The sequence below is a fragment of the Ulvibacterium marinum genome, assembly GCF_003626755.1.
Classification (GTDB): domain Bacteria; phylum Bacteroidota; class Bacteroidia; order Flavobacteriales; family Flavobacteriaceae; genus Ulvibacterium; species Ulvibacterium marinum.
Window position 1 is genome coordinate 1,037,963 of record NZ_RBCJ01000002.1, and the last position, 230,686, is coordinate 1,268,648.

208 protein-coding genes and 1 riboswitch (2 of these 209 cut by a window edge) are annotated in these 230,686 nt (G+C 41.5%); of the genes, 123 read left to right on the top strand and 85 right to left on the bottom strand.

Annotation, left to right across the window (positions count from 1 at the left end; genetic code table 11):
- Positions 1-725, top strand: partial view of an adenylosuccinate lyase gene (gene purB / locus D7Z94_RS11765; RefSeq protein WP_120711731.1) — the 3' portion only. Its footprint begins 619 nt before the window's first position; only the last 725 of its 1,344 coding nucleotides appear in the window; the start codon falls outside the window, past its left edge; it ends in the stop codon at positions 723-725.
- Positions 726-783: 58 nt separating this feature from the next.
- Here purB and D7Z94_RS11770 read toward each other — a convergent pair whose 3' ends face one another.
- The 6 genes from D7Z94_RS11770 to D7Z94_RS11795 all read right to left on the bottom strand — a co-directional run bounded on the left by D7Z94_RS11770 (position 784) and on the right by D7Z94_RS11795 (position 4,436).
- A complete protein-coding gene (locus tag D7Z94_RS11770) occupies positions 784-1,599 on the bottom strand; it encodes a mechanosensitive ion channel family protein (protein ID WP_120711732.1) in 816 nt (271 codons plus the stop codon).
- Between the two features lie 168 nt (positions 1,600-1,767).
- Positions 1,768-2,307 carry a DUF4252 domain-containing protein gene (locus D7Z94_RS11775; RefSeq protein ID WP_120711733.1) on the bottom strand — a complete coding sequence of 180 codons (540 nt, stop codon included), beginning with the start codon at positions 2,305-2,307 and terminating at the stop codon, positions 1,768-1,770.
- A gap of 50 nt (positions 2,308-2,357) precedes the next feature.
- Positions 2,358-2,900: a DUF4252 domain-containing protein gene (locus D7Z94_RS11780; protein WP_120711734.1), complete on the bottom strand. Its 543-nt coding sequence runs from the start codon at positions 2,898-2,900 to the stop codon at positions 2,358-2,360.
- Positions 2,901-2,931: 31 nt separating this feature from the next.
- Positions 2,932-3,498, bottom strand: a complete 567-nt coding sequence (locus D7Z94_RS11785; protein ID WP_120711735.1) for a DUF4252 domain-containing protein — start codon at positions 3,496-3,498, stop codon at positions 2,932-2,934.
- A 10-nt stretch (positions 3,499-3,508) separates the two neighbouring features.
- Positions 3,509-3,940, bottom strand: a complete 432-nt coding sequence (locus D7Z94_RS11790; RefSeq protein ID WP_120711736.1) for a hypothetical protein — start codon at positions 3,938-3,940, stop codon at positions 3,509-3,511.
- Entirely contained in the window at positions 3,927-4,436 is a 510-nt protein-coding gene (locus D7Z94_RS11795; protein ID WP_120711737.1) for an RNA polymerase sigma factor, read from the bottom strand. Before D7Z94_RS11795 ends, D7Z94_RS11790 begins: the two co-directional genes overlap by 14 nt.
- 226 nt (positions 4,437-4,662) lie before the next feature.
- Between D7Z94_RS11795 and D7Z94_RS11800 the strand changes: the two genes are divergently transcribed.
- Positions 4,663-6,174, top strand: coding sequence for a S41 family peptidase (locus D7Z94_RS11800; protein WP_120711738.1), 1,512 nt, complete (start codon positions 4,663-4,665; stop codon positions 6,172-6,174).
- 19 nt (positions 6,175-6,193) lie between these two features.
- Positions 6,194-7,738 (top strand): S41 family peptidase, encoded by a 1,545-nt coding sequence (locus D7Z94_RS11805; RefSeq protein WP_120712046.1) that lies wholly within the window; start codon positions 6,194-6,196, stop codon positions 7,736-7,738.
- A gap of 102 nt (positions 7,739-7,840) precedes the next feature.
- Here D7Z94_RS11805 and D7Z94_RS11810 read toward each other — a convergent pair whose 3' ends face one another.
- Together D7Z94_RS11810 and D7Z94_RS11815 are read right to left on the bottom strand one after the other, a co-directional pair.
- Positions 7,841-9,259: a DUF5074 domain-containing protein gene (locus tag D7Z94_RS11810; RefSeq protein ID WP_158594626.1), complete on the bottom strand. Its 1,419-nt coding sequence runs from the start codon at positions 9,257-9,259 to the stop codon at positions 7,841-7,843.
- Between the two features lie 2 nt (positions 9,260-9,261).
- Complete coding sequence (locus D7Z94_RS11815) at positions 9,262-11,094, bottom strand: TonB-dependent receptor plug domain-containing protein (RefSeq protein ID WP_120711740.1); 1,833 nt, start codon at positions 11,092-11,094, stop codon at positions 9,262-9,264.
- Between the two features lie 29 nt (positions 11,095-11,123).
- A riboswitch (cobalamin riboswitch) is annotated at positions 11,124-11,361 on the bottom strand.
- A gap of 73 nt (positions 11,362-11,434) precedes the next feature.
- Between D7Z94_RS11815 and D7Z94_RS11820 the strand changes: the two genes are divergently transcribed.
- From D7Z94_RS11820 to D7Z94_RS11845, 6 genes are all read left to right on the top strand, one after another.
- Positions 11,435-12,580 (top strand): ABC transporter substrate-binding protein, encoded by a 1,146-nt coding sequence (locus D7Z94_RS11820; protein WP_120711741.1) that lies wholly within the window; start codon positions 11,435-11,437, stop codon positions 12,578-12,580.
- Positions 12,581-13,612, top strand: a complete 1,032-nt coding sequence (locus tag D7Z94_RS11825) for a FecCD family ABC transporter permease (protein WP_245967184.1) — start codon at positions 12,581-12,583, stop codon at positions 13,610-13,612. It begins immediately after the preceding gene.
- A 177-nt stretch (positions 13,613-13,789) separates the two neighbouring features.
- Complete coding sequence (locus D7Z94_RS11830) at positions 13,790-14,491, top strand: ABC transporter ATP-binding protein (protein ID WP_317125780.1); 702 nt, start codon at positions 13,790-13,792, stop codon at positions 14,489-14,491.
- Positions 14,492-14,556: 65 nt separating this feature from the next.
- Positions 14,557-15,900, top strand: a complete 1,344-nt coding sequence (rmuC, locus tag D7Z94_RS11835; protein WP_120711744.1) for a DNA recombination protein RmuC — start codon at positions 14,557-14,559, stop codon at positions 15,898-15,900.
- A gap of 24 nt (positions 15,901-15,924) precedes the next feature.
- Positions 15,925-16,290, top strand: coding sequence for a 6-phosphogluconate dehydrogenase (locus tag D7Z94_RS11840; RefSeq protein ID WP_120711745.1), 366 nt, complete (start codon positions 15,925-15,927; stop codon positions 16,288-16,290).
- Positions 16,291-16,342: 52 nt separating this feature from the next.
- Positions 16,343-16,888: an acyl-CoA thioesterase gene (locus D7Z94_RS11845; RefSeq protein ID WP_120711746.1), complete on the top strand. Its 546-nt coding sequence runs from the start codon at positions 16,343-16,345 to the stop codon at positions 16,886-16,888.
- Here the strand turns inward: D7Z94_RS11845 and pgl are convergent.
- Both pgl and zwf read right to left on the bottom strand, forming a co-directional pair.
- On the bottom strand, positions 16,869-17,594 hold the full coding sequence (gene pgl, locus D7Z94_RS11850) for a 6-phosphogluconolactonase (RefSeq protein WP_120711747.1): 726 nt from the start codon (positions 17,592-17,594) through the stop codon (positions 16,869-16,871). The two genes, D7Z94_RS11845 and pgl, sit on opposite strands and share 20 nt — an antisense overlap.
- 72 nt (positions 17,595-17,666) lie before the next feature.
- Complete coding sequence (gene zwf / locus D7Z94_RS11855) at positions 17,667-19,199, bottom strand: glucose-6-phosphate dehydrogenase (protein ID WP_120711748.1); 1,533 nt, start codon at positions 19,197-19,199, stop codon at positions 17,667-17,669.
- Positions 19,200-19,438: 239 nt separating this feature from the next.
- Between zwf and gndA the strand changes: the two genes are divergently transcribed.
- The 19 genes from gndA to D7Z94_RS11950 all read left to right on the top strand — a co-directional run bounded on the left by gndA (position 19,439) and on the right by D7Z94_RS11950 (position 37,600).
- Positions 19,439-20,848, top strand: coding sequence for an NADP-dependent phosphogluconate dehydrogenase (gndA, locus tag D7Z94_RS11860; RefSeq protein WP_120711749.1), 1,410 nt, complete (start codon positions 19,439-19,441; stop codon positions 20,846-20,848).
- Between the two features lie 63 nt (positions 20,849-20,911).
- A complete protein-coding gene (locus tag D7Z94_RS11865; protein ID WP_120711750.1) occupies positions 20,912-21,661 on the top strand; it encodes a hypothetical protein in 750 nt (249 codons plus the stop codon).
- A gap of 118 nt (positions 21,662-21,779) precedes the next feature.
- A complete protein-coding gene (locus D7Z94_RS11870; RefSeq protein WP_120711751.1) occupies positions 21,780-22,424 on the top strand; it encodes a DUF1643 domain-containing protein in 645 nt (214 codons plus the stop codon).
- A gap of 207 nt (positions 22,425-22,631) precedes the next feature.
- A complete protein-coding gene (locus tag D7Z94_RS11875) occupies positions 22,632-23,882 on the top strand; it encodes a sulfatase-like hydrolase/transferase (RefSeq protein WP_262696931.1) in 1,251 nt (416 codons plus the stop codon).
- A 120-nt stretch (positions 23,883-24,002) separates the two neighbouring features.
- The gene (locus tag D7Z94_RS11880; RefSeq protein WP_120711753.1) at positions 24,003-24,710 is read left to right on the top strand and encodes a sialate O-acetylesterase; all 708 of its coding nucleotides are present in this window, start codon (positions 24,003-24,005) and stop codon (positions 24,708-24,710) included.
- Positions 24,711-24,737: 27 nt separating this feature from the next.
- Positions 24,738-25,697, top strand: coding sequence for an NAD(P)-dependent alcohol dehydrogenase (locus D7Z94_RS11885; protein ID WP_120711754.1), 960 nt, complete (start codon positions 24,738-24,740; stop codon positions 25,695-25,697).
- 33 nt (positions 25,698-25,730) lie between these two features.
- Positions 25,731-26,081: a ribose-5-phosphate isomerase gene (locus D7Z94_RS11890; protein WP_120711755.1), complete on the top strand. Its 351-nt coding sequence runs from the start codon at positions 25,731-25,733 to the stop codon at positions 26,079-26,081.
- Positions 26,082-26,136: 55 nt separating this feature from the next.
- Positions 26,137-27,603 carry a pyridoxal phosphate-dependent decarboxylase family protein gene (locus D7Z94_RS11895; RefSeq protein ID WP_120711756.1) on the top strand — a complete coding sequence of 489 codons (1,467 nt, stop codon included), beginning with the start codon at positions 26,137-26,139 and terminating at the stop codon, positions 27,601-27,603.
- 82 nt (positions 27,604-27,685) lie between these two features.
- Positions 27,686-28,531 (top strand): ABC transporter ATP-binding protein, encoded by an 846-nt coding sequence (locus D7Z94_RS11900; protein ID WP_120711757.1) that lies wholly within the window; start codon positions 27,686-27,688, stop codon positions 28,529-28,531.
- A complete protein-coding gene (locus D7Z94_RS11905; RefSeq protein WP_120711758.1) occupies positions 28,521-29,267 on the top strand; it encodes a hypothetical protein in 747 nt (248 codons plus the stop codon). The genes D7Z94_RS11900 and D7Z94_RS11905 overlap by 11 nt, the downstream gene beginning before the upstream one ends.
- A gap of 2 nt (positions 29,268-29,269) precedes the next feature.
- Positions 29,270-29,650, top strand: a complete 381-nt coding sequence (locus tag D7Z94_RS11910) for a GntR family transcriptional regulator (RefSeq protein WP_120711759.1) — start codon at positions 29,270-29,272, stop codon at positions 29,648-29,650.
- Complete coding sequence (locus D7Z94_RS11915; protein ID WP_120711760.1) at positions 29,637-30,179, top strand: GIN domain-containing protein; 543 nt, start codon at positions 29,637-29,639, stop codon at positions 30,177-30,179. Before D7Z94_RS11910 ends, D7Z94_RS11915 begins: the two co-directional genes overlap by 14 nt.
- Before the next feature lie 132 nt (positions 30,180-30,311).
- Positions 30,312-30,755: a hypothetical protein gene (locus tag D7Z94_RS11920; RefSeq protein ID WP_147415879.1), complete on the top strand. Its 444-nt coding sequence runs from the start codon at positions 30,312-30,314 to the stop codon at positions 30,753-30,755.
- Positions 30,756-30,833: 78 nt separating this feature from the next.
- Complete coding sequence (locus D7Z94_RS11925) at positions 30,834-31,520, top strand: DUF4386 domain-containing protein (protein WP_120711762.1); 687 nt, start codon at positions 30,834-30,836, stop codon at positions 31,518-31,520.
- A gap of 63 nt (positions 31,521-31,583) precedes the next feature.
- Entirely contained in the window at positions 31,584-32,414 is an 831-nt protein-coding gene (locus D7Z94_RS11930; protein ID WP_120711763.1) for a DUF2306 domain-containing protein, read from the top strand.
- A gap of 79 nt (positions 32,415-32,493) precedes the next feature.
- Positions 32,494-33,642 carry an acyl-CoA dehydrogenase family protein gene (locus D7Z94_RS11935; protein ID WP_120711764.1) on the top strand — a complete coding sequence of 383 codons (1,149 nt, stop codon included), beginning with the start codon at positions 32,494-32,496 and terminating at the stop codon, positions 33,640-33,642.
- 251 nt (positions 33,643-33,893) lie between these two features.
- Positions 33,894-34,862: an NAD(P)-dependent alcohol dehydrogenase gene (locus D7Z94_RS11940; RefSeq protein WP_120711765.1), complete on the top strand. Its 969-nt coding sequence runs from the start codon at positions 33,894-33,896 to the stop codon at positions 34,860-34,862.
- A 107-nt stretch (positions 34,863-34,969) separates the two neighbouring features.
- Positions 34,970-36,040, top strand: a complete 1,071-nt coding sequence (locus tag D7Z94_RS11945; RefSeq protein WP_120711766.1) for a helix-turn-helix domain-containing protein — start codon at positions 34,970-34,972, stop codon at positions 36,038-36,040.
- A 123-nt stretch (positions 36,041-36,163) separates the two neighbouring features.
- On the top strand, positions 36,164-37,600 hold the full coding sequence (locus D7Z94_RS11950) for an amidohydrolase family protein (RefSeq protein WP_120711767.1): 1,437 nt from the start codon (positions 36,164-36,166) through the stop codon (positions 37,598-37,600).
- A 41-nt stretch (positions 37,601-37,641) separates the two neighbouring features.
- Here D7Z94_RS11950 and carB read toward each other — a convergent pair whose 3' ends face one another.
- Both carB and rpmH read right to left on the bottom strand, forming a co-directional pair.
- Complete coding sequence (carB, locus tag D7Z94_RS11955) at positions 37,642-40,494, bottom strand: carbamoyl-phosphate synthase large subunit (protein WP_120711768.1); 2,853 nt, start codon at positions 40,492-40,494, stop codon at positions 37,642-37,644.
- 110 nt (positions 40,495-40,604) lie between these two features.
- The gene (gene rpmH / locus D7Z94_RS11960) at positions 40,605-40,763 is read right to left on the bottom strand and encodes a 50S ribosomal protein L34 (RefSeq protein ID WP_120711769.1); all 159 of its coding nucleotides are present in this window, start codon (positions 40,761-40,763) and stop codon (positions 40,605-40,607) included.
- A 166-nt stretch (positions 40,764-40,929) separates the two neighbouring features.
- On the opposite strand from rpmH, the gene D7Z94_RS11965 reads away from it, so the two are divergent.
- Both D7Z94_RS11965 and D7Z94_RS11970 read left to right on the top strand, forming a co-directional pair.
- Entirely contained in the window at positions 40,930-41,811 is an 882-nt protein-coding gene (locus tag D7Z94_RS11965; protein WP_120711770.1) for a DUF6263 family protein, read from the top strand.
- Positions 41,812-41,820: 9 nt separating this feature from the next.
- The gene (locus D7Z94_RS11970) at positions 41,821-42,336 is read left to right on the top strand and encodes a DUF2892 domain-containing protein (RefSeq protein WP_120711771.1); all 516 of its coding nucleotides are present in this window, start codon (positions 41,821-41,823) and stop codon (positions 42,334-42,336) included.
- On the opposite strand, the gene D7Z94_RS11975 is transcribed toward D7Z94_RS11970, so the two are convergent.
- Both D7Z94_RS11975 and D7Z94_RS11980 read right to left on the bottom strand, forming a co-directional pair.
- Entirely contained in the window at positions 42,333-43,301 is a 969-nt protein-coding gene (locus tag D7Z94_RS11975; RefSeq protein WP_120712047.1) for a lytic transglycosylase domain-containing protein, read from the bottom strand. The genes D7Z94_RS11970 and D7Z94_RS11975 overlap by 4 nt on opposite strands.
- Before the next feature lie 43 nt (positions 43,302-43,344).
- Positions 43,345-44,007, bottom strand: a complete 663-nt coding sequence (locus D7Z94_RS11980) for an alpha/beta hydrolase family protein (protein WP_120711772.1) — start codon at positions 44,005-44,007, stop codon at positions 43,345-43,347.
- 168 nt (positions 44,008-44,175) lie between these two features.
- Between D7Z94_RS11980 and D7Z94_RS11985 the strand changes: the two genes are divergently transcribed.
- Positions 44,176-44,469 carry a GNAT family N-acetyltransferase gene (locus D7Z94_RS11985; protein ID WP_120711773.1) on the top strand — a complete coding sequence of 98 codons (294 nt, stop codon included), beginning with the start codon at positions 44,176-44,178 and terminating at the stop codon, positions 44,467-44,469.
- 31 nt (positions 44,470-44,500) lie between these two features.
- On the opposite strand, the gene mtaB is transcribed toward D7Z94_RS11985, so the two are convergent.
- From mtaB to D7Z94_RS12000, 3 genes are all read right to left on the bottom strand, one after another.
- Positions 44,501-45,874, bottom strand: coding sequence for a tRNA (N(6)-L-threonylcarbamoyladenosine(37)-C(2))-methylthiotransferase MtaB (gene mtaB, locus D7Z94_RS11990; protein ID WP_120711774.1), 1,374 nt, complete (start codon positions 45,872-45,874; stop codon positions 44,501-44,503).
- A gap of 106 nt (positions 45,875-45,980) precedes the next feature.
- Entirely contained in the window at positions 45,981-47,156 is a 1,176-nt protein-coding gene (locus D7Z94_RS11995) for a GlmU family protein (RefSeq protein ID WP_120711775.1), read from the bottom strand.
- A gap of 87 nt (positions 47,157-47,243) precedes the next feature.
- Positions 47,244-47,540: a type B 50S ribosomal protein L31 gene (locus tag D7Z94_RS12000; protein ID WP_120711776.1), complete on the bottom strand. Its 297-nt coding sequence runs from the start codon at positions 47,538-47,540 to the stop codon at positions 47,244-47,246.
- 167 nt (positions 47,541-47,707) lie between these two features.
- On the opposite strand from D7Z94_RS12000, the gene D7Z94_RS12005 reads away from it, so the two are divergent.
- The 8 genes from D7Z94_RS12005 (at position 47,708) to D7Z94_RS12040 (ending at position 54,943) form a co-directional block, all read left to right on the top strand.
- The gene (locus tag D7Z94_RS12005) at positions 47,708-48,229 is read left to right on the top strand and encodes a DUF4199 domain-containing protein (RefSeq protein WP_120711777.1); all 522 of its coding nucleotides are present in this window, start codon (positions 47,708-47,710) and stop codon (positions 48,227-48,229) included.
- 41 nt (positions 48,230-48,270) lie between these two features.
- Complete coding sequence (locus D7Z94_RS12010) at positions 48,271-49,245, top strand: glycosyltransferase family 2 protein (RefSeq protein WP_120711778.1); 975 nt, start codon at positions 48,271-48,273, stop codon at positions 49,243-49,245.
- A gap of 27 nt (positions 49,246-49,272) precedes the next feature.
- On the top strand, positions 49,273-50,982 hold the full coding sequence (locus tag D7Z94_RS12015) for a phospho-sugar mutase (RefSeq protein ID WP_120711779.1): 1,710 nt from the start codon (positions 49,273-49,275) through the stop codon (positions 50,980-50,982).
- Positions 50,982-52,808, top strand: coding sequence for an ABC transporter ATP-binding protein (locus tag D7Z94_RS12020; protein ID WP_120711780.1), 1,827 nt, complete (start codon positions 50,982-50,984; stop codon positions 52,806-52,808). The genes D7Z94_RS12015 and D7Z94_RS12020 overlap by 1 nt, the downstream gene beginning before the upstream one ends.
- A 116-nt stretch (positions 52,809-52,924) precedes the next feature.
- Entirely contained in the window at positions 52,925-53,467 is a 543-nt protein-coding gene (locus D7Z94_RS12025; protein ID WP_120711781.1) for an RNA polymerase sigma factor, read from the top strand.
- Between the two features lie 33 nt (positions 53,468-53,500).
- Entirely contained in the window at positions 53,501-54,019 is a 519-nt protein-coding gene (locus D7Z94_RS12030) for a hypothetical protein (protein ID WP_120711782.1), read from the top strand.
- The gene (locus tag D7Z94_RS12035; protein WP_120711783.1) at positions 54,003-54,455 is read left to right on the top strand and encodes a hypothetical protein; all 453 of its coding nucleotides are present in this window, start codon (positions 54,003-54,005) and stop codon (positions 54,453-54,455) included. The genes D7Z94_RS12030 and D7Z94_RS12035 overlap by 17 nt, the downstream gene beginning before the upstream one ends.
- Before the next feature lie 137 nt (positions 54,456-54,592).
- Positions 54,593-54,943 carry a DUF6515 family protein gene (locus D7Z94_RS12040; RefSeq protein WP_120711784.1) on the top strand — a complete coding sequence of 117 codons (351 nt, stop codon included), beginning with the start codon at positions 54,593-54,595 and terminating at the stop codon, positions 54,941-54,943.
- A 50-nt stretch (positions 54,944-54,993) separates the two neighbouring features.
- On the opposite strand, the gene D7Z94_RS12045 is transcribed toward D7Z94_RS12040, so the two are convergent.
- Entirely contained in the window at positions 54,994-56,028 is a 1,035-nt protein-coding gene (locus D7Z94_RS12045) for a WD40/YVTN/BNR-like repeat-containing protein (protein WP_120712048.1), read from the bottom strand.
- 71 nt (positions 56,029-56,099) lie between these two features.
- Here D7Z94_RS12045 and D7Z94_RS12050 point away from each other — a divergent pair, with 71 nt between their 5' ends.
- The 9 genes from D7Z94_RS12050 to D7Z94_RS12090 all read left to right on the top strand — a co-directional run bounded on the left by D7Z94_RS12050 (position 56,100) and on the right by D7Z94_RS12090 (position 70,128).
- Positions 56,100-57,311, top strand: a complete 1,212-nt coding sequence (locus D7Z94_RS12050; RefSeq protein ID WP_120711785.1) for an RsmB/NOP family class I SAM-dependent RNA methyltransferase — start codon at positions 56,100-56,102, stop codon at positions 57,309-57,311.
- Between the two features lie 125 nt (positions 57,312-57,436).
- Positions 57,437-61,135 carry a phosphoribosylformylglycinamidine synthase gene (purL, locus tag D7Z94_RS12055; RefSeq protein WP_120711786.1) on the top strand — a complete coding sequence of 1,233 codons (3,699 nt, stop codon included), beginning with the start codon at positions 57,437-57,439 and terminating at the stop codon, positions 61,133-61,135.
- Between the two features lie 41 nt (positions 61,136-61,176).
- Positions 61,177-61,632: a GNAT family N-acetyltransferase gene (locus tag D7Z94_RS12060; protein WP_120712049.1), complete on the top strand. Its 456-nt coding sequence runs from the start codon at positions 61,177-61,179 to the stop codon at positions 61,630-61,632.
- A 148-nt stretch (positions 61,633-61,780) separates the two neighbouring features.
- On the top strand, positions 61,781-63,553 hold the full coding sequence (locus D7Z94_RS12065) for an AMP-dependent synthetase/ligase (RefSeq protein ID WP_120711787.1): 1,773 nt from the start codon (positions 61,781-61,783) through the stop codon (positions 63,551-63,553).
- Positions 63,554-63,736: 183 nt separating this feature from the next.
- Positions 63,737-64,186 (top strand): MarR family winged helix-turn-helix transcriptional regulator, encoded by a 450-nt coding sequence (locus D7Z94_RS12070; RefSeq protein WP_120712050.1) that lies wholly within the window; start codon positions 63,737-63,739, stop codon positions 64,184-64,186.
- A gap of 15 nt (positions 64,187-64,201) precedes the next feature.
- On the top strand, positions 64,202-66,607 hold the full coding sequence (locus tag D7Z94_RS12075) for a 3-hydroxyacyl-CoA dehydrogenase/enoyl-CoA hydratase family protein (RefSeq protein ID WP_120711788.1): 2,406 nt from the start codon (positions 64,202-64,204) through the stop codon (positions 66,605-66,607).
- Positions 66,608-66,686: 79 nt separating this feature from the next.
- Positions 66,687-67,877, top strand: a complete 1,191-nt coding sequence (locus D7Z94_RS12080) for an acetyl-CoA C-acyltransferase (RefSeq protein WP_120711789.1) — start codon at positions 66,687-66,689, stop codon at positions 67,875-67,877.
- Positions 67,878-67,907: 30 nt separating this feature from the next.
- Complete coding sequence (locus D7Z94_RS12085) at positions 67,908-68,249, top strand: four helix bundle protein (protein WP_120711790.1); 342 nt, start codon at positions 67,908-67,910, stop codon at positions 68,247-68,249.
- A gap of 67 nt (positions 68,250-68,316) precedes the next feature.
- Positions 68,317-70,128: an acyl-CoA dehydrogenase family protein gene (locus tag D7Z94_RS12090; protein ID WP_120711791.1), complete on the top strand. Its 1,812-nt coding sequence runs from the start codon at positions 68,317-68,319 to the stop codon at positions 70,126-70,128.
- A gap of 98 nt (positions 70,129-70,226) precedes the next feature.
- Here the strand turns inward: D7Z94_RS12090 and D7Z94_RS12095 are convergent, their stop codons facing one another.
- Complete coding sequence (locus D7Z94_RS12095; RefSeq protein ID WP_120711792.1) at positions 70,227-72,254, bottom strand: dipeptidyl-peptidase 3 family protein; 2,028 nt, start codon at positions 72,252-72,254, stop codon at positions 70,227-70,229.
- A 142-nt stretch (positions 72,255-72,396) separates the two neighbouring features.
- On the opposite strand from D7Z94_RS12095, the gene D7Z94_RS12100 reads away from it, so the two are divergent.
- Positions 72,397-73,839 (top strand): pyridoxal phosphate-dependent decarboxylase family protein, encoded by a 1,443-nt coding sequence (locus D7Z94_RS12100; protein ID WP_120711793.1) that lies wholly within the window; start codon positions 72,397-72,399, stop codon positions 73,837-73,839.
- A gap of 39 nt (positions 73,840-73,878) precedes the next feature.
- Here D7Z94_RS12100 and D7Z94_RS12105 read toward each other — a convergent pair whose 3' ends face one another.
- The 5 genes from D7Z94_RS12105 to D7Z94_RS12125 form a co-directional block, all read right to left on the bottom strand.
- The gene (locus D7Z94_RS12105; RefSeq protein ID WP_147415880.1) at positions 73,879-74,742 is read right to left on the bottom strand and encodes a hypothetical protein; all 864 of its coding nucleotides are present in this window, start codon (positions 74,740-74,742) and stop codon (positions 73,879-73,881) included.
- A 64-nt stretch (positions 74,743-74,806) separates the two neighbouring features.
- Positions 74,807-75,931, bottom strand: a complete 1,125-nt coding sequence (locus tag D7Z94_RS12110) for a hypothetical protein (RefSeq protein WP_120711795.1) — start codon at positions 75,929-75,931, stop codon at positions 74,807-74,809.
- 90 nt (positions 75,932-76,021) lie between these two features.
- Complete coding sequence (locus tag D7Z94_RS12115; protein WP_120711796.1) at positions 76,022-76,708, bottom strand: hypothetical protein; 687 nt, start codon at positions 76,706-76,708, stop codon at positions 76,022-76,024.
- Entirely contained in the window at positions 76,695-77,255 is a 561-nt protein-coding gene (locus tag D7Z94_RS12120) for an RNA polymerase sigma factor (protein ID WP_120712051.1), read from the bottom strand. The genes D7Z94_RS12115 and D7Z94_RS12120 overlap by 14 nt, the downstream gene beginning before the upstream one ends.
- A gap of 348 nt (positions 77,256-77,603) precedes the next feature.
- A complete protein-coding gene (locus D7Z94_RS12125; RefSeq protein ID WP_120711797.1) occupies positions 77,604-79,406 on the bottom strand; it encodes a glycoside hydrolase family 15 protein in 1,803 nt (600 codons plus the stop codon).
- A gap of 103 nt (positions 79,407-79,509) precedes the next feature.
- Between D7Z94_RS12125 and D7Z94_RS12130 the strand changes: the two genes are divergently transcribed.
- Complete coding sequence (locus D7Z94_RS12130) at positions 79,510-81,723, top strand: bifunctional alpha,alpha-trehalose-phosphate synthase (UDP-forming)/trehalose-phosphatase (RefSeq protein WP_120711798.1); 2,214 nt, start codon at positions 79,510-79,512, stop codon at positions 81,721-81,723.
- Between the two features lie 157 nt (positions 81,724-81,880).
- Entirely contained in the window at positions 81,881-83,503 is a 1,623-nt protein-coding gene (locus D7Z94_RS12135) for a M1 family metallopeptidase (RefSeq protein ID WP_120711799.1), read from the top strand.
- A 56-nt stretch (positions 83,504-83,559) separates the two neighbouring features.
- Here D7Z94_RS12135 and D7Z94_RS12140 read toward each other — a convergent pair whose 3' ends face one another.
- Complete coding sequence (locus tag D7Z94_RS12140; RefSeq protein ID WP_120711800.1) at positions 83,560-86,973, bottom strand: ThuA domain-containing protein; 3,414 nt, start codon at positions 86,971-86,973, stop codon at positions 83,560-83,562.
- A 123-nt stretch (positions 86,974-87,096) separates the two neighbouring features.
- On the opposite strand from D7Z94_RS12140, the gene D7Z94_RS12145 reads away from it, so the two are divergent.
- Positions 87,097-87,681, top strand: coding sequence for a YdeI/OmpD-associated family protein (locus D7Z94_RS12145; RefSeq protein ID WP_120711801.1), 585 nt, complete (start codon positions 87,097-87,099; stop codon positions 87,679-87,681).
- On the top strand, positions 87,678-89,054 hold the full coding sequence (locus tag D7Z94_RS12150) for an amidohydrolase family protein (RefSeq protein ID WP_120712052.1): 1,377 nt from the start codon (positions 87,678-87,680) through the stop codon (positions 89,052-89,054). Before D7Z94_RS12145 ends, D7Z94_RS12150 begins: the two co-directional genes overlap by 4 nt.
- 119 nt (positions 89,055-89,173) lie before the next feature.
- On the opposite strand, the gene D7Z94_RS12155 is transcribed toward D7Z94_RS12150, so the two are convergent.
- Together D7Z94_RS12155 and D7Z94_RS12160 are read right to left on the bottom strand one after the other, a co-directional pair.
- Entirely contained in the window at positions 89,174-89,638 is a 465-nt protein-coding gene (locus tag D7Z94_RS12155; protein WP_120711802.1) for a BLUF domain-containing protein, read from the bottom strand.
- Positions 89,639-89,879: 241 nt separating this feature from the next.
- The gene (locus tag D7Z94_RS12160) at positions 89,880-90,254 is read right to left on the bottom strand and encodes a hypothetical protein (protein ID WP_211341779.1); all 375 of its coding nucleotides are present in this window, start codon (positions 90,252-90,254) and stop codon (positions 89,880-89,882) included.
- A gap of 254 nt (positions 90,255-90,508) precedes the next feature.
- Between D7Z94_RS12160 and D7Z94_RS12165 the strand changes: the two genes are divergently transcribed.
- From D7Z94_RS12165 to D7Z94_RS12180, 3 genes are all read left to right on the top strand, one after another.
- Positions 90,509-91,093, top strand: coding sequence for a hypothetical protein (locus D7Z94_RS12165; RefSeq protein WP_120711804.1), 585 nt, complete (start codon positions 90,509-90,511; stop codon positions 91,091-91,093).
- Between the two features lie 747 nt (positions 91,094-91,840).
- Complete coding sequence (locus D7Z94_RS12175; protein WP_120711806.1) at positions 91,841-92,809, top strand: hypothetical protein; 969 nt, start codon at positions 91,841-91,843, stop codon at positions 92,807-92,809.
- Between the two features lie 310 nt (positions 92,810-93,119).
- Positions 93,120-94,046 carry a polysaccharide deacetylase family protein gene (locus D7Z94_RS12180; protein WP_245967195.1) on the top strand — a complete coding sequence of 309 codons (927 nt, stop codon included), beginning with the start codon at positions 93,120-93,122 and terminating at the stop codon, positions 94,044-94,046.
- A 133-nt stretch (positions 94,047-94,179) separates the two neighbouring features.
- On the opposite strand, the gene D7Z94_RS12185 is transcribed toward D7Z94_RS12180, so the two are convergent.
- The 3 genes from D7Z94_RS12185 to D7Z94_RS12195 are packed head-to-tail and all read right to left on the bottom strand — an operon-like array spanning position 94,180 to position 99,299.
- Positions 94,180-95,307 (bottom strand): Gfo/Idh/MocA family protein, encoded by a 1,128-nt coding sequence (locus D7Z94_RS12185; RefSeq protein WP_120711808.1) that lies wholly within the window; start codon positions 95,305-95,307, stop codon positions 94,180-94,182.
- Positions 95,308-95,311: 4 nt separating this feature from the next.
- Positions 95,312-96,172, bottom strand: a complete 861-nt coding sequence (locus D7Z94_RS12190; RefSeq protein WP_120711809.1) for a sugar phosphate isomerase/epimerase family protein — start codon at positions 96,170-96,172, stop codon at positions 95,312-95,314.
- Position 96,173: 1 nt separating this feature from the next.
- A complete protein-coding gene (locus D7Z94_RS12195) occupies positions 96,174-99,299 on the bottom strand; it encodes a PVC-type heme-binding CxxCH protein (RefSeq protein WP_120711810.1) in 3,126 nt (1,041 codons plus the stop codon).
- 120 nt (positions 99,300-99,419) lie between these two features.
- Between D7Z94_RS12195 and D7Z94_RS12200 the strand changes: the two genes are divergently transcribed.
- The 4 genes from D7Z94_RS12200 to D7Z94_RS12220 all read left to right on the top strand — a co-directional run bounded on the left by D7Z94_RS12200 (position 99,420) and on the right by D7Z94_RS12220 (position 107,082).
- Positions 99,420-100,289 (top strand): AraC family transcriptional regulator, encoded by an 870-nt coding sequence (locus D7Z94_RS12200; protein ID WP_120711811.1) that lies wholly within the window; start codon positions 99,420-99,422, stop codon positions 100,287-100,289.
- Between the two features lie 132 nt (positions 100,290-100,421).
- The gene (locus D7Z94_RS12205) at positions 100,422-101,291 is read left to right on the top strand and encodes an isochorismatase family protein (protein ID WP_120712053.1); all 870 of its coding nucleotides are present in this window, start codon (positions 100,422-100,424) and stop codon (positions 101,289-101,291) included.
- A 111-nt stretch (positions 101,292-101,402) separates the two neighbouring features.
- Complete coding sequence (locus tag D7Z94_RS12210) at positions 101,403-103,640, top strand: serine hydrolase (RefSeq protein WP_120711812.1); 2,238 nt, start codon at positions 101,403-101,405, stop codon at positions 103,638-103,640.
- 229 nt (positions 103,641-103,869) lie between these two features.
- Positions 103,870-107,082: a DUF1553 domain-containing protein gene (locus D7Z94_RS12220; protein ID WP_245967185.1), complete on the top strand. Its 3,213-nt coding sequence runs from the start codon at positions 103,870-103,872 to the stop codon at positions 107,080-107,082.
- Between the two features lie 36 nt (positions 107,083-107,118).
- Here D7Z94_RS12220 and D7Z94_RS12225 read toward each other — a convergent pair whose 3' ends face one another.
- The gene (locus D7Z94_RS12225; RefSeq protein ID WP_158594628.1) at positions 107,119-107,550 is read right to left on the bottom strand and encodes a DinB family protein; all 432 of its coding nucleotides are present in this window, start codon (positions 107,548-107,550) and stop codon (positions 107,119-107,121) included.
- A 164-nt stretch (positions 107,551-107,714) separates the two neighbouring features.
- Between D7Z94_RS12225 and D7Z94_RS12230 the strand changes: the two genes are divergently transcribed.
- From D7Z94_RS12230 to D7Z94_RS12260, 8 genes are all read left to right on the top strand, one after another.
- Positions 107,715-111,005 carry an amidohydrolase family protein gene (locus D7Z94_RS12230; protein ID WP_120711816.1) on the top strand — a complete coding sequence of 1,097 codons (3,291 nt, stop codon included), beginning with the start codon at positions 107,715-107,717 and terminating at the stop codon, positions 111,003-111,005.
- A 206-nt stretch (positions 111,006-111,211) separates the two neighbouring features.
- On the top strand, positions 111,212-114,472 hold the full coding sequence (locus D7Z94_RS12235; protein ID WP_449441487.1) for a WD40/YVTN/BNR-like repeat-containing protein: 3,261 nt from the start codon (positions 111,212-111,214) through the stop codon (positions 114,470-114,472).
- Positions 114,473-115,150: a DUF2490 domain-containing protein gene (locus D7Z94_RS12240; protein ID WP_120711818.1), complete on the top strand. Its 678-nt coding sequence runs from the start codon at positions 114,473-114,475 to the stop codon at positions 115,148-115,150.
- 646 nt (positions 115,151-115,796) lie between these two features.
- Complete coding sequence (locus D7Z94_RS25650) at positions 115,797-115,955, top strand: hypothetical protein (protein WP_158594629.1); 159 nt, start codon at positions 115,797-115,799, stop codon at positions 115,953-115,955.
- Complete coding sequence (locus D7Z94_RS12245) at positions 115,931-116,617, top strand: DUF2490 domain-containing protein (protein ID WP_120711819.1); 687 nt, start codon at positions 115,931-115,933, stop codon at positions 116,615-116,617. The genes D7Z94_RS25650 and D7Z94_RS12245 overlap by 25 nt, the downstream gene beginning before the upstream one ends.
- 89 nt (positions 116,618-116,706) lie before the next feature.
- A complete protein-coding gene (locus D7Z94_RS12250; RefSeq protein ID WP_120711820.1) occupies positions 116,707-117,924 on the top strand; it encodes a bifunctional alpha/beta hydrolase/OsmC family protein in 1,218 nt (405 codons plus the stop codon).
- Entirely contained in the window at positions 117,924-118,409 is a 486-nt protein-coding gene (locus D7Z94_RS12255; protein WP_120711821.1) for a YdeI/OmpD-associated family protein, read from the top strand. Before D7Z94_RS12250 ends, D7Z94_RS12255 begins: the two co-directional genes overlap by 1 nt.
- A gap of 95 nt (positions 118,410-118,504) precedes the next feature.
- Entirely contained in the window at positions 118,505-119,149 is a 645-nt protein-coding gene (locus tag D7Z94_RS12260; protein ID WP_120711822.1) for a YceI family protein, read from the top strand.
- Positions 119,150-119,275: 126 nt separating this feature from the next.
- Here the strand turns inward: D7Z94_RS12260 and D7Z94_RS12265 are convergent, their stop codons facing one another.
- Entirely contained in the window at positions 119,276-119,929 is a 654-nt protein-coding gene (locus D7Z94_RS12265; RefSeq protein ID WP_120711823.1) for an OmpW/AlkL family protein, read from the bottom strand.
- 222 nt (positions 119,930-120,151) lie between these two features.
- Between D7Z94_RS12265 and D7Z94_RS12270 the strand changes: the two genes are divergently transcribed.
- Both D7Z94_RS12270 and D7Z94_RS12275 read left to right on the top strand, forming a co-directional pair.
- On the top strand, positions 120,152-120,967 hold the full coding sequence (locus D7Z94_RS12270) for a DUF547 domain-containing protein (protein ID WP_245967186.1): 816 nt from the start codon (positions 120,152-120,154) through the stop codon (positions 120,965-120,967).
- A gap of 462 nt (positions 120,968-121,429) precedes the next feature.
- Positions 121,430-122,623 (top strand): LETM1-related biofilm-associated protein, encoded by a 1,194-nt coding sequence (locus tag D7Z94_RS12275; protein WP_120711824.1) that lies wholly within the window; start codon positions 121,430-121,432, stop codon positions 122,621-122,623.
- A gap of 75 nt (positions 122,624-122,698) precedes the next feature.
- On the opposite strand, the gene D7Z94_RS12280 is transcribed toward D7Z94_RS12275, so the two are convergent.
- From D7Z94_RS12280 to D7Z94_RS12305, 6 genes are all read right to left on the bottom strand, one after another.
- On the bottom strand, positions 122,699-123,454 hold the full coding sequence (locus tag D7Z94_RS12280) for a LytR/AlgR family response regulator transcription factor (protein WP_120711825.1): 756 nt from the start codon (positions 123,452-123,454) through the stop codon (positions 122,699-122,701).
- A 45-nt stretch (positions 123,455-123,499) separates the two neighbouring features.
- Complete coding sequence (locus D7Z94_RS12285) at positions 123,500-123,853, bottom strand: 2TM domain-containing protein (RefSeq protein WP_120711826.1); 354 nt, start codon at positions 123,851-123,853, stop codon at positions 123,500-123,502.
- 14 nt (positions 123,854-123,867) lie between these two features.
- On the bottom strand, positions 123,868-124,197 hold the full coding sequence (locus D7Z94_RS12290) for a 2TM domain-containing protein (protein WP_120711827.1): 330 nt from the start codon (positions 124,195-124,197) through the stop codon (positions 123,868-123,870).
- Positions 124,198-124,246: 49 nt separating this feature from the next.
- Positions 124,247-124,540 (bottom strand): 2TM domain-containing protein, encoded by a 294-nt coding sequence (locus D7Z94_RS12295; RefSeq protein ID WP_394347432.1) that lies wholly within the window; start codon positions 124,538-124,540, stop codon positions 124,247-124,249.
- Between the two features lie 181 nt (positions 124,541-124,721).
- A complete protein-coding gene (locus tag D7Z94_RS12300; protein ID WP_120711829.1) occupies positions 124,722-126,053 on the bottom strand; it encodes a 2TM domain-containing protein in 1,332 nt (443 codons plus the stop codon).
- A gap of 27 nt (positions 126,054-126,080) precedes the next feature.
- Complete coding sequence (locus D7Z94_RS12305; RefSeq protein WP_120711830.1) at positions 126,081-126,704, bottom strand: hypothetical protein; 624 nt, start codon at positions 126,702-126,704, stop codon at positions 126,081-126,083.
- Between the two features lie 134 nt (positions 126,705-126,838).
- On the opposite strand from D7Z94_RS12305, the gene D7Z94_RS12310 reads away from it, so the two are divergent.
- Positions 126,839-128,146 (top strand): DEAD/DEAH box helicase, encoded by a 1,308-nt coding sequence (locus D7Z94_RS12310; protein WP_120711831.1) that lies wholly within the window; start codon positions 126,839-126,841, stop codon positions 128,144-128,146.
- Between the two features lie 12 nt (positions 128,147-128,158).
- Here D7Z94_RS12310 and D7Z94_RS12315 read toward each other — a convergent pair whose 3' ends face one another.
- From D7Z94_RS12315 to D7Z94_RS12325, 3 genes are read right to left on the bottom strand one after another with little or no spacing between them, the layout of a single operon-like run.
- A complete protein-coding gene (locus D7Z94_RS12315) occupies positions 128,159-129,259 on the bottom strand; it encodes a glycoside hydrolase family 10 protein (protein WP_120711832.1) in 1,101 nt (366 codons plus the stop codon).
- A 39-nt stretch (positions 129,260-129,298) separates the two neighbouring features.
- Positions 129,299-130,036: a LytR/AlgR family response regulator transcription factor gene (locus tag D7Z94_RS12320; protein WP_120711833.1), complete on the bottom strand. Its 738-nt coding sequence runs from the start codon at positions 130,034-130,036 to the stop codon at positions 129,299-129,301.
- Between the two features lie 2 nt (positions 130,037-130,038).
- Entirely contained in the window at positions 130,039-132,000 is a 1,962-nt protein-coding gene (locus D7Z94_RS12325) for a sensor histidine kinase (RefSeq protein ID WP_120711834.1), read from the bottom strand.
- Positions 132,001-132,191: 191 nt separating this feature from the next.
- Here D7Z94_RS12325 and D7Z94_RS12330 point away from each other — a divergent pair, with 191 nt between their 5' ends.
- The 8 genes from D7Z94_RS12330 to D7Z94_RS12365 all read left to right on the top strand — a co-directional run bounded on the left by D7Z94_RS12330 (position 132,192) and on the right by D7Z94_RS12365 (position 138,524).
- Positions 132,192-132,722, top strand: coding sequence for an ester cyclase (locus D7Z94_RS12330; RefSeq protein ID WP_120711835.1), 531 nt, complete (start codon positions 132,192-132,194; stop codon positions 132,720-132,722).
- Between the two features lie 26 nt (positions 132,723-132,748).
- Positions 132,749-133,513 carry a hypothetical protein gene (locus D7Z94_RS12335; RefSeq protein ID WP_120711836.1) on the top strand — a complete coding sequence of 255 codons (765 nt, stop codon included), beginning with the start codon at positions 132,749-132,751 and terminating at the stop codon, positions 133,511-133,513.
- Positions 133,514-133,553: 40 nt separating this feature from the next.
- The gene (locus D7Z94_RS12340; RefSeq protein WP_120712055.1) at positions 133,554-134,111 is read left to right on the top strand and encodes a cupin domain-containing protein; all 558 of its coding nucleotides are present in this window, start codon (positions 133,554-133,556) and stop codon (positions 134,109-134,111) included.
- A gap of 31 nt (positions 134,112-134,142) precedes the next feature.
- Positions 134,143-134,655, top strand: a complete 513-nt coding sequence (locus D7Z94_RS12345; protein ID WP_120711837.1) for a nuclear transport factor 2 family protein — start codon at positions 134,143-134,145, stop codon at positions 134,653-134,655.
- 78 nt (positions 134,656-134,733) lie between these two features.
- Complete coding sequence (locus D7Z94_RS12350; RefSeq protein ID WP_120711838.1) at positions 134,734-135,771, top strand: methyltransferase; 1,038 nt, start codon at positions 134,734-134,736, stop codon at positions 135,769-135,771.
- A gap of 72 nt (positions 135,772-135,843) precedes the next feature.
- Complete coding sequence (locus D7Z94_RS12355; protein WP_245967187.1) at positions 135,844-136,608, top strand: hypothetical protein; 765 nt, start codon at positions 135,844-135,846, stop codon at positions 136,606-136,608.
- Positions 136,609-136,748: 140 nt separating this feature from the next.
- Positions 136,749-137,468 (top strand): hypothetical protein, encoded by a 720-nt coding sequence (locus tag D7Z94_RS12360; protein WP_120711839.1) that lies wholly within the window; start codon positions 136,749-136,751, stop codon positions 137,466-137,468.
- A 54-nt stretch (positions 137,469-137,522) separates the two neighbouring features.
- Positions 137,523-138,524: a DUF3500 domain-containing protein gene (locus tag D7Z94_RS12365; protein WP_158594630.1), complete on the top strand. Its 1,002-nt coding sequence runs from the start codon at positions 137,523-137,525 to the stop codon at positions 138,522-138,524.
- A gap of 51 nt (positions 138,525-138,575) precedes the next feature.
- On the opposite strand, the gene D7Z94_RS12370 is transcribed toward D7Z94_RS12365, so the two are convergent.
- The gene (locus tag D7Z94_RS12370) at positions 138,576-138,956 is read right to left on the bottom strand and encodes a glyoxalase superfamily protein (protein WP_120711841.1); all 381 of its coding nucleotides are present in this window, start codon (positions 138,954-138,956) and stop codon (positions 138,576-138,578) included.
- 19 nt (positions 138,957-138,975) lie between these two features.
- On the opposite strand from D7Z94_RS12370, the gene D7Z94_RS12375 reads away from it, so the two are divergent.
- From D7Z94_RS12375 to D7Z94_RS12440, 14 genes are all read left to right on the top strand, one after another.
- On the top strand, positions 138,976-141,837 hold the full coding sequence (locus D7Z94_RS12375) for an alpha-L-rhamnosidase-related protein (RefSeq protein ID WP_120711842.1): 2,862 nt from the start codon (positions 138,976-138,978) through the stop codon (positions 141,835-141,837).
- Positions 141,838-141,840: 3 nt separating this feature from the next.
- Positions 141,841-142,680: an endonuclease/exonuclease/phosphatase family protein gene (locus D7Z94_RS12380; RefSeq protein ID WP_245967188.1), complete on the top strand. Its 840-nt coding sequence runs from the start codon at positions 141,841-141,843 to the stop codon at positions 142,678-142,680.
- Complete coding sequence (locus tag D7Z94_RS12385) at positions 142,680-143,285, top strand: FMN-binding negative transcriptional regulator (protein ID WP_120711843.1); 606 nt, start codon at positions 142,680-142,682, stop codon at positions 143,283-143,285. Before D7Z94_RS12380 ends, D7Z94_RS12385 begins: the two co-directional genes overlap by 1 nt.
- Positions 143,286-143,348: 63 nt before the next feature.
- Positions 143,349-144,302, top strand: coding sequence for a sugar phosphate isomerase/epimerase family protein (locus D7Z94_RS12390; RefSeq protein WP_120711844.1), 954 nt, complete (start codon positions 143,349-143,351; stop codon positions 144,300-144,302).
- 101 nt (positions 144,303-144,403) lie between these two features.
- Positions 144,404-145,558: a helix-turn-helix domain-containing protein gene (locus tag D7Z94_RS12395; protein WP_120711845.1), complete on the top strand. Its 1,155-nt coding sequence runs from the start codon at positions 144,404-144,406 to the stop codon at positions 145,556-145,558.
- Between the two features lie 122 nt (positions 145,559-145,680).
- Positions 145,681-146,868 (top strand): acyltransferase family protein, encoded by a 1,188-nt coding sequence (locus D7Z94_RS12400; RefSeq protein WP_120711846.1) that lies wholly within the window; start codon positions 145,681-145,683, stop codon positions 146,866-146,868.
- Between the two features lie 26 nt (positions 146,869-146,894).
- Entirely contained in the window at positions 146,895-147,602 is a 708-nt protein-coding gene (locus D7Z94_RS12405) for a DUF6090 family protein (protein WP_120711847.1), read from the top strand.
- A gap of 469 nt (positions 147,603-148,071) precedes the next feature.
- Complete coding sequence (locus D7Z94_RS12410) at positions 148,072-148,647, top strand: Crp/Fnr family transcriptional regulator (RefSeq protein ID WP_120711848.1); 576 nt, start codon at positions 148,072-148,074, stop codon at positions 148,645-148,647.
- Positions 148,648-148,713: 66 nt separating this feature from the next.
- Positions 148,714-149,274, top strand: a complete 561-nt coding sequence (locus D7Z94_RS12415) for a hypothetical protein (RefSeq protein WP_120712058.1) — start codon at positions 148,714-148,716, stop codon at positions 149,272-149,274.
- A complete protein-coding gene (locus D7Z94_RS12420; protein ID WP_120711849.1) occupies positions 149,271-150,557 on the top strand; it encodes an alpha/beta hydrolase family protein in 1,287 nt (428 codons plus the stop codon). The genes D7Z94_RS12415 and D7Z94_RS12420 overlap by 4 nt, the downstream gene beginning before the upstream one ends.
- 127 nt (positions 150,558-150,684) lie before the next feature.
- Positions 150,685-151,032, top strand: a complete 348-nt coding sequence (locus tag D7Z94_RS12425; RefSeq protein ID WP_120711850.1) for a YciI family protein — start codon at positions 150,685-150,687, stop codon at positions 151,030-151,032.
- A 126-nt stretch (positions 151,033-151,158) separates the two neighbouring features.
- Positions 151,159-152,397, top strand: a complete 1,239-nt coding sequence (locus D7Z94_RS12430) for an RNA polymerase sigma factor (protein WP_120711851.1) — start codon at positions 151,159-151,161, stop codon at positions 152,395-152,397.
- A gap of 37 nt (positions 152,398-152,434) precedes the next feature.
- The gene (locus tag D7Z94_RS12435) at positions 152,435-152,806 is read left to right on the top strand and encodes a TfoX/Sxy family protein (protein ID WP_120711852.1); all 372 of its coding nucleotides are present in this window, start codon (positions 152,435-152,437) and stop codon (positions 152,804-152,806) included.
- Between the two features lie 191 nt (positions 152,807-152,997).
- A complete protein-coding gene (locus tag D7Z94_RS12440) occupies positions 152,998-153,420 on the top strand; it encodes a DoxX family protein (RefSeq protein WP_120711853.1) in 423 nt (140 codons plus the stop codon).
- 23 nt (positions 153,421-153,443) lie between these two features.
- Here the strand turns inward: D7Z94_RS12440 and D7Z94_RS12445 are convergent, their stop codons facing one another.
- Together D7Z94_RS12445 and D7Z94_RS12450 are read right to left on the bottom strand one after the other, a co-directional pair.
- Positions 153,444-155,603: a TonB-dependent receptor gene (locus tag D7Z94_RS12445; protein ID WP_120711854.1), complete on the bottom strand. Its 2,160-nt coding sequence runs from the start codon at positions 155,601-155,603 to the stop codon at positions 153,444-153,446.
- 248 nt (positions 155,604-155,851) lie between these two features.
- Positions 155,852-156,331 carry a Dps family protein gene (locus D7Z94_RS12450; RefSeq protein WP_120711855.1) on the bottom strand — a complete coding sequence of 160 codons (480 nt, stop codon included), beginning with the start codon at positions 156,329-156,331 and terminating at the stop codon, positions 155,852-155,854.
- Between the two features lie 105 nt (positions 156,332-156,436).
- Here D7Z94_RS12450 and D7Z94_RS12455 point away from each other — a divergent pair, with 105 nt between their 5' ends.
- A complete protein-coding gene (locus D7Z94_RS12455; RefSeq protein WP_120711856.1) occupies positions 156,437-157,375 on the top strand; it encodes a LysR substrate-binding domain-containing protein in 939 nt (312 codons plus the stop codon).
- 173 nt (positions 157,376-157,548) lie between these two features.
- On the opposite strand, the gene D7Z94_RS12460 is transcribed toward D7Z94_RS12455, so the two are convergent.
- On the bottom strand, positions 157,549-157,746 hold the full coding sequence (locus D7Z94_RS12460) for a hypothetical protein (RefSeq protein WP_120711857.1): 198 nt from the start codon (positions 157,744-157,746) through the stop codon (positions 157,549-157,551).
- A 151-nt stretch (positions 157,747-157,897) separates the two neighbouring features.
- Between D7Z94_RS12460 and D7Z94_RS12465 the strand changes: the two genes are divergently transcribed.
- Positions 157,898-159,166: a D-alanyl-D-alanine carboxypeptidase/D-alanyl-D-alanine-endopeptidase gene (locus D7Z94_RS12465; RefSeq protein ID WP_120712059.1), complete on the top strand. Its 1,269-nt coding sequence runs from the start codon at positions 157,898-157,900 to the stop codon at positions 159,164-159,166.
- Here the strand turns inward: D7Z94_RS12465 and D7Z94_RS12470 are convergent.
- The 4 genes from D7Z94_RS12470 to D7Z94_RS12485 all read right to left on the bottom strand — a co-directional run bounded on the left by D7Z94_RS12470 (position 159,163) and on the right by D7Z94_RS12485 (position 161,252).
- Positions 159,163-159,666, bottom strand: a complete 504-nt coding sequence (locus D7Z94_RS12470) for a peptide-methionine (S)-S-oxide reductase (protein ID WP_120711858.1) — start codon at positions 159,664-159,666, stop codon at positions 159,163-159,165. The two genes, D7Z94_RS12465 and D7Z94_RS12470, sit on opposite strands and share 4 nt — an antisense overlap.
- 21 nt (positions 159,667-159,687) lie before the next feature.
- Complete coding sequence (gene nudK / locus D7Z94_RS12475) at positions 159,688-160,272, bottom strand: GDP-mannose pyrophosphatase NudK (RefSeq protein ID WP_120711859.1); 585 nt, start codon at positions 160,270-160,272, stop codon at positions 159,688-159,690.
- The gene (locus tag D7Z94_RS12480; protein WP_211341780.1) at positions 160,262-160,618 is read right to left on the bottom strand and encodes a DUF4406 domain-containing protein; all 357 of its coding nucleotides are present in this window, start codon (positions 160,616-160,618) and stop codon (positions 160,262-160,264) included. The genes nudK and D7Z94_RS12480 overlap by 11 nt, the downstream gene beginning before the upstream one ends.
- 67 nt (positions 160,619-160,685) lie before the next feature.
- On the bottom strand, positions 160,686-161,252 hold the full coding sequence (locus tag D7Z94_RS12485; protein WP_120712060.1) for a Crp/Fnr family transcriptional regulator: 567 nt from the start codon (positions 161,250-161,252) through the stop codon (positions 160,686-160,688).
- 317 nt (positions 161,253-161,569) lie between these two features.
- Between D7Z94_RS12485 and D7Z94_RS12490 the strand changes: the two genes are divergently transcribed.
- Entirely contained in the window at positions 161,570-162,958 is a 1,389-nt protein-coding gene (locus D7Z94_RS12490; protein WP_120711861.1) for a glycoside hydrolase family 140 protein, read from the top strand.
- Between the two features lie 27 nt (positions 162,959-162,985).
- Here D7Z94_RS12490 and D7Z94_RS12495 read toward each other — a convergent pair whose 3' ends face one another.
- From D7Z94_RS12495 to D7Z94_RS12520, 6 genes are all read right to left on the bottom strand, one after another.
- Positions 162,986-163,639 carry a DUF2461 domain-containing protein gene (locus D7Z94_RS12495; RefSeq protein WP_120711862.1) on the bottom strand — a complete coding sequence of 218 codons (654 nt, stop codon included), beginning with the start codon at positions 163,637-163,639 and terminating at the stop codon, positions 162,986-162,988.
- Positions 163,640-164,166: 527 nt separating this feature from the next.
- Positions 164,167-164,964, bottom strand: coding sequence for a TIGR00266 family protein (locus D7Z94_RS12500; protein ID WP_120711863.1), 798 nt, complete (start codon positions 164,962-164,964; stop codon positions 164,167-164,169).
- Between the two features lie 491 nt (positions 164,965-165,455).
- The gene (locus D7Z94_RS12505) at positions 165,456-165,797 is read right to left on the bottom strand and encodes a hypothetical protein (protein ID WP_120711864.1); all 342 of its coding nucleotides are present in this window, start codon (positions 165,795-165,797) and stop codon (positions 165,456-165,458) included.
- A 158-nt stretch (positions 165,798-165,955) separates the two neighbouring features.
- A complete protein-coding gene (locus tag D7Z94_RS12510) occupies positions 165,956-166,669 on the bottom strand; it encodes a LytR/AlgR family response regulator transcription factor (protein WP_120711865.1) in 714 nt (237 codons plus the stop codon).
- Between the two features lie 3 nt (positions 166,670-166,672).
- Positions 166,673-167,770, bottom strand: coding sequence for a sensor histidine kinase (locus tag D7Z94_RS12515; RefSeq protein WP_211341781.1), 1,098 nt, complete (start codon positions 167,768-167,770; stop codon positions 166,673-166,675).
- A 102-nt stretch (positions 167,771-167,872) separates the two neighbouring features.
- Positions 167,873-168,328, bottom strand: coding sequence for a DUF4442 domain-containing protein (locus D7Z94_RS12520; RefSeq protein WP_120711867.1), 456 nt, complete (start codon positions 168,326-168,328; stop codon positions 167,873-167,875).
- 133 nt (positions 168,329-168,461) lie between these two features.
- On the opposite strand from D7Z94_RS12520, the gene D7Z94_RS12525 reads away from it, so the two are divergent.
- From D7Z94_RS12525 to D7Z94_RS12545, 5 genes are all read left to right on the top strand, one after another.
- Positions 168,462-168,944: a DUF4870 domain-containing protein gene (locus tag D7Z94_RS12525; RefSeq protein ID WP_120711868.1), complete on the top strand. Its 483-nt coding sequence runs from the start codon at positions 168,462-168,464 to the stop codon at positions 168,942-168,944.
- Complete coding sequence (locus D7Z94_RS12530; protein ID WP_120711869.1) at positions 168,941-169,450, top strand: nuclear transport factor 2 family protein; 510 nt, start codon at positions 168,941-168,943, stop codon at positions 169,448-169,450. The genes D7Z94_RS12525 and D7Z94_RS12530 overlap by 4 nt, the downstream gene beginning before the upstream one ends.
- A 165-nt stretch (positions 169,451-169,615) precedes the next feature.
- Positions 169,616-169,951, top strand: a complete 336-nt coding sequence (locus D7Z94_RS12535) for a PadR family transcriptional regulator (RefSeq protein WP_120712061.1) — start codon at positions 169,616-169,618, stop codon at positions 169,949-169,951.
- Between the two features lie 3 nt (positions 169,952-169,954).
- Entirely contained in the window at positions 169,955-171,781 is a 1,827-nt protein-coding gene (locus tag D7Z94_RS12540) for a PspC domain-containing protein (RefSeq protein ID WP_120711870.1), read from the top strand.
- 109 nt (positions 171,782-171,890) lie between these two features.
- Entirely contained in the window at positions 171,891-172,625 is a 735-nt protein-coding gene (locus D7Z94_RS12545; RefSeq protein ID WP_120711871.1) for a head GIN domain-containing protein, read from the top strand.
- A 102-nt stretch (positions 172,626-172,727) separates the two neighbouring features.
- On the opposite strand, the gene D7Z94_RS12550 is transcribed toward D7Z94_RS12545, so the two are convergent.
- Together D7Z94_RS12550 and D7Z94_RS12555 are read right to left on the bottom strand one after the other, a co-directional pair.
- Positions 172,728-173,435, bottom strand: a complete 708-nt coding sequence (locus D7Z94_RS12550; RefSeq protein WP_120711872.1) for a hypothetical protein — start codon at positions 173,433-173,435, stop codon at positions 172,728-172,730.
- A gap of 2 nt (positions 173,436-173,437) precedes the next feature.
- Positions 173,438-176,134 (bottom strand): T9SS type A sorting domain-containing protein, encoded by a 2,697-nt coding sequence (locus D7Z94_RS12555; protein WP_147415882.1) that lies wholly within the window; start codon positions 176,132-176,134, stop codon positions 173,438-173,440.
- 275 nt (positions 176,135-176,409) lie between these two features.
- On the opposite strand from D7Z94_RS12555, the gene D7Z94_RS12560 reads away from it, so the two are divergent.
- From D7Z94_RS12560 to D7Z94_RS12570, 3 genes are all read left to right on the top strand, one after another.
- Complete coding sequence (locus D7Z94_RS12560) at positions 176,410-177,420, top strand: dipeptide epimerase (protein ID WP_120711874.1); 1,011 nt, start codon at positions 176,410-176,412, stop codon at positions 177,418-177,420.
- Positions 177,420-178,475: an aminotransferase class I/II-fold pyridoxal phosphate-dependent enzyme gene (locus D7Z94_RS12565; protein WP_120711875.1), complete on the top strand. Its 1,056-nt coding sequence runs from the start codon at positions 177,420-177,422 to the stop codon at positions 178,473-178,475. The genes D7Z94_RS12560 and D7Z94_RS12565 overlap by 1 nt, the downstream gene beginning before the upstream one ends.
- A 120-nt stretch (positions 178,476-178,595) precedes the next feature.
- Positions 178,596-179,042, top strand: coding sequence for a hypothetical protein (locus D7Z94_RS12570; protein ID WP_120711876.1), 447 nt, complete (start codon positions 178,596-178,598; stop codon positions 179,040-179,042).
- A 79-nt stretch (positions 179,043-179,121) separates the two neighbouring features.
- Here D7Z94_RS12570 and trxB read toward each other — a convergent pair whose 3' ends face one another.
- A complete protein-coding gene (gene trxB, locus D7Z94_RS12575) occupies positions 179,122-180,087 on the bottom strand; it encodes a thioredoxin-disulfide reductase (RefSeq protein ID WP_120711877.1) in 966 nt (321 codons plus the stop codon).
- A 172-nt stretch (positions 180,088-180,259) separates the two neighbouring features.
- On the opposite strand from trxB, the gene cls reads away from it, so the two are divergent.
- Complete coding sequence (gene cls / locus D7Z94_RS12580) at positions 180,260-181,696, top strand: cardiolipin synthase (RefSeq protein ID WP_120711878.1); 1,437 nt, start codon at positions 180,260-180,262, stop codon at positions 181,694-181,696.
- Positions 181,697-181,816: 120 nt separating this feature from the next.
- Here cls and D7Z94_RS12585 read toward each other — a convergent pair whose 3' ends face one another.
- The 12 genes from D7Z94_RS12585 to D7Z94_RS12640 all read right to left on the bottom strand — a co-directional run bounded on the left by D7Z94_RS12585 (position 181,817) and on the right by D7Z94_RS12640 (position 191,402).
- Positions 181,817-182,473, bottom strand: a complete 657-nt coding sequence (locus D7Z94_RS12585) for a hypothetical protein (RefSeq protein ID WP_120711879.1) — start codon at positions 182,471-182,473, stop codon at positions 181,817-181,819.
- 22 nt (positions 182,474-182,495) lie between these two features.
- Positions 182,496-182,939, bottom strand: coding sequence for a hypothetical protein (locus tag D7Z94_RS12590; RefSeq protein WP_120711880.1), 444 nt, complete (start codon positions 182,937-182,939; stop codon positions 182,496-182,498).
- 60 nt (positions 182,940-182,999) lie between these two features.
- Positions 183,000-183,440: an Hsp20/alpha crystallin family protein gene (locus D7Z94_RS12595; RefSeq protein WP_120711881.1), complete on the bottom strand. Its 441-nt coding sequence runs from the start codon at positions 183,438-183,440 to the stop codon at positions 183,000-183,002.
- 179 nt (positions 183,441-183,619) lie between these two features.
- On the bottom strand, positions 183,620-184,069 hold the full coding sequence (locus D7Z94_RS12600; RefSeq protein ID WP_120711882.1) for a hypothetical protein: 450 nt from the start codon (positions 184,067-184,069) through the stop codon (positions 183,620-183,622).
- A gap of 12 nt (positions 184,070-184,081) precedes the next feature.
- Positions 184,082-184,495 carry a hypothetical protein gene (locus D7Z94_RS12605; RefSeq protein WP_120711883.1) on the bottom strand — a complete coding sequence of 138 codons (414 nt, stop codon included), beginning with the start codon at positions 184,493-184,495 and terminating at the stop codon, positions 184,082-184,084.
- A gap of 13 nt (positions 184,496-184,508) precedes the next feature.
- The gene (locus D7Z94_RS12610; RefSeq protein WP_120711884.1) at positions 184,509-185,357 is read right to left on the bottom strand and encodes a universal stress protein; all 849 of its coding nucleotides are present in this window, start codon (positions 185,355-185,357) and stop codon (positions 184,509-184,511) included.
- Positions 185,358-185,419: 62 nt separating this feature from the next.
- A complete protein-coding gene (locus D7Z94_RS12615) occupies positions 185,420-186,259 on the bottom strand; it encodes a universal stress protein (protein ID WP_120711885.1) in 840 nt (279 codons plus the stop codon).
- Entirely contained in the window at positions 186,256-187,110 is an 855-nt protein-coding gene (locus D7Z94_RS12620) for a universal stress protein (protein ID WP_120711886.1), read from the bottom strand. The genes D7Z94_RS12615 and D7Z94_RS12620 overlap by 4 nt, the downstream gene beginning before the upstream one ends.
- An 89-nt stretch (positions 187,111-187,199) precedes the next feature.
- Entirely contained in the window at positions 187,200-188,045 is an 846-nt protein-coding gene (locus D7Z94_RS12625) for a universal stress protein (RefSeq protein ID WP_120711887.1), read from the bottom strand.
- Between the two features lie 80 nt (positions 188,046-188,125).
- Positions 188,126-188,965: a universal stress protein gene (locus D7Z94_RS12630; RefSeq protein WP_120711888.1), complete on the bottom strand. Its 840-nt coding sequence runs from the start codon at positions 188,963-188,965 to the stop codon at positions 188,126-188,128.
- A gap of 91 nt (positions 188,966-189,056) precedes the next feature.
- Positions 189,057-190,112, bottom strand: a complete 1,056-nt coding sequence (locus D7Z94_RS12635) for a response regulator (protein WP_120711889.1) — start codon at positions 190,110-190,112, stop codon at positions 189,057-189,059.
- Between the two features lie 63 nt (positions 190,113-190,175).
- Entirely contained in the window at positions 190,176-191,402 is a 1,227-nt protein-coding gene (locus D7Z94_RS12640) for a PAS domain-containing sensor histidine kinase (RefSeq protein ID WP_120711890.1), read from the bottom strand.
- A gap of 256 nt (positions 191,403-191,658) precedes the next feature.
- Here D7Z94_RS12640 and D7Z94_RS12645 point away from each other — a divergent pair, with 256 nt between their 5' ends.
- Complete coding sequence (locus tag D7Z94_RS12645; RefSeq protein ID WP_120711891.1) at positions 191,659-192,042, top strand: hypothetical protein; 384 nt, start codon at positions 191,659-191,661, stop codon at positions 192,040-192,042.
- Between the two features lie 22 nt (positions 192,043-192,064).
- On the opposite strand, the gene D7Z94_RS12650 is transcribed toward D7Z94_RS12645, so the two are convergent.
- Positions 192,065-192,508 (bottom strand): DoxX family membrane protein, encoded by a 444-nt coding sequence (locus D7Z94_RS12650; RefSeq protein ID WP_245967189.1) that lies wholly within the window; start codon positions 192,506-192,508, stop codon positions 192,065-192,067.
- 147 nt (positions 192,509-192,655) lie between these two features.
- Here D7Z94_RS12650 and D7Z94_RS12655 point away from each other — a divergent pair, with 147 nt between their 5' ends.
- The 3 genes from D7Z94_RS12655 to D7Z94_RS12665 are packed head-to-tail and all read left to right on the top strand — an operon-like array spanning position 192,656 to position 195,686.
- Positions 192,656-193,741 carry an efflux RND transporter periplasmic adaptor subunit gene (locus D7Z94_RS12655; RefSeq protein WP_170158841.1) on the top strand — a complete coding sequence of 362 codons (1,086 nt, stop codon included), beginning with the start codon at positions 192,656-192,658 and terminating at the stop codon, positions 193,739-193,741.
- Entirely contained in the window at positions 193,738-195,000 is a 1,263-nt protein-coding gene (locus D7Z94_RS12660) for an ABC transporter permease (RefSeq protein ID WP_120711892.1), read from the top strand. The genes D7Z94_RS12655 and D7Z94_RS12660 overlap by 4 nt, the downstream gene beginning before the upstream one ends.
- Positions 195,001-195,002: 2 nt before the next feature.
- Positions 195,003-195,686: an ABC transporter ATP-binding protein gene (locus D7Z94_RS12665; protein WP_394347433.1), complete on the top strand. Its 684-nt coding sequence runs from the start codon at positions 195,003-195,005 to the stop codon at positions 195,684-195,686.
- A gap of 31 nt (positions 195,687-195,717) precedes the next feature.
- On the opposite strand, the gene D7Z94_RS12670 is transcribed toward D7Z94_RS12665, so the two are convergent.
- Positions 195,718-196,830, bottom strand: coding sequence for an adenylate/guanylate cyclase domain-containing protein (locus tag D7Z94_RS12670; protein WP_120711893.1), 1,113 nt, complete (start codon positions 196,828-196,830; stop codon positions 195,718-195,720).
- Between the two features lie 118 nt (positions 196,831-196,948).
- Between D7Z94_RS12670 and D7Z94_RS12675 the strand changes: the two genes are divergently transcribed.
- A complete protein-coding gene (locus tag D7Z94_RS12675; protein ID WP_120711894.1) occupies positions 196,949-197,398 on the top strand; it encodes a hypothetical protein in 450 nt (149 codons plus the stop codon).
- Between the two features lie 13 nt (positions 197,399-197,411).
- On the opposite strand, the gene D7Z94_RS12680 is transcribed toward D7Z94_RS12675, so the two are convergent.
- Positions 197,412-198,368 (bottom strand): ROK family protein, encoded by a 957-nt coding sequence (locus D7Z94_RS12680; RefSeq protein WP_211341782.1) that lies wholly within the window; start codon positions 198,366-198,368, stop codon positions 197,412-197,414.
- A gap of 246 nt (positions 198,369-198,614) precedes the next feature.
- Here D7Z94_RS12680 and D7Z94_RS12690 point away from each other — a divergent pair, with 246 nt between their 5' ends.
- Positions 198,615-199,022 carry a hypothetical protein gene (locus D7Z94_RS12690; RefSeq protein WP_120711896.1) on the top strand — a complete coding sequence of 136 codons (408 nt, stop codon included), beginning with the start codon at positions 198,615-198,617 and terminating at the stop codon, positions 199,020-199,022.
- Positions 199,023-199,037: 15 nt separating this feature from the next.
- On the opposite strand, the gene D7Z94_RS12695 is transcribed toward D7Z94_RS12690, so the two are convergent.
- From D7Z94_RS12695 to D7Z94_RS25655, 3 genes are all read right to left on the bottom strand, one after another.
- Positions 199,038-199,874 carry a universal stress protein gene (locus tag D7Z94_RS12695; protein WP_120711897.1) on the bottom strand — a complete coding sequence of 279 codons (837 nt, stop codon included), beginning with the start codon at positions 199,872-199,874 and terminating at the stop codon, positions 199,038-199,040.
- 34 nt (positions 199,875-199,908) lie between these two features.
- Positions 199,909-200,208 carry a ribosome hibernation-promoting factor, HPF/YfiA family gene (hpf, locus tag D7Z94_RS12700; protein ID WP_120711898.1) on the bottom strand — a complete coding sequence of 100 codons (300 nt, stop codon included), beginning with the start codon at positions 200,206-200,208 and terminating at the stop codon, positions 199,909-199,911.
- A 443-nt stretch (positions 200,209-200,651) separates the two neighbouring features.
- A complete protein-coding gene (locus tag D7Z94_RS25655; RefSeq protein WP_158594631.1) occupies positions 200,652-200,828 on the bottom strand; it encodes a hypothetical protein in 177 nt (58 codons plus the stop codon).
- Between the two features lie 99 nt (positions 200,829-200,927).
- On the opposite strand from D7Z94_RS25655, the gene D7Z94_RS12705 reads away from it, so the two are divergent.
- On the top strand, positions 200,928-201,434 hold the full coding sequence (locus D7Z94_RS12705; protein ID WP_120711899.1) for a ClbS/DfsB family four-helix bundle protein: 507 nt from the start codon (positions 200,928-200,930) through the stop codon (positions 201,432-201,434).
- An 80-nt stretch (positions 201,435-201,514) separates the two neighbouring features.
- Here D7Z94_RS12705 and D7Z94_RS12710 read toward each other — a convergent pair whose 3' ends face one another.
- The 9 genes from D7Z94_RS12710 to D7Z94_RS12750 all read right to left on the bottom strand — a co-directional run bounded on the left by D7Z94_RS12710 (position 201,515) and on the right by D7Z94_RS12750 (position 211,684).
- Complete coding sequence (locus tag D7Z94_RS12710) at positions 201,515-201,883, bottom strand: GerW family sporulation protein (RefSeq protein WP_120711900.1); 369 nt, start codon at positions 201,881-201,883, stop codon at positions 201,515-201,517.
- Between the two features lie 11 nt (positions 201,884-201,894).
- A complete protein-coding gene (locus tag D7Z94_RS12715; protein ID WP_120711901.1) occupies positions 201,895-202,395 on the bottom strand; it encodes a hypothetical protein in 501 nt (166 codons plus the stop codon).
- 471 nt (positions 202,396-202,866) lie between these two features.
- Positions 202,867-203,997, bottom strand: coding sequence for a galactokinase (galK, locus tag D7Z94_RS12720; protein WP_120711902.1), 1,131 nt, complete (start codon positions 203,995-203,997; stop codon positions 202,867-202,869).
- A 14-nt stretch (positions 203,998-204,011) separates the two neighbouring features.
- Complete coding sequence (locus D7Z94_RS12725) at positions 204,012-205,157, bottom strand: formylglycine-generating enzyme family protein (RefSeq protein WP_120711903.1); 1,146 nt, start codon at positions 205,155-205,157, stop codon at positions 204,012-204,014.
- Between the two features lie 34 nt (positions 205,158-205,191).
- Complete coding sequence (locus D7Z94_RS12730) at positions 205,192-206,787, bottom strand: arylsulfatase (protein WP_120711904.1); 1,596 nt, start codon at positions 206,785-206,787, stop codon at positions 205,192-205,194.
- 4 nt (positions 206,788-206,791) lie between these two features.
- Complete coding sequence (locus D7Z94_RS12735; RefSeq protein ID WP_120711905.1) at positions 206,792-208,144, bottom strand: Gfo/Idh/MocA family protein; 1,353 nt, start codon at positions 208,142-208,144, stop codon at positions 206,792-206,794.
- 133 nt (positions 208,145-208,277) lie between these two features.
- Positions 208,278-209,063, bottom strand: a complete 786-nt coding sequence (locus D7Z94_RS12740) for an SDR family NAD(P)-dependent oxidoreductase (RefSeq protein WP_120711906.1) — start codon at positions 209,061-209,063, stop codon at positions 208,278-208,280.
- Positions 209,064-209,075: 12 nt separating this feature from the next.
- Positions 209,076-210,143 carry a sugar phosphate isomerase/epimerase family protein gene (locus D7Z94_RS12745; protein ID WP_120711907.1) on the bottom strand — a complete coding sequence of 356 codons (1,068 nt, stop codon included), beginning with the start codon at positions 210,141-210,143 and terminating at the stop codon, positions 209,076-209,078.
- 209 nt (positions 210,144-210,352) lie between these two features.
- Positions 210,353-211,684: a Gfo/Idh/MocA family protein gene (locus D7Z94_RS12750; RefSeq protein ID WP_120711908.1), complete on the bottom strand. Its 1,332-nt coding sequence runs from the start codon at positions 211,682-211,684 to the stop codon at positions 210,353-210,355.
- Between the two features lie 580 nt (positions 211,685-212,264).
- On the opposite strand from D7Z94_RS12750, the gene D7Z94_RS12760 reads away from it, so the two are divergent.
- The 11 genes from D7Z94_RS12760 to D7Z94_RS12810 form a co-directional block, all read left to right on the top strand.
- Positions 212,265-213,995, top strand: a complete 1,731-nt coding sequence (locus tag D7Z94_RS12760; protein ID WP_120711910.1) for an IlvD/Edd family dehydratase — start codon at positions 212,265-212,267, stop codon at positions 213,993-213,995.
- An 11-nt stretch (positions 213,996-214,006) separates the two neighbouring features.
- Positions 214,007-215,344 (top strand): GntP family permease, encoded by a 1,338-nt coding sequence (locus D7Z94_RS12765; RefSeq protein WP_120711911.1) that lies wholly within the window; start codon positions 214,007-214,009, stop codon positions 215,342-215,344.
- 52 nt (positions 215,345-215,396) lie between these two features.
- Entirely contained in the window at positions 215,397-217,907 is a 2,511-nt protein-coding gene (locus D7Z94_RS12770; RefSeq protein ID WP_170158842.1) for a DUF7133 domain-containing protein, read from the top strand.
- A gap of 9 nt (positions 217,908-217,916) precedes the next feature.
- Positions 217,917-221,825, top strand: a complete 3,909-nt coding sequence (locus tag D7Z94_RS12775) for a PVC-type heme-binding CxxCH protein (protein ID WP_120711912.1) — start codon at positions 217,917-217,919, stop codon at positions 221,823-221,825.
- A gap of 48 nt (positions 221,826-221,873) precedes the next feature.
- Positions 221,874-223,883, top strand: a complete 2,010-nt coding sequence (locus D7Z94_RS12780) for a glycoside hydrolase family 127 protein (RefSeq protein ID WP_120712067.1) — start codon at positions 221,874-221,876, stop codon at positions 223,881-223,883.
- A complete protein-coding gene (locus D7Z94_RS12785) occupies positions 223,880-225,589 on the top strand; it encodes an arylsulfatase (RefSeq protein WP_120711913.1) in 1,710 nt (569 codons plus the stop codon). The genes D7Z94_RS12780 and D7Z94_RS12785 overlap by 4 nt, the downstream gene beginning before the upstream one ends.
- A 142-nt stretch (positions 225,590-225,731) precedes the next feature.
- Positions 225,732-227,114, top strand: a complete 1,383-nt coding sequence (locus tag D7Z94_RS12790) for a glycoside hydrolase family 88 protein (RefSeq protein WP_120711914.1) — start codon at positions 225,732-225,734, stop codon at positions 227,112-227,114.
- Position 227,115: 1 nt separating this feature from the next.
- A complete protein-coding gene (locus tag D7Z94_RS12795) occupies positions 227,116-228,564 on the top strand; it encodes an oxidoreductase (RefSeq protein WP_120711915.1) in 1,449 nt (482 codons plus the stop codon).
- The gene (locus tag D7Z94_RS12800; RefSeq protein ID WP_120711916.1) at positions 228,561-229,334 is read left to right on the top strand and encodes a 3-ketoacyl-ACP reductase; all 774 of its coding nucleotides are present in this window, start codon (positions 228,561-228,563) and stop codon (positions 229,332-229,334) included. The genes D7Z94_RS12795 and D7Z94_RS12800 overlap by 4 nt, the downstream gene beginning before the upstream one ends.
- Positions 229,331-229,552, top strand: a complete 222-nt coding sequence (locus tag D7Z94_RS12805; RefSeq protein ID WP_120711917.1) for a hypothetical protein — start codon at positions 229,331-229,333, stop codon at positions 229,550-229,552. The genes D7Z94_RS12800 and D7Z94_RS12805 overlap by 4 nt, the downstream gene beginning before the upstream one ends.
- Positions 229,542-230,686: the 5' portion of a sodium:solute symporter family protein gene (locus D7Z94_RS12810; protein ID WP_120711918.1), read on the top strand. 271 nt of this gene lie beyond the right edge of the window; 1,145 of the gene's 1,416 nt are visible here — the first part of the coding sequence; it begins with the start codon at positions 229,542-229,544; its stop codon lies off the right edge, out of view. Before D7Z94_RS12805 ends, D7Z94_RS12810 begins: the two co-directional genes overlap by 11 nt.

Genomic DNA, 230,686 nt, shown 5'->3' on the forward strand with positions numbered 1-230,686 from the left:
GGGCGACGGGAAATTATAATGCGCATAAAGTGGCATACCCAGATTTGGATTGGAAGCTATTCGGAAAGGAATTCGTTCAGGAAAAACTCGGACTACACCATTCCTTCCCCACTACACAAATAGAGCATTATGACCATATGGCCGCCCTTTTTGATACTTTGAAGCGTATCAATACCATTCTCCTGGATTTGGACCGGGATTTTTGGACGTATGTTTCCATGGACTATTTCAAGCAGAAAATTAAGGCTGGGGAAGTTGGATCTTCAGCTATGCCTCACAAGGTAAATCCAATCGATTTTGAGAATTCGGAAGGTAACTTGGGCATTGCCAACGCTCTTTTTGAGCATCTGTCGGCAAAACTTCCCGTATCCAGGTTACAGCGCGATTTAACGGACAGTACCGTTCTCAGAAATATTGGAGTGCCTTTTGCGCATACCGTCTTGGCTTTTCAATCCACATTAAAGGGATTGAACAAGTTACTGCTCAACGAGGACAAATTTGGAGAGGATCTAGAGAATAATTGGGCAGTGGTCGCGGAAGCTATTCAAACTATCTTGCGTCGTGAAGCCTATCCCAATCCCTATGAGGCATTAAAAGGATTGACCCGAACCAATGAAAAAATCAATCAGGAATCCATTGCCAAATTTATAGATACGCTAGAAATTTCCGATGCCATTAAAAATGAATTAAAGGCCATTACACCAAGTAATTACACAGGGATATAAAAAAATCTGCCCGCTTAAAACGGACAGATTTTGTGCAATAATAGTATCCAAATAGGTGTCAGCCTTCCTTGTGAATCTCAACGGAATGTGGATATGGAATTTCAATGCCTGCGGCATCAAGAGCCAATTTAGCACCCTCATAAGTTGCGAAATATACATCCCAATAATCCTCTGGCTTGCAAAAAGGCCTAACGGCAAAATTGACAGAACTGTCCGCTAGTTCCATTACGTTCACCGAAGGAGCCGGTTCTGGCAACACCTTAGGGTTTGAGGTAAGCACTTCCATAAGGACCTCCTTGGTCTTTTTAATGTCCTCACCATAACCTATCCCAACAACGGTATCCACCCGAATCTTTCCTTCCTCGGTATAGTTAATGATGTTCCCATTGGCCATGGCTCCGTTAGGAACGATTGCCAATTTGTTTTCTGGCGTAGTCAGTTTTGTAGTGAAAATTTCTATTTCCTTTACCACCCCCAAAACACCTTGGGCCTCTATAAGGTCACCTATGCGATATGGCTTAAATATCATAATCAGAACGCCCCCTGCAAAATTGGAAAGTGATCCTTGAAGTGCCAAACCTACCGCTAAACCGGCCGCAGCGATAACGGCAGCAAAGGTAGTGACATCGACACCAAGTGTAGAAATAACGATAATAATAAGTAGTACCTTCAACGCCCACGAAGCCATATTCAACAAAAAGCGTTGAAGGGACTCGTCATAACTACTTTTGCTCATTACTTTACGGGTAGTCCCAATTATCTTCTTGATAATCCAAGAACCGACAATGTAAATTAAAATAGCGCCCAATACTTTGGGGCCATATTGGATGACAAAGTCTATTCCTTTGTTCATCCAAACTTCAGCTTCTTCCATAACGGTATAATTTTAGTTAGTGTTAATAGTGCTCAATATAGCAATTTAGTCCTGAAAAGGAAACGCTTTTATTAACTACCAAAATAGACTCAAGCCTGTACAAATAAAAACCGCTTTGGGAAATCCCAAAGCGGTTTTTATTCAGTGTTTTTAGTATTGATAATTAAATCAGTCTTTAAAAAAAGAGCCTATATCTGCAAGGCCTTCGCCCCTGTAATCAGATTTTTCAAGAGCTTGTATAAACTGTACCAACTTCGCCGGATTCATATTTTTCCCTAAGATACGGACCAACATAAATCCCTTGTCATCACTATCCCCATAAATAACCACTTCATCAATGGCATCTTCGTCGCCAAGATACTTTACCGTACCCCTGCCATAACTCGTATTCACCTTCATTAATTCCGTGAACTTACTATTACTAAGAATAGCCTTTACGTTTGCTTTTTCCAAGGTGTAATCCGATGCGTTCTCAGGGGTCTTTTTGAATGCTAGAATATTCATCTTCCTCAAAGTTTCCAGTGCTTCTCGTTCCTCAGAGTTCAACTCCGCCTTTTCTACATTTAAAAGACTCACTGGAAGGTCCACTGATAAAAAATTAGGGTTATCCGCATTGTCCACATAATATTCTTGAAGGCTTTGATTGGACGAACAAGCCGCCAAACTTAAGAAAAGTGATAGTACAAAAATTGATTTTGTGATTTTCATATGTATTAGTTTAAATGGCCATAGCGTTGGCCTACGGTTCTTTGATTTCTTTACTTATTACCTACTTTGTTCAATTCGTCCGGAAGATTCATTTTCTTGGTAAGGGCACTTACTTTATTCAAATCAATATCACCTGTAAGTGACACCAAAATAGATTCGAATTTCCTGCCATCTATGCCTATATGGGAATCATTGATACCTTGGACAAACATCAACAGTTCATATACATGATCATCGTTCTTTCCATTTTTGATATAAAATTTCACATTGGCATCTTTATCCTTTACCCGCATCAATTCTTCCAGTGAGGAGGATTTTACATACTTCCTTATGGTGTTGTGCATATCCGTTGAGACTCCCTTATCTTCGGTAATAAAGACCTTTATACCATCAAGGCCCCTGGCAACATCAACAAAATCCTTGGCCTCTTGATCACCATCATCTATATCTATTGAACTTACAAGATTAATCAATCCCTTGTTGATAACCACGGACCCTACGTTGTCCATGTCCTCATACTTATCAAAGATCGATTGGGAAAAGCCCAACAAAGGCGTTACGGCCATTAAAAATACTACAACTACTTGTTTCATGATGATTGTTTTTGATTGATGAATGATTCTATTAATTTCTTTTTTTTCCCGCCTTGTTCAATTCCTCGGGAAGGTTCATTTTATTAGTAAGGGAACCTATTTTGTTAAGGTCTATATCGCCAGTCAAGGATAACAGTACAGTTTCTATCTGTCGCCCATTGATGTCTACGCCTTTCATTTCTTCCCGGCCCTTTATACCGGTAACGAACATTAAAAGTTCCCGAACATGGTCGTCATCCTTTCCCGGTCGTATATAAAATTTCACATTGGTATCCTTATCTTTTACACGCATCAGTTCTTCCATGGAAGCTGATTTCAAATATTTGTCCACCGACGACTTCATATCCGCGGAAACGTTATTATCTTCCGTAATAAAGACCTTAAGGTTGTTCAAACTTTTGGCGATATCCATAAATTCCTGCGCTTCCGGATCATCTACCTCTACATCAATTTTAGCCAAGAGATTAAACATACTCTTGTTTACCACTACGGCGCTTACGTTGTCCAAATCCTCATATTTATCAAATAGGGACTGGGAAAATCCAATTAAGGGCAAAGCCGCTATTAAACTTGTTATAATAAACTTTTTACTATTCATGATCTTAATTTTAATTGTTGTTGTAAATTTTTTGTTTTGTTTCTTCAAACTGATTTAAATAAGCTATTTTTTTGGTGCCGCGACCAAAGTTTTCGGCCAAAAGGTCCAATGCCTTCCTAGTTTCCTTATAGGCAAATTCCGCTTCTTTTTGTTCTTGGTAATCCCGATAGCGATCGGGGCCAAAATAGATGCCAAATGCAAGAACTGCTACTGCTGCAACGGAAATCCACTTGTAGTAGTTTTTTCTAGGTTTTAGTGGAACCTGTCTGGTAAACCGTTCTTTTTTGGCATTGGAAAAATACTGGAACAATGGGGCATACTGTTCAAGATGTGGTGCCACCTTCCCTTTTGAAAAATAGATTTTTAGGGCCTCTTCCTCGGCTACCGTAGTGGAAGCCTCAAAATATTTTTCCAACAATTTTTCTATATTATCCAATTCCATAACTATGTTTTTTCATCAATTTTTCCCTTACTGTTTTCCTTGCCCTAGATAATGCTACCCTTACGGTACTGGGTTTCATATCAAGCATTTCGGCAATCTCGTCATAATCATACTCTTCCACATCCCTTAGCTGCAATACCATTTTTTGTTGTTCCGGCAATTCTTCCATTATTTTCTGTACCCATGAAGCACTATCCTTCGCCTCAACCTGTCTTTGCAAAGGGGTACTAGTTTCTCCATAATTGCTATGGACGAGCTTCAAATTCCCTGCCTGTCTTGACTTTAATCGATCTAAACAGAAATTTTTTGTCATTGTCATAGCAAAGGCCTCCACATTGTTATAACTCCCGATTTTTTCATTCTTTGACCATAGTTTCAAAAGAATTTCCTGTGTAGCATCCTCGGCCTCTTCGGTAGAGACCAACAAGCGCTTGGCAAGCCTATAAAGCTTATCCTTAAATGGCATTACCACATTTAAAAACTCCGATTGTCGCATTTTGGTTCGGTTATTGCTAATACTATGCCATAACGGGTTACAATAGCAAGACGAGTTACGTCCAGTTTTGTTACAAAAAAAATTTTTGCCCAATATGTAAGTAATTTGGGCAACCGTAAACTAAATAACTACGTATATTATTCGTAAACGTACAATATAAATCCAATATTCTTTGTTATAACCATTGGAATGATTATTGGGCGGAAACTTGTTTTGAAATAAAGCTATGAAAAGAATACGGTTCCTGCTTTGGGCAGTGCTATTTGTATTTGCCTCTTGTAAAAAAAGTGATGATAACATTGTCCCTGAAAACATGGGGGAACAGGTGGAACAATCTCCAGAAAGTTCCAAGTCCCTAGCAGACTATCCAGCCCAAAATTTCATGTGGCAAACCATGAACGTCTATTATTTTTGGCAAGACGACGTTCCCGATCTTGCGGATACCAAAATCGATGATTTAGAGGCCTATGTGGAGTTCCTATCCTCGGAGGCAAATCCTGGAGACTTTTTTTACAACATATGCAACAATCACGAGGCGATTGTGGGTGAGGATGCGGCCATAGACCGTTTTTCTGTTGCCGTGGAAAATTATAAGGATTTGGTAAATAGCCTACAGGGTGTTTCAAGAAGTAATGGCCTGGAGTTTCAGCTGTACCTATTCCAAGGTAGTAATGATATATATGGAGTAGTCACCTACGTAGCCTTGGATTCCGATGCTTCTACCAAGGATATTAAAAGAGGTGATATATTTGTAGGGGTAAATGGTCAAAACTTGAATCTCAACAACTATCTAGACCTTTTGTTTGGCAGCGAGGATACCTATACATTAAATATGGCAGATCTTGTTGATAATACTATAACCGATAACGGCCAGGAAGTAACTCTGACGAAAATCGAGAATTTTGCCGAAAATCCAATTCTGGTCTCTACGGTAATTGAGCAAGCGAGCAACAAAATTGGCTATATCATGTACAATTCGTTTTTAGCTGCTTATGACGAACAATTGAACAATGTCTTTGGAGATTTCAAAAGTCAAGGGGTCAACGAGCTTGTTTTAGACTTAAGGTATAATGGAGGTGGTCGTGTTACCTCTGCCATTCAAATTGCGAGTTCTATTTATGGTGCAAGGACCGATGAAGTATTTATACGACCACGTTTCAATAGTAAATTGCAACCGGGCAACGGTCAACCGGACAATTTTACCGCTACTACCTTGGAAGGTACAGCTATTAACGAACTTAATCTTTCCAGAGTCTTTATCATCACCACCGGTGGTACGGCCTCTGCAAGTGAATTGGTCATCAATGGACTGGAACCTTATGTTGATGTTGTACAAATAGGTACAACTACCGTAGGCAAAAACGAGTTTTCCAATACCTTTGTGGATGACCCCGAAAATGGAAATTTCTACGATCCCAACCGGGAGGAATTTATAAATCCGGATAACCAATGGGGCATTCAACCCTTATTGGGCAGAAATGAAAATGCCGATGGTTTTTCCGATTATACGGCAGGTCTATCCCCTGATTTTGAGCTGCAAGAAGATATTGCCAATTTGGGAACTTTGGGAAACCCTTCGGAACCGCTCTTGGCATTGGCATTGAGTCGTATTTCCGGCGAGAGTGCCAAAATAAGTTTACAACCCGCATTTACTGCGGAAGTATTTTCAAATTCTATTTGGTTTAAACCTACAAACAACAAAGCATTGATGGATGGTTTACTGGAACCTTTCAATTAAGACCCCAATAAATAATTGTATGAAATATAATGCCCGCCCCTTGAGCAAGAAACTTAAACTACTTCTTTTTTTAATAACAGCCTTTTCAGGCGTTTCCTGTAACAATGACGATGGCAGTGGAGGATTTGTACTCCCCAAGACCGCCAAGGCAGACCAGAGTTTGGTGGAAACTGATATTACGGTACAGAATTTTATGTGGAAGGCTATGAATTTTTGGTATTTCTGGCAGGCCGAAGTACCTAATTTGGCCGATGATGCCTTTGCCTTGGATGCCGAAGGTTCACAAATGTATACTGAGTTTTTGGCCTCCGAAGACAACCCGGCTGATTTTTTCGACCAGCAATTACTCTTTAATCAGGATCGATTCAGTTTCTGGGCTGAAGATTATGAGACATTGACCAAATCCCTTGCAGGTGTATCACGAAGTAACGGCTTGGAGTTCGGCTTAATAAGTTTTTCGGATAATGATGATATTTTTGGATATGTCCGCTATATAGTACCCAATTCCGATGCTGCTACCAAAGATATTAGTCGCGGAGAACTCTTTACCGGGGTAGATGGCCAGATATTGAACAATGACAATTATGTTGACTTATTATTTGGGGACAATGATACGTACACCCTCAATATGGCGGATATAGATGGTGAAGTGGTTACCCCAAATGACAAGGAGGTTACCTTGACCAAACAGGAAAACCTTGCCGAAAATCCGGTTTTTCTAACCCGTTCTTTCGATATAAGCGGGGAAAAAATCGGATACCTCATGTACAATGGTTTTACCAATGAATATGATGAAGACTTGAACAATGCCATCGGGGAATTAAGGTCCGCTGGAATTACCAATCTAGTACTCGATTTACGCTATAATCCTGGGGGCTCCGTAAATACGGCTCGCTTGCTTTCCAGTATGATCTATGGCACAAACACCAGTGACCTATTCCTAAGGGCGAGGTATAATGATAGGCTACAACCCTTGTTCAATGCCGAAGATCTGGAACGCAATTTTACGGACAAGTCAAGTGATGGTTCGGCGCTAAACAGGCTAAATTTTACTAAGGTATATATTTTGACCTCGGGAAGTACGGCATCTGCGAGTGAATTGGTCATCAACGGACTTGCACCCTACATTGATGTAGTTCAAATTGGCGAGACAACCCGGGGAAAGAATGAGTTTTCCGTGACCATGGTCGATGACCCGGATCATACGGGAGCACCCTACGTGTATACCCCTGAGCGTGAAAATAAAATAAATCCCAGTAACCGATGGGCCATACAGCCTCTTATTGGTAGGAATGAGAATGCCGATGGTTTTTCGGACTATACCGCTGGACTGGTCCCAGATATAGCCTTGCAGGAAGACCTGGCCAATCTAGGGGTGCTTGGTGATTTAGACGAACCGCTGCTGGCAAGGGCCATTCAGGATATAACGGGGTCCACATCAAAACGAAGTTTTTCCGTGAAAATGCCGGCAAATGTGATGACCAGTTCCAAAATGTTCACTCCCATTAAGGACAATATGTATGTGGATGATGTTCCAAAATTGGATTTGTCCCTTTTGGAGTAGTTTTGGGTTTGTAATAACAAAAAACGGCTTGTTAAAAACAAGCCGTTTTTTGTTTCGCAATTTTAACTCAGTACCCTATTCTTTTCCGGGATACTTCTAAAGTTAAAAATCAAAATCCCCGTTGAAATAGACCCCGGTAGGAATTATGGAAACCTCCTCAGAGGTCAATAACGAATTGTCTCCAAGGTCATAAACTTCCAACGAGCCATTGCTCAAAAAGTTCTTGGCATCCACTCCGAACAATTTACCTTCGTTAATGCTCATGTCGTAAAAGTTCAAATCGGTAATATCCGCTGCAGTAGGAAGTGCCGTATCGGTTACGCCCATGGAAAAGATACTGCTGGACATGTAATAATACAGATTATCGTCGTTCTGGGATAAAAAACCAGGATGTTCCGTTTGGGCAAAAGTGAGGGTAGTTTCCACCGTGTTGGAAGTGGTATTTACCTTATCCAACTGTCCTGCGGTTTCATTACCGGTCCAAGCGGGATTTCCCCCCGAGAGCACCCAAAGTTCATCGTTTACCAATTGCATGGAGTTGGGCCGATCGGCTACGGTAATGGTTGTTGTTACCGCATTAGTAACTGCGTCTATTACGGAAACAATATTGTTTTGGCCAAAACCACCCTGATGAGCTACATACAATACATCATCTTTTGCCAATATCCTTTCCGGACCTTCAGCTACTGCAATCGTCGATTCTACGGTGTTGTTGTCCAGGTTCAGCACCGCCACAAAATCGTCATCTGGGTTGGATCCGTCCCCCCAGTTGGTTACGTAACCCTTTCCGTTGGCAACTGCCATATAACGGGGATTCAAAAAGTCCGTCTCGCCTGGCCCTCCGATTGTACCCACCGATTCAAAGGTATAACGGTCGACAACCTCGATTTTTTGTGAATTGTTCACCACAATATAGGCCATATCACCGTTGAAGGTCATGCTTTGCGCCGTATCTCCCCAGGCGTCCACTTCATTGACCTCTTTGAAGATACCATTCTGAACCAAGGATAAATCATCGTTAACAAATGATACCGAAGCATTTCCAGCTCCAAAATTCCCTTCATGCAGGACCAGAATCCCATTTTCAAAAGGGAAGGAATCATTGTCCGTAAGTGTTAGGGTCAGAGAATTTGCAGAACCGATAAAATCCGTCCCTCCATCCACGGCCGTCAAGGTTATGATTATCGCCTCACTGGATTCCACCTCATCATCATCGTTAAGTGTCAATTCCAATGTCGTCGAAGTCTCCCCCGTGGCAAGTGTAAGCGTTCCGGGCAAGGCTCCAAAGTCCTCACCGGAAGTTGCACTACCGGTGACTTCATAAGTCAATACCACATCGGTGCCAAAGGCCTCGGTAGATGTAAAGGTAAGAGTAACGGGGCCTTCCGCTTCGGAAAACGTATCTCCGGAAACCGAAATTCCCACTCCAGGTGCAAAAGGTGTATCGTTGTCATCGTCACTACATGAGGTAAACAACAATCCGGCCATGGCCGTAATCATAAAGAATCTGCTTTTTTTCATCATCAAAAGTTTACTATTAATTGGGTTTGAATATTTCTATTGGGCATCGGTCGTAAGGCGATGTTTTCGTAATAGGTATTGAAAAGATTGTTTACGGTACATCCTACGCTATATTGTAGTTTTCCCTTGGTATTGGGAGAATAGGTAATTCCTGCATTGGCGACTTGATAACTCTCCAACGAGCCCCCAATGATGGATACCTCGCCGGTATACAAATGCTGGTAGAAAACGGCAAAATGGGAAATACGATAGGCAAGTGAAGCATTGCCCCGGTGAAAAGGGACATAAATCAATTGCTCGTTGGTTTCCCGATCTTCGGAAACGGTGTACGAATAGTTGGCCTTAAAATCAATTTGCTGTTTTTTGTGGATGGGATACGTTACACCCAGTTCACCTTCCAAACCATAAATCTGCACTTGATCCACATTGGTAGGAGACCATAGTCCTTGAGTATTGGGAAGCCAACGAATCATATCCTCGGTACGGATATAATAGCTGTTGAGATTAAATGAAAATCCGCCAAATTGCAAGCGATGTCCCAAGTCAATTTGATAGGAACGTTCCGGAACAAGGTCCAAATTACCCCCAGGCTGCCAGTATAAGTCATTAAAAGTAGGCATCCTGAAGTTTCTGGATGCGTTAATTTGTAGACCATAACGGTCGCTAAACTTATAGATACCATCCAGGGAGAAAACCATGGGATTGGAAAAATCCGAAGAAAAATCCTGTCGTAGGCTAAGATTATAGGTCATTTTTTTTGATACGGCATGCTTTAATACAGCGGTGACCGAAGCATCATTACGTTCGGGATTGTCGAAACTACTACCCTTACCCTTGAAATGGTTATATTCCAAAAAAGAGTTTAATCGGAATACTTTTGAAAGTTCTACGTCCAAAGAATAACGGGCCAACAAAGTAGTAACCCTCCCGTCGGAAAAAATGTCGGAATCCCTATTCTCAAAAAACTTGAACTCCTCATGCAAATGGGCCAGTTTTACTTTTGAAGTCGCCTTTTCCCCTAAACGCCCCCACTCTACCTGGGTACGGTAATGATTATCCTTGTATCGACTTCTGCCAGGAGCGACCAGAGTACCGGAAAGATTGCGATCCCCAAGAAAGCTTTGGTGATACAAGCGTAAAACTTGTTTATCGGAAAGAATGTAACCTGAGTTAAAGTTTAGGTTGATATTCTCAAATTCCCCATTGCGATTGCGGTCATCGCTCTCCAAATACCTATAATTGTTATTTGATCCTGCATAATTGACACCAAAATTTGTGGACCATTTACCGGTTCCAAAACTCTGGTTGTAGTTGGCATTCCGAGTATCAAAACTCCCGTAGCCCATAAACACCTGCTGGTCAAAATGCTTTTCAAAACGCAGGTCATTATTCAAATGTACACTGCCACCGATAGCGCCGGTACCAAACTGGACACTGCCTCCACCGCTGCGGATACCCACGGAGCTATAGTTGAACGGATTTATGGTATTGAAATCCACTTGACCGTTCATTTGGGAGTTGATGTTTATCCCGTTCCAGATAACAGCGGTATGTGAGGCATTGGTGCCCCTAAACGCCGGGGAAGATACCATGCCCAATCCGTTTTCCTTAAAATAAATATTGGAATTGAAGGCCAGCAGCGAGGTTAGAAAAGTACCGTTCCGTTGTATGGTACTATCCTTTAGCTCAGTCACCTTATGTCCTTCGGCATAACGTCTTATGCGAGTATCGGATACGACCACTTCCTCCAGTTCCCAAATAGGTGTTTCCTGGGCGGAAAGTTGTCCCGAATAGGACAATGCGAATAATAATAGTATGAATACCTGCTTTTTCAACTTTTAAACCTTTATCCCGAAAGTTTAATACGACTTGTTTGAATTTGGCAGGTCTCCTGACTTGCTTCAAGTTGTTTGGCCTTCCCATTTACACTGATTTTTTTCAATGCGAACAGTGGCTTTGAAGAAACAACATCCTCTTTTCAGAGGTGCCGGAATATATCCGGCAGAAGCTTACAGTTGCGGGAACAGTTCCAGATTTTCACTGGATTCCCTTTTAATCCTATGGTCTTAAAAACCATAAGAACCAAAATTCAGGACGAAAGTAAACATTTTGTTTAATCTTTAAGGCAAAAAATTAAATAATACTACTTTTGAGGTAAACAAAAAATGATTCCTTTTGAGAAATATAACCCTTGGTGTATTCTTAATTTTTGCATTCGCCTGTAAACCAGGAAAGAAAGAAACAAACCAACAAACCCCTCCTTCGGAACAAACTGCAATATCCCATGCCAAAGGTTTTTCAATCGAGAAAAACCCTTCGGGAATTACAACCATACATATCACCTCGCCTTGGCCCAGTGCAGAAACAGCATATACCTATGCCTTGATTCCTAAGGAAATATTGGCACACACCACCTTGAACAGGGACGAATATGATGCCATAGTCACCGTACCGGTAGAACGTATCATAGTAACATCCACTACACATATTCCGGCATTGGAAGCCTTGGGTGCTACGGATAAATTGGTAGGGTTTCCAAACACCGACTACATATCCTCTAAAAATACGAGAGAGCGAATCGATAAGGGCCTTGTTGAAGAACTCGGAAACAATGAGGACATTAATACGGAAATGGCCATTGCCTTGGATCCAGATGTTATAGTAGGGTTTGGCATCAGTAATCAAAATAGGGCCTATGAAACGCTACAAAGGTCAAATATTCCTGTAGTATACAATGGGGATTGGACCGAAGAAACACCTTTGGGAAAAGCGGAATGGATCAAGTTCTTCGCTCCTTTTTTTCAAAAGGAAGCCAAGGCCGATAGCCTATTTAGGGCCATTGAAAAATCCTATACTAGGACCAAGACCTTGGCTAAAGCGGCCAAGGACAGACCTACGGTAGTAACGGGAGGCCTCTACAAGGATGTTTGGTACGTAGCCGGCGGGAATAGTTGGATGGCCCAATTTTTGAAAGATGCCCGGACCAACTATCTTTGGTCGGATACCAAGGAGACCGGAAGCCTTTCCTTAAGTATTGAGAGTGTGGTGGAAAAGGCTGATAATGCAGACTTCTGGCTGAACCCTTCAATGATAACATCCTATGAAGAACTGAAACAAGCCAACCGACATTACGAGCAATTTGATGCCTATAAAAACCGAAATATCTATTCCAATACGATTACCAAGGGAGATACCGGAGGACTCATATATTATGAATTGGCCCCTCAGCGACCCGATTTGGTTTTAAAGGACCTTATCCATATTTTTCATACGGAACTCTTACCCGATCACGAACTTTTCTTTTTTAAGCCCTTAGAGTAATTGAAACGGAACAATTCATATTACATTTCATTCTTGATATTGACTCTGGCTTTGATGCTATGTTTTGGGCTTAATATCAGTTTGGGTTCCGTATCCATTCCGTTTTCGGCGACTGTAAAATCGCTTCTAGGTTATCCGGTTCAAAATGATTCATGGAACTATATCATCTGGAATTATAGGGTACCTAAAGCTTTTACCGCACTTTTGGTCGGTAGTGGACTTTCCTTAAGCGGATTATTGATGCAGACACTTTTCAGGAATCCTCTGGCCGGTCCTTTTGTCCTGGGAATTAGTTCAGGTGCAAGCTTGGGAGCGGCCCTGTTGATTATGGGCATTTCGCTTTTCCCGGGATTGATGGCCTTTGGATTTGTAAACGATGTCTCCTTGGCCATTGCTGCCAGTTTAGGAAGTTTCTTGGTGTTGCTTATTGTCATGGTCGTCGCACTACGTGTTAAAGATACTTTGGCCTTATTGATTATAGGTCTCATGTTCGGCAGCATTACAGCCGCCATTGTAAGCGTACTGTCCTATTTTTCCGATGCGGAAAAGCTACAGCAATATATCTATTGGTCTTTTGGAAGCGTTGGAAATTTATCGTGGGCCCAGTTACTACTTTTATTTGGAATACTATTGATAGGAATCATTTTGAGCATAGCATCCATCAAGTCCTTGAATGCCTTATTATTAGGTGAAAAATATGCCCAAAGCCTCGGAATCAATATGAAGAAATACCGATATAGTATCATTGTAGCAGCGGGATTATTGGCCGGAGGGGTAACCGCTTTTGCCGGGCCCATTGCCTTTATAGGTCTGGCCGTTCCTCATTTAACCAGACAAATCTTTAATACTACGGATCACAAGGTTCTCCTTCCCGCAGTTCTGGTATATGGAGGTATCCTGATGTTGTTATGCGATACCGTGGCCCAAGTGCCAAACTCTGCCAGTGTCCTGCCCATTAATGCTATCACCAGTATTTTGGGAGCACCAGTGGTAATTTGGTTGTTGGTACGAAAACGAAAAATGATTTTTTGAGAGCAAAGTCTGAAATGATGTCTTAGTGAAAATATAAGCGTATGGACCTCCAACTTTTTACCTTTACAAAACAAATCCTAGATTATTAAATCCACAGTACAACATAGCGCCCTGGAAATCGAAAACCTATCTATTGGTTATCCGAACAAAAAAAAGGATATCCTTATTGCTAGGAACATAAATTTTAGTTTACAACCTGGGGAGTTATGTGCCATCATCGGTGTCAATGGCATTGGAAAATCTACCCTGCTAAGGACTATAGGGAAAGTACAGCCCAAATTATCCGGTGAAATCTTGATGAAAGGAAAATCTCTGAATGCCTACAAAACCTTGGAATTGGCAGCTATGGTGAGTATAGTGCTTACAGAGCCTATTGCCTCAAAAAATGTATCGGTTTTGGAGTTGGTGGCTTTGGGAAGGCAACCCTATACCAATTGGATCGGTACATTGACCCAAAAAGACAAATCCAAGATTTTGGAAGCCTTAAATGTGTTGGAACTGATCGAACTTCAACATAAAAAATGCTATGAACTTAGCGATGGCCAGTTACAAAGGGCATTGATCGCCCGGGCCTTGGCCCAGGAAACTACTTTGATGCTATTGGACGAGCCCACCTCACATTTGGATCTCTATCATAAGGTGCAGATTTTAAAACTGTTAAAATCCATTGCCCATAAGACCCAGACCACTGTTTTGTTCACGAGCCATGAGATTGAAATGGCCATCCAGTTGTGCGATAAAATACTTATTCTGGGAAAGGGCGAAAACCATTTCGGAGATCCCTGCGAACTTATAGAGCAAAAGGCATTCGAGAAATTATTCCCTACGGATACGGTAACTTTTGACGCACGGTCTGGTTCGTTTCGTATAGAAAAGTAGGTTTCTCAATGTTCAGATTTTAAAGCTCAAACCTGTATCTTTACTTTTAAGAATTAGCGACAAGAATGAATGAATCTTTGATATATCTTTTAATTGGACTCTTATGTTTGGGGCTTGGATACTTCCTGGGCCATTATATCCAAAACCTAAAGACAAAGTCTAAACAAAGTGCGTTAAAGGAACGCGAACAGCAGTTACGAAGCACTGTCACTATTCTTGAAGGTAGATTGAACAATGCCGAGGAACTCCGGACACAATTGCAATCCGAAAAGGAAGCTTTGGGGAACCAAATTGTGCGGTATCAGGCCGATTTGGAAAACCTGCAAGCAAAAAACGCCGAACAAAAGGAAGAAGTAGAAAAGTTACAGGAGAAGTTCACCAAAGAATTTGAAAATTTAGCCAACAAGATCTTGGATGAGAAGAGCTTAAAATTTACGGAACAGAATCAAAAAAATATCAAGACCATCCTTAATCCCTTACAGGAAAAAATTCAACTTTTCGAGAAGAAGGTAGAGGAAAGTCAAAAGGAGAATATCAGTATCCATTCCGCCTTAAAGGAACAATTGTTGAACCTACAAAATCAAAATCTTAAGATTACGCAAGAGGCCGAAAACTTGACCAAGGCCTTGAAAGGAGATAGCAAAATGCAGGGCAATTGGGGCGAATTGGTCTTGGAGCGGGTATTGGAAAAATCGGGCCTGGAGAAGGACAGGGAGTATTCGGTCCAACAAAGTTTTACATTGGATGATGGTACCCGGGTATTGCCCGACGTGATTATTCATCTTCCGGATGGAAAAAAGATGGTCGTGGACTCCAAGGTATCACTTACCGACTATGAAAGATATATCAATGCCGAAGATGACCTACAGGAAAAGTTTCTCAAAGACCATATCAATTCCCTCAGAAAGCATGTGGATCAATTATCCGCCAAGAAATACGAAGACCTTTATGAAATGGAAAGCCCGGATTTTGTGTTGATGTTCGTGCCCATTGAACCTGCATTTGCCATTGCAATAAACCGAGATAACTCATTGTATAACAAGGCATTTGAACAAAATATTGTTATAGTCACCCCTTCTACCCTTTTGGCGACCTTACGGACCATAGACAGCATGTGGAATAATGAAAAGCAACAGCGGAACGCCATAGAAATTGCAAGACAGGCCGGAGCCTTATATGATAAATTTGAGGGTTTCGTATCCGACCTGACCAAAGTGGGCAAAAAAATGGATGATGCCAAAACGGAGTACAAAGGTGCGATGAACAAGCTGGTAGAGGGCCGGGGAAACATTATCACCAGTATAGAACGACTGAAGAAAATGGGGGCCAAGGCCAAAAAGTCCATTCCGGAACCGATACTAAAACGTGCTCAAGAAGACGATTTTGAAGAACCGAAATTAGAATTGTAAACCAATCTTCCCAAAACCCGTTCCATGAAAAAAGCATTGTTCATTACCCTAGGTACCATTGTAGTACTTTTTTTGATTGTGTATGCCTTTATCTATTTCGTTCCTTATAGTCAAGGCTATCGCTCTGGCGAACTGATCAAGTTCAGCAATAAGGGGGTATTGGTCAAGACTTGGGAAGGAGAGATAAGTCAGGGGATATCCGGAGCCCAAATTTTTTCTTTTTCGGTATTGGATAAGGAAAAGGAGGTCATCCAACAATTGAAGGACTACCAAGGTAGGTATGTTAAAGTCACCTATGTGGAGCGTTTCGCGACTTTCTTTTGGTTGGGTGACACCAAATACTTTATTACGGAAGTCCAGGAAGAGCAATCTCCGCATTTTAGAAAATGAATGGAACTAGGTACTGCGAACTTGGAATTGAACTTGACTTTGAACTTTAAATATGGAATCATTTAAAACTGCCCAAGAATCCCAGGTATCTATTACAGAATTGATGCTCCCCTCCCACTCCAATTTTGGAGGAAAAATACATGGCGGCCACATTTTGAATCTTATGGATCAAATCGCCTTTGCCTGCGCCTCCAAACACTCGCAAACCTATTGCGTCACCGCTTCCGTAAACCGGGTAGATTTTTTAAGCCCTATAGAAGTCGGAGAATTGGTTACCCTAAAGGCCTCCATTAACTATACAGGTCGAACTTCAATGGTAGTCGGTGTTCGGGTTGAATCAGAAAACATTACCACTGGGGAGAAGAAGCATTGTAATTCCTCTTATTTTACCATGGTGGCCAAGGATGAAAATGGAAAAAGTACATCTGTTCCAGGATTGATTGTACAGGGTGAACAAGGGATTAGGCGATTTGCCCGAAGCAAAATCCGTAAGGAAGAGGCTTTTCAGCGCGATACCCGCTTTGATGAAGCTACGTTTGACCCTAAGGAACACCTAGGTTTATTGGAACAAGAAAATGTTAAGATCGATCTAGGCTAATGCCTTTAGCAGCAGCCTGATCCAAAAACCACCTAAGGTTTCCTGAAGTCGGGGATACCAAACTTGCCGGATACCTATCATAATTTCCTTCTTTTTGGATGACTTCCCTTACCTTTTCGGCTTTACTGTCCCCCGTGACCAAGAAAGCGACTTCCTTGGCGATATTAATTACCTGGCCTGTAATCGTAATCCGCTTTTGCCCAGATTCTGGATGTGTCGCAACTACACAGTGTTCGGTGGCATTCCAAAGGCCAATTTCATGTGGGAATATGGAAGCGGTATGCCCATCATCGCCCATACCTAAAATAATCAAATCAAATTGAGGAGTACCATCTACCCGATCCAAATTGATTTCCAAGAGATTGGCATAGCGAAAGGCTTCCCGTGGTGGTTCGGCCTCGCCCAAAATCCTATGGATGTTTCCCTTGGGGACTTCAATTTTCGAAAAGAGATGTTCCACGGTCATTTTGTAATTGCTCTGATCATCCGCGGGAGGAACACAACGTTCATCCCCCCAGTAAAAATGTATCTTGGACCAATCGATTCTATCCTTAAAACTAGATGCCAAAACATCAAAAACTACTTTTGGCGTACTTCCACCGGATAGAGCCACATGAAAGATTTCCTTTCCCTGTACCAAATCCGAAAAGAATTTGGAAAACTCTTGAGCAACTTTATTCTTATCCTTATAAACATTCGTTTCCATACAAAACTCTATTCAATACCTATTCACCCTTTCCATGAACCAACAACTGACAACCGACAACTATCAACCAACCTAACATATCACACAGAACCCTGGATCATCGGCCAAATTTTCGCTTGGATTTCGCCACATGCCTACGCCATCAATAAGCTCGTCCGCATTGGTCGGCCCCCACACCCCGGCAGAATACCCATAAGTACGTACGTCCTTGCCATTCTTCCAATAGTTTAAAATAGGGTCTACAAATTCCCAGGCGGCCTCTACCTCATCCGCACGTGCATATAAGGTAGCATCCCCCTGCATGGCATCCAGCAACAGGCGTTCATAAGCTTCCATCACATGGTTTTCAACCAGACTGGAATAGTAAAAATCCAAATTGGCCCGTTCTACCTTAAACCCTTGTCCAGGGACTTTTACCCCAAACTTTATGAGCATGCCCTCATCAGGCTGGATGCGGATAATTAATTTGTTGTCCTTGTTGAAAGCCCCGGAATCCTTAAAAATTTGATGATGCGGTGTCTTAAAATGAATGACTACTTCGGTAACCTTGGTAGGCATTCGTTTGGCCGTTCGGACATAAAAAGGCACACCGGACCAACGCCAATTATCCACAAAAAATTTGATGGCGGCGTAGGTCTCCGTAGTGGACTCTGGATCCACCCCTTCCTCTTCTCGATACCCCTTTACCTTTTCTCCATCAACCTCGGATGCCACATATTGGGCACGTATAGTATTATTATAGAGGGTCTCCTCGTCCTTCATGATACGCAAGGATTTAAGGGCCTTTACCTTTTCATTTCTGATTTCCTCCGCATCCGAACCTATAGGCGGCTCCATAATGACCAAGGAAACGATTTGCAGCAAATGGTTCTGGAACATATCGCGCAATGCGCCAGATTTATCATAATATCCGCCCCTCTTTTCCACCCCAACAGTTTCCGCATTGGTTATTTCAACATGATTGATATAATTCCGGTTCCACAAGGGTTCAAAGATGCTATTGGCAAAGCGGGTAACCAATAAGTTTTGTACGGTCTCCTTGCCCAAATAATGGTCAATACGGTATATCTGGGATTCCTTAAAGTATTTTTGAAGGCCCTTGTTCAAATTTTTGGCACTACTTAAATCGTAGCCAAAAGGTTTTTCCACAATCAACCGTTTCCAACCTTGGGATTCATCATTCAGGCCCTGTTCTGTTAGGTTCTTGGACACAATCTCGTATAGACTGGGCGGCGTTGATAGGTAAAAGATATAGTTATTGTCAGTTTTCAATGCTACGTTCAGGTCCGCTATCCGTTTTGCTAGGGCGCCATAGTCTGTATCATAATCGCTACCCAGATCTTCATAAAACAATTGGTTTGCGAACGCATTGACAAAATCTTCTCCTTGGTTCCCTATCCGGTCGGCAAGATATTTACTCTCGGTCACCACTTTTTTACGAAAGGCATCATCAGAAAGATTACTACGACTTACACCCAAAACCACAAAATTTTTGGGGAGATGTCCTCCCTTATAAAGATTGAAAAGGGCGGGCACCAATTTTCGGGCAGTCAGGTCCCCTGAGGCCCCAAAAATTATAAGCATTTGATTTTCTGTTCTATTCATGGTTTAAAACTCCATTTGGTTTTATTCTTTTTGGCATAGTCGGAATTGATAAGAAATGCTAACCTTTGGTATTGGATCAGTGTCCTTCTTCCTTACTTTCCTTATCCGTCTAAATATAACGATCCTTGGGGAGTTTCCAAGAAGATTGCAAACAAAACCGGATAATTTCATTTATTTTTGAGTACATCCGATTTTAGGATGGATTTTGTTTCTAAAACACCAACAATTATACAAGTTTCATGGAAGATAAATACGATTTTGGATTGATAGGCCTTGGCGTCATGGGCCGTAATTTTATTCTCAACGTAGCCGATAACGGGTTTACCTCCTTCGGGAACGATTTGGATGAAGAAAAGGTAAATGCCCTGAAGAAGGAAGGGGGAGATTTGGCCAAGGTGAATGCCACCTCGGATGTAAAGACCTTTGTAGCAGGATTATCAACGCCTCGAAAGATTATGATGCTTGTCCCTGCCGGAAAAATCGTGGATGCGGTTATCGAAGGGGTGCTGCCTTATTTGGATGAGGGCGATATCTTGATCGATGGTGGTAATTCCTTTTTTACGGACACGGACCGCCGTGAGGCCTACTTACGGGAAAAAGGCATTCACTTTTTTGGTGCCGGAGTTTCCGGAGGAGCCAAGGGCGCAAGATTGGGTCCCAGCATTATGCCCGGAGGCTCTAAGGAAGGGTATGCTCCCGTACAGCCCATTTTTGAGGCTGTTGCCGCCAAATACGAGGGAGAGCCCTGTGTGGCCTATCTGGGGCCGAAGTCGGCCGGGAATTATGTAAAAATGGTGCACAACGGTATCGAATACGGTTTGATGCAGCTGACTTCCGAAATCTATGACGTGCTCAAAAAAGGGGGCGATTTCAACAATGATGAATTGCATGCCACCTTTGCCCAATGGAACGCAGGTCGATTACAGTCCTTTTTGGTGGAGATTACTTCCGAGATTTTTGAAAAGGAGGACGACCTGGGCGAAGGCCGACTCGTAGATCAGATACTGGACAAGGCCAAACAAAAAGGAACCGGCAAATGGACCTCGCAAAATGCCATGGATTTGGGTATTCCCGTGCCCTCCATTGATATTGCCGTTAGTATGCGTGAAATCTCGGCCCTAAAGGACGAACGCATTCACGCAGATGCCCTATATGATCGACCCACCGTTGAGACAATGGACAAGGCCCAACTGGAAAAAATGGCCGAAGAGGCCCTTTATTTTTCTTTTATCGTTACCTATGCCCAAGGCTTACACCAATTGGCGGATGCCTCCCGGGAATATGGCTATGATTTGGATATCGCCACCATCGCCAAAATCTGGCGGGCCGGCTGTATTATCCGTGCGGGACTTTTGGCGGATATTACCCAAGCCTTTAAAGCGGATACGGAGCTGCCCAATCTATTGCTCTCCCCTACCTTTGTGAAAAAGATACAAAGTACCGTGGCAGCGGCTCGTGAATTGGTGGCCTATGCCGCAAAAAATGGGATTCCTGTTCCGGGGCTTTCCAATTCGTTAACCTATTTTGATGCCTATACGACTACCCGGCTCCCCTTAAACCTCATCCAGGCACAACGCGATTATTTTGGCTCACATACCTATGAGCGGTTAGATCGGGAAGGTATCTTTCATACCGAATGGGAGGTATAAACTGAAACATGTATACTAAAGCTACACAGATTATATGATTTATATTCCTATGTTAGTCGTAATATGAAAAAAATTGTACGGCATATCACCCTTTCTTTCTTTTTCTTATCCTGTACACAAGAAAAATTTATGATTGGGCATTGGCATGAATACAAGAATCAAAAACAAGATTTTGAAAATTGTTATATAATCACCGATAGTACGATTTCTATTAATAGATTTACCTATGGTGGAACCTTCTACTTAGATTCAGTTGATTTGGAAAAGGTTTGGTCATATAGCCGCTATTTTGACGGAATGCTTCCAAACCATAAACTACTTAGCCATTCTATAGAATTCGAAAATGGAATTGAGTGGATAAAGCAACCCGAGAATTTAGAAACCTTTTTAAAGGATTTCTCAGCAGGGTATAAAATTAGAATAATCCCTTTTGAGGTAACCGGGGAACCAATCGAGCAGATAGATTTTAATAGCGGACGATTATCAGTAATTTTAGCTTTGGGTAGATTAAAATCTCAGTATGAAAATCAAGAAAAAGGATTTTTACGAAGCAACCACTATTTTCAGGTAAATGACAAACTGACTTCTGACGTCAACGAGCTAATCGAATATGTGTATTGTACCCATTGCAAATTGGATCAAATAGATTTATACGTCAATATGGATAAGGACACTCCACCGAAACACAAGAAAATATTGGATAGTGTCATCTCAATTTTAAACCTAAAGCCAAATCAAGTTTTTGTTCAATTAGCCGACATCAAGAGGATGAGAAGTGGATATAAAGACACCTCTACCACTATATACGATTAATTTTAGATGGATTTTCCCCAAGTAAAACGTGAATAGTTCGAAATGCCCGTTACTACTTCTGCGCAAGGTTGCTCAACATCACTTAAGAAAATCATGCTGAATTAGAACTTAAAAGTTAATGAAATCAAATCGCGGAATTATTTGCCTCCCTAAAAAAGACGGCGAAAAACGATTTGTAATCGGCAAACCAGGTAAACGGAATTTACTTTGCGTAGGTATCAATCCAAATACTGCTGATGGGCAACAGCTAGACCCTACTTCTCGGAATGTAGAAAAAATTGCACTGAACAATGGCTACGATGGTTGGATTCTGGTCAATCTCTATCCAAGGCGTACCAAGAAGGTATCCTTTTTGGAAAGAGAACCTGACAAGACATTGTTTGGGCAAAATCTAAACCTAATCCGATCCATTGTAAGCAAAAACCAATTCGGATTTGATAGAGTTTGGCTGGCATGGGGAAATGATATTGACTCCTTAAATCAACCTTATTTAAAAGAAAGTGCATACCATTTATGTACCATGTTACGGGAATTGAATTTGGATTTTGTTTCTGCAGGAATCAATATTTCCGGGCATCCCACGCATCCAAGTCCACAGGCAATGGCCCAAAAGTTTGGAAAAAAGTCACAGGATATTAAGCTTACATCTTTTGATGTTAAGAGTTATACGGTAAGGATAAGGAAATCAATAAATCAAAGGTGTACGGGGCATAAATTGGACGAATCGCTCAGGTGGCCCTCCTATACATCACGTAATACATGATCTTCCTAGTGTAGCCTTACCCCTTTAAGGAAGGCTACAAGGCCATCACAAATCCATAACATTACTTATCTTAGTTCCAGCTTTGTAGTCGGACAATTTAAAATATAGTCATATCAGGTGAGGAACATTATATTTATACTACAGCTATCCGTATTCTTCCTATCGTGTACCGGTAAAAAAGAAATCTCAAATTTAAGTCCGAACATAGTGATAATCATGGCAGATGATTTGGGTTATGGCGACATCTCTTGTTATGGCAACTCTACTACCCAAACACCAAATTTGGACTTACTGGCGACCAAAGGGGTTAAGTTCACCGATTTTCACTCTAACGGAGCCGTATGCAGCCCTACACGAGCAGCTTTAATGACAGGGAAATACCAGCAGCGTACCGGCGTAAATGGGGTTATTACTGCCAAAAACCATAGAGAAGTTGGTTTAAATTTAAGTGAAATTACAATAGCTGAAGAGTTAAAGAAATACGGTTATAACACTGGCATGTTTGGAAAATGGCATCTGGGGTATCCAAAAGAGTACAATCCTACCTTACAGGGGTTCGATAAATTTACGGGCTTTGTGAGCGGAAATATTGATTACCATGGCCATATTGACCAAGAGGGCTATCTTGACTGGTGGAAAGGCACTGAAATTGACAATGAAGATGGATATTCTACCGATTTGATTACAGAATATGGGGTGAAATACATAAATAAGAATGACCCTGAAAAAACGGGAAGACCTTTTTTTCTCTACTTAGCGCATGAAGCTCCTCACTATCCTTACCAAAGACGTATTGATAAGATTATAAGAGAAGTTGGCAAAGCAAGAACGAAACGTGCAAACCAGGATAGTATTTCATCCATCTATAAGGAAATGGTCGAAGTTATGGACGAGGGAGTGGGTAAAGTAATACAATCGCTTAAAGAGACCGGGCAGTATGAAAATACAATAATACTATTCCTTTCAGATAATGGAGGAAACCAATTTGGTAACAATGGAAGCTTAAGGGGATATAAGGCAAGTGCTTATGAAGGAGGAACGCGTGTTCCCGCTATTTTTAGCTATCCTGATAGGATTAAAAAAGGGAGAATCAATAAGCAAACTATTCTCACCATGGATGTGCTACCGACATTATTAGATTTTATAGGTCAGAAGCCTAGTGCGACAGACCTGGATGGAATCAGTATAAAAGATAATTTGTTACATCAAACCAACTTGCCTCAAAGAGATGTATTTTTTGCTTTTGGCAATAAAAGTTTCATAAGAAGTGGAGATTGGAAGTTAATTCGTATAGAAGAAGAGCACAGTAATACAATTGAACTTTATAATTTATTGAACGACGTACAAGAAAGGAATGACCTTAGTTCAGCTAATCCAAATTTGGTGAATAAATTGACCAGAAAACTTGAGTTATGGAAAAAAGAGGTTAAAGAAGGAGTCATCATGATAGCTGAATAAGACTAATTATAATCTGATAGGAAAGTGCCACGTAATCTACTGCCACCCATACAATTTACTGTCGGATGTTATTAAATGAAGGTTCTGATACATTAAAAATCTAGCATAAGGAATATATCAATGAAATCTCACCATATCCTAGTCCTAAGTTTGGTCGCACTTTTGGTGGCCTCCTGTAACCCTGAATCAAAGGGAAAACACCTCTTTATCCTTTCCGGGCAATCCAATATGGTGGGTCTACTTCCTGAGGAATCCTTTACCCCAGTCATCCAGGCCCGGTTTGGAAAGGACAACGTAATCGTCGTAAAGGATGCCCACGGGGGGCAACCCATAAGGCGGTGGTATAAGGATTGGAAACCTTTGCAAGGCAACGAGCCCAAGGCACAACCAGATCTGTACGATTCCCTGTGGACCAAAACAAATACTGCAATTCAAAAAGAGAAAATAGCAACAGTTACGTTTATCTGGATGCAAGGCGAACGGGATGCCCGGGAAAAGCTGGGAGACGTATATGAAGAAAGCTTGATAGGGCTATACGATCAGCTCTCGGCCGACTTAAAACGAAACGACCTCAACTTCATTATTGGGCGATTAAGCGATTTTGATATACAAAACGAAAAGTATCCCCATTGGACGCTAATACGAGATATTCAGGTGAAGGTTGCCGAATCCAATCCGCGTTTTGGATGGATAGACACTGACGACCTCAATGATGGTTACAATAAAAATGGAAAGGAAATCAGGAATGACCTTCATATGTCCGAAGAGGGTTATATAGAAATGGGGAAACGTTTTGCGGAACAAGCTATTCTACTTGTAAAGGATTAAAAAAGTACTAGAACCAATAATCTGCCCATGAAAGCCGCCGTCCGCCGTAACTATGGTCCGCCCAAAAGCATTATCATCGAAGAGGTAGAAAAACCGGTACCCAAGGATAATGAGGTTTTGGTCCGGGTTAGGGCCGCTACGGTCAATCGGACCGATTGTGCCAATCTTAGGGCAAAACCTTTTATCATGCGCTTCGTCCTGGGATTTTTTAAACCGAAAAAAATCATCCTGGGAACCGATTTTGCCGGTGATGTTGTGGCAATAGGAAAAAACGTGAAATCCTTTCATATTGGCGATAGGGCATTTGGATTTGATGATACAGGGGTACAGTCGCAGGCCGAATATCTGACCTTGGCCGAAGATGGTAGTCTATTCCCTATACCAGATGCAATAAGCTACAAGCAGGCCGCTGCCAGTTTGGAAGGGGCACATTATGCCTATACGTTTGTGCATAAGGTGAATATCCGATCCGGTCAAAAAATTCTAATCAATGGGGCAACCGGGGCCATAGGCTCGGCCCTTGTACAGTTCGTTAGGCAGTATGATGTACACATCACCGCTACCTGCAATACAAGAAATATAGAGCTGGTTGAATCCTTGGGTGCCGAAAAAATTTATGATTACACCAAGGAAGATTTCACAAAGGATACTGAAAAATATGACTTTGTGTTTGATGCCGTAGGCAAAAGCACCTTTGGGAAATGCAGGCCCTTGTTGAAACGTGAAGGCGTTTACATTTCTTCGGAACTAGGGCCCTATTCCCAAAACGTGTTGTTTGCACTCCTAACTCCAATTTTTGGAAAAAAGAAGGTTGTTTTCCCAATACCCTACCCTACACAAGAAACCATACCTTACATCATAGCCCTATTGAAAACAAAAAAGTTCAGTCCGGTCATAGATCGGGAATATCCCTTGCAGGAAATCTCCCAGGCCTATGTGTATGTCCTTACCGGAGAGAAAACGGGAAACGTTATCATTGCATTCTAAAAAAATTAAGTAGGGAAAACCAAAGTATCGAAAATGTCCAAAACCCAATATCGCATCTATGTGGTGGAACTGTCCAAAAGGGTCTTTACCGAAAACCGCCGGTTTCGGGAGGCCAATCCACAATTCAATGGAGTATTGGAATGCCTCTATGTGGGTATGACTAGTAAGACCCCCAAGGAACGTTTTGCACAGCATAAAACAGGATACATCAATAAAAAAGGGCATAAATTGTCCTCCAATATCGTCCAGAAATACGGAACCTACCTCCGCCCCAGTCTGTACAATCACATCAAGCCTATGGATAATCGTACGGAAGCTTTAAAAATGGAAAGGCAATTAGCCTTGGAATTGCGGCGAAAACGATATGCGGTTTGGTTCAATTGATACAATGAATGGAGTATCTTTAATCCGGAAAATCTCATACTAAAGATAAAAATCCATGAACGAGAAGACTTCCGATGAATCCTTCGAAACCTTGGACCCAAAGGATTGGGAAAAATCAAGGGCCTTAATGCATCAAATGGTAGACGACGCCTTTGATTATGTCTCCAAGGTCAGGGACCGAAAGATTTGGCAGGATATGCCACCCGAAACCTTGGAAAGTTTTACCACTTCGGTACCCCGACAACCCAATAATGCCAAAGCGGTATACGAGGATTTTGTGCAACATGTATTGCCCTATAACATGGGGAACCTACATCCAAGATTCTGGGCCTGGTATATGGGCAATGGGACCATTTCCGGGATTATGGGCGACTTTTGGGCCTCCGTAATGAACCCGAACCTGGGTGGGGGAAATCACGCGGCCCACAAAGTGGAGGAACAGGTCATCAATTGGATGAAAGAAATCATCGGGTTTCCCGAAACGGCCAGCGGACTTTTGGTCAGTGGAGGTTCCATGGCCAATTTTACGGGATTGGCAATTGCCCGTAATGCGAAATGCGGCTACGATATCCGAAAAGAAGGCCTACGACCAGAGGATTCAGGAAAAATGAGGGTATACGCTTCTTCCGAAATCCATAGCTGTAACCAAAAAGCCCTCGAGTTACTAGGATTGGGAGCGGACAGTCTTCAAAAAATTCCGGTCAATGCAGATTACACCATCAACCTGGAGGCATTGGTAACTCAAATAAAAAAGGATTGGGAAATCGGTCTACGACCTTTTTGTGTCATTGGTACCCCAGGTACGGTAAATACCGGAGCTATTGATGACCTTAATCGTCTTGCGGATATCTGCGAGGCCGAAGACCTTTGGTTTCACTTAGATGGGGCCATAGGTGCCATTGCCATGTTGTCCCCTGAAGTAAAATCACAATTGGCAGGCATAGAACGGGCGCATTCCGTGGCATTGGACCTGCACAAATGGCTGCACATGCCTTTTGAATCGGGTTGTGTTCTGGTAAAAGATCAGAAAATGCATAAGGATACATTTTCCTTGATTCCCGAGTATTTGGCGAAGAATACCCGGGGAATCGCTTCGGGTGATAACTGGTTTAGCGAATACGGTCTGCAATTGTCCCGGCGGTTTCGAGCGCTAAAAGTATGGATGTCCCTTAAGGAACATGGCACGGAACGCTTTGGTAGAATGATTACCCGAAATGTGGAACAGGCCCATTATCTGGGTACGCTTATAGATTCTCATGAAAATTTGGAACTTATAGCGCCTATTGGATTGGATATTGTCTGCTTTCGGTATAACCCTGGAGGACTAACTTTGGAAGCTTTGAATGTCCTCAACAAGGAAATTAAACTGCAATTGGAGGAAAGGGCCATCGCCTTACCCGGGTACACCACCCTCGAAAATAGCTATTGCATCCGGGTGGCCATTGCCAACCATCGCTCTACCGATGAGGATTTTGATGAATTGGTGAAAAGTGTTTTGGAATTGGGAAAGGAGCTTCATTAATCCATCAAAAAGGAGATACTATTTTTCAGTTTAAAAATTTTGTTTACATTTGTTGTGTACTAGCTAACTAATACACTAGATAATGTTGCAGTTGGAAAACCTATTTTACCACTATCCAAAATCCAAAACAGTTTTGGACAATGTTTCCCTAACATTTAGTGAGGGCAATATTTATGGGCTGTTCGGCAAAAACGGTGAAGGTAAAAGTACCTTGATGAAAATCATGGCGGGGCTGTTGTTTCCAAAATCAGGTCAGTGTACTATTCTAGGCCGGCATATGGCCAAAAGGTCTGCAAATGGTCTACAAAATCTATTTTTGGTTCCTGAGGATTTTGAATTGCCCAACTTGACCATTGAGACCTATGAAAAGGTCCACTCCCCTTTTTATCCAACGTTTTCCAAAAATCAGTTTTATGAACTTATACAGGAGTTTAAACTCCATCCCCGTGAAAAAATTACAAGGCTCTCGTTCGGACAAAAGAAAAAAGTACTTATTGCCTTTGGTATAGCTACATATACCAAATTGCTGCTTTTGGATGAACCTACCAACGGACTCGATATTCCTTCAAAAAGCCAATTCAGAAAGATAATGGCATCTGCGGTAGATCAGGGAAGAAGTATCATCATCTCTACCCATCAGGTTCGGGATCTGCACAGTTTGATCAATCACGTAGTGATTTTGGATAATTGCAAGGTAGTTTTTGATCATTCTCTTTCTGAAGTCTCGGAAAACCTTTGGTTTGGACGTGCTTCCGATATGGCCAAGGAAGCTATCCTTTATACCGAAACTTCTTTCGGGGGAAAGGCGGTAATGAGGCGTTCAGATCGTCCCGAAACCGAGGTAGATCTCGAGTTGTTGTTCAATGCCGTCCTCAATAATCCCAAAGGTGTCCAACTAGCCCTAGAACAAACATATCATGGAGTTTAATATCAAAAGAATAGGCTATGCGATACGAAAGGATGTGACCATCCTGAAAAATACCGGTATTACCGCATTGGCGGTTGCCAGTGGTATTCTCTTCATTGGTTTATTTTTTATGACCCGAGGGGACGATTATCTATCCGCTGATGAATTTATGGGTCTATTTGGCCTATGTTATATTGTCTTGGGAGTGTTTTTCAGTTTTGCCATTCTTAGGGAAAGTCATAATGTAAAATCCAATCATTTGTATTTCGCATTGCCCATTTCCCCATTGGAAAGGCTTACGGCCATTTGGTTAACGACGACTTTAATACACACCCTCATTTTTACGGTGATGGCACTTTTAGTAGGACAACTGGCCATTGTTGCAGGGGGTATCATTTTCGGTTCAGGTTTTCACTGGGTATCCTTGTTTTCCGATGGTTACGTAAAATTGATCAAGGGATACTTTATCATACAGCCTATTTTTCTTTGCGGAGCTATGACCTTTTCGAAAAATGGAATCGGAAAGACCCTATTGACGCTATTGTTGATTTTTATAGGAATACTATTTTATGGACTTCTTCTTTTTTCGGTGCTTAACCATAGCTATGGGGTATATCCCGGGGATTTGATTGCGGATGAAGCTTTTGGCAAGGCAAGCACGGACTTTTCAGGAGTAGGGTCTTGGTTTTTTACCCTTCTTTTTGGACCGGTAATGCTGTTGGCTACTTACTTTAAATTGGTTGAAAAGGAGGTATAGCCATGGATTTTGATAATAGCAAACCTATTTATTTGCAAATCGTGGATTTTTTCTACGAAAATATCTTAGTGAAGAAGTGGTTGGAAAATGAGCGGATACCTTCAGTGAGAGAACTTGCTATGATGGTGGAAGTGAATCCGAACACGGCCATTCGGGCATTTAACCACTTGCAGGAGTTGGGGGTAATCCACAACAAACGGGGTATCGGATATTTTGTTTCGGAGGATGGATACCAAAAAGTGATGGCCATTAAGAAGGGAGAGTTTATGGAGGTAATCCTGCCCGATGTCTTTAAAAAAATGAAAATGCTGGATGTGGAATTTGAAGAAGTAAAAAACACCTATGATAAATATATAAACGAAACCGACCATGAAAACAAGTAATCTCATTTTATTGGGTGTGTTGGGGGCCATCTTCGTTTTTATGACCGCACTTCAGATCAAAATGAAAGGTTATGTAAAGGAGGAAGTACTCCGGGATTATGGCAACTTCGTCAAAAAAACCAGGGAGGTATCCAAATTCAAAAGAATTGTAGTACGCGACGGTATCCATATCCATTTTGAACAAAGTCCGGAAACAACCATAAGCATTGAGGCACGTGAGAACTTGATGTCCTTTATAAAAACTGAGACTGTTGAGGAAACGCTTATTATTGAAAAAACCAAACAAATGCGGGGAAAGGATTCGGTAAAAGTGTTTGTTTCAAATACCCAACTCGATTCTTTGAACGTAAGTTCAGGGGCATCTTTTAACACCTTGGGGATGGTCTCCGGCAATGATTTGAAACTGGTTTTCAGAGGCACGAGCAAGGGTAATCTAGAATTGAACTATGAATCGGTACAATGTACATTTTCAACCAATTCAGAAGTAAGTATCACAGGAAACAGCAAAAAAATTAATTTCTTAAAATAACAATCAAAAATGAACGGTTAGAGCCTGAATCCATCGGAACCATAAATCAGGCGTAATTGAAGTATCATCAATCATCAATCAAATTCATCAACCGGTGCTGAGCATAGTCGAAGCATCAAAAAATGAACAGTCATGATTTTAGTTAAAAACCAAAACCGTCAATCGGAACAAGTATCAAAATTTCGATTGTATCTCATGCGCGGACTTTATCTGCTTACATTTATCGGCCTAGCCTTTCAAGCATGGGAAACCATTTTGTTTCCTTCGGAAACTTTGGATTACATCACTGGAGTCGCCTTTAGTTTTTGGGCAGCTTATGCAACCCTAATGGGACTTGGCATCAGGTATCCCATAAAAATGCTCCCTTTGCTACTGCTACAATTGTTCTATAAGGCTACATGGGCCTTAGGCGTGTATTTCCCTATGAAAGCAGCTTCCCAGGTTACGCCGGAAGCCGAATCGTTCTTCTGGATTTGTGTCGTAGCCGTCATTCTTGACGCAATAGTCATTCCATGGCCCTATGTATTCAAAAACTACATCAAGAATTTTCTGAACCTAAAAATACATCCTGAATAAAGAGGGAAAATCATCAATCATCAATCAAATTCATCAACTTGTGCTAAGCGTAGTCGAAGCATCAAAAAACGAACAATCATGAAAACAAATCAAAAAAAAGGTAGGCTAATCGGGCTATTGCTTTTATTAATTGTTGTAGCCGGAATTCCCTCGGTAAACCTTAGAGGGTTGTCCACTTCCATGGCGGCATCCCCGGAATTTTTAAATGAAGTTTTCCAAAAATCCATGCAGATGCGACTTGCAGTCTTATTGGATATTGTAGCAGGCGCCTTATGGCTTGTGGTAGCAGTCATACTTTTTCCTGTCATAAAGCAATATAAAAAAGGCATGGCCTTAGGCTTTTTTGGTATTTGGATAGTCTACTTCGCCGTTATTATATTCAGTAATATCAGTCATTTAACCCTGCTATCATTAAGTCAGGAATTTATTAAAGCAGGAGCTACGGATATGAGTCATTTTGGTACATTGGGCCTTTTAAAAATTGAAGAATATTTTTGGGCGCATTACATGGCCATAATACTTTATGCCTCCGCAGCTTGGATATTCTATTACTTTTTGTTCAAGACCCAACTTGTTCCAAGATTTTTGTCGGCTTGGGGGCTAATAGCAATTTCTTTGCCCTTTATAGCATGCTGGTTGACCATTTTTGATATCAGTGTCAGTTTTTACTTCTTTCTACAGAATGGGCTACATATGATCGTTTTGTTGCTCTGGCTTCTGGTAAAAGGTTTCAATCCAACAGAAAAGGCCGTTCAATCGGCATAAATAGAAATTTCATCATCAATCATCAATCTAACTTGCCTTTGGTGGGTTCAAAAACGTACAGTCATGAATTCTAAACATCATTACATCTCGATTTCCCAAAGAAAAACTATATTTTCCAATAAGACCTTAAGTTCAGCTGCAGCTATTTGGTTTGTGACAGCAGTCCTAGGTCAGTGGATCTTTGCTTTTTATGTTGCCGCATTTTATGGTGGTGCCGCTATAAACGGGGACTTTATGAAATGGAACCGAGTTCTGCCGCACGGTTATATTGAAGGTGATACTATCGGCAATATGGCGGTTGCGATACATCTTCTCTTTGCAATCATCATTATGATTGGCGGACCACTTCAATTTATACCTCAAATTAGAAACCGCTTTCCGGCATTCCATCGTTGGAATGGAAAACTCTATCTAGTAACTGCATTTATTGCCAGTTTTAGCGGTATCTATATGGTATTGACCAAAGGTACCATTACCGGAATCACAGGAGATATCAGTGTTAGCTTCAATGGGCTTTTAATTATGTTGTTCGCTTTGTTGGCATGGCGAATGGCGGTGGTCAGAAAATTTAAAGCACACGAGCGATGGGTACTTCGCTTGTTTTTGGTAGTCAATGGGGTTTGGTTTTTTAGGATAGGCCTTATGCTATCCTTTTTACTAAATGGAGGGCCTTTTGGATTCGACCCGGAGACTTTTCGAGGTCCGTTCATTACCTTTTTGGGTATAGGGCAATATATGATTCCCCTTCTGATCTTGGAACTCTATTTTTTCACGAAGGACCGTACGAGTAATTTCGGAAAGCTGACTATGGCCACTGCCCTATTTGTAATGACCATTTTTATGGGACTTGGAGTTTTCGCCGCGACCACGGGCATGTGGCTTCCACGTCTTTAGCCCAATAATGAACATTATTTGTAACTAATTTGAAATCGGAACTACCAATAGTAGCCGTATTCCATTAAAAATTGAAAAAATGAACAACTCTGTTTTAGGAAGTCGACCGATCAAAGAAAAAGGTGAATTGGAGAACGCTTATGAAAAACTCCTTGACATAGAACAAAGTAGAATGTACGAGCAGTTTTATGCTTTTCTAAGAACAACGGACCTACCTTATATTCCATGTTTGGAAAACGATGTGGAGATTGTATATCAAAAATGTTTCGAAACCTTACATAAACTGGGCGAAGTTTCAATTCCCGTTTCCGTCGCCTTATCCATGCATTATTATGTTTTGGCATCCATAGCCACTTACCCATTTAAGAAAACAAGTCCGCAGTATTGGAAAAGGGAAATCCTATTAAACAAAATCAAAAAGGAACGGGTGTTTATTGCTAATACGGGGTCGATACGAACATATGACAACGTTTCGGAAAACAAAGGTATTCTGGCCATGAAAGAAAAGGATAATTATATTGTATATGGCCGTGCACCCTTCATGTCCCTGGCCGGGATTGCAGATTACCTCGTCTTTACAGCAGAGTTATCCGATGGAGGCAAGGCTGTGTTTTTTGCTGCTTCGGACAATGCCCAAATCGAGTTTACCGATACTGTTTTTGGCGATACCATGAAAGGGTCGTTTACAAAATCCGTAAAATTCAAAAACTTGCGGGTCCCCGTTTCAAACGTCATAAAGTTAGATGCCCAAACCAAGGAACAATCCGAGCTTTTAATATATCAAAGGTCATGGTTTCAGGCATTGGTATCGGCCCCATATCTAGGAGCTGCTAAACGCGTGATAAAGGAAGTAAAGGGTTTTGGTGAACAAAAAATGAAAAAGGGGAAAAAACTATCGGAATCCGAATACTTTTTGAATAATCTGGGAGAATTGGTAGTAAAATATAAAGGGGCGAGGCAACTATGCATGCAAGCGGGTCGTGCGCTATCTAGGTTCAAACAAGGAAACAAGGTCCTGTTGGAAATGCTATTTGAAGCTTCCGTACTGTCCAAATTCTTTGGCACACATCATGCTGAAGAAATTGTGACCCAGGCCAGATATATCATGGGGACCCAGTTTTTATCACCCCAAACCATGACTCACAAAATTTATAAGGAGATTGTTTTTGGCCCCCTACAGCCCATGACCGATATTGATATTAAGGCATATTTTAGCCAAAACCTATAAACCAGACTACTATTTCATATGGGGCCCACAAATCATTCTGGTAATGGTTTGATTTGATAATAAAATCGTTTGTGGTTGTTGGATTATTAAGTTATTGGGTTGTTTTGTTGGTACGCGACAATAACTTGGTAAACCAATAACTGGACAACTCTTAAAATCGAAATATTTCCAGATACTGAACCCGAAAATAAGGGCACACACAAAGTATATAATTGCCTGCCGCAGGCAGGGTTTCAACTAAAGATTGACCTATGAAGGCCATACGCAACGAAAAATATGGTTTACCCAACGTACTTCAATTGAAAGAAGTGGAAAGACCCGTGCCCAAAAACAATGAGGTTTTGGTAAAGGTACATGCCTCGTCCATAAACTCCTGGGATTGGGACTACCTCACCGGGAGGCCTCGCCTATATCGACTATTCTTTGGTCTGTTTAAACCAAAGCATAAAATTTTAGGGGCCGATATTGCGGGACAGGTACTATCGGTTGGTGGAGAAGTTAAACTTTTCAAACCCGGAGATATGGTCTACGGAGACCTCTCCGCATACAATTGGGGTGGTTTTGCCGAATTTGTTTGTGCCGATGAAAACCTCTTGTCCACAAAACCGGCCAACTTAACCTATGAAGAGGCGGCAGCGGTGCCCCAGGCGGGCGTGCTTGCGCTCCAAGGATTACGTCACAATGGTGATATTGAGGAAGGACATAAAGTCTTGATCAATGGTGCCGGTGGCGGCGTAGGGACCTTTGCCTTACAACTGGCCAAGCTTTGGGGTGCAGAAGTAACTGCGGTGGATCGTTCCGATAAATTGGATGTGCTTCTAGACCTGGGTGCCGACTTCGTAATCGATTACCAAAAAGAGAACTTTACAAAGACCGAAAAAAAGTATGACCTGATACTGGATGTTATTGCGAAAAAACCACTTTCCAAATACAAAAGTGTTTTAAATCCCAATGGGGCATTTGTCGTGGTGGGAGGGTCTGTAACATTACTTTTAAAACTGGCCCTAAAGTCTATATTTCCCAAGAAATCTGACAGGAAAATGGGAATCCTTATGCACAAGCCGAACAGACAGGATTTGAAAATTCTCCAAGAGTTATTGGAATCTGGAAAACTAAAACCTATTGTAGACCAATCCTTTCCTTTAGCCAAAACCCGTGATGCTTTCACATACTATGGAAAAAACCTGGTAAAGGGAAAAATCGTTATTACCGTGGAGTAATTGCTTGTTCAAAATAAACACAGTTTTCCAAAACACTAAATAATCCTATATTCGTAACAATGCCTGCCCTGTTTTGTCATTACCACGGCTGACCGAACAAATAGACCATGACCATCTATATTGCCGATATCATTCCCTTCATCATCATTCTTCAAAGTATCTTTTTTGCACTGGTTCTCCTAACCGATAGGGGATCCAAAAAAATAAGTAACAGTTACTTGGCTTCCTTTCTAATCATGCTTGCACTACAGTTTACGGTGATGTTGAACGACACCTATGGAACCGCCAATATTTTTCTAAGTGCAACGCTTTGTGTTTATGGCTTTGCTTACGGCCCATTGCTCTTTTTATATTCGAGATCTTTGATGTATCGAAAGTTTCGTTTTTCTTTTTTACAATTGGCCCACTTTATACCCTTTGTCATATTGCTCCTAACTGCAGCACTTGGCTATTCATTTTGCGGAAGATTTGGGTTTTTGCTATATGTTAGTCTTTTGACTTATAGCACTTTGGCAATCCTAAAAGTTGTCACCTATAGAAAAATAGTAAAGGAGACCCAATCATCTTTGAGTCGTACCGATTTAGTATGGCTTCAATGGACGATTATTATTTTTTGTGTTGCACTGCTGTTGGATATGGTCGATCAGCTTTTTTGGAGCACGGACCTTTTTGCTGGTATCTCATCCATTCACCTAATGATTCTCTTGCTTATTAATTGGATGTTCTATAAAGGACTTAAACAACCTCAGATTTTTCTGGGTATCACGGCATTGGATGAAGCTGTTTTTATGGAAAAAAGAAAAGCTCCCCTCAAAACGACTCCGGATACTTCCGAAAAACAAGATCTTGAGCACATTCAGGGTTTTATGCGGGATAGCGACCTTTATATGGATCCGGAACTCAGCCTAAGGCAACTTTCGGAGCAGTTGCAAATACCTCCTAGAAGGCTGTCCTATTTGATCAATGCTTTTTTGGGGCAGAATTTCATGGGTTTCATCAATAATCATCGAATTGAAAAGGCGAAATCCCGTTTGGAGTATCCTAAAGAAAAAGGGGAAACTATATTGGAGGTAATGTACGAAGTGGGTTTTAACTCAAAATCCTCATTCAACACCCTATTCAAACAAAAGACTGGTTTAACCCCTACGGAATACAAGAAAAAACACCTTTCTTCCTAGTTCGTATTCTTGTAAACCAAAATCCAAACCCTTTATCCCCTCTAAAATTAGTTCGAGTTCATGAATACGAACTTTTCATACCCAAAAGTCTAATTTCTTTGTTGACATCATCAAATTTTGTCCATGAAGAAAATACTGAGATTCACAAAAAAACTATTGAAGTTTTTGGTCATCACCCTATTTATGCTTTTGCTTTTTTTAATCGCAATCGTTCTTATTTCAAGCAAAGATTATGGCAATCCCGAATCGGTTATTGGGCAAGAAAATGAGGCATTGGCCCTTACCCATGTAAACATTATCAGTATGGACCAAGGTCGCGAAGTGTTGGAAAAGCACAAGACGCTATTAATAGATAAAGGCATTATTACGGGAATGATTCCAGATTCGGTTTCCATACCAAGCGGATATTCGATCAAAAACCTAAACGGAAAATATGTGATGCCAGGCCTTATTGACATGCATACCCATATTTTTGATCGATCTGATCTGGCAATGTACTTGGGCTACGGTGTGACCACGGTACGGAATATGATGGGATTTCCCATGCATTTGAGGTGGCGGGAGCAGGTAAACGACGGCTTATATCCAGGAGCAACCTTAATAACCGCTTCACCGACCATAAACAGTGGGGCCAATACAGGTCCTTTTCATAAGAATATAAATACCCCTCAAGAGGGCACTGAGGCAGTGAGTGCTTATAAGGATAAAGGGTACGACTTCATCAAAATCTATGATGGACTTAATCGGCAACAATTTGAAAGTATTATGCAAGAAGCCAACCATTTGGATATGGATGTGGCCGGGCATCCTCCACATGCCATAGACCTGAATGTACTTCTACAATACCCGATTACCTCTTTTGAGCATATTGAAGAAGTTATTCAAGGTATGATGGATTACGAGCTGGATACCGTCATGGGAAGGAAAATTGCAAAAGAATTAAAACAAAATGACGCCAAAGTAACCGTTACCCTATCGCCCTTTCACCATATTTACAAAACCACGGTAGAAGGGGAAGCATTCATGAATTCAATCCCCAAAATCCCCATCAACCCCTTTATTGAATTTATCGGCAAGAAACAGCTTTCCCAATGGATCGACTCCAATGAAGGTACTTACAAATGGCATGTGGATAAATACCGCTGCATGAAAGATCTTGTTCGTATTTTTAATGAGGAAGAGGTCACTTTACTACTTGGTACCGATACCGGACCTAATCTGACCGCTCCAGGATTGACCTTGCACGAGGAAATTGCCTTATTGCACGAAAATGGACTAAAACCCTATGCAATACTACAATCTGGTACCATAGAAGCGGCAAAGGCCTTGGGTATGGAAAATGAGATAGGCTCCATTACTAAGGGTAAAAAATCACAGTTGTTGATTCTAAATGATAATCCATTGACCCACTTGGATGCCATGAGAAATCCTTATGGTATGATTAACAATACCTTATGGTACAATGAAGGGGATATTGATGATTTAAGAAAGATGGGAGGTGATAAATCAGGAATCCTAATGACTTTAGGCCGATTTCTTGATCACATGCTTAAAAAATAGAGGACAAGAAGTTAATGCCCAAACCCTGCTACGTAAGTACCCTACTTGCTCAAATACATTTTTCTACGTCCGTACAAGTCGTAAAACTGGTCGTCCTTTAGGCTATCAATGAACAGGATACTTTCCCCCGTACTCTTCATTTCCGGACCTAAATTCTTGTTCACGTTAGGAAATTTGTTGAATGAGAACACCGGTTGCTTAATGGCAAAGCCCTCCAACTGGGGATCGAATTCAAAGTCTTTGACTTTCTTTTCACCCAACATCACCTTTGTAGCGTAATTTACATAAGGTTCCTTATAAGCTTTGGCAATAAAGGGTACCGTTCTGGATGCCCTGGGGTTTGCTTCTATGATATAGACCATATCATCCTTAATGGCAAATTGGATATTGATCAACCCTACGGTATTCAGGGCTAAGGCAATTTTCTTTGTATGATCCTTAATCTGCTGCATTACGAACTCGCCTAAATTAAATGGAGGCAGGGTAGCATTGGAATCCCCGGAATGGATACCACAAGGCTCTATATGCTCCATAATTCCAATGATATAAATCTCCTCCCCATCACAGATGGCATCGGCTTCGGCCTCTATGGCTCCATCCAGATAATGGTCCAAAAGCAGTTTGTTGTTCGGTATTTTGCGCAGTAAGTCCACTACATGCGCTTCCAGTTCCTCTTTGTTGATGACAATTTTCATTCCTTGCCCTCCCAATACGTATGAAGGCCGCACCAATAATGGGAAGCCAAGTTCGTCTGCCAATTGCAGCGCTTCGTCCGCAGTTTCCGCTACCCCAAACCTCGGGTAGGGAATGTCATTCTCTTTGAGCAGCGTGGAAAAACTACCTCGATCCTCGGCCAGATCTAAGGACTCAAAGCTGGTACCTATAATTTTGATTCCATATTTATCCAACTTTTCCGCCAGCTTTAGGGCTGTTTGGCCACCTAATTGGACGATTACACCCTCTGGTTTTTCATGACGGATGATGTCATAAATATGTTCCCAGAAAACAGGTTCAAAATAGAGTTTATCCGCCGTATCAAAATCAGTGGAGACCGTTTCCGGATTGCAATTGATCATTATGGTTTCATATCCACATTCGGCTGCGGCCAGAACCCCATGTACACAGCAATAATCAAATTCTATCCCCTGCCCTATTCTATTGGGACCCGAACCTAGGACCACTATTTTCTTCCGGTCTGTAACCGCGCTATCATTTTCTACATACCGTTCCCCGTCCGGTGTTTCTATCTCGGCTTCAAAAGTAGAATAGTAATAAGGGGTCATCGCCTTGAATTCGGCGGCACAAGTATCCACTAATTTATAGACGCGATTAACGCCCATTTCCGCTCGCTTGTTGTAGACTTCGCTCTCCCAGCAATCCAGCATATGGGCTATCTGCCGATCGGCAAAACCTTTCTGCTTGGCCTCCAACATCAATTCCTTGCTTAAGGTTGCAATGGTATAGGTAGATATTTCCTTTTCCAACTGATACAGTTCCTCGTATTGCTTAAGGAACCACATATCTATTCTGGTAATATCATGAATACGACTCAAAGGAATTCCCATTTGAATAGCATCATAGATAACGAACACCCGATCCCAACTGGGAATGGTCAATTTGCTGATAATCTGATTGTAATCCTTGTATCCCTTTCCGTCGGCACCCAGCCCGTTTCTTTTAATTTCCAAGGATTGTGTGGCCTTATGTAAGGCTTCCTGGAAAGAACGGCCAATCCCCATTACCTCACCAACGGCCTTCATCTGTAGGCCCAAGGTACGATCAGAGCCCTCAAACTTATCAAAATTCCATCGTGGTATTTTTACGATTACATAGTCCAAGGTTGGTTCGAATAATGCCGAAGTAGATTTGGTAATCTGGTTTTCCAACTCATCCAAATGATACCCCACGGCCAACTTGGCAGCTATCTTGGCAATAGGATAACCGGTTGCCTTGGAAGCCAATGCTGATGATCGTGACACCCTGGGGTTGATCTCAATGGCAATAATATCCTCTTTTTCATCCGGGCTAACAGCAAACTGTACGTTACAACCTCCAGCGAAATCGCCAATGCTCCGCATCATCTTTATGGCCATATCCCGCATACGCTGGAAGGTCCTATCCGAAAGTGTCATCGCTGGGGCCACTGTAATGGAATCCCCAGTATGGATACCCATAGGATCCATATTTTCTATGGTACAGATAATGACCACATTATCGTTCTTGTCCCGTAGAAGCTCAAGTTCATACTCCTTCCAGCCCATCATGGCCTTGTCTATCATTACCTCGTGAATCGGGGATATTTCCAGACCGCGGCTTAAAAGTTCATCAAAATCTTCCGGCTTGTACACAATGGAAGCGCCGGCCCCCCCAAGCGTATACGACGCCCTAATAACCAAGGGAAAACCAAATTCCTGTGCAATTTCCTTCCCTTTTAGAAAAGAAGTAGCCGTTGCCTGTGGTGCCATACCTATCCCTATCTCCATCATCAATGCCCTGAACCGTTCCCGGTCCTCGGTAATATCTATGGCATCGATATCTACGCCTATAATCTCTACATCAAAATCTTTCCAAATACCTTTTTCGTCCGCTTCAATACAAAGGTTTAATGCCGTTTGTCCGCCCATCGTCGGTAATACGGCATCTATTTGTGGGTGTTTTTTTAAGATTTCCAGAATCGATTTTGTGGTCAACGGTTTAAGATAGATATGATCCGCCATAACCGGATCCGTCATAATAGTGGCCGGATTACTATTGATCAATATGGTTTCTATTCCGTCTTCTTTAAGGCTTCGTAGAGCCTGAGATCCGGAATAGTCGAATTCACAGGCCTGTCCAATGATAATAGGTCCAGAACCTATTATCAAAATCGATTTTAAATCTTTTCTTTTGGGCATTTTTTATATTAGGTTTTAATCAGTTGGTACCGAAATAAGTTCGGTGTGGACAAAAAAAAGGTGCTACTTCCGAAAAAGTAACACCTTGGTATTGTTAAAATGTTCAATCATTATTTTTTGTGTCTCGGCTCTGAGGATACGGATAATTTTTTTCTTCCCTTGGCCCTTCTTCTGGCAAGTACCTTTCTGCCATTGGCAGTAGCCATGCGCTCTCTAAACCCATGTTTGTTCCTTCTCTTTCGCTTGGATGGCTGAAATGTTCTTTTCATTTTTGAGCCTTTAAATACTTGTTATACGTTACAATGGACATTTTGCCCATAAAATTCTGGGCGCAAATATACGAAGAGTTTTTGCTTTGCCAAATGGAAATATAAAAATGTTTCGGTTTGTTTTTATTACTTTTGCGCCATTCGATAATTTGGATTTTTCCCCACTATGAAAAAGGTTTTGCCCCTATTGTTTATATTGTTTTTTGGGCCGTGGGCCATGGGCCAAGTAAAGTTGGAATACAAGCTGGAAAAGGATGACGTATTTACCATTAAGCAAGAGGCCAAACAGGTCATTACCCAAGAACTGGAAGGAGCTGAACACGAATTGACCAATGTAATCGATGGTGTTTTGGAATTCAAGGTCCTAGGTGAAGAAGATGAAAATTACGAAATAGCGTTGACCTTTAAGGATCTTAATCTTAAAATTGTATCCAGCATACAAGGAGAATTGATGAATGTGGCCGCAAAGGAAATTGTTGAGGGTGATATGCAATCCAATATTTTCAATAGCTTATTGGAGCATCCTATACAAATGACCCTTTCCAGAAATGGACATATCCTTAGGGTTCAGGGCGGCGATAGTCTAGTGGCCAAGATGGCCCAAGCTTCTGGATTGGAAGATGAGTTTTCCCTGAATATGATGAAAAAATCCTTGGAGAAGGAATTCGGATCGGAAGCCTTATCCAACAGCTATGAACAAATGACCTATCTCTACCCCCAGCAACAAGTTGCGCCGGGAGATACCTGGGAGAATGAGTATACCGGAAAGTTAAGCACCAAGAATACATGGACTTTGGAAACCATTGAGGACACCAACGCAAAAATTACGGGAACGGCTGAAGTGATTATGGATATTACCGAACCCGCTACCACGATGAACCTTACCGGAACACAGGCCACCCATATTACCACGGATTTATCATCTGGTTTTATAAAAAAAATGAAGGTAGAGGGCGAGTCCAAAGGTATGGGAACCGTGGCGCAATTGGGAGATCAGAAGATCCCGACTACCATAAAGTCCACAATTACATACGAACGAATCAATTAAAGTAAGAACATGTTCCATAAGAATATTAAACTCGTCATTGCCGGATTAATTATAGCTTATGCCATTTATCAGTTTATGGAAGGGAATATAGGCAATGGTATTGCTCTGATTTTGTTTTCGCTCATTTTCATCTTCCTATACTTTAGGAACGAAATGATTCTACTGGCCTTTTTACGTATGCGGAAACAGGATATGGAAGGTACCCAAAAATGGTTGGACAAAATAAAAAACCCGGAGGCAGCCTTAATCACCAAACAGCAAGGGTATTACAATTATATGCATGGTATCCTACACTCACAAAAAAACTTGACCCAAGCCGAAAAATATTTTAGAAAGGCCTTAAAATTGGGACTGACTATGGACTATGATGTAGCCATGGCCAAACTGAGCCTAGCCGGTATAGCTATGCAAAAACGTCGCAAACGGGAAGCGACTACCTTACTTCAGGAAGCTAAAAAGCTGGACAAGAACAACATGCTTACAGAGCAGATTAAAATGATGCAGCAACAGATGAAGAGGATTTAAGGGTTACTACTGGATACTTTGTAGTAGCCTTTGTTGGGTATTTCTATGATATATTTTTTCCTGGAAGCGTTATTTAAGTGTGCTTCGCGAAGCCATGGATTATGGCGTTTTAAAATCTTGTAATTTATTTCATACCGTTGGGCAAAATCGGCAAAGCTAAAAACGGGTTCATCCACTTCTACCCGAAATGTAGGTACGGTCGTATACATATCCTCTTTATTGATTTCAAAACCATATTTTTCAGGATGGGTAAGGATTTCCTTAATCGCCATAATCCGAAATACATAACGTCCCGTTTCTTGGCCAAGTAAAAGGTCATAGTAATCTCCCACCTGCTGTATTCCCATAAATTTGTTGATCGCGCCTGGACCTGCGTTGTAAGCAGCCGCTGTCAAAGTCCAACTCCCATATTTCTCCTTCCATTTGTTCAAGTATTGACAAGCAACCTCTGTGGATTTTTCCAAATGATAACGCTCATCAACATTCTTGTTCACTTCAAGTCCATACTCTTGTCCGGTCCCTTTCATTATCTGCCAAAAACCGGTGGCTCCGGCATGCGAAACTACGTTCTGAAGTCCGCTTTCGGCAACGGCCAAATACTTAAAATCGTTCGGAATACCATTCTTGGCAAGGATAGGTTCTATTATGGGAAAGTACTTATGCGCACGCTTCATCAACAAAAGGGCATTGGATTGCCAATAAGTATTTACCAAAAATTCCCTATCCACACGTTCCATCACTTCGGGATCATCTTGTGGTACGGGTTCCCCTGCAAAATTCAAATCTTCCGGGATATCTATTGCAGATATTTTATATTCCTTGGCAACGTTTTTACCAGGGTCGTTTTCCGCTACATCCATAGCATCATCGCTTTGCTCTTCTACCCTATTTTGTACTGCAAATACTAACGTACTCACTACAAAAAATACTCCTAAAAGCATTAAAACGTTCTTTATTATCTTCATTTTGCCGGATTTGTTATTATTCAAAGGTATTAATACAACTCCCTTATTCCAAAATAATTGTGGGCAGGTGTTCATTGAACCATTTGGCCCGATGTATGATCATAGTGTGAGTCCCATTTTTTACAGTAATGCAATCTTTAATGTTGCCGATAGGAAATACCGGGTCTTTTTCACCATGGATGTGCACGAGACGTTCGGGGCAATCCTGTTGATCCCAATTTATGATTTGATCTAAGGACCAATCTATGTAGTGCTTATCCCTAATAGAAAGATATTGCTCGTAAAGTTTTAGCCGTTTGGTGATGGTCTCCCCAAAGGCATACTTGGCCAGAAGTTCTACATTATTCACCAGGCCTGTAGGCAGTAGTTTATACGCTTTGGTGTACTTGGCAAAAGTCATTTTTTTTGGTAATTCAGAGGTGCTTTTTACGCTGGATACGATAATCGTTTTTTTTATCGGAATATATTTCGCCATTTCCTGAACGAGCATACCTCCAAAGGACACGCCCAAAAGCACAGGGTTTTCATGAACGATATTTTTGTTCATTTCAACGGCATACTCGGACAGCGTCATTCCCTGTTCGGGAATAAACCATTCCAATAAATGCTGTTCAAATTTATCCTTGGGAAGTGCTATGTTTTCAAATATAGATGGATTTGCGGCCATTCCCGGCATAAAATAAACATGGGTTTTATCATAGGGCATAATGGCTAGACTTTGCGTTTTACTAGGAAAACTCTATTTTTTTCCCTACTTTTGTACAATCATTGGAAGTTATCCCCAACATCTTAATTTCAAAGTAAAAATATATAAAATTACGATTGTAGAACATCGTGATTTTTTTGTCTAAGACCAACATTAAAATCAAACTATATGAACGAAATGGAAATCAAGGACAATAGTTTCTTGCGTCAATTTGAAACTAGGCTCAATGGGCATTTAGCTAAAATCGAATACTCCTCGCAGGAAAGAAAGGTCTTTTTGACCAAGCTGGTAGTGCCTGAAGAAATTACCAAGGAAGGTTTTAAAGAAGATTTTATAAAATCTGTCCTTCATCACATTCAGGAACAAAACCAAAGAGTTGTTCCAACCAGCCCGCAAATAGCAGGTTTTCTACGGAAAAATAGACAATACAAAGAAATGTTGCCGGTAGGCATCAGAATCTAGAAAAATAAAATCCCGCAATTAGCGGGATTTTTTATGCCTTCACCTCACTTTCAATAAATTCAAATCGCACCAAACCATCCTCGTCGATTTCGGTCAGTTCAACGTCATGTAATGTATTTACCAATTTGGGATTCCAAGGCATTTTGACTTTTACATAATTTTCCGTAAATCCATGAATATAGCCCTCCTTGTTTTCCCCCTCGAACAATACCGTTCTTACAGTGCCCAACTGGCTTTCATAAAAAGCACGCCGTTTTTTGGCCGAAAGTCCACGTAACATCTTGCTTCGTTTGGTTCTAATCTTCTTGGGGACTACGCCGTTCATCTCTGCGGCAGAAGTATTGTCCCTTTCGGAATAGGTAAACACATGCAGGTAGGAAACGTCCAACTCATTTAGGAAATGGTAGGTTTCCAAAAAATGGGCATCCGTTTCCCCGGGAAATCCAACGATAACATCTACACCAATACAGGCATGAGGCATAATTTCCTTTATCCTTTCTACTCTTTCAATGTATAGATTCCGTAGATAACGCCGACGCATGAGCTTCAAGATCTCATCGCTACCGCTTTGTAATGGAATATGAAAGTGGGGCACGAAGGAATTGCTGTTCGCCACAAAATCTATTGTCTCGTTTTTTAAAAGATTAGGCTCTATGGAAGATATCCGAAGCCGATGAATTCCCGCTACCCTATCCAAGGCCTTGATCAAATCCAAAAAAGTGTGTTCGTGTTTTTTATTGCCAAACTCTCCCTTGCCATAATCCCCTATATTCACGCCAGTCAATACGATTTCCCGAATTCCCTTGGCCGAAATTTCAGCGGCGTTCTGCAAAACATTTTCCAGTGTATCACTTCTTGAAATGCCACGCGCCAGAGGAATAGTGCAATACGTACATTTATAATCACAACCGTCCTGTACTTTTAAAAATGCACGCGTCCTATCCCCTATGGAATAACTACCAACATAAAAGTCGGCTTCCTCAATTTCACAGGAATGAATTTGGGCCTCCCTTCCACTGCCTGCCCGACCATGCCATTCAGGCGGGCGCTCAGGGTGACTACTGAGAAGGTCGTTTATATAGTCCGTAATCTTGAATTTTTCAGTAGCTCCCAAAACCAAATCCACCCCATCCACGGCGGCCAACTCTTCTGGTTTTAATTGGGCGTAACAGCCAATGGCGGCTACAAATGCTTCGGGATTGGCTTTTTGTACCTGTCGCACAATGGTCTTAAAACGCTTGTCCGCATTCTCTGTAACCGAGCAGGTATTTATGACGTACATATCCGCCGGTTGCGAAAAATCTACCCGCTCAAATCCTTCCGATACAAAACCTCTTGCAATGGTAGAGGTCTCGGAGAAATTAAGCTTACAACCGAGTGTGTAAAAAGCGACTTTCTTTTTCATTTTAGGACTGCAAATATAGGGCAAAGTTGTTATAGATGCGTGAAGTTATAGGCTTTAAGTTCTTCAGAATCAACTTAAAATCGAATAGTAAAACTGCCAAAACCATTCAATAGTTCCGCCACTTTTGGGTGAGTTCAAAAACATGGTTTAGGATATTGGCTTCCTTTTCATCAAACTCTACATGTCTTCTGGCCATCATCACCTTGGCCGCCTCAAACGCCTTTCTTGGAAGATAGGTGCTAAAACCGGAAGCCCCGCCCCAACTAAAACTGGGAATAAAATTACGGGGGAAGCCGGGTACGTAAATATTGGAATTCACCCCGATTACAGTCCCCGTATTGAACATGGTGTTGATGGCCGTTTTACTATGATCACCCATCATAAGACCGCAAAATTGCAATCCCGTCTGCTCAAAGCTTTCTGTGGCATAGTTCCATAGTCGCACTTTGGCATAATTGTTTTTTAAGTTGGAATTGTTACTGTCCGCACCAATGTTGCACCACTCGCCCAATACCGCATTCCCAAGATATCCTTCATGACCCTTGCTGGAATATCCAAAGATTACCGAATTGCTTATTTCACCACAAACCTTTCCATAAGGGCCAACTGTAGTAGGACCATAAATCTTGGCTCCCATTTTTACAACGGCATTGTCACATAAGGCAAATGCCCCTCGAATAAGGTTACCCTCCCAAACCTCGGAATCTTTTCCCAAATAGATAGGCCCTTCCGAGGCATTTAAAATGCTATATTCCACTTTTGCCCCTTCTTCCAAAAATATATTCTCAGGGCAAATCAATTGATTTGTATTGGAAATAGGCGCACTTTTTCTTCCATTGGTAAGAAAATCAAAATCTGCCTGTAGGGCTTCCCCATTTTTAGAAAAGATGTCCCAAGTACGTGCTACACTTAATATTTCTCCTTCGTAAACTACTTTTTTAAAAGTTGAAAGGTCAGCTAATTCCCGAAGCTCATTTGCACAATAGGCTATGACTTCATCCTTCAGATAAATCGCTTCATTTCGTCTTAGCCTTTTCACCAAGTTGGTCAATTCCACATTTGGCAAAAAGGAAGCATTGATGAAAGTATTCTCTTCTTCAAGCACCAAAGAGAACTTTTCTTGTAGATAGTCCTCGGTTTTGGAACTTGTACCCACACCAAGATAACGTTCCCATTTCTCGCGAATGGTCAAAATTCCTATGCGGATATCAGCTACTGGCCGGGTATAGGTAAAGGGCAGCAAATGGTTTCTAACGTTTCCATCGAAAAGAACATAATTCATCGTAAGGGTGGTTTGGAACAAAATTAAAAAAATTACGCCCCCGATTTTGGTCGGAGGCGTCAACTATTTTTTGTAAGGGTGTATCCTTTATTCGCTTTTATCCTTTGAAGCGTCCTTTTGTGGAGCTGCCGGCTTCTTTTTGAACTTATCGTACTTGCTCTTAAATTTATCAATACGTCCTGCCGTATCCAAAAATTTAGCTTTGCCAGTATAAAATGGATGAGATGTTCTTGAAATCTCCAATTTCACCAATGGATATTCCACCCCATCTACTTCCAAAGTTTCCTTGGTGTTGGCGGTGGATTTGGTGATGAACACATCGTCATTGGACATATCCTTAAAAGCGACCAATCTATAGTTTTCTGGGTGTATCCCTTTCTTCATCGGTATAGTACTTTAAATGCTTTTCCTAAAAGTGGTGCAAATTTAGACAATTTTCAGAAATCTGCAATTTTAATTCCTAAAAAAGAGAAACAAAATAGTGTATCTTTAAATGTAACAAAAGTGTTAAAAAGCACACTAAAATAATAACAACCTAAAAACAAAATCAAATGGAAGAAAATCAACCAAAAACAGGGAAGTTTTCATTGAATTACGGCCTGATTACCGGTGCTGTTGGAATTCTATTTGCATTAATCCTATTTTCAATGGATATGCATTATGAGCGTGGCTTCAGTGTCCAAGGAGTTCAAATAGCAATATTGGCTGCAGGTATCCTATTGGCTATTTCCCAATTCAAAAAGGCCAGTGCCGGCTACTTGAGCCTTTCAGAAGCTTTGAAGCTCGGAGCAGGAGTTGCTTTAATTGCAGGTCTTTTAGGCCTACTATATTTTTTCCTATTTTCCAACTTTATCGAGCCTGATTTTATGGACAATACCTACGAACTTGGAAAACAGAAAGCCCTACAAGACAATCCTGAGCTCACCGAGGAACAAATTGATCAAGGGATTGAGTTCCAAAAAAGTTTAGCGTGGATTACTTATCCAATAATACTAGTTATGAATATTGTCATCGGTCTCATTGTTGGTCTTATCGGGGGCCTTATCATGAAAAAGCAAAAACCAGCATATTAATTGCAAAGTTGTATTTTTGGACAGATGCTTAGCCATTTTCTATGAATCTGTCCATTGTAATCCCCTTGCTCAACGAGGAAGAATCACTTCAAGAACTCCATGACTGGATTGTAAACGTCATGCAGAACCATGGTTTTTCCTATGAAGTCATCTTTATTGACGATGGCAGTACGGATAGATCTTGGAAGATTATATCAAGGCTTTCGCACGATAACGATTACATAAAGGGAATTCGATTTTTAAGGAATTTTGGAAAGTCTCAAGCCCTGCATGCCGGCTTTAAGGGGGCCCAGGGAGACGTCATTATTACAATGGATGCGGATCTCCAGGATAATCCGGAGGAAATCCCAGAATTATATCGCCTAATTACTTCGGAAGGATTCGATTTGATTTCGGGCTGGAAGAAAAAGAGATATGACGCACTACTTTCAAAGAACCTGCCCTCCAAACTTTTTAATTGGGCGGCAAGAAAGACCTCGGGAGTAAAGTTGCACGATTTTAACTGTGGGCTAAAAGCTTTCCGAAAAGCCGTAGTAAAAACTATTGAGGTGCGAGGGGAAATGCATCGGTACATCCCCGTCTTGGTTAAGAATGCGGGTTTTTCGAATATCGGTGAAAAAGTAGTCAAGCATCAGGCCCGTAAATACGGTAAAACTAAATTTGGAATGGAGCGGTTCATTAATGGATTTCTGGATTTGATCACTATTTGGTTCGTATCCAAATTTGGCAAAAGACCTATGCACCTTTTTGGGGCACTTGGCGTATTAATGTTTATAGTCGGCTTTGGGTTTGCGCTCTATTTGGGAATAGACAAACTTTTTATAAATCCCTTCGGTCGTTTGATTACAGATCGACCTCAATTTTTCATTGCCCTCACCGCTATGATTTTGGGAACCCAACTGTTTCTTGCCGGTTTTATAGGTGAGATTATGATTCGTTCCAAAAAAAATGAGCCCCGTTATACCGTTTCGGAAGAAATCAACTTCGCTAAGCAAGAAGAACAATATTCTTCTTAAATTTACGGCTCAAATACATATGCCTAAATGGACGCTATTTTAGAATCTGCCAAAAGCTGGTTGACCGATTTTTTTGATCCTTCCGTTAAAAAAGAAATCCAATACTTAATTGAAAACGATACCGACGAACTTCAAGACCGTTTCTATAAGAATATGGAGTTCGGTACCGGTGGAATGCGCGGTGTTATGGGCGTCGGCACCAATCGCATAAACAAATACACTCTAGGGAAAAGTACCCAGGGCCTTAGCAATTACCTTAAAAAAACATATGGCGATAGTGGCATAAAAGTAGTTATAGCTTATGATTGCCGTCATAATAGTGACACCTTGGCCCGAACCGTGGCAGAGGTATTTGCAGCAAATGGTATCCAAGTATTTTTGTTTTCAGCATTGCGTACAACCCCGGAGCTATCCTTTGCCGTCCGATACTTAGGTTGCCATGCCGGAGTGGTGTTGACCGCTTCCCACAACCCGCCGGAATATAATGGTTACAAGGTCTATTGGACAGATGGTGGGCAAATAGTACCTCCCCAGGATGGAGAAATCATCGCCGAAATCAATGCGCTTTCTTTTGAAGATGTCAATTTTAAGGCCGATGAAAACTTGATCGAGCTTATCGACACCAAGGTGGATGAAGCGTTCATTGAAGCTTCTGTTGCCAATGGGAATTTCAATGCGGCTGGAAAGGATGATTTTAAAATTGTCTTTACCGCCTTGCACGGTACTTCCATTACTGCCATTCCAGAGGTCTTGGAACGTTCTGGATATAAAAACGTGACCATCATTGAGGAACAGGCCAAACCGGATGGGGATTTCCCCACCGTGGAGTCGCCCAATCCCGAAGAACCGGAAGCACTTTCCATGGCCATCAAAAAAGCGGAGCAAATACAAGCGGATATGGTAGTCGGCACAGATCCGGACAGTGACCGTTTGGGCATTGCCGTCCGAAACCTTGATGGGGAAATAGAATTGTTGAATGGGAACCAAACCATGGTCTTGATGACAAAATTTCTCTTGGAAAAACAAAAGGAAAAGGGTTTTAACGGAAATGAATTTGTAGCAACAACCATAGTCTCCACGCCGATGTTGGAAAAAATGGCGACCGCCTATGGAGTGGAATATAAGACAGCACTCACCGGATTCAAATGGATCGGCAAAATGATCAAGGATTTTCCACAACAGCAATTTGTAGGTGGTGGCGAAGAAAGTTTTGGTTATATGGTAGGTGATTTTGTCCGCGACAAGGATGCTGTGACCTCTACCCTACTGGCCTGTGAAATTGCCGCTGATGCCAAGGCCAAAGGAAGCTCTTTTTACAAGGATTTAATCGATTGCTATGTAGATTATGGTTTCTATAAGGAGAAACTGGTCTCCCTAACAAAAAAGGGAATGGACGGAGCAGCGGAAATCAAACAAATGATGGTCGATTTTAAGGAAAATCCCGTTAAGGAAATAGATGGTTCCAAGGTGATTATTGTGGATGACTATAACACCTCTACTTCCAAAAACCTGGTTACCGGGGAAGTATCAGAAATTGATATTCCAAAATCCAATGTATTGATCTATACCACCGAGGACGGTACGCGAATGGCAGCACGACCCAGTGGTACCGAACCTAAAATAAAGTTCTACTTCAGCATCAACGCTGCTTTGGACAAAGCGGAAAATTTCAAAAAGGTGAATCAGCAGTTGGATACCAAGATAGGCCGTATCCTTAGCGAATTCAATTTGGGTTAATGGAGTATTTCAAAAAAATTCTTCGCTTTGCGAAGCCCTATAAGAAATATGGTTTCCTTAATATTTTCTTCAATATCCTATATGCCCTGTTCAGCGCGCTCTCCTTTGCTGCTTTGATTCCCATGCTCAACGTCTTGTTCGACAAGACCAAGCAACTTACCGAACCTCCCGTTTTTCAAGGAATCGGAAAGGCCAAGGACTATTTCATGGACTATATGAACTACCAGGTCACCCAATATTCCGGCGATGACCAAATGAAAGGATTGGTCCTGGTCATAGGTCTGGTATTGACACTCTTTTTATTGAAAAATGTGTTCAACTACCTGGCCATGTATTTTATCACCTTCCTCAGAAATGGTGTTTTAAAGGATATTCGCAACAAGATGTATCAAAAAATTACGGAACTACCTATCTCCTACTACTCTGAAAAACGAAAGGGCGATGTAATTGCACGGATTACTTCGGATGTCCTGGAAATTCAACATTCCTTCCTTTCGGTCTTGGAGCTTATTGTTCGAGAACCCTTGACAATTTTGTTCACCATTATTGTAATGTTCCTCATCAGCGTAAAGCTTACACTTTTTGTCTTTATTTTCATTCCCGTTGCAGGGGCCTTGATTTCACGAATAGGAAAATCCCTGAAAAAAAAATCGGATCGGGTGCAAAAAGAACAAGGCGAATTCCTGTCTATTGTGGAAGAAACTTTGGGTGGACTTCGGGTGATAAAGGCCTTTAATGCAGAATCACGATTTTATAAAACATTTAAATCATCCACGGATCGCTTTTTTAGATTTTCCAATACATTATTGAACCGTCAAAACTTGGCCTCGCCCACGGGTGAGTTTTTGGGCATTTTGGTCATCGGCGTGTTGCTCTGGTTTGGAGGGAAAATGGTTTTGGTGGATGAGACTTTAGACGCCGCTTCCTTTATTGCCTATATGGGATTGGCCTATAATATACTAACTCCGGCCAAGGCCATTAGCAAAGCTTCCTATGGGGTAAAGAAAGGGAATGCCGCAGCGGAGCGCGTATTGGAAGTTCTAGAAACCGAAAATCCTATTGTTGATACATCGGATGCCCTGGAAAAAACAGACTTCAAAAATGGAATCACCCTAGACAATATCTCCTTTAGATATGAAGACGAATACGTGTTGAAGAATTTTGAGCTTACTGTACCCAAGGGACATACGGTAGCTTTGGTCGGTCAATCCGGTAGTGGAAAAAGTACCATTGCCAATCTTGTAACCCGTTTCTATGATGTAAACGAGGGTGAAATCTCAATAGACGGAATCAACATAAAGGATTTGACCAAAAAATCACTTCGTAACCTAATGGGCCTGGTTACCCAAGATTCCATTCTGTTCAACGACACTGTAAAAAGCAACATTTCCATGGGAAAGGAAAACGCTTCGGAACAAGAAATCATTGCGGCTGCAAAGATTGCCAATGCGCATGATTTCATTATGGAATTACCGGAAGGGTATGACACCAACATTGGAGATAGTGGCAATAAATTGAGCGGAGGACAAAAACAACGGTTGTCCATTGCCAGAGCAGTTCTTAAGAATCCACCTATAATGATTTTAGATGAGGCCACTTCCGCGCTGGATACCGAAAGTGAGCGTTTAGTACAGGATGCGTTGGAAAAAATGATGCGGAACCGTACTTCCATTGTTATTGCCCATAGACTTTCTACCATCCAAAATGCGGACAGTATTGTGGTACTGCAAAAAGGGGAAATCGTTGAGCAAGGTTCCCACGCCGAATTACTTTCCAAAAAGGGAGTTTACAAGAAATTGGTGGAAATGCAATCCTTGGCTTCCTAGATCCAAAGCGGGGAATAGGTTCTGTTCCCTCTTTTGTCTTTAGAAAGGCAGTTGATCGATAAGCTTAAACCTTTTCCTATTTTTATAGTCCAAAAGACATATCGAAGAAAATTAATTTGATTTCGGAAGAGACCTTAGTCCAGCAACTAAAACAAAAGGAAACCCAATCCCAGTCCTTTGAGGTGCTTATCAACACCTATAAGGAGAGGCTATACTGGCATATCCGTAGGATCGTTTTAAATCATGATGATGCGGACGATGTGTTGCAAAATACCTTCATTAAGGTTTTTAAAAATATTGAAGGGTTTAAAGGCGACAGCAAATTATATTCATGGATGTACCGTATCGCCACCAATGAGGCATTGACCTTTTTGAAGTCCAAATCGAGAAAATTAGGGCTTAGCGATGTAGAATTGCAGGATCGAATGATAGGAAATCTAGAAGCCGATGTGTATTTTGAGGGCGATGAGATTCAACTGAAGTTACAAAAGGCCATTGCGGCTCTACCGGAAAAGCAGAAACTGGTCTTCAATATGAAATATTTTCAAGAATTGAAATATGAGGAAATCTCAGAAATATTGGAGACCTCCGTGGGCGGACTAAAGGCTTCCTATCACCTCGCTGTAAAAAAAATAGAGGCATCCCTAAAAGAGAGTTAAACTTTTTAAAGGGCTACAAGTCAAAATAAAGACATGGATAAAAAATATAAAAAGCAAGATTTTAAAACCCCTGAAGGCTACTTTGACAGCTTCACCGATAAGATGAAGCAAAAGCTGTCAGGGGAAGAGATTCATCTACCTGTAAAGGATGGTTTTAGAGTACCTGAAAACTATTTTGAAAATCTCAATGAAAAAATAGTCCAAAAAATAGATGAGAAAGACACAAAGGTCATAAAGTTGAGACGTTACATGAAGTTCTATTATGCAGCAGCTTCAGTTGCTGCAATTCTGGTGTTAGTTTTCGGGTTGCGCTCAAATCAAGATGAGTTTACATTTGAGGATCTGGCCAATTCGGATTTGGAAACCTTTTTGGAGAACAATGATATAGGACTAAGTTCTTATGAAATAGCCGAGGTCATTTCCGTGGAGGAATTGGAAATCAATGATATTTTGGAAAATCAAATCAACGACGAAAACATCATGGAGTATTTGGACGATACCGTGGATGATGTGGATGAACTAAACATAGAATTCGATGAATACGAACAATAGCATACGGATATTGATCTTGTTTCTGCTCACAACTACTTTCTTTTATGGGCAGAATAGACCCATTAGGGATAAAATCAAAACACTCAAAGTAGCTTTTATTACGGAGCGCTTAAGTCTGACTTCAGAGGAGGCGCAAGTTTTTTGGCCTATTTATAATGAACATGAAGACAAAATTGAGGCCATAAAAAGAAAGGAAAGACGGGAAATTCGCGCAAAGCTTATGAATTTTGACGAATTGTCCGAAAAGCAGGCCGATGCCCTTCTTAACGATTTGATTGCCTTAGAAAATGAAAAACATCAATTGAATGTAAACTTCATGGAGAAAATGAGCAAAGCAATTACTTCCAAAAAAACATTTCTACTTATAAAGGCCGAGGAAGACTTTAAAAAACGGTTGCTGAAAGAAATGCGGGACAGAAGGCGTAGTGGTGGCTAATGTGAACAAAGAATTCGATGAAAAACGTAAAAAGGGCGCTATATAGCGCCCTTTTTAATTAAACCATCCCATCTGGTAACAGTCAAAAAGATGTAAACCGGACTTGGGAAATTCATCCAAGTCGTAAAATTTATGTTATGAAGAATCTAAAGTTAATTTTACTTATCATGGTATTGTTCGGAACCTTAATGACCGTAAATGCCCAAAGAAAGGTAGTCAAGGTATACCCTCGAATCGGTGCGGTGGTAACCACCGTTCATCAACCAAAACTTGTGGTACACAGAGGTGTTAATTTTCATGTTTCCAATGGGGTCTGGTATCGATTTAGAGGTGGAAGGTATGTGGTCAGTGCGGCTCCAATAGGTGTTACCGTAAGACATCTACCAAGAGGGAACAAAGTTGTTCGAATCAATGGAAGGAAGCTGTACAAATACCGAGGTGTTTGGTATACAAAGCATGGTAGGGGCTATAAGATCGTAAATGTATAATCGATAGTTCGTTCGGGGCAAAGTGAGGTGTGGTCAATGATAAGACATCCTTATTTTGCCCGGAATGATAGTTTTGCTACTCTTCCCTTCCCTGCAGCATAGGCAATGGAATCATTAAAAAAACGAAACGTATAAAAAGGGACGTCGGATATCGTTTTCCAAGTTTCTCCCCAATCACTGGAATACGATATTCCCGTAAAGCCAAGGGCTACCATTTCTTTTCCCTTAGAATTGGGGACGAACTGAACACAACTTTTATATGACGGATTTTGCCCATCGGATATCAAGTTCCAGGTTTCCCCACCATCTTTGGTCATGGCCTTATTTGCCTTATTACTTTCAGGGTCCGTAAAATCACCGCCAAAAACCACGCCCACGCTTTCATCATAAAAATCAACGGAATAGATTCCCTGGGTAGGTTCCTCACTCAAAAAAGGAGTTTCACGTACCTCCCAAGTCTTGCCTTTATCTGGTGAAAAGTAAATGCGCCCTTCCGTTGTGGCAATCCAAGTCTTATTTCCCACGATAGCTATATTGGAATTGCTCGCAGCAAATGCCCCTTCACCTTCAATACCTTCTGGTAAAAAGTCACAAGACAGCTTATTCCAGGTATTTCCTCCATCCCTGGTAATGATTATGGAAAGGCACCCCTCAACACTATCACCTATGGCAATCCCCTCCAGATTATTCCAAAAGGTCATCGCATCATAGAAAACGCTTTCTCCCTCCTCTTGGTATACCAGCTCCATCCGACCTTTATCACCTGTCTTGTAAAGCAAGGCCGGATTGGCAACGGAAAGCATAAAAAAATCCGTGGCCGTATGTGCTACGGCCCTAAACTCAGGGGCAACGGAATCAAAATGTTGAATGTTGGTCCGTACTGTTCCCGTCCTTAAATCTATAGTTCCAAAAGTTCCCTTATTGGCAGCAAAGGCCAAGCTATTGCCCATGATTTCAATTGCGCGAATACTCAAGGAATCTTCATAAATCACTTCGATACCGACAGATGCCAACGGCTTTCTTTCTTTTTCTGAGGAACAGGAAAACAACAATGGAAAAATCAAAGCAAATGTAAAGAATCGCATCATGATAAAGTTTCCCAAAAATAAAGGGAATACCTGCTAAAACAATACCTTTGCAGCCTTATTTTTTAAGAATGAAATTGCATAGAAATTTGGTTTTTGCCGTAATCGACGCCCTTGATTTGATATTCACCAAAGGCGAATACGCGGACAAGGTGATCGAAAAAACATTGAGGCGAGACAAAAGATGGGGCTCACGGGATAGAGGTTTTATTGCGGAGACCACCTACGAAATGGTACGGTATAAACGTCTCTATGCCGAAATTGCCGAGGTAAAGGAACCCTATAGCAGAAGTAACTTATTCCGAATGTGGGCTGTTTGGGCCGTATTAAAAGGAATTGAACTGCCCGATTGGAAACAAATCGCACCTACCCCGGAACGTCGCATTAAGGGTAAATTTGATGAGCTCTCAAAAATCAGGAAATACAGGGAATCCATTCCGGACTGGTTGGATGCTCTTGGGGAAAAGGCATTGGGTGAAAAATTATGGACCGCAGAAATAGCGGCCCTAAACAAACAAGCCCATGTTGTTTTGAGAGTCAACACGCTTAAAACTACAAAGCCCAAGTTGAAAAGAGAACTTCTAGACGCCGGTATTGTCACGGAACCCATAAAGGGGTATCTCGATGCCTTAAAACTACAGGAACGCACCAATGTGTTTAGCTCGGAACCTTTTAAAAATGGATGGTTCGAAGTCCAGGATGCCTCCTCCCAATTGGTCGGAAATTTTTTGGATGTAAAACCTGGGATTCGTGTTGTGGATGCCTGCGCGGGAGCAGGGGGCAAAACCTTGCACCTAGCCGCATTGATGGAAAACAAAGGACAACTTATAGCCCTAGATATTTATGACAACAAGCTTAAGGAATTGAAAAGGCGTGCTCGAAGAAATGGCGCTCATAATATTGAACCAAGGGCAATAGAATCCACTAAGGTCATTAAGAAGCTCTATGGTAGTGCAGACCGTGTCCTCATCGATGCACCATGTACGGGATTGGGTGTTCTTCGTCGCAATCCCGATGCAAAATGGAAATTGCGGCCGGAATTTCTTGAAAAAATCACCAAGACCCAAAGAGAAATACTTTTCAGCTATAGCAAAATGGTGAAGTCGGGAGGTAAATTGGCCTATGTGACCTGCTCAATTCTTCCCGAAGAAAACGAAAAGCAGGTATTCGGTTTTTTGAAATCGGAAGAGGGGAAAGACTTTAATCTTATCGAAGAAAAGCATATCTACGCTTCCAAAAGTGGGTTTGATGGGTTTTATATGGCCTTAATGGTCAAAAGATGAGAAGACCTGTCAGGTCTCCATTGATTATCAACAATCCCTATAAAACCTGTTAACTTTTCCCCGAAAAACTTAGCTCAAAAAGGTGTAAATTTGTGCTTTCTTAAATCAAACAACTTTTAAGTTCAATGATTCACTTTTTCGGCGAGGTCAATACCAAAGTTTTTGCGGTTAAGACCAAACAGGAGCTTTCTCCAAAGGATATAGAAAAATTAACCTGGTTGTTCGGGGACAAATCCAAGATAAACATGGCGTCGATTGACGCCTTTTTTGTTGGCCCCCGGGCGGCAATGGTTACTCCCTGGAGTACTAATGCCACGGAAATTACCCAAAATATGGGAATCTCCGGGATAATACGGATAGAAGAGTTCCAATCCGTTGAAACTGATTTTATGAATTTTGACCCCATGCTTTCCCAAAAATTCAATGGGCTGGGGCAGCGTATTTTTGATATCGATATTGTGCCGGAACCTGTTTTGGAAATTGACGATATTTCCGGTTATAATGAAAAGGAAGGGCTCGCGTTGAATGATGAGGAAGTGGACTATTTGGAAAGACTTTCTGAAAAAATGGGAAGAAAATTGACAGATTCCGAGGTGTTCGGATTCAGTCAGGTAAACTCGGAACATTGTAGACACAAAATCTTCAACGGCAACTTCGTCATTGATGGAAAGGAAATGCCTTCATCCCTTTTTAAGCTAATAAAAAAGACTTCAGAGGAAAATCCAAATGATATTGTTTCGGCCTACAAGGATAACGTTGCTTTTGTTAAGGGACCCAAAGTAGTACAATTTGCACCCAAAGTTGCAGACAGACCGGATTACTATAATGAGGAAGAATTTGAATCTGTGATTTCCCTTAAAGCAGAAACCCATAACTTTCCTACAACAGTAGAGCCCTTTAATGGCGCGGCTACCGGATCTGGTGGTGAAATACGGGATCGGCTGGCAGGTGGTAAAGGTTCACTCCCTTTGGCCGGAACGGCAGTTTATATGACGGCATACTCCAGATTGGAAGAAAATCGGCTTTGGGAAAAAGCCTTTCCTGCCCGTAAGTGGCTCTACCAAACGCCTATCGATATTTTGATAAAGGCCTCTAATGGTGCTTCGGATTTTGGCAATAAGTTTGGGCAACCCTTAATTTCCGGATCCGTACTCACTTTTGAACACCAAGAGCACGAAAGAAGACTGGGCTTTGATAAGGTAATTATGCTTGCCGGAGGCATCGGATACGGGAAGGCAGATCAGGCCTTAAAGGAAACACCCAAAACAGGCGATAAAATTGTTATTCTTGGTGGTGACAATTACCGTATAGGCATGGGCGGCGCAGCTGTTTCCAGTGCGGATACCGGAGAATTTAGTTCGGCCATAGAACTCAACGCCGTACAACGTTCCAATCCTGAAATGCAAAAAAGGGCGTCCAATGCTATTCGAGGTATGGTAGAGAGCAATCAAAACCCCATTGTTTCCATTCATGACCATGGCGCCGGCGGACATCTAAACTGCCTTTCAGAGCTTGTGGAAGATACCGGTGGAAAAATTGATCTGGACAAATTACCTATCGGTGACCCTACCCTCTCCTCCAAAGAAATTATCGGGAATGAATCCCAGGAACGGATGGGGTTGGTCATTGGCCAAAAGGATATCGATTTGCTACAACGTATAGCCGAACGGGAACGCTCTCCCATGTATCAAGTGGGTGATGTTACCGGTGACCATCGATTCACTTTTGAATCCAATGCAAAGGGTGAAAAACCTATAGACGTACAATTGACCGCCCTTTTCGGAAGTTCACCAAAGACTATTATGGAAGATGCCGTCATAGAAAGAAAATATAGGAATCTTTCCTATGCCTTGGAGAACTTTCATGACTATTTGGAACAAGTACTTCAGTTAGAGGCGGTGGCCTGCAAGGACTGGTTGACCAACAAGGTGGATCGTTGCGTGGGCGGTAGAGTGGCCAAACAACAGTGCGCCGGCCCCCTACAGTTGCCTTTAAATAATTGCGGGGTAATGGCACTGGATTTTAAGGGAAAGGAAGGCATAGCCACAAGTATAGGCCACTCCCCTATTTCCGGATTAATAGATCCTGAAGCCGGAAGTAAAAACAGTATTGCAGAAGCCTTAACCAATATAATTTGGGCACCGTTAAAGGACGGGCTAGATTCCGTTTCTCTTTCCGCCAATTGGATGTGGCCTTGCAGGAATGAAGGCGAGGATGCTAGACTGTATGATGCCGTTAAGGCCGTATCCGATTTCGCTATTGCGTTGGGCATCAATGTACCCACGGGAAAGGATTCCCTTTCCATGAAACAGAAATATCCGGATGGGGAAGTCATTGCCCCGGGAACGGTAATCATATCCGCAGCAGGACACTGTAATGCCATTACCAAAGTAGTAGAGCCTGTTTTGCAAAAAGATGGTGGCCCCATATATTACATTAATCTTTCAAAAGATGAATATAAGCTGGGTGGTTCCTCCTTTGGGCAAATACAGAATACTATTGGAACCGATGCTCCAACCATTAGTGATGCATCCTATTTTAAACTGGTTTTTGATTCAATCCAGACTTTAATAAAGAAAGGTCAAATCCTTGCAGGACATGATGTTGCCTCCGGAGGGTTGATTACCACACTTTTGGAGTTGTGCTTTGCTGACAATGACTTGGGTATGGAATTGGATTTAACAGGTTTAGGAGAAGAAGACAACATTAAATTACTGTTTTCAGAAAATTCAGGTATTGTTTTTCAAGCAAAAAATGATGTCGAAATTGAAGACTTTTTAAAAGAAATGAAAGTCGAATTTAAAAAAATAGGCAAAGTAGTTACCAATGGTTTCTTGTTAATTAAAAATGATTTAGGCAAAGAAGAACCAAACGGAAAAGGCATAGGAATCAATACCATTTACCAGCTTAGGGACATCTGGTTTAAGACCTCCTATTTGTTGGATGATAAACAAACGGCAAGTGGACTGGCGAAAAAGCGCTATGAAAACTATAAGAAGCAACCGTTACGTTATAAATTTCCCGATCAATTCACGGGAATTCTACCTGAGCGTACTTTCTCACAGGACAAACCCAAAGCGGCCATCTTAAGGGAAAAAGGCAGTAATTCCGAGCGGGAAATGGCAAATGCCCTCTACTTGGCGGGTTTTGATGTAAAGGATGTGCACATGACGGATTTAATAAGTGGAAGGGAAACTTTGGAAGATATTCAATTTATAGGAGCTGTGGGCGGTTTCTCCAATTCCGATGTACTCGGCAGCGCAAAGGGATGGGCCGGAGCTTTTAAATACAACGAAAAGGCCAATAGTGCCCTAAAAAAATTCTTTGCTCGCCCCGATACACTTTCCGTTGGTATTTGTAATGGCTGCCAGTTGTTTATGGAATTAGATCTAATCAACCCGGAACATGGGAAACAACACGGTAAAATGACCTATAACGACTCGCATAAACATGAGAGCAATTTCACGTCCGTGCAAATCCAGGAAAACAATTCTGTAATGCTCTCCAATTTGGAAGGCACTACTTTGGGTGTATGGATTTCCCATGGTGAAGGCAAATTTAGTCTACCACTACCCGAGGAGAAGTATGACATCGTAGCAAAATATGGGTATGCGGACTATCCTGCCAATCCTAATGGAAGCAGTTACAACACCGCCATGCTGTGCGATAAAACGGGGCGGCATTTGGTTACCATGCCCCATATTGAGCGCTCTATCTTCCCATGGAATTGGGCACATTACCCCAAGAAAAGGGAAGACATGGTTTCTCCCTGGTTACAAGCTTTTACAAATGCCAGGAAATGGGTGGAAGAAAACCGCTCATAGTTATCACTCAGGGATTTTTATAGTTTTGAAAATCAATGGCCATGAATATACGTATAGCCGTTAAAAGTGACCTTCTGGATATTGTATCCCTACTAGCGCATGACAAATTGGGAAAGTCGCGTGAGGATTTTCAAGACCCATTGCCCAAAAAGTACTATGATGCATTTAAAAGAATAAACTCTGACCCCCATCAGGAGTTGGTCGTCATTGTGGATGACTCTAAAAAGATTATCGGGACTTTACAATTGAGTTTCATTCCATACCTGACCTATCAAGGAGGTATTCGTGCACAAATTGAAGCAGTACGGGTGCATGAACAATATCGTGGGCAAGGTGTTGGTCAAAGGTTGTTCGAATGGGCCATTCAGCGTTCCAAAGAAAAAGGTGCACACCTCGTACAACTCACTACGGATAAAAAAAGACAGCAAGCACTTGCATTTTACAAAAAGTTGGGATTTACCAATAGCCATGAAGGGATGAAGCTCCATCTCACTTAAATACAGATCAACAAGTTCCCATCTCTAAAGTTATTAAAACCGATTTCCGAATCTAGGAAAGTTACTTATGAAGTTGCTAGCGCAAATTCCTGGATTTTAATATCCCATCTACTTTCGCTATTTTGCAGTAACCTTGGAGAAACCAACTATGCAAAATATCACCAGACTATTCGATTTTCCATATTATCAATTGGAAAAATATAATTTAAAAAAATGTTTGGTCACCAAATATGATGACCAATGGGTGGCCACATCCACTAAAGAATATATCGATAAGGCCAATGCCATTAGTCGAGGCCTGCTTCGTATGGGCGTGAAGCCAAATGACAAGATTGCCTTAATTTCAATGTCCAACCGAACGGAATGGAATATAATGGATACCGGCATTTTGCAATTGGGTGCACAAAATGTACCTATTTATCCAACGATTTCCGAGGAAGACTACGCATATGTACTCAATCATTCCGAATCTTCCTATTGCTTCGTTTCCTGTTCCGAGGTATACCAAAAAGTAAAGGCTATCAAAGACCAAGTACCAGGCCTTAAAGAAGTCTATTCATTTGATAAGCTAACGGACTGCAAAAACTGGAACGAAGTACTGGAATTAGGCAAGGACGATTCCAATCAGGAAGAGGTACAAAAACGTATGGAAGCGGTAAAACCAGAGGATTTGGCTACTTTGATCTATACCTCTGGAACTACGGGAAAGGCTAAAGGCGTCATGTTATCGCATCAGAATGTGGTAAGCAATGCGCTTGAAAGTTTTAAGCGATTGCCCTTGGATTATGGTAAAGCAAAATCACTGAGTTTTTTGCCCGTATGTCATATATATGAACGTATGCTGATGTACCTCTATCAATATGCCGGGGTTACGGTTTATTTTGCACCCATTGATCAAATCAGTGAATTCATTAAGGAGGTTGAGCCACACGTCATGACCGCAGTACCCAGGTTGTTGGAAAAAGTGTATGACAAAATAATAGCCAAAGGGGCCGAATTATCAGGTATTAAGAAGAAATTGTTTTTTTGGGCCGTGGATGTGGGTCTACAATATAAACCCTACGGTCAAAATGGATGGTGGTATGAGCAGAAATTGGCGTTAGCCCGTAAATTGATATTTAGCAAATGGAAAGCTGGTCTAGGTGGCAATCTCAGTCTGATTTCTTCGGGAAGCGCTGCTTTGCAACCTAGGTTGGCGCGGATATTCAATGCGGCGGAATTTGGTGTAATGGAAGGTTATGGGCTTACCGAAACCTCTCCGGTAATCTCGGTAAATGATATGCGCGATGGTGGATTCAGAATTGGTACAGTGGGCAAATTATTGAATCATACCGAAGTAAAAATAGCCGATGATGGTGAAATCTGCGTAAAAGGGCCCCAGGTGATGATAGGTTATTATAAAGATCCGGACCTAACAGATGAAGTAATTAAAGATGGTTATTTTCATACAGGGGATATTGGTGAAATCGATTCAGACGGTTTTCTCAAAATAACGGATCGTAAAAAAGAGATGTTCAAGACCTCTGGTGGCAAATACGTTGCTCCCCAATTGTTGGAAAATAGGTTGAAGCAATCCCGGTTTATAGAACAGGTCATGGTAGTGGGCGAGGGAGAAAAAATGCCGGCTGCCCTCATTCAGCCCGATTTTGAATTTTTGCATGAGTGGGCCAAAAGACATAACGTCACTATTCCGGAAAATTCTGATATTGTCCTAAACAAAATGGTACTGGATCGCTACGAGGAGGAAGTTAATCTGGCCAATGAGAACTTCGCAAAATGGGAAAAAGTAAAACAATTCCGGCTGACCCCCGATGTATGGAGTATTGACAGTGGTCACCTCACCCCTACTATGAAACTTAGAAGAAAAATTATCAAGGAAAAATATTTAGACCTGTACAATAACATTTATGGCCGTGATTAACGGCTGTCACCGCCCATATCCCAAGAGGTATCCTCCAGTTCTTCAATAATTCGCCTTCATATTATTGGTTCATCTGCTCGGATTATGAATATCGACTTCTTTGAGCAAGAAAAAAATTCTATTTTATTATGCACGCATAGTAAGTTTTTATATCTTTGGGAACCTATAACCAACAACCATCCAATGAAAGAAATTACCATAGATTACGCGCTACGGGCTACATGGCAAGCAGTCGCGAGAATGTACAATGAAGAGGCCAAAAAATTCGGGTCTACCATGGCTGTAGGTTTTACCTTATTGAGTATAGATCCCAAAACCGGTACGCCATCTACGGCATTAGGCCCCAAAATGGGTATGGAAGCCACAAGTCTATCCCGTATTTTAAAAAGTATGGAAGAAAAAGGATTGATTGAGCGGCGACCCAATCCTAATGATGGCAGAGGTGTCTTAATCCACCTTACGGATTTTGGACTTGAGAAAAGAAACGATTCCAAAAATGCTGTACTTCGGTTTAACGAGGCGATACATGCCAGTGTTTCCGAAGAGAAATTGGAATGCTTTTTTGAAGTTATGGATACCATCAATCAAGTAATTACGGATAAAAAAATTTATTCTGAAGAATCTACCAATTAATACAGGGCATAACCTATGAATAAACATATTAACAAAGTAGCCATTATTGGATCGGGCATCATGGGCAGTGGAATTGCTTGCCACTTTGCCAATATCGGCGTTCAGGTACTCTTGTTGGATATTGTACCTCGTGAACTTAACGAAAAAGAAAAGTCCAAAGGACTTACCATGGAGGACAAGGCAGTACGAAATCGTTTGGTAAACGATTCTTTGGCTGCCGCTCTAAAATCCAAGCCCTCTCCTATTTATCATAAACAATTTGCCAAACGTATCGTTACGGGAAATTTGGAAGATGATATTGCCAAGGTTTCCGACGTAGATTGGATTATTGAGGTAGTTGTGGAACGTTTGGATATCAAGAAACAGGTATTTGAAAACCTCGAAAAACATCGTACCCAAGGCACTCTAATTTCTTCCAACACTTCAGGTATCCCTATTCAATTTATGAGTGAGGGTCGGAGTGATGATTTCCAAGCACATTTTTGCGGAACCCATTTCTTTAACCCTGCCCGCTATCTAAAGTTGTTCGAGATTATCCCCGGGCCCAAAACAAAACCTGAGGTACTGGATTTCTTAAATGGTTACGGTGAAAAGTTTTTGGGTAAAACTGCCGTAGTCGCCAAGGATACTCCTGCTTTTATAGGAAATCGCATCGGTATCTTTAGTATTATGAGCCTCTTCCATCTGGTAAAGGAATTAGGCATGACCGTTGAAGAAATTGATAAATTAACCGGTCCAGTAATCGGTCGTCCAAAATCGGCAACTTTCCGTACCGTAGACGTGGTAGGTCTGGACACCTTGGTGCATGTAGCCCGGGGCATCCATGAGAACTGTACCGATGACGAGCGACATAATCTTTTTAAGTTGCCAGGTTTTATTGACACCATGGTGCAAAACCAGTGGTTGGGCAGCAAATCCGGACAGGGGTTTTATAAAAAAATTTCAGGTAAGGATGGAAAAAGCGAGATTCTTACCTTGGACTTGGATACGATGGATTATCGTTCCAAGAAAAGTGCCAAGTTTGCTACCTTGGAACTTACAAAAACAGTTGATAAGGTCATAGATCGATTTTCAATTCTGGTAGATGGAAAGGACAAGGCGGGTGAGTTTTACCGAAAGAGTTTTGGACAGATATTCGCTTACGTATCACATCGAATTCCCGAGATTACCGATGAGCTGTACAAAATCGATGATGCTATGAAGGCCGGTTTTGGTTGGGAACACGGGCCTTTTCAAATTTGGGACGCCATAGGCATCGAAAAAGGATTGGAATTTATTAAATCCGAAGGACAACAAGCAGCGGATTGGGTACATCAAATGTTGGCCTCAGGACATAAGTCTTTCTATACGGTCAAAGGAGGAGCTACCTATGCGTATGATATTCCCTCGCAATCTGCTAAAAAAGTTCCCGGACAAGATGCCTTCATTATTCTGGATAATATCCGCAACTCCAATGAGGTCTTCAAAAATAGCGGTGTAGTCGTTGAGGACTTGGGCGATGGTATCCTTAACGTGGAGTTTCAGTCCAAAATGAATACCATTGGAGGAGATGTCATAGCCGGATTGAACAAGGCCATAGATCTTGCCGAAAAGGATTTTCAAGGGCTGGTAGTAGGCAATCAGGCCGCTAATTTCTCAGTGGGTGCCAACATTGGAATGATATTCATGATGGCTGTGGAACAGGAATATGATGAACTGAACCTGGCCATAAAACTGTTCCAGGACACCATGATGCGCATGCGATACTCTGCTATTCCCACAATTTCCGCACCACACGGAATGACCTTGGGCGGCGGATGTGAACTCTCATTACATGCGGACAAAGTGGTTGCAGCGGCGGAAACTTACATCGGGTTGGTAGAATTTGGCGTAGGTGTTATTCCCGGAGGTGGTGGTAGCAAGGAGATGACACTCAGGGCTTCGGATACCTTCCGGAAAAATGATGTAGAACTGAATGTTCTACAGGAATATTTTTTGACCATAGGAATGGCCAAGGTATCCACATCCGCTTACGAAGCGTATGACCTAGGTGTTTTACAAAAAGGAAAGGACATTGTTGTCGTTAATAAGGACAGACAAATCGCCACTGCAAAGGCCTATGCCCAGTTAATGGCGGAACGGGGGTATACCAAACCTATTCCAAGAAAAGATGTAAAGGTTTTGGGGAAACAGGCTTTGGGCATGTTCCTTGTGGGAACCGATTCCATGGAAGCAGGGCACTATATTTCAGAACACGACAAAAAAATAGCGAATAAATTGGCTTACGTCATGGCCGGTGGTGATTTATCCGAAGCTAGCTATGTAACCGAACAATACCTTTTGGATTTGGAAAGAGAAGCATTTTTGTCGCTCTGTACCGAAAGAAAGACCTTGGAACGTATTCAGCACATGCTGAAGACGGGGAAACCGTTGAGGAACTAGATGAATAGATTATTGGATTTCTAGAGTGTTAGATTTCCAGGTGGTCCAAAAATCCAACTATCAAAAAATCGAGACATAAATGAAAACAGCATACATCGTAAAAGCATATAGAACTGCCGTAGGCAAGGCACCTCGAGGGGTATTCCGATTTAAGCGACCCGATGAATTGGCCGCGGAGACCATTGAACATATGATGAAGGAAGTTCCGCAATTGGACAAAAAAAGAATTGATGATGTCATTGTCGGTAACGCCATGCCCGAAGCCGAACAAGGTCTTAATGTCGCCCGATTGATTTCCCTAATGGGATTGGAAATCGAGGATGTTCCCGGCGTGACCGTAAACCGATACTGTGCATCGGGAATAGAGACCATAGGAATCGCAACCGCTAAGATTCAGGCCGGTATGGCGGATTGTATCATTGCCGGTGGAGCAGAAAGTATGAGTTATATTCCTATGGGGGGATACAAGCCCGTACCGGATTATTCCGTAGCCAAGGAAGGAAATGAGGATTATTATTGGGGCATGGGATTGACTGCAGAAGCTGTTGCTAAGCAATTTAAGGTGTCTCGGGAAGATCAAGATGAGTTTGCATTCAATTCGCATCAAAAAGCACTTAAGGCGCAAGCAGAAGATCGTTTTCAAGATCAAATCGTACCCATTGATGTAGAGCACACCTACGTCAATACTTCCGGTAAAAAGGAAACAAAGACCTATACCGTGAATAAAGATGAAGGACCACGCGCCGATACTTCCATGGAGGCATTGGCTAAATTGCGACCTGTTTTTGCAGCGGGTGGAAGTGTTACCGCTGGAAACTCCTCGCAAATGAGTGATGGTGCGGCCTTTGTACTGATTATGAACGAGGATATGGTAAAGGAATTGAATCTGGAACCCATAGCCCGATTGATTAATTATGCTGCTGCAGGCGTAGAACCTCGCATTATGGGTATTGGACCCGTAAAGGCCATTCCAAAGGCATTGAAACAAGCCGGATTGCAACAGGATGATATTGAATTAATTGAATTGAACGAAGCCTTTGCCTCACAATCACTTGCCGTTATTCGTGAATTGGACTTGAACCCAGAACTGGTAAACGTCAATGGAGGAGCTATTTCCCTAGGACATCCCTTGGGCTGTACGGGCGCAAAGCTTTCCGTTCAACTGTTTGATGAAATGCGAAAACGAGACATGAAAGGAAAGTACGGTATGGTGACCATGTGCGTGGGTACAGGACAGGGAGCTGCGGGAATCTATGAGTTTCTTTCTTAAAGGAAAAGGGAAAATAGAGCATAGACATGTATGGCAAGACGACATAATTATAAGAACTTAAAGATATGGCTATTGGGCCTTGAAATAGCCAATGATGTTTCAGATATCCTTGTGAATTTTCCAAAACATGAGAGATATGACTTAAGTTCTCAGCTAAGTAGATGCTCTGTTTCTACGCCAAGTAATATTGCGGAAGGTTCCGGAAGAACGGATAAAGGTTTTAAAAATTATATTGATTATTCTTTAAGTTCTTCATACGAATTGGGAACACAATTACTGATAGCACACCACAGAAATTATATAGACAATGAAACATTAAAAAATTTGGAAAGTAAAATAGAAGAATGGCAAAAAATGACAATGAGTTTTTAAAACAGATTTGATTAACTCCTATTCTATTATCTCTATTCTACTTTCTTTATTCTAAAGGTTAAAAATTATGAGTACAGAAACAATGAACAAAGAAATCTTAAGGGGCGGGCAATTTCTGGTAAAGGAGACCCAATGTGAGGACGTTTTTACCTTGGAAGATTTGAGCGAAGAGCAGCGAATGATGCGGGAAAGCACCAAAGAATTTGCAGATCGTGAGCTCTGGGCACATTGGGAACGTTTTGAGAAAAAGGATTACGCCTATACCGAGGAATGCATGCGAAAGGCTGGGGAACTTGGCCTTCTAAGCGTAGCAGTACCGGAAAAATATGAAGGCCTGGGAATGGGATTCGTTTCTACCATGTTGGTCTGCGACTATATTTCCGGTGTAACAGGTTCCTTTAGTACGGCCTTTGGTGCACATACCGGTATTGGAACCATGCCAATTACCTTATATGGTACTGAGGAACAAAAGCAAAAATACGTACCCAAGTTGGCTTCCGGAGAATGGTTCGGGGCATATTGCCTAACGGAACCAGGGGCCGGATCGGATGCCAATTCTGGAAAGACCAAGGCAGTGCTATCCGATGACGGAAAATATTATAACATTACAGGACAAAAAATGTGGATTTCCAATGCTGGCTTCTGTAATCTATTTATCGTTTTTGCTAGAATAGAGGATGATAAATACATAACAGGGTTCATTGTGGAGAATGACCCAAAGAATGGGATTACCCTTGGTGATGAGGAAAAGAAATTGGGTATCCACTCCTCCTCTACCCGACAGGTCTTTTTCAACGATACCGAGGTCCCCATTGAGAATATGCTTTCTGAAAGGGGAAATGGATTTAAAATCGCAATGAACGCCCTGAATATTGGTCGAATTAAATTGGCCGCGGCCTGTTTGGACGCCCAACGTCGGGTACTTACTGAAGCCGTAAAATATGCCAACGAGCGCATGCAGTTCAGGACTCCGATAATCAATTTTGGGGCGATAAAGGCCAAAATAGCGAATATGGCTACCAATGCCTATGCCGGAGAATCGGCTAGTTATCGCGCAGCTAAAAATATAGAGGATAGGATTGCATTGCGAGAGGCCGATGGTAACTCGCATCAAGATGCGGAGTTAAAGGGTGTTGAAGAATATGCCATAGAATGTTCCATTTTAAAGGTCGCGGTTTCCGAACACTTACAGGAAACTACGGATGAAGGTCTCCAGATTTTTGGTGGTATGGGCTTCAGTGCAGATACCCCCATGGAATCAGCCTGGCGTGACGCACGAATTTCGAGAATCTATGAAGGCACTAACGAAATTAACCGCATGTTGGCCGTGGGAATGCTTGTGAAAAAAGCTATGAAGGGTCACGTAGATCTATTGGGCCCGGCAACTGCTGTTGGCGAGGAATTAATGGGTATCCCATCTTTTGAAACACCGGACTTTTCAGAACTATTGTCCGAAGAAAAAGATTTGATCACCCGATTAAAAAAAGTGTTTTTGATGGTTGCGGGAAGCGCTGTTCAAAAATTTGGTCCCGAATTGGAAAAACACCAACAATTGATGTTGGCCGCTGCCGATATCCTAATTGAAATCTATATGGCGGAATCCAGTGTTTTGCGAACGGAAAAAAATGCCAGACGCTCGGGAGAAGAGTCTCAGAAGACCCAAATTGCCATGTCAAAACTGTATTTGTACAATGCGGTCGAAACCATTATCAAAAAAGGCAAGGAGGCCATTATCTCTTTTGCCGAGGGAGATGAACAACGTATGATGCTTATGGGACTTAAGCGTTTTACAAAATATACCAATTATCCAAACGTAACAGCTTTACGTACACAAATAGCTGACGCGGTAGCTGAGCAAAATGAATATACCTTTGACTAATTCAGATTTAAATTCTGGTGAGACAGGAGGAAAGCCGTCCGCATAATGCGGACGGCTTCATTTTTGTTCAATAACGACATATTGTTTTGCCGTTATTTCTAGTTTTTGGCCAAAAAACCAAATCTTTCCGCATAGTCCAACATCTGATCCGTGAAGCTTTTGGGCTGTTTGACCTCAACATCTACTATTTCGCCCGAAGCATTGGTTTGCGGTTCCAATACCGGGTTTACAAATCCACTATAAGGTGCTGACTTAAACTGTGTATTGCGCTCTAAAACTTGTGCGTGCAAATCTTGATCTACTTTTACGCCATATCCCTCTACCAAATCTTGGGCAGCTTTAAAATCGCCTTCGGATTTAATGCGCTGTGCCTCTTTAAGCAACTCCCCAAAAAGATTACGCAATTTGGCATAGTCATTAATATTGTAAAACGTCTTACCATCCCGTTCCACTTTTTCGATGACGTTATCCGCCTGCCCTTTTTCAAAAGCCCAGGCAGAGACCCATTGTCTATTTACCATATGGTCCTCCTCAATATCATTACCAAGTTCAATACGGATAAGTTGGGTAATCAAACCATTTCGGATGTAACCATCATAGGCAGCCTTGCCTACCTTTTCCCAGTCCTCTACCAGATCCAATTCCTGTAGTTTAGGATCCATGAGGAAATAGAGCCCGACCAAATCCGCCCTCCCTTCTTCCATGGTGGACGCATAGTTCTTTAACGTTTCCTTGGGCTGCCCGACCCCATCGTTGATCTGTCCAGAAGCATGGCCTATCACTTCATGAAGTGCGGTGTGTAGTTTATCCGCAAGTTTTCCATATTGCTCTTCTAAAGCAATTTCCTCGTCGTCATATGCAAATTCCTTTAATCTACCACTCCCTCCGGCATTATTGTACGCATCGATGATATTACCCAAAGAGACCGACTTACTACCATGCTTTTGGCGTATCCAGTTGTTGTTTGGAAGGTTAACCCCAATGGCCGTACTTGGGGAAGCGTCCCCCGCTTCTCCAGCTACGTTGACTGTTTTATAGGAAATACCTACTACATTATCCTTTTTATGTTCTTCGATTAAGGGAGAATTATCCTCGAACCATTGCGCATTTTCAGAAAGGACCGCCATTTGTTTGGACATTTCAAAATCCTTGATCTGAACGATGTTTTCATAAGAACCCTTGTATCCTTTTGGGTCGTTATATACTTCTACAAAACCATTGATCCAGTCAATATTTCCATTGGTAGAGTTTACCCATGCAATGGCGTATTCATCCCATTTACTGAGGTTTCCTGTTTTGTAATATTCGATCAACAACCCCAGTGTTGTGGCCTGTTGTTCGTTTTCAGCAACATCCTTGGCTTTTTCCAACCATTTTATAATTTCGTCAATGGCCTTACCGTACATACCGCCTGACTTCCAGACCATTTCCTTTAATTTTCCATTTTCCTTTACCAATTTGGAATTGAGACCTACTTCAATAGGCTCCCCCTCCGGTCCTTTGTCCATTTGGGCGTAGAAGGATTCTACATCGGCATCGGTTACGGTGGGGTCGTAAAAATTGATGGCCGAAGAGGCTACATTGTCCACACCTTTTTTCTTATTGACCTTTTTGTTATCCTTTTCATTGAAGATTACATCAAAAGGTTCCCCAGTAAGTTCTGTATCCGTTTCCTTCAATAAATAGGTCAAATACTCCGGGGTAAATTCCGGTTTGATCTTATCATTGGAATAATGGTGATGAATGCCGTTGGAAAACCATACGCGTTTAAGATAGGTCTCAAAAGCTTTCCAGTCTACGGCATTCGTATCACCCTTATATGATGTGTAAATTCTTTCCAGTGCATTCCTAATTTGTAAATTATGCCGATAGTTTTGATCCCACATGATATCCCTACCGGCCAAGCCGGCTAGTGTAAGATAATACACCAGTTGCTTTTCCTTTAAAGTAAGCTCATCAAAGCCGGGAATCTGATAACGTAGAATTCGTAGATCCGCAAACTGATCTATAACATAATCAAATTCGGTGGTATCCACAGTCACAGTTGGCTTTTCTTCTATTTTTTCATTACATGACCATAGTATACCTGCAGTACAAAGACTGATTGCGATAATTTTAAGTTTCATAGTTAAGAGAAAGTTTAATTTATCTTTCAAATGTAACAAAACGAGTTATAATTGTTACAAATTCACATAGGAAGTTTTAAAGGAGGCGGAATGTTTTTTACGCATTGTTTTGTTTACTTAAGCCAAGACTTTATTTTTAAGGATGGACAAAAACCTTTTAAAAGCGGTCTACTCTCTGGAGGATTTCAGAGAACGTGGTCATAAACTTATCGATGAACTGGCAAATCATTTGGAGGATAAAATCCAAGAAAAATCAGATAACGCCATAGCATGGAGTAATCCAGAGAGCGAACTTGATTTTTGGGAAAATTTCCTCGTCAAAGGTAATGCGTCCCTGCTCTTTCCAGAGATTCTCAACCGCACTACCCATGTACATCACCCCAAATACATTGGACATCAGGTGAGTCCTACAGCTCCTATAACGGCATTGTCCGGTATGTTAAGTGCTTTGTTGAACAATGGTATGGCTATTTACGAAATGGGAATGTCGCCATCTGCCATTGAGCGTGTTGTCATTGACAGACTTTGCAAAAAAATAGGTTATGGTAAGGATTCGGGAGGTTTTTTGACTTCAGGGGGTACCTTGGCCAATTTAACCGCCCTACTATCCGCTAGGAAAGCAAAGGTGCCCCATGATGTTTGGAATGAAGGGCATAAGGACAAACTAGGCATTATGGTCAGCGAGGAAGCACATTATTGTATAGACCGCGCAGCCAAAATAATGGGATTGGGAGAAAAAGGAATTATTAGAATCCCCGTTACCCAAAACTTTCAAATGGATACTTCTTTACTTCAATCCTATCTGGACAGAGCCAAAAGGAAAGGAATAACAGTTTTTGCCATTATTGGAAGTGCTCCTTCTACAGCAACCGGGATTTATGATGACCTGGAAGCCATTGGGAAATTTGCCCATACAAACCATTTGTGGTTTCATATTGACGGTGCTCATGGAGCAGCGGCCATTTTTTCGGAAAAGTATGTGCTCACGGTGAAGGGTATACAACACGCGGATTCGGTGGTCTTAGACGGTCATAAAATGATGATGATGCCCACCATAACCACTGCCCTACTTTTTAAAAATGACAGGCATGCCACAGCTACTTTTAGCCAAAAGGCGGATTACCTTTTAACCCCAACAGACCATGAGGATTGGTATAATTCCGGCAAGCGAACTTTTGAATGTACCAAGACCATGATGAGTATTCATTGGTATGTATTGTTAAAGACCTATGGTGAAGATATTTTCAATGAATTCGTTACCCGACTCTATGATATGGGACATCAATTTGGGGAAATCCTTCAAAATAACTCTCACTTCGAATTGGCGGTCACACCCGAATCTAACATAGTATGTTTTCGTTATATAGATTCTAATTTAAATACTATGGCACTAAACGAACTCAACAAAAACATCAGACAAAATCTCTTGGAGGATGGTGAGTTCTATATTGTACAGACCAAGCTAAGGGGTGTCCAATACCTGCGCACCACCATTATGAACCCTTTTACGACAAAAGAACATTTGCAGCAATTATTGGAGAAAATCAAAGAATACTCCAAACAAAATAATGAACACTCAGACTAAGCGATGGTAATCTTCAAAATTACCCGAATAGTGCGCTGCCTAGTTTGCATCTGAATCTGGGAATACGTTTGAGGTAAAAAGCTGTTCCGTTAAATAGCGTAAAGAGGATTTCCATTTCCCGCTGGTCAACAAACTGGAATTATCAGTAGATGCATTTAAAAATACATTTTCCGAAAAATCCATTTCAAAGGATTCTACCTCACTATCCGCACCATAAAGTCGAATATTTATTGTCCGTTCCAGCTGCGTACTATTATTGGAAACTTCTTGTGCAATGAGGTCAGATTCTGGATTTCCATTTTTCTCCCCTTCTTTAATGGATACAAAAAGAATGTATTCGGTTCCCAAGGCGTCTCGTAATTGCTCTGGGGAAGATTGTCTCAATTTTCCATAGCTAAACCCAGAATCTACAAGTCTTTCTATGGCCTTTCCCATTTCCAGGACCTGGACTCCCTGTGTATTAGCTTTCCCGGACATTAGGCCTATTACATACTCTGTGGCCTTATTGGCTAAGGCCTTGTCATACTTTCCATTTCTTTTAAAATCCAAGGGCACAATGGATACCTTATTTTCTTCATAAGTCGGAACCACGGGCGTCTCCTCCATGAACCCAGAGGTATCATCTTGGTTCTCCTTGGCAATAATAACCTCACCAGCGTTACCTCCAAAATTTTGTGTTCTACCACTGGCAAAAACTATTTTTTCCAATTTAGCCGGATTAATCTCGTTCACCACTGTCTCCCCTGGATAAACGAAGCTGATGGTCCCATCTGTCACTTTAGTAACTTTCACCTGTAGCAACTCGCCACTTGTTGTAAAAACAATATCGTTTTTTGATGCGCCCTGCTGAGGGAAAAGATACACGCAGCACAGCAAACCGGATATAATAAAAATATTTCTCATTTTTAGTGTTTTTAAGTATTAAACATTCTTTTTATCATGGCCTAAAAAGGGCCTACATTTTAAATCATAGGTCTAGCCGAAAACCTACCGATACAAATTGCTGGTCTTGACTATCGTTATTAAAAATGGTATTCAAATCATATTTTCCATAAAGTGAAAACGCTCCAAAGCCTATGTAAGCGCTCAATCCATAAATTTGTTGGTTTACATTGTAGTCACCTCTGGTCTCCGCCCTATAAAATCGTCTTCTTCTAAACAGAAAAGGATACTCCATCCGCTGTTCTTCGTCCAAGCTAATGCCCACATATCCGCCTATACCAATCTTAAATTGATTGCTTGTTGAATAATACCCCCCCTTACGGTTATACTTCATTTTTGTTGGCCCAAACTCCAAATGAATGGGCAAAACCAAATTGTGGACAACAAAACTTGATTTGTGTAAATAGGATGGAAAATCCTGCAATACAGTTTGGCCATCAACTTCCGCAAAAATTCGGTTTCCACTCGGCTCCAATTCATTGCGCTGATAGGAGACGCCATATTTTAAACGCAATCCGTTCTTTTTAAGAAGTGGTGTCTTGAGTGCAAAACCAATTTCCCAGAATCGCGAGCTATAGAATAAGTAATCCCGTTCATCCTCAATATCCTGCCAGGTAATACCGTCCCTTACCGCATTATTCAAGCCCAGAGCCAAAACAATATCCAAGGTAGTTGAGTTTCGAATCTCTTTTTTTTCTGATGCAGGCAATGTTTCCAGAGGCACTTGGGATGTACTTTCCGGAACCATTTTCCTTTTGGGAAGGTTTAGCTTTAATCCTTCCTTTTCCTTGGCATAAGAATCGACATCCAAAAAAATCTCCACTTCCTTGCTCCCCTTTGGGGTTTCCTCATTGTTCTCCAAGAAAAAAATGGTTTTTAATAGTACAGCTTGGCGCTCATCGATTTTTTTTGTGCGCTCTTCTGCCGCTTTGAGCTTTAATTTATCGGCCTCGGCTTTATTAATTACTCCGTTATCCAAAAGGCTATTGATGTTTTCTACTTGTTTTTTCAACGCCTTTTTCTCTTCTTCCTCAACGATATCCAATTGCTTGCGAAGCACCTCGATAACTTCTTCCTGCGGGGCTTCTTGCGCTTCGATGCCCGCTAAGGGAAGTATTATGATCAGCATCAGAAGTATTATATTTTTCATAGCGCATGCTTTTGATGTTTCTAAGTATAGTGTACATATCCTGAAATGGTTTAGACACCAAGGCCCGACTTCTTGGAATAGGTAGATGCTTCAATTTGCGATTGCATCCTTTAGTTTCACAAAGCCATATTTTAGGCTTTGAGATATCCCGTTCCGATGCTGTTGATGCTCAATTTCTTCCTCTATTTCAGCAAGCATCTTAATTGCCAAAACCTTTCTCATTCTGAGCAATGCCCTTTGCCTTTCAACATTTTGTCGTGCCCGGCTCATCAAATCATCGATTTCTGCTTCGGTCACCTCCAAATTCCATGATTCAGAAGACGTATTAGTAGCTCCTATATTTTTCTCAACATATATATTTTCTGTACTAGTATCCGAACCTATAGACGCCTTCTTTTTTGCCTCTACAACCACACGACGCTCTTTAATCGATACTTTCTTTTCGGTAGTTGCCTTGATCAATAGGCCGGATTTTTTCGTACGGACTTCTCGCTTTTGGACAGGGTGTAAAACCTCCGGTTCATCGCCAATCAAATTGATCTGTGTATCTATAAAGGGCGTACTTACTTGATCTTTTATTCCTTCATTTGTAAAACCTATCCCCAGCATTAGAATGACCAAGAATGTAGCCCCTTTTATGTAGTATCTCTGTTTCCTATTTTTTTGCTCCGCTTCACTTAATTTATCCAAAAGCTTTGGCCAAGTGGATTCATTTGGCTTAAGGGTATACCCTTCTAATAGTTCCTTGGCATAGCCTTCAACATCAAAGTGCTTCATTTTTTTTTCTTTGGAGCTCCAATTTCTTCTGAAGGATTTTGCGTGCTTTTGAAAGTTTTGATTTTGAGGTGTTCTCCGAAATCTTAAGTAATTGGGCTATTTCGGTATGCTTATATCCCTCTATGGCATGAAGCATAAAAACAAATCTGTGTCCCTTGGGAAGTTCGTCTATAAGCTGTAGTAGGTATTCGGCATCGGCCTTCATGGCGACTCTGGGGCTTCCGGAACTTTCACGATACTGAACATCACCTTTGAATACCAATCTGCGATTTGTCTTGAGAAAATTGATGCATTCCCGCACCATTATCTTTCTTATCCAACCCTCAAAACTCCCATTGCCCTTAAATGTATTCAGGCGCATAAAGACTTTTAGAAAGCCCTGTATCATTACATCCTCTGCATACTGTACATCCCGGACATACCTTTTACAGACCGCCAACATCTTGGAAGAATATTTTTCATATAATCCAAACTGGGCGGCTTTGTTGGCCAGTAACGCTTTTCGTATAAGCGACTTCTCGTCCTTATATAGGGGAATCACCTTCACTTTTCTCTTCTTAGCAATTATAAAAGACACAAGGTCCTTTACTAGAATAGACAACTTATTTAGTGAAAAAGTTCCCCCTAAAAAATGGTTTTAGCCAAAATTTAACAACTTTAACGTATTAATGATGAAATCTGGAAAATCAGCAAACAAGTTCAAGAAGTTGGAAATCTGATTTTGAACCTATTACGGTCTTGAACACCTAATACAAATTGTATTAATTCCGGCGAGGATAAGAGAAGGTATTATACCACATTCAGAACCCATCTAACAGCGTTTTTGAGAGAATTCCTGGGAAACTAAAATACTGCATTTTAGCATGGGTAATAAAAAGGAAGGTTCACCTTAACCCTATTCTCTCATAGATTCCAAAATACGCTCCTCAGTATTCTTTCTAGAAAAGTTGACTGCACATTCGATCATGGCCAAATGTGAGTAGGCTTGAGGGAAATTTCCTAAAAGCCTTTTGGTCTTAAAATCAATGTCTTCGCTAAACAAACCTAAATGGTTCCCATAAGTTAGGGTTTTTTCAAAAAGGGCTACTGCCTTTTCTTCCTCCCCTATTTTGAATAAGCTATTGATAAACCAAAAAGTACAGATGGTAAAGGAAGATGAAGGGAGTCCAAAATCATCTTTGTTCTTATAGCGATACAATAGGCCATCATTGCTCAATTCCTTTTCAATGGCCCTGACCGTACTTACGAATTTGGGTGATTTGGCATGTATAAACCCATAGGACTCCATAAGCAATACCGAAGCATCCAAATGTGTAGAACCATAGGATTGGGTGAATGCATTTACTTCATCGCTCCAGGCATTTTCATGGATGTCGTTTTTAATTTCCTGCTCCAATTGTGTCCATTGCTCCAACTTCCGGTTCTTCTTCAGTATACGGGCCACCCTAACGGCCCTATCTATGGCTACCCAGCAAAGAACTTTTGAAAATGTAAAATGTCGGTCTTCGGTACGCAATTCCCAAATACCTTTATCAGGCTCTTTCCAGTGTCTGGAAACGATCCATACAATCCCTTTGGTTATGCCCCACAACTCTTCGCCATTTTCGATGCCCGTGCTGAACTTGGCCAGTTGCGCATGAATGACATCCATTAAAATTCCGTATATATCATTTTGTTTTTGCTCATAGGCCGCATTGCCCACCCGAACTGGTTTGGAGTCTTTGTAACCGCTCAAATGATCTAGTGTTTTTTCCGTCAAGGTTTTCTCCTTGTTGATGCCGTACATAATCTGCAGTTTTTCATCCTTGTCCGGAATCAGGTCGATAATGAACTGAAGATATCTACGTGCCACATTCTTGTGGCCCAGATCGGCCATAACCTTGATGACCATAGAGGCATCCCTGATCCAACAAAAACGGTAATCCCAATTCCGTACCTCACCAATCGTCTCCGGTAAAGAGGTTGTGGCAGCTGCCAGTACGGCACCGGTCCGATCATAACTTAACAACTTTAACGTTATGGCGCTGCGCATAATCTGTTTGTTGTATTTGTTATAGGTAGGTGTCCTGTTCGTCCAATTAAGCCAATACACCTTGGTGCGCTCTAAATCCAAGTAGATTTTTCGGGTACTTGGTAGCAATATCTTTTCATTATACCCTACCAAAAAATAGCCATTCTGTTTTATTTCCAATTCCCTGCCTTCCACAACGGCATTCTTGTTAAAGGAGGTATACAGGAAAATGGTGTCGAACTTTTCGGTTTGGGTAAGGCTAACCACAAAGTTTTTTTTCACGTACGTCTTGGTCTCTCCGAGGGCATATTCCAACTTGGGGTTATAGTGCACTCTAAATTTGGGTTTTCCCTTAATATGACGTACATGTCTTGCTAATTCCGGAGGTGCGTGATAACCACCGTTCTCGTTATAATAGCGTGGCATGAAATCATGAATCTCAAAAGTGTTTTCCCCATCGGAAAATCGGGTAATAAGTACTGCCGTGCTCTTTTTGTAACGCTGCTTTATGGTATATTCCTTTGCCACACGTATTTCAAAACTGCCGCCGATTTTGTCGTCCAACAACTTGGCGAAAACCGATGAGGAATCAAATTCGGGCAAACAGCACCAATCAACAGAACCTGTTTTTGAAATTAGGGCAGCACTCCTACAATTTCCTACTATTCCGTAGTCTAAATTATCCATTCAATAAAAATGTTGATGTAATCTGGTTTTGAATTGTTATTGCCATGCAATTTGACGAAATTTAGAAAAATTAAAAGTAAAACACGCTAAAAACATCCATTTCATGGGCAAAACTATCATAATCTCAAATAGACTACCCGTACAATTACAAATTAGCAATGGTGGCATTACGGCCATTCCAAGTGTTGGCGGGTTGGCCACGGGAATGAAATCCGTACATTCTGGTGGGGATAGCCTTTGGATTGGCTGGAGCGGACTTACCGATGAGGAAATTCCGGAAGAACTTGCCCCTAAAATTGATGAGGCACTTGCGAAACACGGCTCGTCCAAAGTAAAATTGACCAAAAACCAAGTAGACGGATTCTATTTCGGTTTTAGCAACCGTACTATCTGGCCTTTATTCCACTATTTTTTGGAATATTCCGAATTTGAACTGGACTATTGGAACGTTTACAAAGATGTGAATCAAAAATTTGCTGATACTATTCTGCAAAATGCAAGTGATGAGGATACCATTTGGATACATGATTATCAATTGATGCTGGTCCCCCAGATGGTAAGAAATGAGCGGCCGGATATATCCATTGGTTTCTTTCTGCATATCCCTTTCCCTTCGTTTGAAATTTTTAGGACATTACCTTGGCGTGAGGAAATTTTAGAGGGTCTTTTGGGTTCTGACCTTATTGGATTTCATACATACGACTATGAACGTCATTTTTTGAGCTCGGTCAGAAGGTTGCTCGGACTAGAAGTGAGCTTTAATGATATTTATTTAGACAATCGAATTATTAAGGTCGATTCCTTTCCCATGGGCATCGATTATAAAAAATTCAGCAACGCGGCCCAAGAACATAGCCAAAAAAAGCCGGAGAAACAATCGGATCTGCAACAACGATTGGACAAGCATAAGAAGTCTACTCCCGATGGGAAGTTTCTTCTGTCCATTGACCGTTTGGATTACTCCAAGGGAATTGCCAAACGCCTGAATGCCTTTGAATATTTTTTGAATAAATATCCTCAATACAAAGAAAAGGTCCGTCTTATTATTTTGGCGGTTCCTTCCCGATCTAACGTACCTCAATATCAGCTGCTAAAAAAGGAAGTGGATGAACTGGTTGGCCGCATTAATGGGGAGTTGGCTACTGTGAATTGGACACCGATATGGTACTTTTACCGATCGCTTCCCTTTGATAGTTTAATAGATTTGTATACTTCTTGTGACATCGCTTGGCTTACCCCCTTGCGGGACGGAATGAATCTGGTGGCCAAGGAATATGTTGCCACAAGGACCGATCAGACCGGAGTGCTTATCCTTAGTGAAATGGCAGGATCTGCCAATGAAATGAATGAATCCCTATTGATCAACCCTAACAACTTTGAACAAATAGCGGACACGCTGTACACAGCCATCAATATGCCCAAGGAAGAACAACAAGCCAGAAATAAAGTGCTTCAAAAACGTTTGGAGCGTTATAATGTAGAAAAATGGGCCAATAGTTTTATGAGCTCGCTACGGGCGCAAAAAAATCTTGATGCAGCAAACATTTCCAAGAGAATGACCGACCATCTGCTCAATGGAATTTTAAAGGATTATTCAGTCGCCAAAAAACGACTTTTGTTCCTGGACTATGATGGAACCTTGGCGGGATTTCACAACGACCCCCAAAAGGCAAATCCCGATCAGGAGTTATATCAACTTTTAGATCGGATACATGAGCAGGAAGATACCGAAATGTATTTGGTCAGCGGTCGTGACAAGGAAACCTTTACCCGTTGGTTCCTTCCCAAAAAATACAATATGATCGTAGAGCATGGGGTTTGGATCTCCAAAGACGGGGAACCATTCCGGATGTTAGAAAACGTGAAAAACGATTGGATGGAAAAAATTCGTCCCGTATTGGAATCATTTGTAGACCGCACTCCAGGAAGCTTTATAGAAGAAAAAAACTATTCCATTGCCTGGCATTACCGAAAAACCGATCCGGACTTTGGAAATCTTAGGGCCACCGAGCTGAATACCGTGCTTACAAGTCTCATAGGCAATGATGACATTAGTGTACTTAACGGGAATAAGGTCATGGAAGTAAAGAGTAGCAATGTGAACAAAGGAAGGGCCACCGTTCGGGTTTTGGGTGAGGATGAATACGATTTTGTCTTTGCCATTGGGGATGATTGGACGGATGAATTTATGTTTCAAGAACTCCCCAAAAGCACCATTACCGTAAAGGTGGGGCAACAAAAAACACAGGCTCGGTTTTTTGTAGAGAACACTAAAAAAGTACGGGAACTCTTAAGTAGGTTTGCAATTAAAAAGTAGGTCGAAAACCAAATCTTATAGGCCCAGGTTGTAATGGCTCATATTTTGGATTTAACGTTTCCAAAAGAAATGAAAGAGAGAGCTGGGTTTTCACATCAAATGATACGATAAATTCCAATACATTTGGAGTTCTGTTTTTTAATACTCAAGATATATTATGAAAAATAGACTTTTCCAGACAGTTCTAATTGCATTAACATCATTGGCAACCTTTGGTCAAAATTTTACCGAACAAGATACGTTGCGTGGCAGTATTACTCCAGAACGTGCTTGGTGGGACCTCAACTATTACCATTTGGATGTTGAAGTACAACCGGACCACAAATATATCTCTGGCAGCAATACCATTCGTTACAAGGTTTTGGAGCCCAAACAAACCCTACAGGTAGACCTACAACCGCCGCTCCACATTGAAAAAGTTACCCAGGACGGAAAAGAACTAAAAGTAGAATCCAACGGCAACGCTCATTTTGTACAGCTTGTAAAATCCCAGCAACCCGGTGATTTTAATGAAATTATAGTGCATTATTCAGGCTATCCCAAAGAAGCGGTCAATGCGCCTTGGGATGGCGGTTTTTCCTGGAAAAAGGATAGTATAGGCAAGCATTTTATTGCCACCTCCAATCAAGGTCTGGGGGCTAGCGTTTGGTGGCCCAACAAAGACCATATGTACGATGAAGTGGACAGTATGTCTATTAGCATTACCGTTCCCAAAAACCTTATGGACGTCTCCAATGGAAGGCTACTTAAAATTGAGGAGGATGAAAGAACAAAAACCTATCATTGGTTTGTAGCCAGCCCCATTAATAATTATGGAGTGAACATAAACATTGCCGATTACAAACATTTTGGAACTACATATCAAGGAGAGGCCGGGCCGTTGACCTTGGATTACTATGTACTACCACAAAACTTTGACAAGGCACAAAAACAATTCCAGCAGGCTCCCCAGATGCTGAAAGCTTTTGAGCATTGGTTTGGCCCATATCCTTTTTATAAGGATGGGTTTAAACTGGTAGAGGTCCCCTATTTGGGTATGGAACATCAAAGTTCTGTGACGTATGGGAACAAATATCAAAATGGATATTTGGGGAACGATCTTTCAGGGACAGGCTGGGGATTAAAGTTCGATTTTATCATTATACATGAAGCAGGACACGAATGGTTTGCCAACAACATCACCTACAAGGATATTGCGGATATGTGGATACATGAAGGTTTTACAGCCTATTCCGAGAACTTGTTCCTCGATTATTATCATGGTAAAAAGGCTTCTGCCGATTATGTAATCGGTACCCGTTCCAACATTAAAAATGACCGTCCTATTATCGGGAGGTACGATGTAAACCATGAAGGCAGCGCGGATATGTACTACAAAGGGGCCAATATGTTGCATACGCTTCGGCAACTTGTGGAAGATGACGATACATGGCGGAAAACTCTTCGTGGGCTAAACAGAGACTTTTATCATCAGACAGTCACCACGAAGCAAATTGAGGATTATCTAAGCGAAAAAACGGAGAAAGACCTGTCCGCCTTTTTTGATCAATATCTACGATCCACCATGATTCCAAAATTGGAATATACCATAGAAGGGAATACCCTTAACTATAGATATACCGATATTGTAGAAAGCTTTGATATGCCTGTTCGAATCTTTGTTGAAGACCAATCTCATTGGCTTTTTCCGAACCAAGATTGGAAAATGGAGGATTTTGAAGGGGATTTATCGACTCTTGTAATCGACCGAAATTTTTATGTAAGGTCAGAGAGAAAGTAAATGGGTTTTAGCAAGATTGAAAATCCTACTAAAACCCATAATTTATTTCCTTAAAATCAAGGTGTTCCGCTACCAAAAGTTACATTCATTAAAGCCACAGGTGCCACACCGCGATCTTTACCATTGGGTTTATAAATGAAGTATATTTCCTCGGCCTTAACGTCCACAGTTGAATTAAGGGCAATAGGTACCATTCCTCCGGGTTGTCCGGCAACCGGTGCAGGCATGCTGCCCTTGCCTAAAAGTTTACCCTCCGGGGTGTTTAAACGAAGTTCAAAATCGAGTCCGGTTTTAGGTGGTTCTTGCCATCCAGCCATTAGGTTGGCGGAACGAACTCCCTTCAAATCAATATCCTTAAGGACAAACCATCCTTCCCCTTCCGGTAAGATGAGCATATCCATCCCGTTAAAGGCAATCGGTGTAAAACCATCAGATTTGATCTTATCCGAAAAAGGAACCGTACTTCCCTGTAAAGCTACCGACTTTACACCGGTAAGAGGAATAGTCCCATCCGCTCCGTTGTCCGTATAACTCGCGGTCAAGACCATTACATTCGCCCCTTTGGTGGGTTTGGGGTTTAGCATTCCTGAAATGGGAAGGGACTGCTCCTCGGCCTCGTTTGCCGCCAAGGACATGATGTATTCCGTAATCTGACGGGCCTCGCTTTTTGTAACATTGGGGTGCGCAGGCATAACTACCTCTCCCCAAACACCGCCACCACCGGTAATGATTTTATTTTGCAAATAGGACATGGCATTGGGATCTTTTAGATATTTCTTCGCCACATCCGTATAATTTGGGCCTATGGAAGCTTCGGCCTCTTTGTGGCACGTCTTACAATCCATACCTTGGGTCAGTGCTTTACCAGTGACCGCTGCTGAAACTTGCTGGTGCCCCAAGGACATATTCACCTCATCCAAACTTTCCATATAATCCACCGAGACAAATATATTGGACTCGTCGATAGGATCTCCATCCGCATCGTTTACGGATACTTCATAACTTACAGGAACGCCTTGAAGGAAAAATGAGGAATTGCCTCCCTTGAGATCAATAGCAACCTCCGGTCTGGAATTTCCAGCCACAACAGAGACTACTTCACTTTTAGCAGATTCTCCTTTATCATCCTTAACCTCAACCGACACTTTATATTCCCCTGCTTCGGAATAGGTATGGCTTATTTGGGGTTCCTGTTTTTCCATTTGTTCACCATTGCCCAAATCCCAGATATAGGTAACCGAATTATTTTCACGATCACGGGCTTCTACCTTAGCATTTATACTAAGCGGTAATTTTCCCGATGTATGGTCCACAATGAGGTTGTCAATAAGTGGTGGACGATTTCCACCATTGTACTCTATATAACTCAACCCAGAATCCTCATTCTGACGAAACCATCCACTACCATATTCCAGTAAATACATCCTTCCGTCCGGACCCATTTCAACGTCGATCAAGTTGTTCACTTCAATATCCGAGGCAAAAGGCTCCATTTTATTAAAAGTGCCGTCTTCAAAAAGTGTAACGGCCTTCATCCATCCCCGCATCCAATCGTAAATAATCACTTTACCATCATAATACTTGGGGAGTCCTCCGCCGTTGGGATACATATCCGAATAATAGGTAGGACCTGCCATAGCGTTTCTACCGCCGGTACCTACTTGTGGAAAATCATTAGTATCCACATATGGATAGAATACATAAGCCGGTTGAGCTGGCGGCAATTCACGCAAACCTGTATTGTTCTTGGAGTCGTTAATAGGTTTTTCAGGATCAAAAGTTATTCCACTTTCCCCGGTTTCATAGTCATAGTCCACATAGGGTTTGTTGTCCGCAATGAACAAGGGCCATCCAAAATTCCCTGCTTTCCGGGCTTGGTTCATTTCATCATATCCCCTATGCCCACGGGTCTCCAAACTGTCTGCCCTTGCATCCGGGCCCACATCGCCCCAATACAAATAACCATTTTTCTTATCCACTGAAATCCGGTACGGATTTCGATGGCCCATGGTATAAATTTCGGGGCGAGTTTTTTCCATCCCGACCGGAAAAAGGTTTCCTTCCGGAATGTCATAGCTACCATCTTCGTTGACCTTGATCCGTAAAATTTTCCCACGTAGGTCATTAGTGTTTCCAGAAGAGCGGCGCGCGTCGTATTGTTGATGTCCGGAAATATCATTTAATGGTGCATACCCACTATTTACATATTTCACATCTTTTTCATTGAAAGGGGTGGAATTGTCGCCTGTGGAAAGATAAAGCAGCCCATTTCCATCGAAGGCAATAGATCCCCCGGTATGGCAGCATATTTCCCGTTGACTTCCCACATCCAGTATTTTTTGTTCCGATGCCAGGTCAAAAACCCCGTCCTTGTATTTAAATCGGGACAGTCTATTTACGGACTCGTTACCTGTTGGGGCATAGAAAACATAAATCCAGTTATTCTCTGCATAGTTGGGGTCCTTTTGTAATCCCATGAGGCCTTCTTCAGCATTTACCCCAGGCGTGTTCAAGGTCTTATGATATACATCCAACTTCGCTACTTCCTTAAGCTCTTTTGAAGCATCGCTATACAGTAGTATTTCTCCTCTTCGCTGTCCAATTAACACATCATGGTTCGGAAGGATGGCCATTTCCGTGGGTTCAAAGAACTCCCCTACTGTCAAGGGAACCTTTGAGAAACGATCGATATCCGGTGGGATTTGTGTAGTCGCCCTGTTATAATCCAATTGTAAATTGTCGCCAATCGCATATTGAATACCGCCTAAAAGATGTTGCAGGAACTTTTCCTCGGAATAGCTTTCCTCCGTATGCCCTGCTCCTGTATAGAATGCACGGCCACCATCAAATTCATGATACCAAGCAATAGGATGAAAGTCGCCATTAGTACCCCCCTCATAGGTTGATTCGTCCAAGGTCATAAGGATATTGATATCCGGATTTATCTTTTTGTAGTTATACAGTTCGTCCGTTCTATGCCAGATGGAATCCGTAAAATGTTTAGTGGCAATAAAGTTTCTATCCTTTATAATAAAATCGGCCTCTGGTGTGCCCGATGGGTGACTTTGGAAATAAGCCCCGACCAATTTGTTGTACCAACCCCAATCATACTCGGTATCAGCAGCGGCATGTACTCCAACAAAGCCACCACCAGCTTGGATATAGCGTTCAAACGCGGCTTCTTGTTTATGGTCTAGAATATTGCCTGTAGTGCTTAAAAAAACTATAGTTGAGTATTGCTCCAGGTTTTCATCCGTGAACAAATCGGCATTTTTCGTAGTGTCGACGGCAAAGCCATTCTCTTCGCCTAGTTTTTGGATGGCTGCCATCCCGGCCGGAATAGAGGAATGCTTAAAGCCCATAGTCTTGGAAAATACAAGAATTTTTGGCTCTCCTTTCCGCTTGTTTCCACATCCCATAATCATAAGCCCCATTAGTGCCAACACGGCCAAAAAAGAAATTTTCTTCATCGTAACGTAAATTCGTTTAGGTTTTTTACAATTTCTAAAAATACGTATTACGGATTCGATTTACCAAATTGATAAAGGATAATGTAGTATTTTTAAGAAAAATGATGCAGTTGGATAAAAATCATGAAAGATATTCAAGAACATTATTTTAGAAACGATACCGAATGGCGGAATTGGTTGCATAAAAATCACTTAAACTCGAGTGGTGTCCACTTGATTTTCTATGCCGTGGCCCATGAAAAAGATAGTATGCGATGGGAGGAGGCAGTACGGGTTGCCTTATGCTATGGATGGATAGATAGTACCGTAAAGAGTTTAGGAAACGGCAAACGGCGACAATATTTTTGTTCCAGAAAACCCAAAAGTGTTTGGAGTAAAATCAATAAAGGTCATATAGAAGAGCTAATTGAAAATGGATCAATGCATGAGAGTGGGTTAAAAAAAATTGAAGCTGCCAAAGAAGACGGTTCATGGACTGCCCTAGACGATGTGGAAAACGAGGTAGTGCCCCCAGGTTTGCAAAAGGCCTTCAATAAAAATAAAAAGGCTTTTGAGAATTATCAAAACTTTACCCGCGGGCAGCGAAAAAGCTATCTGTATTGGCTCAACCAGGCGAAAAGGGAAGAGACGCGAAAAATACGGATAGTGGAAATTGTAAGACTATGCAGAGCGAATATAAAATCAAGAAATCAAAATTCAAGGTCATGAAAAACATCCATTTCATTCTGTTTGCCATACTTCTTACGGCCTGTAATCAGGCACAGGAGAAAATAAGCCCTACTGCGATTCTCGTATCGGATGTGAATATCGTCAACGTACGGAACGGTGAAATTTTGAAAAACCAACAGGTGGTCATCGATTCCGGTAAAATAAAAGGGATTTCCGAAAGTATTGAAAATACGGAGAGCTATCAAACCAAAATAGCCGGTAAAGGAAAATTTATGCTGCCTGGTTTGGCCGAAATGCATGCCCATATCCCTTCTCCCCCAACCTCAAAGGAACGTGTGGAAGATGTACTTTTTCTATATCTATCCAACGGCATTACAACTATTCGTGGCATGTTGGGACATCTTTCCCATTTGGAACTTCGTGAGAAAGCCAAGAATAGCGAAATAGCAAGTCCAAGGATTTTTACCTCTAGTCCATCATTGAACGGCAATTCGGTTACCTCCAAGGAAGAGGCCATTGCCAAGGTTACGGACTATCAAAAAGCTGGGTACGATTTTTTAAAAATCCATCCCGGTATCCAATTGGAAGTTTTCGATCAAATTGTTAGTACTTCAAATGAAGTGGGAATCCCATTTGCAGGACATGTTCCCGTAGATGTGGGTATTCGGCATGCCCTAAAAAACAAATATGCCTCTATAGACCATGTAGACGGATTTTTGGAAGGACTGGTCCCCGAAACGGCCAATGTTAAACCCGATCAAAATGGTTTTTTTGGTTACAATTTTACTCCTCTAGCTGATACCACCAGGATTGACGAACTGGTACAGATGTCCAAGGAAAACAAGGTTTGGATCGTACCTACCCAAAGTTTGTTTACAAGATGGTTCGCCCCGACCAATGGTGAACAACTTTTGGCACAGCCTGAAATGCAATATATGACCAAGGAAACCTTGAACAATTGGGAAACCATTAAGGAACAGTCCACGGGACCGGACTCGGGATTTGATGCCGATCAATGGAAGCAATTTGATGCTATTCGAAGACAACTGATGAAGAAACTGCAGGATGGCGGTCATGGCATGCTTCTGGGTTCAGATGCCCCACAATTGTTCAATGTGCCGGGGTTCTCAATCCATCATGAAATCGATGCCATGGAAAATGCAGGGCTTACGCCTTTGGAAATTTTGCAATCCGGTACAATAAATCCGGCGGTTTATTTTGGGATGGACGATCAATTTGGTGAAATCAAGGAAGGCTTGGAGGCCGACCTGATTATCGTTGATGCCAATCCATTGGAAAATCTGGATGCTTTGCAGCAGATTTCCGGTGTAATGCGACAAGGGAAATGGCATTCCAAAGAAGCTATTGATCAAAAGCTACGGGAAATTGCGGAAAAAATGGCGAGTAACTAGAAGAAGGATACACATTACCTTTTTGGGCAATTGCAACGTTTGGAATAATCTTAGGCTTAAAAGGAAATCATTTAAGCTACGGAGACCGAGAATCCCTTTTGTATGTCCCAAGCGGCTACCTAGGCAAAATTCGATTTCTCCCAACTATAAAAACCTTCTTTGCTGATAAGCTGTTTTATGTTATACCAGAATACCCGATAGGTAAAGCTTTCATTGGCCTGGTGGTTCTTTAATCGGTCAAATTCATAGTTTATAAGGCTTAAATCCTTATCAGGACTATCTTCTTCGCTACTTAATTTGGCATAGGCCATATCCCACTTGGTAAAAAGTCTTTCCTCGCTATGGCCCTCATGAAGAATTTCTACATTTTCATGCCGGGTATCGCCCTTAATCGTAAAATAGAGTTTTCTAATCACCTCCTCTTCACCCTCTAATATCTGAAGGAAAAAGTCTTCCTTATAAATAAGGCATCCGGTAATCTCTAATTTTGAATTATTGTGTTTTGAAACTTCCAAGATATCGGATATTTTTGAATCCGTTACATCACCTACAGCTTCGGAACGATATGTTATTTGACATAGCATTTTTGATAGATTTTTCTTTCAATTAATTAAAAATTTATAGTACAAAAAACAGTGAGTTAAAAACTAACGTGGTCCATTTTAATATTATTGTGTAGTCACCCTTATTTCAATTTTCCGGTTTTGTCACTTTTCCTAAAAATTCTATCTGGGTATAAATAACATATCCAAATTGGGGAAAGACCTCGCTGTGAACTGAGGGAGAAAAAGGGCTATACAAGAAGGAGTAATGAAAAAATGAAATTCAATCTTTTTTCAAGGAATCAACGGGAGTTTTTGAAATATGCGTGGAATCGGTCGTTCTGGTTGGGGTGGAAATTGAAATACTGTCTTTTGTACGTTCTGTTGAATCTGGCATGGATTGCGTACTGTCTTGTCTATCTAATGACTTGATATAGGCAAGTACGGCAACTATCAGGCTCAAAAGGCTAAGTATGTAGGGGAGGTACTTGGACTTGGCCTGGAACCTTGATATCTGGAAATCAAATTTCTGTTTGTTCAATTCCCTTTCCTTTAACTTTGATTGGAAATCAAGATAGTCCTGCCAGCTTTTGAAATTGGGCACCTCATGACCGTATTCCGTAATCGTGAACCGCTTTAGCCCATTATAGGATATCATGCCCATTTTGTCAAGGACACCGAACCGCCGTCTTCGAATCACTTCACTATCGGAGCTTTCCTTGGTAACGACTTAATAGTCCTTGAACCCTACGGTTATTTTTTCCCTAAAATGCAACAGAAGGGCGAACGTTTCCTCGTCCATTTGTTTGGTTTGGATTAAATATAGGAAAATACACCTATAGGCCAAAGAAGGTGTTGGCAAAACACTTGAAGATTTCTTATATTGGAATTCAAACAAAAATCAACCTCCAAATGGCCGCAAAAAGAGAATCCTGGCAAAGACAGATCATTATCGGTGTCCTTGTAGCAATTATTTCCGCATTCATCATAAGATATTTGATTCCTGACGAAAAGACCAAGGACGAAGAATTCAATGAAACGCAAAAGACCGTCGAGGCCCCGATTACAATTGATGAGGAAGAACAGCTTAGTGACGAAGAAAGAGAAATGATCGAGATAAGGATGAGCTACAAAAATCAGCTGGATACCCTTATCAAGGAGGGAAACGCATTGATAAAAGATGATACGCATTATTTTCAACTGAAACACTGGCAGGATGAGGCACGACCGGTATTGGAACAATGTGAGAGAAGGTTCTATGTAAAGGAGTATATAAAATTCGCCCATTACTGTTGCAATGAATACAATGCCCATGGACCGAGGGTAGAAAGGAATACTGGGGAAAACGACCAAAACCTATTTCAGGACGACCATGAAGCAGGAATATACCATATTAAGAATATAAATGCTTTAAAATCTTCCCGAAACATGATCAAAGAATCCATTGAGGAAATAAAAAGGGGAGAGGTGCTCGATCCACAGGATTTCCTTAACTAAGAAATAAATGGTCACCTTGATACATACGTGCGGATCGACAAAGTTGATAGCAGGATATTCCGGTAGGTTCGATCGGAGAAATTGGAATATGGATTATCTTAGCACTGATCGAATTATTAAAGGCCTGGCCAAACGGCCCGAAGTATCCCATGATTCCAATCACCAATCTATCCATCGGACTGATCCAAGCTTTACTGAACATTTTGGTTGTAATTCCTTGGACTTTAAAAATAGTATTTCAAATAGATGATTTTGGCTTCGGTTTTTTTGTCCTGCCTTTAGTTACACCGCTTAGTTTCTTTTTATTATTTGGAATAGCATCTGCCCTTGAGTACTTAAAAAAACACTCCCTTTCCAGGAAATTCATTCTGTTCGGCCATTGGACCGTTATACTATCGATTGTTTTATGGACCATTATAATGCCATTTTTATGGGTCACGTTCTTCGTTTTGCCAATTTGTATGGTTTTTTTGCTGAACGTTAAAAACGGAAGGAACCAAAAACAATTACTGGTCATGAACTCTATCGCCCTTTTGGCGCAAATAGCATTGATGACTTATTTTGACTTTCAAATAGTTGGGTTGCCCTAAAGCTCCTGGAGAAGGAACTTTCAGCCTTCAAATAACCACTGAATCTAATCCTCGAATCGTTTCGGTTCCTACCATTCATCGAAAAAATACTACATTAATTGTGTAAAATAGGGTAAATTCCTACATTTACTCCTTAATCTACAAAAACCCCGACAAAATGAAAACGACCCAAATCTTTCTTTTTGCCCTGTTGGGCTGTACTATGGCATTGGCCCAGACCAATACTTTTCCCGCCTCCGGTAACGTGGGGATCGGCACGACCTCCCCCACCTATAAATTGCAGGTAGACGGAAGTGGATTCAAATTGGGGGGATCCTATACCCAGACCAATCTACGTATAGAAGCTACCGACGATTCGGGCGCCCCGGCCAAGGCCATAGGCCTGCAACTACATGGATATGAAGGCCGGGCAAAAGGCATATACATAACCGATAAGGATACATCCCATAAATGGTTCATTGGCGAGGGATATGCTTACAATGGCATAGGTATAGGGTACTCCACGACCAGTCAAATGGAATACGGTGCAAATGCCAAGTTCTTCGTTGGAACCTCGGGCAATATTGGGATTGGCACAACCAGCCCATCAAATCCTCTTCACATAACAAGCTCGAACGAGAATCACCAATTAAGATTGGAAGGGACTAGCGGTAAGCATGCATGGATCCAGTATTACCCGAGCGGTACAGGAGTGGTAAATTGGAAAAATGGTGTCAATGCTTATGGCTTCAATATTTATGACATGACAAACGCCGCTTACAGGTTGACCATTTCCAATTCGGGCAACATCGGGATAGGTACCGTTGACCCTGGTACATGGAAATTGGCAGTGAAAGGAAAAATCAGGGCAGAGGAAATAAAGGTGGAAACGGGATGGTCGGATTTTGTCTTTGAAAGCGACTACGACCTTCCCACCTTGGAGGAAGTAGAGGAACATATACAATATAAGGGCCATCTTAAGGACATCCCAAGTGCAGAGGAAGTTGCCGAGAACGGTATCCTTTTGGGCGAAATGGATTCCAAGCTTTTGCAGAAGATCGAGGAGCTTACCCTCTATATGATAGATATGAACAAACAGATCCAGCAATTGCAAAAGGAGAACGCGGAGCTTAGGAACGAGAGGTAGGCCGCCCTCCTTTTCTTCGGCATCATTTGTCACGACTAGATAGTCCTTCAGGTCACCGGTAAACGCTTTATTCTCCATTTCAAAGATCCATAGTTTCAGGCGACCGTGATTGTCCTGGGCCAAAACGCTTTTTACGAAGGCATGGGGGTATGGTAAGTGATTAGGAGACTTGTCTTCCTTTACCACTAGTTTTTAGAATCGATGGTTTTATGAACCACTATTCCCAACTTTTATGGTATTTTTGAAAGGATAAATCCCCTATGGAACCATGGGCCGTTATGCAACTCTTTTTGTGATTTTTTTGTCCTTAATGTTAGGTTGCAAGGGAGGTCCCGAAAGCAAATCAATCGGATCTAATCATGTCCCAAAAAAACTGAATAGACCCAAGGTAAGTTTCACTTTCGATGATGGCATAACGACTGACATTTTGAATTATCCATTTAAGCAATGGAACCAAATGATATTATCCTCACTGGATGAGGCGGGAGTAAAATCCGTTTTTTTTGTAACCGGGGCCAACAAGTCCGATTCAAAAGGAAAATATTTGCTCCGGAGCTGGAATGACAAAGGCCATAGTATTGCAAACCATACATTTAGCCACCCGAGTTTCCATTCAGAAGACCTTTCTATTGATGACTTTGAAAAAGAGCTTTTGGATACAGATGCTATTATATCCGGATACAGCAACTATCAAAAGCTATTTAGATTCCCGTATCTAAAGGAGGGGGCTACGCGGGATAAGATAGATGGAATCCGAAATGTGCTTTCCCAACATGGCTATAAGAACGGATACGTAACCATAGATGCTTCCGATTGGTACATAAATGGGAGACTTATTAAAAAAATTAAAAAGTTGGGAATCGATAAGGCCGAAGTATCAAAATTCAGGGAATATTATATTGAACATATTATGGACAGGGCCAACTTTTATGAAACACTTTCTTATGAACTTACCGGCAGAAATGTAAACCACACCCTGCTTTTGCACCATAATCTTACTTCTGCTCTCTTCCTAGAAGATTTAATAACCAGATTCAAGGAGGAAGGTTGGGAAGTTATCGATGCCCCAACTGCATTTAAGGACAACATTTTTGAAACGATTCCGTCCCGGGTTCCCGCAGGAGAAAGCCTAATTTGGTCCATGGCAAAGGAATCGGGCAGATATGAAAGTATACTACGTTATCCTGCCGAGGATGGTAGATACGAAGAATCAAAAATGGATAGTTTGGGGCTTTGATTTCATTAAAGTAAATGTATGCCCAGTAGCATGTAACCCATATTTTATGTAATACGTAGTCAAAAGCAAAGAAATCCTAAGCTAACCCATTCGAGCAGAGATTTTATTTTCGCTACCTTTTCGAAGTGATATTCTACGATAAGGTAAATTCTGGTAGTTTAATGATCTTACCTCCTTTTAAGGCTGATTCATGCGCCAATATCCCAACGCAGGTTATATTTGCCGACTGTTTTGCATTGGGGTAAGGCGATTTATTCTCTAGCAAAGCATGTATAAATTCATGTACCAAATGTGGATGTGAGCCGCCATGTCCGGCACCTTGCGTAAAGGAAAGGTGCTGATGCTCATCTGAATCATACACTCCTTGGGTAGTAAAGTGCTGTATTTCTGGCGGCAGCAATTTTGCGAAATCGGGACTCTCGATCTCTTCGGGAATTTCCGGTTCCGGTCTTTTCGCCGTGTGCACTACCAATGGTTTCCCCTCGATCAAAGGCCATTCAACGGACTTCTTGGAACCATATACCTCAAAACTTTCCCTATACTGCCGGGCAACATCGAACAATGAACGATATACTTGTGCGCTTAAATCGGAATTTCTAAACTTAATATGGGTAGTTTCCACCGCAAAAGGGGAATCATAATGTGCTATCAGCTCTTCCCGAATCGTCCCCGAACCAAAACACGAAACGTATTCTGCCTCTCCCTTTGTAAGTGCCAAAACAGGTCCGACACAATGGGTCGCATAATGCATGGGCGGCAACCCTGGCCAATAATTGGGCCACCCGTCCATATCCTGTTGATGGCTTGCCTTTAAGAATTGTATCTTACCCAATTGCCCCTGCTCATAGAGTTCCTTCATATATAGAAATTCGCGCGCATATACCACCGTTTCCATCATCATATAAGTCAACCCCTTCTTTTGGGTCAGCTGTACAATTTCCATACATTCTTCAACAGTGGTGGCCATGGGTACTGTACAGGCCACATGTTTTCCGGCTTTCAAGGCTTTTATGGATTGGATACCGTGATCGGGAATAGGAGTATTGATATGTACGGCATCGATTTCCGTATCCAACAACAGATCATCATAGGAAGTATATCTTTTTTTGATGCCAAAGGTATCTCCCAATTCGTTCAACTTAACCTCATTCCGCTGGCAAATGGCCACCAGGTTTGCATTAGGGTGTTTTTGATAAATGGGGATGAACTCTGCCCCAAATCCTAAACCTATGATTGCTATGTTTATTTTTTTGGTATTCATAATTTTAAGAATTAAATGTTCTTTTTAAAAATTGAAGGCCTTCTGATGCAAATTCGTCCTGGTTGGCCGCTAAATTTTTCCAAATGCAGACAGCAGCTGCCAATTCCTTTATTTCAGGTGTAAAACTTTCTATTACAATGGCTCCTTGATAATCGATATCGACCAGAGCCGTTTTAAAATCGTTCCAAGGAGTCAAACCTGTACCCGGAACCCCCCGGTGATTTTCGGAAACCTGTACGTGGATCAACTTGTCACCTACCCTTTTTATGGCTTCTTTGATATTCTTTTCCTCGATGGTCATATGAAATCCATCCAACAGCACTTTTGCATTGTTTTGATTGATATCCTTTATCAAATGCATTATATCCTCAGCGGTATTTATTAAATCGGATTCAAAACGATTCAGAGGTTCGAGTGCAATGGAAAGTCCATAACCATTGGCAATAGTGCATACCTTGTTGAGATTGGTCACTGCCCTCTCCCATTCAATTTTTCGCTGTTCCTTGGATATATGTCTTGCCTTGCCGACCGCTGCATACATGGGTCCCGCCAAAAAATCCGACTCCCATTGATTGCATAATCGAAAACACTTTTCTATGTACCTGAAGCAATTTTCATGAACACCAACGTCCTCATGGGTAAAATCTTTGGTCGGGCCAAAGACACCACAAACAATGGCCTCCAATCCATTTGCCAATAATGCCTCTTTTACCAAAAATCCATCTATCAATTCAGGGTCTTCCACAGGAATTTCTACCATATCAAAACCCATGGCTTTGATCTTTGGAAACAGAGCCACGGATTCAGTTGTAAAAGGTGATTGCCATAGCCAGGTGCTTACACCATATCGAATTTTATTTGTCATATTATTTGCTTGCCACAACTTTCATAACACCTTGCATAATCCGCCAATGTCCCGGAAATGTACAGATATATGGATAATTTCCTGGTTTGGTCGGAGCCGTAAAGCGTAAGATCACTTTTTTTTCTGGATCCACGATGGCCGTTGCAAAAAGTACTTCGGGCATTTCAGGAATATAGTTTTTCTCCGCTCCGGAAGGGTCTGTTGCCAATTGGTCTGCGGCCTTCCCAACTTTTTCTTTATTACCTGATTGGACAATGACCAAATTGTGTTGCATAAAATCAGTATTCTCAAAAATAAGCTCGACTGGTTTACCGGTTTCAACTACAAACTCGGTAATGTCGAACTTCATTTCATTTTTTATGGTTCCAATAGTAATTTGAGTAGCTTTACTCAATGCATCTTCCGAAGTACTTCCTGTTTTTTTGACCTTGTTAATATAGGTCTTTGCAAATATTTCCGCCAGCTCGTCCCCCTTTAAAACTATTTTTTTCTGCTCATCAAGATTTTCCGAAGGGTTTTTAAAACTCGGATTATCGCTAAGATAGGCCGCCATAAAACCTAAGGCATGTTTTGATGCCGCCACATATACAGCTTCTGACAACCATTTGTCTTTCATAATAATTTCCTCCTGACTTAGCTCATAGAGCTTCCGTCCAATTTCTTCGGATGGGTCCCTTTCGGAAAAATAAAGTAGGGCGGCCATTTGAACCCCCGGATCCTTATCCTGCAAAGCCATATACTTCAACAAAGCTCCATCCGCTTGTTCGTTTTTAGGAAGTATCTGAATCGCGGCCTTTCGAACTGCCGCGGCCGGATGCGCCAAAGCTCCCCGCACTACAGCAATAGCTTCTTCATTTGATTCCTGAACGTCCAAACCTTGAATTGTCCATAGCGCGTGCAATGCCCCATCGTTAAAGCCCTCCGAATTGGCCTTGGTACTATTGACCAATTTGTACAAATCGGGCAGAATATCGGTACTTCCGTTTTCGGCCAATAGCCGCTGTGCGGTCAGCCGCCAGAACATATTGTCATTGGAAAGGGCTTCCACCAATTCCTCTGAATTGTCTTTGTTCAAGGTCATTGGTTCTTTCCTTTTTGCTGATTTGGGAACTACCTTCCATATACGTCCTCTTGATTTATCGCGTAATGGGTTGACATAGGCATTCCCTTTTCCATTTTCGGCATCGTATCCGCCCCTATCCACTTTTGGCGTTGGATTGTGCTGCACTATGAAATTGTACCAATCCGCCACCCAAACGACCCCGTCCGGACCAACTTTTGCTTCAACGGGAGATACCCATTCATCGGAGCTGGCGAACAAATTGCCCCCGTCTTCTTCGCTATATCCGGCACCGTCATTTTTAATTTTAGCAATATGTACCAACCCGCCCGTTGGTTCACAGACAAAGGCAACTTTATTCCAATAGGACTCGGGATAATCACGTGCTGTGTAAAAATGATGTCCCGCAGCGGCTGTAAATCCACCAAAAACATCTACTTGTCTAACATTGGGTGTTATGGCCTGCATAGCGTAGTGACCGTCTATTTTTGTACTTCCGTGCACAGTAATTCCTTCTACATCCTTTAGCAATTCATTGGGGATGCCCATGAATATGCTATGGGTGTTGTTCGCTGTTGAAGCGAAAATAGAGTTATCCTCGGTAATTCCCAATCCCCAGGTATTGTTGCTTGTAGAGGTCAAAAATTCAAAGCCTTTTAGCGAATGACCAAAACGATAGATTCCTTGTCCAAATTCGTGTTCTTCCCCAAAAATGGAACCCTTGAAACCCGAGTATCCCACAACTCCGTATATCTGGTTGTCGATACCATTTTGTAGGTTGGAAGGGCCTGCATGTGTATCGAAAGTGCCCCAACCATCAATTATAATTTCCCTTACGTCTGCTTTATCATCTCCATTTGTGTCCTTTAAGAACAAAAAGTTAGGGGCTTGGGAAACAATGATACCTCCATTGGAAAAGGTAAAACTTGTGGGAATGTTCAGTTTATCTGCAAAGACCGTTACCTTATCCGACTTTCCATCGCCATTAGTGTCTTCCAAGATTTTTATTTTATCGTCGCCCAACCCCTTGTCATCTCGAACCGTATTGGGATAATCGATCGTTTCTATGACCCAAAGCCTACCCCTTTCATCCCAGTTCATTGCTATGGGGTTAATGATATCAGGTTCAGAGGCGAAGAGTTCAAGCTCGAACCCGGCGGGTACTTGAATCAACTTCATGGATTCTTCCGGAGATAATGGCATTTGATATTTGGGTGCGGGATCGCGTTTTTCGTAGTTAGGGATATTTGCCATTTCTTTATAGGTCAATTTTGGAATATCCTTCGAGAATTCTGTCCAATTTTTCTTGACATTGGCATTTACGGACCATAGAATACCTGCTTTAATCAACTTTTGAAAACCAGGAGAATTCCATGTTCTTTCGTCATGGCCATAGGCGGTGTAAAAAACCTTTCCTTTCCCATGCTCCTTTACCCATGTCCACGGTTCATGGTGGTCTCCCTCCACTCTCTCCATTAAAACGGTAATGTCATCCACAATCTTATCATGCACATAGGTTTCGTCCCATGTTGAAAACTCCGTTATGGATTGCATCGCCGGATGTGCCTTATCCTTTATAATGGTAGTAAAAGTTCCCGTTTTATGCTCCTTGAATTGGGCGCCGACCAAATTGATATACTCCTTCGAATTTTTAAAACAGAAACTAGCGGAATGTATCGGGATAAAGGCATTGCCCTTGGCAACAAAGTCGAGAAGCGCATTTTCTTGGGAAGACGTTATACTTTCATGATTGGCATAAACAATCAGCCCATCGAACAGGTCCAAATTTTGCGGGTTAAGGTCGTCCACATTTTCGGTATACGTAATATTGATACCGCTCTGTGTTAAGGCCGAGGCCAAAATCGGCATGTAGGCACGAGAATTATGGTGTTCTTGATCATGGCCAAGAAAAAGAATTTCGATCCTTCTGGGTGAATCATCCATTACCTTTTCCCGTGAAGAAGAATTACAACCAAAGAAGAAGAGTGTCAGTGCAAGAAAACGAAAAAGCCGTACAATAGAAGTAGTGACCATGGCCGTAGATATTTTTATACCAATTTTACCCATAAATCCATTAAAAAAAGAACCGTCTAATATCTCATCATGACTTTATTATATCATAAAATTGGTTTTATGTCAAATTATCAGATAAATTAGTGGTTTATACGATAAAAAACCATCATCCATTTGAGGTCTGCGTTACAAAAATCACCGATTCCCCATACCCATACCTTTCTGGCCAAAGTGTTAAAGAATCCTGTCTTTGATCCTAGCTGGCATTTTCATTCCGAGTATCAGCTCTTTGCTGTTCTAAGAGGAAGGGGCACCCGATTTATAGGTGATAATATAAAACCTTTTAAAGAGGGTGATTTCACCTTTACTGGCCCCAATTTGCCCCATCTATGGCGTAGTGAGCATGAAGGTTCCCAAGAAGAGGGTTCTACTTGGTGTGAAGGTATCGTAGTATACTTTCATTCGAGCTTTATTGGCGAAAACCTCTTACAAAAGGAGGAGGGCATTAAATTAAGGCAGCTCTTTAAAAAAAGTTTGCGCGGAATAGAGGTCAGTGGAAAAACGGCGGAAATCACCAGAAAAATGCTTTTGAACCTTTTGACCCTGGATGGTTTTGATGGTGTTCTAGAACTATTGAAACTACTGAATTGCCTTGCCAACACAAAAGAAATAGAGCTATTGGCAAGTCCGGGCTATACAAATTCCTTAAAAGAAGGTGATACGGAACGTATGAACAAGGTGTACGCCCACGTAATGAAACATTTCAAAAGAAAGATAGCCGTATCGGAACTGGCCGAATTGACCAATATGACGCCTACGTCTTTCAGTAGGTATTTTAGGGTACATGCCAACAAGACATTTTCTGAATTTATAAGTGAGATCCGAATCGGCCATGCCTGTAAGCTACTGATCGAAAAAAAAATGAACGCTTCCCAAGCTTGTTATGAAAGTGGATTTCATACCTTATCCAATTTTAACAGACAGTTCAAGGCGATTACAAAAAGAACTCCCTTAGCCTATAAGAAAGAATATCTGGTTAAGTAAATCAGTAACCAGTTTTATGAAACCATTTCAGGGTTTCACATTTTAATATAGAATTTGTTTTTGAATATTTCCTTTGCCATCTTCAATATGTCTATCTTTAAATACAGCGTAAAACCAAACTATCTAACCGCCATGAAAATTTACAAAAACTATAAAGTGTACATTGGGCAATTCCTTTTGATAGCAGCATTAATCGGACTCTGCTACGGTTGCCAAGACTCTAAAAATTCTAAAAACCAGGATCAGGCGACGAATGCAGAATCCCTTAAAATAAAGGCACGTAAGCAAGTGAACAATGGTGAAAAATGGGAAAATCAGTTTGCAAATTTGTCATGGAAGCCTGAGGAAACTGCAATTATCATATGCGACATGTGGGATAGGCATTGGTGCGATAGCGCCACGGCTAGGGTAAAGCAAATGGCTCCAAAAATCAATAAAATGGTGAAGACGGCCAGGAAAAAGGGGGTTCATATTGTTCATGCCCCAAGTTCTACCATGGATTTTTATAAAGACCATCCCGCACGTAAAAAGGCACTGGCCCAGACATATTTGGAACCACCCATTCCATTGGATTATTGGTTCTACCCGGATGAAACCCGGGAACCTCCTCTGCCCATTGATGATTCCGACGAAGGATGCGACTCCGCCGGAGATCCTTCCGAAAGTAAAATAACCCGGCAAATAAAGACCATTGAAATTTTTAATGAGGACATGATTTCCGATAGTGGACAGGAAATGTACAATTACTTTGAAAACGTGGGGGTTAAAAACATAGTACTTTGCGGGGTACATACCAATATGTGCGTGTTAGGGCGAACCTTTGGTATTCGCGGCCAAGTAAAATTGGGGCGCAATGTTGTCCTGGTAAGGGACCTCACCGATGCCATGTACAATCCCGAAATGCCACCGTACGTATCCCATGATGCAGGCACTGCATTGGTAATAAAACATATTGAGAAGTACTGGGCACCGAGTATTGAATGGAAGGACCTCTTTGATTAAAGTTGTTTTTTGTCCTCTTGAACGATTAAACTAACCAGTAGATTACCAATTGTTAGTCGTTTAAAATAAACACATGGTGAATTCCATTAATATTAATTGTACAAGTTCTTGATGAAATTTCCATTTATGGAGCCCGATAAAAATCAATACAAAAGCCTAAAACCCCGTATGTTCATTACATGGAGGAATGTTATTACAATGTTGTTATGTACGTTTTGGTGCCAAGCTAAAGTAGCTGCGCAACATGTACCAGATTTTCAATGGAAATATGCAAGCCCTGAAAATCACGGAATGTCCGCCAAAAAGTTAGATAGTACCTTGAACATTTTGGCAGAAAGGAACACTAAAAAACTATTGATAGTTAAAAATGACAAGATTGTCTACGAGTGGTTTTCCCCGGGATTCGAGGATTCTAAAAAAAGACATTATACCGCCTCTTTGGCTAAGGCCTTGGTTAGCGGGATGTCTCTGTTGGCGGCCATTGATGATGATTATATTTATCTTGATGAACCTGCCTGTAATTTTGTTCCCGTTTGGAAAACCGATAAAGTAAAGTCGAAAATAACGATTAGACAGTTGGCCGATCATACTTCAGGGATTTTGGATGCACAGGCTACGGAAAAAGAATCAAGGTACTTAAAGGACAATGGACTTCACCACCATTTTGACCTTCCAGGTTGGAGAGGGTCGTTCTGGAAACAGGATAATAACCCATTTGTTATGGCCAGGGACAGTGCTCCCGTAGTTCATGAACCTGGGACCGCCTATCGCTATAGCAATCCGGGAATAGCCATGCTCAACTATGTCGTAACGGCATCCCTAACCAATTCCAAGTGGAAAAACATTCGAGAATATTTGGAAAAACGCGTTTTTGAACCTATTGGTATTGATAAAAAAGAGTATAGCATCGGTTATGGAAGGGTGTTCGGAGAAAGTGACCTTCAACTGGTATCCGGATGGGGAGGAGGTTCTTTTACGGCAAGAGCCGTAGCTCGTATCGGTAGGTTGATGCTCCACAAGGGAAATTGGCAAGGACGGCAGATAATCGATTCTTCTTTGGTGGAAAAAGTAATCCGATATTCCGGTACTGCATTGCCTCACCCCGCTCCCAAGGATTCTATATTGCGAGGATATTATCGAACAGATACCAATTCGCAACCTATAACCACTCCAGGGTGGTATAGCAATCAGGATGGGGTCTGGGCCAATGTTCCACGCGATGCCTTTTCGGGTGCGGGGGCCGGCGGACAGCATTTGATGGTCATCCCTAGTCTTAATATGCTAATTGTACGTATGGGAGGTGATTTGAACAAAGCGTCGGAAACGGACGGTTTTTGGCTTGCTGCCGAAAAATATATTTTTAATCCCATAATGGATGCCATTCTTGAAGCTCCTTATCCTAAAAGTGATCTTACAGTTGAATTTGCGCCAAAGGAAACTATTGTTCGAATGGCCGAAGGCGGGGACAATTGGCCCTCGACGTGGGCCGATGATGGTCATATGTATACAGCTTATGGCGATGGAAATGGCTTCTTGCCCAAGACGGATATTAAACTAAGTCTGGGTTTGGCCAGAGTAGAAGGGAATCCTCCCCTACTTAAAGGATATAATACTCGTTCTCGTAGTGGGGAGAGTGTTGGACAAGGGAGGGCAGGTACAAAAGCAAGCGGAATCCTAATGGTAGACGGTGTGTTGTATATGCTCGTAAGAAATACCCAAAACTCAAAACTGATGTGGTCGGCCGATTATGGAAATACATGGCAGGAGGCCAACTGGAAATTTGATGAAAGTTTTGGTTGCCCTACATTTTTGAATTACGGAAAGAATTACCAAGGGGCTATAGACGACTACGTTTATATTTATTCACATGATGAAGACAGTGCCTACAACCATGCCGACCATCAAGTTCTTGCACGAGTCAAAAAAAATCATATCAAAGATTGGAGCAGCTATGAATATTTTACGGGTTACGACAATGTAAAGAATCCTACATGGTCGGAAGACATACGAAAAAGAAAGTCGGTTTTTACCAACCCTGGCAAAAGCTATAGGTCTGGAATTACTTATAATGAGGGTTTAAAAAAGTTCTTATGGTGCCAACCCGTTAGGCTCTCCTCTCCCAATGGTGGATATACCGATGTTCGTTTCAAAGGAGGCTTGGGCATATTTGAATCGGACAATCCATGGGGGCCCTGGAAAACGGTCTTCTATACCCGTCAATGGGACGTGGGACCCGGAGAAACCGTTTCTATACCATCCAAATGGATTAGCGAAGACGGAAGGACTGGTTATTTGTTATTCTCCGGGGATGACAGTTTTTCAGTTCGAAAATTCACTATTGATCAATAGTTGAGATAGTCTTGCAAAAATCAAAATTACAAACGCACTTTGCGGATTAAAATAGAAATCTTGGTGAAGTATAAATATCCCAAGCGAGTCTATAAATAGTACCGTTGCACCTAAAAAAATAGGTTGTATTTTACCTTCTATGGTTCTAACGTCAATCCAAACCCTAACGAAATCACAGCGATTAATTAAAAATACTATATTTTTATAATTGAACGGTAGATACAGAAAAATGCGCCTCTGGCTTGTACTTTTAGGGTCTATTCTTATGACCACGGCATGTTCGCTGGATGTCCCAAAAGAAGTGGAAGCGGCTTATCTAGAACTTCCCGAGACGGTCGATTTCAATTTTCATGTAAAGCCGATACTCTCGGACCGTTGCTTCACATGCCACGGACCTGATGCAAATACCCGCAAGGCCCAATTGCGCTTGGACTTGGAGGCAGAGGCTTTTCGTAAATTGGGCAGTGGCAATCGACCCTTTGTTTCCGGGAAACCAGGGAAAAGCGAATCCATCATCCGCATTCTAAGCGATGATCCGGAATTTATGATGCCTCCGCTGGAATCCCACCTTTCGTTGACCGCCAAAGAAAAAGCGACCCTAATCAAATGGATCGAACAGGGAGCCGAATGGAAACCGCATTGGGCTTTTGTTAAACCAGAAAAACCTAACGTTCCGCAATCTGCATTGGCAGGGTGGACGAATCACAATGAAATTGATTTGTTTATCCAACAAAGCTTAAAACAAAAAGGTTTTGAACCATCACCTGAGGCCGACAAAGAACGCTTACTTAGAAGGGTTTCCATTGATTTGACCGGATTACCCCCTACAATTGAACAAATCGATGCTTTTTTGAAAGATGAAAATCCCGGGGCATACGAAAAAGTTGTTGATCAACTGCTCTTATCCGACGCTCATACCGAACGCTTGGCCTTGGATTGGATGGATCTTGCCCGTTATGCGGATTCCCATGGAAAACATGCCGATGGCTGGCGCATGATGTGGCCTTGGCGCGATTGGGTCATTAAAGCGTTTAAGGAAAATATGCCCTATGATCAATTTGTTACCTGGCAACTGGCAGGCGACCTTTTGCCCAATGCTACCCAAGAACAGAAATTGGCGACCGCATTTAATCGAAACCATCCGATTACCAGTGAGGGTGGGGCAATTGATGAGGAAAACCGCTTAAGCCATGTTTGGGACAGAACAGAAACCATTGGAACTGCATTTATGGGGCTAACCGTGGCCTGTGCGCGATGCCATGACCATAAGTTTGATCCGATTTCGCAAAAAGACTATTTTCAGATGACGGCCTTTTTTGACAACATCAAGGAACTTGGTGTATCCGGTAACGACGTAAACTCAGGTCCCATGCTGCCCCTTACCGATGATGCTACAGGAAAAGCCCTAGAAAAGCTGAAAACAGAGATTATCAAAAAAGAGGAAGCCTTGCAATTGACCAAAAAAGAAATGCGTAATCTAGAGATTTACATAAAACAATTACCAAATAGTTTTATGGAAAATGGGCAAATAGGGCACTATAGGTTCAATAAAGTTTCCAATAAAACCAACAAAGAAGGAAGGTATAATATCGACGACAATCCAAAAGTCACCATTAAGGCAAAACCTATCCTGATCGAGGGAAAGAAAGACAAAGCTTTTCAGTTTACCGGGGAATACGATGAAGTCTACATAGATGATGCCCGAAATTTTGAATGGACGGACCAATTTTCGACCAGTCTTTGGATCAACACCTCCAAACGAGAGGCTGGAAAAACGCAGACCTTGGTAGGAACGGTCGGTGGTAAAAATAGCCTTTGGCGAGGTTGGGATTTTTTCCTGGATAGTCTCAACCACCTAAATGCAAGATTAGTAAGTTCGTTACCTCATAATTACATACACGTTAGATCAAAAGATTCGATAGGAAAAAATAGGTGGTATCATGTCGCTTTCAGTTATGATGGCTCAGGTAAGGCCAAGGGACTGAAACTATTTATAGATGGTCAAGAAGAATCGGTGGATACTCCCTACGATCGTTTATATAAAAGCATAAAAACGATCAAGGACAAGGAACATACCTTATATACCCGATCCATAAAAGTAGCACGAAACTATAGCTTTTCAACAGGGGAGAACGGAATTTTTCAAGGTAAGATCGACGATATTCGACTATATGACAAAGCTGTCACCCCTTTGGAGGTCAAATACATTTATAATCAAGATATGGGGTTGACCATAGAAATAGACGAACCTGCAACGGACTATTGGATCAATCGATCTGAGAAAATAACTGCCTTGGAACGGGACCTCAAAAAACTTAGAAACGAATGGTTGTCATTAATGATACCTGTTCCGGAGGTTATGGTGATGGAGGAAATGCCAAAAAAGAGACTTACCTATGCCTATGATCGCGGTGACTACGAACAGCCGACCTATCAAGTTGCCGCGGCTGTTCCCGAAGCGTTGCCCGATTTTCCCAAAGATTCTCCAACAAACAGGTTAGGGTTGGCCAAATGGTTCTTTTCAGAGGAAAATCCCCTCACGGCAAGGGTAGCCGTAAACCGATATTGGCAAATGCTCTTTGGTAAGGGACTTGTTAGTACGCCCGAGGATTTTGGTGTGCAAGGAGCGTTACCTTCCCACCCCCAATTGTTGGATTGGTTATCCCTGTTTTTTGTAGAAAATGGTTGGGACGTAAAAAAGCTTTTGAAGACTATGGTCATGTCCCACACGTATCGACAATCCTCCTTTATAACCCCGGAAATCATGCAAAAAGACCCGAACAACGAATATTTGGCTCGAAGTAACAGCTACCGTTTGCCGGCCGAAATCATTCGTGACAACGTATTGGCGGCAAGTGGACTTTTGGTACGGCATATTGGTGGGGAAAGTGTACGCCCATACCAGCCCGGAAATCTGTGGATCGAGAAGAGCAATTTCTCACATAAACTATTACGCTATAAGGAATCCACTGGTGATAGTCTTTACAGAAGGGGACTGTACACTTTTATTAGACGCTCCTCCCCGCACCCGGCCATGTTGGCTTTTGATGCTCCCTCTCGGGATATTTGCACGGTGAAAAGAGAAAATACGAACACCCCCTTACAGGCCTTGGTACTTTTAAATGACATTCAATTTGTGGAGGCTTCAAAGATTTTGGCGGAACGCATGCAAAAAGAAGGTGGGAATTCCTTGGACGAACAATTGGTTTATGGATTCCGACTGGCGATAAGCCGTTTTCCAAAACAGGAAGAAACCAAGGTCTTAAAAGAATTGTTCAAAACACAGTCGAAACGATTTAAATTGAATCCTCACGAGGCCAAAGAGCTCTTGACCGTAGGAAGAAAACCGATAGATAAATCTCTAGACTATACTAAGACAGCTGCCCTCACCATGGTCGCAAATACCATCTTTAACCATAATGAAACCTATATGAAACGGTGACACTGCGGATTTGGACCTACCGGACAATAGATTTCCCTAAGCACTAAATTGCTCTAGATGATGATTTAAATGATATACGGCCAACCCTACCCAACGTTTACGATCCATTTCCCCAAAATAAGGATGTACGGCAAAATTATAGTCTTCCGGAAGTCTTGAAAATTCCATAATAAAGTCCTTCAAAATAAGTTTGTCCTTTTCAAATTCCGTGGGTTTTGTTCCTCCACCTTCGATCTGTCCAAAGCCTTTGGGAGCTGGTGCAGTTTTGCCTGATCTAGCCAACGATTTTATTTCCTCAGGATCCACCTTGCCATATTCCTCGGCAAGCTTTATGCCATTAGCCATTCGGAAAAAATCAGCACAATGGCAGACCATTTGATGTACGTTCATTTTACCGAACAATGGTTTTTGATTCAAGGTCAGTTTATCGATTCTTTGAAAAAACTGTAAAAGCTGTTCTTCGTTCAATTTTTCGCGAATACGGTTTATGATACTACCAAAAATAGGGGTATTGCTTCACTTATCACGATAAATTAAAAACTGATTTTAAAAATGCCGACAAACCTTTATAACTATACCAATTCCCTTTTGTTTTTGATATCTTTAACCGACTAATTAATGATCAAAAACTGATGAAGAATTTATTTTTCCTATCGATGCTTTTTGCATCCATTTTCCTATTTGCCCAAGAAGACAAAAAAGAAGAAATAGAGAAGTGGGACGTTTCCAATCCCACGGGCGAATTCAATTTTAAGGACCATAAATTTTCAACGGACGAGGGTACCTGGATGAATTTGGATGTAAGCCCCGATGGAAAAACGATTGTTTTTGATTTACTGGGGGACATTTACAGCATGCCCATTTCAGGTGGAAAGGCCACCCCGCTCAGAACGGGCATTCCCTTTGAGATACAACCGCGCTTTAGCCCCGACGGAAAAAGAATCTCCTTTACTAGCGATGCCGGTGGCGGTGATAATATTTGGGTAATGAATATGGATGGTAGCGAAGCTAAACAAATCACCGAGGAAAAATTTAGGTTGCTCAACAATGCCGTTTGGATGCCCAATGGGCATTACCTGGTTGCCCGAAAACACTTCACCTCACAACGCTCCCTAGGGGCTGGGGAAATGTGGCAATACCATATAGCAGGTGGTTCAGGACTTCAACTGACCAAACGCAAAAACGACCAACAGGATGTCAATGAACCAAATGTTTCACCAGATGGCAAATATCTCTATTATAGTGAAGATGTATATCCCGGCGGGTCATTTCAATATAACAAAGATCCGAATAAACAGATTTATGTTATAAAACGATATGATTTTAAAACCGGAAAAACCACCACGGTAACGGGTGGCCCAGGTGGTGCCGCCCGACCCCAGGTTTCCAGGGACGGGAAAAAGTTGGCCTTTATTAAAAGGGTCCGTACTAAAACCGTGCTGTATCTCCATGATTTGGAAACCGGTGAGGAATGGCCTTTGATCGACTCCCTGAACAAGGACCAACAGGAAGCTTGGGCCATTTTTGGCATATACCCCAATTTTAGCTGGATGCCCAATAATCAGGAAATCGTTTTTTGGAACAAAGGAAAAATCCACAAAATCGATATCAATACCCTAGAAACCAGCATGATTCCATTTTCCGTGGATGCCCAAGTTAAAATTGCCGAAACCGTGCGTTTTGATACTCCGGTAGCTCCAGAGAAGTTTACAGCAAAAGTCATTCGGCACGCGGTTACATCACCGGATGGAAAAACCTTGGTATTTAGTGCTCTGGGCCGTTTATGGAGTAAAAAACTACCTAATGGAAAACCGAAAAGATTGACCAAGTCCGCAGATTTTGAATTCGAGCCTTCCTTTTCGCCGGATGGCAAGCAACTTATTTATGTAAGCTGGAACGATGAAACCTTGGGAGCTATCCTCACCATTCCAGTTTCCGGGGGAGCTCCTACTCCGCTGACTTTGGAAAAGGGCATTTATAGGACTCCAGCCTATAATCCTTCTGGGGAATGGATTACCTATCGGAAAGAAGGCGGCAATAACGACCAGGGTAGGTCCTTTGCCAAAAATGCGGGAATTTATATCATGAAACTCTCTGGCGGAAATCCGAAACAAGTCTCCGAGGAAGGCGAATACCCCATCTTTACAAAGGAAGGAAACCGTATTTTTTATCAGACTGGAGGTACTTATTTTGGGAACTTGACCAAAAGCCTACATTCCATAAATCTTAATGGAAAGGACAAAAGAACCCATATTAAGTCCAAATATGCCAACAGAATGGTGCCAAGCCCAGATAACCAATGGATTGCCTTTACCAACCTGCACAAGGCATTCATTGCGCCCTTGGTATTGAATGGAAAGGAAATAGATCTGGACAATAAATCTAAGTCGGTCCCCGTATCCCAAATCGCCAAGGACGCCGGTATCAATCTACATTGGTCCAAGGATAGTAAAACCATTTTTTGGACATTGGGCGATAAGTACTTTTCGAACGAAATTAAAAATCGTTATACCTTTCTTCCGGACTCCCCTCAAAAGGTGGCCGCAATGGACACCCTAGGTATCAAAGTAGGTCTGGTGTCCAAGACTGATAAACCAGATGGAAGTATAGCGTTTACCAATGCCCGAATCATTACCATGGAAGGTGATCAAGTTATTGAGGAGGGAACCATAGTGGTTAAGGGTAACCATATCGAGGCCATTGGGAAAACCTCAGAACTAAAAATGCCCTCGGACGCAAAAGTTTACGACGTGACCGGCAAGACCATAATGCCAGGAATTGTTGATGCGCATGCACACATCGGAGGTTTTCGCTATGGATTGACCACTCAAAAGCATTGGCAACTCTATGCCAATTTGGCTTTTGGCGTGACCACGGCACACGATCCCTCGGCAAATACGGAAAGTATTTTTTCCATGGCTGAGCTTATCAAGAGTGGAGATATGGTCGGGCCGCGAATTTATTCGACCGGATTTATTCTATATGGTGCCGATGGGGATTTTAAGGCTGTGATAAATAATTTGGACGATGCACGCTCCTCCATTAGAAGAACAAAGGCCTTTGGGGCGCTATCCGTAAAGAGTTATAATCAACCCAGACGTGACCAACGCCAACAGGTGATGCAGGCAGCCCGGGAAATGGGCATCAATGTAGTTCCCGAGGGCGGATCTACCTTCTATCACAATATGAGTATGATTATGGATGGGCATACAGGAATTGAACATAATATACCCGTGGCACCTGTATACAAAGACGTTATGGAGTTATGGAAAACCAGTGAATCGGGCTATACCCCTACCCTTATTGTTAATTATGGCGGTATGAACGGAGAGTATTACTTCTACCAAAAAGACAATGTATGGGAAAATAAAAAATTGTTGAAGTATACCCCAAGGGCCATTGTGGATGCCCGGGCGCGGCATCGTACCATGGTACCGGACGAAGAGTATAAAAATGGGCATATTTTGGTTTCAGAAACTGCAACGGCCTTGACCAAGAATGGTGTTAAGGTAAATCTTGGGGCACATGGACAACTGCAAGGTTTAGGAGCCCATTGGGAGTTGTGGCTGTTACACCAAGGAGGAATGACCAACATGCAGGCACTGCAAGCTGCAACCATCAATGGTGCTAGATATATTGGGGCTGGCAATGAAATCGGTTCCTTAAAAGCAGGTAAATTGGCCGATTTGATTATTTTGGACAAAAATCCTTTGGAAGATATTCGAAATTCGGAGACAGTTCGCTATACCATGGTCAATGGAAGATTGTATGACACCGATACCATGGCCGAGATTGGGAATTATGCCAAGGAACGTAGCAAATTTTGGTGGGAAAACAACAAATACAATGCTGCCTTTCCATGGCATGAGGAAGCTCAAAGTTTTACAAGGCCAGGGTGTGGGTGCCATCTAGGCCACAACTAGAAATGGAGATTGACCAGCTTAACAAGGCTTTAAGAATTCAGCTGTTTCTTTTTGGTATCTTTAGCCAACAGTTTATTCTTGATAAGGACAAGACCCCGGAAATGAGACGGTTTTATATGTTGGGAAGAATTACATGGTGAAACTGATTATCGTTTCTATTTCTTAATAGCTTTTTGCCAATATCAGTAACTTAAAAGCAGACCGACTTGAAAAAATCTTTACTGTTCGTATTTCTATTCGTAGTATCATTTTCTCTTTTCTCGCAGAAGTTTTCCATGGATCTGATCCAAGATTTAAAGCCACGAAATATCGGTCCAGCCGGCATGAGCGGGCGGGTTACGGCTATAGATGTAGTGCATACGAATCCGGATGTCATGTATGTGGGTACGGCATCCGGTGGTTTATGGAAATCGACCAGCGGCGGTATCCGATGGGAGCCTATTTTTGACAAGGAAGTAACTGCTTCAATTGGTGCGGTCGCCATTCAGCAATCCAATCCTTCCGTTATTTGGGTGGGCACCGGAGAGGGCAATCCTAGAAACAGTCTTAATGGAGGATATGGAGTTTACAAATCCTTGGACGGCGGTAAAAGTTGGCAATCCATGGGATTGAAAAAAACAAGGCATATCCATCGCATCAAAATTGACCCTATGGACCCAAATACAGTTTATGTCGGGGCTATCGGGTCACCTTGGGGTGAGCATCCGGAACGCGGTGTTTTTAAAACAACGGATGGCGGGGAAACTTGGGAAAACATTTTGTTTGTAGATAACAAGACGGGGGTGGCCGATTTGGTCATGGATCCCATAAACCCCAATAAATTAATTGCCGCTATGTGGGAACACAAGCGAGACCCCTGGTTTTTTAAGTCAGGTGGTGATGGCAGTGGTCTATACATGACCCATGATGGTGGCAAAAATTGGAAAAAACTGACGGAAAAAGATGGCTTGCCAAAAGGTGAATTGGGCCGTATAGGTATTGCGATTGCAACTAACAAGCCAAATATTGTCTATGCCTTAATCGAAGCCAAAAAGAATGCCCTTTACAAATCCGTGGATGGTGGATTCAAATGGAAAAAAATCAATGACAAGTCGGATATTGGAAACCGGCCATTTTACTATTCTGAAATCTATGTAGATCCGCAGAATGAAAATAGAGTATATTCCGTATTTACCTATGTGAACGTTTCCGAAGACGGCGGAAAAAGCTTTAAACAATTGATGCCGGCCTACCAGGTGGACAATGGTATACATCCGGACCATCATGCCTGGTGGATACATCCGGAAAATGGCCAATTCATGTTGGACGGTAATGACGGTGGGGTAAATATCACCAAGGACGGCGGCAAGTCTTGGCGCTTTATCGGCAATCTTCCTGTGGCCCAGTTTTATCATATCAGCACAGATAATGAGTATCCATACAATGTGTACGGTGGTATGCAGGATAATGGCTCTTGGCGCGGACCGGCCTATACATGGCGAAGGCAGGGCATCCGCAATAGTTATTGGCAGGAAATTGCCTTTGGCGATGGATTTGATGTGGTGCCAGATAAAGATGATTCCCAATTCGGCTACGCCATGAGTCAACAGGGTTATGTATCCCGATACGATTGGAAAACAGGTAACAACTATACGGTGCGTCCCACGCCACCTGATGCAAAGACCAAGTTGCGTTTTAATTGGAATGCCGGAATCGGGCAAGACCCTTTTGATAATAGTACCGTCTATTTTGGCAGTCAATTTGTACATAAAAGCACGGACAAAGGGCTTACATGGGAGATTATTTCGCCAGACTTGACGACCAACGATCCCGAAAAACAGAAGCAGGATGAAAGTGGTGGGCTGACCATGGATGCGACCGGAGCCGAAAACCACTGTACCATTTTGGTGGTGGAACCTTCCCCATTGGAAAAGGACATGCTATGGGCCAGTACCGATGATGGTCGGGTACATTTCACCCAAAATGGTGGCGAAAACTGGACCGAGGTAACGGCCAATATCAAAGGACTCCCCAAAGGCAGTTGGATTCCCCAAATAAAAGCCTCCAATAAGAACAAGGGCGAAGCCTTGTTGATCGCCAATGACTACAGGCGTTTTAACTATACGCCTTATGCCTATCGAACTAGGGATTACGGTAAGACCTGGGAGCGTATTGTAGATGCCAATGATGTGGAAAGCTATACCTTGTCCATTGTAGAGGATATTGAAAACGCTAATCTTTTGTTTCTTGGTACGGATGATGGCCTTTATATCTCACTGGACGCCGGTGGTAACTGGCAAAAATGGAACGAAGGTTACCCAACGGTTTCCACTAAAGACCTGGTCATTCATCCTCGGGAGCACGATCTGGTCATCGGTACTTTTGGCCGTGCCGCCTGGGTGCTGGACGATATTCGTCCGTTACGTGCTTTGGCATCCGACAAATCAATAGTACAAAAGGATGCCAAATTGTTCGAGCCACCAATGGCCCATCAAGCCGCCTATCAACAACCTACGGGTAGTCGATTCGGAGGCGATGCCCTTTACAATGCGGAAAACCGGAAAGAGGGTGCTATGATCACCTATTATTTGAAGGAAGGGAAAAAGAAAGATGAAGGTGGTATAGGAAATGATGGCAAAAATGATTCTGAAAACAAAAAACAGATTCCTTCAGCCGATGAAAATCGACCTGGGAATAACGAAAATAAAACAAAATTATCCGGGGTGCAGAAAAAGGATTCAATACAGTTTCAGTTCTATGACGGGGAACGGCTGATGAGAACCCTAAAATATAAGACGCCTGAAAAGGCCGGTTTCCATCGCATCTACTGGCAGATGGACGAAAAAGGGCCAGACAGCCCCTCACGCCAAATCAAGAAAGTTAAAAAGGAATCCGCGGGTGTATCCGTAAAACCCGGAAAATATCGAATACAAATGAGTTATGGCGACATTTCCGAAGAAACCACCATTACAGTCAAATCCGATCCCAGGTTGGACGTGTCCATGGCATCTATCAATGAGGCATATGAGTCCTCCAAAAACCTCGATAAAATGACTCAAGTTGCCTCAGACGCCGTACAACAATTGGTAGAAAGTAAAAATATAGCCAAGAAGTTTGAGAAGGAGCTAAAAGAGATGGACAAGGAAAAATATAAAGAAGAAATCAAGGCCTCCAAAACCATCCAAAAGCAAATAGATTCTACTATTGTCCTATATTTGGGCAAAGAGGACAAGCGGCAAGGGATAACCCGAAATCCCGAAATTACCGTTGTACAACGCCTGAACACAGCACGAAATTATGTGGAGAGCCGAAAAACGGGAGTTACGGAAACCGAAAGAAAGCTTATTCGATTTGCCGAGCAGGATTTAAAAAATGCACTAGAAAAGACCAATGCCTTTTTTGATGATCAATGGAAGGCCTATAGGATTGAAATTCAGCAATTGGAGCTATCGCCTTTTAAGGAGACCCAAAGTTTTAGTTTTGAATAGATGAAGAAAGTTGTATTCTTACTCGCTTTTATTTTTTCTTTCTCCCTTGTAAGCCAGGAGCCAGGCGAGGATAAGTGGGGCTCATGGCATATGTATTTCGGCACAAATAGAATTTCCGAAAAGTTAAGTATCCATTCCGAGGCTCAGGCCCGGTATTATGAGCAGCTAGATAATTTTAACCAATTATTATTGCGGACAGGGCTCAATTACCATATAAATCCAAATGCGATAGCCACGTTTGGTTATGCATATATCATAACGGATGGCACTTTTAATGAATTTCCGGGTGATAGGGATTCCAAGGAACACCGGATTTTTGAGCAATTCATATTAAAAAATAAAGTCGGGAAATTAGGATTTGAACATCGCTATCGCCTTGAGCAACGTTTTTTGAATTTTGGGGAGCGAACGGATACCCAACATAGGGCAAGGTATCGTCTTCAGGTAACCCTGCCGTTGACCCGGATTTTCTTTCTTAATTTCTATGACGAAGTATTCCTGAACTTACAGAATGAAGTTTTCGGACAAAATCGGTTATATGGAGCACTGGGTTTTAATGTAACCAAAAATCTGAGTGTACAGGCAGGTTTTTTGAAAAACCATTTTCCCTCCGCCCATTTTGATCGACTTCAAATAGCACTATTCTACAATCCGGATCTAAGAAAAAAAGAAGACTGACCTACCAGCTATTTTTTATTCCAAATCCTCTCGATAACCCTTTATTATATGTATTAAAGTGAATAAATGTACAAGACAATAATCATCCATATTAGATATTACTATTCGTTGTATTTCCAATAGGATTTTTCGGTTGCCCCGGCAATGGTACATTTCACATATCGATACATTGAAGGGTATAACGCTCAGCATGTCGTTTAATGTTATGTATAATGCTTGTTTCGGCCAAAAAATTCATGGCCTGTTTTATACATCGTTTAGACATTATTTATCGTAAAAGATAACCTTCTCCTATCCGAAAAATCTCTTTGCCATCAAGTTGATCAATGGCTTCATGACAAAGCCTATCACTATATATAGCGGTAGATATTTCCATGCCGGTATATGAAATCCGGCTAGGGCAACGAATACTATCAAAGCAATGTAACAGGATGTTTTAAATAAGGTCCGCATATTTGTATTAGACCCTTAAAATCGATGAAAGTAACTTTTTTCTTACATAAAATATATTGTTTCATATTCTATTTTCACCTATTGATTTCCCTTTTCCTAAATAACAAGGTTTTTTACTTCATATGTATTGGGTATAGGGATATCTTATCCTGTACCTAACCTAACCGAATGTATGGCCATATCGATTCTAATTATGAAATCCCTAGCAGCAGAAATGGTTCTAAATTCAGGCATGGCCAACTGTGGAATGTACCTCACAAAACATGACGAATGTCAGGCATTTGAGACCACAGGTGGTCGTAATTTTGTCCCAACAAACAGTACCAGATGGCAACCCGATCAATTTGCCTAACAATTGTCCTTTTACTTAGCCTAAACATTTTTTCACAAAGAGAGCGAGAAGAAATTCTTGGGACTTGGCTCGTGGCCTCGGGCAGTCATCAAGTTTCGGAGAAGGTCTCCATTCCTACCATTGGTCTTTTACGGTATTATGAGCCTTTTCATCATTATGAGTTATCGTTTTTCAGAACAGGTATTTGCTATGGTTTTAGTCCTAAACTTTCCGGTACCTTAGGTTATGCTTACCTAAATTCTGAGCCTTTCATCCAAAGTAAAGAAGCCAAAGGAGCCTTTTATCAACATTGGCTCTACTCACAGCTTACTTTTAAGGATAAAATGGGAAACTTCAACATTTCGCATCGTTATCGGCTTGAAAACCGGTGGATCCAAAGCACAACGGGAACCGACCTCAGACATCGGATACGCTACAGGTTAAAAGGTTCCTACCCCTTGGGCAACAGGTTTTATCTCTGTGCTTCCAATGAGATTTTTATTGCACTACAGGAACCCTTGTTCAATCAGAATAGATTGTATTTCGGAATGGGACATAAATTCAATTCCAGTCTAAAATTGGAAGTGGGGTTTATGAAGAATCACTTTTCTACGGCCAATTATGAATATTTGCGCATCGAATTTGTTTTTAAGACAGACTTTCGTAAAAGGCATAAGTCCTAATCGCATCTATCTTCCAAACATTGGGGCCAAACTATTATCTTTAGGAAAGCTATGTTCACTAAAGACGACTTAGCCCTAAAACGAACCCTATGAATCTTCAAAAAGTTACATTTCAGAATAAAAAAGGCCAAACATTGGTTGGTAGGCTGGAACTTCCTGTGGATCAACATCCTCATAATTATGCCCTTTTTGCCCATTGTTTTACGTGTAACAAAAATCTTTTAGCTGTAAGGAATATTGGAAAAGCACTGACTTCCAATGGATTTGGTGTCCTACGATTTGATTTTACCGGACTCGGGGAAAGCGATGGTGATTTTTCAGACACCAATTTTTCGGGAAATGTAGCTGATCTAGTGGCTGCCTCAGATTTTCTCGCGCAGCAGTATCAGGCCCCTTCCCTACTTATTGGACATTCCCTTGGCGGGGCGGCAGTGATTTTTGCCGCCGCAGAAATTTCATCTGTAAAGGCAATAGCTACCATCGGTGCACCTTCCAATCCTACCCATGTGAGACATCTACTAAAAAGTAATCTAGAGGAAATTAAATCCAATGGAAAGGCGGTGGTAAACCTAAGTGGAAGGGATTTTACAATCAAAAAACAATTCTTGGACGACCTGAATACCAAATCCCTACCGGAAACTGTGAAAAAACTTCGCAAACCTCTTTTGCTGCTGCACTCCCCCCAGGACGATACCGTGGGTATTAAAAATGCAGAGGAAATCTATGTAGCGGCCTATCACCCAAAAAGTTTTGTTTCATTGGACGGGGCCGATCACCTTTTATCCAACAAAGCGGATTCACTTTATGTAGGCAAGGTCATTTCGGGATGGGCCCAACGTTATTTGGATGTAGAAATTGAAATCGCACAACCAAAAACCAAACATGACGTTGTCGCCAGCTTGGATGCCGATGACGGTTTTACTACTCAAATGAAAGTAGGTAGTCATTATATGGCCGCAGACGAGCCTATAGATGTTGGAGGAAGTGATTTTGGCCCTTCGCCCTATGAACTGGTTTCCGCAGGACTTTCCGCCTGTACGGCAATGACCATTCAAATGTATGTACGCAGAAAGGGCTGGAAGCTGGAAAATGTGGAAGTGCACACTTCCTATGGTAAGGAGCATGCCGTGGATTGCGAAAATTGTGAATCCGAGGGTTCTAAAATAGATACGTTCCAAAGGGAAATACGATTACAAGGAGATTTGGACGAAAAGCAGAAGGCCCGAATTATGGAAATTGCCGACAAATGCCCAGTGCATAGAACCTTGCACAGCGAAACACAAATTATTACAAAACTGGTGGATTGATGCAAAGCAAAGTTTTTGAAATTTCGGTTACGGGAACGTATCATGCGTTGTTGCTTCCTGAGGAAATTGTTTTACCGTTTTTGGAAAAAAACTTGAAAAGGGTACAGGCCAAGGCCACTTTTAAGGGAAAGGAGTTGACTTTTCACGGGGCCATCCAAAAGAGGAACGGCAAGTATTATATGATGTTCGGTAAGCGATACCAAAAGGAGTTGGGTGTTTTTCCCAACGATTATTTTCAATTACAGTTTTTTGAGGATACGTCCAAATATGGTGTTGAAATGCCGGAAGAACTGGATGCCGTATTGAAGAGCGATTATGAGGCCAATGAAATATTCGAATCTTTTACCCCAGGAAAAAAACGAGGTATTATCTATATGATCTTGGGTTACAAAAATTCGCAGACCCGAATCGATAAATCCATTTTGGTCTGCGAAAATCTAAAAAGAGGTGTCAGAAACAATCCTGAACTCTTAAAATCATTTTAAATAGGGCTTGAAATGCCTTTTTTTATTGTGTAACTTTAGGGCCATCTATTAACTATTTTTTCGCTTTCGCGGGAATAAAAACAAAAAACACATCTATGAAAACAGTAAAATTGGCAATTCTGGGGCTTGTTCTTTTAGTGTCCTACCATTGTAAGGAGGCCAAAAAGGAAAGTGAGGAAAATGCCACCGAAGTAATGGCCGATTCCTCGGAAAAATTCAGCTTGGTAAAGGATTCTACTAAAGTGGGTTTCACTGCCTATAAGACTACGGAAAAACTGCCTGTTGGTGGAAAGTTCATGAAAATTGATATTACCGAAAGTGAATCTGGCAGTACGGCTATGGACGCCATGAACGGAACAGCCTTTACTATCCCCATAAGCAGTCTGTTCACCAACGATGCTACAGGGACCCGAGACCCCAAAATCATCGAATTCTTTTTTGGGGCAATGAAAAACACCACACTTATTTCAGGCATTTTTAAGGTATCCGAGGATGGGAAATCTTCCATTGATGTAACCTTGAACGGTGTAACTGAAACTATTCCTCTGGAAGCTGAAAAAATATCGGATACCGCCTATACTTTTTCCGGTGTAATGAATCTTGAAAACTGGGATGCACTGGAAGCTGTTGCTTCTATAAACAAAGCGTGCGAAGCTTTACATACGGGCAAGGACGGTATAAGTAAGACTTGGAGCGAGGTGGCCGTACAGGCAGAGGTGTTGTTGGAAAAAAGTGAATAGAAATTACTGAAAGTATCCGGGGATTTTGCCCGTTGCAATTGGCAGTATTCCGGCCTTTCCCTGATAAAATAAGTGACCCTTCGGTTAAGCAAAACTTTCACCGAAGGGTTTTCTTATATGCATACCTTAAAGTTTAAGCCCTACTCCGAAGCCTATTATCCAAGGATTGATATCCACGTCGGCCACTACGGTAGCTCCCAAGGCGGTTGTGGCATTTACTGTAGCATCGGTGCCCAAGAATAATTTTTTAACATCCAGATTTAAAAACCATTTATCATTGAGCATAAAATCAAATCCTCCTTGTAACGCAAATCCAATCGCGGTATCGTAATCTACATCATCAGCTGCTGGGCCCTCATCCACGCCATAAAATAAAGTGAGGTTAGGTCCCGCTCCGAGATAAGGAACAAAATCACCTCCGGTAAAATGGTACTGTGCCGTTAATGTGGGTGGTAATAGCCATACATGACCTAAATCAATGTTTCCTGCCGTTGTTTCAATGGCTTCTACATCATGTTTCGCAGTCCCTAAAATCAACTCCGCCGACCAGTTTTCGGTAAAAAAGTAAGTAATATCAAATTCTGGAACAAAGGCGGTCGATATGGATACATCCCCACCAATGGCCTCAATGCTTGCACTTTCATCCGGAGCGACAACTATGCCCCTTAACCTAAATTGCCATTTGCTAAAATCATTGGTACCCGAATTTGTATCCTGTGCTATTGATACATTTGCAAAACCCAATAATAGAGCCATCAAAGAAATTGTTGTTCGTTTCATTATACACTGTTTTAAATTTTGGCCAAAACTACCCTGTCGGTTTAGTGGAAAAAATGATCTTTATCATTGTAGAAAAGAATTTGAGTAGAATCTTAATGTAAAACAGTGATTGCCATCTTAGATGAAGAGAAAATCCACCGATTCTAGTTTTATCAGCATTCTCATGAAAGCTATAGATGTGTTTTTCGACCTAACCCATATTCACAAAACTGTAAACGTACATTGGACCGTTACCACATAATTACAAGGCTGAATAGTATTGGTATCGCCTTGTTGATTTTAGCATTATTTAACGGCTGTACGATACACAAGGCCAATCTTGAGAAAACTGTTGTAAAGACCACAGATCTCAATACACTTTCAGAGGAATTTCTTCAAAACATAAAAGATGGAAAGAACACTAGGGCCATACAAAACAGGATTGCCAATCTTACCTTGAAGGAATTGAACAACTCATTGGTTACCGATGCACATAGGCTTGCCTTTTGGATAAATATCTACAATGCCTACATTCTAGCGGTACTTTCAGAAAACCCAGAGTTGTATGATGATAAAAAAGCCTTTTTTAAAAAAGAGCAAATACCTATTGCAGGAAAATTGCTTTCCTTTGAAAAAATAGAGCACGGCATCATCCGAAAGTCGCAATGGTCTCTAGGGCTGGGACGTATCCGAAAATGGCTTCCGAACAGACTTGAACGTAAGCTAAGGGCGAACATGCGCGATTACCGCGTTCATTTTGCCCTTAATTGTGGTGCCAAGGATTGCCCGCCTGTAGCAATTTACAATCCGGAAAAACTGGATAGTCAATTGAACGAAGGCACCAAATTGTTCTTAAACCAAAATTCCTATTACTATCCAGAGAAAAACGAAGTTGCGGTAACCGCTCTTTTCAATTGGTTCAGGGGAGATTTTGGGGGTAAAAAGGGGATTAAGGAAATATTAAAAAAGTTTGAAATTATACCGACTACCAAGGATATTGATATTTCTTATAGAGACTATGATTGGACTCTGGATTTAGACAATTGGACAAATCTTTAGACTTTTATTTTATTCGCTCTTTAAGGCTAAGGCAAAGTGTTTCCCCTTAAAGAGTTCTGAGTTAAAACTTCAAATAGGGAATGTTATTTTCCTTGAAAAAAGAAATCTCTAATTATTCATTAGGTTTTAGAATCTTGCGCAATGCCTTATGGGCGATTATCATTCTAAACACCAAAATGAACATAATTGTAATCCAAATAAAGAAGAGGAAGTATTCCATAACATTCAGGTATCATATAGGTTAATTATCTAGGTACATTCCGTAAGCTTGGGGCATCCAGAATTGTATTTTTGAAAATTTGGAGGATAAACATAATTAATTCAGTATTAATTTCCTATAAAAAAGTGAATAAAATCACAATACCCCCAGGAAAATCAACCGAATAAAACATTAATCTAAGTACCTATGTATAAATAAAGTCCTATATTTTCCTTTAATTTGGGGTTCAAAATTCCCTGTCCATGAACCCATCCGCATCTGGTTGGATACAAAAATTCGGTTATCTCATTGAGGACAGACACTGGTACCCTGAAGATTTCCAGGTTCTTTATCAGGAAATGAAAAAAACCGGTTTTATCTATGGCATAAATGTCGGCACTATACCTTTAATAGAACTTGAGCATGTTCTTTCAGAAGATGAAAATGCCAAAATAAACCTTCTGGCGGCATTGTATTTTACCTATCATTTGGAGAGGCCGAACTCTAATTTCAAGACCTTTACGGATTGTATCTTTGGTTTTTATAAGGTTTTGGATGTTGGTAGAATATCTTTTTTAAACAAAATCGTTACGGGCAAGAAAACCTCGTCCCAACTGGAAAAACTTTTGAATTCCAGGATATATCTAGAAGACAATCTGATTAGCAAGACGTTTAACAGTATAATTACCAATTCGCTCTTGTTCATTGATGTCCTCACCTTTAAGCGTTATTTGGAAAATAGGGATAACATAAGGGATTATGCCCAGAACCTGGAATATATAACCATTAATCTTACGTATCATACGCTTAATTCCAAGGAAAAAAATGCCAAGGATGAAAAGTTGGCGCAACTTTTTGCCTCATCCCTAACTTTTATTGATGGGGAACATCAAAATTTTGATGGATCTTATCGAGAAAAGTTGATGCATGATTTTTCCATATTCGAGAACCAATACTTTTTGGATGTTGCCTGTTTGACGGTTTGGGAAGATCAATCCTTGGATTACAAAGAGTCCGATTTCATTTTTGGGATCGGAAAGGATATGGGAATTGAAGAACAACAGATTGCCCGGTCGTTAGAAGATGTGACCCGGTTTTTTGATGTTAACGCAAAAAAGATTCCCCATTTAAAAGACAATAATCTGGCAGTGCAATTTCATGATAGCATGTCAAAAATTGTGGACAAACTTATTTTACGAAATAGCAAACGGCTTCAAAAAGAACTTTTCGAAAGTAAGGAACTTGTGTATTTATTGTCCAAATCCACTACACGGGAACTAAGCTCTGAAGAAAAGAAAAAAGTACAAAATCAGCTGTTGGATATTTTCAAGAGCATACCTTCATTAGCTATTTTTATGTTGCCCGGTGGTGCTGTTTTGTTGCCAATTTTTATTAAATTGATTCCCAAATTATTACCTTCTTCATTTGACGAGAACAGAGTGGAAAAAAAACAGTGAATTTGACAAAATTGCAACTATAAGAAAAATCTATTATTTATTCTATACTATTAAAAATCAATAATTTAAATACTATTATTCCAACCATAACTTGAAATCCCTTACTCTTTCCCTACTCACTATAATCTCTTGCCCATTATATCGTTTCAATTTAATTTTTAACCGCGAATTGGTATAGGAAACGATGTCCTGGATGTGCTTTATATTGATGTAGAACTTTCTGCTTACCCGAAAGAAGGTCTGAGGCTCAAGTTCTGTTTCCAAATTTTCCAAGGTGGTCTCCAACAAATAATTCCTACCATCCGAGGTCGCGGCATAGGTTCCTTTGTTTTCACTATAAAAACATTCTACCTCGTCTGCATTAATAATTTTAAGATGTTGTCCAACCTTTGTGGTAAATCTCTTTTTATATTCCCGTTCCAAGGGGTCCATTAATAATTTTTTGATGTCGTCAAAATCCAAGGTCAGTTTTTGGGATTTCGGTTTTAGTGCCCTGAATTTTTTTACCGCTTGTTCCAATTCTTCATCATCAATGGGTTTCAGCAAGTAGTCGATACTATTCAACTTAAATGCCTGTAAGGCATATTCGTCATATGCAGTGGTGAAAATAATGGCACTTTGCACCTCAACATGTTCGAAAATCTCAAAGGAAAGTCCATCAGCAAGTTGAATGTCCAAAAAAATCAAATCCGGATGTTTATTGTCCTGAAACCACCGGATGGATTCTTCCACTGAGTGCAGCATCACGGATGCCTCAACATCCAGGTTCTTTAAAAGTCGTGAAAGTCTTCTTGCTGCCGGTTTTTCGTCCTCAATGATGATTGCTTCCATAAATCTTATCTTCTCTGTTATTTTTTGGCATTACTGTTCTTCTTTTCATTCATCTTCGGCATCCATATATTTTTGAATTTGACGTTCTTCCCAATCCCTTATGAACTTTGGTTTTAAGTTCTTTATAGAGAAAGGAGCAGATCTAAAAGCCAAAAGCCCGTGGATAATGAGCCCCAACCCCCATAGAACAGGAGTTAAAATGATATTCAATGTAAACCAATCCAAAAAATCCTGATTCCCAATTCCCTGTAAGACCATATAATTAAATGCGTACCCCTTGAAAACAAACAACAGTACATTGGCAATAATATAAACACTTAGGTGTCCGTAAAAATCCTTTATTCTATCTACTCTTTTTTTTGCCTTGGCAAATTTTTCCGAAGGATATGCTTCCATCATTTTGGTTTTAAAATTTATCTATATTTTTCAGCTTCCCTTTTATCTTCCTCCATATACTTTTGTATCTGTCTTTCTTCCCATTCCTTGCTGAAAAATGGGTTGTATGAAAACACTTTCATGGCGTGGAACGCTAGTCCTATTCCCCAGAAAAACCAGACTGCGAATGTGCCAAAATCCCAAAAGGTTTCTCCAAAGGCCTCTCCATCGCTCATATCCCGAACGATTTTCATGGTACTTATAAATAGATTCACTACTACATACGATGCCAAATGCCAATAAAACCCCTTTAGCTCCTCGACCCTCTTTTTAGCCTTTATTTGTTTGTCCAGATATTTTGTGTCCATTGTAATTTATTGATAAGTTTTTACTCATTTTCCTTGCATAGGCATTCTGCTATTCCCAGCGATCCCTATTATCGTCTTTCTTCATGAACTCCTTTATTTTTCGTTCTTCCCAATCCCTTCCAAAAAATGGATTCAACCCAAAAGTTTTCGCCGCTTGAAATATAAGCCCGATACCCCAACCAAAGGCGGCCCATAAAAACCACATATAACGCCATTGGTCCAAGTAGTAGTTTATGGCAGCCAAAAGACTAATGACGATTACATATGATACTAAACTGGTATAGAATTTTTTAATCTCTTCTACCTTTTCCTTTGCTTTAAGATATTTATTCTCTTTATCCATATCTCCCATTTTGTTTTGATTTTTACTTGAACCAAATTTCCGGCAATCGTCTTACTTTTCCAGATCTTATGTTCCGAATTGTATTTTTTTCAGGATGAATTGGGTTTTACTTTGCCAGACACCTACTTCTGTGCTTACCGCCTATAGTACTCCAATTAGGTAAACCCATAAGGAACACGGGTTAAAAATTCTCATCCTCCATAAACTTGCGCATTTTTTTCTCCTCCCAGCGTTTTCCCCAAATAGGATTGTATCCAAATGCTTCCATCCCATGGCCAACAACTCCTAATCCCCAAAAAACAAGAGGGAAAAACACCCAGGGGAAATCTGTGGTCCTATAATTAAGATAGGCTAGAAAGGGAAGCACAATGCAATAGGATATAAGATTACCGTAGAAGCCTTTAATGGCCTCTACCCTTTCCTTGGCTTTTTTATATCTTTTGTCCTCTATATAACTTTTTTGTGTTTCCATAACGGAAACTTGTTTAGTTAACATGGGTAGGCTAACACTAAAATCCGAGGCCGATTTCTGAATGTTCACTTCCCTGTTCGTAAGTATACCATACCTCTGTTGAATATTGCGCAATCCCACACCACTACTCTTTTTTACCACCTGTTTTTCTTGAAGGTTATTGCTAACTACCAATTTGTTATCTTTTTCGTACACCCGAATACGTAATGGTTTGGAAGCCGTAACCACGTTGTGCTTGACGGCATTTTCCAATAGCAATTGCAACGATAATGGTACAATTTTGGCCTCCGGGTCATTTCCGGTTTCTGGAATATCAAAAATTATACTGTCTTCAAAACGCATCTTTAAAAGCCGTATATAGGTTCGGGCAAATTGAAGCTCTTCATCCACAGAAACGAGGTCTTTGTTCTTTTGCTCCAATACATAACGATAGACCTTGGAAAGGGAAGTGGTGAATTTCTGTGCTTGATCGGGATCTTCTTCAATTAAGCTGGTCAACACATTTAGGCTATTGAACAAAAAATGGGGATCCAATTGATTCTTAAGCGCATCGAATTTGGCCGATGCGGTACCTGCAATTACTTTTTGTTCCTTTACCTTCTTTTCCTGTAGTGCCTTGTAGAAGTAAATGGCATGAAAAAAAATGGAGATTACTATGGTTATCAACAACGAAATTGCATAATAAATGGCCTTTTCCCCTTCTAAAAAATTATTCCAGTTCTCACCTTCAAAGACCGTGAAAATAAGTACCCTCATGCCAAAAATACCCAGCATGGTAAGTGCTACTCCGCCTGTAGCCCCAAGGACCAATCTATACCTTGCGTACTTTTTCCAAACTACTTTGTTGTTCAAATAATCGAAAAAGGCACCGTTCAACAAGGTAAGCGCAATGGCAAAAAGTAGATTATACCCTATTTCCTTAAAAAGCGTCCGGTCAAAATAAAGCTGTGTTCCGGCAAGTAAATCCAATCCTATTTGGATACCCGCCAGAACAATGCCTATTAATAATCCTACTGCTACTAATTTGCTCCAATACTTCATTTGGACCTATACATATTGCCGGAAATTCTATTTCCCGCAGTTTTCAAGGACAGTTTTTGCCCTATCCTCGCCCCAACTGGGATGAAATTCACTCTCTGGTTTAAAGTTAGCAAAAAGTTCCAACGAACGTTTTACATCAGCACAATAGGGGGTAATATCCTGCCCAAAGTATTTGGCCGAACCCATGTCCCATTCCGCCTTGGAAAATACCACTCTTGGATTTTTAGGCGCCAATTGCAAGGCTTTTTCATAGAGTGCGGCAACTTTTCCGGACAACGTCATGCCATAGGTAGCCCCGTCAAAAGCAATCCAAGCCGTATGTACCATGGCCTGCTGCACCAATATTTCAGGGTTGTCGGGAGAAATAACCTTGGCCATATCTATGTACTCCTGGGCTTTTCCCAACAATTGGCCCACTTTTTCCTTGTCCTTTTCCCCAAAGGCAGCCACTGTGTTTACCTGTGCTGCATAATAGTGAGGTAACCAATTGTCCATTTCCACAGATGCAATTCGCTCAAACATATTGGAAGCCTCCATTGTTTTTTGTTCGCCCCATAGTTGAAATGCCCTTTGCATTCCCTTGGTATATTGGTCTTGTGCCACGGAATTTAGGGATACCATTAATGTTGCAATTACAATTACGTTTTTCATAATTTATAGTTTTAGAGTTTAATGACCCAAATCTGAGGTAAACCAACAATTCCGTAAAAAAAGAAGTACCGAGTTGTTGTAACAAAGGGATGGGTTGTAAAAAATAACCCTACCTTCGCCGCTTATTCATTTTTATGACATTCAAAGACTTAGGTATTGCACCACCTTTATTAAGGGCCGTAGAGGAAGAAGGTTATCACACCCCTACCCCCATTCAACAAAAAGCTATCCCTATTTTATTACGCGGAAAAGATCTATTGGGTGTGGCCCAGACGGGTACCGGTAAAACCGCGGCATTTGGCATACCGATCTTACATCACCTGTTCAATGGGCAAAACGGAGAACGTGGAAAACGTCGTATCAAGGCATTGATAGTAACCCCTACACGAGAATTGGCCATACAGATCGGAGAAAGTTTTACAGCCTATGGAAAGTTTACGAGCATCAGGAATACCGTAATCTTTGGGGGTGTAAAACAAGGTAGACAAACACGGGAGCTGCAGCGTGGTGTGGATATATTGGTCGCCACACCAGGTCGGTTATTAGACCTTATGAACCAGGGATATATTTCCCTTCGTGATATCCAATATGCCGTCTTGGACGAGGCAGATCAAATGCTGGATATGGGCTTCATCCACGATATCAAAAAAATAATCGCCAAACTCCCGTCAAAAAGGCAATCGCTGTTCTTTTCGGCCACGATGCCCAGGGATATTGTAGAACTTTCACGAAAGATCTTAGGAGATTTTGAACGTGTAGCGGTAAAGCCAGAACAAGCCACCGCTGAAAAAGTAGAGCAAGGAGTCTTCTTTATTAGCAAAAGGCACAAGCCAAAACTATTGGTCCATCTTTTGAAGGAAAAGCCTACCGACTCAGTTCTAGTATTTTCCAGAACCAAACACGGAGCTAATAAAATTGTAAAAAAACTAGCTCAGGCCGATATCCCTTCAGCTGCCATACATGGAAACAAATCCCAGACCGCACGACAAAAAGCGCTAGGCGATTTTAAGGACGGCCGGTTAAAGGTATTGATCGCAACGGATATTGCAGCACGTGGAATCGATGTAGACCAACTTTCATTAGTCATCAATTACGATCTTCCCAATGTTCCGGAAACCTACGTGCACCGGATTGGAAGAACAGGCCGAGCGAATGCAAGTGGCATAGCGCTATCTTTTTGCGATAGCGAAGAGCGGCCCTATTTAAAGGATATTGAAAAACTCATTAAACAAGCAGTTCCTCGGATGCCGGAACATCCCTTTGTTGACGATGAACCCGAGGAAGCGAAAAAGGAACATAATCAACGATCACCAAAAAACAACAATCGGAACAAAAATCGGAACAAAAGACGAAGACCTCCCAAGAGGTCAGGTCATAGAAGTGGTAATTCTCAAAATCACAGAAGAAATCATTCCAACAATAGCTCTGGCCGAAATAACTAGAAGTTCATATCCCTAATCAGAATAGTTCAGATGAATGGCTTTTTCAAGCGCTTCCCAGTGGGCATCCGTCATTCTACCTGGTGTAAAGAGGCATATGCCCTTGGCTCCGTTTTCCATTGATTCTCGAATGGCGTCGCCCAACTCCTCGGGCAATAACCCATGTCCTTCGGGATCCTCTTCATGAGCCTTTTCTTCGGGCCTCGGACAAATAAACAGACCACTGTACACGGGCCTGTCGGGCACCGCAGCGGTTTCCTCCTTCACTACACTTCCGATCCATAGGGTATTGCCCATATAAAAGTCATTGTAGTTCATAGGGAAAAATGCATCCAGATTCCAAGTATTCCATTCTTGACGGACCAGTTTTTTGGCAATGGAAGGGCCCGGAAAAACAGCCGCATTAATTTTTTTATTCTTTCTATGGACCATTTCGGCCAAATGATTGACCAATTTTGAGACAACATCATATCGGTACTGCTTCCATTCCCCAATTTGGGAAGGATCTTCCACTTTTTTAATGTCAATACCACTTTTATCCTTAAAATCCGAGGTACAGGTATCGCAATAACAAAAATCATACTGTGGAAATTCCCTATCCTGTATAAGACCATATTTCTCCCATAGTCCACGGGCCAGAATAACGTCCGGAAAACGGATATAATCCAAATGAATTCCATCCACTTCGGGGATATCGGCTATACTTTCATACAGATCCGAAAGGTATTGATATACCTCCTCCTTATTTGGACAAAGAAATTTATAGTAGGAAACATAAGGTTGTTTATCATATGCCGATTCGCCCAATCCGCTTACGCCGTACCATTCGGGTTTCAATTCGGGATCTCCTTGAACCATGGTTGGAATCCAAGTGTGGAATTCCATTTGGGCCTCTTTCACCAGGCCACCGACCCTTTTATAGGTTTCCGGATCATGCCCCCCATTGTAAAGAAGTCCATCTATCCCTCTTTTTTTAAGTCCTAAAAACGTTTCGCGGAGCTCGGAATCTGTAGCTTCTCCAGGCCCTCCCATCCATGCATATACTGGTATTTTTGATTTTTGGGCTATACCGGAAAAGGAAATTATGAGTAGGAATAGAATACAAAAGCGCCTCATTTATTGCTATTTTGGAATACGCACAAGTTAGGTAATTTTCTAAATGGTATGAAGACGTCCTAGCAAAAACTCACGTTGTGATTTGCTAAAGGGAATTACTATTCGACCGATTTCCAAATGGCTCTCGCCTACGACATCCAGTTTGCCTATATTCACCATATAGGAACGGTGCACTCTTACAAACTTTGATGACGGAAGCCTTTCATGCATAGTTTTAAGAGTACTTGTCAATACATAGTTGCCAGTGGTTGTAAAAATGGTACAATAATTCCGGTCAGCTTCTATGTAAAGAATATCATCGAGCAACAATTTTGCCATCTTACCATTATGTCTAACAAAAATTCGGTCGTCCAAGATTTGAAGATCCATTTTCTCCCCAAATTCTTTTTTTCCTTCATTCTCCCTTAACCGTTCAACCGCCAAAGCAATAGTTCGCTGTAGATTCAATTTGTTAAAAGGCTTGGTAATAAAAGCTAGGGGACGAGTCTCCTTAGCTCTTAAAAAAGAAGCCTCATCCGTATTTGCCGTAAGATATATAATCGGAATATCCATTTTCTTTTGTATGGTCTGGGCCGTCTGCACGCCATCCAAGGCTCCCCTAAGGTTAATATCCATTAGTATGATATCCGGAGGGTTGACGTTGGTATTTAGAATGGCCTCCTCACCCCTAGTTTCAATGCCGGTAACCTCATAGCCTAGATTAGTCAATTGCAATGAAATATTGGCCGCTATGATCATATCGTCCTCAACCACTAAAATTCTGGTTTTTTCTGTCATTGTTATGCTGCTTTAATATATTGGAACTCAAAAGAAATTAGGGTTCCTTTGTCAATGGTAATGTTAATTTTCCCATCCAACTGTTGGGTCAGCAATTGGATAAGCCGAGTTCCAAAACCAGAACCCTGCATTTTGTCAAAACTTGTATTGCCCACCCCGTTATCTGCCACTTTCATATATAATTGTGGGCCCTTTCTCTTTAATCCGATCCGTATGGTTCCTTTCTCTTTTTTGGGAAATGCGTGTTTTAGGGAATTTGTCAAAAGTTCATTTACAATAAGACCAATTGGAATTGCAGTGTCCACGTCAAGTTCCAACCGATCCATTTCAAATAGCACCTTTACTTGATTCTCCACTCCGAAGGCATCCAAAACATAATTGGCCAAATTTTCAAAATATCCTTTCATTTCAATCGAGGATAGACTCTTGCCCTGATAGAGGTTTTGATGGATCATACTCATGCTATGCACCCTATTTTGACTTTCCTGCATGGTCTCTACAATCTTGGGGTCATTGATTTCAGCGGATTGGAGAGCCAATAAACTGGATACGATTTCCAGATTGTTCTTAACCCGGTGGTGAATCTCTTTCAATAAAAATTCCTTTTCCCGATTCTGTTGCTGGAGCAACTTGTTTTTCTTCACGTTGTTCTGAATGGCCTTATAGGACAAAAAGAGCAGCAACAGCAATAGACCGGAGATAATGATCACCATGGTTTGTCTGGAACGTTGTTTTTTTATTTCGGTTTCCTGTAGTTGAATGGTGCCTTCCTTGGTCATTACATCAAATTCCGTTTTGAGCAAGGAGATTCGCTGATCGGCCTCGGCGGTAAAAATTCGATTCTTCAAAATGTCATATTCCGCAAATGCCTGATACGCCTCCTTATAATTATGATTCCCTGCATACGCCTTTCCCAATGTCTCGTAGGCTTGGCTTAAGTAATACTCATCTCCAAAATCCGAAGTGGCCACCTCAATACATTTGTTGAGGCTTTCGATAGCGGATATATATTTCCCCTGTAAATTTTGCAATTTCCCAATAGAAAGCCATGAGCGCATGACCATGAAGTTATTTTCAAGAAAATGAGCATATTTCAGGGCATTTTTACCCGCACGTTCTGCCTTGTCAAATTGATTTAGGTAGGCGTACAGATCTACCAAAGAAATGTATACATCACTTAAATTATTGTAAAAACCATAGCGTTCCCCAATAGTTATGGCGTGCTCATAGTAAGTTCTGGCCTTCTCATATTCCTTTAAGGCCAAATAATTGTTGCCAACAACATAAAGGGTAAAGTCATAATCTAGATCATTGAGATTTCGCTCTTCAAATAGCCTCAAGGATTTGAGACCATATTCCAGTCCGGTGTCAAACTTGGATTGCTTCCAAAAAAGATTACTAAGGTCACTATACGCCAGGGCTATGGCCTTCTTATCGTTAAGACTTACCCCGAGGTTTAACGATGCCACGGCATAATCCGCTGCCCTATCCAACTGTCCCCTTCGCTCAAAAACATAGCCCAGCTGTGTATTCAAAAAGGCCAAATCACTTTTGCGGACCTTCGTTTTTGCTGCGTTCAAAACTATCTCGGCACTATCCAACTTTTCCATGCGCAAAAGAATGGATCCCTCTGTAATTTGGAATCTTCCCTCCCAAAGTGTGTCTTTTGCCTTCGAGGCCAACTGAAGTCCCTCTTTGGTAAAATCCAATGCGGTAACAAGATTACGTGTATGCCAATAGTAGGCCAGGTCATTCAGCATTTCAAACTGAAGGGAATCCGATTGGGCCTTTGGGTAGGTTTCCTCAAGAATATCCAGATAGGAAGGACCAAAGTTATCGGTGGCAACAAAAACCTTTTTGTAAGGGTTTTCTCGGTCGAGGTCAATTAATTGGGCAAAGAGTGGACCACAATTCAAAATAGAAAAGCCAAATACAAAAAATGTATTTAAAAAACGGTCTCTCATTTCATGGGTTGGTCCTCACCGGGGGAAATGAGCAATGTTAAATATACAACAAAAACAGTAAATCTTGTTCGGTAAATTGTAAAGGGTCTTGGGACAAAAAAAATGCCCATTCGTCCAACGGTCCATGTTTAGCCCTTTGGAAGGATTTATTTTGGTTGTGGCCTGTTCCTTATTTAAAACGCCCAAGTATCATGAAAATAGTGATTCTGTTACTCGCAATTTTCTTTTTCTGTTTGTGCTCCTGCCATAAACCAGGAAAACGAGATACACAATTTATGGAGATGAGTTCAAGGGATAGTATCATACGGGCGAATCTAGGTGTATTGGTGGATTCCTGTTGGAACAATCAGGACACTACTTTACTGACCGGGATTTCGGCGGAAAATTTTGTAAGACGCCTTAACGGAATACAGATTGCCGTCTCCAAAAGGGAGATGCAGGCACATATGAATGTCTTTTTTACGGCCTTCCCCGACTTGAAGTTAACATTGGATACCCTGACTATCGACGACAACAAGGCATTTCTGGAATGGACATCCAAAGGCACCAATACCGGAGTTTACGGGGAAGTGGCACCGACAGGTAAAAAAATCAAAATGAATGGTTTTTCCCATTTATATTTTACGGATAGCGGCGAATTGTCCAGAGAGGATGTCTATTACAACGAACTGGATTTTTTGCAGCAATTGGGTTACACACTAAAACCTCCCATACTGGACTAAAACTTTAAACCTTAAATAAAACAATTATGAGAACACTAAAAACCACTTTAATTATTGTATTGGCTTTACTAGCCGTACCGTGTATTTCACAAGAAGACAGCAAATCCCAAGCCTTTTGGGTTCATGAGGATGTTGTAAAACCTTCCATGATATCGGAATACGAAACCGTCTGCAAAGAACTTACGGATGCTATGAAAACACATAATATCCAAGAAATGAACTCCATTGTGGCCAATCTTTCGGACAATCGCTATTTATGGGTCGGACCTATTGAAAACATGGCCCAATTGGATAAACCGCTTTTTGCCACCCTGGCCGAAAAAATGGGTGCCGATAAAATGGGAGGTCTCTTTGACCGTATGGACAAGTGCTATGACATTGAACAGAACTATATAATACATCTGGACAAAGAGCTTTCCTATATGCCTGGAGGCATTACACAAACTCCAGAAGGACAGGATTACAGAAAATTCCACTACTTCCACTATACACCTGGTAATAGGGCTATCGTAAAGAAAAAAGTAGAGGACATAAAAAATTTGTTCACAAACAAGGGCTCTAAACTGGACTACAGGGTATACCGTAGTGGTTTTGGAACCAGAGGGGAGTTTTACATGGTAGCTATTGCTGCCAAGGATGCCGCTGACTATGCCAATAAAATATCCGCGAACAATGAATTAATGGGCGAAGAATGGTTAAAAACCTATACCGACTTTACATCAACTTTGGAAAAATATGAAGCTTTTGAAGGCAATATGAGGCCTGATATGGCCTATGCGCCAGGGGAATAGATCTATCTTAAAACCTCTTCAAAACATAAAGACTAAATCAATGCCTAAAAAAGGACAAATTCTTGTTGACAAATTTACTGGAGATTCATTTGAATTCCTTGAAACCGGAAAAGATACGGACGGAAAAAGAGTTGTGATAAAGGTCATGCTCAAAAGCAAAGGTCAAACCGTTGATGACCATATCCATGTTTTACAAGATGAAACCTTCAAAGTAATTTCTGGGCGTATGACCTATTTTCTTAATGGAGAAAAGCACTTTATAAAGCAGGGCGAGGAAGTTACCCTCCCCAAAAACGTGGCCCATAATCATTATAATACAGATAACGAACCCGTAGAATATATTCAGACCATATCGCCCGCCATTGATGTGGACTATTTCATTGAAAATCTTTTCGGAATGATCAATGACGGTAAGGTGAAAAATGGAAAGTTACCTTTTTTACAGGCCATGGTAACCCTAAAATATTTGGAAAGTCCGTCTTACTTGGCCAGCATGCCAAGAGGGTTGCAACGCGGTCTTTCTACTCTTTTGTCACCCATTGCCAGGGGCATGGGGTATAGAGCTATTTACGAAAAATATACAGGGATAGAAAAATAACAATTAAATACAATCCTAATTTATTTAAATTATGAGAAAACTACTTTTATTCGGACTCGCCATAATAACGCTGGCCTCCTGCAACACCAAACCGGCACGCTATACTCAAAATTCTCCCGAAATCGATGTGGTTAAAAAACACATGGCGAATTACAACAGCAAAAATTATGACACAAGTATTTATGCCGATAGCTCAAAAACATTCTTGAATACCAAAAAGAATGCAATGACACCCAGCGAGGCTATGGAATACCACAAACAAACCGACGCCAATTACTCCAGTAGAGGTTTTAAGGCAGAGGACCAAGAATATGAAATGGTCGTCACCGATGACGGGGAGACTTGGGTAAATTGTTGGTTGGACTGGAAAGGCACTTTGGCCGGAACAGGACAGGAAATTGAGATTCCCGTTCACCTTACGTATCGCTTCGTTGAGGGTAAAGTAGTCCGTGAATTAGGGTATTGGAATCCCACCGAGATAGTTCTCGCGCTACAAAAAATTGAAGCTCAAAAGAATAGCTCCGAAGAAGAAGAAAAACTATAAAAACCTCCTTGGATACCATTGTCAAAGCTTTTATAAAGAGGCAATGGTACCGGCGATGGATACTATAAAACAATTCGAATGGACACAACCGCTATAAAACAAGTAGATCCTTCAAAAATCATGCAGCTCGGTACTGGTTTTTTTGCTACCAAGACCTTGCTTACAGCAGTGAATATGGAACTTTTTACCATCCTGGCAAAAAGAGAATTATCCGGTGGTGAAATTCAGTCTAGACTTGGGCTCCACTCCCGAAACCTTTACGATTTTTTGGATGCCTTAGTGGCCTTGGGTTTTTTAAAAAGAACAGGACTAAGGGAGACAGCGTTATACGAGAATGCTGAGGACACCAATTTGTTTTTGGACAAGAACAAACCTAGTTATATGGGTGGTATCTTAGAAATGTGCAACAACCGGTTGTATCCTTTTTGGAACGATTTAGAGCAGGGACTTAAAACTGGATTGCCCCAAAATGAAACAAAAAATGGTGGGAAGCCAATTTTTGAGGAAATATATGCCGATCCGGCTAAACTTCGTGAATTTGTCAGGGCCATGGCCGGGGTTCAAATGGGAAATTTTATGGTATTCGCCAAGGGCTTTGATTTTTCAAATTACAAAACACTATGCGATATTGGAGGTGCCGGAGGTATCCTCGCAGCACAAGTGGCACTTAACAATCAACATATGCAATGCATATCTTTTGATTTGCCCCCCGTTGAGCCCATTGCAAAGGAAAACATTCAAAATATGGGCTTGGAAGATAGCGTAGCTATCAGTTCTGGAGATTTTTTTACCGATGATTTTCCAAAAGTGGATGTTATCACCATGGGGAATGTATTGCACGATTGGGGAAAAGAGGGCAAACTCATGCTCATAAAAAAAGCATATGAAGCATTGCCAAAAGGGGGTGCCCTTATTGTCATTGAAAGTATCATCGATGATAATAGAAGTGAGAACGCCTTTGGTCTCCTGATGTCGTTGAATATGCTTATTGAAACCTCTGAAGGCTACGATTTTTCAATGTCGGATTTCAACGAATTGGTGAAAGAAGCAGGTTTTGGACAAACTTCAATAATGCAGCTGACGGGCCCAACCAGTGCTGCGATTGCAATAAAATAATTGACCCTACAAAATTGCCTAGCGACGTGCAATGGAAGTTTTATAAGAGTATTAACCATAAAAACTATAAAAATGAGAAAACTAATGTATTTAACATCCTTCCTGATTCCTTTCCTATTTGTAGGACAGGAGGGCCAACCCGCTCCCCTTTTTATGAATGTTATGATCACCCCGCAACCGGACAAAATTGAGGCATTTGAAGCCGGCGTAGCGGCACATAATAAAAAATATCATGCGGACGGAGCGGGACAAATCAGTGTATTTTGGATAGCGAGCGGAAAAAATTCAGGCAAATATGTATGGAGTATGGGACCAACCGCCTGGGCGGCCATGGACGAAGCCAATGACTATGGCGAAGAACATACCAAAGATTGGAATGCCAACGTAGCCGCCAACGCATATGCCGAAATGGAAACCACATATTGGAAGGGCGATGTGGGCCATTCCAACTTTTCCAAGGATTTTGCCTTAAAGAACCTTTCCATTTTTATGTTGGACATTAAGCGCTTTAAACAAATGGAATTCATGTCCGTTCTGGATAAGGTCTATAAGGTGTTTAAAACAAAGGACCCCGATCACCAGTGGGGAGTGTATTTCAACGAATTGAATAATTCCGATGGTCAAGATATGGTTTGGGTCGATTTCTTTGACAAATCGGCCTGGATGGGGGAAGAAGACCAATTCCCACAATGGTATGAAGAAGTGCATGGTGCAGGAAGCTTCCCTGGATTTTTAAAAGAATTTGAGGCGACAACGGAGGCCGACACCCAAGAATTATGGGTGTTTAGGTCGGATCTTAGCAGCTCGGACGGGCAGGTCCAGTCTGCCGGTCAATGATTACATCGGGACTCTTCACTTCTTACACTAACCAACACTTGCAAAACCGGGGAGAATCTCCCTGGTTTTGTCTTTGGTTATAGTAAAAGATTAGCAATACATCTATTTCCTTATATTTAAACATCCAACCAAAACAAGCCATGAAATCGACCAAACGTACCCTTTTATTTGAAAAATCCGGCTACTATTTTATCGCCTTATTTGCTCTGGCCATAGCAGGCTTCTGGCCTTCCTATTTTTCTACCTTCTTTGATGGGTCCGCTGATTTTAATTTTTATTTCCATTTCCATGCCGTTTTGGCCGTGCTTTGGATTTTCATGCTCATCGCACAGCCTCTATTGATCCGGAGAAAACAATTCGCTTTACATCGCACAATAGGCAAACTATCCTATGTTTTGGTACCTCTCATTTTTATCTCGATAATTCTGTTGGCACATAACAGAATAACTGGAGAAGAGGAAAACTTAGGTTTAAGTTTATGGATTCCTTTTAAGGATCTGCTCATCTTCGCCGTAGGTTACGGAATCGCTATCAAGTATCGTCATAGGATGCCTATCCATGCTCGCGGTATGATCGTAGCCGGTATTGTTTTGATAGAACCCGCCCTAGTTCGTTTAATCTTATATGTGTTTTTCCCTGATGCCGGTTTTGCTCCAGGCGGCTACATGGCCACACTGGTTATCCTATATGCATTGCTGATCGGATTAATTATAGCAGAACGCAACCAAAAACAGGGCAGATGGGTTTTTCCGCTCGCATTAGGCCTATACCTATTTGTTCACTCGGTCATCATTTTTGAGATAAGCATAGGGCCTTGGCAGGCATTTTCGGAATGGTTTGCAGCCTTGCCCTTGACCTGATAGAATAGGTTTAGAAAAATGTCCGTACATTTAAAACGTAACAAAACCAATATTATGAGAAAAAGTGTATGGGCCATATTGGGAATGGTCCTATTGTATTCCACTCAAAGTGCTGCGCAGGACCATGTGCTCAACTTTCTAAATTCCTTAAACAAAGAACAATTGACCAAAGCTCAATTGGAATTTGATGACCCTTTGCGTGAGAGCTGGCACTTTTTCCCTGCCTCCATGTGGCAACGTGAAGGTGTTTCGCTCAAAGAATTGAACGCTTCCCAAAAAACGCTGTTGCACGCCATGCTTAAAAAACATCTAAGCGAATCCGGTTATACCAAGGCCATGAAAATCATAGCTCTGGAAGATGTGCTTTTGGAAATGGACGGGAACAGTACCATGCGGGATTCCGAGAAATACTATGTAACCATTTATGGGAACCCAAAGAAGGACAAGTTATGGGGGTGGTCCTTTGAGGGACATCATATATCGTTAAACTTTGCCATTACTCAGGACAAGGTTTCCTTTACACCCCGTTTTTTTGGGGCTTCCCCGGCCATTATCAAACAAGGGAAAAGAAAGGGGGAGCGCACACTTGAAAAAGAACAGGACATTGCCCTGGAACTTGTTAATGCATTAAGTACTTCGCAAAGGGAAAAAGCTATTTTTAGCGAAAAGGCACCGGACGACATCATCACCTTTGTGGAAACATCCGTAGAACCTTTGGATCTTGTGGGTATCGCTTTAAAGGATTTGCAAAAGAATCAAAAGAAACTGCTCTTGAGCCTTATCTATGAATACCTTTCCGCTATGCCCGAGGAATTGGCCAAGAAACGTATGGCCAACCTAAAGAAAGAGCAATTGGACGATATCCATTTTGGATGGGCCGGTGCCACAGTTTTAGGGCAACCACACTATTACCGGATACAGGGAAAGACGTTTTTAATCGAATTCGACAATACCCAAAGCAACGCCAATCACATACACAGTGTATGGCGGGACTTTGATGGTGACTTTGGAAGAAATCTAATCAAGGAACATTATGAGAATTCCAATCACCACTAAGTTTTGAACGACTCTTTTAAGAAATCAAATCAGTGGAAAAACAACTCCAATTCAAATATCCCGGTAAAAAGTCAACCCGTTCTTAAACGGATCATAAAAGGCAAACTCTTTGGTGCCCCAGGCCGTCTCCCGTAGAAGCGTATGGGCATTAAAAACATCCTTTTCGGAGTATTCCGCATAGAGCTGTTCTATGTTTTCGGTAACAATGCGCAACATAGGTCGGTCTACCGCCAACTCCCACTCCGAAGCATCATGCCATTGCAAATGTATTTCAACGGTATCCCTTAAAATTCCAGCATATTTTGGATTTTTGGAATCATCGGCAAATGCAATTTTAAATCCCAATCGATTGACATAAAAGTCCAAAGCCTCCACCACATCCTTTACAGGAAGTACGGGATGGATCTGATGTAAATATCCCTTTACTTTCACGAAATAAATTTACGGTATTATGACTAACTTACCATTCAATTTTTGGAAATATCCTTTGAAAAAACTTATTATCCTTTTTGCACTTCTCCTCGGGTTACCGGGCATCGCCCAATCCGTTCACCCTAAGCTGGTATGGATACGTCCAGAAGGTGGAGAGCGTAATGAATACGTTTATTTCCGGAGGGAATTTACGTTAAACGAAATACCAAAAAAATCCGAGTTTCATCTGTATGCCGATTCCCGGTACGCCTTGTACGTCAATGGCAATTATATGGGTTTTGGCCCAATACGCTCCTTTCACACCAATCCACACTACGACACTTACGACCTCCTACCCTACCTGAAACAGGGCAAAAATGTAATTGCAGTAAAGGTACTGTCCAATGGAATGCTTACCTACCAGTTATTTGATTACAAAGGCGGGTTTACGGCTTGGGGAAACATTGAATTGAAAAACAGTAAAATAGATCTTTCCATAGATACGGGTTGGTTGTGCAAAAAATCCACAGGCTATGACCAAACCGCTCCCCGATTTTCCTTTGCCACCGGGGCCATAGAAAATTGGGACAGTCGTGAAGAATGGGATTGGAATCTGCCCCAAACCACCATTAAGGGCTGGTCTGCTCCGGTTCCATTAAAAGATCAGACAATATGGGGAGCCTTTAAACCAAGGCCTATTCCAAAATTGACCAATGCCTCCACCAAACCTTTGCGACTTAGGATGGCCTACTTCCTGGCGAATGATGAGGATATTTATTCCTTTAGAATATCGACCCCGGATAGTGATATGAAAGAATACAATACTTCAAATCCTGCTATTGCCTATACATACATACATTCCCCAACAGACCAAAACGTTTCCATAGGACTTTGGTGGGGAGATCACTATCTAAATGGGGAGATCTTAGAGAAAGATACCCTTCAAAAAAATGAAAGTTACCGTAGACAGTATGCCCTAAATCTTAAAAAAGGATGGAATACCTATATGGTCCGTTATGGTATTATTTGGGGGTCATGGGATTATTACATGGCCGTACCAAAAAATGCCGGATTGACACTTTCTTCCTCTAAAGAAAAAGGCTCGCAGGATCTATTCAGGACCTACGGCCCCTTTTACGATGGAAAGGAAAAAAAGGGCATTGAACAGGCCAATCTTACCGTGACCATCCCAGAGTTGCTTCAAAATACGGTAGTGGAAAAATGGAAGATACATAACAAGAACAATGATGCCAATCAACCGGCCCGGGATTTGGCATGGAAAGCCGTGGATACCACTAAACGTTTTGTCCCTAAAACAACTATTGAAGGAAATAGCATCATTCCCGTTTCCCAAAACGGAATTGCACTTTTTTACGAGATGTCAGAAACCCAATTGGGCAGGATTTTCATTGAGGGGGATTTCCCGACCAGAACACAAATAGATATTGGTTTTAGTGAGGAATTGGATAAAAATGGTTTCCCATGGCTTTACAAACGTTTTCAGGTCGGTGCGGGCATACGTTTCATTACCTCCGAATCCAAAAAAAGATATGAGAGTTTTAAGCCTTACGGATTAAAATACATGCATATTAACATTAGTGGTCACGATCGTCCCGTTACGTTGAACAAAGTAGGTGTAGTCCGGCAGGTATATCCTTTTGAAAAAATAGGTCATTTTAAATGTAGTGATCCGATATTCAATAAAATATGGGATGCCGGATGGCGTACATTGCAGCTCTGTGCCGAAGATACCTACACGGATACTCCTTTTCGTGAACGCGGATTGTACGCCGGCGATATGTTGCCGCAGACCGCTATAACCATGGCTGCAAGTGGTGATTTGCGTTTGGTAGCCTATTCCCTAAAAGTGTTCCAGGACATGTACCGGGATGAAATGATGACCGGAAAGGAAAACCGCCACAATGATTTTCCCTTGTTGACCCAAGTAACCATGAATTACTACTGCACCTATACAAACGATTGGTCATTGGCCCAAGACTATTACACCAATTATACGTCCCTTTTAAGGAACCATATCCTAAAAAAGAATAACAACGGACTTATTCCCGCTTCAAGGGTGTTTTTGGAGTGGACGGATATCAATAGGGAGAACGCGGCAATGACGGCCTATCAGGCACTTTTGGTACATGCTATGCAAATTACCGCAAAGTGGGCTCAAAAATTTGGATTTGCAGAGGATAAACTCTATTTCGAAAAAGAGGCCGAGCAGTTAAAAAAAGACATAAATAAGGTGCTTTGGGATTCGGACAAACAAGTGTATAGGGACGGTCTTAAATCCGACGTCCTGCTTCCAGAAAGTCATCTTACCTCCAATATTTGGCCCCTGCTTTATGATGTTACGGACAGCGAGCAAAAGCAATATGTGCTGGGGTTCTTGGAACGAGAACTTAAGGATATCGGAAATATAAGTAGAAAACGTAAAATAACTCCGTATTCCGCATTCTATCTATTCGCCCTTCTTTATCAAAATGGGAAAGCGGATTTAGCCGAATACTTCATGAAAAAACATTGGGGAGCCATGACCCTACATTCGGCAAAACCAACGGTATGGGAAAATTTTGATATTTCCGGAAAGCAGGGAACATCCAGTCATGCATGGAGCGGTCATCCAACTTATTTTCTTTCCACCGAAGTGCTTGGGGTAAATCTAGGCTTCCAAACCCCTTTTGACCCAAATCGTATAGAAATAATGCCTCAATCCGCCACATTGGAATGGGCAGAGGGCACCGTGGCGCATCCGCTTGGGCCTGTATATGTTAAATGGGAAATTGATGGTGAACTACTACGGCTGAACTACAAAACCCCTAAAGGGGCGTTAGTAAAGGTATCCCCAAAAGGCAGATTGGGCAAGTTAAATTTGATTACTACTAAATTGAACTAAATTATGAAAACTAAAAAGGGACTACTTACTGTTTTTTCAATGTGCTTGCTATATGCCTCGGCAGCCCAAGATCTTAGGCTGATGTCCTACAATATAAAATATGACAATACCAACGATACCGTAAACAACTGGAACGATCGCAAAGAAGCCCTTGTTCAACTACTTCAACATTACGAAGCCTCTTTCATCGGTACCCAGGAGGTATTGCATCGGCAATTGACCTATATTGATAGTGCCTTGACTGGTTTTGCCTATATCGGAGTTGGACGCGATGATGGCAAGCAAAAGGGGGAGTACTCCCCTATTCACTATGACTCCACGCGTTATAAGGTCATAAAGAGCAATACATTTTGGCTTTCGGAGAGCCCTGATAAAATTTCCGTGGGTTGGGACGCCGCTATGGAACGCATCTGTACCTATGGGTTATTTGAGGAAAAAGAGACCGGCAAAAAGCTTTATGTCTTCAATACCCATTTTGATCATATTGGAAAAGTGGCAAGAAAAAAATCCGCTGAACTCCTTATTCAAAAAATAGAGGAGGTAAATAAGGAAAAGCTTCCTGTGGTATTGATGGGCGACTTGAACCTGACCCCCAATGAAGCACCCATACAGTATTTAAAGAGTAAACTTTCCGATGCACAAGGGGCGTCCCTAAAACCATTTTACGGTCCCACCGGGACTTTCAACGGGTTTAATCAAAAAATGGTGCTAGACAGACGTATCGACTATATTTTTGTACAATCCCTAAAAGTTGAAGCGTATATCCATATTGACGACCGCATGGAAAACAACAAGCACATTTCCGATCATTTACCCGTATTAATTTCTGTACAGAACCAGTAATGTATATCCCTGAACACAACAAAAACGAAAACTGGGACGAAATCAAGGATTTCATCCGTCAAAATAGCTTCGGTATCTTGGTAAATCGATATGACAACAAACCTTGGGCGACCCATATTCCATTGGAGCTTGAAGTAAATGAAAATGGAAAGAATGTTCTTGTAGGCCATATAGCCAAGGCCAACCCTCAATGGAAAACCTTTTCCGAAAATGAAGAGGTGCTCTGCATCTTCAATGGTCCGCATGCCTATGTTTCTTCCTCTTGGTACAAGGAAGAGGAAGTACCTACTTGGAACTACATTGCCGTACATGTGTACGGAAAACCAAAAATCTTGGACGAAGCAATGGTGATGGCTTCCTTACACAGATTAGTGGACAAATATGAACAAGGTTCAAAAAACCCCATTTCATTACAAAATATGTCTCCCAAAACTTTGAGACAGGTTAAAGGTATTGTAGGCTTTCAAATTGAGATTACGGACATACAGGCAAAGTACAAGCTATCGCAAAACAGGGAAAATGACCACGAACAGATTATTAAGGAGCTTGAGAAACGACAAGATGCGGGAAGTAAGGCCGTTTCGGGACATATGAAAAAACGATAAGCCGATTATTTTTTTCGTAAGCCTAAATTATTGACTACTTTGTAGTAATCAATAGCAACCGAAATGAAAACTAGAAGAACTTTTTTGAAACAAGCGGCGTTGGGTGCCACGGCAATTTCCCTTCCCTCGACTTCCGCCTTTGGAAATCCTTTACTACCAAACTCTCCGGAAATGAAAGAACCTAAAATTTCCTTGGCACAATGGTCCTTGCACAGGACTTTGGAAAAAGGAAACCTATTGGCCATAGATTTTGCCAGTATCTCAAAAAACAGCTATGGCATAGATGCCGTGGAATATGTGAATCAATTTTATGTGGATCATGCAACAGATGAAGGATTTTGGAATACTATGAAGGGAAGAGCCAATAATTCTGGGGTAAAAAGCCAGTTAATTATGGTTGATAATGAGGGTGAGTTGGGAAATCCAAAGGACGATGAGCGAAAAAAAGCGGTAGAAAATCACTATAAATGGATCCATGCGGCCAAAATTCTAGGTTGTCATTCCATTCGGGTAAACGCATTTGGCCAGGGAACAAAAGAGGAATTAAAACAGCCCTTGATCTCCGGTCTTGGGGCGTTGGCGGAATATGGGGCCACGGAAAAAATCAATGTACTTATCGAAAATCACGGTCTCCATACCTCGGATGGAAAATACATGACCGATATCATCAAGTCCGTAGACAACCCATATTTGGGAACCTTGCCCGACTTTGGCAATTGGTGTCTGAGCAAGGAATGGGGAAGTACCCAGAACAATACGTGCGATCAGGTCTATGATCGGTATCAAGGTCTAAAGGATTTTTTACCTTATGCGAAAGGTGTTAGTGCCAAATCCTATCATTTTGACGCGGAAGGTAACGAAACCATCATGGATTACGCAAGGTTGTTACAAATAGTAAAGGATGCTGGTTTTGATGGTTATATCGGTATCGAATTCGAGGGTGAGAATATGAACGAACCTGAGGGAATTAAGGCAACCAAAGCTCTGATAGAAAGGATTTGGAAAGGACTGGATTAGGTAGTTACACATGTACGACCTTCTGGAGAATAATAGTATAGTTTCATGGATCGTTTGCCTTCCTTGCCATTTAGTGAAAGAATTACCAAGCATTTAGATTTATGGATATACCCATACATATCGACTTTGTAGCCGTAGTCATTATTCTCGGGGTCTTTCTGGGGCTTTTTATTTCCTTTTTTATCATCAAAAAATCGCTAAAGAAAAACTTCCCTAATCTTTTCATGGGCCTTTTTATCCTTTCCCTGGCATTGGTTATGCTAGAGGGATGGTTAAATTACACCGGATATATTCTCAAGTTTTTATGGTTGTCCAATTTTTCCGAACCCTTGAATTTTCTGATGGCCGCTTTACTCTATCTGTTTGTGGATGCTCAGCTAACTCCCAATAGAAAAAAAAGATATTGGCTACATTTCATTCCTTCAATACTTTGGTTGAGCATCTGTATGTTTTATTTCCTACAGCCCGAAGAAGTCAAATACAATGACTCTATTGAGGTTATGCAATTGAATATTCCCAAGATTAAGGAAAACCCTCCATTTTCGGATAACCCTTTGGGAATCCGATCCTATGTCAATGTTTTGACCGGAATCTATTTTGCCATTTACATCGCCCTAGGCCTAAGGAAGCTTATGCTAAAGGCTAGGGATATGGGAGAGTCCTTAGTGAGGACTACAAACAAAACGCTCAAATCCGTACGCAATATCTCGTATCACGCATTGATAGTTGTTGTAATCTTCATACTGGTTAAGCTTTTATTCAAAAATGATGTCGGGGACTATTTTATCTTTCTCTATTTATCCTTTATGATCTTTATTACCACCGTACAAATTATGAACCGGTCCAACTATTACGATGAAGTCTCCACTTTTTTGGAAGTCCCGACCCTGAAGTACAAAAAATCATCCCTGGAGGAAACCAAAAAAAATAGTATCCTGGATAATATCGTTTCCCAAATGGAAAATGAAAAATACTACACTCGAAGTACGGCTTCGCTATCAGGATTGGCCAAGGCCATTCACGAAACACCACACCATGTTTCCCAAGTCATCAACGAAAAAATGGACCAGTCTTTTTTTGAACTTCTGGCGACCTATAGAGTAAGGGAGGCCAAGGCCATCCTTAAAACGGACATAGGCAAAAAATTGACTATTGAGGAAGTGGCCGAGCGGGTAGGATACAATTCCAAATCGGCCTTTAATTCAGCATTTAAAAAGATTACTTCAGAAACCCCCTCTTCCTTTAGAGACTCATAAACAACTGACAATCAGTATTTTTTTGTGCTTCCCGATAAGGACGAACACCGTACTTATAGGGAAAGTCGTTTGTAACGCTTGTTCAACCATAGCTTTGTTTCATAATCAAAAAACAAACAACAATGAGTACACGAACAATGCCCGAAAAAAGAAGAAAATATTTCGTTGATTGGTTAAGGATTGCCTTGATCATAAGCGTATTCTTTTTCCATGTGGGTATGATTTTCAGACCAGAACAGTGGCATGTGAACAGCATTGAGAGTTTTCCGTTCTTAGACCCAATCATGTGGTGGCTACACCTATGGCGAATGCCCCTTCTTTTTTTGGTATCAGGGATCGGAACATTTTATGCCATCGGCCATAGGACTACTTGGCAATATATAAAAGAGCGACTTAGAAGATTGTACATTCCGTTCACTTTCGGCTTCTTTACCTTGGTTCCTCTTATGGTATATGTAGAACGTATAGATAAGTATGGCTCTTTGTGGAACTTTATCCCCCATATGTTTGATGGCGGCCCTTACCCGGCTGGAAACATTTCATGGCATCACCTATGGTTTATTTTGTATCTACTTTTGATATCCTTACTGATCGCCCCATTTTTAAACTATACCAGAAGTGGTCATTATAATATGATCAGAGGTAGGCTAATTCATATGGCTTCTAAAAAAATGGGATTGAACCTAGTCTTGCCGGTTATCATTTTGTCTCAAATCTATTTGAGACAGTACTTCCCGAATAGTACTCACGCGTTAGCTAACGACTGGGCTTATTTTGTCTACTATCTATTATTCTTTTTAAGTGGATTTATGCTGTTTACCAGTAACAAGGTAATTGAGGCGTTGGCCCAGCAGCGGCTGTTATATTTAGCCCAGACCCTCATTAGTAGCGCTATCTACTTCATTACCATTTATTTGATTGATAACGAAAGTATTCGATATTACATGTATATGGTGGTAAGTATTGTAGCCGCTTGGTCCTGTGGGTTGACTGCCTTGGGATACTTCAAAAAGTACTTTGATCAGAACCATAGGTATAGAAAAGTATTAAATGAAGCTATTTATCCCTTTTACTTATTGCATCAACCTGCCTTAATTTTTGTGGGTTATTTTGTACTGCAATGGGATATCTCCTATGGAGCACAGGCTATTTTGATAACCCTACTCTCGTTAGCGGCTATCATTTTTTGTTATTGGCTTATCATAAGGAGGTTTAATGTCCTGAGAGTTGTCTTTGGTATGAAACCAAGACCCAAAAAGCAAGTGCCTGCAATCGGTCAAATTGCAAAATCTCCCGTATTGGATAAATAAAAAATCAACCATAAAATAGTATAAAAATGAAACTATTCAGAAAAATACGGCAGTCCCTAATTAAAGAAGGGAATCTAAAGAGATACTTGCTTTATGCCTTAGGCGAAATTCTGTTGGTCATGATTGGTATCAGTTTGGCTTTTCAGGTAAATAATTGGAACGACAATCGAACAAAAAAAGCCTCTGAACTCAGGTACTATGAAAACATTAAGGAACAAATAAAAGATGACAAGGGACTAATCCTTGAGCAAATGGAATTAAACAATGGTTTTGGGGTTCAATTTAACTATGCGAATAAAATTCTAGAAAGCAACGATAGAAGCAAAATGGATACTCTTGGGCTAATAGCCCGTAACCTTACCCAATACACCGATTTTGATCGACAGGGCAACATTTATGAAACTATGGTGAACAGCGGGGAAGTTAAACTCCTACGCAATCATCAAATTATAAATGGACTTCGGCTACTGGAGGAAAAGTACTTATACATAAACCGAATGGAAAATATTCATTACGATGCGATGATGAAATATGTAGTGCCAAGCATCACTCCAGTTCTAAGGTTTTCTAACGGCACTATTGTGGACCCTGATAAAGTTTATGACTTTAAATTTCAAAATCTTGTGGTATCATTGCTTCAGATTATGAATGAAAAGGACAAGGTCTATAATGAGGCACTAAGTGAGATTGAAATGATTACTGCCTTAATCGACGAAGAATTAAAACGTGATTAGGGAATAAGCCCTTACCCCTAAATCCATCCCCTATTCTAAATATTTAAATAGCTTTTAAGCAGCTAATTATCAGTGTATTATCTTTATTTTTGAAGTCCAAAATAATTTTAACAACTTAACATAAACCAAATCATGAAAAAAATACACAAGGTGCCCATAACACCTCAAGCAGCTCTTTGTCAATCAAAAATTAATAGTTAGCAATCGAAGAATGAAAAATTAGTGCTGTTATTTATGTTTTTCACCACTACCTAATCAGTTTAGGGTAATCATACCATCAGCAGTACTAATAAAGATATAGGTAATGGAGAAACTCTTTTTGGAGCCTTTGCTTTAATGGGTACTCAAAGTTTATGGAAATACAGTTATAGAGGGTACTAACAATTTGCTCGAAAATTTGTCTTAAAGTGATTTCGTTTTTAAATTATTACTTTCATCCAATCAATTTAAAACCCCTAAAGTCTTGTAAATGGAAGTTGGGCGACTCAATACATCCATTGATACATATAACAAGGAGTTAACCCTAAAATCCCGCAATGCATTTGCCGCATTATGCGTTGAAAAGACTTTTTTGAAAGGTGACCTATTGTTAAATCTCAATCAGTCAGATAGATGGGAGTATGTTCTAGTACAGGGCATCGCCCGTACTTTTTTATTGAATACCGAAGGTGAGGAAATTACACTTTCCTTTTTCGAGGACAATACTATTCTACCACCCTACGTAACCCGGACCAAGAATGGGAGGTCTCTGTTGTATTGCGAAGCTATAACGAATTGCACCTTTGCCCGGTTGGATGCAAAAGCCTTTGAAGCCTTAATGGTTGAAAATCTGGAAATACGCGATTTTGGGAATACTGTATTACGGCAAGAACTATTGCAAAAGGTAGACAAAGAGATCCAAATGGCCTCATGGACCGCAAAAGCACGTCTAGAGCAGTTCCGAAAGGATTTTAGCATGTTAGAGAACAATGTCCCCCACCCAATGATAGCATCATATTTAGGCATTACGAATGTTTCCCTTAGTCGATTGCGAAAACAGCTCTAAATTGCTTTTTATCATTTGTTAATGGAAGCCTTAAGTTACTTTCATTCCTTTGTGGAAAGCAAAGTGATGAAAAGCATACATAGTATTGTAAATGCCAATCTGAAAGGGAAAAAGGTAGTGTTCCTTTTTCTGCTCTCCACGCTGGTCTATATCTTCATGATCAGTGTAACCATTCCCCATGTGATGGAACATGCACGGGGTATGTCTCTTTTGGATATGATGCCCTTGGGCTATGATTTTGAATATGTTCAGGCTCTGTTCAATTCTCTGGGCGAAGCGGGCAGGCATGCCTATCTCTATCGCCAAATTCCTATAGATATGGCTTACCCATTTCTTTTTGCCATCACCTATAGTCTGGTGCTTGCCTTTTTTTTGAAAAAACTGAATAAGTTGGAAGGACCGTTTTTCTATTTCTGCTTACTGCCTTTTATTGCAGGATTGGCAGACTATGCCGAGAATTTCGGCGTAGTGGTGTTGTTAACAAATTATCCGGATTTTTCAATACTTTCTGTAACAATAACCAGTATTTTTAGTCTTACAAAAAGCTGTATTACCACAATATTTTTTTTGGTCTTAACCGGGACACTTATCCTAGTTGCACTTAAATCCATAAACAAAAAGAAATGAAAATACTTTTTACCTTATTTATAACAGCCGTACTGGTTTCCTGTGGGCCAAAATCAAAGGAAAAAGAAGCGGACAAACAAGGAACATTTAGCGGTGTTTTTACGTATGGAAATTTTTCGGACATAATCTCTTTTGAAGTTCAAAGAGATTCGGCTGATTGGAAAGTGTTTTTTACAAGTCTTGAACAAAATGCCGTTAGGATACCTGCACGACAAGTAGAAATAAATGAAGATTCGATAAACTTCGTACTCCAGAGCGATCGATACACCTACAGTTTTAAAAACAAATGGACGACTAATTTTGATGAACTTTCCGGAACTCTGCTTGTAGATACCCTTAAAACAAAATATGCTCTAAAAAGAGACTCCAAAAACAATGGAAACGGATTAACGGCAGAAGAAAAAATTTTCATATCAAATGGATTACAAATTGGTGGAACCCTATGGCAACCCGCCCAATCCAATGGAGAGGCCATGGTATTTATTTCTTCTTCCGGTGGGGCGGATCGCAGCGCTTCCAGGGCAGAGGCTATTCATTTTTCCAAAATAGGATATACCACATTTCATTATGACAAAAGGGGAACCGGGGTATCCGAAGGAAATTGGCAAGCTGCCACTATGGAGGAACTATTATCCGATGATATCCATGCCATCCAATACTTTTCAGAACGAACAAGTATCCCATTATCCAAAATCGGAATTAAGGGCAGTAGTCAAGGGAGTGCCAAAATACCTTTTATTCTGAACGATATTCCTGAGCTAAAGTATGGTATAGTGGTAAGTTGTCCCGGAAGTACGTTGCTTGAAAGTGATTTGAATTACTGGAAAAATAGAAATCATCAGGTTTTTGGAGAAGACTTCGAAAGCGCGGCCGAGCTACAAGGAAAGGTTTTTGAACACATTGCGGGCAAAATATCCAGAAAAGACTTGGAGAAAGCCCTGAAAAGCAAAAAAAATGAGTCGTGGTCCGTTGATATCTGGGTGCCCAATTTAGACGAAGTAGAGGTAGATAAAAAGTTGCTATACAGCCCCGTTCCCCATTTTCAGAAAACACAACAACCCTTGCTAATCATTCAAGGTACTGCAGATGAAATCATTCCCGTTAATAGTCATAAAATCATTGTAGAAGCTTTGGAAGAAGCCCAAAACGACCGCTATGAAATACTACTGCTGAAAGACGCCAACCATGCCGTGAACTATGTTGGACAAAGAGATTTTCCATACTGGTCCAAATTACATCCTGAGTATCTACCGTCCGTTGAAAGGTGGTTAAAAGCACGCTAAGGCAAATGCAGTCGAAAAAACATTCTTGAGCTTCCTTCAAAGCTTCATAATAAATTTGCAACTTTATGTCCCATCCAAAGAAGTTGGATCGTCCCACAAATAGATAACAAACAAAATTATAGAAATTATGAATGAATTTATGATGATTTTCAGAACCGAAGATGCTGACAACAAAGCCCCTACCCCTGAGGAAATGCAGGAAGTAATGCAAATTTGGCAGGACTGGATCGGTGGAATCGCCGCCCAAGGAAAATTTGTAGCCACCAATGCCCTGGGGACACAAGGAAAGACCGTAACCTCGGACGGTGTAATAACGGATGGTCCTTATGCCGAACTTAAGGAAATAGTAGGTGGATATATCATCGTAAAGGCCAATGATCTGGATGAGGCCTTTAAACTATCCGAAGGATGTCCCATTCTTTCCCTTCCGACCGGAAGAGTTGAAGTGCGGGACGTAATGGTTTTTGATATGTAATTTAAAATGTCATTGCGCTAGGGCCGTTAAAAGCTTGGTAAACAAAGTAATCTTTCCGAAAGTTAAAATTACTTCCCAATCTTTTGTGCAATGGTTGGCGCAATGACGTTTTATGTTTTTTGATTCATGCCGACCAGAGAACTCATACCTCACCTGTTCCGTACCGAATTCAGTAAAATTGTTTCGGTGCTATGCAAGACCTTTGGTCTTTCAAACATCCAGCTTGCGGAGGACCTGGTAAGCGAAACCTTTCTAAAGGCTTCCGAAACTTGGGGCATGAAGGGAGTTCCGGATAATCCTACCGGATGGTTATACACCGTCGCCAAAAACAAGGCACGTGATACCTTTAAGCGGGAGAAAATATTCCGGGAAAAAATTAAGCCCGAGCTATCACATAAAACCCATGTTTCCCAGGCTATTGAAATAGACCTGTCCGACTCCAACATTCAGGATAGCCAGCTCAAAATGATGTTCGCCATTTGCAATCCGGTTATATCTTCCGAAGCTCAAATTGCCATGGCATTACGTATTTTATGTGGGTTCGGGGTGGCCGAAATTGCCGGAGCCTTCTTAAGCAAACCCGAAACCATTAATAAAAGATTGTATAGGGCCAAGGAAAAAATTCGTCAGCATCAGATAGATTTGACCATGCCCGATGCCGGTCAATTAAAGAGTCGGTTGCAAAACGTGCTTTTGGTGCTGTATTTGCTCTTTAATGAAGGCTATTATTCTGTAAGTTCAGAGAAACGTTTACGTAAGGACCTTTGCCTAGAGGCTATGCGTTTAAATTACATGTTGTTGAATTCCAAGTTGACCAACTTGTCTCAGACCAATGCGCTGATGGCCTTGTTCTGTTTCCATTCCTCAAGGTTCGAGGCTCGAATGGATGAAAAGGGAGTGCAAATCGTTTATGCGGACCAAGATGAATCCATATGGGACAAGGAGCTTGTTAAGAAGGGGGTATTATTTTTGAGCCGCTCCAGAAATGGGGACGAAATCACCAAATATCATTTAGAAGCCATAATTGCCTATTGGCACACCAGAAGCAAGCTGGACCCAAAAGAAAAATGGGAAAACATTTTGCGAATTTACAATAGGCTATTACAAATTGAATATTCTCCTATGGCAGCTCTAAATCGGACGTATGCACTGGCCAGGGCCAGAAGTAGGGAGGAGGCTATTGAGGAAGCCCTAAAAATAGATTTGAAACAAAATCATCTATACCATCTGTTGCTGGCCGAACTCTACTCGGGTTCCGATAGTGATAAGCAAAGGAATCACTTGCAAAGGGCGGCAGCCCTAAAAACTACGGAAAACGAACGGAAGTGGATTCTTAAAAAATTGGAGAGTATTCGCAAGGGATAAGATTAAGAAAATGGAATAACCTAAAATAGATAATATCATGGCTTATGACGAATTTTTGGCCGATCGGGCCCGGCTGGTCCTAAAACAGAAATCGGTCTATTTTGAGGAAAAGAAAATGATGGGCGGCTTATGTTTTATGGTCGACGATAAAATGTGCTTTGGTTTGGATACCGACAAAAAAACTGGCACACCCCGATTGATGTGCCGGGTAGGAGAACAGAACTACGAATTGGCGCTGCAAAAACAGCATTGTCGCCAGATGGACTTTACCGGACGCATTATGAAAGGCTACGTATACATTTCGGCAGAAGGTATCGATACAGACCATGAATTAGATTATTGGATCCAACTATGTTTGGATTTTAATCCATTGGCCAAAAGCAGTAAAAAAAGGGCTAAAAAGAAATAGGTACCAACTTATCTTGGGTGACGGTCGTCTTGCTAGCTATCAATTCAATCATGCTCCCATTATTACAAAGGCTATTTTTGAGTTCACTGAACGGTAAGAAAAGTGGTTTTTATTTTTATATCTCATTAAAAATGAGTATCTTATAATTCTACAACCCTGCCTTATCCGAGGGCAGACAACAACTTTTCGCCATGGGAACGATTAAAACCTTAAACAAATGGGCGAATGCCCATACCTATTATCCACTTGATCTTTTACGTGTTGCCTTGGGAGTTTTCCTTTTTATGAAAGGCATCGATTTCATGTCCAACCTTCAACAAATGGAAGAAGTTATTAAACCTTTTGAAAACATGCCCGGAGGTATGCTCATATTACATTATGTTGCCCCGGCACATTTTGTCGGGGGCTTCTTGATTGTGGTGGGGCTGCTCACCCGATGGGCAGTCATTGCCCAGTTGCCTATTTTGATCGGGGCCATATTGGTTAACTTTTTAGGGGAAATGAACGGGACAAACCTTATTTTGGCTTCCATTGTCCTATTGGTTTGCTTGTTTTTTGTCTTTTATGGTTCTGGCAAACATTCCGCGGATTATTATTTAAAAATGCAGAAGTGAATTGACTTTGTTTTCGTAGAGGGCTACAGATTGTCTAGTTGATTGCTTTTTTTATCTGTGCTTATAGTCCAAAAGAAACCTACAAAAAAGAAAGTATCTGCCGGCGGGCGAATGGTACGTCGATCAAAAATACCATCTATGTTTGGCGTATCTGCATATTGGTATCCATTAATATTATTGAACCCCAATACATTATTTACCGAAAAATAAAGGATTTTCTGTTGTGAGATCAAATAGGCCCAATTGAAGCTAAGGTTATTGAATGCCTTGGTTTTTTCACCCATGAATTCTGGGGTGTTCGGGTTATCATACGGACGACCGGAGGCATGCGTATAGGAAAATCCAACTTGGGAACGCCATTTATCTACCCAATATTTGGTCACCACTGAGAAATTGTGTTTGGCCGCAAAATTTGGTGTTGCTCTTTCAGGGAAATTTTGAAAGTCCCTTTCGGTATCCAAGTAAGAATAGGAAATCCAATAATCCAAATATTTTACGCTTTTGTTATCTCTCCAAAACACATCCAATCCTGCTGCGTATCCCTTCCCTTGGTTGTTGAAACTGGAATTGAATCGGGCAAGCTCCGTATCAAACTTTACCAAATTGTCATAATCCTTATAAAAAGCCTCGGCCCTAAAGGTTTTTCCATCACCCAAATATTGATAGTTTAGGATATAATGCGAGGTCTTTTCGGTCAAAAGTTCTTGATCAAATCGTAAATAATCCGCTATTGGATTCTGGTAAAAATCGCCATAGGCCAATGAGAATTGTCCTTTTTCACTGCTTTTGTAGGCCAATGAAAGCCGTGGGGCCATGTTAAAGTCGTTCAATACATCGGAATATTCGGCCCGTGCCCCTAATTTCAAGGCAAAACGATTGCTAAAGAAAATATCGGCCTCAGAGAATACGGCTGCCAGATTATCGGAATAACCACTAGTAAAAACAAAGTCATCCTGCCCGGTAAAGGTATCTTCATAGTCGGTCAAAAAGTACTCCGTTCCAAAATTCAATTGAAATTTTGAACTGAAGTTTTTCTTCAATTTCAGTTTTATGTGAGAGGCCGTTTCCTTGGTATCGATATCGTCATCAATTATACCAATTGCATTGGTGTCCCATGAGATACTGGCTCCCGTGGATAGCGTCCATGCATTATCAAAAAAATGTTTGTAGGTACTATTAAAATACAAGTTGTTGTTTCGAAGGCGAAAACGAACAAAATCCTCAAAATTGATATCTTCCTGATCTATGTCCAAATTGGCATGGTTAAATCCGGTATAGAGCTTAAAAATGCTGTTCTCCCCTTTACTTCTAAAAACGGCCTCCCCGGACAAGGAGGTATACGGATTGTTCCATCGAACCCCTTGATTGTCCGGAATAAGGGCTTGATAAGGCGATAGATTAATATAGGAGGTATTGATACTCAAGGATTCATCGCCCCAAATTTCGGTATGACCTAATCCTCCGCCAACGGACATAACTGCAATGTCCGTCTTTTCCTGATCGGGTACATCCGTAGTATTGAGGAGCAATACACTGGAAAGCGCCTGACCGTATTCAGCGGAGTATCCACCGGTACTAAACGTAATCCCTTTGAACAAAAAGGGTGAAAATCGACCCCTGGTCGGTACATTGTTGGCAGTAGCATTGAAGGGTTGAAACACCCGAAGTCCATCAATGAAAACCTGTGTCTCGTTTGCCGATCCTCCTCGGACGAACAAACGGCCATCCTCATTGACGGTGGATGTTCCCGGCAAAGTTTGCAAAGCTCCCACAAAATCCCCTGCAGCACCGGCCGTTGTAACGATATCCAAGGGTTTTAATACCGATACCTTGGAGTTATCACCGGCCTCAAAAGTACCGGCAGTAAGGGTAACTCCGGTTAATTGGTTAATAGCTTCCTGCAATGTAACTTTCAAATCTTGAAAGTAGGAGATATCGGCAGCTTGCATAAAAGTTTCATAGCCAATTATGGAAATAATGAGATTATGGGTCCCAGTTTCGGTGGTTTCGAAATTAAATTCTCCACTTTCGTTGGTGGAAGCACCATCATAGGTGCCTTCCAAATACACATTGGCTCCAGTAATGGGCTGATTCCTATTGTCTATCACTGTTCCAGAAACGATAGTCTGGGCGGGAAGCAAGGTGGAGAAAATAAATACGGTGATTAGAATTAGTTGTTTCATCATTTAGGATTTGATGAAACAAAATTGGGAAGGCATAACAGGCTTTCCCAAACCCTTTTACCGAACCGTTGGTTTTAAGGAGTGGAATGAAAATTAAAAATCAAGAAACAGTTCAGTAGTAGAAATTGACAATTCAGTATTGCCGATTTCAAATTGAAGTAATCAAAGTATTATGTAAAACCTCCCCTTTGAAGAGGAGGTTCTATTGTTTTCGAATTAACCTTTGGTTATAAGACTCCGGGTTAAAGCTATATTTCCTCTGCCAACCAGGCCTTCATCATCCAGACCGTTTTTTCCTGTTCTGTAATAAAATCACTCATCATGGCATTTGTGCCTTCGTCGTTGGCTTCGTCCGAAGCATTAAGAATCCTTCTTTCAATGATAAGCAATTCCTTAAGGGAGTCAACTATGAGTCGAATGGCTTCCTCGTCCTTTGAAACGTTCTTGCCTACGGGAACCTTGGAATTGGCAATATAATCCTCAAAGGTATGCTGTGGAATTCCACCCAGCGTCAAAACCCGTTCGGCAATCATATCTACCTTTGCATTTGCATCCGTATACAACTCCTCAAATTTTACGTGAAGATCAAAAAAGCCTTTTCCTTTTACGTTCCAATGTATCCCTCTAAGGTTTTGATAATATCGTTGAAAATTGGCTAATAAGGTGTTAAGGTCATTACTTAACTCTTTTGATTTATCGGCATTTAGCCCAATACTATTTAGTTTCATATTTCTACGTTTTTTAATTTAGTATAAAATTAATATATAAAAAATAGTCGTTAGCATAGATTTTATCAATAGTTTTTATAATTTTATGTCATAAAATTATAGCCCATGACTATTACCCAATTACAGTATGTTCTGGCAGTTGCCGAGTATCAGAATTTCACCTTGGCCGCCGAAAAAAGCTTTGTTACCCAACCCACTTTAAGTATGCAGGTACAGAAGTTGGAGGATGAACTGGATGTATTGATATTTGACCGTAAGAAAAAGCCCATCTCTATTACGGAGGTTGGTAAAAAAATCGTGGCCCAGGCCAAGAACATTGTTAACGAGGCCGAGAGGATAAGGGATATTGTTGATCAGGAAAAGGGCTTTATCGGGGGAGATTTTATCTTGGGCATTATTCCCACTATTATGCCCACACTTTTGCCCATGTTTCTTAAGACTTTTATCAACAAGTATACTAAAGTAAATCTTATTATTCGGGAGCAAAGTACGGAACAACTTATCCAAAACATCCAGGATGGCCATTTGGACGCGGGAATTGCCGCAACACCCTTAAAAAGTGAATTCATACAAGAGCGACCCTTATATTATGAACCTTTTGTGGGCTACATACCCAAAAACCATAGATTGGCCAAGGCAAAAAAAATAAATCCCGAAGACTTGGATATTTCGGATGTGCTTTTGTTAAAGGATGGTCATTGTTTCCGGGATGGGGTCATAAACCTATGCAATGCCCCAAAAAGTTTTACGGACGAACATTTTCAACTGCAAAGTGGTAGTTTCGAGACCTTGATAAACCTCTCCAATGAAGGGTTGGGGATGACGCTTCTGCCCTATTTGAATACCTTGGAACTGGATGAAAAGAAAAAACAAAATCTTAAATATTTCGACAATCCGCCACCGGCAAGGGAGGTGAGTCTAATCTATCACAAAAATGAACTCAAAATCCAGATTACCGAAGCTATTCGCGATGTAATTTCCGGTATCGTTAGGGGGGCTATTGCGTTTCAGGACGTGAAAATTATAAGTCCTTTGAACAAATAGCCTATTTATCCTTTATATCTGTACAAACAAGCTCCTATAAATACGGAATTATCTTTACAAGAAAACTGCGTATAGAATAAGAATCCTTTAAAGAAGTTTCTTTTTTGTAGAAGATGAAAAATTGCGGTAAGGTTGCTGGGAATTAAAAAAACCACCTGAAAGGTGGTTTTGAATTATGCTCTTAGATAAAGTAGCCCTTCTTGAAGCTCGGGCTTATCCGTTACAAATTGTTTTAACCAGAGTTTTAGTTCCTCAATTTCCTCGGGCAGTAATCTGGTGACTGCCTTTTTTAACTCCTTGAGGAAGAGTTTCGCATCAAAACTAACCTTTCTGAGTACAGTTTTAGAGTACTCCAGCATAGCTCTTGCCATATTCCTAAATGTTTTTAGAGATTAGATCGTATTCTCAAATTTAACAAGAAAAGTGAGGTTTTTATTGTACAGTGCAGTTAAAAATTAGATAATTTCTTGTTAAAACAGTATAGACGATCCATTTTGCATAATATCCTTATCTTGGATGGCTATGGAAAAGATAGTATCTATAGGCTTCATTTTGATTGTTTTACTAGGCTGCACCAGTTCCCAAAAAATAGTTCAAAAAAATGTTTGCCCAGTTCTGGACTCAGAGCTATTTGAAAATCACTTCACCGGATTCTTTGTTTTAGACCCCGAAAAAAGAGATACCATTTTTTCCCATAATAGTGCCAAATATTTTACCCCAGCAAGCAATACGAAAATTTATACACTGTTTACCTCCTTACATCTATTACCGGATAGTATCCCTTCCCTAAGATATAATGTCTACAACGACACCCTGTTTGTAGAAGGTACGGGCGACCCCTCTTTTTTACATCCCTATCTTAAGGATAGTACAGCTCTAAATTTTCTTAAAGAATACGACATAATTTCCTTTCACCTGAACAATATCCAGGAAGAACGTTTTGGACCTGGTTGGGCCTGGGGCGATTATCAATGGTACTATTCGGCCGAACGCAGTTCATTCCCGGTATATGGTAACGTGCTTACCGTCTATGAAAAAGAAGGACTACAGGTATCCCCTGCCCTTTTCAAGGACAAGGTAATTCCAATTGATTATGCCATACAACGGGAAGAAAACGAAAACCTGTTCTATTTTAATCCCTCAAGAAGGGATACCGTAGAAATTCCCTTGAAGTTGGATAGTACCCTAGTTCGAAATCTTTTGGAGGATGCACTGAAGAAAAAGGTTTCCATTACCCAAAATCCGATCAAAGGAAAAAAAAGCGTCCTATACAGTATGCCATCCGATTCCATTTATGTCAAAATGATGATGGACAGCGATAATTTTCTGGCCGAACAATTACTTATTCTAGCTTCCTCTACCCTATCCGACACCCTGAACACGGATAAGGTCCGTAACTTTGTTTTGGATAGCTTGTTGACCGACTTGAGACAGCCTCCTAGATGGGTTGATGGATCAGGACTTTCCCGATACAATCTTTTTACACCACAATCCATGGTACATGTACTTCACTTAATGTACCAACATATCCCAAGGCAAAGATTGTTTAGTTTATTCCCTGCCGGAGGCGTTTCCGGTACGTTGGAAAATTGGTATCCCGGAGACCCCGAACCCTATATCTATGCCAAGACAGGCAGTTTAGGAAACAACCACTGTATAAGCGGATATCTATTGACCAAATCGGGCAAAACTTTAATTTTCAGCTTTATGAACAATCACTTTAGAATTCCTTCTTCAGAAGTTAAAAAAAGAATGCAGTCTATTTTTGAAACTATCAGGGATACTTATTAAGGCATCCTTTCCGGAACCACCTGTCTGGAAAATTTTTCCCGAAGCAATTTCAATTTTGGGTCGATATATTTTTTACAAAAGGGTTTCGCTGGGTTCGAATAATAATAGCTGTGAAACATTTCGTCCGAAGGATAGAAGGCTTTGAAAGGAAGTATCTTTGTAATCAGCTTCTTTTTGAATTGGGCCTGGAACTCGCCCCACATACTTTCCAGCTTCTCTTTGTCTCCAGGGTCTATCGTATAAATTGCAGAACGATATTTACTTCTGAAGGAATGGTCCGCCGTACTTTCATGGGTAAACAAATGGATAAGCACCAAGTCCTTTAACGCAATTTCATTTGGAAAAAAAGATATAATAACCGCCTCGGAAAAAGTCTCGTTACCAGCTTCCGAAGCTACAAATCCCTGTTCTACCCTTTCAACACCCTTTAATGATTGAAACACCGCCTCCGTGCACCAATGGCATCCGCCACCAAAAGCTATTTTTTTAATCGAGCTCACTGCACTATAGTCGGGAATTCCTCAGGAAAATAACGCATTGATCTGGGCATATTGCAACAGCATAATGGTCTTCGCATCCTTGATTTCCCCGGTCTGTATCATACGCAATGCTTTTTCGAAGGAATATTCCAGGACTTCAATATTTTCGGTCTCCTCATCTACACCGCCACCATCACTTACCTTCATTCTATCCTCATATTCAGCAATAAAGAAATAAAGGATCTCGGTCACCGAACCAGGGGACATGTAGGATTCGAAAACCTTCTGTACATTATCCACTTTATACCCCGTTTCCTCCTGCACTTCTTTTTTAATGCAATTCTCCGGATTTTCCCCATCCAAAAGGCCGGCGCAGACTTCGATCATCATCCCACTGCTATTCCCATTTACATAAGTGGGCATACGAAATTGGCGTGTTAGGATCACGGTACCTTTCTTTTGGTTATACAGCAATATAGCGGCACCATTGCCCCGGTCATAGGCTTCTCGATATTGGGTTTCCCAACTGCCGTCCGGTTTTTGGTATTCATAGGTGAATTTGTTGAGCGTATACCAATTGTCCGATAGTAGCTCTTTTTTGATATTGCGAATCCCGTCATTCTGCATCCGGTATGTCCTTTAAATTATAATAAATACGGAGTCCTAATTCTTTTGCGATTTCCACATCCTGGTCCGCTCCCTTTGATTCTCCTTGAATCCTTAGGACTGCGTCACATTTATGCAACAACCGATGTGCCGTTGGGTATTGAATCTCCGTAAATATGGCATCTCCTATTTCGGTGGAACCCGCTAATCGCATTAGGGGGTTGGCTACCCATTCACCGATCATGGGAATATGTCCCTTTCGAAATATGGGCAATGCCATCGACTCTAGTTTGTCCATGTTTTTTTGGATCAACGCAGGGTCATTCCCCGTATTGCTGGCGTAAGGTCCCGCAATTAAGATCATCATCATTTTCTGTTTTGGTAAAGAAAATAAATTCCGATCAATAAAAGATTAAGATAGTTTAAGAGACTATTTATTTCTTTACGCTGCTCAAAAACTCCGGTGTAACACCAAGATAGGAGGCTATTTGTTTTTGGGTCACTTTTGAGGTAATTTGGGGATATTTTGCAACAAAACGGGCGTATCTGTCTTCCGTGGTCCGCGATATGGCGTCTAGCACCCTAAGTTGCTCCCTAACGTAGGCTTTTTGGAATAGAATCCTAAAAAAGCGCTCCAGCTTGGGTATTTTCGTGAAAAGTTGCTCCAAAGCGAGGAAATCCAATGAATACAAACGACTGTCCTCTAGCGTTTCCAGAGATAATAGGGCCGGTTTTTGATTTACGAAGGAGTACATATCGGTAATCCACCAATCCTGTACTGCGAACATAATGGTGGATTCCTTGCCTTGTTTGTTTGAATTGTAAGCCCTTAGGCTTCCCGATTCCACAAAATACAGCTTTCTGCATATCTGGCCCTGCTCCAATACCCGTTCTTTCTTTGGAATGTCCCTCAGTTCTAAAACAGCACTTATCCAATCCCTTTCCTCAGCTGTTAGGTCTATGTGTTTTTGAATGTTCAAAAAAATCTGGGAATCGTTCACAATAAACAATCTGGATTAAATAGTTCGGCATTGGAGCTCCTTTTCGATATTCTTAGGGAAGTGCCCCAATGTCTACAAAAATAAATTTTAATGTCTTATCAGGTACCGATTGCAAAAAATTATGCTCTTACCGAAGGTTTAGCCCGTATTGCCACAATTTGATTTAAAGTTCTTGACGTGCGCATTAAACGAAAATAGCCCTGCTTAATTATCTTCGAAAAGGCAATATTTTTTGGTCAAATCTTGACCAGATAGTGTAATCGATTTACCCCTTATATAGTTTACATTTGTCCTATGTTCAACCAAAAAGCGTAATCATGCATATAAGAGTCGTATCTCTTTGTATCGGAATTGTACTTCTCCACACGATTGACCTCGAGGCACAAAAACTGAAAGTAAGTGACAACAATCGCTATTTGGTAACCGAGGATGGGGCACCTTTCTTTTGGTTGGCGGATACAGCCTGGGAACTATTCCATAGATGTGATCGTAAAGATGTGAATATGTACCTGGAAAAAAGGGCGGAACAAGGTTTTAATGTAATACAGGCCGTGGCCCTGGCAGAAATTGATGGACTCAATGTACCCAATCCATATGGTGAGACACCCTTGGTGAACAATGACCCAAAAACTCCCAATGACCAATATTTTCAACATGTGGATTACGTTATACGGAAGGCGGATTCTTTGGGAATTTATATCGCCCTATTACCTACCTGGGGCGATAAACTCTTTACGGAAAGTTGGGGCGTTGGGCCGGAAGTCTTTACCTCGGATAATGCCAAGTTATTCGGTAAATGGATTGGGAATCGATATAAAGATTTTGAAAACATTATTTGGATCGTAGGTGGTGATCGAAATCCGAGAAAGGATTCCAATGATGTGATGGTGTGGAGACAAATGGCCGCTGGTATCGTCGAGGCAATCGGTGGAAACGAAAATGGGCTTATGAGCTTTCATCCGCAACCCACGGAGTTGGCCGGTTCTTCAACTTGGTTCCATCAAGATGCATGGTTGGATTTTAATATGCACCAAACCGGACATTGTGCCAATAAAGGCACATACAAACATATAACACATGATTACAATCTGAAGCCGACCAAACCTGTATTGGACGGGGAACCGCTCTATGAGAATCATCCCAACTGTTTTAATGCCAAGGAGTTGGGCTATAGTACTGCCCGGGATATTCGTCGGATAATGTATTGGAACGTTTTTGCCGGAGCCTTTGGGCAAACCTATGGCTGCCATGATGTTTGGCAAATGTTCAAATTGGATAAAAACGGGATCAATGGCCCGTTGCGCCCCTGGCCCGAAGCATTAGAATTACCCATGGCCACCCAGGCCAAGCACTTAAAAAATTTAATATTGTCGCGTCCCTTCCTTAGTCGTATACCCGATCAGGAAATGGTGGTTGGGAACCAGGAGGAGACTGAAGACTATGTAATTGCTACGCGCGATAGTGATGGAACTTACGCCATGATCTATTTTCCAACAGGCAAGGAAACAGAGCTAAATTTAAGCAAGCTCAATACAGATACTTTAAAAACTTGGTGGTATGATCCAAGAACCGGAAACGCATTTGAGGGTGAAACATTAGCCAAAAAGGAAAGCGTGGTAATTGCACCACCAACTTCAGGAAAAGGAAATGATTGGGTATTTGTGATCGATGCGATGAATACAAAATTCAAGGTTCCGGGGCATTGAATTTTGTGAGATTCAAAAAAAACCTTTTTAGACGGTAACCGCTTTGTTCAAATATCTTCTGAAGGGCAGCATTTCTTGGTAGACCTTAATCACTTTTTGTTCAAAATCTTCCTGTAATACCTCGGTATTGGAAAACGAATGCAGTACCGCAAAGGTCTTGTTACGTAAAAGGTCTATATGGGGATGGTCATTGGAGAACCCCTTTGGGGCGCTTTTTAGCTTTTCATCAAGAACCAGGTCACCAAAGGTCTCCTTGAACGACTTTTTATTGAGGATTTTTTTGAGTTCCTCCCCATCATAATCAATAGCATCCCGAATACTTCGTAATGTTTTTGGAACCGGTCGCCAAAACCCACCCGCTAACATGGATTGTTCAATGCCAATTTCTACATAGAAATCCCCCGTGTTAGGACGTTTATCCAGTCCCGCTCCAAAATGATCCTTATAAATTGGTTTGTTGGGATGGAACATTAAATTGTTGTTGATGCGATTAATACCCTTCTTTCCTGGAGTGGAATAATACTGGTCATCTATTGCTGCAAGGGCCAAATCCATTTTGTCCAACCAGGATATGTAATCGTCCCGTACTTCCTTGTACCATTTGCGATTGGCATCCATCCATTCCTTGGAATTGTTTTTGTTGAGTTCCGTTAAAAAATGGATAAGGTTTTTAAAGTTCATGGGCAGTTAGATGTCAGGTTTAAGGGTTAAGGGTTAAGGGTTAAGGGTTAAGGGTTAAGGGTTAAGGGTTAAGGTTTAAGGTTTAAGGTTTAAGGTTTAAGGTTTAAGGTTTAAGGAATTAAAAATATAATTTCCAAATCTTAAATCTTACGTCTTTTTATCTTTCGTCTTTTGGTCTTAAGTTGGATGTTAGTTTTAAGATCAAGATTTCAGGTTTAAGGTTCAGGTTGGTCTTAATACGCATGACACCTTGTTATTGTTCATTGCTCATTGTTTATTGTTTACCGCTAACTGTTCACTGCTCATTGTCAAAATCTCATGTCCCATATATCCTATCTCAATTTTTTCTTTCCGTCTTTGTTCCGATGTGAAATGTTCTATTTAGGTCTTTTTGAAATTTGTGATTGCTCACTGTTTCCCGTTCATTGCCCATAGCTCATTGTCCACTGTTTACTGGCAACTGACAACTGCTCACTGTCAATATATCACGTCTTTTTGTCTTTCCATCTTTTTGTCCTTCCGTCTCCCTAAAACCGATTATCCCCATCCAACAAATCCCCGATACCGCCCAAAAGACTACCTTCGCCCTTATCTTTACCACCTCTGGGTAGCGAAGCCAAAACCCTTCCGGCCAATCGACTAAATGGCAAGGATTGTATGTAAACAACACCCGGACCGCGTAGGGTAGCAAAAAACAATCCTTCGCCGCCGAATACCGTATTTTTGATTCCACCTACAAACTGAATATCATAGTCCACATTTTGTGTAAATCCGACGATACAGCCTGTATCTACCTTTAAGACTTCACCAGCGGCCAACTCTTTTCGTGCCAAGGTTCCCCCAGCATGGACAAAGGCCATCCCGTCCCCTTCCAGCTTTTGCATAATAAAACCTTCGCCACCAAAAAGTCCCCTACCCAAGCGTTTGGAGAATTCTATCCCAACAGATACTCCTTTAGCAGCACAGAGAAAAGCATCTTTTTGACAGATGAACTTCCCACCCTTTTCGGATAGATCAATGGGCACTATCTTACCCGGATAGGGTGCCGCAAAGCTGACTTGCTTTTTGCTTTGACCGATGTTCAGAAAAGCGGTCATAAAAAGACTTTCACCCGTAAGCAATCGCTTTCCAGCGGAAAACAATTTTCCCAGGACCCCACTATCCTGATTGGAGCCATCCCCAAAGATGGTATCCATCTTAATATCGGAATCCATCATCATAAAGCTACCAGCTTCAGCCACTACAGCTTCTTGGGGATCCAGTTCAATTTCTACATATTGCATTTCCTCCCCGTAAATATCATAATCTATTTCGTGCGCGTTCATCTTTTGTTTTATTTAGTTAAAGTTCATTGGCCATTTTTGGATAGCCTGTCCTGCAAATACTGCTAGTAACATAATAGTCTTCACCACGGTTCATTTGTTACAATTGGATAGTCTTGTAATCGGTGTACAAGCCCAGCTGAACTTCTACACCCAGTATTTCGGAACTAAAAATATCGAAAACAACAATACTATAAAATAAACATGGATTGGCATTGAGAGGCAAATTGGCATTACCTCCGTGAGAGGTAGGTAGATGAACTATAAATTTGGACAGTTGGTTTTCTGCTAGAATTAAATTTCTAAATGGAATGGAACAAAAGGAGAAGAGGATTTGGGCACCTAATCGGAATTATGAAGTGTTTAATGAAAAAAAGCGGGTTCCGCCTTTGTTATGTCCTAGCATTTTAAACTTCATGAAGATTACGCTAATAATTTTTCGAAGTGTTTTTTTGGACATGGTCGCTAAAGAACCCGCTTACTTTTGTTTGCCTTTAATAAATTCCCAATCGTAATCTTTTATGGAACAAAATCTCTTTTCCCATAGAGACTTTTATATGATATAAATCCTTTTTGGAATAGCCAAAATCAAAAATTTTGCCTACCACTACGGCATCTCCCAACACCTCCTTACGGATCAACTCATAATCAGACGAAAAAATCTCCACGGTATAGACCGCTTCTTCCTCATTGAAAAAGGTCATCATTACTTTATTATTGCGTTGTTGCACCCTCGGGTCTGAATTGTCATAAGGAAGGTCCGCAACTGCTTCATTGGTAAACATGAAGAGACTAATGGTGGTTATTATTCCGAAAATCTTTTTGATTTTTCCCATGGTCAAAGGATTTTTAGATTATACATTAGATTCACATCTAAATTAGAATCTTAATCCCCTCGCTGGAATCTAAAATGCCCAACGGCCGTTTTTGTCGTACGAACAAGTAAAACAAACGTATCGATTATGAAAGGCCGATCAAAAGATGGGAAATACGGTCAAATCCGGTTTTTATCCAATACCTCCAATACGGCGTTTTTGTATACATTGCCCAACGGAAAGGATTTCCGGTCAATAACTACATAGGTGTTGGTATAGTTTTGAATATGGTTGAGATTGACCAAGAAAGACCTATGGATTCGAACAAAGAGATTTTTAGGCAATTTATGCTGCATTTCGCCAATGCTCACCATGGTGATGTGGTTTTTCTGGGAGGTAACGATTTTTACATGATTTTTTAGGCTTTCTATATACCTGATATCCATCAAATTTATCTTTACGTTTTCTCGGTCACTCTTAACAAAGATGTAGGACAAAGGATCCAATCCATTGGAATGATACTCTCGGTCCGTACGCAGCTGACGCCTTACCTTTCCTATCGCTTGCATTAAGCGATCTAGCGGAATAGGTTTTAACAGATAATCCACCACATCCAATTCAAATCCGTCCAGGGCAAAATTGCGATGGGCGGTAGTAATCAAAACGAGCGGTGGATCTTTAAGTGATTTCAGAAAGGAAAGACCGTCCAGTTTGGGCATCTCGATATCTAGGAAAATGAGATCTATCCTTTCGCTTTGCAATACTTCAAAAGCCTCGGACGCACTTCTACAAGTGGCGACGACCCTAAGGTCTTTAAACTCCCTTAGGTGCGACTCGATAACCGTAATGGCGATAGGCTCATCATCCAAAATTAGGCAGCGTATGTCTTCCATTCACTAAATGTTTATACAAAGTTCAATGCAATAAGAATTCCCCTGGGTAATTTTCAGGTCATAGGATGTACCATAAATAAGGTCCAAGCGCTTTTGGACATTATCAAGTCCAATACCGCTGTGTACTTGTGGTCTCCCCTGCCCATTCTCGGTATTAACAACAGGAAGGCTATTCTCCACAATAAACAAAAACCGTTGCTCGCTTACTTCTGTCAAGATTCGAATCCAACTGGTCTCTAAATTAGAAGAGGGTCCATGTTTGAATGCATTTTCAACAAAGGAAATCAAAACTAAAGGTGGGATTTTTTTGTCCTTGGTTTCGCCTGTTACTTTATAATCGATTTGCAGTTCATCACCATAGCGTATCTTTTCCAAAGCAATATAGTTCTCCAAATTGGCCAATTCACTCTCCACGGGCACCAGGGTCTCATTGGATTCATAGAGCATATAACTCATGATTTCCGATAGCTTCACGACCATATCCCCAGCCTTATCGCTTTTGGTCAGGATTAATCCATAAAGATTGTTCAAGGTATTAAAAAGAAAATGAGGCTGTAACTGGTGCTTTAAAAATCGAAGCTCGGTTTCCAATTTTTGGGTGAGCAAGTTTTTGGTCTTCCGTTCATAGACAATCTGCTGCTGGATAAATTTAATAATGGCCACCAAGGAAACCACAAACAAAAGATCCAAGGCCTTATAGACCATTTTAAAGACAAAAAAGGGTGCCTTTCCCCAAGCGCAGCACAATTCTCCGGAAAGCAAAAGCCAAGACTGCAAGGAACATATTTCCATGGTCCTAAGTACCATGGCCCCAAGAAAACAAAGTGTTAGGGTTAGGAACAAGAGCGAGAAATAGCGCCTCTTTGCAGAGAATCGCGGCAGCAGATAGTAGATAACAAAATAGGTAATGGTCAGTTTAATGGGAAGCACAAAAAGCTCCACCAAAAGCCAATCCGCATAATTGCCATCCGAATAGGAGTTGGTGTTTACCAACGCATAAAACCCCCACCAACTGCACCAGTATAATACATGACGGGATATGCGTTCCCATGTCCATTTTTCATATACCTTGGAGAACAAAAACATTGTACTAAAATACACAACCTTAGATCATTAGCGTTTCCAAAAGCTACCAACACGGATTTTATTCATACGAACGGAGCCTTTTTTAGTACAAACATTTGGGCTCGACCTCCTTCCCATTCACGTTTTAAGCTTCACCGTCCATTCAAAATTAAAGGTGGACACCACTACCCCATCTTCATTGATCCCCGTGGACTTCATCCAAAAGGTCTGTCCTTCCCCCGTTTCGATAGTTTTTCTTAGGGCCTCCCCTACCAAATGACCGTCTTCACAAGTAAACGTAATCTTGCCTGTGGCCTTTTTTGAAAAGTTGGCCTTGTTGCTCGCTACCAACATGGAAATCCGTTTCCCGCTGTCCCGAATCTGGGTAATGACCATGGCCCCGGTACTCAGTTCGGCTGCCATACCCTGAACAGCCCAAAACAAACTTTTGAACGGGTTTTGATTGAACCACCGATGCCTAACGGTTACTACCGCCTTGTTTTTATCCATATACCGCAACCGAACGCCACACCACCATGCCGACGGAAGTTTAAAGAATGTAAAAGTGTTGAATTTGCCCGTGGATACTGCCATTATGCCCTATTTTGTCCTTAAAAGTATTGAAAATAATCAAAACCATATTTGTTAATTTATTGTTAAATCTTAGTACTATGTTTTGCAAAGTACCTTCTTTTAGCCATATATTTGCATAAGAAAATAATAGGTGATGGAAAATACTTTGAGCAAACACGAAAAAAATCTATCCGCAATTATACATGCGTCTACCTTTTCCAAGTTCTTCATTCCCTTTGGAAATTTCATATTGCCTTTGGTCTTATGGACGGCCAATAAGAAAGAGTACGAATTTGTGAACTATAATGGAAAACAGGTCTTGAACTTTCAGATAAGCCTGCTCCTCTATTCTATTGTAGCTGGTTTAATAAGTATTCCCTTTTTCGTGGGCTTTCTTCCTGATTTGTTCAATTTTTCCCATTTCGGTTTTGATGGCCTCAATAATCTTAACAACCTCAACTTCCATTTTGATAGTGATAATTTTAGGTTTGGGAGGTGGATGTGGCCCTTAGGTGCCGTGGGATTGTTACAGGGTGCCCTCTTTATCGTCAATATTGTATATACCATCTTAGGGACAATTCGGACCAATGAAGGGCAGTCTTTTAAATACCCCATAACCATAAATTTTATAAAATGATATATCTCGTAAAATACATCATATTTTTTATCCTATTTCTTGTTCACTCTTTAGTTGGGGCTCAAGTAAATCAGGAATCGGAACTGTTCCAAGCATTGAAGGAAAAGGATAGCATCTTATTTGATGCCGCCTTTAACCGATGTGATACCGAGACCATGGCCAATTTGTTCAGCGAAGACTTTGAATTTTATCACGATAAGGGAGGAGTCACTTTCGGTAAAAGCAACTTCTTGAAACCTATGGAAGAAAACTGTGCAAAGAGAAACCCTAATGACCCACAACCCGCAAAGAGAATTTTGTTGAACGATTCCCTTGAGGTTTTTCCCCTATATAAAGAAGGTGAAATCTATGGTGCCATTCAACATGGTATACATCGGTTTGAATTTCTAAATGGAGATAAGGAATATCAAAAAGGGGATATCGCAAAGTTTACCCATGTTTGGGTCTTGGACCAGGACGCTTGGAAGATAAAGCGAGAATTAAGTTATGACCATCGATCAATGTAATAGGAATTACCAAAGGGTATTCATCACACCCTAAAAAAGGAGTTTAACCGTCAATCAAATCAATTAGGATGTTTATTCATCAGTCAAAAAACGAACAGTTAATCTATGCAGACTACCACTTCAAATACAGGAAAGAAAGCGTCGCATAAAAAGAAAAAAGAAATTATGAACGTAGAAAATACAAAAGCACAGATGCGCAAGGGGGTTTTGGAGTATTGCATACTGTCCATCCTCAATGGAAAGGACAAGTATGCCTCCGAAATTCTGGGGACGTTGAAGGATGCTAAAATGCTAGTAGTAGAAGGCACCATCTATCCCTTGCTCACCCGTTTAAAAAATGCGGGGCTGCTGAACTATCGTTGGGAAGAATCCACTTCCGGGCCGCCACGAAAATACTATACGCTAACAGAAACCGGAAAAATGTTCTTAAAGGAGCTGGATACTACATGGGACGAATTGCGAAAGGCCACTAATCTGGTAACCAACAAAAAAAACAATTAAAAAATGAACAAGACAGTAAATATAAATCTCGCCAATATACTTTTTCATATTGATGAAGATGCGTACAACAAAATGCGCCGTTATCTAGAGGCCATAAAACGTTCCTTTGCCAATACACCGGGGAGCGATGAAATTCTAGCCGATATTGAAGCAAGAATAGCCGAACTTTTCCAAGAAAAAATGGAAAATGAGCGCCAGGTCATCACTCAAACACAAGTAGACGAGGTTATTACCATAATGGGACAGCCCGAAGACTACATGGTAGATGAGGATATTTTTGAGGACGAACCAAGCCCCAAGACCGAACCAAGGCGCGTAAAAAAACTATATCGGGATACCGAACAGAAATATGTGGCTGGCGTATCCTCTGGTTTGGGACATTATTTGGGCATTGATCCCTTATGGATACGTCTTCTTTGGATATTCCTTACCATAGGTTCCGGGGGAGGTTTCATTCTTATCTATGGCCTGTTATGGATATTGATTCCCGAAGCCGCCAGCACCGCCCAAAAATTGGATATGCGAGGCGAGGCCATCAATATCAGCAATATAGAACGCAAGGTAAAGGAAGGGTTCGAGGATGTTGCCGAGAAGGTAAAAAGTGTGGATTATGAAAAGGTAGGGAACCAGGTAAAGAGCGGTGGAAAGACTTTTTTTGATACTTTGGGGGACATTGTTCTTTTCTTTTTTAAGATTATTGCGAAATTCATTGGGATCATATTGATTATAGTTGGCGCGGCAACAATTATAGGGTTGTTTATAGGCCTGTTGACCGTTGGTATCGCCGATGTAGTCCATATCCCTGGAATAGACTTTTATAACATTGTAAATTCTAGCAGTGTCCCTGTGTGGCTTATGTCCTTATTGGTGTTTTTTGCCATTGGTATTCCGTTCTTCTTCCTACTCTATTTGGGACTCAAGATTTTGGTCACTAACCTTAAGTCCATTGGAAATGTCGCCAAATTTACCCTGTTGGGATTGTGGCTGATTTCAATTATTATGCTTATCATCTTTGGGGTACGGCAGGCAGCGGCCCACGCCTATTCCGGAAGTACTACGGTAGAGGATACTTTTTATATAGACAGCCCTGCGGATACTTTGAATATTACCATTCTGTCCTCCGAACTTATCGACCAAGGAAGACATATCCGTATGGATGATATGCACCTCATCTATAATGATCAAGGCGAGGAAGTCTTACTTTCGGAGGACGTGCGTTTTACCATAAAAAAATCCAAAGATTCCGTCATACAATTAAAAATGCGTAAGGAAGCGAATGGATCATCTTTTAATGAGGCCAGGGGAACTGCGGAAAAAATAGAATACGATTATCGTATGGAGGGCAACAACCTTATTTTGGACAATTACCTGACGACCGCCCGCGATAACAAATTCAAGGACCAGGAGGTAAGGGTAGAACTGTTCATTCCCGTCGGTACCGTTATCAACTATGAAAAGGACAATGGTCGTTGTTGGACCTTAAGGGCAGACAACAATCGCGACCTTAATGGATGTGATATGAGCGATTACACCTGGAAAATGGCTCGAAATGGGGAGTTGAACTGTTTGGACTGCCCCGAGGAGCTAAACGAAGAAACCAGTGAAAATGGTGAAAATAAAATTATTATCAATGGAGATGGCATAGACATCAATATTGAGGAGGATGGGGAGTCCTTCAAATTAAAAGTCAATGAAGACGGTGTAAAAATGAAGGCAAGTGATGGGGACAATGATAAGGTGGATATTAATATCGACGGTGACGGCAACAGCTTTGAAATGAAAATTGAGGAAGACGGGGTCACCACAAAAAAAACAATAACAAAGGATTAGTTCAACCGTTGTTAACGACAGTTTGGAACGCCAATAGCACAGTTCAGTAGAATAAATAGGTAACAATACAGCATAAGAACGAATTTTACATCAATCTAAAACAACAATCATGACAACACTAGTTAAAATTACAATTGCATTTTTAGTTACGCTCTTTTTATCATCCTGTGCCTTTGATATTAACCTCGGGGATTTTGGGCCGGGCAAAAAAGGCAACGGAATCGTAGTAGAAGAAAACCGTACAGTAAGGGAGGATTTTACGGAAATTTCCGCATCCGAAGGTCTACATGTATATGTAACCCAAGCGGACGATTTTGAAATCACGGTAGAGGCCGATGAGAACATAATAGACCTGATCGGTACGGATATTAAAAATGGAAGACTACGGGTCCATGCTATTGAGAATATTGGTAGGGCCACCAAAAAAATCTATGTTTCCCTTCCTGAAGTTACTGCCTTAAAAAGTTCCAGCGGAGCACATCTAAATACAAAAAATACCGTGGAAACGGATAAATTGGAAATAGATTCCAGCAGCGGATCAAATTTAAATGTAGAATTTGTGGCCGGTGACGTAGACATTGATGCCAGTAGCGGAGCTAACCTCAATTTATTAGGAGAGGCTAAAGTTGCCTATATCGATGTTAGTAGCGGTGGTAATATTAATGCCAGGCAATTGGATACCAAAACCTGCCATGCAGATGCCAGTAGTGGTGGCAATCTAAGTGTTAGCGTGTCGGAATCCCTTACCGCGGATGCCAGTAGTGGCGGGAATATATCCTATTCCGGACAGGCCTCCGTACAGAGCAAAAAAAACTTATCGGGGAGCATTACTAAGCGGGATTGAACCTAGGGATAACCTGAAACAAAACCCCCGACGGATATCCGTCGGGAGTTTTGCTTTTGTAAAAAGTAGGTTTATCTATACAGGATTTTTTGTTAAACCCGTTTACGGTATTGTAAAAGTCCATGTTTCTGAATAGCTACTATGTATACCATCGGTGGCTTTTATCCGCCAATAGTAAACCGTGTCCGGATCAACATCTACCATTATCCCAGTAGTGGTCATTTCCTGCCATTCTTCCGGTGGTTCCTGTTTGCCATCTACCGTATCCAAAAAGAGGGTATAGGCCAGGGTGTCATTATCCGTATCACTACCGGACCATTTTAGTTCTATTTGCCCACTTTCCGGAGTAACTGAACCCCCGTTTACCGGGGACATTTGCTCCGAGGGAAAAGGCGCATAATTGGCCGTACCATTACCCGCCAAATAAAATTTCCAATTTTCACTTAGCGAATTCTCGACGGCATTGGATGATTTTGCGGTTATGGTCCATGAAAATGGTAGGCCTTTTTCCAAAACCACTTTGGTAGAGGTTTCCGAAATATCGGAAATCAAGATTTCTTTTTGGGTATTCAAATTCTGAACATTCAAATCATAGTTTTCTGCATTTTCCAACTTTTGCCATGAAAAAAATACTTCGCTTTCTGTCTTCGAAATAGAAACCCCATCCTCACACACTTTATCCTTTTCCGGAACATTGAGTTCTACGGCTTTCAACATAACCTTATTAGCTTCAGAGGAAAGTGTATCATCGTTTTTGGAACACTGTAAAGTCAACAGTACGCATACAAGATATATAGCGGATTTTTTCATTTTTATTGTTTTAGTATTTTAAAGGAATGTTTCAATGTTTTGCCTTCCAGATAAACCATGTAAACGGCTGGGGAAAGGTTTTCAAGATTTAATCCAATATGTCTATCACCCGTAATTCCATAACTGCTTTCTTGAACTAGACTACCATCAACCATGGTTATCCGTATTGCAATTTCCAAATCGGTGCCGGGTACAATAATTGACAAAGGGCCAGGGGTAGGGTTTGGATAAAATGTAGGTGCTTCGGATACAAAAATTTCCTCTTCATAAACGCCTTGGCAATCCAACCCGGTATTCACTTTTAATGTGTTCATACCTGCTTTTAAGGTCAAGGAAAGCTCTTGCTCGGTATAAACGTTCATATCCCCATTGAGTGTAACATTGTAGGATCCGCTCCCCATCAGGCTTAAGGATAATCGTTTATTTCCAATATCCATGCTGCTAATGGCCTGTAATGACTGTGGTTCGGTTACAGCTACTTCAAAACATTGCTCATATCCTTCCTTTTCTGCAATACGGAAACAAACTTCATATATTCCTTTCTCCAGTCCGTGAAGCGTTTGGCTATACGTACTGGAAGTCAGCACAAAAACCTCTTCCCCATTAACAATGGTACGGTAGTCAAAATCCTGATTTTTGGCGGAAATGGCTATGGCTCCGTTGGCCATTCCAATACATGAGGTGCCAATGGCCTCCACCATAAAATTATCAGATGATAGGGATATAGTTTCGCAGCCCCATGGATTTACCTGAGCTCCCGAAGTTGTATTGGCACATTGGTCCATAGTGTTCGGTACCCCATCGTTATCCCTATCCAAATCGATATATTGTATCAACACAGTTTCTATGGGAAGGCTGGGGTTTCCAGCCAAATCCCGAGCTACATCTATATTGTCATTAAAAAACTGTAACTCCCCCTCAATAAGCGGTGTTACTTCCAGCGTATATTCCCGTCCTTCTACAACTTCCACCAAGGTTCCCAAGGAGGCCATTGGATTCCCAAAAGCATCCAAGTTGACCAATATAGGGGATGGTGCCAATTGGGTTATAGGTTCATTTGATTGCAACTGCAATGTAAATAGTCCGTTCACCTCCGTCTGTGGATTGTGTATGTTCAGAATTGGTCTAGTGGCGTCATAAATAACGGATATTTCCACCAATGGATTACTGTCGTTACCAGCCAGATCACGTGCCATTCCTATAAACTCGTTAAAAAATATAAGCTCTCCTTCTACTGTTGGCGTTACTTCAAGGGTATACTCCAATCCTTCGGTTATGGTAATCAATTCACCCAATGTTGCCGTACCCCTACCATTAATAGCTGGTGCTACTTCAACTGGATTCGGGGCCAAATCGGTTATGGGCTCGTCGAACACAAGCTCTAAAACAAAAGGGCCGTTGACCATATCCGACACGTTTTGTAGACTCGGCGAGGGTGCAGTGACATCCGTACTAAAACTGATTTCTTCACCATAGAAGGCATCGGTTCCATCGCCCGCATAAGCTCGGAGATAATAGGTGGTATTCTCCGTAAGGCCGGTAATATTAGCACTAAATTCTCCTAGGGCAATGGCATCTGTAATCACTGTTTTATTGTCCGCAATAGTGGTGTTTTCGGTCGTAGACCACGCAAAACCGTATTCGTTGATATTTGGGTTATCCAGGTTGAGAAGATTACCGTTGGCTATTACCGTAGTAGATGTTCTTTCACTAATTTGATCGGTTCTAACTATAGGGTCAAATTGTTGCCATTGTAGGTATGGATAACCATCATTGTTGATGTTGTCAATTTTCCAAATATCGGTAAAATCCCAGCCCACGGTAGTAAACGTGATTTCTTGTTTCATTTCGGCCGTAGTTTTACCCACTCCGCCTTGGCTTGTAGATTTATTGGATGTTTCGGTATCCCAGAAAGATGTACTTAGAGAATAAGGTCCGAAATCTACATATCCATTCAAACCTCCCGAAAACCCAGAACTTCTTACTTCCCCTGTACTGTAGCTATAGGTTATATTATTATTTGCATTTTCCCCACTCAAACCTCCTTGAGTACCATTACCCGTTGTAACTACCCTAGAATAACTATTGTTAATCGATCCATAATTGGCCCCGGTAATTCCTCCCAATAAAATTGGTGCGGCAACAGCACCTGTGCTATAACATTGATTTATGGTACCTAAATTTCTTCCTACCAAACTACCGGTTACATTTGACCCCACAATATCGACATCTTGTAACCCCAACTTTTTCAACTCACTTCCAGACTGATTGTAACCAATAAAACCAACAAAGTTCATGGTTGGCCTGTTGATGTATAAATCTGTAATTAGATGTCCGTTACCATCATAAATGCCACTAAACCTATTGGCATCTACACCAATAGGCGAAAACCCTTGGTTAGTGCCTGTACTGTTAGCATCATTATCGTCATTGAATAAATCACCATCAATATTATCATCCGAATCATCCCAAAATTGAGTTTCGAACGCATTAATATTCGATGTTTGTATAAAATGCTTATCCATGGCGGTTGGAGTCTGTGCAATCCATGATAAATGACCAAGGGTAGAAATTTGGTAGGGATCCGCTTCGGTACCGGAGCCTATAGGTGCCACAGCAGTGGTCTGGCTACGCAACGGCAGGGACAGGAGTAACAAGAATAGAAATACAAAACTGAATTCTTTGAAAGTGGAGATCATAGGTGGGTATTCCATGGGTGTTATACGCTTTTCATCGATTTAGGACAATAAACATAGAAAGAACGAAAGTGATTATATTACTTATGTTGTAAAACAACATCTTATGTAAGTAAAATCCTTAATTTGTGTGGTCCATATAGGTTAATATTCTAATTTACAACAGTTTTGTTTGGATTATACACCGGTTCGGGAAGGGCCTTCCCCAAAATCTTTATTAGAAAACGCTATTGCATACATCTACCGTGTTTCCCTATATTCGTATAAATTGAATATCCGTGCAGCTTCATTTAAAAAAATACGTATTACCGCTAAAGCATACATTTAGCATCTCCCGTGAATCCCATGATTTTCAGGACACCCTAATCGTTTCTTTGACCAAGGATGGAAAAATAGGGTACGGTGAGGCTACTTCCAATCCCTATTATCAAATTACGGTAGAGCGTATGATGGCGGAAATTGAAAGGATAAAAAACGAAATCGAATCCTTTGATTTTAAAACACCTCAGGAATTTCACCAATTCTTGACCGAAAAAGAATTGAGCAATTTTGCTATTTGCGCCTTAGATCTGGCCGCACATGACCTTTATGGGAAACTACTTGAAAAACCATTGTATGAAATTTGGGGAACAAAGCCCGAGCCTTATCCCATTACCAATTACACCATAGGCCTTGCAGAAATTGATACGATGGTAGCCAAAATGAGGGAACGGCCATGGCCCATTTATAAAATAAAGTTGGGTACCGATAATGACGTGAACATTGTAAAGGAACTCCGTAAGCATACCAATGCTGTTTTTAGAATCGATGCCAATTGCGCTTGGACCGCGGAAGAAACCATTTATAATGCTCCCCAACTTAAAGATCTGGGCGTAGAATTTTTGGAGCAACCCTTAAAAGCGGACGATTGGGAGGGTATGGAACGCGTAATGCACAAAAGTGTCCTCCCCATAATAGCTGATGAAAGTTGTATTGTGGAAGCCGATGTGGAAAAGTGCGCCCTTCACTTTAATGGCATTAATATTAAATTGACCAAGTGCGGGGGCCTTACCCCTGCCCTACGGATGTTGAAAAAAGCTCGTGATTTGGGGCTTAAAACTATGGTAGGCTGTATGACCGAATCTACTGTAGGCATTTCCGCCATTGCCCAGCTATTACCACAATTGGATTATGTAGATATGGATGGTGCCCTACTTCTAAAACAGGATATTGCAGAGGGTATAAAAATTGAAGAAGGGGGAAACGTGGTTTTCCCAGACCTGCCCGGAAGCGGAATAACCCTGAAGTAATGGCACATTATATTGACAACTTCCCTGGGCGCGAAATAACCATAAAGGGCAAGAACTACCTCTATTTTGGAGGGACTTCCTATTTAGGTTTGCAAACAGATGAGAAATTCCAAGACACATTAATTAAGAACATAAAAAAATACGGGACTAATTATGGTGCATCCCGTAATTCCAACATTCGTTTTTCCATTTATAAAAAGGCTGAGGAACACCTAGCTCATCTTGCGGGCAGCGAGACCTGTGTTACTTTGTCATCAGGCTATCTGGCAGGGCAATTTGTAGCCCAATATTTCAATACTTCAAAATACAAACTCTTCTATGCGCCCAACACCCACTCCGCTTTACATTTGGCTACCAATATCAAACAGGCGGTAACCTTCGCTTCGCTAAATATTGCTGTTCGGGAACATTTGGAAGGAAAAAGCAAAAGCACTCCTGTAGTTCTCTTGGATTCCATAGATTTTTCCGGGGCCCACTACCCCGACTTTGAAGGACTAAAACAACTTCCTTTGGAAAAGGTAATCTTAATAGCCGACGATTCCCACGGAATCGGTGTTGTGGGGTCCAATGGTGGCGGTGTTTTTGGAACCCTAAAATCCTTGGGGCCTAAGGAATTGATTGTCTGCACTTCATTGGGAAAGGGTTTTGGCATACAGGCGGGGGCTATATTTGCTACGGACAATAGAATGGAACAATTGCTGCAAACCCCTTTTTTTGGTGGTGCCAGTCCGGCAGCTCCGGCATACCTGGCAACCTTACTGGAAAGCGGTGAACTATATTCCGATAAGAGAAAATCTCTTGCAAAAAATAGAGCTTCTTTTTTAAATGGTTTAAGGGATAAGAAACGCTTTAATTTCATGCAAGGACACTCAGCCTTTAGCTATTCCGATCACACGTTCACGGATTACCTTTATAAGCAAGGTGTCATTGTAACCGATTTTAACTATCCAAACGAACATGCAGGACTTAAGAGTAGGATTGTTCTAAGTGCCCATCATACCAAATCGGATATTTTAAGCTTGGCGGCCTTGATCAACGCCTACAAATCCAGTTGATTTTCCATTCTTCAAAACGCTGATGATTTCGCATTATTAGGGTGTTGATATTATGAATTTAACAAAAAAATTCGTAACTTTTGATACACTGAATAATCACTAACATTAAAGAACACAACCATGAAAAAGTTACTCACCTTAATTTTTTTGATGTTGTTCTTGGTATCCGCTACCCACATGACAACATCCGAACAAGAATCGGAACCCTCTTTGGAAGGAACTTGGGAACTCATTAACCGTTTTAATTATGATGGCATAAACGTATCCGACACCATTCCAAATCTCAATGGATACAGGCAGGTAAAAATCTATAGCAAAGGAAAAGTAATGTGGACCCGCTATTCTCCGGACGATCCCAATGAGTGGTTTGGTTTTGGTACCTATAGCAATACCATGGATACATTACAGGAACGCTTGGAATATGGCTCCAAGATAATGATGGGTGTTGTGGATACTATTGAAGTGTTCAAGTTTGAACTTCAATTACATCCCAATTCCTATAGCCAGATATCCTTCGATGAGGACGGAAATCGAACGTTTTCAGAAAACTATCAACGTATTGATTGATTTCACCAAAGTTCAAAAAGTTGCAAAGGCCGCTGTTTAAACAGCGGCCTTTGCACTATAATTACAAAATAAAACGTTCCTAGACTACTTCTTCCGGAGTCTCGACCGTAGCCAGATAGCGCTCGGCATCCAAAGCTGCCATACAACCCGTACCTGCAGCGGTTACCGCCTGCCTATATTCCTTGTCCTGGGCGTCACCACTAGCAAAAACCCCAGGTTTATTAGTTTTGGTAGATTTCCCTTTGGTAAGGATATAACCTGTTTCGTCCATATCCAATTGCCCTTTAAAAATACCCGTATTCGGTGTATGGCCTATGGCAATAAATAGACCTGTGATGGCTATTTCTTCCTTTTTTCCGGTCTGGTTGTTTACCATACGAAGACCTTCCACAACCTGGTCACCCAAAACCTCATCGATTTCCGTGTTATAACGAACATCAATATTCTTTAAGCTATTTACCCGATGTTGCATGGCCTTCGAGGCCCTCATATGATCCTTTCGTATCAACATGGTAACCTTATTACAGATATTGGCCAAATAGGAAGCCTCCTCGGCAGCGGTGTCACCCCCGCCTACTATAGCCACGTCTTGCCCTTTATAAAAGAACCCATCACACACCGCGCAGGCGGAAACACCTCCACCTCGTAAACGCTGCTCACTGGGAAGGTTAAGGTATTTGGCCGAAGCTCCTGTAGAAATGATTACGGTCTCCGCTTCAATTACCTTGTCGCTATCTATGGTCAATTTGTGGATGCCACCTGTTTCGTCGCTCAATTCCACCGCTGTGACCATTCCTATGCGTACCTCCGTACCAAAACGCTCGGCCTGTTGTTGCAATTGAACCATCATAGTAGGTCCATCTATTCCTTCAGGATATCCCGGAAAATTGTCCACTTCAGTAGTTGTGGTCAATTGCCCTCCAGGTTCCATGCCTGTATACATAACTGGTTTTAAATCTGCCCTAGCCGCATAAATAGCAGCGGTATAGCCTGCAGGTCCAGAACCTATTATTACTGTTTTTAATCTTTCTATTTTCTCCGACATAATCAAAAATCCTTATCTTAAATTTACCTAGGACAAAAGTAGGTTTTTTGCAAAAAACCTTACACTTAATTTATGAAAAGTTATTCTGGGCGATGTCTTGCCCAAAATGACTATAATCATAGGCATTAATGGGCGGCATTGTCTACCTTAACACCTTCCAACAAGCGGTTTCATGTTTTTGACCATACTACTGGTATTATATTTTCTTACGGCTATTATTCTGGTTATGGGGTTATTGGTAAATGGTGCCAGGCCTACCAAGACCCTAGCTTGGTTATTGGCCATATTTACTATTCCGGTGGGTGGTATCCTATTCTACTTTGTTTTAGGAAGGAATAAAAGAAAAAACAAGTTTTTCGAATTGAAGAAGACTCCCGGAATATCCGAATACCTTAACAAAGTTGACGATTACTATCGGAAATTGGATGAGGAAAAGGTTCTCCCCGAACATGTAAGGGAGCAGGTTAAATTGGTAAAACTCCTAACCAAAAGCTCAAAGTTTCTCCCTAGTGCAGGCAATGCCCTCCTTCCATTAAAGAATGGGCCCTCTACGTATACAGCTATTTTTGATGCTTTGGAAAACGCAAAGAAATACATCCATATCCAATACTATATTTTTGAAGAGGGCGAATTGGCGGACAATTTTCTGCAACTGCTGAAGCGCAAGGTAAAGGAAGGAATCAAAGTACGCTTTCTATATGATGGCTTCGGAAGCTGGGAATTGAGTCGGGCCTTTATACAATCACTGGAAAGTTCAGGAATAGAAGTGGCCGGCTTTTTACCTATGCGGTTCGGTAAATTCCTATCCTCCCTCAACTATAGAAATCATAGAAAAATTGTGGTAGTGGACGGTAGCATAGGTTTTACGGGCGGAATTAATATTTCGGACAAATACATAAAAGGCGACCCTGATCTGGGCATGTGGCTGGATACGCATTTGATGATAGAAGGTCCCTTGGTAAGGAGTCTGCAAGCGGTCTTTGCCATGGATTGGTGTTTTGCCAGTGGCAAGGAGGATGTCCTTTCCGCAGAACATTTTTTAGAAGAAACGCCGGTTGGCCAGTCATTTGCTCAAGTAGTTGCCAGTGGGCCGGATTCGGATTTTGCTTCAGTACGGCAGCTTTATTTTTCCATAGTCAATTCGGCTAAGCAATATGTTTATATTATTAACCCGTACATCGTTCCAGGAGAAGCTTTATTGGAGGCGTTACAGGTATGTGCCCTGGCGGGTGTAGATGTACGTTTGCTTTTATCCAGTAAATCGGATAGCCGGTTGGTAAAATGGAGCGTACGCTCTTACTTTGAGGATATGTTAAGGGCGGGAGTAAAAATCTATCTTTATCCCGAGGGGTTCCTGCATAGCAAGGTTATTATTTCCGATGACCGGTTAACCTCCATTGGAACTGCAAATCTGGACGTTAGAAGTTTTGAGCAAAACTATGAAATCAATGTTTTGACGTATGGGGAGGCTATGGCATGCGAACTAAAAAAGGATTTTATCCGGGACTGTGAAATAAGTAGTGAAATTGATTATAATGAATTTAGAAAAAGACCTCTGACCGAGCGGCTTAAAGAGGGTGCCGCTAAAATTTTCAGTCCTTTGTTATGAATTAAAACTATGCCATGGCATATGGGTTCTTCAGCCCTCCGATTCCTTAAAAAAGACAAGGCTACATAAGAACTTTTTTATTTACTTTTCCCCCATAATCCCCGTTCAAAATCCTTGGTGCTAAAGACCGGTAACTTCATTCTTTGAGCCTTTATAGAAAATAAGGTCCTGCTCTTCCATCGCCAGAATTACCAATTTCACATAATCGTTGATGGTTTTTTCCATATTGGTAGGGTCTGTTATATCTATGGCTCCTCTCCAAATCAATTCCATTTCCTTATCAACACAAATACAAAATAATGAGGTTTCCGCATGATATACGGTAAATCCATCGTAATAATCCTCGTCGTAATATATGTCCTGATGGCCCTTATAATCATCAGAAAAAGTTTGGAAAAGCTGGTTTATGCCCTTTATCTTCTTTCTGAAAGTGTGCTTGTCCTGGGACCCTACTACCTTGTTGAACAATATGGCATCAAAGTCCTTATCTAGAAGTTGTTGCTCCACTCTTAAAATTTCTTCCTCGGATTGTGCCGAAGCTGTAAACTCTACATCAAATAGATCTAGGCTTCGTACGGATTCTATCCCTCTTTTTTCAAATTCCTTTTGCATCCTGCTCTCGAAAGCCACCCTTGCTTCCTCACTAGGAGCCATACCCACAATAAGCACCTTATAGGCATGGAACAAAACAATATCCGGGTTTTTCCAATTACTGACCAATTGTGTAGAAGAACAACCGATCAAAGCCAACAAAAAAAGTAGAAATAACTTTTTCATAGTTTAGTTGATTTATATAGGATTAATTAAGCAACCGTTTGCGTTTCTCTTTTTTCATTACTTGTGTGATAAGTTGGAACAAGCTACTTTTTAGGCTTCTGTATTCGCGTAAGTAACCCTCTATTTCCGTTACCAAATCGCGATGAGTATCTCTATAGGCCTTTTCCATTTTAGGCTGATCTATATCGTCTACCATTATTTCCAACTGGTTCTCATGCGCCTGCACCTTCTTGAGCAAAACAACCACTTCTTTTTCGGCCTTTGAAATTGCAGAAATTATTCGCCTACTCCGCTCAAAGACATCCGTATCCGTTAACTGTAAGGTATAGGACTTCACCAAATCGTTCAGAAACAGTTGCTCATCCCGTACAAAACTTAACGCTGAAAACCAGGATAGTGAAACCTCGTGCATTTCCTGTGGACTGATCCACTTTATATATTTATATGTTCTTTGTTGTGTATTCATATCCGTAGTCTTAAAAAGCGGTAAACAGGGACAGTGCTATTCACCGCTTTAAATAAGAGGTTAAACAACCTCAATCATCTTTTTAGGCTTCTGATCGGTATCTTCCTTCTTTTGAAGATTTAACCTTAGAATTCCGCTTTTATAAGAGGCCCTAATATCCTTGGACTCATCAACGGTTTTAGGTAATTGTAAAGCTCGTCTAAACGAACGGTAATTGAACTCTTTACAGGCATACCCATTATCCTTCCCGGTTTCTTCTTTTTCCTTTTCGGCGGATATTTCCAAAACATGGTCTTTCAACGAAATCTCAAAGTCCTTTTTGTCAAATCCGGGAGAGGACAATTCAATTTCAAAATTATCCTCGTGCTCTTTTATATTGATTGCGGGAGATGATTTTTCCAAATTGAAGAAATCATCATTAAAAAAATGTTCTCGTTCCAGGAAATCGGTTAAACCGTAGTTCCATGGCCATCGGTTTTTTGTGAATTCAATAAGTGACATAGCTTCTTGTTTTTTGGGTTACTACTTATTCTACTCCCTAAGTTATTGGCATCGATAATTATTTGAAATGATTATAATCAGTCAGACCTATTTATCTACTAAATGCACTGCTCTATTAAAATGTGATTGTCATACCAAAAGGCCCAAATATCAATTAATAAGGTATTCTTTTGGTAAAACTACGATGTCCCTGAATGGGGTCTTCGTTTTTTAAGAATACCTCCGGCATAATTAAAGATTTCTGACTTTAGGACTTGAAATTCGTTTACAAAACCCATAACCTCAAACCCTAATTTATTATGGCTTTGGCAATATTCCTTATCAGTAATGCCGTCCTTGCATTCCAGTATTCCCCCAAGATCACTTTCGTGATTCAAAATGTTACGTTCAATCCGACTTTTTTTCGATTTTGATTTTTTCATCCGATTTAGATAGTTCTGTAACCGTTCAAAAAGATTAGGGGTATCCGGTTCAAAAACATAGGAGTTCAACAATCGGTCTATAAAAATCATTTCGTCTTCTATGAATCGTAACATAGATTTCCATTGTTGGGAAGCCCTATGTAGTTCCTCCATTTTTGTATTCTTCTTCAGTGGATTGCTTTTAACTTTGGTTTTTCCCGTTTTCATAACAAGCTATTCTTAACCTTTGTCCTTATTAAAAAAATCCCGGATCAAAGCCTTTACTTGATTATCCGTCATGCTATCCGACCGGGTCACCGTTTTAACCTTCGAGGCTAACTTGGGATACCTTTCCAAAAGTTCTTTTTCAAATTTTTCTCCTGTTTCGGCCGGACCAAAAATGGCCAGGGCATCTGCATCCGTTATCATTTTGACCAATTTTTTAAAGTAGGCCTTAAGCTGGTGTTTTTCCCTTTCCAAGTATTTACTGTCCTGTACTACATCCTGGGGACCCCAACGGGTCTTGGACCTAGAGCCTCCTTTAGGGTTATAAAACTCCACATTGGACTGAAGTGTGCTCAATTTTTCACCATGTTCCGTACACACTACAATATGTGCCTTTTCCTTATCCATCCAAATTCCAATATTCTTCATATCCGCACCAATTTTATGAGTAATCGTTCAGGGCTAGGACCGGAATACGGGAATGGTAGCCCAACTGTTTCACCAAAGGTTTTGAGAGCATACTACCAAAAAAACGATGTTTTCTATTTACAAAGGCGATCATATCACTACCCCTACTTTCTATAAAAGCAGCTATTCCCTTATGCACCTTGATATCATTGAGCACATGAAAACTGTGGTTTACGTCTTCCAATATAGCTTCCAGTAGAATTTTATTGCTCTCTTGAATGCGACTGAGCTCTGCATCTTCCTTTATGTGCAATACCCTAATAAAGGAACCGTACAACTTTGAAATTTCCTTAAGATGATTTAACTCCCTGCGCTTAAAACCAGTGACATAATCCGTGGGAAAAACAATTTCTTTAGGTAAAACGAATGTAGTATGCTCTGGTATGGCCATCACGGGACATTCCGTTATCTTCTCCATTACATCCACGGTGTTGGTGCCAAATAAAATGGTGTCGGAGCCGGTGGCTCCTTTTGTACCCATAATCACAATATCTATATCTTTTTTGGCAATGGTATTTTTTATGGCGTAGAGCAGGGAATTATAGGTCGAAATCGTATGGTAGGTATGATTTTCATTTTTCCCATGTAGTTTTAAGATTTCCATCAGTTTTTCAAATCCTTCTTCAGATTTTTTCCTTGCAGCTTCATAAAACTTTTCTCCAGGCTCTGGAACCATCATACTGTCAATGGAGTACCCGTGCACTTGATAGGCATTCAAAAAACAAATATCACAACGTTGATTTCCGTATAGGCCTAAAGCATATCTGATGGCGTTCAGGGCATTCTTGGAAAAGTCTGTAGGTAGCAAAATTCTTTTGTCCATAGCATCTTTTTTATGGTTTCCATAAAATTAAAGACGGAACAAAGAATCTCCTATGATTTGAATCAGTCACTTGGGATTACCAAAAACGGAATCGTGATATGGAACGTCATTCTTTGAATGACCGGCTCTCGCAATAGAAGTTCCAAAAAGCTATGTTCGTAGTTGACCATTGCCAACATTCCAATATTCAATTCGTCTAGAAACACCTGTATAGCTTTTGTTTTACTTGTGAAGTTGGGCATCCAATGTAAGGTATGCTCCATAGGTTTTAGATAGGTTATTAGTGTATTTAGATTCGATTCCTGAAACTTACTTAGGCGTTTCTCTTCGTTTATATGAACTATTCTTACGGCAGCACCGCATAGGGAAGTCATAAAACGTACCGGCGCCATAACCTCAGCGTCAAAAGTCCTTTTATAATTAGTGGCAAAGGCAATCTCAGAGGGAGTTGTAAATTCCTTATCGGCGGGAACGGCCAAAATGGGACATTCCTTGATACTGGTCATAACCTTAATAGTGGTGCTCCCCCAAAAAACAGAAACCAGACTGGTAATTCCTTTATTACCCAAAACCAATAAATCTATCTTAAACTCCTGTATAGCTTTCTTTACGGCGGTCATCAAATCCATATTTTTAGAAAGCTTTTGGTACCGATGCTTTGGATTGGGGTTGTCCAGGTTTATTTTGTGAAAGACACTCTCCAAACCTTCCTTAGACCTTCTTTTCGCCAAGGTAACTACTTCCTCTTCCCCATTTAAGGGTTTGCCCGCCTGGGAAGATCTTTCCTCATAGGCATTCAATAGAAAAAAGCTACATTCGTTTTGATTAAAAAGTTTGGAAACATAAAACAATGCATTGTATGCATTATCCGAAAAATCGGTAAGGACCAGGATGTTTTTCATTTTTCATTTTTTTTGTAGGGTGGTATTACCATGAACGGAATGGTAACATGAAAACCAATTTTTTTGATGATGGGCTCAATAAATAAACGCTCTAAAAAAGTGTGCTTGTTCTGGATCATCACCAAAAGATTCTTCCTCATTTTAAGCTGAAAATTGTTGATAGCTGTAATTATCTGTTGCTGTGGCAGGTCATGGAACAAATGTGCGACATCGGCCAAAATAGTATCCAGCTTTTTTTTATGGGTCAGTTGTTCCTCGTTCAAATCCAAACCTTGTGATACATGTAGCACTTCTATTCTACTCATATGCTCCCGAGCGATAGCTACTAGCTCCTGTAAATGCTCTTGTTGATAATCCACCTCATAATCGGTAGGGAACAAAATCTCTTTTGGCTTCTCATATTCAAAGCTTGAAGGTACGAGGATTACGGGACATGTTGCTTTCTTGATCACATGCACCGAATTGGTGCCTATTAAAATTTCTTTAGCTCCTGTTGCGCCCTGTGTGCCCATAATGACCAAATCGGCTTTTTCATTTTCAATAGTGTCCAAAATCTCATCCACCAAGGTATTGAAGGCGGAGTGTAGAAAAAAAGTATGCTTCGGATTTTTAAACTCCCTATGAATCCGGTCCTTTAATTCCTCCAATTGAACCATGGTATCGGTCTGGTACAAATCACCAAGACCGATCTGGCCCGGACTATGCAACATATATTCCGAATGATAAATTGCGGGGGTGTAGGTGTGCAATAGATAAAAAGCACATTCCTTTTCCTTAAATAGTTTAAGGGCATATTGTATGGCGTTATAGGCATTATCCGAAAAATCCGTTGGCAATATAATTCGTTTCATAACAGTATTCTTTAAATGTTCAAATTCTTGGATTCCTATTCACTTCTTTCGATCATAATCATGCTCATATCCTTTTATACTAGTAAGGATTACCTAAAAAGATTTTGCATTACCATAAACGGAATCTTTATGTGCAACCCTATTCTATCTATAGTGGATTGGTATAGTATATCTTCCAGATAAGAATGTCTGGAATTCACCAATACTAGCATGTCAATATCCTTATGTACAATGTATTTTGTAATGGCCATGGTCTTGTCCTTCTCAGAAACGGTCTCAAACATTAATTTGGCCTTGGAGAGACATCCTTTAAGAAATTGTTGGTTGTCCTCTTGACGTAGCGATAGCTTTTTAACAGGATTAATGTATAGCAGATGTATGGTAGACCTGAAGGAGCCCGTGATTTCGCACAACAATTTGAGCTCCCTTCTTTTGTAGGGTACCATATAATCCGTAGGAAAGAGTACTTCCTTGGGTGCCTGATACTCGTAACCCTCTGGAATGGCCAGAACAGGGCAACTGACATATTTGAGTACCTGTAGGGTATTTGTACCAAAGATAATTTTGCGATCATTGGTTTCCCCGCGTGTCCCCATGACCACAATATCCATGTCTTCCCTATTTACAAGATCGTTGACTTCATCCGTTAACGATCCGAAAGCCGAAATGGTTTTATAACTGTGCTTAGGATTGGGGAAATTGGTCTTTATCTTTAAAAGAATGCTTTTTAAGTATTCTTCGGAATGCTTTAGGGTAGTCTCTTTCAGCTTCTCCAAAAAACTGCGCTTTATGGACGTTTCCTTTTCATAGACTTCATCTGCATAGGCATGCACAATGAAAATTTCACTTTTTTCATACTTAAAAACACTGCAGGCATATTTAAGCGCATTAAATGCATTTTCGGAAAAGTCCGTAGGAACCAAAATCTTTCTCATGATAACTGTTTGTTAGCAAAATTAAATTTGCCAACACCTAAAAACCATGATTTTGGTCAGTTTGAGATACCTTAGGCCTATTATTCATGTAATACCAAAAAAGGGATTTCCGTATGATAGCTAATTTCCTCGATTCTTGGTTTAAAAAGGATTCGCTGAAAAAAGTTCAAGTTTTTGGCCACCATGGCCACAACATCCGTATCCCTGCTCTCGGAAAAACATTGTACGGCAGTTTCTAACTTTGTTCCTGTAAGTGAATGGAAGGTATGTTCTACATCTTTTAGGTAATCGTCAAGAAACTCCTTATTTTTAAGTTGCTCCTCGTTCAATTGTTCGCCTTTCCTGGAAATATGTAGTATTCTTAGGACCGATTCGTGTGTATTCACCATCCCGATCAGAGTGTCCAATACCTTTAAATCATAACCCAAGTGATAGTCGGTAGGAAAGACTATTTCCTTTGGGGTCTTATAGGTTGCATTCTCGGGTACGGCAAGCAAAGGACATTTTACCTTGGTGATAACATCCCCCGTATTACTTCCGACAGTCACCTTTTTTAGACCAGAGGCCCCTTTGGTGCCCATAATGATCAGGTCTATCTTTTTCTGCTCTACTTGTCTCTTAATGCTATCCACAAAAAAATCATACAAAGCAATCGTAACAAAAGTGTGCCCTTGATTTACAAAACGATTCTCAATACGATTCAATAGCAATTGTAAATTCTTTCGGCTATCTTTTAATATGGTCTCCTCAAGAAGTTTGGGGGATGCACGAACAGAGCTTCCGGCCCCGGAATAGGGTGGTACGGGATTAATATGCAAAAGGTAAAAAGTACATTTGGATTTTTTCAGTAATTCAAGGCCGTATACTATGGCATTCCAAGAATTCTCGGAAAAATCAGTGGGTAGTAAAACCTGTAACATGATTGGTCCGTTTTTGTAGTTTACCGTAAAGCTACTTTAGCCCAACCTTCCAAAAAATGATTTAGATCATGAAACCCCTAAAACTGTTTTTTTAAGAGATGCGACAAAGTCTTTCTTTATCGAGTATTCTAATATTTCTATCCTCAATGGATATCAAACCTTCTTTTTTAAAATCGGAAAGCGTTCTAATTAGGGTTTCAGTAGCCATACCGGCTACTCCTGCAAGGTCGCTTCGTAAAATATGGATATTGCCCTCACCGTCCTTTTGAAGTTTTTCATCAAACTTTAATATAGTGTGCGCGGTCTTCTTACGGACCGATCCGTAGGCCATTTGTAGCAATTGTTCCTTTATATCCGAAAGATTCTCGGCCAGCAATCTAACCAACTCCAAGACCAGTTTATGGTTTTCCTCCAAGATCTGTTTCAACCGCTGTTTTGGAATACCGGCCACCATGGTATTTTCTATGGCGGTGGCATACTCGTTATAAGGAATGTTATCCGTAAAGCAGGTGAAACCAAAAAAATCATCCGGTTTGTAGATTCCGGTTATAAGTTCCTTGCCGCGCTCGTCCAATTTATGAGTCTTCACAATACCAGAAAGCACCAAGTACACCCAATTGGAGTTATTCCCCTCATTATAGATTATCTCCCCTTGTGCATGGGAAAATTCTTCGCCTTCATCATAAATATAATTCTTTAGTCCATTCAGGTTTCTAATGCCGTCCTCGAATAATTGCATGTCCGCTCTATCCTTTTTGCTGGACTCCCGAAGAATCTCAACCTTGGCCAATCTACTTTCGATTGCCCCTATCAGTTCGGACTCCTCATAAGGTTTGGTCAAATAGTCGTCAGCACCCAATTCCATCCCTTGTCTTATGTCTTTGCGTTCTGTCTTAGCGGAAAGGAAAATAAAGGGGATGGATTTTGTAATGTCATTATCAAATAAACTCTCCAAAACTCCATAGCCATCCAATTCCGGCATCATGATGTCACAAATAATAACGTCCGGAAGATGTTTTTTGGCCATGGTCACTCCTTTTTTACCATTGGAGGCCGTAATTACTTCATAATTGGATAGTTCTAGAAGCTCGGCGGTATTTTCCCTAAGAACGGTATCATCTTCTATCAATAGTACTTTTTTTGACATCACAAATTTTGGTTTTTAGGGTCTTTATTTCATACGGTCCATTAAAAGCGGTGAAGGCTTATGTTAGGTCCTTGCCAAAGGAAGTTCCATGGTAAAGACACTTCCGGTATTCTCCTTACTTTTAAAGTAAATGCTGCCACCAAGGTTTTCTATATGGGCCTTTATAATATTTAGGCCAATACCCGTACCTTGGGTTAACAACACATTCTCTGCCCTGAAATATCTATCAAAAATGTGCTTTTGATCGGCTTCGGGAATACCAATACCTTGATCCTTGATATGAAACGTAATTTTGTTTTCTGAAAGGTTTACACGGAAGTCTATTTCGGTATCCTCGGAGGAATATTTTATGGCATTGTGCAAAAGATTGGTAAGTGCCAGCCCTACGATTCTTTCATCCTGATTAATTATGGTATCATCGATATTTTGTGGATAGTTTATTTTTTGACCGTCCTTAAGGATCATATTGGCATCATAAATCACCTCATTCACTACCTTGCTTAAAGAAAAATCCGCTAATCGGTATACTTCCTTGCCCTGCTCCAGACGTTCTATGGAAAGAAAGTCGGTCAAAATGGTATTGAGCCTTCGTACTTCCCCGATTATGGTTTTTAGATGTTTCTCCCTTTTTCCTTGTCCCTCTTCCGTATTGTATTTTCCAACCAAGGTAGCCGCTGTGAGGATACCGCTTAAGGGCGTTTTGAATTCATGAGATACCAAGGAAAGGAATTTGGTCTTAAGGTCGTTCAGTTCCCTTTCGCGCTGTAGGGCATCCTTTATTTTGTCCTCGGCCTCTTTCCTTCTTTTCACTTCCCTTTTAAGTATGGCCACTGTGTCCCTTAGCTCTTGGGTACGTAGCCGTATTTTCTTTTCCAGTTGTGTATTCAGCTCATATATCTGGTTATCCTTTTCCTTGATCTCGGAAAGATCTTCAATCAAGGTGAGTACATATTTATTTCCGTAAAGGGAAAAAGGACTCAATCCTACTTGCAAGGGAATTTGTTCTCCATTTTTGTGAAGTCCCGATAAATTCCTTCCCTTCATTTCCCGTATTCCAATATCTTCCCAATAAACATCCTCTGCTAATTTCTTGTGTTTTTCCCTTTGGGCGCTTGGAATGAGAATAGATAATTGTTGGCCTAAAAGCTCATCCTTATCATATCCAAAAAGTTGATCGGAACGTTGGTTGGAAGCAACGATCTCCTGCTGCTCGTTTACCACAAGAATGCCCTGTGAGATTGATTCTGAAAGCAATCTAAAGATGTTACTGTTTTTATCGAAGACCCGCATACTACAAAGTTAAATGTTTACCGTTTGTGCAACGATATAAAGTCCTTCAAATCGTATAACTTTTAACACATCTGCCAAAACTGCTTTTACCATTGAATCTGTGCCGTTGGAACCAATGTTGCCCTATATTTTTCTGAAATGCAAAAGTTCAACAAAATAATACGAAAATGGTATGACGAAAATCATTTTTGAAACTTGAATTCCTACTTAATTTAGTTCATCATTTCACTACTTAAAATGGATTAAAAGCAATACTATGGATTGGCAAAAACTATACTGGGAGACCGATAATTGGGTTAACCATCTGACATTTTATGAGGATGAATTACAGTTTCTTCAAAAGCTTTTAGATCGTTATTTTGAAGATTTGGTCCAATATCAGAACTTGGATGAAATTCGGGAAGAGGTCATGCGCTTTCAAGATTTAAAATATACCTGCAGTAAACTTTTGGCCAATACCAGGGAACATAGGCACCAATTAGCTCTGGCCATAAATGAAAAGGATACTGAGCATGGTTTTACCCGACAAACACATTTAGGGTTACAAGAAAAACTTCAAGATTTTACTTTGGGTTTCAATACTACAAAAAAGGAAATTCAATATATTACAAAGGAATTAGTGGAAAGTTTAAAACAATAGGGTGGTCCCTGTAATCCTTTGATTATATTTCTTTTTTCTTTTTACGCTCCTTATCCAACAAAAAAACCAAAAGACCCAAAAAGACAATATTCTTCATGATATATTGTCCTAAAAGTGTAAGACCAAAAGGAGCTTTGGTAAATGTAAGCTCCGGAAAAAATAAAAAAGGAGTAAAAGTAAGTATCATATGAACCAATGCCAGTGTTATGGCAAACCTATTCAATAAACCAAAAATCAAAAGAAGGCCCAGACCCGTTTCCCAAATGGCCAAAAGAATCAAGGATATATCTGGGCGCATAAGACCCAAGGTCAGTTCATGGATGGTATCCATGGCTATGGTTTCGGCCGGACTCACTCCAGGAAAGAATTTTAACATCCCAAACCATAAATAAAGAATGCCTATACAGGCCAAAAGCACGCTATTTTTAGATACCCTTTCCCTAAAGGTCAATACCAACTCCTTCATTGCATTCAGTTTTATAGGCTAATCTATGCTTCCACAAAGATGTAAAAGATGACAAATATCATGTTTATTCACTTTTTATCACCGTATAATTCCGCTTTTAACAAATACACCTTCAAGTTTCGTAATTTTAAGCCCTTAAGGTATGTTATGCGAACACGATTTTTGATTCCTTTACTAGCATTTCTTATTGTTTCCTGTAACCATAATGACGAGGGGATTACTCCTGAAAAAACTACCTTGGTAGAGTCGGTCTATGCCTCCGCCCTGGTTCAGCCGGACAGTCTCTATGAAGTGTATTCCTCCGTAACCGGTATTTTGGACAAACAGTTGGTAGAAGAAGGTGATACCGTTTCCAAGGGGCAACCCTTATTCCAAATCTTCAATAAGATGCCCGAACTCAATCGAGAAAATGCGAGGTTGAACTTGCAATTGGCACAAGAGGAGTTCAGCGGAAATGCGGCGGTACTTGATGGGCTTGAAAAAGAACTGCATACGGCAAAACTAAAATTTCATAATGACTCCATAAATTTCATGCGTCAAAAACGCCTTTGGGAGCAACAGATCGGCTCAAATGCCGAGTACGATAACAGGAAACTCCAGTATGAAAGTTCCCATAACAATCTTCAAGTACTGCAAAACAGTTATGCGCGTACAAAAAATGACTTACAAACGCGGATGCAACAGGCAAAAAATAATTACCAAACCGCTATTGTAAATACCGGAGATTTTACCATAACCAGCAAAATCAATGGAAAGATTTATGCCATTCATAAAAACGAAGGAGAAATCATTACGGCCCAACAGCCATTGGCCAGCATGGGCAAGTCGGCCGTTTTCATTGTGGAACTTTTAGTGGACGAGGTGGATATTGTAGCACTAAAAAAGGGGCAAAACGTATTGATTACCCTGGACGCCTACTCCAATACGGTCTTTGAGGGCAAAATAGACAAGATTTATCCTCAAAAGGATGAGCGTACCCAAACCTTTAAGGTAGATGCGGTTTTTAACCAGATGCCCCAAGTACTGTACCCCGGGCTGGCAGGTGAGGCCAATATCATTGTTGCCCAAAAAGAAAATGTTCTAACCATCCCTCTGGAATATCTTACAGACGACAATATGATTATGACGGATGATGGTCTACAAGAGGTAATCCTTGGTATTCGAAATTTGAAAAAGGTAGAAATTCTATCCGGTATTGATGAGCATACCAAAATCTATAAACCCGAACCATGATCAATTGGAGGGTCATATTGAGCATATCCCGGACGCATTTGCTTACTCGAATTAAACAAACGGCCATTGCTGCATTGGGAGTTACCTTTGGTATAGGGACATTTATCATTTTGGTCAGTTTCATGACCGGTCTTAATGGGCTTTTGGACGGTTTAATTTTGGACCGCACCCCACATGTACACATTTACAATGAGATAAAACCATCAGAAAAACAACCGGTAGATCTCTATGAAAAAATAAAAAATAGTTTTACCAAGGTACGATCTATAAAACCCAAACTCACCCAAAGAAAAATCCATAATGCCCTACCCCTTATGGACCAGCTCAATAATGATTCCAGAGTAAAGGGAGCCATCCCCCAATTACAGGCCCAAATGTTCTATATCTCAGGTTCTATTGAATTGGGAGGAAATCTTGTGGGTATCGATGTTCTAGAAGAGGTACGGCTTTTTAACTTTGGACAATATGTGGTAAAGGGAAGTCCGGAAGCCTTGGATAATTTGGACAACGGAATTCTCATTGGTGCCGGGGTGGCCAAAAAAATGTCCCTGGACGTTGGCAATACCGTTCAGATAAGTACCGTCCGGGGCGATCTTTTCCCTTTAAAGATTGTAGGCATTTATCAAAGCGGCCTTGCCGAGTTGGATAATGTGCAAAGTTTTGCCAATCTTAAGACAACGCAGCGCATTCTTGGGGAACCTAGAAATTATTTTACGGACATTAATGTAAAATTACATGACATTGAAGATGCTGTTCCCATGGCCAAACAGATTGAAAAACAGTTTGATCTAACCGCGGTAGACATTAAAACGGCCAATGCCCAATTTGAAACAGGTACTTCCATTCGAAACCTTATTACCTACGCCGTCTCCATTACACTCCTCATCGTAGCGGGATTTGGAATCTACAATATTCTGAATATGCTTATTTATGAGAAGATGAACGATATTGCCATCTTAAAGGCTACAGGCTTTTCCGGTAGGGACGTAAAATATATTTTTATCAGCCAAGCAATACTTATAGGTCTGGTAGGCGGTATTTTAGGACTGCTAATTGGCTATGGAATATCCGTGGTCATTGATAATTTACCGTTTGAGACAGAGGCATTGCCGACCATAAAGACCTTCCCCGTAAATTATAATCCAGGGTACTACATCATCGGAATCACCTTTGCCATGGTATCCACATTCTTGGCCGGGTATCTTCCGGCAAGAAAGGCCCAAAAAATAGATCCTGTTGAAATTATAAGAGGACAGTAGCTATGGGGATAGAGAATATTTTGGAGGCAAGGGAGATCAACAAATATTTTAGGGAACCTGTTTTGTTCCATGTGCTTAAGGATATTAGTTTTGGTATTAAAAATGGGGAGTTCGTCTCCATCATGGGAAAATCCGGTTGCGGAAAATCCACCTTGCTCTACATCCTATCCACTATGGATACAGATTATGAAGGAGAACTTTTTTTGAACGGAAAAAAAATAACGGGCAAACATCATGAGGATTTGGCCAAGATCCGTAATCAGAATATCGGTTTTGTTTTCCAGTTCCACTACCTCCTATCCGAATTTACCGTATTGGAGAATGTAATGTTGCCCGCCAAAAAGTTAGGGTTGAAATCCTTGCAGGAAATAGAGCATGATGCCATGGAAAAATTGAAATTGCTCCATATTGATGACCAGGCCAAAAAGCTGGCTTCCCGTATCTCAGGAGGTCAAAAACAACGCGTTGCAATAGCACGGGCCTTGATCAATGACCCGGCCATTATTATGGGCGATGAGCCTACGGGGAACCTGGATAGTCATAATTCCGAAAATGTAATGGATATCTTCAAGGCATTGGCCCAAGAACGTAATTTATCCTTGTTGATAGTTACCCATGATACTGATTTTGCCGAAAAAACGGACAGAATCATTGAAATGGGAGATGGCCGGATTTTAAGTTCGTAAGGTTTCCACAGACTATTGACGTAGCGGTTCCCTAGCCCTTGGAAGGGGGTAAATTAAAATCCATACGGAACAGTTGAATGGCCTTCGTTTTTCCTTTCAAAATCAAACTACCGATTTTGGTAAACAAAAAAGCATCACTTTTGGGCAATACTTTTATCAAATCATTTGAAACCAAGGTTTTTGCATTGTAGGTATTACATTCTTCCTGAATGCGAGCGGTTGTATTCAATGTGTCTCCCGTGTAAATGATGTCTTTTTTAATAATCCCGATTTCCCCAACCGTAACCTTCCCAATATGATAGCCCGCCTTAAAACCAGGGACTACACCAAACCGCTTTCTATAATAGGCGCTTCTTTCTTTGAATCTGTTGTCTATTTTTCGAAAACACTCCAAACAGTTGTTATTGTACGATCCATTCTTTAATGACCAGGATACTACTATTTCATCGCCGACATATTGATAGATTTCCCCCAGAGTCTCCAAAATGGGATTTGTCATATCTGCATAGTACATTTTTAGGAGGGTAAAATATTCCAGATGTCCCAACTGCTCCGCAATGAATGTAGAGGATTTCATATCCAAAAACATGAAGATCCTTTTTTCTTCCCTGGGTTTATGATACTTCCCCAAGGAATAATTATAAATAGCTCCATTGCCCAAATAGGCATTTACCTCTGAATAAAATAGGGCAACATCCAAAGCCGCACCCGCATAGATAATCACGCTCCAAAATGCGAAATCCCCAACAAACTGAGATACATTTTCCAAAGCTATTGGGTCGTAAATAGGTATCCCAAGGCGACGTGCATTGGTTATTAATGACAATAAAATCAAGAATAAAATTAGGAATAGAAGATAGAAAACACTTTTGAATAAAATCTTCACCCAAAACCTATTCTTTGCAAAACGTTTTCTTAACCAAGTAACCTCAATCCATCCTTGCACGAGGCCACCAAAAAAACTGCCCACACCAATATAAATCAAGGCGTTTTGAAAATCATACGCCACTCCCGTACTTGGATATTCAATTAGTCTGCCCAAAATACCCTTTTCCAAAAGAGCATAAATCAGCCCAAAAGTCAACCATATGAGTCCAAAAGCCAAAGTTTGCCTAAAATATCGTTTGTACTTTGGATGAACCATACGCTAAATGTAAAAAAATAAAGAGTAGGTCTAGGGAAATCATGATGTGCATCCTGACAAAAGTCATATTAATCCTATACTATCTTCCCTACTTTTAAATAATTCAAAAAACAAGACCATGGGAAATTTTCGAAGCAGACCAAAAGGTGATTATATACAAAATACCAATTGGCAGGAACTCTATGTATTAACGGAGCACTGGAAATCCGACCTACTTTTTTACAAGGATGATTTAAAATTTCTGCATAAACTATTACAGCGGTACTTTATCTGGATTACCAAAGAGGAAAATCTCGATGCCGTAAGGAATCTAGGACAAGGTATCTTAGGTGATTCAAAAACCTGCAATGATCTTTTGAGCAAGATTAAGGAACATCTTTCCCATTTGGCCAATATCATGGACGAGCCATTTAAGAATGATGCCCATGAGTTCCGCACCGAACACGAAGAATTGGAAGACCATATTTCCCAATTTATAAAAGGTGTACGGGAAAACAGAAAAAAAGTGTTTACATTAACGGAACATGTTCTGGATAGTGAACATTTAGAGCATTTGTTACAACGCTAATCTTTTACTAACACTATAACAACGCCAGTGCTGCCGGTCCTAAAACGGAATGTGTACTGGGTGCATTATAGATCAACACCTTTATTTTGTTTCGGTAGGCGTTAAAAAGGTTATGTTCCATGCTGGCAATGGTAGGATTTAATAGAATATCCCCTGCTTTGCTAAGTCCCCCGGATAGGATTATCGCCTCGGGATCCAGATGAGCGGCTATGTCCGCCATCTTATTGCCCAGGGTAAAGCCAGTCCGTTCAAAAGCTTCCAAGGCCACAGGATCCCCTTCCAGGGCCGCATCCGCAATCATTATCCCGGTCATTTCGTCAAAACTGACCCCCCGTAATGGCGAATCCTCGGTCATATCGGCCAGAAGTTCAAAAACGGTTCGCTTTATCCCGGTTACCGAGGCGTAGGTCTCCAAGCAGCCCTGTAAACCGCAATTACAATGTCTACCATTGGGATCCACATTTACATGGCCTAGTTCCGCGGCCATGGCATGTGCTCCCAATAAAAGTTTGCCGTTTATGATAATACCGCTTCCTAACCCTGTCCCCAAGGTAAGTGCCACAAAATTCTTCATCCCCTTGGCCGGACCAAATTGTAAATGGCCCAATGCTGCAGCATTGGCATCATTGGCAATGGTAACCGGCAAATCAAAAACCTTTTCTACAGACTTCACCAAGGGAATAATATCGCCCCATTTGAGGTTGGGCGGGTATTCTATATTCCCGGTAAGGGAATTGGCATTAGGAGCGCCTACCCCTATGGCCACGATTTCCGGTAATTCCTTAACTTGAGATTTTAGGCTTTCGATTTCCTGCTCCAGGTTTTCCATAAAAACAGAAAAAGGCTCCTTCGCGCCCGTTCTAAACTCTTTGGAAGCCAAAATTTTGCCTTCTTTGGTAACCAGGCCTACTTTGGTATAGGTACCTCCAATATCTATGCCCCAAACTGCCATACTTTTCCCTTTCTCCATCACAGTATATGTTTACCACAAATCAAGACAAATAAAAAATGAATCTGGCTGATATTTATCATTTCAAAAGAATTGTTTATCAAATAATTTAAACCACATATATTCAAAAGTATGAAACGACCTCTGTGAAAACTAAGGCTTGGGTACAAAAACTGAAATTGGAAAATTGCAAACATTTTTTTTAATTTCATCGAATTCTTGAAAAAATAGTTGCAACCATTACATTCATTTCTAAAATTGGATTCTATGTCATATCAGGAAAATATTCAGAACGAAATGTATCAAAACTTGGGCAAACTTTTCTATGCCGTTGCCATGGCGGACAAAAATGTAAGGCCTAGGGAAGTGACAGCACTACGGGAAGCTGTACGCGAACAATGGTTAGATGTAGACGACGTAGAGGATGAATTTGGAACCGATGCCGCATATCAAATTGAAATTGTATTTGATTGGTTACAAAACGAACAATCAGATGGTGATACGTACTTCATGGAATTCAAATATTTCTTCAAGGAACATCGTTCCTTGTTTACAAAAAAAATACGCGAACAAATCTATAAAACCGCCAGGACCATTGCTATTTCCTTTGCAGGCGCCAATAAGTCCGAACTTGTTCTCCTTTCTAAATTGAAAATGTTGCTGAAGCAGGAATAAACCCAAAAATATATTTTAGATTTTAAAGGTCATTACCGGCAATCGGGCTCTATTGGCCAAATCCTCCCCTATACTTCCCTGAAAAAAATGGGACAGACCCCTGCGACCATGGGTAGGAATGGCAATCAAGTCCGCACCACATTCCTCGGCATAATTATACAGACCTTCTTCCGTACTGTAATCGTTCCTATGTTTTACATGTATATGGCTGGGAACATCCCCGTGATGCGCCACACGTAAAAACGAATCCTTTTCTTGAGCTATTTCATCCGTACTTTTAAAATGGACATGGGGCAAGTTTATGTATACCAGATGGACCTGTGCGTTCCAAGGCCCGAACATTTGCAGGGCCTTGTGGTAGGCTGGCACACCCTCTATCCTAAAATCACAGGCAAAAACGACCTTGTCCACTTTAAAATCTGGAATACGCTCCTTAATAACAAGAACGGGAACATTCGAAGTCCGTACTACCTTTTCCGTATTGGAACCTACAAAAAACTTTCCCAAACCACCTGTCCCATGTGAGCCCATTACGATTAAATCGGCCTTTTGCTCAAGGGCAACCTTATTCAGCTCCTCAAAAATCTTATAGTTCTGCACCATCTCAGTCACTTTGAGACCCTTGAGATAATCCTTGTCCAAAAACTCGGCAAACCTTTTTTTGGCAAGCATCATATAATACTTGGCTTCCATAAACTCCTGTGCCTCATTCTTGGTAAGGATAGCTTCCGATAATCCCAACATATGTAGTAAAAGAATACTCGCTCCCGAATCCTTGGCCAAAGTGGCGGCCACCTCCAATGCATAGGCGGAACATTCCGAAAAATCTATGGGTACCAGAATCCTATTCATCTATTTTAATCATTGAAAATACAGTGTATACTTGCTAATGTTTCTGAAAAGTGGATTTTCTCTTGCTCAATTGCTTTTCCAATTCCTTAATGGTGGAAGCAGCTGCCTTTTCAAAGTCGTCCTCATTGGATTTTGCAAAAATCCTGGGGCCCGGGGCACTGAGCTCCATTTCACAAATCTTTCCTTTTCCAGTAGGGTTTTTTTCTTGTTTAAACTGGACTTGGGCTCTAATAATCCAGTCATATTTTCTGGCAAGTGTATTTAACTTTTTGGAAACAAGTGCTTCCATGGCCTCACTAGTAGGCATTTGGATAAATTGAACATCAATAGTCATTACAAATCAAATTTATAGTTACCCTAAAGCTAGAGCTATGGCTCGATTTAAATCATGATAAAAATCAGTATTTCAAATCCAGTCTAAACGAACCGGGGCAAACAGACCATATATCGATAAACAAAAAGAGTACTGAACTTCCATCGCATTCTTATGATACACCTTCATTGCATTTCCGCTTTAACGATAGAATTTATTCCGGGATCAATAGAATACATTAATCAAAAGACCGGGGTACGGCAAGCATCCCGGTCTTTATTACAGTATCGTAAGTATTCATGGACGCAGGTCGTAATACCGTACATACTTCCATCGCTGAAACGTATATGCTATTTACAATACCTTGGAATACTCCCGATTACCGTATCCTTTTAACTATTTGGAAATTTTCCTATTTAATGCCCAAAAATAATTTGAAGCAAATACAATTGAAATGACTTTGATCAGGTTATCCAGAAAACATTTAAAAAATCCTTTAAGTATTTCGATAGCTTTGCTGCCTCTCTTTCAAATACTACTGCGTTGACCCGTACAATATCCATATTTTTCATCTTACTAGTATTTTTTATATCCAGAATGGAAATAATCTGTTCATAGAATAGAATAATGACAAAAGTCATTTATCCCTACTATTTTGGAATCTATTTTTATGTTTCCCAATGGACCGATAGATCGCTTTTCGAATATTCTTAATCGATTCTGTCCTAAAATGAAACATTATGCCAAGACCCAAAACTAAAAAGGAACTCGTAGAATTAGGCGAAGCCAACTACAGGAGCCTATTGAATTTTGTTAGAGAGCTACCTAGGGAGGAACTGGAAAACGAATTCCCGCCGGGGTATTTAAACCGAAATATTAGGGATGTGCTGGCGCATCTTCATCATTGGCACCTGATGATGCTGGAATGGTACAAAGTAGGTATGTCAGGTTTTAAGCCCGACATGCCCAGCAAGGGATATACTTGGAAAACCGTGCCGGAACTCAATCGGAAAATACAGGATACCTATAGCAATGTTGACCTAAAAGTAGTAAAGGATTCTCTTGAGGAATCCTTCGAAAACCTCCAAGAAATCATCGCGCAGCATACGGAAGAAGAACTCTTTAAAAAAAAGCATTATCCCTGGACAGGCTCCACTTCTTTGGGCGCCTATTTTATTTCAGCGACTTCCAGCCACTACGATTGGGCATTAAAACTCATTAAAAAATGTAAGAGGCAATTGGCTTAATGATTAGAGCAAACAAGAACCGAGCAAACCCTTTTAAAAGATTGGTCTTGCCCGGTTCTATCGTTAAGATTAGAATTGATCTAAACTTCTGCGGCTTCCCTGTTCCGGTTTTGGGCAATCTTTTCGATCAAGTCCGGTACCTTTTCAAAAACAGCGGCAAGGCCTTGGGTCTTCCCGGCAGCAAGAAAGGAAATCTCCTCTCTCTTACTTACCAAAAAACCAATAGGTTCAATTCCTACGCCTGCACCAGCACCCGCGCCTTGTCCTTTTCCTGTTTTGGGTTCGGTGCTTTCACCACCACCGGAACCAAACCCCATGCCTACTTTTATGACCGGTACACATTTAAATGCCCCTAATTCAAATTGTTCACCGACAACGGTTTCCGTCTTTGCTTCGGACTTTATAAAGTCCGTAATCTTTCCTAATAATTCTTCAAAATGTAACTCCATAGTTGTATTTTTTAAAGGTTAACAAATGATTTAATAATATTCAAAGGCCTGTTTTGAATGTACAGTACCAAATGGTTCCTACCCTGGAAATTGATGGAAAACCGCCCCATAGTATGGTTCAAGAAAGTAAATACCGGATACAATTTTGCATTCAAAAGACTATCTCCGGTATCCATATCTATGATCAGCCTCTTTATAGTAAAGGTTTTCAATAGACGTATCACTTTTCCAATCCCCATTCTTTTCCCTTTCTTCTTTCTCACATTCTTTTTTGTCTTTCCTTTTTGGGAAAGTCCTATCGTTCTAAGAGGATAGAAATAAAAATTTCCAAAAATGAGGTTTAGCCGTATCCGTATAAGTTCTTTTTCATGCCCTTCTATATCCGCCCTGATCAAGCCTCTTAACCGAAAATAATATTCATTAGTGATGGTATCGACATACAATTCTATTGGAACAAATAACAAACTGATTATCAATAAAAAAAGAAGTGTAAATAGGACAATAACCCACATCATTCCATTTTTGTGCAAAGTAAATGAGGGCAAAGATTCGTTACAATGATTCAGATCATTAAGACTAATTATTTATAGACTTTGGCCGGTTTAAAACTGATTTTAATCATATCATTACTAGCCATACGTATCTACCTTTAGCAGAATCAAGAAATATTTGGCCAAAAAATTGGAGAGGTACAGTGAACTTCCGTTAATTTCAAAAAGTAAAAATCAAATACATAGGCTTATTTGAAAAACCTTATCAAGATTGTATGAGTAACAACGAGGCAATCATAGAATGGCTTTTAAAAAGTGATATGGCGATTCTATATCAGGTACACAGGGTTTTAGTTGCAACACATCGTCCCGATTTAAGAAGCAAGATATCGTTCGAAGGCTGAGGAGCCGAATTCCTAATAATCCTTAAGTCTGAAAATTTCAATATCTCATGGATTGAAAGCACATACCCCATGCATTTAAAACTATGGATCAAACTACAACGGAAGTTCCTCCGCTGGGCCTTACCTCAAAAGCTTCCAAATCAATGGCAAAAGCATTTTTGTATGCTTTGGTGGCAGCGGTTACAAATTCATCGATGCCTGCTTCATGAACTAAATTAAGGGTACATCCTCCAAATCCACCACCAGTTTGTCTAGCTCCGAGAACGGTGTCATAGCCTTTGGAGAAATCGACCAAAAAATCGGATTCCGGACAGCTCACCTCATACAATTTGCTAATTCCCCCATGAGCCTCATAAAGTAAATCCCCTGCCTCCTTTAACCTATCGGACTTGAGTGCTTCCGTCATGGCAAGAACACGTTCATTTTCCTCGATAATAAAGGAACATCGATTAAAAACGGTTTGGCTCATTTCAGCCTTAAAAGGCATCAACATATCCAAAGTAACATCGCGAAGCGAGCTTATCTCAGGATGCTTTTGCTTTATGATATCTACCCCTTCCTGACATTCCTGCTTTCGCGTGTTGTATTCGCTGGAAGCCAAATTATGGGAAACTTTTGTGTTGAGAAGTATAATTCTGTACGGGCGGATATCAATGGGAACATAATCGTATTCCAAAGATTTACAATCCAAAAGGATCACGTGCCCTTCCTTGCTCATAACCGATGCGAATTGATCCATAATTCCACATTGGGTACCTACATAGGTATGCTCTGCGATTTGGGACAATTTTACCATGTCCATTTTGGAAAGCCCCAAACCAAACAATTCATTTAATCCGAAAGCCAGCCCACATTCCAAGGCTGCCGAAGAACTTAGGCCAGATCCCGTAGGAAGGTTGCTCTCCAACGTACAATCAAACCCTTTAACCCCATCCGTCAACTTTGAAATTTCGTTAAGAACACCTAAGATGTAATTCTCCCACTCAATCTCACTTCTTGAAATCTTGTTCAAATCCAAGGTAAAACCGGTATTGTAGGTAAGGCTATACAAATTACACTTGTTTACCGATCCGTTCTTTCGCAACTTAAATGTTATTTGGTTTTCTATTGCGGTCGGAAGTACATAACCCAGATTGTAATCCGTATGTTCTCCGATAAGATTAATTCGTCCCGGTGACTTCACGGTCAATTCGGGAGTGAAACCCGTAATAAATTCCATAATTCTTCTCTTGATCAGTTTTCTTTTCCTAGTAACATATCTGCAGTAGCAACCGTTCTAAAACCCAAATGCTCCAACGAGGAGTCCAAACTAGTCGCCATTCGAGAGGATATGCGATAGCTGGCACAATACGATTCGCTACACAAGAACGAACCGCCTTTCATCACTTTTTCCTTGGCATAGGGATCTCTTTCATTATAAGGGGTTTCCGCGCCTTTGGGATTCCTCAGGATAGCGCCTTTGGAGCCAATTTCACTATAATAATCGGTGTTGTACCAGTCGCTTGTCCATTCCCAAACATTGCCCGCAATATCATAGAGATTGAAATCATTGGGTGGATAGGATTTAACAAGTGCACGTAGCTCAAAACCATCTATAAGGGTATTGTTTACGGGAAATTCTCCCTCCCAGGTATTCGCCATTTGAGAAAGTACGGAAAGGTCGTCGCCCCAAAAATAAATAGTACTTTCCTTGTTGCCCCTAGCAGCCCTTTCCCATTCGGCCTCTGTAGGCAAACGCCTTCCGGCCCATTCACAATAGGCTACGGCATCTTCATAGGCAACCTGTACTACCGGATGATTGTCCTTGCCCTTAATAGAACTTTCCGGTCCATTGGGGTGCTTCCAATTGGCCCCTATGGTCCATTGCCACCATTGGGAAAAATCGTATAGATTGGGCACTGAACTTTTGGCTTTTTTAAAGGTTAAAGATCCAGGTTGCATTATGCTATCATGGGGTTTGGGGGTACCTTCGGGCAACTGCTTTTTCATTTCTTCCCAATCTATTTCCCGCTCGGCCACAGTGACATACCCGGTCTCTTCAACAAATTCCTTGAACTCCCTATTGGTCACTTCTGTAATATCCATAAAGAATCCATCTACTGCTACCTTATGTGCCGGTTTTTCGTGACCCATGGCCGTTTGATCTTGTGGGACGGCTCCTTGGGTGAAAATGCCCCCGGGAATCCAAACCATTCCTTTAGGTGTTTTAAGATTATCAGGTTTTTTAACAAGGATATCCGCTGTATCTACAACAACTTCAGATTTTTCGGTTATCTCTGCAGATATCTTAGCCTCAGGAACTTCTTTCTTCTCTTCTTTGCATTGGGTTATAAAAAAGATTATTGACAATAAAAAAAGTAGTTTTGGGATGAATTTCATTGTGGATAAAAATTAAGGAGCAACAAAGGTAAAGCTATTTTTCCGTCAGTAACCCATTCTGAACTAGAGGTATCTTAAAATGTTCCAATTCCGGGGATTCCCGTTCCCTATCAAAGATTTCTGCGGCCTTCTTCAATACCTCTGGATGTGCATCAGCCATGTTTTTCGTTTCCGTGGGATCCTCCTTTAAATCATAAAGCTCCAAGGTGGGGGCATCGTTATTGAGCAAGTTACGGCGTACTACCTTCCAATCGCCCATCCTTAGCGCAATTTGTCCACCGTAACTGGGAAATTCCCAATATAGAAATTCATGTGGTTCTTGTTCATCTTCGCTCATTAAAGTGGGCAACATGCTTATTCCATCCGTATCCTGAGGCTTTTCATAACCTGCTACTTGGGCAAGGGTAGCTACCATATCATAATGTGCCGAAATATGATCGCTTCTACTACCAGCCTTTATTTTTCCAGGCCAAACGGCGATCATGGGCACTCTAATTCCACCTTCATACAAAAATCCCTTCCCTCTTCCATAGGTGCCATCAAAGGGTTTGGCACTATCAAAATGTTCCGGATCGGCACCTCCTGCATAGCTAGGGCCATTATCTGAAGTGAATACAATAAGTGTATTTTCGTAAATGCCCTCATCTTTCAATTGTTGTACCAGTTTTCCGATATTCTCATCCAAGTAAGAAACCATTGCCGCGTAGGCCGCATGTGGATTTTTATGTGAAAAATAACGGTTTTCCCCGCCCGAAAGGTAGGGTTTCTCTTCTCCGAATTTTTCAATATAATAATCTACCCAACGTTGTGGAGCTTGGAGCGCAACATGTGGAATAGGGGTCGCCCAATACAAAAAGAAAGGTGTTTCCTTATGGCCTTCTACAAACTGGGTAAGCTCTTTGAACATCAAATCCGGTGCATAATCCGTTAAGGTAAAATCCGCATAACTTGCCATGTCTTTTGGATCGGCTCCTTCAGGAAAAGGGGTATTGGGAGCGATGGTATCATTGGCCAAATGTACCCGATTTGTATTCTTGTATAAATGCAGGGGATAATAGGTATGGGCCTGACGTTGACAATTATAGCCATAGAAAAAATCGAATCCCATTGTATTGGGAATGGACGATGTATGGGGAGCACCGAGTCCCCATTTGCCAACCATGCCCGTGGCATATCCGGCTTGCTTTAAGCGATGTCCCAAAGTGACTGTATTTGTAGGCATAGGTCCCTGACCTTCCAAAGTAGAATCCTTTGCCATGGCCATATAGTTCCAAACGTCACCCCTTTCTCCCCATTCCGAATTGCTCCGAATATAAGCATGCCCGGCATGCTTTCCGGTCATTAGCATATAACGCGCCGGGGCACATACAGGCGCACTAGTGTAGTGTTGCGTAAACAACATACCTTCTTTGGCCAAGGCATCGATATTTGGAGTTTCTATTTTCTCCTGGCCATAGGCACCTATTTCCGCATAGCCCAGGTCATCCGCTAGAATATAGATGATGTTGGGTTGCTGGATTTTTGAAACTTCTCCCGTATCAATCGACTTTTCCTTACAGGCCAAAAAGAGTGTCCCTGCCAAAAGCAGGGACACGAAAATGTTTGTGTTCAATACACTTCTTCGTTCCATATATCTAAATTACCACGGTCTTTCCAGGAGTCGGAATTTCATACCATCCATCCGCATTGGGATTGACCGGTGCCGGTGATTCCCAAGTCAGATTCTCAGGAACCAAAACCAAATTGGAGGCCATGGCCTCATCCCACTTTACAACTTTTCCCGAGTAAGTGGCCATTCTTCCTAAAATAGCGGTCATGGTACTTTTTGCACCGTTCTCCGCATCGGAAATTACACCTCCGTTTCGGATGGACTCAAAGAGTTTTACATGCTCCACTTCATATGGGTTTGGATCATCCTTACCCCTATGTTCAAAAATAGTACTTCCATCCCATCCTTTGATAGCTGCATTATCCCCTTCTGTGGAAACCGTTCCTTTGGTACCTTGGAAAAATTCAGAAACCCGACTCATGGTCTCTGGTTGGTGACGGCACTGACTTGCTATTACCGCCCCGCTAGGATAAGTGAATTCTACAAAATGATGGTCATAGATCTCTCCATGATCTTTCCCGGTACGAACTTGTCTTCCACCCATTCCTTGGGCAGAAATCGGATATTCCCCTATAAACCAGTTGGCTACATCAATATTATGGATGTGTTGTTCTAAAATATGATCGCCACATAACCAGTTGAAATAGTACCAATTTCGCATCTGGTACTCCAATTCCGTTTGTTCCGGTTTTCTTTCCCTTACCCAGACTCCGCCACTATTCCAATACACCTGACCGGACACAATTTTACCGATGGCATCCTTCTTTAAATGATCCATTGCTGCCAAATAGTTGTCTTGGTAATGACGCTGTAAACCAACCACCACGTTCAATTTGCTCTCTTTAGCTTTTTTAGCAGCTGCCAAGACCTTGCGAACTCCAGGAACGTCAGTTGCAACCGGTTTTTCCATAAAGACGTGTTTGCCGCTATTCACAGCATATTCAAAGTGTTCCGGGCGGAAACCGGGAGGTGTCGCCAAAATGACAACATCAGCTAAATCCATTGCCTTTTTGGCACCATCGAATCCCACGAACTTGTTTTTTTCCTTTACATTCAATTTCTTTTTGTTTTCCCCCAATGCCGTTGCAATGTTCATAAAGCTACTCTGCAAACGATCCTCGAAAGCATCAGCCATGGCTACTAATTCCACATTATCGTCTGCATTTAAAGCCTGTACTGCGGCACCCGTTCCTCGACCACCACAACCTACCAAGGCAATTTTGAGTTTCTTGTCATTGAGGACATTTACCATGGCATTCATTTGAAGGTTTGGTAACAGCATGGCGCCTCCAGTGAACAAAGCACTTTTCTTTACGAAGTCCCTACGCGATTTTTTTTCCTGATCGATAGAATTTTGATTCTTTCCTAAGTTTTTCATTATATCTAAATTTATTTTGTGTAATTTTTTGGGATAGGCAGTTAAGATAAAACTTTATTGGGAAATCGGCAATGATATAGATGCCGCTTAACGCAAAAAGTCCTTTTAGTTAAAAAAGAAAAGTACAACGCTCTTATTTGGCGGTCCACCCACCATCTACAGTGAGCATGGATCCCACTACATAACTGCCGGCATCACTGGCCAAAAAAAGTGCGGCTCCCTGAATTTCCCGAAGTTCTCCCCAACGTGCCAATGCCGTGGCCCCTACAATAAAGTTTTTGGCCTCCGCAGTTTCTGCAATCGGGATATTCATTTCCGTTAAAAAGGGTCCGGGACAAATGGCATTCACCGTAATATTGAACGGAGCCAGTTCCAAGCCGAGGGCTCGAGTCATTTGTACTACGGCGCCCTTGCTAGTGGCATAGGGCGTACGGTTGGCCAAACCAACCAGACCAAGGGTACTCGCCATATTGATAATACGCCCACTGCCTTGTTTTTTCATCTGTGGGGTAACTGCTCGGGAAGCGTTCCAAGTACCATCAACATTCACTTTCATCACCTGTTCGAACTCATCCGGAGTAAGCTCGTCTATGGCCCCACGAATGTTGATTCCCGCACTGTTTATCAAAATATCCAACCGCCCAAATTCATCAGAGATTGAAGCTACAACAGCTTCTACAGCCGCTAAATCGGTTACGTTGGCGGCATAAGCCTTGGCGGTAACACCATAGTCTTGGGTCAATTGTTGGGCTGCGGTCTCTCCTTCTTCCAAATTCCGGTTCAACAGACAAATATTGGCCCCGGCCGAGGCCAGACCAGCGGCCATGGCAAAGCCCAATCCTTTGGAGCCACCAGTAATCAGGGCGCATCGTCCCGTGATATCAAATTGTTTTATTCCAGGTAAAGTTGTTTTGGTCATGTATTTCTGCTTTTATTTAAATCCTAAATTTTGTTTGGCATAGACCAGGCAGGTTCGATTATTTTCCACCTCCAAGGACAATTGTTCGTCAGTTGTCCTATTTGATATCAGAGGCAATTGTTCTTTTTTCTTCAATGTTCTGATTTTATGAAGGTAAAGTGCAAGTTCGCGGGCCAATATTTGGTCAAAGGTGGCCCAATATTTTTCGGTAAGGCAAGGGATTTTCAAAGGATCCCGGGTAATCATTTCCAAATTGAAACGGACATTGGGTTGATGCCTTTTAATGGTATTGATCATGCCTTCGATATCAAGGTATCCTTCGCCTAAATTGACTTCGGAAAGTAAGAATCCATCTTTGTATTCTTCAACGGCCATATCCTTAAGGTGTACAGAAAAAGCGTAAGGTGCAAGGGCTTCCACCACCTCCACGGGGTCTTCCAAAAGCGAAATATTGTTCCCGGTATCCAGGGTGACCCCTACCCATTCACTGTCGATCATCTTCAAAATAGCCACCATTTCCTTGATACGCCAGTCTTTGTGGTTCTCCACCGCAAGTTTCACTTTATGCTTGTGCATTATGGGCTCTGCTAGCTGTATGGAATTGATAGCGGCCTTCTTAAAGGTCTGGAAGGCTTGCATACTATCAAAACTCTCGTAGCGCCTTCCCGATAAACAGGCCGTTCTGAAAACATCAATGCCAGTTTCCTTTGCGGTTTTGACCTCATGATCAAAACGATTTATATCACCTTCATCTTTAGGCAGCCTAATCTGGGCTTCTAGAAAAATATCCAGTTTTTCTTTTCGTTTTTTGACTTTTTTGGAGAAATCGGAATCCCAGCCACCAACACCTACTTGCATCCCCCCAAATCCAAGGGAACTACAGTGTTCTATCATTTCCAAGGCATTGGTAAACGGAGGATATGCCTCACTCTTCATTTTTCGATACCGCCGCATCATATAGGAAGCATCGGCCACGCCAAATCGTGTCTCCGCTACTACTGTTGAAAAGGTTGGTAGTACGGGCAGGCTCATCGCCATAGTGCCTGCTAAGGAGCTTTTAACAAATTTTCTTCGCTTCATGATGCATTTTTGATTCGATAGATATCATTTTCATTTCGATCCTTTTTAACCCTATCATGGAAGGAAAGCTTGCAACAGGTCTCTGGAACACCGTCCCTAAAGGTAAAAGAAAGCATTAAAATGGCAATAAAGTTCTAGTATAAAATACCTCGACTATAGCCAAAGGTCCTTGGCTGGTATTACAAAGTTGTAATTATTTTCATAGACCTTTAAATCATATCCCAGGGTTTGCGCGCCTTCCTTCCCATTAGTTTCGTCGCTTCCGGGGCATCAATGATTTCTTCCTTTTCACTATCCCATTTAAATTTTAATCCGGACTTGAAGGCAATATTTCCTAGGTGACAGGCATTGGATCCCTTATGTCCAATTTCGATATCCGCTACAGGTTTTTTCCTGGATCGTACACAATCAATGAAATTTTTGGTATGGTCCGGTGTAGAATCTCCCACGGACATTTCCTGTCGTTCCATTTTATCTCCCTCAGGGTATATTTCAAATCCGATACGATCGGCGAACAATGTTCCATTGCTACCATAAAAGGCAAGTCCATTGGGCCTATCGGTATCGCCCTTGGCATTGTAATATTTCCTACCTGGGATTCGCCCACCAGATCCATGCGCATTGTTTCGCAACGATTCGTAACTTACCACAAATCCTGGATACTCATAAGTGACCTGCAATACATCCGGGATATCACCGCCATCTTCAACAATGTCATAGAGATTCCCGGTTGCGGAAACGGTCAACGGGGCATCTTGCCCCATAACTTGGTGCATACTATCCAAGCGGTGTGCCGCATAGTCCGTGATTATGCCCCCACAATAGTCCAAAAACCATCTGTAGGTTCCTACAAACCTATTTTTATTGAATGGGACATAAGGAGCAGGACCTAGATAGAAATCCCAATCGACCCCCTCTGGAGGTTTTGAATCCGCTACCTTCCCTAAACCACTCGGGTAGGTGTTTTGGCAATTCCAAACGCGAACGTACCGTACGGCCCCTAATTTACCACTTTGAACAATTTCCCGAATTACTTCCCAATGTGGAGCGGAACGATGTTGTGTACCGGTCTGAACAACATTGTTGGCTTCCCTGGAAGCTTTAAGGATGGCTTGACCTTCACGAATATTATGGCCCAGAGGCTTTTCCAAGTACATATCAAGTCCGGCTTGACAGGCCATTACGGCAGGAATCGCATGCCAATGATCAGGAGTGGCTATGAGCACTGCATCCAACCCTTTTTGATCCAATAGATGGCGAAAATCCTTATAGGCGTTATCCTTGCTTCCAGTCCATTCCTTGGCACGGTCAAGATGCTTGGGGTATAGATCACATATGGCGGAAAACTGCATATTGTTCATTTCTTGCATCGCTTTGCCTACAAAAGTTCCCCTCCCACCACAACCTATAAGCCCTACCTGAACACGGTCATTGGCTCCAAGGATTCTTTTATAGGAGGTGGTGGTCGCTGGTAAAATTGAGGGTACGGATAGAGCGGCAGAAGCTACTGCCGTTTTCTGAATAAAGATTCTTCGTTTCATACTATGGTCTTATTGGAGTCAGCTATTGGAATTTAAAATGTCTTTGGTACCAGGATAATTTCAAAAAATAGTCCGAAGATGTATTGCATAAAAATGATGTGGCAACATGTCTTATATACCGAATTCAGGTCTTTACAGGATCAAGGTAAACTAGAATGTTCGGCCATAGCATCACATATGATCCAAATCATTGCGCAAATGGCCTATCACTACTTAAAAGGTATAAATTTCATGGGCAACTTACCATTCCTACTATCAGGAAAACTATGGATTCCTTGCTCGGTCAACTCGTTTGGGGCCAGTAATCGATTATGATATTTTACTTCTTTTAAAATATGTATTACAGACCATAGCATCGCCCAATAGATTTACGATTCTTCACTTCTCTAAAGCATAAAACCCAATGAACTAAAAATAGCAAAAGATTATCATAATTATAAAAAAATCATCAAAAGAACATCAAGATGATAAATAAATAAGCATTCCGTTTTGTTAACTGTAGTAAAGATGATACCTTATTCCGAAATTTTTAAAAATCAAAAAATGGGCGACTTGAACATGAAAAGGTCAAATTTGAAATATGGGGAATAAGAATCAAAAAAAAATGCGAAGTGAGGATTGGTTTAATCCCGAAGATGAAAAATCAGCTTTTATACACAGGTCCTGGCTTAGAAACCAGGGGTATCCCAATGACTATTTTGAGGGGCGTCCGGTAATTGGTATTTGCAATACGTGGTCGGAACTCACACCTTGCAATGGACATCTTCGTGAATTTGCGGAATTCGTGAAACGAGGGGTGCTAGAAGCTGGAGGCGTGCCATTTGAATTCCCCGTGACCAGTCTGGGCGAAATCCTGATGCGACCTACAGCGATGCTTTTTCGGAATTTGGCCAGTATGGATACCGAAGAAAGTATTCGAGCCAATCCACTTGATGGTGTAGTGCTATTGACCGGATGCGACAAGACCACCCCTTCCACGGTAATGGGCGCATGTAGCGTAGATCTTCCCACCATAGTGGTACCAGGTGGGCCTATGCTTAACGGTAAGTATAAAGGTGAACGTATTGGTTCGGGCACTTTTGTTTGGCAATTGAAGGATAAGATCAAAAACGAGGGGTTCACAAAAGAAGACCAAATAGAGGCCGAAATATGTTCCGCTCGAAGTGCCGGGCATTGTATGACCATGGGAACGGCCTCCACTATGGCATGTATGGTAGAGTCACTTGGGCTTACCCTTCCCGGTGCTGCAGCAATCCCAGCGGTGGATTCCAGAAAAAAAGTAATGGCGCAACTCTCGGGTAGACGTATTGTGGAAATGGTCAAGGAAGACCTTAAACTATCTAAAATATTGACCAAGGAAGCTTTTGAAAATGCCATAAAAATCAATGCCGCCATAGGTGGATCCACCAATTTCATTATTCACTTATTGGCCATTGCCGGTCGAATAGGAATAAAACTTGACTTGAAAGAATTTGACACCCTAGGAAGCAAAATTCCCTTGTTGGTCAATTTGATGCCTTCCGGTAAATATCTCATGGAGGATTTCTTTGATGCCGGCGGCCTTCCCGTAGTAATAAAAGAAATGAAAGATCAACTTCATAAAAATGTGATTACTGCAAATGGCAAATCCCTTATAGAAAACAACGTTACTGCAGAATGCTATAATTCAGAAGTCATTGCTACCTTGGACAAACCCTTTATGGAAGAGGCCGGTATTGCGGTTTTGTATGGAAATCTGTGTGAGGACGGGGCGGTGATAAAACCATCTGCGGCAACTCCGGAACTGATGACCCATAGGGGCAAGGCCGTGGTCTTTGAGACCATAGAGGACTTCCTATCATCCGTGGACAATCCGGATTTGGATATTGATGAAAACAGTATAATGGTTTTGAAAGGTGTAGGGCCCGTAGGATATCCGGGAATGGCCGAGGTAGGCAATATGGATATCCCGGAAAAACTGCTAAAAAAAGGAGTAAAGGATATGGTACGCATCTCGGATGGACGGATGAGCGGTACCGCTTTTGGTACGGTAGTACTCCATGTATCTCCGGAATCTTCTATCGGTGGTCTTTTGGCCCTTGTGCAATCAGGTGATTCCATTGTTTTGGATGTGCCTAACCGTAAACTTCACTTGGAGGTGGATGAGGCCGAAATCCAAAAAAGAAAAGCGGCCTGGACCCCACCTACACCACCAATGAATAGAGGCTATACCAGTCTGTATACCAAAACCGTTCAACAATCGCACCTAGGGGCCGATCTTGATTTTTTAGTCGGAAAATCAGGGGACCAGGTAAGTAGGGACGCTCACTAAAACAACCAACCATGATCAATATTATTCTGTTATTACTAAGTGTTCTAATTATAATTCTGCTGACCGTAAAGTGGAAGGTACATCCATTTTTATCCCTTTTGGCGGCGGCACTATTTTTTGCCCTTTTTTCCGGCATGACCCTGGATACCATAGTTAATCTGGTCAATGATGGTTTTGGAATCACGTTGGGAAAAATTGGTATTGTAATTGTTTTGGGGGTTATTATAGGAGCCTTTTTGGAACATTCCGGAGGTGCCTATAAATTAGCCGAGGTGGTCCTGCGCGTTATCGGGAAAAAACGGGTTCACGAGGCCATGGGCATTGTAGGTTTTATTGTCTCCATTCCTGTATTTGCCGATAGTGGGTTCATTATACTTAATCCCTTGAACAAAAGCTTGACCAAAAGGGCAGGGCTCTCCATTGTTGGCACGGCTACGGCCTTGATTCTAGGTTTGATGATTACCCATGTACTGGTTCCTCCTACCCCCGGGCCCATAGCAGCGGCGGGAATCATAGGTGCCGATGTGGGGCTGGTCATGTTGATAGGGCTTGTAGTAGGACTGTTGTCCTTGATCATTGCCGTAATCTACTGTAAAAAAATGGGGGCCAAAAAGTACATAGATCCCAATCCCGACATTACGGAAGAGGTTATCCAAGAACGAATGAAACAGGCGCCAAGCGCCTTCAAGTCCTTCCTGCCTATATTGATTCCCATTTTGCTCATTGTAGGAAAATCCATTTTGGAGTTTAACATGGTCGAAGGGGAAGAAGTTTCGGGCCTCATGAAGTTTATCTCTTTTGTTGGCTCTCCAATTATAGCATTGATGATCGGTATGCTTTTCGCTTTTCTTTTACCGAAAAAGTGGGACAATGAAATGTTGGCTACAACAGGTTGGGTCGGGAAGGCACTTTCGGATGCCTCCAATATTATTTTGATTACGGGAGCAGGGGGTATTTTTGGAACAATATTACAAAATAGTGGTATCGCCGATACTTTGGCAGATTCCCTATCTGGTGCCAACCTCGGTATTTGGCTCCCATTTTTATTATGTGCGGCCATTAAAAGTGCCCAAGGTTCATCTACGGTTGCCTTGATAACCACAGCATCTATTGTAGCTCCCTTGTTGGCAACGATGGGCTTTACCACGGAAATCGACAAGGCTTTGGTAGTTTCGGCCATTGGAGCCGGTGCCATGGTCGTTTCACATGCCAATGATAGCGGATTTTGGATTCTCACCCAATTTTCAGGTATTGATGTTAAAACGGGATATCGGGTGTATACCCTGGGGACATTAGTTGTAGGAACTAGTGCCGCATTTATGGTTTTTCTGGCTAGTTTTCTTTTCTAAACCATAGCCAAAATTAATATGGAAAAAGGTTGGTAGGTGTACGCTAAAATGTATGGGGATTTATTCTAAAAATATCGTATGGTTTACTCTTGTCCTGGCATGTTTACTATTAAGTTTATCAGGTTGTAAAAAAGACCCCTCCCCACCCCTATCTCCAGAAAAAGCTCTAATTTCTTTTGTTTTGGCGGATGATAGTTTACAAATTCAACTAGTCGCCGCCGAACCTTTGGTACAGGATCCCGTAGCTATTTCGTTCGATGAAGGCGGAAGACTTTGGGTGGTGGAAATGCTAGGGTTTATGTCCGATATTGATGGTACCGGCGAAAAAGATCGCGTAGGTCGTATCTCGGTATTGTTCGATGATGATCAAGATGGCCAAATGGATCGAGGCCAGATCTTTCTGGATAGCCTTGTACTGCCTAGGGCCCTTGCGGTCATCAAAGGAGGTGCTTTGGTAGCCGAAAACATCCCGCTTTGGCATATCCAGGATACTGATGGAGACTTTAAGGCGGATACTAAAACCTTGATCGATTCTACCTACGGAGGTAGTGGCATGCCCGAACATTCCGCGAACGGGCTTTGGCGGGGAATGGACAACTGGCTCTACAACGCTAAATCTAAATACCGGTATCGAAACATCAATGGGGAATGGGTAAAGGATGAAACTGAATTCCGCGGGCAATGGGGCATTATCCATGACGATTCTGGCCGACTATTTTATAACTACAACTGGTCACAGTTGCACGCCGATCTGGTTCCTCCAAATGCTTTGCAGCGGAATAAAAACCATACCCCATCAAGCGGAATTGACCATGGTTTGACTTTGGAACGCAAGATATTTCCCATTCGCAGCAACACGGCTGTAAATCGGGGGTATGTTCCAGGTACTCTGGATCAGGAAGGACGCTTGTTGGAATTTGCCTCAGCCTGTGGCCCATTGATCTACAGAGGGAATATCCTACCAAGGGATTACAAGGGTGATGCCTTTGTTTGCGAACCCACGGCCAACCTTATCAAACGCAATAAAATTACAGAAGAGGGCTTTATGCTAAGTGCTCAAGGCGTTTATAAGAATCGGGAATTTTTGGCATCGACCGATGAGCGATTCCGGCCTATTTCCTTAGCTTCAGGCCCTGACGGAGCCTTATATGTAGTGGATATGTACAAAGGAATCATTCAGCATGGCCCGTATATGACCCCCTATCTTCGAAAAGTAACCTTGGAACGCAAACTCGATAGACCCATCCATATGGGTCGCATCTGGAGGATAACCTCAAAAAAGAAAAGTCGGGAAAAACCCATTGACCTTTCCCAGGCCGATTCCAAGACTTTGGTTGCCCTTTTGGGGCACCCCAATGGATGGACGCGTGACATGGCCCAGCGATTATTGGTCGAAAAAGGAGAACCTATTGCTTATGACCTGGAAGAAGTAATCAAAAAGGGAAATCCTCTTGCCCAATTGCATGCCTTATGGACATTGGAAGGCCTAGGTTTGGCACAACCAGAGGTGTTGTTGCCAGCTTTACGATCCGAAAATTCTAGGGTGGCCCAAACGGCTTTGCGATTGATCGGTGGTAAAGATTCCGACCATGTAGATGTAAAAAAGGAAATTACCAAATTTATAGAGGAAACCTATGATCAAGCTTCGCCTTTGTTACAGATGCAAATGGTACTGGAAAGTAGTGAAATCGATTCCGAAATTGCATTCGATATTGCACAGAAGTTCCTATCACGCTTTGGACAATTGCCCGTAGCCAGGGATGTCGTGATGAGCAGTCTTCAAAATAGAGAGGCCGCATTGTTGAAGACGCTACTAGTCAAATCGGGATGGAAGACCTACAATCAAGCTAAGGAAATATTCATTGAAATGTTGGGCACGGCCATTGCTAATAAAGGTTCGGAGAAAGAAGTACAACACATGTTGGCCTTGACCCAAGATAAAATGCTGAAGAATCAAAAATGGATCAAAAATGCGTTGATAAATGGGATGCTCAATTCCAAAGGTACCAACGCCATGGGAGAAATAGTGCTTTCAAGAAAACCAACTCTTTTAAAAAATGAAGCATTACCCGAAGAACTCCTTCAAAAATTGACTTGGCCCGGAAAGCCTAAAAAGCAACTTGCCATAAAAAAAGCCGAACATAAAGTTGACCCTCAACAGTTTGCCCAGGGAAGACAAAAGTACTTAAATCTCTGTGCCAATTGTCACGGTACGCAAGGCGAAGGTATATCCCGTTTTGCTCCTCCCCTTAAAAATTCGGAATGGGTCACCGGGGCGGATTACAGATTGGCTATGATATTGTTACATGGTATGGAAGGCCCGGTTACCGTAAATGGCAAGAAATTTGGCATCCCGGACATTTTACCCAGCATGCCCTCGTTCTCTACCCTACAAAACGAGGATATCGCTGCTATTTCCACCTATATTCGAAATGCCTGGGGCCACTCGCAGAAACCTTTATCCGCGGGAGCTGTAGGTCATATTCGTTTTCGTACCCAAGGGCAGGTAACCCCCTGGAAAGCAACAGAACTGGATACTTTGGTCTTTGATATGGACTTATAAAACGATAACATGAAAGATGTGCTTAGGTATTTCATTTTTGTCTTGGGGTTTACCTGTATAGCTGCCTGTCAGACTAAAAAAAGTAAACAGCAAATCGTTGAAAACGGCCAAGAGCATAGTTTTGTCATCAAAAAAGGAGATGACGTTATAGAAGTATTCACTGCCGATGACAATGTGGCCTTGGTCACTCAAAATATCAAAGCTGACTTTCGTCCATTTATCCATCCTATTTTAGCGCCCGGTTCCACTGCTGAGCTGACGCAGTACAGTCCTGGTCACCATCCGCACCAAACTGGACTCTATTGGGGTTTCACCCGTGTAAACGGTGCTGGAATCGATTCCGCCGGGTTAAAAAAATGGTTCTATGACCGGAACAAACCCGAAGACATAAAGAAAAAAATAGGGAGGGATTATTTTCATTTTCCCGGAGGAGACCATTGGCAAAAAGTATCGGCCCAAGTGCTCATACCCGAAGGGAAGGAAGTAAAATGGAAGACCGTGTACCACATGCTGGATGAGGCCGGTATACCCATCTTAAAGGAGTCCCAGACCTGGACCTTCACCGAGAAATCGGATAGCTACCTTATGAGTTTGGAATGGCAAGGGGAGGCGCTTACCGATATTACCGTCAACGAATTTGATTATGGTGGATTGTTTCTTAGAATGCCTTGGAAAGAGGGAATCAAAGGCGAGGTGGAGAATGCTGCTCGGCAACGCAACGAAAAGGCCGAAGGACAACGAGCCATGTGGGTAAATGCGGGTATGGAAATCGCTGGATTGGACGAATGGGGCCATATTGCCATTTTTGATCATCCCGATAATAAAGGCTTTCCCCAGACTTGGCGGGTGGACTCCCAATTGGGCATCGGACCGGTACGTGCAAAAATGGGAGATTGGCATATTAAAAAAGGGGAAGTCGAAACCATACGGCATCAAATAGTAGCTTATACCGGAAAACTGAACGCCATTAAAATGGACGACCTCTGGGGAGACTATGTTGGCGATAAAGGAATGTACAATACCGCTTCGCTTTGGGAGCTTGCCAAAAAAGAGGGACGGGATGCCAAATTACTGAGTCCGCAAGAAGCGGTGGAAGCCATGACCTTAAAAGAAGGTTACCAAGTGAATGCATTTGCATCCGAACCTATGATTACGCAGCCCATGGCATTCTGTTGGGATGATAAGGGGCGAATGTGGATTGCCGAGAATCGCGATTATGAATCCCGAGGACATGGTTTTTCAAATTTCGGTGACAGCCGCATCCTCATTTTGGAAGATACCGATAAAGACGGAATTGCCGATAGCAAAAAAGTCTTTTTGGAAGGTATTCCATTCCCTTCGGCCATTGCCGTTGGTCACGGAGGACTTTTTTTAGGAGCACCACCCAACTTATTGTTTGTACCCGATAAAAATGGAGATGATAAAGCAGATGAGGAAGATATCAAGGTTCTATTGACCGGTTGGGGTATTCGGGATCGGCATGAAACCATCAACAGTTTGCATTGGGGCCCGGATGGCTGGCTCTATGGCCTTGAAGGGTTTGCTACACCATCGGTCATACGAAAACCAAAAGGCAAAGGTCGCATTTACAGACACCGGGAGGCCTTCCCAGAAGATTTGCTGGATGCGGATGGAGTGGATATCAATGGGGGCGTTTGGCGTTACCATCCCATAAAAGATCGTTTTGAAGTGGTCTCGCATGGTTTTAGCAATCCTTGGGGCATCGATTATGATTCCAAAGGCCAACTATTTATTTCTGCATGTGTCATCCCTCATTTATTTCATATCATTCCTGGTGGTATTTATCATAGACAAGGCGGGCAACATTTTAATCCTTATGTCTATGAGGACATTAAGACCATCGTAGATCATCGCCATCGATCCGCTCATGGTGGTGCAAGAATTTATCAATCCGATGCCTTCCCCAATGATCAATACGGGCGGCTTTTTATGGCCAACATTCATGAGCACGCCGTGCTATCAGATATATTGACCCCGAATGGTTCCGGTTTTACAGCGAGCCACGGAGAGGACTTTATGTTGGCCAACAATGCCCAATGGGTAGGATTCAGCATGGAGGTAGGTCCGGAAGGCGGACTCTATGTCCTCGATTGGCACGATGCGGATATTTGTGGTGGGGAAGTACTCAACAAGGAAACGGGTCGCGTTTTTAGAATTATGCCGGAAAAATCTACTGCTAAAAATTGGCCGGGGAGATTTGAAGATCTAAATAAACAAAGTGACCTGGAGCTAGTGGAATTGCAACGGAGTAAAAGCAACTGGCATGCACAAAGGGCAAGGGTAATCCTTCAGTATAGGGCGACAAAAAAAGCACTGGAAAAGGAGGCCATTACCCAATTGGAAAATGTTCTGAAAAAAGAAAGGAACGAAGATCTTAGGCTCCGTGCTTTGTGGACACTCTGGATCACAGGGAATATTACTTCTGACCGACTGATGGGACTGCTTAAAGACGGGCAGCAGTATGTCCGGGCATGGGCCATTCAATTTCTAACTGAAGATGGGCCACCATCGAAGACGGTGGTAGCAGCCCTTACCCGATTGGCAAAAAATGAAAACTCTCCCGTAGTCCGTAGGTATCTGGCCGGTGCGCTACAAAGAATAAACAAAGCCAATCGCTGGGATATGGCTTCATTTCTAGTACAATTTGAAGAAGACATAGATGATCCCAATATTCCGTTGATGTTGTGGTTCGGAATAGAACCCATGCTAGTGGACCGACCGGAAAAGGCACTGTTACTAGCCAATGTCAGTGCCATTCCGTCGCTAGTAGAAAAAATTGCTCGGCGTTTGCTAGATGGAGACCAATTGCAAAAGTTAATCGCCGAGATAGATAAAAAATCCAGCAAACAAAAATATCTATTGAAGGGTATATTGGCGGGTCTGGAAGGTAGATCGGACTTGAGGGAGCCCTCAAATTGGGCCTCGGTCTACAAATCGTTACAGTCCAACTCCGAACTGGTTACCTTATCAGATCAAATAGCACAGCATTTTGGTAATGCGGATGCGGCCAAAAAAATGATGGCGGTCATTAGCGATGCCAAGTCCAGTCCTGAACAAAAACAAAATGCGATAAAAAACCTCGCCCTCCACCAACGAGAGGAACTTGAAAAGGAGTTGCCCAAATTATTGGAGAATCCTAACCTTAGGATGGAGGCCATTCGGGCCATTGCCGCCTATGAAAATGAGAATCTGGGTAAGGCTCTGTTCCAGAAATATCAGGAACTTTCCTCTAAAGAGAAGCAGGAGGCCATCCTAACGCTCGCCTCAAGGGGCACCTATGGCAGAATTCTGGCCAATGCCATCAAGGAGGGGACCATCCCTAAAGAAGACATTCCGGCTTATGTCGCTATGCAAATGCGAAGGGTGGTAGGAAGTGGTTTTGTAGAAATTTGGGGGCCTATCGACGATATTTCAGGAGATATCCAAGGGCAGTTCAGCAAGTATCAACGATTGCTTTCCGATGAAGCCATAGCCAATGCCAATGCTACTGAAGGAAAAGGCATTTACCAGCGAACCTGCGCAGCATGTCACGTTATGTTCGGGGAGGGTGGGGTTATTGGACCTGATCTTACCGGTTCTAACCGTACCAATACAGCCTACCTTTTGAACAACATCCTAAATCCCAGTGGTGAAATTCAAGATGATTATAAACTAGTGGTAATCATTACTCAGGATGGCAGGACCTATAGTGGAAACGTTATTGCTGAAAATGATAGGAATATTACCCTTAGGGTGGTTGGGCAGGAACCAATTTCCATCAACAAATCAAAAATACGATCCAGGGATGTCACCGAAAAATCGATGATGCCCGAAGGCTTATTAAATACCCTAAGCGATTCGGATGTCCTGAATCTAATCGCTTATTTAAAAACATTGAATCCATCAAAAAATCTATGATTGTTTATTCACAGATTTCTTTATCATGCATACCAAAAAAATGAAGTGATGAAAAATATATGCCGGTTCAACTATATCGATTTCGTTTGGGTTAGAAACACTTTTATAATCTTACTGTTTTTAATTTCCTCTTGTAAAGAAAAGAAGATAGAAACGAAAATCGTGGAAACTTCGGCCACCCAGTTGGATTACCCGATACAACCAGTGCCGTTTACCTCGGTTACGATTAAAGATAATTTTTGGTCGCCCAGATTGGAAACAAATCGAAAAGTAACTATTCCTTATAACTTTCAAAAATGCAAAGAAACGGGGAGGCTCAGAAATTTTGCGATTGCCGGCGGACTTGAAGAGGGTGATTTTGAAGGTATTTTTTTTAATGATTCAGATGTGTTTAAGGTCATTGAAGGAGCTAGTTACTCCTTACAGGTTCATAGTGACCCACAGCTTGAATCATTCTTAGATGAATTGATAGCAAAAATAGCTGCGGCACAAGAGAAAGACGGCTATTTGTATACCAACCGTACCATAAATCCGGAAAAGGCAGCGGATGGTGCCGGTGAGAAAAGATGGACCAATCTTCAGACTTATCACGAGCTCTATAATGTGGGGCATCTGTATGAGGCAGCAGCTGCCCATTTTCAGGCAACCGAAAAAAGGTCATTACTGGAGGTGGCCCTTAAAAATGCCGACCTCATCGATAGCGTTTTTGGCCCCGGTAAAAACATGGGCGTGCCAGGCCATCAGGAAATAGAAATCGGATTGGTAAAATTATATCGCGTAACCGGTAAAAAAAGATATCTTGACCTTGCCAAGTTTTTCATTGATCAACGTGGAAATGCCGAAGGGCATAACACTACGGAAGGGAAGTATGCTGGAAAATATCAACAGGACCACGTACCACTTGCCGAACAAGAAGAGGCCGTTGGGCATTCCGTACGGGCCGGATATTTCTATGCTGGGGCTACTGACGTGGCGGCCTTGACCGGTGAAACGGCTTATGATGAGGCCCTAGACAAAATTTGGAACGATATTGTACACCAAAAAATTTATCTTACCGGGGGTATCGGTGCCGAACCCAAACACGAAGGCTTTGGACCGGATTATGAACTTCCGAACGCTACGGCCTATACGGAAACTTGTGCCGCTATTGCCCTTATGCTCTGGAACCATCGGATGTTTTTAAAGAGTGGTGATGTAAAATATATGGATGTTTTTGAAAGAACCCTGTATAATGGTTTTCTCGCCGGGGTTTCCCTTGAGGGGAACACCTTCTTTTATCCCAACCCCTTAGAAGTGGATGGCGTTTCAAAATTTAACCAGGGGGTATGTGGTAGATCGCCGTGGTTCGATTGTTCTTGTTGCCCTGTAAACGTTGTACGTATTCTACCTTCCCTTCCTGGTTATATGTATGCTGTTAAAGGCAATGAAGTATATGTGAACTTATATATTGGCAACGAGACTGAAATTCCTTTGGAAAATGGAAATTTGCAGCTTTCCCAAACCACAAATTATCCTTGGGAGGGTTCGGTAGAATTAGAGATTTTAAACAAGAAAGCTATTTCGGCCGTTCTAAAGCTAAGGGTTCCAGGATGGGCCAGGAACCAAGTAATGGATGGAGACCTGTACCGTTATAATGATAATCATTCCCCTGCCATTGTAGTGACTATAAATGGCGAACCTTCCAAAACATTAATCGAGGACGGTTACATAACATTGGAAAATGATACCTGGGCACCGAACGATAAAATCAATATCTCTTTCGAAATGCCCATTCGAAAGGTGGTGAGCCATGAATTGGTGGCCGCCAACGAGGGTAAAATTGCACTGGAACGTGGGCCATTGGTGTATTGTGCCGAAGAAGTTGATAATCCTAAAGGAGTCCTTGGCATTCAGATACCCGAGGAAGGGGAGGAACTCAACTATTCCTTCGATGCGGAACTATTGGGTGGCATTGGCAAAATCAATGGTCAAACAATTACCGCGGTTCCCTACTATTCCTGGGCACACCGGGAAATTGGGGAAATGTCCGTTTGGCTAAAGCAAAAAAGTACGCCATGAAGAAAACAATCGGCTATGTAGTCCTGGGTGTGATCCTACTTTTCCAAAGTTGCACATCCCCTACTCCATCAAAAAAGAATAATCTTCCGAACATTGTTCTCATTATGGGAGACGATATGGGCTATTCCGACATTGGCTGCTATGGCGGTGAGATTAAGACCCCGAGGCTAGATGAACTTGCCGCCAATGGCCTGCGGTTTACCCAATTCTACAATACCGCACGTTGTTGCCCTACACGAGCTTCCCTGCTCACAGGCCTTTATCCCCAACAAGCGGGAATTGGCCATATGGTCAATGACCGGGGGACGCCAGCTTTCAGAGGGGACTTAAGTTCCAATGCAGTAACCATTGCGGAGGCCTTAAAAAAATCGGGATATTCCACCTATATGTCCGGGAAATGGCATGTAACTCCCTATGTCATAGATAATCCGGACAAACACAATTGGCCCAAACAACGGGGTTTTGATAGGTTCTTTGGTATGATTTCCGGAGCAGGCAGTCTCTATGATCCGCGTTCCCTAACAGAGGATAATGCATATGTTGCACCTCGTGAAGGCTTTTATTGCACCACCGACTTTACCAATTATGCTGTGGAACGTATTGAGGAACATGAAACTAGTAATCCTTTTTTTCTGTATTTGTCCTACACAGCGGCACATTGGCCCATGCATGCACCGGACGAGGCCGTCGAAAAATATAAGGGACGCTACAATAAAGGCTGGGACGAGATGCGAAAAAATCGTTTTGAACGAATGAAAAAAATAGGGTTGACCAAAACAGAATGGGAACTTACTCCTCGTGATTCCCTCATACAGCATTGGTCCGAAGATATTCCGGATAAGGAATGGGAACTCGCCAATATGGAAACCTACGCCGCAATGATCACGCTAATGGACGAAGGTATTGGAAAAGTAGTGGACGCCCTTAAGGCCAAAGGGGAATTGGAGAATACCTTGATCATCTACCTGCAGGACAACGGTGCCTGTGCCGAGGAATTGAAATGGATGTCAAAACGTACCATGGAAAAGGACAGAGTGCCCTTAACCCCTGATGAGCTACAAACCGAAATGGTCCCCTTTTTTACTAGGGACGGCAAGCCCATTGGGATAATGAAAAATGGATGGCCAGGTCCACCGGATGGTTATACCGCCTATGGCCGTAACTGGGCCAATGTTAGCAATACGCCCTTTAGGGAATACAAGCACTGGGTACATGAGGGCGGTATTTCCTCGCCTTTAATTGTGCATTGGCCGGAAAAAATTAATCCTGAAACCACAGGAATCGGGGGATTTAGAACCGAGCCCGCCCACTTGATCGATATCATGGCAACCTGTGTAGATGTTGGTGGCGATCTTTACCCCACTACCTTTAATGGTAATGAAATACCACCCATGGAAGGTAAAAGTCTGGTTCCCGTATTTGAGGGAAAGCGACTGGAGAGAGATGCCATTTATTGGGAGCATGAAGGTAACCGTGCCATTAGGATGGGGAAATGGAAATTGGTCTCAAAAGCGAACAAAACGCATTCGTTCGTATGGGATCAAATTGATGATTTGGAGTTGGAAAATTGGGAGTTGTTCGATATGGAAAATGATCGTACAGAAATGCATAATTTGGCGCCAAAACATCCAGGGTTGGTACAAAAAATGGCCGAAATGTGGTCAATCTGGGCAAAAAGGACGGGTATTGTCCCAAGGCCATCATAAAACTCATTAAAATGATTTGTAAAGAATCAAGTTTCGAAAGCAGAGAGGATAGGTTCTTTATTCCTATATTTAAAACGCAATATGTTGTTAATTACTATTTCTTCAAGAAGCAAACTATACTACTCCAAAGCAAATTGAACTTATGCAGATAAACCCCGAACTAAAGACCCAAGACCTTAAGGATAAGATCGAAAGACTCTGGACCCTATCCGGGCAGAAAATAAAAAGTATGGCTTCCCATCTGGAAGGAGTTTCCGGCTCCCCGGTAGTTACTGTAAACGGAACCTATGAACCTAGAAGTTGGACGGATTGGACACAAGGCTTCCAGTATGGTTCCGAACTATTACAATTTGATGCCACAAAAGATGCCCATTTCCTAAATCTTGGTATCGATCATATAAAGGCACACATGCCACCCCATATTAGCCATTTTGGTGTACATGATCATGGTTTCAACAATCTAAGTACCTATGGCAACTGGCTCCGTTTGTTAAATGAAGGCAAGGTTGAACAGAATGCCGGTGCCAAGGAGTTCTGTGCCTTGGCACTTAAACTTTCGGCCTCGGTCCAGGCACAACGTTGGACCTCCCTTCCAGAAGGAGGATTCATCTACTCCTTTAATGGACCACATTCCCTATTTGTAGATACGATGCGGACTATTCGAATTTTGGTTGTAGGTCATATGTTGGGTCACTATTCTTCTGGTGAGAACGATTCCAAAATAAATTTGCTTAAAAGGGCCTATCAACATGCCTTGGCCTCGGCAAAGTATTCTATTTATTACGGCGAAGGACGTGATACGTATGACGTATGGGGAAGAACGGCCCACGAAGCTATATTTAATACGAATGACGGTAACTTTCGCTCTCCTTCCACCCAACAGGGGTATAGCGGGTTTTCTACTTGGACACGCGGTTTAAGTTGGGCTATGCTAGGCTTCGCGGAACAATTGGAATTTCTGCAAAGTCAAGAACACTTGCCAGAACTGGACGAGTTGGGCGGAAAAGCATATATAGAGGAAGTTTTTCTAAAGGCCGCAAGGGCCACTTGCGATTTTTATTTGGAAAATAGTGCCATCGATGGAATTCCATATTGGGATACCGGAGCGCCTGGATTGTTTCATCTTCTAGATTGGCGAAATAAAAAATCGGACCCCTTCAATGATTACGAACCTATTGACAGTTCGGCGGCAGCTATAGGGGCCCAAGGTTTATTGAGGTTGGGCAACTATTTAAAAGTGAGGAACAAGGCCGATGCGGATACCTATTGGTCCGCAGGTTTGACCATAGCCGATAGTCTTTTCGATGAGCCATACCTCAGTACAAATGAAAATCATCAAGGATTGATTCTACATGCCATCTATCACCGCCCCAATGGTTGGGACCATATTCCAAAAGGTAGTACCATTCCCAATGGCGAGGCCTGTATGTGGGGGGATTATCACACCCGGGAACTGGCGTTGTATTTAGGCGAGGTTATCAAGGGTGATTCGTATTATACATTCTTTAAAGGTATAACATTGTAATATGGCCAAATCAAGACCAAAGTTTCCACGCATTGCACAATTGAAGACCGCCGAAAGTTTTGCTCAACATCTCTCAAAAATCGGGGCCGATTTGCCTTTTAATGAAACATTGAATAATACGGGGCAATCCATTATGAACCAGCCTTTTAAACTCAAATCGGGCAGGGTTATCGGTAATCGATTTTGCATTCTTCCCATGGAAGGATGGGATGGAACGTTAGAAGGTAGGCCTTCGGAAATGACCAAGCGACGATGGCATAATTTTGCCATCAGCGGGGCCAAACTACTTTGGGGATGTGAAGCTGTCGCAGTAAACCCGGAAGGCAGGGCCAATCCGAATCAGTTGTTGATCAATGAAGCCAATTTGGATGCGTTCAAAATTCTATACAACAATTTGATCGAAGCCCACGAATCCAAATTCGGAACAACATCTGACTTGTATATTGGTCTGCAACTCACCCATTCCGGTAGGTTTGCGATTCCGGATGAGGACCGAAAGCGTAAGCCCAAGATTTTATATAAGCATTCTATTCTGAATAAAAAATTTAATCTTCCAGAGGATTACCCAACATTGACCGATACTGAAATCGATACCCTGGTAGAAGATTTTATAAAGGGAGCCGCACTTGCCAAAGAAGCGGGGTATCAATTCGTAGACATCAAACATTGTCATGGATATTTGGGCCATGAATTTCTAAGTGCCTTCAATCGCGAAGGAAAATATGGAGGCTCCTTGGAGAATCGTATGCGTTTTATAACATCTATAGTGGATGGCATTAAAGCCACTAGCAATATACCTGTTGCGGTTAGGCTTAGTGCCTTTGATTGGATTCCATTTACAAAAGATGAAAACGACATAGGAGTCCCCGAAAAATCCCCAAATACATACAGTGAAGCATTTGGGGGAACGGATCAAGGCCTTGGAATTGATCTTTCCGAAGTTTTCGAAATGATCGGTTATTTGGAAAAATTAGGCGTCGAAATGGTTTGCATCACAGCCGGAAGTCCGTATTACGTTCCCCATATCCAAAGGCCAGCACTTTTCCCACCTTCTGATGGTTATCTCCCTCCAGAAGATCCACTTCTTGGAGTTGCGCGCCAAATACAGGTTACCCATGAAATAAAAAGAAAATTTCCCAACCTTGCCATTGTGGGATCGGCCTATTCTTATCTTCAGGAATGGCTACCCCATGTGGCCGAGGCCGTCGTGGAAAATCATATGGCGGATTTTGTCGGTTTGGGGAGAATGGTATTGAGTTACCCTGATATGCCGGATGACATTATAAACGGGAGACCACTAACTCGGGGTAAAATTTGTAGAACTTTTTCAGATTGTACCACGGCACCTCGTATAGGTATGATATCCGGTTGTTTTCCCTTGGATCCCTATTATAAAGCAAAACCTGAAGCTGTTCAGTTGAAAGCCTTCAAAAAAAATTCTGGCTTATGACAAAAAATGTTTTGATTACCGGGGGATCGCGCGGGATTGGATTAGGTATTGCCAGAGCGTTGGCAAAAGGTGGTTGCAATTTGGCCATTAATGGGGTTAGGGAAGCTAAGAACGTCGCCTTAGCTTTAAAAGAGTTACAAGGACTCGGCGCCAAAAAGGTAATCTACTGTCAAGGAAATATAGCCGTTCCCAAGGAAAGGGAAAAAATAGTTACGGAAGTATTGGAGGCTTTTGGCCAACTTCATGTACTGGTCAATAATGCCGGTGTTGGTCCTTTAAAAAGGCTTGACGTATTGGAGACTACGGAAGAAAGTTATGACCGGGTGATGGACATTAATCTTAAAGGGCCTTTTTTCCTTACCCAAAAAGTGGCCGATCACATGATACAATACAAAGAGAAGAACACGGAAAACGTTCCTTGCATCATCAACATATCATCTATCAGTGCTACCACGGCCTCCATAAGCCGTGGAGAATACTGTTTATCCAAAGCCGGTCTGAGTATGATGACCCAATTGTTCGCTACAAAACTGGGTGAATACGGCATACCTGTATATGAGGTAAGACCAGGGGTAATTGAAACTGATATGACGGCAAAGGTACTTCAGAAATACCAAGAAATGATTAATAAGGGACTTATGCTTCAATCCAGGATAGGGTCTCCAGAAGATGTGGGCCAGGCGGTTTTGGCCTTGGTAGAAGGAAAATTCCCTTACTCCACCGGTCAAGTGATTATGGTCGATGGAGGTTTAACTATACCCAGATTATGAAAAAAAGACGTGTTGCCCTATTAAAGATTTTGGATGGCCTGGCCCTTCTCACCTTCATTGCCTCATTCAGTCCTTTGGTGACCCCTGAACATGTGGCCGAACCTTTTATATTGGGACTGCCCTATACCTTAGGGGCAGGACTTTTGGTCAGTTTTCTTTTTGTAATCCTCGCTTATCTGGTATCCATCATAAACAAAGAAGAGAACCATGCTGACTAAGTTTTTAATTGCGGGCGCGATTTATCTGGGTATCTTGGTCTTTTTGGTAAGACGTACACGTGTTAAGGAAAAAACCACATCAAGCTATCTACTAGGTGGTGGTAATATAGGGTTTGTTATTGGGCTTTTCACAACAGCGGCTACCTTATTCAGCGCTTTTACCGTAATAGGGATGCCGGACTTTTTCCGTACACATGGTATTGGGGCTTGGATTTTTTTGGCAGTTTCGGATACTATGATGGTCTATGCCTTAATCCGGGTAGGAGAAATGCTCAGAAGAAAAGCAAGAAAACTGGATTTTAAAGGAATGTCCGGTTTAATGGTCAATACCTATGGGGCAAAATTAGCAGGGTATGTAGCTTTTGGGGGAGCGGTGATTTTTTTGATTCCCTATATAGCTGTACAAATTAGTGGTATTTCTATATTTCTTAACGCGGCCTTTCCAAATGCGATTCCTGTCTGGGCGTGGAGCCTGATTATTGTAGGTATTATGATATTATATAGTGAAACAGGTGGTCTTAGGGCAATTATGTATAACGACACCTTACAGGGAATTCTACTTTTTATAACCATATGGATCATTGGTTGGAACTGTGTAAGTCATTTTGGGAACATGACGTCCATGTTCGATAAGGTTGAATCCATCAGCAATGAATTACTCTCCGTTCCCGGTCCCAAAGGACTATTTACCACTCAATTTTTGATTATTTCGGCCATTGCTATCATTTCATTACCTTTTACACAACCACAGATTTCTACTCGGGTTGTCATCATGAAAAGCAGTTCGGCTTTGCGTAAGATGGCCATTGGTCTGGGCATTGTAGCCATATTGATTATTCTTCCCACGCTGTTTATGGGAATGTATGGAGCGGTATTGTATCCAGAGGCATCCACCCAGGAATTTATAGGACATGTACTTTTATACGATCAAGCTGAAGGTATAGCAGCATTAGGATTGATAGGGCTGATTGCGGCGGCTATTTCAACTTCTGATTCCCAAATATTCGCACTAGGTTCGGAGCTAAGGTCGTTACTTACCTTAGGGGATAAAAAAGCGATTTTAATAACCCGAGTCTTTATTTTCTTTTTTGGGATATTGGCCCTAATTTTTTCCATCCTCAGTACAGAACATTT

What these genes read in the sequence shown, in the direction of transcription:
- D7Z94_RS11770 (WP_120711732.1), bottom strand. Translation starts at nt 1,599, where the DNA reads ATGGAAGAAGCTGAAGTTTGGATGAACAAAGGAATAGACTTTGTCATC.
- D7Z94_RS11775 (WP_120711733.1), bottom strand. Translation starts at nt 2,307, where the DNA reads ATGAAAATCACAAAATCAATTTTTGTACTATCACTTTTCTTAAGTTTG.
- D7Z94_RS11780 (WP_120711734.1), bottom strand. Translation starts at nt 2,900, where the DNA reads ATGAAACAAGTAGTTGTAGTATTTTTAATGGCCGTAACGCCTTTGTTG.
- D7Z94_RS11785 (WP_120711735.1), bottom strand. Translation starts at nt 3,498, where the DNA reads ATGAATAGTAAAAAGTTTATTATAACAAGTTTAATAGCGGCTTTGCCC.
- D7Z94_RS11790 (WP_120711736.1), bottom strand. Translation starts at nt 3,940, where the DNA reads ATGGAATTGGATAATATAGAAAAATTGTTGGAAAAATATTTTGAGGCT.
- D7Z94_RS11795 (WP_120711737.1), bottom strand. Translation starts at nt 4,436, where the DNA reads ATGCGACAATCGGAGTTTTTAAATGTGGTAATGCCATTTAAGGATAAG.
- D7Z94_RS11800 (WP_120711738.1), top strand. Translation starts at nt 4,663, where the DNA reads ATGAAAAGAATACGGTTCCTGCTTTGGGCAGTGCTATTTGTATTTGCC.
- D7Z94_RS11805 (WP_120712046.1), top strand. Translation starts at nt 6,194, where the DNA reads ATGAAATATAATGCCCGCCCCTTGAGCAAGAAACTTAAACTACTTCTT.
- D7Z94_RS11810 (WP_158594626.1), bottom strand. Translation starts at nt 9,259, where the DNA reads ATGAAAAAAAGCAGATTCTTTATGATTACGGCCATGGCCGGATTGTTG.
- rmuC (WP_120711744.1), top strand. Translation starts at nt 14,557, where the DNA reads ATGAATGAATCTTTGATATATCTTTTAATTGGACTCTTATGTTTGGGG.
- D7Z94_RS11840 (WP_120711745.1), top strand. Translation starts at nt 15,925, where the DNA reads ATGAAAAAAGCATTGTTCATTACCCTAGGTACCATTGTAGTACTTTTT.
- D7Z94_RS11845 (WP_120711746.1), top strand. Translation starts at nt 16,343, where the DNA reads ATGGAATCATTTAAAACTGCCCAAGAATCCCAGGTATCTATTACAGAA.
- pgl (WP_120711747.1), bottom strand. Translation starts at nt 17,594, where the DNA reads ATGGAAACGAATGTTTATAAGGATAAGAATAAAGTTGCTCAAGAGTTT.
- zwf (WP_120711748.1), bottom strand. Translation starts at nt 19,199, where the DNA reads ATGAATAGAACAGAAAATCAAATGCTTATAATTTTTGGGGCCTCAGGG.
- gndA (WP_120711749.1), top strand. Translation starts at nt 19,439, where the DNA reads ATGGAAGATAAATACGATTTTGGATTGATAGGCCTTGGCGTCATGGGC.
- D7Z94_RS11865 (WP_120711750.1), top strand. Translation starts at nt 20,912, where the DNA reads ATGAAAAAAATTGTACGGCATATCACCCTTTCTTTCTTTTTCTTATCC.
- D7Z94_RS11870 (WP_120711751.1), top strand. Translation starts at nt 21,780, where the DNA reads ATGAAATCAAATCGCGGAATTATTTGCCTCCCTAAAAAAGACGGCGAA.
- D7Z94_RS11880 (WP_120711753.1), top strand. Translation starts at nt 24,003, where the DNA reads ATGAAATCTCACCATATCCTAGTCCTAAGTTTGGTCGCACTTTTGGTG.
- D7Z94_RS11885 (WP_120711754.1), top strand. Translation starts at nt 24,738, where the DNA reads ATGAAAGCCGCCGTCCGCCGTAACTATGGTCCGCCCAAAAGCATTATC.
- D7Z94_RS11890 (WP_120711755.1), top strand. Translation starts at nt 25,731, where the DNA reads ATGTCCAAAACCCAATATCGCATCTATGTGGTGGAACTGTCCAAAAGG.
- D7Z94_RS11895 (WP_120711756.1), top strand. Translation starts at nt 26,137, where the DNA reads ATGAACGAGAAGACTTCCGATGAATCCTTCGAAACCTTGGACCCAAAG.
- D7Z94_RS11900 (WP_120711757.1), top strand. Translation starts at nt 27,686, where the DNA reads ATGTTGCAGTTGGAAAACCTATTTTACCACTATCCAAAATCCAAAACA.
- D7Z94_RS11905 (WP_120711758.1), top strand. Translation starts at nt 28,521, where the DNA reads ATGGAGTTTAATATCAAAAGAATAGGCTATGCGATACGAAAGGATGTG.
- D7Z94_RS11910 (WP_120711759.1), top strand. Translation starts at nt 29,270, where the DNA reads ATGGATTTTGATAATAGCAAACCTATTTATTTGCAAATCGTGGATTTT.
- D7Z94_RS11915 (WP_120711760.1), top strand. Translation starts at nt 29,637, where the DNA reads ATGAAAACAAGTAATCTCATTTTATTGGGTGTGTTGGGGGCCATCTTC.
- D7Z94_RS11920 (WP_147415879.1), top strand. Translation starts at nt 30,312, where the DNA reads ATGATTTTAGTTAAAAACCAAAACCGTCAATCGGAACAAGTATCAAAA.
- D7Z94_RS11925 (WP_120711762.1), top strand. Translation starts at nt 30,834, where the DNA reads ATGAAAACAAATCAAAAAAAAGGTAGGCTAATCGGGCTATTGCTTTTA.
- D7Z94_RS11930 (WP_120711763.1), top strand. Translation starts at nt 31,584, where the DNA reads ATGAATTCTAAACATCATTACATCTCGATTTCCCAAAGAAAAACTATA.
- D7Z94_RS11935 (WP_120711764.1), top strand. Translation starts at nt 32,494, where the DNA reads ATGAACAACTCTGTTTTAGGAAGTCGACCGATCAAAGAAAAAGGTGAA.
- D7Z94_RS11940 (WP_120711765.1), top strand. Translation starts at nt 33,894, where the DNA reads ATGAAGGCCATACGCAACGAAAAATATGGTTTACCCAACGTACTTCAA.
- D7Z94_RS11945 (WP_120711766.1), top strand. Translation starts at nt 34,970, where the DNA reads ATGACCATCTATATTGCCGATATCATTCCCTTCATCATCATTCTTCAA.
- D7Z94_RS11950 (WP_120711767.1), top strand. Translation starts at nt 36,164, where the DNA reads ATGAAGAAAATACTGAGATTCACAAAAAAACTATTGAAGTTTTTGGTC.
- carB (WP_120711768.1), bottom strand. Translation starts at nt 40,494, where the DNA reads ATGCCCAAAAGAAAAGATTTAAAATCGATTTTGATAATAGGTTCTGGA.
- rpmH (WP_120711769.1), bottom strand. Translation starts at nt 40,763, where the DNA reads ATGAAAAGAACATTTCAGCCATCCAAGCGAAAGAGAAGGAACAAACAT.
- D7Z94_RS11965 (WP_120711770.1), top strand. Translation starts at nt 40,930, where the DNA reads ATGAAAAAGGTTTTGCCCCTATTGTTTATATTGTTTTTTGGGCCGTGG.
- D7Z94_RS11970 (WP_120711771.1), top strand. Translation starts at nt 41,821, where the DNA reads ATGTTCCATAAGAATATTAAACTCGTCATTGCCGGATTAATTATAGCT.
- D7Z94_RS11975 (WP_120712047.1), bottom strand. Translation starts at nt 43,301, where the DNA reads ATGAAGATAATAAAGAACGTTTTAATGCTTTTAGGAGTATTTTTTGTA.
- D7Z94_RS11980 (WP_120711772.1), bottom strand. Translation starts at nt 44,007, where the DNA reads ATGCCCTATGATAAAACCCATGTTTATTTTATGCCGGGAATGGCCGCA.
- D7Z94_RS11985 (WP_120711773.1), top strand. Translation starts at nt 44,176, where the DNA reads ATGAACGAAATGGAAATCAAGGACAATAGTTTCTTGCGTCAATTTGAA.
- mtaB (WP_120711774.1), bottom strand. Translation starts at nt 45,874, where the DNA reads ATGAAAAAGAAAGTCGCTTTTTACACACTCGGTTGTAAGCTTAATTTC.
- D7Z94_RS11995 (WP_120711775.1), bottom strand. Translation starts at nt 47,156, where the DNA reads ATGAATTATGTTCTTTTCGATGGAAACGTTAGAAACCATTTGCTGCCC.
- D7Z94_RS12000 (WP_120711776.1), bottom strand. Translation starts at nt 47,540, where the DNA reads ATGAAGAAAGGGATACACCCAGAAAACTATAGATTGGTCGCTTTTAAG.
- D7Z94_RS12005 (WP_120711777.1), top strand. Translation starts at nt 47,708, where the DNA reads ATGGAAGAAAATCAACCAAAAACAGGGAAGTTTTCATTGAATTACGGC.
- D7Z94_RS12010 (WP_120711778.1), top strand. Translation starts at nt 48,271, where the DNA reads ATGAATCTGTCCATTGTAATCCCCTTGCTCAACGAGGAAGAATCACTT.
- D7Z94_RS12015 (WP_120711779.1), top strand. Translation starts at nt 49,273, where the DNA reads ATGGACGCTATTTTAGAATCTGCCAAAAGCTGGTTGACCGATTTTTTT.
- D7Z94_RS12020 (WP_120711780.1), top strand. Translation starts at nt 50,982, where the DNA reads ATGGAGTATTTCAAAAAAATTCTTCGCTTTGCGAAGCCCTATAAGAAA.
- D7Z94_RS12030 (WP_120711782.1), top strand. Translation starts at nt 53,501, where the DNA reads ATGGATAAAAAATATAAAAAGCAAGATTTTAAAACCCCTGAAGGCTAC.
- D7Z94_RS12035 (WP_120711783.1), top strand. Translation starts at nt 54,003, where the DNA reads ATGAATACGAACAATAGCATACGGATATTGATCTTGTTTCTGCTCACA.
- D7Z94_RS12040 (WP_120711784.1), top strand. Translation starts at nt 54,593, where the DNA reads ATGAAGAATCTAAAGTTAATTTTACTTATCATGGTATTGTTCGGAACC.
- D7Z94_RS12045 (WP_120712048.1), bottom strand. Translation starts at nt 56,028, where the DNA reads ATGCGATTCTTTACATTTGCTTTGATTTTTCCATTGTTGTTTTCCTGT.
- D7Z94_RS12050 (WP_120711785.1), top strand. Translation starts at nt 56,100, where the DNA reads ATGAAATTGCATAGAAATTTGGTTTTTGCCGTAATCGACGCCCTTGAT.
- purL (WP_120711786.1), top strand. Translation starts at nt 57,437, where the DNA reads ATGATTCACTTTTTCGGCGAGGTCAATACCAAAGTTTTTGCGGTTAAG.
- D7Z94_RS12060 (WP_120712049.1), top strand. Translation starts at nt 61,177, where the DNA reads ATGAATATACGTATAGCCGTTAAAAGTGACCTTCTGGATATTGTATCC.
- D7Z94_RS12065 (WP_120711787.1), top strand. Translation starts at nt 61,781, where the DNA reads ATGCAAAATATCACCAGACTATTCGATTTTCCATATTATCAATTGGAA.
- D7Z94_RS12070 (WP_120712050.1), top strand. Translation starts at nt 63,737, where the DNA reads ATGAAAGAAATTACCATAGATTACGCGCTACGGGCTACATGGCAAGCA.
- D7Z94_RS12075 (WP_120711788.1), top strand. Translation starts at nt 64,202, where the DNA reads ATGAATAAACATATTAACAAAGTAGCCATTATTGGATCGGGCATCATG.
- D7Z94_RS12080 (WP_120711789.1), top strand. Translation starts at nt 66,687, where the DNA reads ATGAAAACAGCATACATCGTAAAAGCATATAGAACTGCCGTAGGCAAG.
- D7Z94_RS12085 (WP_120711790.1), top strand. Translation starts at nt 67,908, where the DNA reads ATGGCAAGACGACATAATTATAAGAACTTAAAGATATGGCTATTGGGC.
- D7Z94_RS12090 (WP_120711791.1), top strand. Translation starts at nt 68,317, where the DNA reads ATGAGTACAGAAACAATGAACAAAGAAATCTTAAGGGGCGGGCAATTT.
- D7Z94_RS12095 (WP_120711792.1), bottom strand. Translation starts at nt 72,254, where the DNA reads ATGAAACTTAAAATTATCGCAATCAGTCTTTGTACTGCAGGTATACTA.
- D7Z94_RS12100 (WP_120711793.1), top strand. Translation starts at nt 72,397, where the DNA reads ATGGACAAAAACCTTTTAAAAGCGGTCTACTCTCTGGAGGATTTCAGA.
- D7Z94_RS12105 (WP_147415880.1), bottom strand. Translation starts at nt 74,742, where the DNA reads ATGAGAAATATTTTTATTATATCCGGTTTGCTGTGCTGCGTGTATCTT.
- D7Z94_RS12110 (WP_120711795.1), bottom strand. Translation starts at nt 75,931, where the DNA reads ATGAAAAATATAATACTTCTGATGCTGATCATAATACTTCCCTTAGCG.
- D7Z94_RS12115 (WP_120711796.1), bottom strand. Translation starts at nt 76,708, where the DNA reads ATGAAGCACTTTGATGTTGAAGGCTATGCCAAGGAACTATTAGAAGGG.
- D7Z94_RS12125 (WP_120711797.1), bottom strand. Translation starts at nt 79,406, where the DNA reads ATGGATAATTTAGACTACGGAATAGTAGGAAATTGTAGGAGTGCTGCC.
- D7Z94_RS12130 (WP_120711798.1), top strand. Translation starts at nt 79,510, where the DNA reads ATGGGCAAAACTATCATAATCTCAAATAGACTACCCGTACAATTACAA.
- D7Z94_RS12135 (WP_120711799.1), top strand. Translation starts at nt 81,881, where the DNA reads ATGAAAAATAGACTTTTCCAGACAGTTCTAATTGCATTAACATCATTG.
- D7Z94_RS12140 (WP_120711800.1), bottom strand. Translation starts at nt 86,973, where the DNA reads ATGAAGAAAATTTCTTTTTTGGCCGTGTTGGCACTAATGGGGCTTATG.
- D7Z94_RS12145 (WP_120711801.1), top strand. Translation starts at nt 87,097, where the DNA reads ATGAAAGATATTCAAGAACATTATTTTAGAAACGATACCGAATGGCGG.
- D7Z94_RS12150 (WP_120712052.1), top strand. Translation starts at nt 87,678, where the DNA reads ATGAAAAACATCCATTTCATTCTGTTTGCCATACTTCTTACGGCCTGT.
- D7Z94_RS12155 (WP_120711802.1), bottom strand. Translation starts at nt 89,638, where the DNA reads ATGCTATGTCAAATAACATATCGTTCCGAAGCTGTAGGTGATGTAACG.
- D7Z94_RS12160 (WP_211341779.1), bottom strand. Translation starts at nt 90,254, where the DNA reads ATGATATCCTATAATGGGCTAAAGCGGTTCACGATTACGGAATACGGT.
- D7Z94_RS12165 (WP_120711804.1), top strand. Translation starts at nt 90,509, where the DNA reads ATGGCCGCAAAAAGAGAATCCTGGCAAAGACAGATCATTATCGGTGTC.
- D7Z94_RS12175 (WP_120711806.1), top strand. Translation starts at nt 91,841, where the DNA reads ATGAAAACGACCCAAATCTTTCTTTTTGCCCTGTTGGGCTGTACTATG.
- D7Z94_RS12180 (WP_245967195.1), top strand. Translation starts at nt 93,120, where the DNA reads ATGTTAGGTTGCAAGGGAGGTCCCGAAAGCAAATCAATCGGATCTAAT.
- D7Z94_RS12185 (WP_120711808.1), bottom strand. Translation starts at nt 95,307, where the DNA reads ATGAATACCAAAAAAATAAACATAGCAATCATAGGTTTAGGATTTGGG.
- D7Z94_RS12190 (WP_120711809.1), bottom strand. Translation starts at nt 96,172, where the DNA reads ATGACAAATAAAATTCGATATGGTGTAAGCACCTGGCTATGGCAATCA.
- D7Z94_RS12195 (WP_120711810.1), bottom strand. Translation starts at nt 99,299, where the DNA reads ATGGGTAAAATTGGTATAAAAATATCTACGGCCATGGTCACTACTTCT.
- D7Z94_RS12205 (WP_120712053.1), top strand. Translation starts at nt 100,422, where the DNA reads ATGAAAATTTACAAAAACTATAAAGTGTACATTGGGCAATTCCTTTTG.
- D7Z94_RS12210 (WP_120711812.1), top strand. Translation starts at nt 101,403, where the DNA reads ATGAAATTTCCATTTATGGAGCCCGATAAAAATCAATACAAAAGCCTA.
- D7Z94_RS12220 (WP_245967185.1), top strand. Translation starts at nt 103,870, where the DNA reads ATGCGCCTCTGGCTTGTACTTTTAGGGTCTATTCTTATGACCACGGCA.
- D7Z94_RS12230 (WP_120711816.1), top strand. Translation starts at nt 107,715, where the DNA reads ATGAAGAATTTATTTTTCCTATCGATGCTTTTTGCATCCATTTTCCTA.
- D7Z94_RS12240 (WP_120711818.1), top strand. Translation starts at nt 114,473, where the DNA reads ATGAAGAAAGTTGTATTCTTACTCGCTTTTATTTTTTCTTTCTCCCTT.
- D7Z94_RS25650 (WP_158594629.1), top strand. Translation starts at nt 115,797, where the DNA reads ATGAAATCCCTAGCAGCAGAAATGGTTCTAAATTCAGGCATGGCCAAC.
- D7Z94_RS12245 (WP_120711819.1), top strand. Translation starts at nt 115,931, where the DNA reads ATGGCAACCCGATCAATTTGCCTAACAATTGTCCTTTTACTTAGCCTA.
- D7Z94_RS12250 (WP_120711820.1), top strand. Translation starts at nt 116,707, where the DNA reads ATGAATCTTCAAAAAGTTACATTTCAGAATAAAAAAGGCCAAACATTG.
- D7Z94_RS12255 (WP_120711821.1), top strand. Translation starts at nt 117,924, where the DNA reads ATGCAAAGCAAAGTTTTTGAAATTTCGGTTACGGGAACGTATCATGCG.
- D7Z94_RS12260 (WP_120711822.1), top strand. Translation starts at nt 118,505, where the DNA reads ATGAAAACAGTAAAATTGGCAATTCTGGGGCTTGTTCTTTTAGTGTCC.
- D7Z94_RS12265 (WP_120711823.1), bottom strand. Translation starts at nt 119,929, where the DNA reads ATGAAACGAACAACAATTTCTTTGATGGCTCTATTATTGGGTTTTGCA.
- D7Z94_RS12275 (WP_120711824.1), top strand. Translation starts at nt 121,430, where the DNA reads ATGAACCCATCCGCATCTGGTTGGATACAAAAATTCGGTTATCTCATT.
- D7Z94_RS12280 (WP_120711825.1), bottom strand. Translation starts at nt 123,454, where the DNA reads ATGGAAGCAATCATCATTGAGGACGAAAAACCGGCAGCAAGAAGACTT.
- D7Z94_RS12285 (WP_120711826.1), bottom strand. Translation starts at nt 123,853, where the DNA reads ATGATGGAAGCATATCCTTCGGAAAAATTTGCCAAGGCAAAAAAAAGA.
- D7Z94_RS12290 (WP_120711827.1), bottom strand. Translation starts at nt 124,197, where the DNA reads ATGGACACAAAATATCTGGACAAACAAATAAAGGCTAAAAAGAGGGTC.
- D7Z94_RS12295 (WP_394347432.1), bottom strand. Translation starts at nt 124,540, where the DNA reads ATGGATAAAGAGAATAAATATCTTAAAGCAAAGGAAAAGGTAGAAGAG.
- D7Z94_RS12300 (WP_120711829.1), bottom strand. Translation starts at nt 126,053, where the DNA reads ATGAAGTATTGGAGCAAATTAGTAGCAGTAGGATTATTAATAGGCATT.
- D7Z94_RS12305 (WP_120711830.1), bottom strand. Translation starts at nt 126,704, where the DNA reads ATGAAAAACGTAATTGTAATTGCAACATTAATGGTATCCCTAAATTCC.
- D7Z94_RS12310 (WP_120711831.1), top strand. Translation starts at nt 126,839, where the DNA reads ATGACATTCAAAGACTTAGGTATTGCACCACCTTTATTAAGGGCCGTA.
- D7Z94_RS12315 (WP_120711832.1), bottom strand. Translation starts at nt 129,259, where the DNA reads ATGAGGCGCTTTTGTATTCTATTCCTACTCATAATTTCCTTTTCCGGT.
- D7Z94_RS12320 (WP_120711833.1), bottom strand. Translation starts at nt 130,036, where the DNA reads ATGACAGAAAAAACCAGAATTTTAGTGGTTGAGGACGATATGATCATA.
- D7Z94_RS12325 (WP_120711834.1), bottom strand. Translation starts at nt 132,000, where the DNA reads ATGAGAGACCGTTTTTTAAATACATTTTTTGTATTTGGCTTTTCTATT.
- D7Z94_RS12330 (WP_120711835.1), top strand. Translation starts at nt 132,192, where the DNA reads ATGAAAATAGTGATTCTGTTACTCGCAATTTTCTTTTTCTGTTTGTGC.
- D7Z94_RS12335 (WP_120711836.1), top strand. Translation starts at nt 132,749, where the DNA reads ATGAGAACACTAAAAACCACTTTAATTATTGTATTGGCTTTACTAGCC.
- D7Z94_RS12340 (WP_120712055.1), top strand. Translation starts at nt 133,554, where the DNA reads ATGCCTAAAAAAGGACAAATTCTTGTTGACAAATTTACTGGAGATTCA.
- D7Z94_RS12345 (WP_120711837.1), top strand. Translation starts at nt 134,143, where the DNA reads ATGAGAAAACTACTTTTATTCGGACTCGCCATAATAACGCTGGCCTCC.
- D7Z94_RS12350 (WP_120711838.1), top strand. Translation starts at nt 134,734, where the DNA reads ATGGACACAACCGCTATAAAACAAGTAGATCCTTCAAAAATCATGCAG.
- D7Z94_RS12355 (WP_245967187.1), top strand. Translation starts at nt 135,844, where the DNA reads ATGAGAAAACTAATGTATTTAACATCCTTCCTGATTCCTTTCCTATTT.
- D7Z94_RS12360 (WP_120711839.1), top strand. Translation starts at nt 136,749, where the DNA reads ATGAAATCGACCAAACGTACCCTTTTATTTGAAAAATCCGGCTACTAT.
- D7Z94_RS12365 (WP_158594630.1), top strand. Translation starts at nt 137,523, where the DNA reads ATGAGAAAAAGTGTATGGGCCATATTGGGAATGGTCCTATTGTATTCC.
- D7Z94_RS12375 (WP_120711842.1), top strand. Translation starts at nt 138,976, where the DNA reads ATGACTAACTTACCATTCAATTTTTGGAAATATCCTTTGAAAAAACTT.
- D7Z94_RS12380 (WP_245967188.1), top strand. Translation starts at nt 141,841, where the DNA reads ATGAAAACTAAAAAGGGACTACTTACTGTTTTTTCAATGTGCTTGCTA.
- D7Z94_RS12385 (WP_120711843.1), top strand. Translation starts at nt 142,680, where the DNA reads ATGTATATCCCTGAACACAACAAAAACGAAAACTGGGACGAAATCAAG.
- D7Z94_RS12390 (WP_120711844.1), top strand. Translation starts at nt 143,349, where the DNA reads ATGAAAACTAGAAGAACTTTTTTGAAACAAGCGGCGTTGGGTGCCACG.
- D7Z94_RS12395 (WP_120711845.1), top strand. Translation starts at nt 144,404, where the DNA reads ATGGATATACCCATACATATCGACTTTGTAGCCGTAGTCATTATTCTC.
- D7Z94_RS12400 (WP_120711846.1), top strand. Translation starts at nt 145,681, where the DNA reads ATGAGTACACGAACAATGCCCGAAAAAAGAAGAAAATATTTCGTTGAT.
- D7Z94_RS12405 (WP_120711847.1), top strand. Translation starts at nt 146,895, where the DNA reads ATGAAACTATTCAGAAAAATACGGCAGTCCCTAATTAAAGAAGGGAAT.
- D7Z94_RS12410 (WP_120711848.1), top strand. Translation starts at nt 148,072, where the DNA reads ATGGAAGTTGGGCGACTCAATACATCCATTGATACATATAACAAGGAG.
- D7Z94_RS12415 (WP_120712058.1), top strand. Translation starts at nt 148,714, where the DNA reads ATGAAAAGCATACATAGTATTGTAAATGCCAATCTGAAAGGGAAAAAG.
- D7Z94_RS12420 (WP_120711849.1), top strand. Translation starts at nt 149,271, where the DNA reads ATGAAAATACTTTTTACCTTATTTATAACAGCCGTACTGGTTTCCTGT.
- D7Z94_RS12425 (WP_120711850.1), top strand. Translation starts at nt 150,685, where the DNA reads ATGAATGAATTTATGATGATTTTCAGAACCGAAGATGCTGACAACAAA.
- D7Z94_RS12430 (WP_120711851.1), top strand. Translation starts at nt 151,159, where the DNA reads ATGCCGACCAGAGAACTCATACCTCACCTGTTCCGTACCGAATTCAGT.
- D7Z94_RS12435 (WP_120711852.1), top strand. Translation starts at nt 152,435, where the DNA reads ATGGCTTATGACGAATTTTTGGCCGATCGGGCCCGGCTGGTCCTAAAA.
- D7Z94_RS12440 (WP_120711853.1), top strand. Translation starts at nt 152,998, where the DNA reads ATGGGAACGATTAAAACCTTAAACAAATGGGCGAATGCCCATACCTAT.
- D7Z94_RS12445 (WP_120711854.1), bottom strand. Translation starts at nt 155,603, where the DNA reads ATGAAACAACTAATTCTAATCACCGTATTTATTTTCTCCACCTTGCTT.
- D7Z94_RS12450 (WP_120711855.1), bottom strand. Translation starts at nt 156,331, where the DNA reads ATGAAACTAAATAGTATTGGGCTAAATGCCGATAAATCAAAAGAGTTA.
- D7Z94_RS12455 (WP_120711856.1), top strand. Translation starts at nt 156,437, where the DNA reads ATGACTATTACCCAATTACAGTATGTTCTGGCAGTTGCCGAGTATCAG.
- D7Z94_RS12460 (WP_120711857.1), bottom strand. Translation starts at nt 157,746, where the DNA reads ATGGCAAGAGCTATGCTGGAGTACTCTAAAACTGTACTCAGAAAGGTT.
- D7Z94_RS12465 (WP_120712059.1), top strand. Translation starts at nt 157,898, where the DNA reads ATGGAAAAGATAGTATCTATAGGCTTCATTTTGATTGTTTTACTAGGC.
- nudK (WP_120711859.1), bottom strand. Translation starts at nt 160,272, where the DNA reads ATGCAGAATGACGGGATTCGCAATATCAAAAAAGAGCTACTATCGGAC.
- D7Z94_RS12480 (WP_211341780.1), bottom strand. Translation starts at nt 160,618, where the DNA reads ATGATGATCTTAATTGCGGGACCTTACGCCAGCAATACGGGGAATGAC.
- D7Z94_RS12490 (WP_120711861.1), top strand. Translation starts at nt 161,570, where the DNA reads ATGCATATAAGAGTCGTATCTCTTTGTATCGGAATTGTACTTCTCCAC.
- D7Z94_RS12495 (WP_120711862.1), bottom strand. Translation starts at nt 163,639, where the DNA reads ATGAACTTTAAAAACCTTATCCATTTTTTAACGGAACTCAACAAAAAC.
- D7Z94_RS12500 (WP_120711863.1), bottom strand. Translation starts at nt 164,964, where the DNA reads ATGAACGCGCACGAAATAGATTATGATATTTACGGGGAGGAAATGCAA.
- D7Z94_RS12505 (WP_120711864.1), bottom strand. Translation starts at nt 165,797, where the DNA reads ATGGGAAAAATCAAAAAGATTTTCGGAATAATAACCACCATTAGTCTC.
- D7Z94_RS12510 (WP_120711865.1), bottom strand. Translation starts at nt 166,669, where the DNA reads ATGGAAGACATACGCTGCCTAATTTTGGATGATGAGCCTATCGCCATT.
- D7Z94_RS12520 (WP_120711867.1), bottom strand. Translation starts at nt 168,328, where the DNA reads ATGGCAGTATCCACGGGCAAATTCAACACTTTTACATTCTTTAAACTT.
- D7Z94_RS12525 (WP_120711868.1), top strand. Translation starts at nt 168,462, where the DNA reads ATGGAAAATACTTTGAGCAAACACGAAAAAAATCTATCCGCAATTATA.
- D7Z94_RS12530 (WP_120711869.1), top strand. Translation starts at nt 168,941, where the DNA reads ATGATATATCTCGTAAAATACATCATATTTTTTATCCTATTTCTTGTT.
- D7Z94_RS12535 (WP_120712061.1), top strand. Translation starts at nt 169,616, where the DNA reads ATGAACGTAGAAAATACAAAAGCACAGATGCGCAAGGGGGTTTTGGAG.
- D7Z94_RS12540 (WP_120711870.1), top strand. Translation starts at nt 169,955, where the DNA reads ATGAACAAGACAGTAAATATAAATCTCGCCAATATACTTTTTCATATT.
- D7Z94_RS12545 (WP_120711871.1), top strand. Translation starts at nt 171,891, where the DNA reads ATGACAACACTAGTTAAAATTACAATTGCATTTTTAGTTACGCTCTTT.
- D7Z94_RS12550 (WP_120711872.1), bottom strand. Translation starts at nt 173,435, where the DNA reads ATGAAAAAATCCGCTATATATCTTGTATGCGTACTGTTGACTTTACAG.
- D7Z94_RS12555 (WP_147415882.1), bottom strand. Translation starts at nt 176,134, where the DNA reads ATGATCTCCACTTTCAAAGAATTCAGTTTTGTATTTCTATTCTTGTTA.
- D7Z94_RS12565 (WP_120711875.1), top strand. Translation starts at nt 177,420, where the DNA reads ATGGCACATTATATTGACAACTTCCCTGGGCGCGAAATAACCATAAAG.
- D7Z94_RS12570 (WP_120711876.1), top strand. Translation starts at nt 178,596, where the DNA reads ATGAAAAAGTTACTCACCTTAATTTTTTTGATGTTGTTCTTGGTATCC.
- trxB (WP_120711877.1), bottom strand. Translation starts at nt 180,087, where the DNA reads ATGTCGGAGAAAATAGAAAGATTAAAAACAGTAATAATAGGTTCTGGA.
- cls (WP_120711878.1), top strand. Translation starts at nt 180,260, where the DNA reads ATGTTTTTGACCATACTACTGGTATTATATTTTCTTACGGCTATTATT.
- D7Z94_RS12585 (WP_120711879.1), bottom strand. Translation starts at nt 182,473, where the DNA reads ATGAAAAAGTTATTTCTACTTTTTTTGTTGGCTTTGATCGGTTGTTCT.
- D7Z94_RS12590 (WP_120711880.1), bottom strand. Translation starts at nt 182,939, where the DNA reads ATGAATACACAACAAAGAACATATAAATATATAAAGTGGATCAGTCCA.
- D7Z94_RS12595 (WP_120711881.1), bottom strand. Translation starts at nt 183,440, where the DNA reads ATGTCACTTATTGAATTCACAAAAAACCGATGGCCATGGAACTACGGT.
- D7Z94_RS12600 (WP_120711882.1), bottom strand. Translation starts at nt 184,069, where the DNA reads ATGAAAACGGGAAAAACCAAAGTTAAAAGCAATCCACTGAAGAAGAAT.
- D7Z94_RS12605 (WP_120711883.1), bottom strand. Translation starts at nt 184,495, where the DNA reads ATGAAGAATATTGGAATTTGGATGGATAAGGAAAAGGCACATATTGTA.
- D7Z94_RS12610 (WP_120711884.1), bottom strand. Translation starts at nt 185,357, where the DNA reads ATGGACAAAAGAATTTTGCTACCTACAGACTTTTCCAAGAATGCCCTG.
- D7Z94_RS12615 (WP_120711885.1), bottom strand. Translation starts at nt 186,259, where the DNA reads ATGAAAAACATCCTGGTCCTTACCGATTTTTCGGATAATGCATACAAT.
- D7Z94_RS12620 (WP_120711886.1), bottom strand. Translation starts at nt 187,110, where the DNA reads ATGAAACGAATTATATTGCCAACGGATTTTTCGGATAATGCCTATAAC.
- D7Z94_RS12625 (WP_120711887.1), bottom strand. Translation starts at nt 188,045, where the DNA reads ATGAGAAAGATTTTGGTTCCTACGGACTTTTCCGAAAATGCATTTAAT.
- D7Z94_RS12630 (WP_120711888.1), bottom strand. Translation starts at nt 188,965, where the DNA reads ATGTTACAGGTTTTACTACCCACTGATTTTTCCGAGAATTCTTGGAAT.
- D7Z94_RS12635 (WP_120711889.1), bottom strand. Translation starts at nt 190,112, where the DNA reads ATGTCAAAAAAAGTACTATTGATAGAAGATGATACCGTTCTTAGGGAA.
- D7Z94_RS12640 (WP_120711890.1), bottom strand. Translation starts at nt 191,402, where the DNA reads ATGCGGGTCTTCGATAAAAACAGTAACATCTTTAGATTGCTTTCAGAA.
- D7Z94_RS12645 (WP_120711891.1), top strand. Translation starts at nt 191,659, where the DNA reads ATGGATTGGCAAAAACTATACTGGGAGACCGATAATTGGGTTAACCAT.
- D7Z94_RS12650 (WP_245967189.1), bottom strand. Translation starts at nt 192,508, where the DNA reads ATGAAGGAGTTGGTATTGACCTTTAGGGAAAGGGTATCTAAAAATAGC.
- D7Z94_RS12655 (WP_170158841.1), top strand. Translation starts at nt 192,656, where the DNA reads ATGCGAACACGATTTTTGATTCCTTTACTAGCATTTCTTATTGTTTCC.
- D7Z94_RS12660 (WP_120711892.1), top strand. Translation starts at nt 193,738, where the DNA reads ATGATCAATTGGAGGGTCATATTGAGCATATCCCGGACGCATTTGCTT.
- D7Z94_RS12665 (WP_394347433.1), top strand. Translation starts at nt 195,003, where the DNA reads ATGGGGATAGAGAATATTTTGGAGGCAAGGGAGATCAACAAATATTTT.
- D7Z94_RS12670 (WP_120711893.1), bottom strand. Translation starts at nt 196,830, where the DNA reads ATGGTTCATCCAAAGTACAAACGATATTTTAGGCAAACTTTGGCTTTT.
- D7Z94_RS12675 (WP_120711894.1), top strand. Translation starts at nt 196,949, where the DNA reads ATGGGAAATTTTCGAAGCAGACCAAAAGGTGATTATATACAAAATACC.
- D7Z94_RS12680 (WP_211341782.1), bottom strand. Translation starts at nt 198,368, where the DNA reads ATGGAGAAAGGGAAAAGTATGGCAGTTTGGGGCATAGATATTGGAGGT.
- D7Z94_RS12690 (WP_120711896.1), top strand. Translation starts at nt 198,615, where the DNA reads ATGTCATATCAGGAAAATATTCAGAACGAAATGTATCAAAACTTGGGC.
- D7Z94_RS12695 (WP_120711897.1), bottom strand. Translation starts at nt 199,874, where the DNA reads ATGAATAGGATTCTGGTACCCATAGATTTTTCGGAATGTTCCGCCTAT.
- hpf (WP_120711898.1), bottom strand. Translation starts at nt 200,208, where the DNA reads ATGACTATTGATGTTCAATTTATCCAAATGCCTACTAGTGAGGCCATG.
- D7Z94_RS25655 (WP_158594631.1), bottom strand. Translation starts at nt 200,828, where the DNA reads ATGACTTTTGTCATTATTCTATTCTATGAACAGATTATTTCCATTCTG.
- D7Z94_RS12705 (WP_120711899.1), top strand. Translation starts at nt 200,928, where the DNA reads ATGCCAAGACCCAAAACTAAAAAGGAACTCGTAGAATTAGGCGAAGCC.
- D7Z94_RS12710 (WP_120711900.1), bottom strand. Translation starts at nt 201,883, where the DNA reads ATGGAGTTACATTTTGAAGAATTATTAGGAAAGATTACGGACTTTATA.
- D7Z94_RS12715 (WP_120711901.1), bottom strand. Translation starts at nt 202,395, where the DNA reads ATGTGGGTTATTGTCCTATTTACACTTCTTTTTTTATTGATAATCAGT.
- galK (WP_120711902.1), bottom strand. Translation starts at nt 203,997, where the DNA reads ATGGAATTTATTACGGGTTTCACTCCCGAATTGACCGTGAAGTCACCG.
- D7Z94_RS12725 (WP_120711903.1), bottom strand. Translation starts at nt 205,157, where the DNA reads ATGAAATTCATCCCAAAACTACTTTTTTTATTGTCAATAATCTTTTTT.
- D7Z94_RS12730 (WP_120711904.1), bottom strand. Translation starts at nt 206,787, where the DNA reads ATGGAACGAAGAAGTGTATTGAACACAAACATTTTCGTGTCCCTGCTT.
- D7Z94_RS12735 (WP_120711905.1), bottom strand. Translation starts at nt 208,144, where the DNA reads ATGAAAAACTTAGGAAAGAATCAAAATTCTATCGATCAGGAAAAAAAA.
- D7Z94_RS12740 (WP_120711906.1), bottom strand. Translation starts at nt 209,063, where the DNA reads ATGACCAAAACAACTTTACCTGGAATAAAACAATTTGATATCACGGGA.
- D7Z94_RS12745 (WP_120711907.1), bottom strand. Translation starts at nt 210,143, where the DNA reads ATGAAGCGAAGAAAATTTGTTAAAAGCTCCTTAGCAGGCACTATGGCG.
- D7Z94_RS12750 (WP_120711908.1), bottom strand. Translation starts at nt 211,684, where the DNA reads ATGAAACGAAGAATCTTTATTCAGAAAACGGCAGTAGCTTCTGCCGCT.
- D7Z94_RS12760 (WP_120711910.1), top strand. Translation starts at nt 212,265, where the DNA reads ATGGGGAATAAGAATCAAAAAAAAATGCGAAGTGAGGATTGGTTTAAT.
- D7Z94_RS12765 (WP_120711911.1), top strand. Translation starts at nt 214,007, where the DNA reads ATGATCAATATTATTCTGTTATTACTAAGTGTTCTAATTATAATTCTG.
- D7Z94_RS12770 (WP_170158842.1), top strand. Translation starts at nt 215,397, where the DNA reads ATGGGGATTTATTCTAAAAATATCGTATGGTTTACTCTTGTCCTGGCA.
- D7Z94_RS12775 (WP_120711912.1), top strand. Translation starts at nt 217,917, where the DNA reads ATGAAAGATGTGCTTAGGTATTTCATTTTTGTCTTGGGGTTTACCTGT.
- D7Z94_RS12780 (WP_120712067.1), top strand. Translation starts at nt 221,874, where the DNA reads ATGAAAAATATATGCCGGTTCAACTATATCGATTTCGTTTGGGTTAGA.
- D7Z94_RS12785 (WP_120711913.1), top strand. Translation starts at nt 223,880, where the DNA reads ATGAAGAAAACAATCGGCTATGTAGTCCTGGGTGTGATCCTACTTTTC.
- D7Z94_RS12790 (WP_120711914.1), top strand. Translation starts at nt 225,732, where the DNA reads ATGCAGATAAACCCCGAACTAAAGACCCAAGACCTTAAGGATAAGATC.
- D7Z94_RS12795 (WP_120711915.1), top strand. Translation starts at nt 227,116, where the DNA reads ATGGCCAAATCAAGACCAAAGTTTCCACGCATTGCACAATTGAAGACC.
- D7Z94_RS12800 (WP_120711916.1), top strand. Translation starts at nt 228,561, where the DNA reads ATGACAAAAAATGTTTTGATTACCGGGGGATCGCGCGGGATTGGATTA.
- D7Z94_RS12805 (WP_120711917.1), top strand. Translation starts at nt 229,331, where the DNA reads ATGAAAAAAAGACGTGTTGCCCTATTAAAGATTTTGGATGGCCTGGCC.